This window comes from Arthrobacter sp. zg.Y820, assembly GCF_030125555.1.
Classification (GTDB): Bacteria; Actinomycetota; Actinomycetes; order Actinomycetales; family Micrococcaceae; genus Arthrobacter_B.
This window is the reverse complement of the sequence record NZ_JASKLX010000010.1, coordinates 56,906-287,591: the sequence shown is the minus strand read 5'-3', so window position 1 is coordinate 287,591 and position 230,686 is coordinate 56,906. Positions and strand designations below refer to the sequence as shown.

Below are 230,686 nucleotides of genomic sequence, written 5' to 3'. Positions count from 1 at the left end.
CTTTCGGCCGGCCGGCTGCGGTTGCGCCGGTTTCCGGAGTTGCGGTGTCCGTGGTCCCAACGGGATGTTCGCGGACGAGGTGGTCCCGGCGGCGGAGAAGTTCTTCTTCCACACGGGCCACCAGGTCGGTCGGAGTGACCGTGCGGCCGGTCTCGGCCGAAAGCGTGGTGGTGCCGGCGTCGGCGATTCCGCAGGCGACAATCTGGCCGTAGGGAGCCAGATCGTTGCTGCAGTTGAGCGCGAACCCGTGCATGGTGACGCCGTGGTCCACCCGGATGCCGATGGCAGCGATCTTGCGGTCACTGCCGCCGCCGCGCACCCACACGCCGGAGCGGCCCGCCACCCGTTCGCCGGCAACGCCGTAGTCCGCCAGCACACTGATCAGCGCGGCTTCGAGCGTGTCCACATAGTTGGCGACCTTGCTGGGATCGGGCAGCCGAAGGATGGGATAGCCAACCAGCTGGCCCGGGCCGTGCCAGGTCAGCTTTCCGCCGCGGTCCACCGGTATCACCGGAGTTCCGTCAAACGGACGCTCGTGGTCCTCCGTGCGCCGGCCCGCGGTGTAGACCGGGGAATGCTCCAGCAACAGCACGGTGTCGGGGGCTGTGCCGGCCCGGACCCGCTCGTGCAGTGCGCGCTGCCGGTCCCAGCCGTCGCGGTATTCCACATAGTGCGGGGCGAGACCGATGCGCAGGAACTCCAAAGTCATGGGGCCAGCCTAGACTGCCGGAGCGCAAGTTCCGACTGTGGTTTGGCTCACACCGCCTCAGGAGTCGCAGCCGGTTGTGGATAACTTCTGCACGCGCCCGGGATCCGGTCTAGAACAGAGGGCATGGAGTTCAACGGAGCTATCGGGACAGCGCGTCCGCCGGTGATCGAGCAGGGGTACCGGGCCGCGCGGCTGCTGGGCTCGGGCAGCACGGCCCGGGTCTGGCTGGCGGTCCGCGAGCACGACGGCGCCTGCTTCGCTTTGAAGACACCGGCGGCGGGCGGCGGCCCCGCCGGTACGTTCGAAACCCGGCGGGAGCTGAACATCCTCTCGCGGTTCGAACACGAGAACCTGCTGCACCTGTACACGGTGCTGGAGACGGACCAGGGGCCGGGGCTGCTCATGGAACACGCGCCGGGGGAGTCACTGTCCCGCCTGGCGGCCGTCCGCGGAACCCTGACGCCGGGGGAATCGGTCACGGTCCTGGTGGGCATCGGCTCCGCGCTCGCCTATCTGCACGGACAGGGAGTTGTTCACGGCGATGTTTCGCCCGGAAACATTCTGTTCTCTGCGCAGGGCAAGCCGCTGCTCGCCGACCTGGGAACCGCCCGCCTGCTCGGGACGGCGGGGCCGGGTGTCCCGCCGGCACCGCCTGCTGTCGACGCCGCCGCGGAACCGGTCGCTCCTGAATGGCTGCCGCAGCCCGATGCTGACGTATTTGCCCTTGCCGCGTCGGGCTGGCTCATCCTGACCGGACAGGCCCTGCCCCCGCAAGAGCACCGTCCGCGGCTTGAGGCGCTGGTTCCCGGGATTCCGCCGGCGCTCGCCGCTGCAGTGGAAGCAGGGTTGCGGGCAGACGCCCCTCGCCCGGACGCCGCGGAGTTCACCCGGCTGGTCTTTGCCTCCGCCGCTGCGGAACCGCTGGACCTGGCGCTTCCCGTTAACGGTGACGGCGGACCCGGGGCGGAATCCCGCCGCGCCCGAATCGAACTGGGGCGGGCCTCCGCCGGGCTGCGGGCCTCCGCCGGGCTGCGGGCGCGGGGCCGGCGCCGAACATCCGGACGGCGTGCGGGCCCGGATGAGCGGATAACGGAGCGCAGACGCCCCAACCGGCTGCTGCTGAGCGCGGCGGCCGTCCTGGTGGCGGGCACGATGGGGCTGGGAGCCGTAGCGGTGGCTGCTCCGGAAATGCTGCAGCCGCAGGGCAGCCCGGCCCCGGAAGGCCAGACGCCGGAAGGCCAGACTCCGGAAGGCTCGAGGCCGGAAGGCCAGAGTCCGGAAGGCCCGGCCCCGGCCGGGCCCGGCGCTGCAGCCCCGGAGCAGGGCGATGCGCCGGAAGCAGATGCATCTGCGGTTCCGGCACAGCCGCCGGGCACTGCACAAGCTGTGGCGCCGCGACCGGAGGCCGCCCCTGGCCCGGGTCCGCTGGCACTGGTTCCGGAGCCCGAACTCCAGGCACTGCTGCGTGCAGATGATCCGGTACGGGCGGCGGCGGCCCTCGCGGAACTGCGTGCCCGGGCCTTCAGCACGGCCGACGCCGGGCTGCTGGACGGGGTCAATCTTCCGGGGTCATCAGCCATGGAAGCCGACCGGGCCGAGGTCGCCAAGCTCGAGGCAGCCGGAACCGTCCTCTCCGGCCTCACCGTGGAGGTCCTGTCCGCGGGTCCGGCGCTGCCGGGGGAGGGCGGGCGGTTCAGCGTGCCGGCAGCAGTGTCCACGTCGGCCTACGCCGAGCGTGACGCGCACGGCGGCATGGTCCGCGGTGCGGAAGCGCTGTCTCGTCAGGACATTGTCCTTGTCATGGTGAACACTCCGGACGGATGGCGGATCGAGGACATCCTGGCCTCGCCCGCCTGAGCGCCGTGCCGACATGGCGGCGCCGGGCCTGTCCCTGGGGTGTCCTGTCCGGCCTGAAAGATAGGATCGGGGACATGAGTTCAACTCCCTATCTTCGCTTTCCCGATCTGCACGACGACCTCGTCACCTTTGTGGCGGAAGACGACGTCTGGGTCGCCTCGCTGACCGGGGGCCGCGCGTGGCGGATCTCCTCGATGCATCTCCCGGCACGCAATCCCCGGTTTTCCCCCGACGGCGCCACCATCGCGTGGAGCGTCGTGCAGGGCAGCGCGCCCGAGGTGGTCGCGGCGGATACGGCCGGCGGAGACTTCCGCCGGCTGACCTACTGGGGCAACCAGGGCACCAGGGTCAAGGGCTTCAGCGCAGCCGGCAACGTGATCGCGATCAGCCCCTTCGAACACGAGGACTTCCGGCTGCGCTGGGCCTACGAAGTGCCCCTGGACGGCTCCGCCCCGCTGGCCCTGCCGTACGGCCCGGTGGACGCCGTGGCCCAGGGCCCGGCCGTGGGCGATGAGCGTCCCGTCGTCATCGGCTCCGTGATGACCCGCGAACCGGCCTGGTGGAAGCGCTACCGCGGCGGCACCGCCGGCAAGCTCTGGATCGATGCAGACGGCAACGGCGAGTTTGAGCGGCTCGTGCCGGAACTGGACGGCAACCTGACCGATCCCATGTGGATCGACGGCCGCATCGTCTTCCTCTCCGACCACGAGGGGTACGGCAACCTCTACTCGGTGACGCCGCAGGGAACGGACCTGCGCCGGCACACCGACTTCGGCGAGTTCTATGTCCGCCATGCCTCGACGGACGGGCACCGGATCGTCTTTGAATCCGCCGGCACCCTCTGGCTGCTGCCCTCGCTTGAGGACGACGCCCGGCCGCTGGACATCACCCTGGGCTCGGCCGGCACCGGCCGGCGGCCGCAGCCGCTGAACGTCGGCGCGCACCTGGCGGCTGTCATGCCGGACACCGAAGGCACCGCCTCCGTGGTGGAGTCCCACGGCACGCTGCACTGGCTGACGCACCGCGACGGACCGTCCCGCGTCATCGAAGCGGACTCCGCCGTCCGTGCCCGGCTGGGCCGGCCGCTGGCCGACGGCCGGGCCGTCTATGTGGCGGACCACGACGGCGAGGAATCCCTCTACGTCCGCAGTGTCTTTGCCGAGCTGGACCTGCCCGACGGCGCCGCCTCCGCCGTCCGGGACGGCCAGCCCGCCGCCTCCGCGGCAGCGCCCGTGCCCGGGGCCGCAGCCCCGGCCGCCGCCGAGCCTGAAATTGTCCTGCCCCGCCCGGTCTCGGCCGCCACCCGCACCCCGGTGCCGGTCCCGGCCACGGCACCGGCGCGCGAAGACAAGCCGCCGGTGGCCCCGGCAGGAGCGGAACCGGTCCGGCCGGAGGAGGACACGGAAACGTCGGCGGTACCGGCGGAGAAATCCCCGCGCACACTGCGCATCCCCTTCGACAAGCCCACCCGCGTCGCCCAGATCACCGCCAGCCCGGACGGAACCGCTGTTGCGGTATCCACCGAATACGGCGAGGTCTACCTGCTGGATCCCGCCGGCGGCGCCCTGGCCCGCATTGCCGCCACCGGTCACGGCGCCGTGGACCAGCTGGCGTTCTCTCCCGACTCACAGTGGCTGGCCTGGTCCGAGCCGGTGACCGGGGAAGGCGCACGGGCCCGAATCCGGGTGCACTCGGCAACGGATCCCGCGGCCGGGACCATCGAGGTGACCGACGGCCGTTTCCGCGACCATGCCCCGGCCTTCACCGTGGACGGACGCTACCTGGCGTTCCTGTCCGAGCGCAGCTTCGACCCGGTTTATGACACCCACCGCTTCGACCTGAGTTTCCCGTCCTCCACCAAGCCCTTCCTCGTCGCCCTCGCGGCGGATACGCCGTCGCCCTTCGGCCCCTCCGTCCACGGCCTTCCGGTGCCACGCGCCGAACAGCCTCCGGTGTCCTCGGATGATCCGGCCGAAGCGGCCCCTTCGGGCCCGCGATCGGTGATTGACGCCGTCGGCATCTCTGACCGGATCATCAGTGTGCCGGTGCCGCAGGGCCGCTACGAAAAGCTCACGGCGGCCGACGGCGCCCTGCTCTGGCTGGCGTCCGACACTTACGGGGTCACCGGCGACGGCCGGGCCTCGACCCGCGACCGGCAGCCCGCCGGCCGGCTGGAACGCTTCGACCTGGAGAAGAAGGACGTGTCGGTCCTGGTGCCGGCCCTGGAGGATTACGAGATCAGCGGCGACGGCCGCAAGGTCGTGTTTGTCCACGAGCAGCAGGTGCACGCCGTCCCGTCGTCGTCGCGCGCCGACAACGACTCGCCGGAGAACGTCACCGTGGATCTCACCCGCATCCGCGTCCTGCTGGATCCGCTGAAGGTCTGGGGCCAGGAATTCGATGAAGCGTGGCGCCTGCAGCGAGACTTCTTCTGGGCGCCGGACATGGGCGGACTGGACTGGAAGGGCATCCACGCCCGGTACCGGCCGCTGATTGACCGGCTCGGCTCGCACGATGACCTGGTGGACGTGCTGTGGGAGATGCAGGGCGAGCTGGGCACATCCCACGCGTATGTTGCGCCCCGGCCGGCGGCCGAGCCCGGTGCCGGCGCGCAGGGCTTCCTGGGCGCCGATCTGCGCCCCGGCCCGGGCGGCTGGGAAGTGGTGCGGATCCTGTCCGCGGAATCCTCCGACCCGCAGGCCGTGTCGCCGCTGGCGGCTCCCGGGGCCGACGTGCACCCGGGCGACATCATCGCCGCCGTCGACGGCCGGCCGGTTCCGGCGGACCAGGGCCCGGCGCCGCTGCTCTCCAGCGCTGCCGGCAGCACCGTGGAACTGACCATCGTCCGGACGGCGGAGGACGGCGCCGGCGCACCCAGCCAGCGCCGGATCGCCGTCGTGCCCCTGCGCAGCGAGGAACGCCTGCGCTACCAGAACTGGGTCGCCGCGAACCGCAGGATTGTCCGGGAAGCCTCCAACGGAGGATTCGGCTACCTGCACATCCCCGACATGGTCGCCAACGGCTGGTCCCAGCTGCACCGCGACCTGGACCAGGAGTCCTCCCGCAATGCGCTGATCGTGGACGTGCGGCGCAACCGCGGCGGCCACACCTCGCAGCTGGTCGCCGAACTGATCGGCCGGAAGGTCACCGCCTGGACGCTGGCCCGCGGCGAGCAGCCCAGCACCTACCCGGCGCATGCGCCCCGCGGACCGGTGGTGATCCTGACCGACGAGTTCGCAGGTTCCGACGGCGACATCATCACCCAGGTGGCCAAGCTGCGCGGGATCGGTCCCGTGATCGGCATGCGGACCTGGGGCGGCGTCGTCGGCATCGACGGCCGGTTCAAGCTGGTCGACGGCACGGGTGTGAACCAGCCGCGCTACGGCTTCTGGGTCACCGGCGGCATTGACTGGACGGTGGAGAACTACGGCGTGGATCCGGACATTGAGGTTCCGTTCCCGCCGCATGCCTATGCCGCCGGAGAGGATCCCCAGCTGGAGCACGGCGTGGGGATCCTGAAGGAAATGCTCTCCGAGCTGCCCACCGACCAGCCGCCGGCCCTGGCCGGCTACCCGGCGCTGCAGCCCGCTCCGCTGCCGCCGCGCCCGCAGCCGACGCCGGCAGCAGGGGCCCGGCCGGGCACATCAGCGGCTCCGGCGCCGGTTTCGGCTGCCGGCGCCGCCGGTGACCGGGAGGCCGGGCGGCACTAACGGCAGAGAGCCGGCCGCCCGCATCCCGCCGAAATGGCAGAAGGTGCTGTTCCCAGAGCTGGGAACATCACCTTCTGCCATTTCGCGGCGGAGGTCAGGGCTGAGGTCCTAGGACTCCAGCGTCGCCTCCAGGGAGATCTTGATTCCGGCGAGGGCCTGGGAAACCGGGCAGCCGCTCTTGGCGGCCTCGGCGATGTCCTGGAATTCTTCGGCGGTCAGGCCGGGCACGACGGCCGTGACCTTGAGCCGGCTTTCGGTGATGCCGGTGCCGGGAACGAAGGAGACATCCGCTGACGTTTCAATGCGCTCAGCGGTCTTGCCTGCCTCGGCGAGGCCGTTGCTGAAGGCCATGGAGAAGCAGGCCGAGTGGGCGGCGGCAATGAGCTCCTCGGGGCTGGTCTTGCCGTTGGCTTCCTCGGCGCGTGCCTTCCACGTGACGTCGTAGGTTCCCAGGCCGGAGCTGTCGAGGGTGACCTCGCCCTGGCCGTTGAAGAGATCGCCGTTCCAGACGGTATGGGCTGAGCGGACTGTAGCCATGGGGGCTCCTTAAAAACGGATGGGATGAAGGCCGGAAGATTCCGGCACTTCATCCCATCCTATTCAGAGTCGCGCGGCAGGATCTACTGCAGCGACGGAACGTGCTCCCGCGCGGACTATCTGGAAGGGCCTACCACATGGTGGCGACGGCGATGTTGACCACCGTCAGAATGCCCACGCCATTGGCCAGGCCCTTGCCCACGGGCTCGCCCTTCTTGTACTTTCGCTGGCCGACAAAGGCCATTGCGGCAATGGCCAGGGCCAGCACCAGCTTGACGGCAATCTTGACGTGGTTGACGTCGTAATCGTCCATCTCGGCCAGGCCGACCAGCAGCAGGCCGGTGACCAGCTGCAGCAGGGCTCCGTGGAACTGGCCGGGCATCACGGTGGGGTTCTTGATCCGGGCGAACCAGATGCCGACGATGATGGCGGCGCCAAGGATGTGCAGGAAAACGAGAAAGTTCTGTAGGAAGTCCATGCGTCCAGCTTACCGACGGTCCGTCAGCATTCCTGCCCGCCCGCGGTGTAAAACGGTAACTTTTCTACAACAGGTAGAAGTCAGTCGTCAGTAGGAGGTCGTCCGGAGCCGGCGGCGGACAGCGCAAAGGGCGCCTCCCCGAGGGGAAGCGCCCTTTGCGGCTATGCCGGGTTCCGGTCCGGAACTACAGGCCCAGATCGGCCGAGAAGTTGCCCTCTTCGAGCCGTGCCTTGAGCGTCTGCAGGAAACGTCCTGCATCCGCGCCGTCCACCAGGCGGTGGTCGTAGGACAGGGACAGGTACATCATGGAGCGGATCGCGATGGTGTCGTTGCCCTCGGCGTCCGTCAGGACGACGGGGCGCTTGACGATCGCACCGGTGCCCAGGATGGCCACCTGCGGCTGGTTGATGATCGGGGTATCGAACAGTGCGCCCACCGAACCGATGTTGGTGATCGTGAAGGTGCCGCCGGACAGCTCGTCCGGTCCGATCTTGCCTTCCTTGGTGCGGGAGCCGACGTCGCCGATGCGCTTGGCAAGTCCGGCAAGGTTCAGGTCGCCGGCATCGCTGATGACCGGAACCAGCAGGCCCTTTTCGGTGTCCACGGCGATCGCCAGGTGCTCGGCGTCGTGGTAGGTGATCTGCTGCGAGTCCCAGTCGTAGGACGCGTTCAGCTTCGGGTGCTGCTTCAGCGCCTCGGTGACGGCCTTGGCAATGAACGGCAGGAACGTGAGCTTCGCGCCGTTCTGCGCGGCGAAGTCGTTCTTGGCCGTGGCGCGCAGCTTGGCGATGCGCGTCATGTCCACTTCCTGGACCTGGGTCAGCTGGGCCGAAACCTGCAGGGACTCGACCATGCGGCGGGCGATCGTCTGGCGGATCCGCGGCGCCTTGACCGTGGTGCCGCGCAGCTTGGCGCTTGCTTCGCTGATCTTTGCCGGTGCTGCCTTGTCCGAGGACGCGGCTGCTGCCGGAGCGGCGGCGGGCTGGGCTTCGGCGGCCTTCTTGGCTTCGGCAGCCTCGAGGACATCCTGCTTGCGGATGCGGCCGGCCACGCCGGAACCCTTGACGGTGGAGAGGTCCACGCCGTGCTGGTTGGCGAGCTTGCGCACCAGCGGGGTGACGTAGGTGCCTTCGGACTCGGCCGCAGCGGGAGCTTCCTGCGCAGGAGCCTCCTGCTTGGGCTCGGCCTTCGGCTCGGGCTTCTTCTCCTCCTGCTTCGGGGCAGGCGTCTCTTCCTTCTTCGGCTCGACGGCCGGAGCTTCGCGCTCGTCCTTGGAGGCTGCCGCTACGGGCTCGGCTTCCTTCGGCTCGGCCGTCGCGGGAGCGCCGGCACCGGAACCGATGACGGCCAGAACGGCGCCGACCTCGGCGGTCTCGTCCTCGTTCACGCGGATTTCCAGCAGCTTGCCGGCAACGGGGGAGGGGATCTCGGTGTCGACCTTGTCGGTGGAGACCTCGAGCAGCGGCTCGTCAACCTCGACGTCGTCGCCCACGGCCTTCAGCCAGCGGGTGACGGTGCCTTCGGTGACGGACTCGCCCAGTGCGGGCAGGGTCACGTCGGTGCCCTCGGCGGAACCCGAATCAGCGGAATCCGAGGATTCGGCGGCGGGGGCTTCCTGCGCCGGAGCTTCCTCCGCTGCGGGGGCCTCTTCGGCCGGAGCTTCCTGCGCCGGAGCTTCCTCCGCGGGAGCGGAATCTGCGGAGCCGGAGCCGTCGCCGATGCGCACCAGCGCCTGGCCGACCTCTGCTGTTTCGTCTTCGGCTACGAGGATTTCCTCGATGACGCCGGCGACGGGGGAGGGGATCTCGGTATCAACCTTGTCGGTGGATACCTCGAGCAGCGGCTCGTCTACTGCGACGCTGTCGCCGACGGCCTTGAGCCAGCGGGTGACGGTGCCTTCGGTGACGCTTTCACCGAGGGCGGGTAAGTTCACGGTTTCAGACATATTGTCCCCGTTTCTCCTTATTAGATCTTTGTTGACCAGCCGTACCGCTGGTGCTGGTGGTGAAAGCCTAGTGCACCCGGTGGTTGGGCTGCCGGGTGCACTAAGCAGGTGGTTCTTGTTCTAGCCGTGCAGGGGCTTGCCGGCGAGGGCCATGGCGGCCTCACCGAGGGCTTCGTTCTGCGTCGGGTGGGCGTGCAGCAGGCTCGCCAAGTCCTCCGGGTAGGCTTCCCAGTTCACGATCAGCTGTGCTTCGCCGATCTGCTCGCCGATGCGGCCGCCGATCATGTGGACACCCACGATGGGGCCGTCCTTTTCGCGGACCATCTTGATCAGGCCGGAGGAGCCCAGGATGGAGGTTTTGCCGTTGCCGGCCAGGTTGTATTCCTGGACCTGAACGTTCTCGTCGCCCAGCTTGGCCTTGGCGGCCTTTTCGGTCAGGCCCACGGAAGCGATTTCCGGCTCGCAGTAGGTGACCTTCGGGATGTTGACGTCTTCGACGATAACCGGTTTGAGGCCGGCGATCTCCTCGGCGACGAAGATGCCCTGCTGGAAGCCGCGGTGGGCCAGCTGCAGGCCCGGCACGATGTCGCCGACGGCGTAAACGTTGCCGACGCCGGTGTGCAGGCGTTCGTTGGTGATGACGAAGCCGCGGTCCATGGTCAGGCCGGCTTCTTCGTAGCCCAGGTTGGCGGTGACCGGTCCGCGGCCCACGGCCACGAGCATCAGGTCAGCTTCGTAGGTCTTGCCGTCGGCAAGCGTGACGACGACGCCGTCGTCGTTCTGCTTCACGTTGTCGAAGAAGATGCCGGTGCTGAACTTGATGCCGCGCTTCTTGTAGGCGCGTTCCAGCTGTTTGATGATTGCTGCGTCTTCGTTCGGCACCAGGGACGGCAGTCCCTCGATGATGGTGACGTCCACGCCGAAGGAGTTCCAGACCGAAGCGAATTCGACGCCGATGACGCCGCCGCCCAGGATGATGGCGCTCTTGGGGATGGTGTCCATCTTCAGGGCCTGGTCCGAGGTGATGACCTTGCCGCCGATTTCCAGGCCCGGCAGTGACCGGGAGTAGGAGCCGGTGGCCAGGATGATGTTGGCGCCCGTGTAGGTCTCACCGTTCATCTCGATGGTCTTTTCGCTGGTGAGCTTGCCTTCACCCTCGATGACAGTGATGCCCTTGGACTTGATCAGGCCCTGCAGGCCGCGGAACTTGCCCGCAATGATGTTGTCCTTGTAGGAGTTCACCGCCACCATGTCCACGGAATCGAAGGTGGCCTTGACGCCGTACTTCGAAGCGGTCTTGGCGTTTTCGGCGACTTCAGCCGAATGCAGCAGCGCCTTGGTGGGGATGCAGCCGTTGTGCAGGCAGGTGCCGCCCAGCTTTCCCTTTTCGATGAGTCCTACTGAGAAACCCAGCTCCACGGAGCGAAGGGCGGCGGCGTAGCCGCCGCTTCCTCCTCCGAGGATCAGGATGTCGAATTCTTGCGCAGTTGCCTTTTCGGCCACTTGAACGCTCCCTCGCGTAATCGGTGACGCACATGGGCGCGTCGTTTTAGTGATTTGGGCGGTCGTGATTGTCTCTCACACTATCCCGCCGGCAGGGCTCCATCCACTCGATGCAGGCCCGCCGGCGGGAAGTGTAATGAGAAACACCAGTCACAACAGTCATTCCTGGCGGCCCCTGAGCGGGGCCGGTGCTATATGGGTGCGGCTTAGGCGGAGCGGGCGACTACGTCTTCCGCGTAGGCCACGAGTGTGCGGACCGCGACGCCGGTGCCCTCCTTGGGCGTGTAGCCGTAGGGGGATCCTTCGTTGAAGGCCGGGCCCGCGATGTCCAAGTGGGCCCAGGGAATCTTCACGCCGTCGACCTCGCCGACAAATTCGCGCAGGAAGCTGGCGGCGGTCATCATGCCGCCGAACCGCTCACCGTGGTTGGCGATGTCCGCTACCGAGGAATCCAGGCTCGCGCGCAGTTCTTCGGGGATGGGCATCGGCCAGAACAGTTCTCCGGCGCGGTCCGCTGCGGCCTTCACGGCGTCGCGCACTCCTTCCTCGCCCATGACGGCCGAGACCCGGTTGCCCAGGGCGATCATCTGCGCACCGGTGAGGGTGGCGACGTCGATCAGGACGTCCGGCGCCTCCTCGGAGGCGGCGACCAGGCCGTCGGCCATGACCAGGCGGCCTTCGGCATCGGTGTTCAGCACCTCCACGGTGCGTCCGCCGTACGTCGTCATGACATCGCCGGGGCGCTGGGCGGTGCCCGAGGGCATGTTCTCGGCCAGGCACAGCCAGGCGGTGACCTTGACCGGCAGTCCCAGTTCGGCGATGGCCAGCAGGGCGTTCAGGACGACGGCGGCGCCGCCCATGTCGCACTTCATGGTCTGCATGCCGGCGGCCGGCTTCAGGGAGAGTCCGCCGGAATCGAAGGTGATGCCCTTGCCCACCAGGGCCAGCTTGGCCTTGGCGCGCTGCGGTGCGTATTCGAGCTTGACCATGCGCGGCGGCCGGGAGGAGCCCTTGCCGACGCCCATCAGCCCGCCGAAGCCGTCGCGCTCGAGCTTCTTCTCATCCATCACCGTGACCTTGACCTTGGCCGAGAGCGGCTTGGCCAGGTCCTTGGCGGCGGCGGCGAACGTCTCGGGGTACAGGTGGCTCGGGGGCTGGTTGACCAGAGTCCGGGTGGCGTTGACGGCGCGGCCCAGGATGCGGGCGCGTTCCAGCGCCGGCTTGAGTGCCTTCTCGTCGGCGGCCGGAGTGAGGACGATGATGCTGCGCACCGGCTCCTTGACGGCGGCGCCCTTGTCCGTGCGGTGCTCGCTGTAGCTGTAGGCGCCGAAGAGCGCGCCCTCGGCGACGGCGGCGGCGTCGGCCACGGTGGCGGCCGGCAGGGCCAGGGCCACGGATTCGGTGCCGGCGAGCTGGCGGACGGCGGATCCGGCCGCCCGGCGCAGCGCCTCTTCGCTGAGCGGAACTCCGGCGGTGACCTTGCCGACCCCGGCCAGGACCAGCATCTGGGCCTCCAGCTCGGGCAGCCCGGGCAGACGGTGGACCTCGTCGGCGGCACCGGTGACGCCGAGAAGGGGCAGCGACGCGGCCAGGGCGGATGCCGCCTTGGGGCTCAGCGGGCTGTCGATCAGAACGGGGCCGCCGGAGGTCTGGCCAATCCCTACCACCAATGCCTGGGCCGGGACTTTGGAAACGTCCCGGGAGATCACCGACAGATTTGGCTCGTTCGTTTTGACCACGAAGTTTCATCCTTACGTTATGCACGAATTGTTGACTGGTGCCGCGTTCTCCCGCGTCCCGCATAGTGCCGGCACGGCTCCTCTGTACAGATCGTAGTCTCTTGCCCGCGCCCCGGGGGTTTGCTAAGCGGCAGTGTGCCCTTGGCGGACGGGAATGAAACGCGGGGGCGGCGGCGTTTACCCTTGAGTAATCAGCGCAGCCCGCGCTGTACCTGCGCTCTGCTGGGATCGGAAGTTTTCCTCTTGGAGAAGTTTCCTTGCAGCACCGCCGCGGACATTCGCAAACCTCGGGAGACCGAAGCACATGGAAGCACAGAAGGGGAAGACATGCTTGATCCGCTGACCCTGTTTAATCTCAATCCGGAAGTGGCCGACGACGCCGGCCTGCACGGGTTGCAGCTTCTGGTGGGCTTTACCGGCTTTGCCGAGGCCGGCCACGTGGTCTCCCAGATCCGCGACGAGCTGCTGGAATCGCTCGATCACGACCTGGTGGCGTCCTTCGACACCGACCAGCTCATCGACTACCGCGCCCGCCGCCCGCAGATCTCCTTCGTGGAGGACCACCTCGCGGACTACGAACCGCCGCTGCTGAACCTGTACCGGCTCTATGACGGTTTGGGTGAGCCGTTTCTCTTCCTGACCGGTTTCGAACCTGACGTGCAGTGGGAACGGTTCACCGCAGCCGTCGTGCATCTGGCGAAGACCTTCGGTGTGCAGCAGGTGAGCTGGATCCACTCGATTCCGATGCCGGTGCCGCACACCAGGCCCGTGGGCGTGACCGTCCACGGCAACCGCCCGGACCTCATGGCGGGCATCAGCTCCTGGCGGCCCAACGCGCAGATCCAGGCAGCCGTGGGGCACATCCTGGAACTTCGGCTGACGCAGGCCGGGATCGACGTCGTCGGCCATGCCATGCACGTGCCGCACTATCTCGCCGAAGCCGAGTTCCCGCCGGCCGCCGTGGCCGGGCTGGAATACCTGGGTGCTGCGGCTTCGCTGGTGCTGCCCACCGACCGCCTGCGTGAAGCCGGCCGCGACGTGGAACGCCAGATCGCCGAACAGGTGGAGGCCTCGGCCGAAGTCAAGGGAGTCGTGGCCACCTTGGAAAAGCGCTACGACGAGTACACGGACAGCAGCGTGCGCCGTTCCCTGCTCGTGAAGGACAATGACGAGCTCGCGAACGCCGAGGAACTCGGCGCCGCCGTCGAAGCGTACTTGGCCAGTCCGCAGGCGGAGGAGGAATCCGAGGCGCTGTGGCCGGAGAATCACGAAAACTCAACGGAGGACGCAGAAACCGGTGGAAAGAAGAACACTTCGGGACAACCGGACCGCGGGTCCGGGCCGGCACCGCAGGATCATCCTCGGGAGTAGCCGTCCGGAGGTGCGGCTGTGAACAGTTCCCGCGCCTGGCTGGTCTGGGGCATCAGCGTCCTCGCCTACCTGGCTGCGGTGACACAGCGCACCACCTTCGGCGTGGCCGGGCTGGAGGCCACGGCACGCTTTGACGCCACAGCTTCCATCCTTTCCGTTTTCACCGTGGTGCAGCTGCTGGTTTATGCCGGCCTGCAGATTCCGGTGGGGGTGCTCGTGGACCGGTTCGGTCCGCGCCTGCTGATTGCCGGCGGCGCCGCCCTGATGGTGGCCGGCCAGCTGCAGCTGGCCACTGCCGACTCGGTGGGCGGCGGCATCCTGGGCCGTTCCCTGGTCGGTGCCGGCGACGCCCTCACCTTCATCAGTGTCCTGCGCCTGCTCCCGGTCTGGTTCAGCGGCCGGCACATTCCCGTCCTGACCCAATGGACCGGAATCATCGGCCAGCTCGGCCAGATCGTCAGCGCCGTGCCCTTTGCCTTTGTCCTGCGCCGCTTCGGCTGGAACACGGCCTTTGTCTCCGCCGCGTCCCTCTCCGTCCTGATCCTGGTGCTCACCCTGGTCTTTGTCCGCAACCGCCCGGCCGGCTCGGAGGCGCCCCCGGTGCTGCCGCTGCGCCAAACCGCCACCTCGCTGGCCGAGGCCTGGCGCCAGCCCGGAACGCGGCTGGGCATGTGGACGCACTTCACCATCCAATTCCCCGGCACCGTTTTTGTCATGATGTGGGGCTTCCCGTATCTGGTCAGCGCGGAGGGCGTGGAATCCTCCTGGGCTTCGGCGCTGATGACGCTCTTTGTCGTGGTGGCCGTCATCTGCGGGCCGTGGCTCGGTTCCTGGGTGGGGCGCCATCCGCTGCGCCGGTCCACCATGGTGCTGCTGATCGCCGCGGCGATGGCCTGCGCCTGGCTGGCCGTGCTGCTGTATCCGGGGCCCGCGCCGCTGTGGCTGCTCGCCGTGCTCGTGGCAGTGCTGGCGGTGGGCGGCCCGGGATCGATGATCGGCTTCGATTTCGCCCGCACCTACAATCCAGGCCACCGGCTGGGCACCGCCACCGGGATCGTGAACATCGGCGGCTTCATCGCCTCACTGGTGTCCATGTACCTGATCGGCGTGGTGCTGGACGTCCTGGACGCCACCGGTTTCTCCGGGGGAGACCTGTACGCGCTGGACTCCTTCCGGATTGCGCTTGCCGTCCAGTTTGCCGTGATGGCCGTGGGGGTCGCCGGGATTCTCCGCACCAGGGGGCGGGTCCGGGCACGCATGGCCGACGACGGCGTCCGGCTTCCGCCGCTGCGGGCGGCAATCGCCCGGGAGCGGCAGGCCAAACAGGCAGCGAGGAAGTCCCGGCAGGAACGCCGGGAACCGGATCCCGGCCGCGAATAACGACGCGACTGTTCCTCCACGGGCGGGGCCGGCCGACTGGACGGCCGGTTTCTGTCCACAGCAGCCTCCGATCCACTCGCCGGACGCCGTCCCGGCCGCGAAGCTCGAGCCATGACGAAAATTCCCACCGGCCGGCGCCCCCAGGAACCGTTTCCGGTCAGCGGACCCATGGACATCCTGGCCTTCATACCCCACAGCCTCGGCTTCGTCCCGCAGGAGTCGATGGTCCTCATGACCATGGACTCCGCCCGGCTCGGCGCGACTCTGCGGCTGGACCTGCCTCCTGCCGGCCTGAACCACACCGATTTCGCGGCCCGGGTAACGGAGCTTCTGCGCTCCGACCGAGCTGCCAACGGCGTGCTGATGGCCCTGTACACGAATCTGGCCTGGCAGCAGCCGGAGGTTCCGCCGTACTGCCCGCTCGTCACCGAGCTTGGCGAACACCTCGCAGAGGCGGGCCTGCCCATCCGGGATGGCTGGCTGGTCTCTGCGCATGCCTGGCGCGAGTATTTCTGCACCGACAGCAGCTGCTGTCCCTGGCCCGGCCACTCCCTCGGCCTGATCGCCGACAGCACCCTCAGCGCCGAAATGGTGTACCGGGGCAGTGCCTACGCCCGTTCGCTGGATGAAGCGGTCAGCCTGGACCTGCCGCCGGCCTGGGAGAACAGCGCTGATGCGGCGCTGCACCGGTCCGCCTATGTGCGCCGGCTGCGGACCCGCTGGTGCCGGCGTGCGCAGTTCGCCGGCACCCTGGCCGTGTGGAATGCGTTTTTCGCCGCTGCGGCCGGCACGGGCACGGAGCAGGCCGTCCCGGAGCGGGGCTGTCCCCAGTTGCGCGCCGACCCCGAGGCAGCCGGCTTCCTGCTGGCCAGCCTGCGCGCCCGGCCGGTGCGGGACACGCTCCTGGTAATGGCAGCCCTGGGGTACGGCCGGGCGCTGGAAGGCGCCGAGGCGTGCAATCTGTTGTCGACGGATGACAACCGGCCTGTGCTGCCGCCGGGCACCGGCGAGACCGCCTGGCCGGCTCCCGAAAGAGTTCCGCGGACCGGCTCCGGCACCGTCCGCGCAGCCAATCGGAGATCTCCCCTCCGGCCCCGGCCGGGAGCGGTTTCCGACCCGGAACGGGACTTCCGCGAGGTGCTTATTGGCCAGTATTCCGGGCTTCCGGATTGGACCGGCATGGATGCGGCCTTTGCGGTCTTCGCCGAACTGCTCGCGGCCACGGCAGGAGACCCTGGGGAAGCGGTCGACGCCGACGGCGAAGCTGCCGCCGCCCTGCTCAGCCTGCTGGCCTGGATCGAATGGGCCAGGGGGAGGGGCTCCCGGGCCCAGGTGCATCTGACCCGCTGCCTGGCATCGTATCCGGGGTACCGCCTGGCGGAACTGCTGGAAGACCTCCTGACCACCGGCATGTTCCCGCTGTGGGCCCGACAGGCAGGTACCGCTTGGCGGTCGCCGCCGGCGCCGCATCCCGGAACCGCCCGCAGCTGAGTCGATCAGGGTCTGCGGGCGACGCTTCACCGGCGGCTCTGATAGCGGCGGCAACACCGGTCTCGGCGACGATGATCGCCGCCGCAGTGCTGGCAGCGGCAGGAAATCGTGAGACAATGGGAACCGAGACCCGGTCGGGTTCGTGTATCAAGTATCGCTTTTGGGCCTTTTGCCGTTTGTGCAGGGGGAACAGAAACCGTTGCGTGAGTGTTCTACCAAGGACACCGCTGCAGACGGGATCGCTTGAATTCAAGCACGGACTTGACAGGGTCATAGTGGTGTTGCCCCCAATGGCGATTCCACAGCCCGCCGTATGAAAGGTTTTCTGTGTCGCCGAGAAAGACAACTGCAGTCGAAGAGACTGACACTGCAAGCAAGCGCACTGCCGCAGACGAAGCTTCGGCTCCGATCGAACCCGCTGCCGGCGAAAAGACCGCGGTGAAGACCGTCCGCAAGGCCGCAGTGCGCAAGCCTGCAGCTGCCAAGTCAGGTACCACTGCAGCCGGCCGCAAGACCGCCGCCAAATCAGCCAAGTCGGCCAAGGCCGCAGCAGCTGCGGAAGAGGATGAGCAGCAGACAAGCGACTCCGATCCCGCCGAGCCGGAGCTTGACCCGGCAGACGCACCGGAGGCAGCGCCGACCGGTTCCGGGTTTGTCTACTCCGATGCCGACGACGATGACGCCCCTGCCCAGCAGGTCGTCTCAGCCGGTGCCACCGCGGACCCGGTCAAGGACTACCTGAAGCAGATCGGCAAGGTTGCCCTGCTGAACGCAGAGCAGGAAGTTGATCTTGCCCTGCGCATCGAAGCCGGCCTGTTCGCCGAAGAGAAGCTGGCAGCCGATCCGACTATGGACCCCAAGCTCAAGCGCGAGCTGGAGTTTATCGTCCATGACGGAAAGCGCGCCAAGAATCACCTGCTGGAGGCCAACCTCCGGCTCGTGGTCTCGCTGGCCAAGCGCTACACCGGCCGCGGCATGCTGTTCCTGGACCTCATCCAGGAAGGAAACCTGGGCCTGATCCGCGCAGTCGAGAAGTTCGACTACACCAAGGGCTTCAAGTTCTCCACGTACGCCACCTGGTGGATCCGCCAGGCCATTACCCGCGCGATGGCCGACCAGGCCCGCACCATTCGCATCCCGGTGCACATGGTCGAGGTCATCAACAAGCTGGCCCGCGTGCAGCGCCAGATGCTTCAGGACCTGGGCCGCGAGCCCGCGCCGGAAGAACTGGCCCTCGAGCTGGACATGACCCCTGAAAAGGTTGTGGAAGTGCAGAAGTACGGCCGCGAGCCGATCTCCTTGCACACGCCGCTCGGTGAAGACGGCGACTCCGAATTCGGTGACCTCATTGAGGACTCCGAGGCCGTGGTTCCGGCTGATGCCGTGAGCTTCACCCTGCTGCAGGAGCAGCTGCACTCGGTGCTGGACACTCTCTCCGAGCGTGAAGCCGGCGTGGTGGCGATGCGCTTCGGCCTGACCGACGGCCAGCCCAAGACACTGGACGAGATCGGAAAGGTTTACGGGGTTACCCGTGAGCGGATCCGCCAGATCGAGTCCAAGACCATGTCCAAACTGCGCCATCCGTCACGCTCGCAGGTTCTGCGCGACTACCTGGACTAAACCCGGGCGGTGCCCGCACCGCTGCGAAGTCCGCTGAACGCCTCCGATCCGCTGCTGCGGGTCGGAGGCGTTCTGGGTTAAGCCGGCCCCTGGTCCGGCGGCACGGTGCCGGCCACCCGGGACCGGACCGCCCCGGGACAAGAAAAAGGTTCCTTCCGCTCAGCGGAAGGAACCTTTTCAAGCTGTAAGCGGCGCCCGGTTGTCCGGGCGGACCGCAGGTGCGGCGCTAGTCTGCGGAGACGGCTTCCGTCTTCGCCGTCAGGCGGGATGTTTCGTCCTGCCATTCCGACGTCAGGGGGCGGAGGTTTGCCTCCACTGCCCGTGCATGGTGGCCGCAGAAGAGCAACTCCCCACCCGAGGATTCCAGTACCGCACGTACGTACGCCTGCGCGCCGCAGCGGTCGCAGCGGTCCAGCGTGTTCAATTCACGAGTAGCTACTGCTGCTGTCATGAAAGCCTCCTAAGGGTGTTGATACTTCATATAACCATCTTTGCGCACCCAGTCTTCGCACCCGGGAGCGCCTTTCGCTCTGCGCGTACCAATCGGGTGTTCTGTTGTGAGGTAATTCACCGCTGCTGAGTCGCTGGCAGGCAGTGTCACCGGTGGGCCTTAACCTTGGAAGTAGTCCGGTTTCGGCCGGGCACAGCTAGTCGGCGATCCGCCGGCCAACGGTCCCAACGCTGAGGAGTTTCAAACACGTGGCGCCCCCGAACACTGAGTACAACGCCCGCCACCTTTCCGTCCTGGAAGGGCTCGAAGCCGTCCGCAAGCGTCCGGGCATGTATATCGGCTCCACGGACTCCCGCGGGCTCATGCACTGCCTGTGGGAGATCATCGACAACTCAGTCGACGAGGCTCTGGCCGGGTACGGGCAGAGCATCAAAGTCATCCTGCATCCGGACGGCTCCGTGGAGATCCACGACGACGGCCGCGGCATTCCCGTGGACATCGAGCCCAAGACCGGGCTCACGGGCGTCGAGGTGGTCTTTACAAAGCTGCATGCCGGAGGGAAGTTCGGCGGCGGCTCCTACGCGGCATCCGGCGGCCTGCACGGTGTCGGCGCCTCCGTGGTCAACGCGCTGTCCTCGCGCCTTGACGTCCAGGTGGACCGGGCCGGCAAGACGTACCAGATGAACTTCCGGCGGGGCGAGCCCGGCCATTTCGCCGATACGGGCAAGACGCCGAGCCCCGACGCCAAGTTCTCCCCCTTCCTGGAAAGCTCCCGGCTGGAGGTTGTCGGAAAGGCCAAGCGCGGGGTGACCGGCACCCGGATCCGCTACTGGGCGGACCGGCAGATCTTCACGCCCGACGCCAAGTTCTCCTACACGGAGCTGCAGGCCCGCGCCCGCCAGACCTCCTTCTTGGTTCCCGGGCTGCGCATTACCCTGCGTGACGAGCGCCGGCTGCCGGGCACCCCGGGCGAAGCCGGACCCATCGAGGAGGTGTTCCAGCACGACGGCGGCATCACCGAATTTGTCGACTTCCTGTCCGCTGACGCCGCTGTCACGGACATCTGGCGGCTGCAGGGCAGCGGCAAGTTCAAGGAATCCGTTCCGGTGCTGGATGATTCCGGCCACAGCAAAATCGCCGAGGTCGAGCGTGAGTGCGAAGTCGACATTGCGCTGCGCTGGGGCATCGGCTACGAAACGAACATCCGCAGCTTTGTTAACATCATCGCCACACCCAAGGGCGGCACGCATCAGGCAGGCTTCGAACAGGCCCTGCTCAAGACGTTCCGCAAGGTGATCGAGGCTAACGCACGCAAGCTCAAGGCCGGCTCCGACAAGATCGAAAAGGACGATGTCTTCGCCGGGCTGACCGCCGTCCTGACCGTCCGGCTGGCCGAGCCGCAGTTCGAAGGCCAGACCAAGGAAATCCTTGGCACCTCGGCTGTGCGGGCCATCGTCGCAAAGGTTGTCGACAAGGAGATCACCGCCCGGCTGAACTCCAGCGCCCGCAGCGACAAGACCCAGTCGGCGCTGCTGCTGGAAAAGGTCGTTTCGGAGATGAAGTCACGCATCTCAGCCCGCGTGCACAAGGAGACCCAGCGCCGGAAAAACGCGCTGGAAACGTCATCCATGCCCGCCAAGCTGGCGGACTGCCGGATCGACGACAACGAACGCTCTGAACTGTTCATCGTCGAGGGGGACAGTGCGCTCGGCACGGCCAAGCTGGCACGCTCCTCCGATTACCAGGCGCTGCTGCCGATCCGCGGCAAGATCCTGAACGTGCAGAAGGCCTCGGTTGCGGACATGCTCTCCAACGCCGAGTGCGCGGCCCTGATCCAGGTGGTCGGTGCCGGGTCCGGCCGCAGCTTCCAGCTCGACGCGGCGCGGTACGGCAAGGTCATTTTCATGACCGACGCCGACGTCGACGGCGCCCACATCCGAACCCTGCTGCTCACGCTGTTCTTCCGCTACATGCGGCCGCTGGTCGAGGCCGGACGGGTCTACGCCGCCGTTCCTCCGCTGCATCGGGTGGAGGTCATCCACCACGGCTCAAAGGCCAATGAAATGATCTACACCTACAGCGAGAAGGAACTGCACACGCTGCTGGCCAAGCTGCGGAAGGACGGCAAGAACTACAAGGAGCCGATCCAGCGGTACAAGGGCCTGGGTGAAATGGATGCTGACCAGCTGGCCGAGACCACCATGGATCCGCGGCACCGCACGCTGCGCCGGGTGCGCATTGACCAGGCGGCCGACGCCGAACGCGCCTTCGAGCTGCTGATGGGCAGTGACGTGGCTCCGCGCAAGGACTTCATCGTGGCCGGTGCGGCCATGCTGGACCGCGACCGCATCGACGCCTAGGGCATTCCCGACGCCTAGAGCATTCCCGGGGCCACCAGCAGTGCCGTGGGAACGGCCAGCAGCAGTCCGGAAAGGACAAGCACGGCAGTGCGCTGCCAGGCCGGCAGCGGCGGCAGGGGTGTCAGCAGCCGGCTGAGCCGCCGGACGGTGCCCAGCTGTTCCTGCTCGTCCGGGCTGGCCAGCAGGGGAGCGCCCCGGGGTTCAGCGTGCAGTCTTCCTTCGGGCTGCGCGCCGGTTCCCACGATCGCCACGGCCCGGACCAGTGTCTCGGGCGGAACGGCACGCAGGGCCTCGTCGTCGGCCAGCATTTCGATCAGCTCGTTGACCGACTGCTGGGCCAGCTGGGAGGTCGGCAGCCACGGCAGCGCGGCGCGCCACGCTGCGAAAGCCCAGAGCAGCAGGTGGTGGTGCTGGGACAGGTGGGCTTTCTCGTGAATGAGGACCGCCGAGAGTTCCTCGTCCGAGAGCATCTCCAACAGTCCGTCCGAGAGAACGGTGACGGAACGCGCCCCGCCCGGAAGGCAATAGGCCACCGGGGTGGGATGGTTGATGACCACGGTCGCGGGCCGGGTGGCGGACGGCGAACTCAGCAGCGTAAGCATGTCGCGGTGCCGGTTGCGGCCGCGCCGGATCCGGTAATAGGTCAGCAGCAGGGTAAAAATCAGATGGGCGCTCAGCAGCAGGGCGGCGCTCAGGGCGAAGACGTGCACCAGGCCGAGTGTGGTGGCCGGCGCGCGGGCCAGCAGGATGTTCCACAGCCCGCCCAGGGCGGAGATGAGATTATCCCCAATGGGCTCAAGGCCCCAGGTGAGCATCGCTCCGATCATCGACAGACCGCCGGCCAGCGCAATCGCCTGCCAAAGCACCATGGCCGTGAAAGGGGCGCGGGCGGGCCATTTGGCCCGGGACAGGGCAATGGGAACCGGCCACGCCAGCACGAGGGCCAGCGCAGCGAGGCAATACGAGGCCCAAAACACCGCGGTGCGAAGTGGCTGCCGCTACCGGATCAGTTGCCGCCGAGAAGCCGGCGCAGCGTCTCGGCCTCAGTGACCGAGACGGAGCCGATGAACCGGGCCAGGACGGCTTCCCGGTCACTCACCGAGCCGAGGACTTCGTGCATCAGTTCGGCCGTGTGCTCGGCCTTTGACGTGATGGCGCGGTAGCGGTGCGGACGGATGTTCCGCTCCCGTACCACCAGGCCCTTCTTTTCCAGCCGTGAGAGCACCGTCAGGATGGTCGTTACCGCCAGCCCCTTGCCGGTGCCCGTGCCTGCCTCGGGATTGACCTCGGCCAGTTTTTCGCGCAGTTCGTTTGCGCTGGCTGCCTCCGGAGACTCCCACAGGAGGTCCATCGTTGCCCGTTCCAGCTCGCCCAGGGTAGCCATTTACATCCCGTCCTTTAAATCAAAAAACCCTCCACTGTTCGCCGCGGGGCCGCTGGGCTCAGGTATCAGCTGCAGCACTGCGGACCCGGCGCCGAGGAGGTGTGGTGCCTCTAAATGTACAGGGTTTTCGGCCATGGTTCTACGTCACGTAGAAAACATTTCGGAAGTGTTCTAGGATCGACAGCGGAATGATCTTCTACGCTCTGTAGAACTCCTGGTTCGACTAAAGGAAACCTCCCTTGGAAGCACTCGACATTGCCCGCTGGCAGTTCGGCATCACCACCGTCTACCACTTCCTCATGGTGCCGCTGACCATCGGCCTGGGGCTGGTGGTCGCCACTCTGCAGACCATGTGGGTCCGCACGGGGAAAGACGAATACCTGCGGATGACCAAGTTTTGGGGCAAGCTCTTCCTGATCAACTTCATCATGGGCGTGGCCACCGGGCTGGTGCAGGAGTTCCAGTTCGGCATGGCCTGGAGCGAATACAGCCGCTTCGTCGGAGACGTCTTCGGCGCCCCGCTGGCCCTGGAAGCACTCCTGGCGTTCTTCACCGAATCAGTTTTCCTCGGCCTGTGGATCTTTGGCTGGAACCGGTTGCCGAAGAAAATCCACCTCGCCTCCATCTGGATCGCGACGCTGGCCTCGGTGCTCTCGGCCTACTTCATCCTGGCCGCCAACTCCTGGATGCAGCACCCCGTCGGCGTGGAAATGGTGGACGGCCGGCCGGTCCTGAACGACATCTGGGCGGTGCTGACCAACAACACCCTGCTTGTGGCCTTCCCGCACCAGATCACCGCCGCCCTGTCCGTGGCCGGCGGCTTCCTGCTGGGCATCGCCTGGTTCCACCTCTGGAAGCGGCGCAGGGACGGCATCGACACCGTCAACGAGGACGGCAGCGTGACCATTGGTTCGCGCCCGGAAACCGGCCGCGACACAACCGACCACAGCGTCTGGATCAAGTCCCTGCGCATCGGCGCCGTGATTGCCATGGTGTCCTTCGCCGGCACCGCCGTCACCGGTGACCTGCAGGGCAAGCTGATGTTTGACCAGCAGCCCATGAAGATGGCAGCCGCGGAAGCGGCCTGCCACGACGGTACATCGTTCTCGATCCTCTCCATCGGCGACGTCGGAGCGGAAAACTGCGATGACGTCACCGCCGTGATCGAGGTTCCGGGTGTGCTCTCCTTCCTGGCGAACGGGGACTTCACCACGAACGTCAAGGGGGTCAACACCCTGATCCCGGAGTACCAGGAGGCGTACGGCACGCACATCCCGGATGACCCCAAGTACGGGGAACAGGCCGGCACCGAGGTCGATTACCTGCCGGTCATGTCAGTGACCTACTGGGGCTTCCGGCTCATGATCGGCTTCGGCGGCATCGCAGCGGCAGCGGCAGCGGCTGCCCTCTGGATGACCCGCAAGGGGACCGTGCCGCAGCCCAGGTGGCTCATGCGCCTGGCGGTCTTCGGCATCCTGGCCCCCTTCGGCGCCAACAGCGCCGGCTGGATCTTCACGGAGATGGGCCGCCAGCCCTTTGTCGTGGCGCCCAACCCGAGCTTCACCGGCATCGACCAGGTGTTCATGTTCACCGCAGCCGCCGTGTCACCCGGGGTGTCCCGGGCGGAGCTGATCTTCTCGCTCTGCGCGTTCGTGGTCGTCTACCTGGCGCTGCTCATCGTGGAAGTGAGGCTGCTGTTCAAGTACACCCGCGGCGGCGTGCCCTCGGCCATGCCCGAACTCCTGCACGGAAACGACGGCGGCTCTTCCGGCGGCCTGGACTCGGCCGGCAGCGACGACGGAACCGGCAGTGACGGCCCCGGCGGATCCTCCGGCGGCAGGACCAAGCAGCCCGACGACGTCCTCGGCTTTGCGTACTAACCCGGCTTTGCCCACTCAGCAGTCTGGAGCACAGAAGTGATCTCGCTACCCACCCTATGGTTCATCGTCCTGGCCTTCCTGTGGACCGGATACCTCTTCCTGGAGGGATTCGACCTCGGTGTCGGCATGCTCATGAAGCTCATGGGCCGCAGCGAGAAGGACCGCCGGGTCATGCTCAACACCATCGGCCCGGTCTGGGACGGCAACGAAGTGTGGCTCATCACCGCCGGAGCCATGACCTTTGCCACCTTCCCGCTCTGGTACGCCGCGCTGTTTTCGGCGCTCTACATTCCGCTGGTCTTTGTCCTGCTCGGCCTGATTTTCCGGGCCGTGTCCATCGAATACCGCGGCAAGCACAACGATGACCGGTGGCGCAGCCGCTGGGACTGGGGCATGGCCCTGGGCTCCTTCGTCTCCGCCTTCGGCGTCGGCGCCGCCCTGGCGCTGACCACCACCGGCCTGCCGCTGAACGCGAACGGCGACCGGCTCGGCGGAGCGTTTGCCTGGTTCAACGGCTACGCGGTGCTGGGCGGCCTGGCCGTCGTGGCGTTCTGCCTGGTCCACGCCTGCGTGTTCCTGGCCCTGAAGACCCGCGGCGACATCGAGGTGCGGGCCCGCCGCGCCGTCGTGCGCTGGCTGCCGCTGGGCGTGCTGCCCATGGCGGTCTGGGCGATTGTGGTGCAGGTGCAGAACGGCAAGGCCCTGACCCTGATTCCGCTGGTCATTGCCGTGGTCGCCGTGGTGCTGTCCTGGACAATGGCCCGCCGCGCCCGGGACGGCTGGAGCTTCATCTACATGGGCCTGTTCCTGGTGGCGGGCGTGTTCACGATCTTCGCCTCGCTCTACCCGAATGTCCTGCCCTCGACGCTGGATCCGGCCTGGAACCTGACCGTCGACAACGCCTCGTCCTCTGATTACACGCTGACCGTGATCTCCTGGGTGTCGCTCTTCGGACTGCCCCTGGTGGTGCTCTACCAGGGCTGGACCTACTGGGTGTTCCGCAAGCGCATCACGGCTGAGGCGATCCCGGCTGCCCACACGGTGAATGCCCAGTGAAGCCGGTGCTTCCGGTCAGCGCCGCCAGCCGGCGGGCGCTGTATCTCCTGGGGCTGCTGGCCGCCGTCAAGGCGGCCGGCCTGGTGCTGCTCGCCACCGGCATTGCCGCGGGCGTGGCCGGGCTGGCCGCCGGCGGGCCGGACTGGCGCTGGGTGCTGGCCAACGGCGTCGCCGGCGCGGTGCTGCGCTCCCTCGCGGTCTGGGGCACCGAGACCGTGTCCCAGCGGGCCGCGGCAGGGGTCAAGGAGGAGCTGCGCGCTTCCCTCACCTCCCGCGCGCTCGACGACGGCGGGAACGTACCGGGGATGGGCAGCGGCGCGCTGAGCGTCCTGATCACCCGCGGCCTGGACGGCCTGGACAACTACTACGCCAAGTACCTGCCCGCCCTGGTGACGTGCGCCGTCGTACCGCTGCTGGTGGGGCTGCGCATTCTGTCCGCCGACTGGCTCAGCGCGCTCGTGGTGGTCCTGACCGTGCCGCTGATTCCGGTCTTCATGATCCTGATCGGCCTGCACACCGGCGACAAGACCGCCGCCGCCGTCGACGCGCTCAACCGGCTCTCCGACAACATGCTGGAGCTGGCCAAGGGCCTGCCGGTTCTGGTGGGCCTGGGCCGCGCCCGGGCCCAGGCCCGCGCGCTGCGCGACGTCGCCGACCGCTACCGCGTCCGCACGCTGGAAACCCTGCGGGTGGCGTTCCTGTCCTCCCTGGCGCTGGAACTGATTGCCACCATTTCCGTGGCACTCGTGGCCGTGGTGATCGGCGTGCGCCTGGTCAACGGATCCATGTCGCTGGAACTGGGCCTGCTGGCGCTGATCCTGGCACCGGAGTGCTATCAGCCGCTGCGCGACCTCGGCACCGCCCACCATGCCAGCGAGGACGGCCTCGAAGCGCTCAACCGCACCAACTCCGTCCTGGAGGCTCCCGCCGCCGTGCCGCTGGTGCCCGAGCACGCCGCCGCGGCTGCCGCTCCCGGAACCGGCCTGACCGTTGCCGGGCTGACCATCCGGTACGCCGGCCGGCCCCGGCCGGCCGTATCGAACCTCAGCTTCACCGTGCCCGCCGGCAGCATCGCTGCCCTGACCGGGCCCAGCGGCACCGGCAAAACCTCGGTGCTGGAGGCACTTGCCGGGCTGCGCCGCAGCGGCGGCGACACCACGCTCGAGGGCACCGTCAGCGGCGTGGACCGCGCCGGCATCGCCTGGATTCCCCAGCACCCCGTGCTGGTGGAGGACACCGCGGCAGCCGAGATCGCCCTCTACTCGGGGCTCGGAACTGCGGACGAGGGACGGCGGGCAGCCGTTGAGGCCCTGGCCGCGATCGACTCCCTGCACCTGCTGGACACCCCCACCGCCGACCTCAGCCCGGGCGAGCAGCGCCGCGTCGCCGTCGCCCGTGCCCTGGCCCGGATCGCCTGCCAGCCTCAGGTGCGCCTGCTGCTCGCCGACGAGCCCACCGCGCACCTGGACGCCCGCAGCGCAGCCGCCGTGATCCGTGCCCTCGAGCGCCTGCGCGGCTCCGTGACCGTGCTGCTGGTGGCCCACGACTCCGCCGCCGCCTCCATCGCCGACCGCCGAATTCCGGTGGGCGCGGCGGACCTTCCGGACGGGCCGGCAGCTTCCCCCCTCGCGGGTGGCTCCGGTGCCGGCACTGGAGCCCGGTCCGCCACCGCCACCTCCACCGCCACCGCCGACGGCGACAGTTCCGCCGGTTTCGCCGGGTCCGCCGGCTCCGCGCACGACGCCGTGCCCGCGCCTGCCCGCTGGCGGGACGAGCTGGCCGATACCGGGACCCATCCGGTGCACCAGTCGCTGTGGAAGAACCTCCTGGTCCTGCGTCCCTGGAGCCGGCAGTTCCTGCTGGCCCTGTTCCTGGGCACCGGCGCCACGCTCTTTGCCGTTGCCCTGACCTCCCTGTCCGGCTGGCTGATTGTCCGCGCCCACGAACAGCCGCCGATCCTGCTGCTGCTCACGGCGATTGTCGGGGTGCGGTTCTTCGGCATCGGGCGGTCCGTCCTGCGGTACCTAGAGCGGCTGCGCCTGCACGACGCCGTCTTCCGCGCCACCAACTCGATTCGCATCCGGCTGTGGAACGGGCTGCTGCAGCGACCCGAGGGGTGGCGCCGGCTGGCCCGCGGGGGCGGCGCCCTGGAGCGGCTGGTCGGGGACGTTGACGAACTGCGCGACATCGCACCGCGCGTCGTTTTCGCACCGCTGACCGGATTCCTCACTGCCGTGGCCGCCTGCATCGCCACCGGCCTGCTGCTGCCCGAAGCACTGCCCGCCCAGATCGGCGTCTGCGTGGTGGGCCTGATTGCCGCCCCGCTGCTGGCCCACGCCGCCGACGCCGCCGCCCGCGCCGCCACCGTCCGGCTGCAGTCCCGGTCCATGGCGGCCATGGCCCGCCTGCTCTCCGCGGCTCCGGATCTGCAGGCCAACAGCAGCGCCGCAGCGGTCTTTGCCCGGCAGCAGGAGCTTGATGCCCGGGCCTCGGCCGCGGTCCGGCGCAGTGCCTGGGCGCAGGGCCTTGCCAATGCCCTCACGGCCCTGGCCTGCTCCCTCGGCGCGCTGTACATGCTCACGCTGGCCGAGTCGGCGCCCGCGACCGTGGCCGCCGTCGTCGTGCTCATGCAGCTGGCCCTGATCGAAGCCTTTATCGCCGTCAACGGATCCATCCAGCAGTTCTCTGCCTGGCGGACGCTGGGCGACAAGGTGCTGCCGGACCTGGGCACCGACGAGGTCGAGCCCCTGGACGGACTCGACGCCGAACCGGACACCTCCGCCGGCGCTGAACACCGGGAGGCGAACCTCCGGAACGTGGATGCCGTCGAGCTGCGCGGCATCAGCTACAGCTATCCGGGCCAAACCCGTCCCGTCTTCGAGGATCTGGACCTGGATCTGTACCGCGGCAGCTGGTTGGCAGTCACGGGGCCGTCCGGCAGCGGAAAGTCCACTCTGCTTGGAGTCCTGCTCGGGTTCCTGGTTCCGCAGGAAGGATCCTTCCGAATCAACGGCATCCCTGCCGCCGATCTGCCTCCGGCCGCGCGGCGGATGGCCTGGTGCCCGCAGGAGGCGCACCTGTTCGACTCCACTCTGCGCGGCAATCTGCTGCTGGCCCGCGACCGCCGGCAGGCTCCCGGCGACGCGGAAATGACTGCGGTGCTGGACGCCGTCGGACTGGGGCCCTTCCTGTCCGGGCTTCCGGACGGACTGGACACCCGTGTGGGCGGCGGCGGGCACTTCCTCTCCGGCGGCCAGCGCCAGCGGCTCGCCGTCGCGCGCGCCCTCCTCACGGAGGCCGACGTCGTCCTGCTGGATGAACCCACCGCTCACCTGGATGCGGAGGCGGGGGAGCAGTTGATGGCCGACCTCACCGTCGGGCTGCGCGGCAAATCAGTGGTTGTCGTGACCCACAATCCGGCCGACGCCGCGTGGTGTGACCGGAGCCTGGCCCTGGGCGAACCCGTGTGCGCCGGATCACAGGCGTAGGAAGCGCCCGGGTCCGGTGTCTTAAGCTGGAAAAATGACTACCGCGCCTCCTGAAATTCCAGCTCCCACCACCGGCCTGCGCTGGCGGGCGATCACCGCAGACGACCTCGACGGCTGGCTGGAGCTGATTCGGCGCATTGCCGCGGTGGACAAGCCGGGCTACGTGGACCAGCGCGCCGACCTGGAACACACGCTGGCCTCGAGCGCCGACAACCCGGCGCGGGACACCCTGCTGGGACTGGACCGGGACGGGGTCCCGCGTGCCTACGGGTACCTGGTCCGGACCGAGGGGTCGGACAAGATCCACGGTGCCGGGGGAGTGGACCCGCAGTGGCGCAGGCGCGGGATCGGCACCGCCCTGCTGCGCTGGCAGCAGCAGCGGGCCCGCGAGCGGCTGCTGGAAACCGGGCACGAGGCCGGCCTGCTGCGGTTCATGGCGGAAGAGGACAACGCCTCGCACGTGGCGCTCTTCCATGCTGCCGGAGCACGGGTGGTGCGCTACTTCACCGAGATGACCCGGCCGCTGGAGGACGGGATTCCCGACGTTCCGCTGCCGCAGGGGCTGGAGTACGTCACCTTCAACGCCGGCATTTCCGAGGCCCTGCGCCAGGCGCACAACGAAGTGTTCCGGGACCATTGGGGCAGCGAGGAGCGCGACGTCGAACGCTGGCAGCACAACGTCGAACATCCGCATTTCCGGCCGGACTGGACCTTCGTGGTGATGGACACCGCGGCGGGGGAAATCGCCGGCTACAACATCGCCTCCTACGATCCCGAGGGCAAAAACCGGCACGGCTACACCGAGGGCTACACCGAACTGCTGGGCGTGCGCAGGAACTGGCGGGGACTGGGCCTCGCTCCGGCCATGCTCGGCGAGGCCATGCGCCGGTACAAGGCCTCGGGCATGGAGCGCGCCGGGCTGGGCGTCGATACTGAAAACCCCTCCGGTGCCCTGGGCCTCTACGAGCGTCTCGGCTACGTGCCGACCTACCGCGAGGTCTTTTTCGACCTGCAGTTGCTGCCGTAGGTTAGCGCGGTCCGGGTGCTTGGCCGGTCCGGAAAGCGGCAATGCCGGCGGCCCACCCCGGCGCCCTGCCGCCGTTGGGAGGATGGAGGGCGCCGGCGTCGATCCCGGCGCCCGTCAGCAGCCAGGAACACAGCGAGTTGGAATTCCACATGTCAGTGGAGCCGGACACCTCGCGTCCCCACGTGTGCGGCGGCACCGCCGCCACGCGGTCCAGCAAGGCGGACGCGGCGTCGGCCGTCAGGGTGAACTCGACCGGCTTGCCGGCTGCATGCCGGCGGTCGGGAAGGATTCCGTGCGGCCAGCAGCGGACCTCGTAGCGGAAAAGCCGGGAGCGGCCCAGGAACGGCAGGCCCACGGGTCCGGTGACCACCACGCCCCGCGAGGGGTCGTGCCGGCCCCAGACCGGAGACATTTCGATGACGAACTCCACCTCATCCAGCACCACGATAAGGGCGCTGTGAAACAGCGGCTGCGGCGGGCGGCGGTTCACCAGGGCATGGAAAAGTTCCCAGCATCTGCTGGTGTGGACCACGACGTGGCCGCCCGCCCCGACCGGAAGCCACCACAGCTGCAACCGGGCGGAATCCATCGCGGCTGCTATGCCTCGGCGGGGGAGGGCAGCACCCAGATGGATTGGGCGGCGGGGAGCCCCAGTTCGAACTGCTCTCCGTTGGCTGCCAGCGTCAGGGTGCCGGCGTAGGCCTGGCGCTGCAGCACCCGCACCCGCACGTCCAGATGCAGTCCGAGCCCGGCCAGATAACGCAGCAGCTCCGGGTCGATGTCCGACACCCGGGCAATCGTGGCCTCCGTGCCGGCGTCGCACGCGCTCAGCCGGACCGCGGCCAGCGGCGGAAAACTGCCGTCCCGGGACGGAATGGGATCACCGTGCGGATCCCGGACGGGATGGCCCAGCCGCCGGTCCAGGGCGTTCACCATCTTGTCGGAGACCGCGTGCTCCAGGTGTTCGGCTTCGTCGTGCACCTCGTCCCAGCCGTAGTCCAGATACTCCACCAAAAACGTCTCGATCAGCCGGTGCCGGCGCACCATGGCCACCGCCTCGCGGGTTCCGGCGTCGGTCAGCGTGATGGAACCGTAGCGCGCGTGGGTCAGCAGGCCCTGAGCCGTCAGTTTCTTCACGGCCTCGGAGACCGACGACGGCGAATTGCCCACATGCGCGGACAGCGCCGACACGGTGACCGGCTCGTCGGTCCATTCCTGGGCGGTCCAAATGACCTTGAGATAGTCCTCGGATGCGGCTGAAAGCTGATTGGTACCCACCCCTCCACCCTACGTGAACCCCCAGCGGGAACCGATCCCGGCGCACACCACAACGTCAATACCCCCAGGGGGTACTTGACGACATACCCCTTGGGGGTATATTTTGCTGGAGATCGAACAGCAAGGGAGCAGCCATGAGCGCAACAACCGAACATGCCCAGCCGGCGCGTGGCCATCAGGATGACGGCTCCGAAACGGTCTCCGCGGTTCAGGCACCCTCACCTGCGGACCCGCACGCGGGCACGCACGGGTACGCCAGCGACAAAGAGGCGTACCTCAAGCGGCTCCGCCGCATCGAGGGGCAGGTCCGCGGCATTGCCCGGATGGTCGAGGAAGACAAATACTGCATCGACGTCCTGACCCAGGTCGCAGCGATCAATAAGGCGCTGCACGCCGTCAGCCTGGGGCTCGTCCAGGACCACATCTCGCACTGCGTGGTCGACGCGGCCCGCGAGGCCGACGCCACCGGCAATCCGGGACTGGTGCAGGAAAAGGTCCAGGAGGCCACAGACGCCATCGGCCGGCTGCTGCGCTAGGACGCCAAGCAAAAGCCGCTCAGCCGCACACGAAACATCGGCCGCACATGAAAGATCAACGGCACGTCGAACCACCAGCAACCAGCGAACAGAGGAACACCATGGAAACCACACTGAACGTCTCCGGCATGACCTGCGGGCACTGCGCCTCATCCGTCACCGAGGAACTTACTGCCCTTGACGGCGTCGACAGCGTCAGCGTTGACCTGAATGCCGGAGGCATCTCGACCGTCGTCGTCACCTCGCACCGCGCCCTTGCACCCGAGGAGCTGGGTGAGGCCGTCGCGGAGGCCGGCTACCTCGTGGTGGAAGCTTCCGCCTAACCGCAGGGCCCGCCGTCCGGCCCCTCACCGCAATTCCCCTGGAAGGACAGTTGTCATGAGTACCGAAGAACTGCTTCAGCAGCCGCAGCCGCGGGTCATCGACCTCAAGATCGAGGGCATGACCTGCGCTTCCTGTGTTGCCCGGGTGGAACGCAAACTCGGCAAGCTCGACGGCGTTGAGGCCACTGTCAACCTTCCGCTGGAATCCGCGCGAGTGACGGTGCCGGAGGGCGTGACCGATGAGCAGATCGTGCAGACCGTCGACTCGGCCGGCTACAGGGCGCGCCTGGTCCGCCCGGCGGGCGCAACACGGGTGGCCGCCGGCCCGGCGAACCATGCGGCAGATCCGCACTCCGGGCCCGGTGCGGATGCGCACGAAGCGCACGAAGGCGCCCCCGCCGGCATGCACGACGGCGGGGCCGTGGACCATATGGCCCACGGCGGAACCGCCGCCAGCCTGCGTCCGCGGCTGATCCTGGCCGCCGCGCTCACCCTTCCGGTCTTCCTCGTATCGATGGTCCCCGCCCTGCAGTTCAGCAATTGGGGCTGGGTTGCCGCGGTCCTGTCGCTGCCGGTGGTCACCTGGTCCGCCTGGCCATTCCACCGGGCCGCGGCCATCAACGCCCGGCACTTCGCCTCGACAATGGACACCCTGGTGTCCCTGGGCGTCATAGCCTCCTACCTGTTCTCCCTGGCGACCCTCCTCGCGGACCCGGCCCTCACCGCGCACGCCGGCATGGCAGGCATGACAGGCATGGACGGTCTGCCTGAGCCCGCGCATGCCAACCTCTACTTTGAAGTGGCCGCCGTGGTGGTCACGTTCCTGCTGCTGGGCCGCTACCTGGAAGCCAATGCAAAGGCCCGTGCCGGTGACGCCCTGAAGGCGCTGCTCAGCCTGGGCGCCAAGGATGCCACGGTGCTGCGCAACGGTGCCGAAGTCCGGGTTCCCGCGGACCGTTTGCAGGTCGGAGACATCATCGTGGTCCGCCCGGGTGAGAAGATCGCTGCCGACGGCGTGGTCGCGGACGGCCGCTCCGCCGTCGATGCCTCCCTGATCACCGGCGAGTCAGTGCCGGTGGACGTGGGCCCGGGGGATTCCGTTACCGGTGCCACCGTGAACACCTCCGGCCGGCTGCTGGTGCGGGCCACCCGGGTCGGCAGCGAAACCACCCTGGCCCAGATGGGACGGATGGTCAGCGAAGCGCAGTCCGGGAAGGCTCCGATTGCCCGGCTGGCCGACCGGATCAGCGCCGTTTTTGTCCCCATCGTGCTGGGCGTCGCCGTGCTGGCCTTCGTCCTGTGGCTGCTCTTTACCGGCGATGTGCAGGCGGCGTTCACCGCCGCCGTCGCGGTGCTGGTGATCGCCTGCCCGTGTGCCCTGGGCCTGGCGACTCCGGTGGGCCTGCTGACCGGTACCGGACGCGGCGCCCAGCTGGGCATCCTGATCAAGGGCCCGCAGGTGCTTGAGGACACGCGGACCGTGGACACCATCGTGCTGGACAAGACCGGAACGGTCACCGACGGCCGGCTCTCAGTGGTGCGGACCCTGGCCTTCGCAACAGCCGGTGCCGGGATCTCGGTGCCGGCGGGCCCGGATGCCGCCGCCGCCGAGCTGCTGCGGCTCGCCGGAGCCGTGGAGGCGGCGGGGGAGCACCCCATCGCCGTCGCCATCGCCGGTGCGGCGCAAAAGGCGGCCGCCTCCGTCGGCCAGTCTTCCGCTCTGACCGGCCGGCTGCCTGCGGTGACCGGGTTTGATTCCGCACCGGGCGGCGGTGTGCGGGGCACCGTGGAGGGGCACGCCGTCGTGGCCGGCCGCCCCGGCTGGCTGGAGGAGAACGGCATTTCCCTGCCCGCGGACGCTGCGACTCTGCTCCGCGCGGAGCAGGACGCCGGCTCCACGGCGATCCTGGTGGCGGTGGACGGCCGCGCCGCCGGAATCATCAGCCTGCGGGACAACCTCAAGCCCGGATCGGCGGCCGCCATCGCGCGGCTGCGGGCCCTGGGCCTGCGGCCGGTGCTGCTGACCGGCGACAACGCCGTGGTGGCCGCCCGCGTGGCCGACGCCGTCGGCATTGCTCCCGAAGACGTCCTCGCCGACGTCCGTCCGGCGGGCAAGGTGGAGGCCATCAAGCGGTTCCAGGCGCAGGGGGCCACCGTGGCGATGGCCGGCGACGGCGTGAACGACGCCCCGGCCCTGGCGCAGGCGGACCTGGGCATTGCGATGGGCTCGGGCACCGACGTCGCCATCGACGCCGCGGACCTGACCGTGATGGGCAACGACCTGGGCCAGGTGGCCACCGCCATCGAACTGTCCCGGCGCACGCTGCGCACGATCAAGACCAACCTGTTCTGGGCCTTCTTCTACAACGCGGTCGGCATTCCCGTGGCGGCGCTGGGCCTGCTCAATCCGATGATCGCCGGCGCCGCGATGGCCGCCAGCTCCGTGCTCGTGGTCGGGAACTCGCTGCGGCTGCGCAGCTTCGGCCGGCAGCACCTTCCCGCGAACCAGCACCGGTAGCTGCGGGAACGGCAGGGGCCGGGCAGTCCGTTGCGGGCTGCCCGGCCTCTCTCGTGATGCACTCTCTGGGAATCCTTCGTGCAGATAATGCCCTCCCCGAGAGTCCTTCGTGCAGATAATGCATTCAAGGGCCGCATTTCGGGCATTTTGACGCCCTGATCTGCACGAGAGATTTCTGCAGACCGCATTATCTGCACGAGAGATTGCCCGGACACACCGAGTGGGCAGATCCGGTGGGTTTGCGTTCATCCAGTGTGCAGATCTGGCGGGCAAAAGTCGCGCTGAAGTCGCCATAGCTGCACTCTCGGCGCCTCGGCAGCGTCGAAAGTACACGTCTGGTGAGATACGGGCAGCGCCGGCCGTCGAGAGTGCACGTCTGGCGACTTGATCGGCGTTTTGGCCGCCACAGCTGCGCTCTCGGTGCCCCCGGCCTGCTCAAACCCGCCATAGCTGCACTTTCGGTGCCCCCGGCGTGCTCAAACCCGCCATAGCTGGTGACTTGAATCCGGGAGCGTCCGGACGGCCTTGCCCAGCCGCAGCCCCGGCCAGCCGCCGCTCCGGCAGCCGCCGGAACGTCAGCCGGCCGCCGGATCCTCGCCCGGCTCGACGGGTGTGTTGCTCGGCCCCACCTGGTCCACCGGGTTGGTCAGCGGAATGCCGGAGCCGTCCCGCCGCCCGTGCTCGGTGGGCAGCGCCCGGGCCACGCCGTTGGCGGCCGCGGCCTTCGCCGGACCGTGCCCGGCCCAGGCCACCACGAGCGCGTCCTCGCCCTTCAGGAACCGGTGCGCACGCACGCCGCCGGTGGCGCGCCCCTTCACCGGATACTCGGCAAATTCGGTCACCTTCACCGACCCGCCGGGCGTGCCCGGGATGGTCTCGCTGCCGGTGGAGACGGTGACGACGACGGCGGCCGGATCGTTCTGCGCCACCACACCGAAGAACAGCACCCGGTCATCGGCGCCGAGCTTAATGCCGGCCACCCCGCCGGCGGTGCGGCCCTGCGGCCGGACCTGCGCGGCGCTGAAGCGCAGCAGCTGGGCCTGCTCGGTGACAAACACCAGTTCATCGGTGTCCTGCGGCGCCACGCCCACACCCACCACCTCGTCCTTGGGCTTGAGCGTGATGGCTTCCCAATCGTCGCGGTTCAGCGGATAGTCGGGGTTGACCCGCTTCACGATGCCGTTGCGCGTGCCCAGGGCCACGATCTCGTTCAGCGGCACCAGCCCGATCAGCTTTTCGCCCTTGGTCAGGGTCATGAAGTCCTTGACCGGCACCCCGCCGGCCATGTTCGGCAGGCCCGACGTCGGCGGGAGGGCAGGCATGTCCAGCACCTGAACGCGGATCATCCGGCCCGACGACGTGAGCGCCCCGATCTCGCCGCGCGCGGTGGTCTTCACGACCGAGCGGAACACATCGTGCCGCACCCGCTGTCCCGCTTCGGTGAGCGGCTCCTGATTGGCGGTCCGGGCGAGCTGCCCCGAGGTGGTGAGGATGACCCAGCACGGATCATCGGCAATCTCCAGCGGCAGTGCGGCCTTGGCCCCCTTGCCGGTAACGGCGGGAGCAGCAGCGGCGCCCTTCAGGGGAGAGGAGGCCTCCGACTCCAGCAGCACCGTCCGGCGCGGAGTGGCGTACTTCGCGGCAACCTCGCCGAGCTCATCGGAGACCAGGGAGCGCAGCCGCGGCTCGGAGTCGAGGATCGCCTGCAGCTCCTTAATGGCCAGCAGCAGCTCGTCCTTTTCCTTCTCCAGTTCCAGGCGCGAGTACTTGGTGAGCTGGCGCAGCCGCAGCTCCAGGATGTGGTTGGCCTGGATCTCGGTCAGGTCATAGATGGCCATGAGGCGTTCGCGCGCCTGGGCCGTCTCGTCCGAGGAACGGATGATCTGGATGACCTCGTCAATGTCCACGATCGCAATGAGCAGGCCCTCGACCAGGTGCAGCCGGTCCTGCTTCTTGCGCAGCCGGTACGCCGTGCGCCGGCGGACGACACCGAGCCGGTGCGCCACATAGACCTGCAGCAGTTCCACCAGGCCCAGGGTCCGGGGCTGGCCGTCCACCAGGGTGACGTTGTTGATCCCGAAGGAATCTTCCATGGGGGTGTACTTGTACAGCTGGGCCAGCACCGCGTTGGGATTGAAGCCGTTCTTCAGCTCAATGACCAGGCGCAGGCCGTGGCTGCGGTCCGTGAGGTCCACGATGTCCGAGACGCCCTGCAGCTTCTTGGACGTCACCGCGTCCTTGATTTTCTCGATGACCTTTTCCGGGCCCACCATGTACGGCAGCTCGGTGACCACCAGGCCGGTGCGGCGGGCGGTCAGCTGTTCCACCTCCACCTTGGCCCGGGTCTTGAAGGAACCGCGGCCGGAGGCATAGGCGTCGCGGATGCCGTCCAGGCCCACGATCCGCCCGCCGCTGGGCAGGTCGGGGCCGGGGATGAAGCGCATCAGCTCGTCGAGCGTGGCGTCGGGGTTCGCGATCAGATGCTGCGTGGCGGCAATGACCTCGCCGAGGTTGTGCGGGGCCATGTTGGTGGCCATGCCCACGGCGATGCCCGCGGCGCCGTTGACCAGCAGGTTGGGGAACGCGGCGGGCAGCACTTCGGGCTGCATCAGCTGGTTGTCGTAGTTGGGAACGAAGTCCACCACGTCTTCGTCCAGATGATCCGTCAGCGTCAGTGCCGGCGCGGCGAGGCGCGCCTCCGTGTACCGCGCTGCGGCGGGGCCGTCGTCGAGCGAGCCGAAGTTGCCGTGCCCGTCGATCAGCGGCAGGCGCAGCGCCCAGCTCTGGGCCATGCGGACCATGGCGTCGTAGATGGCGGAGTCGCCGTGGGGATGGAGCTTGCCCATCACCTCGCCCACCACCCGGGCGGACTTCACATGGCCGCGGTCCGGGCGCAGGCCCATGTCCGCCATCATGTACAGGATGCGCCGCTGGACGGGCTTGAGGCCGTCCCGGGCATCGGGAAGGGCGCGCGAATAAATCACCGAGTACGCGTACTCGAGGAAGGAACCTTCCATCTCGGTGGTGACATCAATGTCGATGATGTTCTCGGCGATGATCTCGCCGGGTGCGGTTTTGGAGACGGTTTGGCGCCGGGCCATGCTGTTGTCGGGTCCTTGCATTGGTAGGGGATAACGGGTGTGCAGGATGCGGCGGCGCGGCGGCCGATGCGCCCTGCAGACAGCGGAGAAATTTTCCCACTACTCTGAGTCTATGGCGGAGCAGGGACATTACCCCGAATATTGGGAAGCTGACGTGGTGTTGCGGGACGGCGGCACCGGGCATTTGAGACCGGTGACACCGGCCGATGCGCCGGCCCTGCAGGAGTTCCACATGAAGCAGTCGCAGAGCTCGATCTATCTGCGGTTCTTCACCTACAAGGCCAAGCTCAGCAACAAGGAGCTGGCCCGGTTCACCAACGTGGACTACCGGGACCGCGTGGCGTTCGTCATCACCATCGGAGCCGAAATCATCGGGATCGGCCGCTACGACCGGCTCGACGACCCCACCGAAGCCGAAGTGGCGTTCAACATCTCGGACGGGCACCAGGGCCGCGGCCTGGGCTCGATCCTGCTGGAACACCTGGCGGCCGCGGCGCGGGAAAACGGCATCCGCCGGTTCTCCGCCGAGGTGCTCCCCGAGAACCGCAAGATGATCGGCGTCTTCGCCGACGCCGGCTACGAGGTCCGCCGGCACTTCGACGACGGCGTGATCGCGCTGGACTTCAACATCGACCCCACTGACAAGTCCCGGGCCGTCATGGAAGCGCGCGAACACCGCGCCGAGGCCCGCAGCGTCGCCGATCTGCTCTCCCCGTCCTCAGTGGCCGTCATCGGTGCCAGCCGCGAATGGGGCACCGTGGGCTACCAGCTGCTGGAACACATCATTGAAGGCGGATTCACCGGCTCCGTCTACGCCGTCAACCCGGAAGCCTTCGAACTGGCGGGCATGGTCTGCCACGCCCGGATCGCCGACGTGCCGGAACCGGTGCAGCTGGCCATCATTGCGGTGCCCTACGACCAGGTGCTCGGCGTCGCCGAGGAATGCGCCCGCGCCGGGGTCAAGGAACTGCTGGTTGCCACTGCAGGCTTCGCGAACGACGGCGAACGCGGCCTGGCCCGGCAGCGCCGCCTGGTGCGGCACGCCCGGGCCAACGGCATGCGCGTGGTCGGTCCGGCGTCGCTGGGCCTGATCAACACCCGCCCCGACGTCTCCCTGAACGCCTCCATGGCTCCGGCGATGCCGGCCAGGGGAGGGCTGGGCCTCTTCAGCCAGTCCGCGGGCATCGGGGTCCTGCTCTACGCCGCGGCACAGCGGCGCGGGCTGGGCCTGTCCTCGACCATCTCCGCCGGCAACCGCGCCGACGTCTCCGGCAACGATGCCATGCAGTACTGGGAGGACGACACCGACACCCGGGTGGTGGGCATGTACCTGGAGTCCGTGGGCAACCCGCGCAAGTTTTCCCGCATCGCCCGGCGGCTGGCCACCTCCAAACCCGTGATCGTCGCCAAATCCGACGTCACCGGGCTGCAGCTGCCGCCCGGGCACGCCGTGCGGACCACGCAGGCGCCGGCCGGGGCGCTGGACGCCATGCTGCGGCAGTCCGGAGTCATCCGCGTGAACACCAACGAACAGCTGATGGATGTCGTGCAGATCGCCGTCAGCCAGCCGCTGCCGGCGGGCCGCTCCCTGGCGGTGTTCAGCAACTCGGCAGCCCTGGGCCGGGTGGTCGCGGACGCGGCTCTCGGCCTGGACCTGGAGCTGGGCAGCCTGCAGACCGACCTCGTCCTGGACGCCGGCATGAGCGTGGCCCTGCCGCTGCTGCGTGCCACCGTCACCAAGACCCTCGCGGACGACGCCGTGCATGCCGCCGTCGTAACCCTGCTGCCCTCGCCGGGGCTGACGACGGAGAAGATCGCGCAGTGCCTGCAGGAGTGTGCCGCTGAAACCGGCAAGCCGGTTGTTGCCGCGTTCACTGGGATCATGGACCCGGGCGCCCACGTGGAGGGCATCCTGACTTCCGGCAGCTCCGGCAGCTCCGGGAGCACCGGGGAGGACGGGCGCCAGCCCGGCCTGCCCTGTTTCTCCAGCCCCGGTGCCGCCGTCGCTGCGCTCGCCTCCCTGGTCCGGTACACCGAATGGTCCGCCCGCGACCACGGTCACTTCATCGAGCCGGCCGGCGCCGATCCCGACGGCGCCCGCGCCTTCATCGACACGCTCCTGACCCGGGTGGCGGGGGACGGGCTGACCCGGCTGACCGCCGACGAAACCACCCGGCTGCTGCGCTTCTACGGGGTGGAACTGCTGCCGTCACTGCCCTTCACCAGCGGGGAGGAGGCGGTGGCGGCCGCCGACACGCTCGGCTGGCCGGTGGTCATCAAAACGATGGACGAGCACCTGCGGCACCGGCTGGACCTGGGCGGCGTGCGGCTGAACATTTCCACGCCGGAGGACCTGCTCACCAACATCGCGCAGATGAAGCAGGCGCTGGAACCCTACGGCAGCTTTGAACTCGAGGTGCAGTCCATGGCGCCGTCCGGGCAGGGCTGCATGGTCCGCGCGATTGAGGATCCGCTGCTGGGGCCGGTGCTGTCCTTCGGCCTGGCCGGGGATGCGGTGAACCTGCTGGACGACTGGGCGCACGGCATTCCGCCGCTGACGGACACCGACGTCGCGGACCTGGTGCGCGCACCCCGGGCCTCCGGAAAGCTGTTCGGCTATCAGGGGTTGCCCAAGGCCCATGTGGCTGCGCTGGAAGACCTGATCTCGCGGCTGGCGCTGCTCAAGGACGAGCACCCCGAGATTGCGCTGCTGGAAATCAACCCCGTGCTGGTGTCCACCACGGGTGTGACGGTCCTCAGCGCCGACGTCCGGCTCGGCAATCCGCAGCAGCGGACGGACAGCGCACGACGGGCGATGAGGGACTAGCCACACGGGCGGCACCAGGAGGAACCGGGAGATGCCGGACTAACTCGGATTGCTCCCGCGCGCCATTTAGGTACTGGGGCGCTCTCTGGGGGAAACTGGAAGCATGTCGCCGTTACTTTCCGCTGAACGCCGCAGCCTTGACGCTTCCATGGAGCGGGCAGGCTTTTACCCCACCCTTTTGGCCGACGTGGTCCACGATGCCCTGGACGGCCGTGAACCGCTCTCCCACATCATCCATCTGGAAACCCACTTCGAGCGCACCGAGGTGCACCGCCACATCACGGTGCTGGTGCTGACCGAGGACATGCTGGTGATCACCCATGTTGACGACCAGCAGCTGGACGACGCCGGTGAGCAGATGATGGCGCAGGTCTCCACCGAATCGGTGCCGGTCACCCAGATCCGCTCAGTGGTCCTGGGCTACATGTATGCCCAGCCGCAGGACTACAAGCCCTCGGACCAGGCCCGCGAGCTCACCCTGGCCATTGCCTGGTCCGGCGGCCAGCGCCTGGACATGGGACCGGCCGGCTGCGCCGATCCGCAGTGCGACGCCGACCACGGCTACACCGGCACCATCGCCCAGGAGGACATTGTGCTCCGGGTCAGTGCCGAGGCCGACGGCGCGCAGGCAGTGCAGAACGCCAAGGATTTCGCCCGCGCCCTGCGCAAGGTCAACACTGACACCGTCAATCTGCGGCCGGCGGAGCCCGGGGACTCCCGGCGCGTACCCGGCATCGGCAGCCGGTTCAACCGCACCCACCACCAGCGGTAAGGGCCCATGAACTTGCCCTCCGGAACAGGTCCCGGCGCCGTTGCCCCGTCCGGCACGGCCCCCGGCGAACCGCTGCCTCCCGCCCCGGGCTACGGCCGCAGCAGTGTTGCCGAGGTTCTCACCAGCTCGGCCGCCGTCCTCGGCGTCCCCGGCTTTGCCAATACCCTGAACCTGCCGGCCGCCAAGCGGGTCTGCGTGGTCATGGTGGACGGTTTGGGCTGGTCCCTGCTGAAGCAGCGCGGCGGCCACGCGCCGTTCCTGCGCAGCTTCCTGCCCGCCGGCCGCGTCCTTACTGCGGCTTTCCCCACCACCACGGCGGCCTCGCTCGCCTCGCTGGGCACCGGGCTGCCGCCCGGAGAACACGGCATGGTGGGCTATGACGTGCTGGATCCGGAGCAGGACAAGGTTGTCAATATGCTCGGGAACTGGGACTCCGGCGTTGATCCCCAGCGCTGGCAGCCGCATCCCACCGTTCTGGAACGGGTGGCGGAACACCTTCCGGTGGCCTCGGTCAGCCTGCCGCGGTTCGCCGATTCGGCGATGACCCGGGCCGCCCTGCGCGGCGGCACCTTCATCGGCGCCACCGGTGTCCATGCCCGGGTGGCAGCCGCTGCCGAAGCCCTGGCCGCATCCCCGCGCATGCTGATGTACCTGTACTGGAACGAATTGGACAAGGCCGGCCACAAGCACGGTGCCCAGTCCGCGCAGTGGGGCTTCCAGCTCGAGGAGCTGGACAGCGCCCTGAAGCTGCTGGCCGCCCGGCTGCCGGCCGACACGCTGCTGCTGCTGACGGCGGACCACGGCATGGTCGACATTGCTCCGGAGCACCGGTACGACTTTTCGGAAGACCCGGCGCTGATCGCCGGCGTGCGGCACACCGCGGGGGAGCCGCGGATGGTGCACCTGTACCTGGAACCCGACGCCGGCGCCCGGGAGCGGGAAACCCTGATGGCCGCCTGGCGCGCCGCCTACGGCAGCAAAATCTGGATCGCCACCCGGGAGGAAGCCGTCGCCGCCGGCTGGTTCGGGCCGGTCGTGAACGAGTCGGTGCTGCCGCGCATTGGCGACGTCCTTGTCCTGGCGCGCGAACCGATCGCCCTGTACGACCTTCGGCGCATGAAGGCCTCCTCCCTGGAAGTGGTGGGCCAGCACGGCTCCCTCACCCGGGCGGAGCGGGAAGTGCCGTTGCTGCAGCTGGCGGTGCCTGCTGCCCGGCGCAGTGCCGGAGCCCAGGGCCGGGGAAAGAAGTAACCGTGGCTGAGCTCGTCTTCTTTTCCGGAACCATGGACTGCGGCAAGTCAACGCTGGCGCTGCAGATGGATTACAACCACAGCGCCCGCGGCCGCGGCGGCATCCTGTTCAGCCGCAACGACCGCGCCGGGGACTCGGTGATTTCCTCCCGGCTCGGACTGCGCACTCCCGCGGTGGAGGTCACTGACAGCACTGACTTCTGGAACGAAGTAACGAACCGCCGCGGCGCCGGATTCGCCGTGGACTACCTCATCTGCGACGAGGCACAGTTCTACTCCGCCGAACAGGTGGAGCAGCTGGCCCGAGTGGTGGACGAACTGTGCGCGGATGTTTTTGCCTTCGGCATCACATCGGACTTCCGGACCCGGCTCTTCCCCGGATCCCAACGGCTGATTGAGCTGGCCGACCGGATGGAAGTGCTCCAGGTGCGCGCCCTGTGCTGGTGCGGCCGCAGAGCCACCCACAACGCCCGAACCGTGAACGGCATCATGGTGGTGGAGGGGGACCAGGTGGTGGTCGGAGACGTCGGAAAGCATGCTCCGGCGGCGGTGCCCGCGGAGTCCGCCCCCGTTGCGGAGGAGCCGTTGTTTGCCGCGGAGGCCGTACGGAGTGCGCCGGTGATCGGTTATGAAACCCTGTGCCGCCGGCACTACATGCGGCGGGTCACTGCACACAAAGCTGAATCGATTGCTGAGCTGGCACCCGGCTCCGCCACGGATCTCGACGTCTGCGCCGTGCCCCCGCGCGAAGCCTGAACCCCGGTTCCGGTCCTGCCGGGAGCCACTCCGCGGCAGGACGGCCGGTGTTCGGCTGGTGGGGACCGGGTGGAAGACTTGGCCAGACGTTGGAAGAGCTGGCTAGTCGCCCTTGGTGCCGAAGACGATGTCGTCCCAGCTGGGAACTGAGGAGCGCTTGGGCTTGATGCCCCGCCGGTCGGCGGAGTCTTCGCCCTTCGTTGCGTCGTCGGAGCCCGTGACATCGTTCTTCGGAGCGCCCGAACTCATCCGGTCCCAGGGGAAGTCGGTCCGGCCGCTCTTCCGTCCGGCGGGCTTGGCCTTGCCCCGGCCGGCCGGAGCGGCCCCGCTGTCGGGGGTTGCCTTAATGGACTCAGCCGCGGCAGGCGCCGCGGCCTTTTTGACCGCGGGGGCCTCGGGCGCCTCAGCACCGGCGGTCGCCTCAGTGCCGGTGCCGTCGTTGGCTTTGGCGATGTCGGCGGACGAAGAGGCCGGATCCATGCCGTTGCCGGAACCCTTGGCTGAATCCTTTCCGGAAGCAGCTGCTGTTTCGCCGCGGCGGCGGAACGGGCGGGCGAGGACACTGATTTCCCGGGTTCCCGGGTTGACGCCGTCCGACAAACGGAGCGAGTCCGGCGCATCGGGGGCCTCGATTGCCTCAGCGGCGGCCGGAGCCAGCGAAAGGCGTCCGGTGCGCGGGCGGCTGGAGCCGGCGTCGTCGAGCTCGGCGCGTCCGTCACGGGGATGGGCGGCCGGGATGACGCCCTTGGCCAGCAGGGTCGCCAGGGCATCGTCGCCGTCTTCATCAGCGCCGAGGCGCTGGCCGCGGCGGGACCGCAGGACCTCGAGCAGATTGTCGGTGTCCTCGTCGCCGTCCTCGGACGCGCCGTCGGTCTCCGCCGGTGGCACGGCCTCGAAATCAAAAACCCGGTCGGCGACGGCGGTGAGCCGGCGGGACGGCACGGGGGAGTCCAGCGGTTCCAGCTCGCTGAGCAGCTGGGCCCAACGGTTGGAGTTGGAGACGCTCTTGCGCAGCGGGCTGAATGTCCAGCGGGCCGGGGGTTCCTCGCCCACCGACACCTGGGAGTCGTTCCCCAAGTCGAAGCGCGCCACGACGTCCCAGGTGGAATCCGGACGCCGCCAGGCATCCCATTCCACGCTGTCAGGGTCCACGCCGAAGGCCTTGAGCCGGTGGTTGACCATGTCGCCCAGATTGACAGGGCTGTCACCGAAGGTGCTGCGGTAGCCGTCATGGGTCGCTGAGAGGGGGGCGGCAACTTCGACGCCCTGGGCCTGGCGGGCCACATAATCGCGTTCCGCGCGAACGGGACCCTCGTAGCGTCGGATGTGGGCAAGGTCCAGGCCCGAGATCTCCGCGACCTCTTCTGCGCTGGCGCCGGACCGGATGCGCGCCTGGATGTCACGCGGAGTCATGGCCGGGCCCTCGGGCCGTTCTGCCGCTGACGTGGAGCGGTGCACCGGTCGGGATACTGCCACCCTGAGCGCTTCGTCCATCCGAAGCCGGAATGTTTCCCCACCTTTACCGCTGAGCAGCAAATGCTCGCCACCCTCATGGACACCCACGAGACGTAGATCCTGCATGAACCAATCCTCCACCCGTTAGCAATACCTTCTTGAAACAATGCCATCCGGAAGGCCGAACGCCTACTGTTTGCAAGGGTGTGGCGCGGTTCGGCTGCTCACGGCGGCCTGTTCTGAAGCCTGGGCTGCGTCCCGGGTTTTCACGTTTGCCGGGTTCAGCGCCGGGGCAGGGCTCAACTGTGGCTATTTTCTCCACCCTCAGCAAAAATCTCTGGTTTACGGGCACAAAAGGGAACGCCATGGCGTTGATACCTCCGAGCCAAAGAAGCAAGCTGGTCTAGCTACCGGCTGCAGCTCATTCAACCCACAAGACTCGACCGGATGGTGAGAGTACGGATTATGGCGACTGACTACGATGCGCCGCGCAAGACAGACGAGGACATCAGCGAAGAATCCCTGGAGGAACTAAAGACCCGCCGGACCGCCGGCACGCAGTCGGCGGTCGTGGATGAAGACGAGGCCGAGGTCGCTGACAGCTTTGAGCTCCCCGGAGCGGACCTTTCCGGGGAGGAACTGCTGGTGCGGGTGCTGCCCGCGCAGGCTGACGAATTTACCTGTGCCTCCTGCTTCCTGGTGCGGCACCGGTCCCAGATCGCGGCGGAGAAGGACGGGCTGTACTACTGCATCGACTGCGAGGGGTGATGCCCGCACGGTTCAGGCAGCACCCGGACGGGTCCGGGGCTGCCTTCCCCCTTGCCGGTTCGGGATGCGAAGGCTAGCTGCTGAGCGCCTGAACCAGGTCTTCGGGGTGGCGGGTGGACGTCAGCCAGTACGGGGTGCGGTCAGCGGGATCAGTGATTTCGATTCGGACCACCGGCGAAATCCAGCCGCGGAAACACATGAAGGCAGTGCCGTTGAGCCCGCGGCCGCGCTGGAACGTCGCCTCGTCCCCGCGGAAGCCCTCCACCGTTCCGATGTAGCGCCGTTCGATTTCCGCCCGGCCCACCTGGAGGGTGTCGGCGGTAACCCGAATGACGGGCGTGCTGACCAGCAGCATGGTGGTAATGATGATCAACACGACAACGGCAGCGATGATCCCGGCCTCCAAGCTCACCGGCAGGAGGACGAGGATGCTTGCGCACGAGGCAAAGAGGACGAGCAGCCAGACGCCGAACGAGGGCAGGAGCCGCTCGGAGTACAGCACGGTGTCGGGGGACGTCTGGGCAGAGGGGGATGACATGACTCCAGCTTGGCACCTTTGGCCCGGCATTTCATCTTGGGGCCCGGCCGGGAGAAACGGGCCGCACGGCGTACGGAGAAGCGGCAGGAAAACGCGCTAAAGTGAGGTGCGGTATTCCCGGGCTACTTCCGGGGTGCGTGCGCGGCTCCCCGCGGGAAGCAACCCGCAGGAAGCAACCCGCAGGACCACACGAGGATCACACGAGGGAAGTCGGAGACACCGGTGCTTGAAACAGCCCCCACTATGACCGTGCAGCTGAAAATGCTCGACGACGGGCTGGAACCGCCGTCGTACGCGCATCCCGGCGACGCCGGCGCCGACCTTCGCACGCGCATTGATTTTGTGCTGGAGCCGGGTGAGCGGCTGCTCGTTCCCACCGGGGTGGCACTGGCGCTTCCCTTCGGTTACGCGGCGTTCATTCATCCGCGCTCCGGCCTGGCCACAAAGCACGGCCTGACGGTGGTCAACGCTCCCGGAACTGTCGACGCCGGTTACCGCGGCGAGATCAGCGTTACGCTGCTGAATACCGACAAGTCCCGGCCGATCAGTCTGAACCGGGGGGACAGGATTGCCCAGATGGTGATCCAGCGGGTGGAGACGGCTTCGTTTGAGCTGGTGGACGAGCTGTCCGACTCCGTTCGCGGCACCGGCGGATTCGGTTCCACCGGCGGTTTTACAGCACTGCCTGCCTAGAGCGGCTGTCCGGGGGGTCAGCAGTGTGCGGCCCTCCCTATGAGAGAGAGGAACCCGGTCATGGCATTTGGGCGACTGAAGAAGAACAAGCAGGACAAGCAGGAACAAGACACGCAGGACCAGGAAGGTCCGGAACAGAACAGGCAGGGGAACGACGGCGCCAAGTCGCCGTCCGCCGCCGCCTCCGGCGCGGCTGAAGCCGACGGCGGAACGCCCGCGACCGGCCCCTGGGATGCCGCGGACAAGCCGTCCGACGAGGGCTATGTTGACCTGGGTGCCCTGCGCATTGCCTCGGCCGATGGCCTTCAGCTGCGTCTTGAGGTGGAGGAGAAAACCCAGCGGGTGGTGGCAGTGACGCTGGACCTGGACGGATCGAGCCTGCAGCTGCAGGCCTTCGCTGCTCCGCGTTCCGAGACCCTGTGGGATGACATCCGCGGCCAGATCGGCACATCGGTGGGGTCGCAGGGAGGCACCGTAGATGAGCTCGACGGCGTTTTCGGCACCGAGCTGCTGGCCAAGGTTCCGGCTCAGGCCCAGGACGGGTCCAAGGGATACCGAGTGGCCCGCTTTGTGGGCGTTGACGGTCCGCGCTGGTTCCTCCGCGGCGTGTTCGGCGGCCCCGCGGCCCTCGACCCGCAGGCTGCCGGTCCGCTGGAAGAGGTCTTCCGGAACGTCGTCGTCGTCCGAGGCGAGCAGCCGCTGCCGCCGCGGGACCTGCTGCAGCTGCGACTGCCGCGCGATGCTTCGCCGCTGCCGCGGGCCGCCGACGGCAGCGCCCGTCCCGGTCCGCCGAAGCGCGGACCCGAGATTACGACCATCGGCTGACCTGGTGCCCTCGAACCGCCCGGCCTCGCCGGGAAGCCGGGATGAGCCGGTCCCCGTCAGCGCTGTTCCGCAGCGCGGCCGTGTCTACAGCGGCGGCTATGTGCAGTCCATTACCGTGGTTCCGGCAACGGATCCGCCGCGTTTCACCGCCATGGTGGAGGACGTGGACGCGGTATACCGCGACCCGATGTCCCGCAAGGTACAGCCGAAGGTCCGGCTGGTGTGGGTTGGCCAGCGCCGCGTTCCCGGAGTTGTTGCCGGCACCCGGCTCGCCTTCGAGGGCATGGTCAGCACGGTGGACAGCTACCCCACCATCTTTAATCCACGCTACGAAATTATCGGACGTCCGGAGAACGAGACATGACTGATCGAACCGGCAGCGAACTGCCCGACAGCCCGCAGGAGCCGTCCTTCGGCGACGTTGCCGGCGCCTACGCGGCCAAGGCCGGGGTGGAACGCGGCGATGACGGGCAAATCGATGTCCTCAAGTCGGTCGGCGGAGTCCGCGGCCTGGCCGAGGCCATCGTCCCCGGGCTCCTGTTCACGCTGATCTTTACGCTCACATCCGGGCTGTATGTCTCATTGGGGGCGGCCGTGGCCTCGGCTGCCGTGTTCTCAGTGGCCAACCTGGTCCAGAAGCGCCCGTTGATGCAGTCCCTCACCGGAGTGATCGGCGTCGTGATCTGTGCCGTTGTGGCGCTGCGCAGCGGAAGCGGGACCGAGTTCTTCCTTCCCGGCTTCTTCCTCAACGCCGGCTACATCCTGGCGTTCATCGTGTCCATCGCCGTCCGCTGGCCCGTGGCCGGACTCCTGTTCGGCTTCATCCGGGGCGAGAACCTGGAATGGCACGCCGACCGCAAGCGGATCCGCGCCTATGCACTGGCGACGTGGATCATCATTGCCGTGTTCGCGCTTCGGCTGGCCGTGCAGCTGCCGCTCTACCTGGCCGACAACGTGGCCGCGCTGGGCACGATGCGCCTGGCCATGGGCGTGCCGCTGTATGCGCTGGGCCTGTGGCTGGCGTGGATGGTTTCGCGCCCGCTGACGCCCCGGGACGTTTCGGAGCGCCAGCCCGGCTAACTCAGTGCGGCCAACTCAGGCCGGCCAACTCAGGTCCGGCTAGCCGGGCCCGTCGGGGAGCAGCACCGCACGCAGCTGGTCCTCGGCCGCAATCGTGCAGATGAAGAACAGCTCATCCCCGGCTTCGATCACGTCATCGTTGCTCGGAGTGATCGGGGCATCGTCGCGCAGAATCGCCGTGACCGTGGTGTCCATCGGCCAGTCGATCGAACCGAGCGTCTTGCCGGTAAGCGGTGAATCCGCCGGAACCGTGAACTCCACCATGGAAGCCACTCCGCTCTGCAGTGTCAGCAGCCGCACCAGGTCGCCCACTTCCACTGCCTCCTCCACCAGTGCGGTCATCAGGCGCGGAGTGTTCACGGCGACGTCGACGCCCCAGGAATCATCGAACATCCAGTCGTTCTTGGGGTTGTTCACCCGGCCCACCGTGCGGGCCACGCCGAATTCGCTCTTCGCCAGCAGCGACACCACCAGATTGACCTTGTCGTCACCGGTGGCGGAGACCATGACGTCGGCCTCGTCCAGATTGGCGTCCTTCAGAGTGGTCAGCTCGCACGCGTCACCGATGAGCCACTGGGCATCCACCAGCCCGCTTCGCGCCATCACCTCGGGCTTCTCATCGATGAGAAGGACCTGGTGGCGGTGCGAGAGGAGTTCCTTGGCAATCGAGGACCCGACGCTGCCGGCTCCGGCAATGACGACTTTCACTGGTTCTCCTTATAAGGCGGTACGGAGAGGATGCGGCTGATTTCGCTGGTGCGCTCCACGTTCATCATCGCGTGCAGCACGTCGCCCTGCTGGTAGCTGGTGTCGGGACGGGGGAGCGTTCCCTCGCCGAAGCGGGTGACATAGGCAATGCGGACCCCGGCTGCCTGTTCGATTCCGCTCAGCGTGGTGCCGAGCCAGCCCTCGTGCAGTGACAACTCGCCCAGGATCAGGCGGCCGGAGGACTCCCGGAAATCACCGTTGATGCTCTGCTCCGGCAGGATGCGCCGCAGCACCTGGTCCGCGCTCCACCGGACGGCGGCGACGGTGGGGATGCCAAGCCGCTGGTAGATCTCGGCGCGGCCGGGGTCGTAGATCCGGGCCACCACGTGCGGCACATGGAAGGTCTCGCGGGCGACGCGGGTGGCAAGAATGTTGGAATTATCACCCGAGGAAACGGCCGCAAAGGCGTACGCCTCCTTGATCCCCGCCTCAGTCAGGGTGGTGCGGTCAAAGCCGACGCCGGTGACCCTCCGGCCCGTGAAGGTGCTGCGCAGACGCCGGAAGGCCCTTTCATCCTGGTCAATGACGGCCACCGTGTGCCCGGCATTGTCCAGCGTGTGGGCCAGTGACACGCCAACGCGTCCACACCCCATGATGACGTAGTGGGCCACCTGCTACCTCGGTTCCTGATGATCGATAACGAAAAAAGCCAAAGCGCCAGCATAGACCCGCAGGCCCCGCGAATATGCACCGGCGCCGGGGCATGATGTGATGGTCTTTTAGGCTCCATCAGGAAGTATCCGGCACTATGACGACCGACACCACTCCATCCGAGATTGAACTCACCATCGGCGCCCCCGCCCACGGCGGCCATTTCGTGGCCCGCCACGAAGGACGCGTGGTCTTTGTCCGCCATGCCCTCCCCGGGGAGCGCGTCCGGGTCCGTCTGACCGACGCGGCCGACGGCGCCAGCTTCTGGCGTGCCGACGTCGTCGAGGTGCTCGAAGCAGCGCCCGGCCGGGTGGAGCACTTCTGGCCCGAGGCCGATGCGCTCCGCGCCGCCTCCCGCGGACGGCTGCCGGTGGGCGGCGCCGAATTCGGCCACATCGATCTGCCGACCCAGCGCGAACTCAAGGCGCAGATCTTCACCGAGCAGCTTCGCCGGCTGGCCAAGGACGACCGCGAGGTCACCGTGGAGCCGGCGCTCGAGGAACGCGCCGACGGACTGCACTGGCGCACCCGGGCAAGCTTCTCGGTGGCTCCCGGCGGACGGCTGGCCATGCACGCCCACCGTTCCGAGGAACTCATTCCGGTACAGCGCATGCCGCTGGCCGTGGAAGCCGTCAACAACCTGCAGCTCTGGGACATCGACTTCAGCGGGGTGTCCCGGGTCGAAGTGGCCATCCCGACCACCGGCGCGCCGCTGGTGCTGCTGATTCCGGCCGCCGGCGCCCACCCCAAGGCGCTGGGCCGCATCGCCTCCGCCCTGCCCGAAGGCACTTCCATCGCCTCCTGGGACCCCGAAACCTCCACCCTGAACCGCCTGCGCGGACGCACCTGGGTGCAGGAGAGCGTCGGCGGCCACGACTACCGGGTCACCGGTGCCGGGTTCTGGCAGATCCACCGCAGCGCACCGCAAACGCTGGTCGGCGCCGTCCTGGACGGCCTGCAGATCCAGCCGGGGGAGCAGGTCGCCGACCTCTACGCCGGAGCGGGCCTCTTCACCGCACCGCTGGCCGACGCCGCCGGAGAAACCGGGCGCGTGCTGTCCGTCGAGGGTTCCCCGGCCGCGAGCCGGGATGCCCGCAAGAACCTGTTCTCCGCACCGCAGGTGGAAATCCTGCAGGGGCGCGTGGACAAGTCCCTGGCCGCCTACGAGGGCCGGCTCGACGTCGTCCTGCTTGACCCGCCGCGCGTCGGAGCCGGCAAGGACGTGGTCGGCCAGATCGATGCCGCCGCTCCCCGCGCCGTCGGCTACGTCTCCTGCGACCCGGCGTCCTTCGCCCGCGACCTGGGCTACTTCCAGGACCTGGGCTGGCAGCTCGACTCGCTGCGGGTCTTCGACCTGTACCCGCACACCCACCACATGGAATCCTTCGCGGTACTGACCCGCGCGTAAGGCGCGCAAGGGCAGGGTCTTCTGCCCGGAAGGCATATTTGGGAGGCGCCCGGCACCATGTGCCCGGCGCCTCTCGGGCATGTTCGAAGGTCACAGGGGCGTGTAACGGATACTATAAGAGCAGTTGTGCAGATCCGCGCCGTGTTGGGGAGACTTCGCCTGCTTTTTTGCGGGAAAAGTTTTCAAACGGCAGGGGGTTTTCCGGCAGCGAAAATAGTCCACCATTTTCTCAGCCGTCCCTCGTGGTGTTCCGGTTAGGGAGTCCTAACTGGCACGCCGCGGACCGCTGGACAAAGATAATACGGTGGCGAGAGGAGTCCTATTATGACTAATGTGGACAGCTTCGGATCCAAAGGCGTACTAAACGTCGGCGGAAACGAATATGAAATTTTCCGGCTGAATTCCGTCGAAGGCGCAAAGAGCCTTCCGTTCAGCCTCAAGGTCCTGCTGGAGAACCTGCTGCGCACCGAAGATGGTGCCAACATCACCGCAGACCACGTACGCGCCCTGGCGCAGTGGGATGCCAACGCAGAGCCGAGCACCGAGATCCAGTTCACCCCCGCTCGGGTGATCATGCAGGACTTCACCGGCGTTCCCTGCATTGTGGACCTGGCAACCATGCGTGAAGCAGTGGCGGAACTGGGCGGAGACCCCAAGCGGGTCAACCCCCTCGCGCCGGCCGAAATGGTCATTGACCACTCCGTCCAGATCGATGCCTTCGGTAACTCCGGCGCCCTTGAGCGCAATATGGAAATCGAATACCAGCGCAACGGCGAGCGGTACCAGTTCCTTCGCTGGGGCCAGACGGCCTTTGACGACTTCAAGGTTGTTCCCCCGGGCATGGGCATTGTCCACCAGGTCAACATCGAGTACCTGGCGCGCACCGTTATGACCCGCGAGGTGGACGGCGTCCTGCGCGCCTACCCCGACACCTGCGTCGGCACCGATTCCCACACCACCATGGTCAACGGCCTGGGCGTACTCGGCTGGGGCGTCGGCGGCATCGAAGCCGAAGCCGCCATGCTGGGCCAGCCCGTCTCCATGCTGATCCCGCGCGTCGTCGGCTTCAAGCTGACCGGCGAGATCCCGGCCGGCGCCACCGCTACCGACGTCGTGCTGACCATCACCGAAATGCTGCGCAAGCACGGTGTTGTCGGCAAGTTCGTCGAGTTCTACGGCGAAGGCGTCGGAGCCGTTCCCCTGGCCAACCGCGCCACCATCGGCAACATGAGCCCGGAATTCGGTTCCACCGCCGCCATGTTCCCGATCGACGGCGTGACGCTGGATTACCTGCGCCTGACCGGCCGCTCCGACGAGAGCGTTGCCCTCGTCGAGGCGTACGCCAAGGAACAGGGCCTCTGGCACGACCCGTCCATCGAGATCCAGTACTCCGAGTACCTCGAGCTGGACCTGTCCACGGTGGTTTCCTCCATCGCCGGACCGAAGCGCCCGCAGGACCGCGTGGAGCTGACCAACGCCAAGGAACAGTTCCGCAAGGACCTGAAGAACTACGTCAACGAAACGGTCGAAGCCGAGAGCGGCACCGTCGACGAGGCACTGGAAGAGACCTTCCCCGCCTCCGACGCCCCTTCCTTCAACGCCAATGCCACGCAGATCGAGGACAAGGAACACGATCTGGTGGAGAAGGCCGACGCTCCGGCCGAACGCTCCACAAACTCGGTTCCGGTCACCATGGCCGATGGCCGCAGCTTCGAGCTGGACCACGGCGCCGTGTCGATCGCTTCGATCACGTCCTGCACCAACACGTCCAACCCGTCGGTGATGATGGCAGCAGCAGTGCTGGCACGCAACGCCGTCGACAAGGGCCTTGCAACCCAGCCGTGGGTCAAGACCTCGATCGCTCCGGGTTCCAAGGTAGTCACCGACTACTACGAGAAGTCCGGCCTGATCCCGTACCTGGAGAAGCTCGGCTTCTTCGTCGTCGGCTACGGCTGCGCCACCTGCATTGGCAACTCCGGTCCCCTGGAAGAGGAAATCTCCACGGCGATCCAGGAAGCCGACCTCGCAGTGACCGCTGTGCTCTCCGGTAACCGCAACTTCGAAGGCCGGATCAACCCGGACGTGAAGATGAACTACCTGGCCTCCCCGCCGCTGGTAGTCGCCTACGCCCTGGCCGGCACCATGGACTTCGACTTCGATGCTGACCCGCTGGGCCAGGACGAAGCCGGCAACGACATTTTCCTCAAGGACATCTGGCCGAACCCGGTCGAGGTCCAGGAAATCATCGACGCCTCCATCAACAAGGAGATGTTCAGCAACAGCTACGACACCATCTTCGAAGGCGACGACCGCTGGAAGTCCCTGCCCACCCCCGAAGGCGCAACCTTCGAGTGGGACCTGGAGTCCACCTACGTGCGGAAGCCCCCGTACTTCGACGGCATGAAGGCACAGCCGGAGCCCGTCACGGACATCGAGGGCGCCCGCGTCCTGCTGAAGCTCGGCGATTCGGTCACCACCGACCACATCTCCCCGGCCGGTTCCTTCAAGTCCGACACCCCGGCAGGCCGCTACCTGCTGGAGCACGGCGTCGAGCGCAAGGACTTCAACTCCTACGGCTCGCGCCGAGGCAACCACGAAGTCATGATCCGCGGCACGTTCGCGAACATCCGCATCAAGAACCAGCTGCTCGACGGCGTTGAAGGCGGCTTTACCCGCGACTTCAGCCAGGCCGAGGCACCCCAGGCTGCTGTTTACGATGCATCGGTCAACTACCAGGCCGCCGGCATTCCGCTGGTTGTCCTGGCGGGCAAGGAATACGGCTCCGGTTCCTCGCGTGACTGGGCTGCCAAGGGCACCGCACTGCTGGGCGTCAAGGCCGTCGTTGCCGAGAGCTACGAGCGGATCCACCGCTCCAACCTCATCGGCATGGGCGTTCTTCCGCTGCAGTACCCGGCCGGCGTCAACGCCGAGTCCCTGGGCCTGACCGGCACCGAAACCTTCGCGGTTTCCGGTGTGACCGAACTGAACAACGGCACCACGCCCAAGACCGTCACGGTCACGGCGACACCGGAAAACGGTGAAGCCATCACGTTCGAGGCCGTCCTGCGCATCGACACCCCGGGTGAAGCCGACTACTACCGCAACGGCGGCATCCTGCAGTACGTACTGCGCCAGATCACCGCTAAGTAGTAAGCAGCACCGCCGGAGTGCCGCTGCCGCGGCCTCCGGAGAAGAGAGCCCCGGCCGCCGAGTTTCGACTCAGCGGCCGGGGCTCTTTGCCTGTTGTGGAACCGGGTGCCGCCCCGCAAGCGTTAGAGTTAAACCGTTGTGACGGTGTGCAGTGCCGTTGCCTGAAGCAGGGAGGCGCCCGTTGGGACTTCTGGAAACCATCCGTGATCCACGGGACCTGAGCCGACTCTCCACGGAGCAGCTGGAACGCTTGTCCGGAGAAATCCGGTCGTTCCTCATCAGCAATGTCGCCCAAACCGGCGGCCATCTCGGGCCAAACCTGGGCGTCGTGGAGCTGACCGTGGGAATCCATCGGGTCTTCGATTCGCCCCGGGACAGCATCGTCTTTGACACCGGCCACCAGTCCTACGTCCACAAGATCCTCACCGGCCGGCAGGACTTCTCCACTCTGCGCCAGCAGGGCGGCATGTCCGGCTATCCCTCACGCGCCGAATCGGTGCACGACATCGTGGAATCCTCCCATGCCTCGTCCTCCCTGTCCTGGGCCGACGGCATCTCCCGCGCCCGCCAGCTCACCGGCGAAGGCGACCGCTACACAGTGGTCATGGTCGGCGACGGCGCCCTCACCGGGGGCATGGCCTGGGAAGCCCTCAACAACATTGCGGCAGACCAGCGCCGCCGCGTCGTCATCGTCGTCAACGACAACGGCCGCTCCTATGCGCCGACCATCGGCGGCCTCGCCGACTACCTCGCATCCCTGCGCCCCACCCTGGACGCCGTGCGCACCCACCGCGTCTACGAAAAAACGCTCGGCTGGTCGAAGCAGCGCCTCCAGCAGGGCGGACCCGTAGGTCGGTTCACGTACCACAGCCTGCACGCCGCCAAGCGCGGCATCAAGGACTGGTGGGCCCCGCAGGGCCTCTTCGAGGACCTCGGAATGAAGTACATCGGACCCATCGACGGCCATGACATGGCGGCCGTGGAACGCGCGCTGACCAAGGCCAAGAACTACAGCGGCCCCGTGCTCGTGCATGCCATGACCGAAAAGGGCCGCGGCTACGCTCCCGCCCGGGCCCATGAGGCGGACCAGTTCCACGCCGTCGGCATCATCGATCCGGAGACCGGCAAACCGGTGGAGCCGGGCGGCAAACAGTCCTGGACGTCCGTCTTCGCCACGGAGATCGCTGACATCGCCGACGAGCGCGAGGACATCGTCGGCATCACCGGCGCCATGCTCATTCCGGTGGGACTGCACCGGTTCGCGGAAAAGCATCCGGAGCGGGTGTTCGACGTCGGCATCGCCGAACAGCATGCCCTCACCTCCGCGGCCGGAATGGCATTCGGCGGGCTGCACCCCGTCGTCGCGCTCTATGCCACCTTCCTGAACCGCGCCTTCGACCAGCTGCTGATGGACGTGGCACTGCACAAGGCCGGCGTGACGATCGTGCTGGACCGCGCCGGCGTGACCGGGCCCGACGGCGCCAGCCACCACGGCATGTGGGACATGTCGATGCTGCAGATCGTTCCGGGACTGCACCTGTCCGCACCGCGCGACGCCACCCGGCTCAAGGAAGAACTGCGCGAGGCCGTGGCCATCAGCGACGCGCCCAGCGTGGTCCGGTTCTCCAAGGGAACCGTCGGTCCCGACGTCGAGGCGCTGGAACGCACTTCCGACGGCGTGGACGTCCTGGCCAGGCGGCCCACGGATGAGAAGTCCAACGACGTCCTGATTGTCAGCGTCGGAGCCATGGCCGAAATGGCACTGCAGGTCGCCAACCGCCTGGGCGCCCAGGGCATCAGCTCCACCGTGGTGGATCCTCGCTGGGTCCTGCCCGTGCCGCGGTCGATCATCAGCATGGCCGCTGAACACCGGATCGTGATTGTCATCGAAGATGGTGTGCGTGCCGGTGGAGTGGGCTCCCGGATCCGTCAGGAGATGCGTGCGGCCGGAGTGGATACCGCGCTCAACGAAGTCGGCCTGCCCGTCGAGTTCCTGGACCACGGCACCCGCGCCGAAGTCCTCGACCGCGTGGGTCTGACGGCACGCCAGGTCGCCAACGACGTCGTCGCCCAGGTCCTGGGCACCAAGGTTCCGTTCGCCCGGCCGCTGCCCGGCCAGGACATGCCCACCGGCCAGATCCCGAAAATCCAGTAAGCACCGCGCCGGCACAGGTTCCGCCGGCGGTGCGAAGCAGCAGGGAGGCAGCACCATGGCAGAGGACCAACCAGAGGTGGCGGTCACCGGCGCCACCGGTGCGCTGGGCGGGACCGTGGCCAGGCTCCTGGCCGAAGCCGGCATCCCGCAGCGGCTCCTGGCCCGTCACACGGCCAAGCTTCCGCACCTGCCTGGAACGCCGGTGTACGCTGCCTCCTACTCCGACCGGGAACACGCGGCGCGTGCCCTGAACGGTGTCCGGACCCTGTTCATGGTCTCTGCCCATGAGAGCCTCTACCGGCGCCGGGATCACCGCACGTTCGTGGACGCCGCCGTCGAAGCCGGGGTGCGGCACATTGTCTACACCTCCTTTATGGGAGCTGCGCCGGACGCGGTTTTCACGCTGGCCCGGGATCACTGGGACACCGAGGAGTACATCAAGTCCAAGGACCTGGATTACACCTTCCTCCGGGATTGCCTTTATCAGGACGTCCTGCCCTCCTTCGTGGGGCGCGACGGCGTGCTCCGCGGCCCGGCCGGCACCGGCAGGCTGGCGGCGGTGGCCCGGGCGGACGTGGCCAGGGCTGCGGCTCGGATTTTGACGGAGCCGGACGGGCATCTGGGCAAGGTGTATACCCTGACCGGGCCGCAGGCGCTGACCTTCGAAGAGATCAGCGCGATTCTGACCCGGGTGACCGGGTCCCAAGTGACGTACTACGACGAAACCGTCAACGAGGCCCTGGAATCGCGGAGCTTGAGCGGGGTCGCGCAGTGGCAGATCGAGGCCTGGGTCAGCACATACACCGCCGTCGCCGCCGGCCGGATGGCTGAGGTCAGCCCCGACGTCGAGCGGCTGACCGGAGCCCCGCCGCAGGGGTTGGAAGACTACCTGATGCAGCGCTGAGCCCCAAGTCAGAGCCCTCGTTTGGAAACAAATGCAGTCTTCTTCGCCCCGATGCGGGCCAAGCCTGCCTAGGCTGTAAGTATGTCTGAGTCCAACCTTGACCACGTCGGCTTGTTCCTTGCTGAATGCACCCTGCGCGGCCTCGACGACACCGAGGCTGTGCCGGCTGCTGACCTGTACGGCATGTACATGATCTGGTGCGAGAACGCCGGCAGGGATCCTGCCTCCGTTCAGCATTTTTATGGCGCTGTCCGCGGTGCCGGGGTGCCGGAGGCGCGGCGGCACTCGGAACGCGTGTATGAGGGGGTCCAGCCCACAGGGCCCATCCCGATCCAGTACATTTTGGAGACGGACAAGGCGCCCGGGCCCACCAGCAATCCGTTTCCCTTCCGCAGCGCCCCGTAATCTTCCGAGAGGGCGAGTGGGGCCGGCCACATCGGAAGCGCCGATTCGGTAGCGTAGGCACCATGACTTCATACAACAGACTCGGCACATCAGGCCTGACCGTTTCCGCAGTGGGGCTGGGCTGCAACAACCTCGGACGCCCCGGCACACGCACTGAAGAGCAGGCCGGAACCGACGCCGTCGTCAATGCCGCGATCGATGCCGGCATCACCCTCTTCGACGTGGCAGACACCTACGGCGCCGTTCCAGGGCTGAGCGAACAACGGCTGGGCAAGGCCCTGGGTGCCCGGCGCGACGACGTCGTGCTGGCCACCAAATTCGGCATGGACATGAAGGGCGTCAACGGGCGCGACTTTGATGCGCGCGGCTCGCGGCGCTATATCGTTCGCGCCGCCGAGGCGTCGCTGCGCCGGCTGGGCACCGACTGGATCGACCTGTACCAGTTCCACACCCCGGACCCGCTGACCCCGATAGAGGAGACACTGGCGGCGCTGGACGATCTGGTCACCAGCGGCAAGGTGCGGTACATCGGGCACTCCAACCGGGCGGGCTGGCAAATCGCCGAGGCCGAATTCACTGCCCGGCTCGGCGGCTACACGCCGTTCATTTCGGCCCAGAACCACTACAACCTGCTGGACCGCCGCGCCGAACTGGAAGTGGTTCCTGCCGCGGAGGCCTACGGTCTGGGTCTGCTGCCGTACTTCCCGCTGGCCAACGGCCTGCTGACCGGAAAGTACAGTTCCGGTTCCGCCCCGGAAGGCAGCCGCCTGACCCACTCCCGGCAGAACCTGCTGGAAAAGGCCGATTTCGATCAGCTGGCCGAATTCGGTGCCTTCGCCAAGGACCGCGGACTGACCGAAGTGCAGGTGGCCTTCTCCTGGCTTGCCGCCCAGCCTGCCGTCTCCTCCGTCATTGCCGGCGCCACCACCGTGGAGCAGGTGCAGCAGAACGCCGAGGCTGCGTCGTGGGAGCCGTCGGAGAAGGATCTCGAGGAACTGGACCGGATCTTCCCGCGGGTTCCGAAGGTTGCTTTGTTCTAGGTTTCGCTTACCCGTCTCCTGGGCGGGGCGGAGGGGCCGGAACGGCGGCAACGAAAATCCTTGCTCGCAGAGCTCGCAGGATTATTAAAGCCGCCTAACCCGGACCCTCCGGCCCGTTCGTGACCCGGGCTGGGTGCCGCGCTAGGTTCCGGCACCCTCCGGCAACCCTGGCGACACCGTTCACGTCGGGAATTCCGCACCCGTTCCCAGTCTGCGGGGCGCATGTTGCCTGATGGCGTCACACCTGCCCCACCAGGCAACAAAGAGTGGGAACCAGCGCGCGGAACCGGCGGGGGCCTCTGATGCAGAGTGCTTTTTGAGTAGGCTGGGGCCAGCGGATGGACAGGAGCCCGAAATGGCCGAGACGACGATGAAGAGTGCCACGCTGGCTGAGGTGATGGCCGAGCTGGCCGCGTTGGAAGATCCCAAGGCACGCGCCGTCAATGAGAAGCACGGCGACGATCACGGCGTGAATCTGGGCAGGCTGCGCGCGGTCGCGAAGCGGTTGAAGACGCAGCAGGAGCTTGCCCGCGAGCTCTGGGCAACGGGTGACACTGCGGCACGGCTGCTGTCGTTGCTCATATGCCGTCCGAAGGCTTTTGAGCGGGACGTCTTGGACTCCATGTTGCGCGAGGCGCGCATCCCCAAGGTGCATGCCTGGCTGGTGAACTACGTGGTGAAAAAGAGCCCGCATGCGGAAGACCTGCGCCTGGCCTGGTTCGCGGATCCGGACCCGGTGGTTGCCAGCGCCGGGTGGGCGCTCACCAGCGAACGCGTGGCGAAGAATCCCGAGGACCTGGACCTGCGTCGCTTGCTCGACATCATTGAGGAAGAGATGCGGGACGCTCCGGATCGCCTGCAATGGGCAATGAACACCTGCCTGGCCCAGATTGGAATCGAGCATCCGGAGTTTCGAACCCGGGCCATCAGCATTGGTGAGCGGCTGGAAGTGCTCAAGGACTACCCGACGCCGCCGGGCTGCACCTCGCCGTTCGCCCCCATCTGGATCACCGAGATCGTGCGCCGAAAGCAGGCCAGCTGACTGACTGCCCGCAGCCGAACCACACCGGCCCGCCAAATAAACTTCACATGATGTTTATTTGTGTTAGCCTGATCTCATGCTTACGACATTCGCTCAGGTCCCTCAGGGATTCACCGTCCGCTCGTCCGCCGTCGCCATGACCTTCCCCGCGGGGGAGGCGCACATCAAGGCGGATGCCGCAGCCGCGGAAACGCCCCTGTACCTCTACCTCACCGGCGCCGACGCCAACGAGTACATGAGCGCAGCGATGTGGATTGATTACGCCCACCAGGGCGGCCACAAGGTCTCCGCCCTCATTCCGTATCTGCCCGGTGCCCGCCAGGACCGCGGCAACCCGTTCGGCGCACAGGTCTACGCCAACCTGATCAACGCCTTGAAGGCTGACGAAGTTGTCTGCTTCGACCCGCACTCACCGGTCATGCCGGCCCTGGTTCACAATCTGCGCATCGTCAGCCCCGAAGCCGTCATCGGCCGGGCGGTCAAGAAGGCCCTGTCCGGATACGCAGGCGTGATGTGCCCGGATGAGGGAGCCAAGTCCCGCACCGCCATCACCGCCGAGGCGCTGGGCCTGCCCCTCTTCCATGCCGCCAAGCACCGCGACTTCGCCACCGGCAAACTCTCCGGGTTCACCTGCGACGAGCTGCCTTCCGAGGGACGCTTTCTGGTCGTGGATGACATCTGCGACGGCGGCGGCACCTTCATGGGCCTGGCCGCAGCCACCGGCCTCGGCCCGGACCGCCTGGACCTGTGGGTCAGCCACGGAGTCTTCTCGGGCAACGCCGCCCAGCTCACGCAGGCCTACGGCACCGTTTACACCACCGACTCCCACCCCGGCGCAGCCAATCCTGCCGTCGGCGCCACCATCACGCCCCTGATTTCCCACCTCATCTAAGGACCCCGCCATGACCACCGCCATCGCTTCCGCGACCACCACCGCCAGTGTCACCGCCGCCCTCTTTCAGACGGATGCGTACAAGCTGGGCCACATCCACATGTACCCCGAAGGCACCACCAAAGTCCTGAGCAACTTCACCAGCCGGGGATCCCGTCTCGACGGCGTGGACCACGTGGTGCACTTCGGCCTCCAGGCGTTCCTTCAAAAGTTCTGCATCGAAGCCTTCACCCCGTTCTTCGCCGCCGACGAAGACGAAGCCTGCGCCGAATACCAGGCCGGCCTCAACGACATCCTGGGCCCGAACACCATCGGCACCGACCACATCCGGTCGCTGCACCGCCGCGGCTACCTGCCCCTGATCTTCCGCTCCGTGCCCGAAGGCACCCGGGTGCCCCTGCTGGTTCCGTCCGTGACCGTCGAGTCGACGGAGCCGGAGTTCTTTTGGCTCGTGAACTACATCGAGACCGCCCTGAGCGCCTCCATCTGGCAGCCCTCCACCGCGGCAACCATCGCCGACAAGTACCGCGGCATCCTGGATGCCGCCGCTGAAACGACCGGTACCGACCGCGGATTCGTGGACTGGCAGCTGCACGACTTCTCCTTCCGCGGGATGTCCGGCGTCGACGCCGCCGCCACCTCCGGTGCAGGCCACCTGCTCTCCTTCAAGGGCTCGGATTCCCTGGGCGCCATGGACTTCGTCCGCCGCTACTACAACTCCGCCTTCGGCACGGAGAACGGCCAGGTCCTCGGCTCCATCCCCGCCACCGAGCACGCCGTGATGTGTGCCGGCGGGCGCGACGGCGAAGAGGGCACGTTCCGCCACGTCCTCAAGGTCAACCCGACCGGCAACGTTTCGCTGGTCTCGGACGGCTACGATCTGTGGAATGTGCTGCAGAAGATCCTGCCGGCGCTGAAAGCCGAGATCATGGGCCGGGACGGCAATGTCATCATCCGCCCGGATTCCGGGGATCCCGCCGACATTGTGTGCGGCACCTCGTCCCGGCCCGGCGCCGTCGATCCCTCCCAGGCACCCTCCATGACGGAGGATCCCGCGTTCTTCGGCGTGGTGGCCCTGCTGGACGCCGAGTTCGGCTCCACGCTCAACGATGCCGGCTACAAGATCCTGAACAAGGTCCGCGTCATGTACGGGGACTCCATCACCACCGAGCGCGCAGCGGACATCACCTCCCGCCTGGAGAAGATGGGCTACGCCTCCGAGAACATCGTCCTGGGTGCCGGCTCCTACACCTACCAGTACGTCACCCGCGACACCTTCTCGTCCGCCATCAAGGTCACCTACATCGAGGTCGACGGCGAAGCCCGCAACGTCTTCAAGGACCCGATCACCGCCAAGGGGTCCAAGCGTTCAGCCACCGGACGGCTGGCAGTGACGCGGAACGAGGCCGGCGAGCTGATGCTCATCGAAAAGGCCACTCCCGAGCAGGAGGAAGCCTCACTGCTGCGGCCGGTGTGGGCCGACGGTGCCTTCATCCGCCGGCAGTCCTTCGCCGACGTCCGCCGCGTGCTCGGTAACATCGCCTCATGACCCTTCCGCAGCAACCGCTCGTTTCCATCGACACCGTTCCCTTCGTGTTCCGGAACGGTGTCCTGGAGGTGGTCCTTGCCAAACGCATCTTTGAACCGTTCCTGGGCAAGGCGGCTTTGCCCGGTGTGCTGCTCTCCCCGAACGAACGACTGGCCGAGGCCGCCGTCCGCGCGCTGGAAACCAAGGCCGGCATCGGCCAGGAATCGATCCGGAGCATCACCGGCGCAGGAGTCTTCGACAACCCCGACCGCGACCCCCGCGGGCCCACCCTCTCCATCGTGCACGCCGTCATCCTGGATCCGGAAGCACCGGCAACCGGCGGGGGAGCGGTCCCGGTGCGTGCAGCCGAGGTCAAGGATCTGCCGTTCGACCACGTCGCCATCATCGCCCGGACCGCCGGGGCAGTCCTGGATGCCCTGTGGATCGACAGGGCTTTGACCAGGGCACTGCTGGGGGACCGCTTCACCACTGCGTCGGCAGCGCGTCTGGTCCGCGAGCTCGCAGCTGCGGCCAAGCGGCCCGAACCGGTGACCAACAACCTTGGCCGGGACCTGGCCAAGAGCTCCTGGTTCATCAAGACGACGCCGGCTGCTGCCCCGTCCGGCCGCGGCCGGCCGGCAGCCGAGTGGGGCTGGTCGTAAAGGTCCTCACCGGGACTGCAACACCGGTTCCCAGTCTCTGTGACGTATGACCCCTCCTGAGGCCCCACCAGCCCCACCGGGTAACAAAGAGTGGGAACCTGTGCGCGCGCGGTCGCGCGTTGGCGACGTGTCCGAGCGGACAGATCGCATCTGGTGGCTTAACGCGAAAGCGCCGGACGGACCGGGTTAGGCGGCTTTCGGTCAGGAGGGCTTGTTGTCTTTTCCGTCAAGCCACAGGACATCGGCTTCATCCCGGTGGGAGCCTGCCGTCCCCACGTGTTTCGCATCAATGTCGGGACCCTTTTGGATAACGTGCACCAGAGCCATGCCGTGACCGCGGCCGAGACCGTAATCCGTTTTGAGCCATTCGAGAATTTCGCCGGCTTTCACTTCCGGGGCGTCAAAACCTTTGTCTTTTGCGATCTGAAGAAGCTGACGAGGCGTAAGGCCGGTTTTGTCTTCAATGGCGTCGAGGTAGGCCTGGAATGACATGGCGTGTCCTTCGTTTCTGGTTCTCCTGGCAGGAAACGTTCCGGAGGGTTTCAGCCTGACGCTAGTGAGGCATACCGAGGGGGTCAAGGCTTGTCTGGGGTGTGGCAAGGCCCGGGGATGAGCCAACCGGCGCATGCGGGGACGGACACGCAAAAGCGCCGGACGGACCGGGTTAGGCGGCTTTAATAATCCCCGCGAGCTCTGCGAGCGAGGGATTTTCGTTGCCGCCGTTCCGGTCCGCCCGGCGCGGACAAAAGGAGGGCTCCCACCGAAACCGGCGGGAGCCCTCCTTCCAACAGCCTACGAAGCAGCCGGCACCGGCTCCTTCTCGGCGTGGAACTTCTTGCCGTTCACCCGCTCGGACGCGCCGACGCGGTCCAGGTACGGCGTGATCCCGCCCAGGTGCATCGGCCAGCCGGCACCGAGGATGACGCAGAGGTCGATGTCCTCGGGCCCGGCCACAACGCCTTCGTCCAGCATCCGGCCAATTTCGTCGGCGAGGGCATCCTGCGTGCGCCGCAGGACCTGCTCCGAGGTCGACGGCGTGTTCCCGAACGACAGCAGCGCCAGGGTTTCCTCCGGAACGTACGGCTTTCCGCTCTCGTCCTTCTGCCACAGCGACTTGATGCCGGCGTCGATGATCTTCTGCGAGTTCTCCGAGAGCCAGAACCTGTCGCCGAAGGCAGCATGCAGGGATTCCTGCACATGCTGGCCCACCGGCAGGCCCACCAGCGCCAGCAGCGTGAACGGCGACATCGGCAGGCCCATGGGGCGCAGCGCGTTGTCGGCGGTGGCGGCGTCGGTGCCCTCGTCGAACACGGCGGTGATTTCACCGAACATGCGGCCCAGGATCCGGTTGACCACAAACGCGGCGTCGTCCTTGACCAGAACAGCGGTCTTCTTCAGCGCCTTGGCCAGCACAAACGCGGTGGCCAGCACGGCGTCGTCGGTCTTGGGTGCACGCACGATCTCCAGCAGCGGCATCACGGCCACCGGGTTGAAGAAGTGGAAGCCCACCACCCGCTCGGGGTGCTGCAGGTCAGCGGCCATCTCGGTCACTGACAGTGAGGACGTGTTGGTCGCCAGGATGCACTCGGGGGAAACCACTGCCTCCACCTCGGCGAAGACCTGCTTCTTGACGGAGAGTTCCTCGAAGACTGCCTCAATGACGAAGTCAGCGTCGGAGAACGCCTCCTTGGACACCGATCCCGAGACCAGCGCCTTGGTGCGGTTGGCGGCGTCGGGGGAGATGCGTCCCTTGGCCAGCAGCTTGTCCACCTCGGCGTGCACGTAGCCCACGCCCTTGTCCACGCGGGCCTGGTCGATGTCCGTCATCACCACGGGCACCTTGAGCTGGCGGGCGAAGAGCAGGGCGAGCTGGCTGGCCATCAGGCCGGCGCCCACCACGCCCACCTTGGAGACGGGCCGTGCCAGTTTCCGGTCCGGTGCGCCGGCCGGACGCTTGCCGCGCTTCTGCACCAGGTCGAGGAACGCGTACACGGTGGCGTGGAACTGCGGGGTCTGCATCAGTTCGGCCAGCGCCTCGCACTCGGCGTCACGGGACTGCTCGGCGGTCCAGTTCTTGCCGGCCTCCAGCAGGTCCAGCACCTTCGCGGGCGCGGGGGCGGCGTTGGACGTGCGGGCCTCCACCACGGCACGGCCGCGGGCGACGGAGGCGTCCCAGGCTTCGGGGCTAACCGCGGGATCGGCGGCATTGGGCCGGGTAACGGTTTCCTCGCCGGTGATCACGCGGGCGGCCCAGGCCAGGGACTGCTCCACAAAGTCGGCCGGTTCGAACATTGCGTCGGCAATGCCCAGCTTGAAGGCAGCCGGACCCGAAAGTGTCCGGTTGTTGCTCAGCGGGTTCTCGATCATGACCTTCACCGCGTTTTCGGGGCCGATCAGGCGCGGCAGCAGGTAGACGCCGCCCCAGCCCGGAACCAGGCCGATGAAGGCCTCCGGCAGCGCCAGTGCGCCGGCGCCGGTCGAGACGGTGCGGTACTGGGACTGCAGGGCAATTTCCAGTCCGCCGCCCAGCGCCACGCCGTTGATGAACGCGAAACTGGGCACGCCCAGGGTGTTCAGCTTGCCGTACACCTCGTGGCCCAGGCGGGCCATGGCCAGCCCGTCCTCATAGGAGGCCAGCTTCTGGGTGGCGGACAGGTCGGCGCCGGCCACCAGATAGTGCGGCTTGCCGGTGACGCCGACGCCGACAATCTCCCCGGCCGCGGCCCGCGCCGCCAGGGCGTCAAGCACTTCGCCCAGCTCCAGCAGTGTGTTCGGACCCAGCGTGGTCGGGCGGGAGTGGTCGACGTCGTTGTCCAGGGTGATCAGCGCAAAGGTGCCGGCGCCGCCGGGCAGCGTGATGTCCGAGACGTAGGAGTGCGTGACGACCTCGGTGGGAAACAGGCTGGCCAGCCGCTGGTAATCGCTTGCAGTCATTACTTTGTGGCCTCCGTGGACTCGGTGTCGGTGGTGTAGTCGGGGTGGTTCGGGTTTTCCCAGATGATGGTGCCGCCCATGCCCAGGCCAATGCACATGGTGGTCATGCCGTAGCGCACCGTCGGGTCTTCTTCGAACTGGCGGGCAAGCTGGTTCATCAGGCGCACGCCCGAGGAGGCCAGCGGGTGCCCGACGGCGATCGCGCCGCCGTAGCGGTTGACCCGGGGGTCGTCGTCGGCGATGCCGTAGAAGTCCAGGAAGGAGAGCACCTGGACGGCGAAGGCCTCGTTGATTTCAAACAGCCCGATGTCCTCGATGGACAGGCCGGTCTGCTTCAGGGCCTTCTCGGTGGCCGGAACCGGGCCGTAGCCCATGACCTCCGGTTCGACACCGGCGAAGGCGTAGCCGACCAGACGCATCTTCACCGGCAGGCCGAGTTCCGCGGCGGCGTCGGCGGATGCGAGCAGCGCGGTGGTGGCGCCGTCGTTCAGGCCCGAGGCGTTGCCGGCGGTGACGCGGCCGTGGGCGCGGAACGGGGTGCGCAGCTCGGCGAGGTCCTCCACCGAGGTGCCGGGACGGGGTCCTTCATCCACGGAATTCAGGGTCCAGCCCTTGCCGGGCTTTTTGGAGGCAACCGGGACCAGATCCGGCTGGATCAGATTGTTGGCGTAAGCCTTGGCGAGCTTCTCCTGGCTGGCCGCGGCGTACGCGTCGGTGCGCTCCTTGGTGATGTCCGGGAAGCGGTCGTGCAGGTTCTCGGCGGTGTTGCCCATATTCAGCGCGGCCGGGTCCACAATGCGTTCGGTGACGAAGCGCGGGTTCGGATCGGCGTCCTTGCCCATCGGGTGGTTGCCCATGTGCTCCACGCCGCCGGCGATGACGACGTCGTACGCGCCGAAGCCGATGCCCGAGGCGGTGGTGGTGACGGCCGTCAGGGCTCCGGCACACATGCGGTCAATCGCGAAGCCGGGCACTGACTGCGGCAGTCCGGCCAGCAGGGCGGCGGTGCGGCCGATGGTCAGGCCCTGGTCACCGGTCTGGGTGGTGGCGGCAATGGCCACTTCGTCAATGCGTTCCGGGGGGAGGGAGGGGTTGCGCCGCATCAGTTCGCGGATGCACTTGACCACCAGGTCGTCGGCGCGCATGCCGGCATACATGCCCTTCTCGCCGGCCTTGCCGAAGGGAGTGCGGACTCCGTCAACGAAAACAACGTCCCTGATCTGCCGTGCTCGGCTTTGTGGGCTCACGCGTACAACTCCTCTTTGAGATATGAAACGGAACACTGTCCGGACCAGATGTTACTCGTCGGTAACATAGCCTGCAAGCGTCGCATCTTTCGTTGACCCTACCGAACCGGCCCCGCGCTGCGGAGCGCGGCGCAGACGGAGTGCTCATCTGAGAGCGAAAGCAAACGCTTCCAGCGATTTAGGAATCTTTTCACGTATTATCGTCTAACTATGGATGACCCCCCTTCACATAAACCCTTGCCCCTCCACGCTCTGACCGGACTCCCGGCCACAACCAGAGAGGGGCGCCCGAATGTATGAATTGATCATGCTCGCTGTTGGCCTTTTGCTCACGGTCGGCACCGGGCTTTTTGTTGCTTCCGAGTTTTCGCTGGTCAATCTGGACCGCAATGACCTCGAAGCCCGCCAGGCCGCCGGCGAGAAGCGCCTCGGCCCCACCATCAACGCCCTCAAGATCACCTCGACGCACCTCTCCAGCGCCCAGCTGGGCATTACGCTCACCACGCTGCTGACGGGTTACACCTTTGAACCGGCGATCAGCTCACTGCTGCGCCAACCCATGCTCGCCCTCGGTGTTCCCGAGGCCTTCGTCGGCGGCGCCGGCGCCGTCATCGGTATTTTCCTGGCCACCGTGTTCTCGATGATCATCGGTGAACTGGTGCCGAAGAACTTCGCCCTGGCCCTGCCGCTGGCGACCGCCAAGCTGGTCATTCCGTTCCAGACCCTGTTCACGACGGTGTTCAAGCCCGTCATCCTGCTGTTCAACAACACGGCAAATGCGATCATCCGTTCCTTCGGCATCGAGCCGAAGGAGGAGCTTTCCGGCGCGCGCAGCGCCGAGGAACTCAGTTCGCTGGTCCGCCGCTCCGCGCTGGAAGGCGTGCTGGACCTTGACCACGCGCAGCTGCTCAGCCGCACCCTGCGCTTCTCCGACCACACCGCCGACGACGTCATGACGCCTCGCGTCCGGATGCGCTCCGTTGCGGCCGCTGACACTGCCGAGCAGGTCATCGAACTGGCCGTGAACACCGGATACTCCCGTTTCCCGGTAATCGGCCGGGACTCCGATGACGTGCTGGGCGTGCTCCACGTCAAGCAGGCCTTCGCCGTTGCCCTCGCCGAACGCGGCAACGTGACCGCTGCAGAACTCATGGTCGAAGCCCTCCGCGTCCCCGAATCCATGGGCGTTGACTCTCTCCTGGGCCTGCTGCGCCAGCAGGGCCTGCAGGTGGCCGTCGTCTCCGACGAGCACGGCGGCACCGCCGGCATCGTGACCCTGGAGGACCTGGTGGAGGAAATCGTCGGCGAATTGGAAGACGAGCACGACCGCGCCCGGGTGGGTGTGGTCCGCAGCGGCCGTTCGCTCACCTTTGACGCCTCGCTGCGCCCCGACGAACTGCGCGAACGCACCGGCGTTGTGGTTCCCGACGGCGAAGAGTACGACACCCTGGCCGGATTCGTCACCGACCTGCTGGACCGCATTCCGGAACTGGGCGATGAAGTGCCCGTCAATAACGGTGTCCTGCGCGTGGAACGCGTCGTCGGCACGCATGTCGAACGGCTGCGCTACACCCCCGCGGTGGATGCGCCGCAGAGCGACCACGATCGAATTATTGACGAGCTCACGAAGGACCTGGCATGAGTGAATATCTTCCCGGAATCGTCTGGCTCGTCGTCCTGCTGGTCGTCAACGCCTTCTTCGTGGGTGCCGAGTTTGCAGTGATTTCGGCCCGCCGCTCCCAGATTGAACCCAAGGCCGAAGCCGGTTCCAAGGCCGCCAAGACCACCCTCTGGGCCATGGAGCACGCCACGCTGATGCTGGCCACCAGCCAGCTGGGCATCACCGTCTGCTCACTGGTCATCCTGAACGTCTCCGAGCCGGCGATCCACCATCTGCTGGAAATTCCGCTGGGCCTGACGTCGCTCTCCGCCGAGGCCATCGGCGTCGTCGCCTTTGTTGTTGCGCTGCTGCTGGTGACCTTCCTGCACGTGGTGATCGGCGAGATGGTGCCCAAGAACATCTCCTTCTCCGTTCCCACCCGTGCCGCCCTGCTGCTGGCTCCTCCGCTGGTGATGGTGGCCCGGATCTTCAAGCCGGTGATCTGGTCGCTGAACGGCATTGCCAATGCCGTGCTGCGCCTGTTCAAGGTGGAGCCCAAGGACGAAGCCACCAGTGCCTACACAATGGATGAGGTCGCCAACATCGTGGAGCAGTCCACCCGCGAGGGCGTGCTGGCCGATGCCAGCGGAACCCTGAGTGCGGCGTTCGAGTTCACGTCCAAGACCGTGGCCGATGTCGAGGTGCCGATCGAGCGGATGGTGCTGCTGCCGGAATCGGCCACGCCTGCGGACATCCAGGAAGCGGTGGGCCGCCACGGCTACTCCCGCTACATCCTCACTGACGACGACGCCGTGCCCAGCGGCTACCTGCACCTCAAGGACGTCATGGACCTGACCGCGCCGGAGAAGTTCGGCGCTCCCGTTCCGGCCAAGCGCATCCGCCGCCTGGCCTCGGCCTTCCGCGGCAGTGAGCTCGAGGACGCCCTGGCCACCATGCGCCGCACCGGCGCCCATGTGGCACGAGTGTTCGACGCCGCCGGCAACACCACCGGGGTGCTGTTCCTGGAGGACATCATCGAGGAACTCGTCGGCGAAGTGCAGGACGCCACCACCGTGTAGTCGTTTCGGCGGGCGGTTTCAGCTGCTCCGTGTCCTTCACTGCCGACGCCGGCCGCCCACTGGGCGGGCCGGCGTCGGCCGTTAACGCGTGTCGGCTGGTTTGGGGCCGGGTGTCGGCGGTTCGGGACCCCGAGTCTCCGGTTCGGGCGTCCCGCGCCGCACCGGTTCCCACTCTTTGTTCACGTCTGTGGCTAGTGGGGTCACGGCAGGCCACATCCGCCACACAGGATGGGAACCTGTGCGCGTGTAGGCGCGGTTGGCGGCTGCCCGGCAGGTAGGTTGAAGGCACGCAGTCGGGAAGCCGCAGGAAATCTGTGGCCGGGGGAGGAACCATGGAAAACCAGATGCATCAGGCGGCCGACTACGACACCAAGGCACCCACGCCCTTTGGATTGGGCCTGCACCACGTCCAGCTGTCCATGCCGGCCGGTACGGAGGACGACTGCCGGCGCTTCTACGTGGGTCTCCTCGGCTTCACCGAGGTGCAGAAGCCGCCGGTGCTTGCGGCGCGCGGCGGCCTCTGGGTGCGGGCGGACAGCCTTGAGATTCACCTCGGCGTCGAAGAGGATTTCCGGCCGGCGAAAAAGTCCCATCCGGGGATCCTGGTCGGTGATCTGGATGCCCTGGCCCGGCACGTCGAAGAACAGGGGCTGGAACCCGAATGGGACGATGCCTTCCCCGGCATGCGCCGGTTCTACCTGCGGGACAACAACGGCAACCGGCTCGAGTTCCTTTCGCCCGCCGGCTGACCACCCGCCGGGCTGACCATCCACTTTCCGGCGAGGACCGCGGCGTACCGCGCTACCCGTTGCGCCAGGACGGCGGCATCGTCAGGTCCGGGGGCAGCAGCGTTGAGGCGCTGCCTTTCGCGGAATTGAGCTGGGGCTGGGTCACGTACAGGGCTTGGGACAGGTCAGCGCCGTCAAGCCGGGCATCCCGGAGATCGGCGCCGAGCAGGTCCACACCGGATAAGTCACTGCCGCGCAGATCGGCGGCTATGAGCCAGGCGCCGCGGAGGTCCGCCCCGCACAACCGCCGGGATCTGAAATTGCTGCCCATCAGGTCTGCTCCCGGTGCCAGCTCGGACGCCAGATGGTCATCACCGGCAGCGCAGTAGGAGGCCCGCACTTCCTCGCTGACCTCCATCAGCAGTGTCCCGACCCGGGAGTGCAGCTCCTGTATGTCCCGGGAGAGCAGCTCCGGAAGCCGGCCGGCTGTGTGTTCGATCGTGGCACGCAGGCGTGCCGCTCGCAGTGACGCGTCGGGATCGAAGGTCCGGGCCTGGGCTTCGACCAGATACCAGAGCATTTCGTGCAGCTGCCGCGAGGCCTTGAACGCGGCGAACATGTCATCCTTGGTGCCGGGATTCTCGAGCCAGCTCTTTCCGCTGAACAGTCCGTGCGAGACGTTCTGGCCGGCGCCAAAACAGTCGAAAACCGTGCAGCCGCGAAACCCCCGGGGCAGCAGGCTGTCGTGGATCGTGCAGGTGAAGTCGGAAGCCAGGTTGCGGCACGGTGCGCCTGCGGGTTTGTCGAGGGCAAAATCCGCTGACCGGGTGAAACCGAAGGCCGTGCAGCACAGCGCAAAACAGTTGGCGCAGTCGGGGCGCAGCGATGACCGGGTGCGGGCAGGCGAGGCAGGTTCGGGGAAACGGGCTGACGTCGAGTGCATGTGATCTTCCAGGTGTGAGTTTTCTTTCGGGCGGGAGCGGGGGCGGGGAACCCCAACCGGAGTTCCCCTCGCAGGCGCACAAAATCAGCGCTCCACCGAGGAGCGTGCCGGAATCGCCGTTAAAGCGCTGAGTCACAGAGAAAAATGAATGATCACTGCCGACAGGCTAGCCGACCGGTGCCGCGCGCGGGAGACCTTTGCGGCAGGAGAACCGTTTTCGGTCCCGCGGCGCCGGTCCCTAGACTGGAGAGGTTCCCCCACCGCCTGCCAGAACCGCGGAGTCAGCATGTCCCTATGAAAACACCATCCGCCGCGGCCGAAACCGGCCAACAGCGAAGGCATGCTGATCGCCAACGACCTGAAGAAGGAGCGCGGGTGGACGGAAACGCAGATCAAGACCTTCCTGCCCGAACCGGACCAGACGGCGCGCAATCCGTTCTCCCGCAAGGCCGCTCCGATGAAGCTGTACGCGCTGGAACGGGTGGAGGCCATCGAAGCCACCCCCGAGTACCGGAAGGCGCGGGAAGCATCCCGCACCCGCCAGCTGGCCGCCCGGGGAAGGGCCCTGGCCAAAAAGAAGGAAGCGGTCGCCGCTGCGGAGGCCCTCGAGCTGCGCATCGAGCCGGAGCCGTGGCAGGACATGCAGGACAAGGCGATCGAACACTTCAACAGCAGGCTCCGGCGCAGCCAGTCTCCGGCAAGCCGAAAAACGTCCACCGCCCGGCTGGACCGGCTGACGGTGAACTACCTGCGGCACAAGCAGACCTCCTACGAGGAGGAACTGAAGGAATTCAAGGGTGTGGTGGGAGTGGGTGAAGCCTACCTGGTGGTGCGCAACCGGATCCTCGACCTCATCGCCGACACCTATCCGCAGCTGCGCGCGGAGTGTGAGCGGCAGAAGTTCGACGCTCCGGAACTGCCCGACGGCGTCACGCTCCAGGCTGTGCCCGCCGCAGCCGGCTAAATCCGGCCGCAGCCCACCCGCTTCGCCGCCAGTGCTTGCACAGTGCTGCCGCCGGCTAATACCGTCTCGACAGCGGTGATAATTCACAGGCGGGAGACATCTCATGCTGACGGAAGTCGCTGAAGGCGTTCTGGTTTCCGAAAGCGAGTTCATCTCGAGCAACTCCGTTGCCGTGCAGGGCCGCGACGGAGTGTTGCTCATCGACCCCGGCATCACGGGCGACGAAATGTCGGCCCTCGCCAACGACCTTCGGACGTTGGGCCAGCCCGTTGTGGCGGGCTTCTCGACGCATCCTGACTGGGACCATGTGCTCTGGCACGCGAACTTCGGGGACGTGCCCCGTTACGGTACCGCCCGGTGCGCGGCTTCCATCCACAACCTGCTCTCCAACGAGGATTGGCAGGACCGCGTCGCCGAGGGGCTTCCGCCGGAGTACGCCGGGGACATTCCGATGGAGCTGCTCGGTCTCATTACCGGTCTGCCCCCCGGTGCTGCGCAGCTTCCCTGGGACGGGCCCGACATCCGGATCATCGAGCATCAGGCGCATGCCCCGGGTCATGCGGCGCTGCTGATCGAGGAGCGCGGTGTGCTCGTCGCCGGCGACATGCTCTCTGACATCCTGATGCCGTTCCTGGATTTGGAGGCAGCGGATCCGATGGAGGACTACCTTGCCGCCTTGCGGCTGTTCGAGAGCCTGCCCGACGGCGTTATCGTCATTCCGGGTCACGGCTCCGTCGGGGGCGCCGGGCAGCTGCGGGCACGAATCGACCAGGACCGCGCCTACGTGCAGGATCTGCGGGACACCGGTGCCACCGATGACCCGAGGGTCGGTCCATCGGCTCCGTTGGACTGGCTGCCCGAGGTGCACAGATGGCAAGTCTCCCGGCTCACCCAAGAAGAACCGAACGATTCGCCCGGCTAAGACCCGTCCACCCACCGCCACCCGTCCATCCACGACGCCGGAGGCGGCCGCCGCCCGGACGCGCACATCACGCCCTCGGCGTAAGCATGCTTACCATTTAGGTGCTTCCAGACGATTTCGCTAGGCTTAAAGGGATGAGTATCCCTGAGCTGTCCCCGGAAACCGCCCGCAACGAGAGCACCGATCGAAGCACCAACGGCATGGTCCGCGTGCGCGGAGCGCAGGAGAACAACCTGCGCAACGTCGACGTCGACATCCCGCGCGACGCGATCGTTGCCTTCACCGGTGTCTCCGGCTCGGGGAAGTCCTCGCTGGCCTTCGGCACCATCTACGCGGAGGCCCAGCGCCGCTACTTCGAGTCGGTGGCGCCCTACGCGCGGCGCCTGCTCGCCCAGGGACACACGCCCAAGGTGGAGGAAATCACCGGGCTGCCTCCCGCCGTCGCACTCCAGCAGCGCCGCGGCACCCCCAGCTCCCGCTCGACCGTGGGGACGCTGACGACGCTCTCGAACTCCATGCGCATGCTGTTCTCCCGCGGCGGCACCTACCCGGCGGATGCCGAGCCGGGCAGCCTGGATTCGGACGCCTTCTCGCCCAACACCGCCGCCGGCGCCTGCCGGGAATGCTCCGGCCTGGGCATCGCGCACACGGTCACCGAGGATTCCCTGGTGCCGGATCCAAGCCTGTCCATCCGCGACGGCGCCATCGCCGCCTGGCCCGGCGCCTGGCAGGGCAAGAACCTGCGTGACATCCTCATCCAGCTCGGTTACGACGTGGACGTCCCGTGGAAGAAGATGCCCAAGAAGGACCGCGACTGGATCCTGTTCACCGAGGAACAGCCCGTGGTGATGATCACCCCGCAGCGTGACCGCGTGGCCAAACCGTACAAGGGCAAGTTCTGGAGCGCGAAGTCCTACGTGCTGCACACCCTGGCCGATTCCGGCAGCGAGCAGATGCGCAAGCGCGTGCTCGAGTACATGGTCTCCGGCCCCTGCCCGGTCTGCGGCGGTGCCGGACTGCGCCCCGAGGCGCTCGCCGTGACCTTCGCCGGCCGGAACATTGCCGAACTCAACGGCGCCACCCTGGGTGAACTGGCCGAGATCATCCGGCCGACGGCGGAGCTCAAGTCCGCGGGCACCGCCTCCCGGGCCGCGGCCTCCAACGAAGACACCGAAGTGGCCGTCACCGTCACCCGCGACCTGCTGTCCCGGCTGCAGGTGCTCATCGACCTGGGGCTGGGCTACCTGAGCCTGTCCCGGTCCACGCCCACGCTCTCACCGGGAGAGATGCAGCGGCTGCGGATCGCCACCCAGCTGCGCTCCGGCCTGTTCGGCGTCATCTACGTGCTGGACGAGCCCTCAGCGGGCCTGCATCCGGCCGACGCCGAACCGCTGCTGGCCGTGCTGCAGGAGCTGAAGGACGCCGGAAACTCGGTGTTCGTCGTCGAGCACAACATGGACGTGGTCCGCAGCGCGGAATGGATCGTTGACGTCGGTCCGCAGGCCGGCGACGGCGGCGGCACCGTGCTCTACAGCGGACCTGTCGCCGGGCTGGCGGAGGTCGCCGAGAGCGCCACCCGCCCGTTCCTGTTCGGCGAAGCGAAGGACATCACCCCCACCCGGCGGACGCCCGAGCGGTGGCTGAACCTCAAGGGCATCACCCGGCACAACCTGAAGGAGCTCGACGCCGAGATTCCGCTGGGCGTGCTCACCGCCGTCACCGGCGTCTCCGGCTCCGGCAAGTCCACGCTGGTGAGCCAGGTGCTGGCCGAAACCGTCGGGGAGCACGTCAACGGCGCCGCGCCCGCCGTCGAGGAGCCGGACACGGAGGCAGCGGACGACGTCGACCCCGGCGCCTCGGTGCGCGACATCGCCGGCCTGGAACACCTGGACCGTCTGGTTAAGGTGGACCAGCGTCCCATCGGCCGCACGCCGCGCTCGAACCTGGCCACCTACACCGGCCTGTTCGACGCCGTGCGCAAGCTCTACGCCGGCACCGACGAGTCCCGGGCCCGCGGCTACACCGCCGGCCGCTTCTCCTTCAACATGGCCGGCGGCCGCTGCGAAACCTGCCAGGGCGAGGGCTTCCTCGCCGTCGAGCTGCTCTTCCTGCCCGGCACCTACGGGCCCTGCCCGCAGTGCCACGGCGCCCGCTACAACGAGGAAACCCTCGAGGTCACCTACCGCGGCAAGACCATCGCCGATGTCCTCGCCATGCGCGTGGAAACCGCCGCGGAGTTCCTCGCCGATGTGCCGGGACCGGCGCGCAGCCTGCGCACCCTGCTCGACGTCGGCCTCGGCTACCTGCGCCTGGGCCAGCCCGCCACCGAACTCTCCGGCGGCGAGGCGCAGCGGATCAAGCTGGCCACCGAACTGCAGCGCGCCCGGCGCGGCCACACCCTGTACCTGCTCGACGAACCCACCACCGGGCTGCATCCCCAGGACGTGCGCCTGCTGCTGGCTCAGCTGAACCGGCTCGTGGACGCCGGCAACACAGTGGTGGTGGTCGAGCACTCGATGAACGTGGTGGCCGCGGCGGACTGGGTGATCGACATGGGCCCGTCCGGCGGCGACGCCGGTGGCCGGATCATCTGCGCCGGCACGCCCGCCGAGGTGGCGGACTGTTCAGCCAGCCGCACGTCGTCGTATTTGGCGGCGGCGCTGGGGAAATAGCGGGTAAATAGCTGGGCAAATAGCGGAGCCGGACCGGTAGGTTGGTTCCTGGCGCCGCGTGCCGGCGTCCACGAAGCCGCCGCACCGGAAAGAGCCCGCCATGACTGCTGACGACCTGACCACCGACCTGTCCGTTGATGACCGTCCCGAACCGCCGGACACCGGCACCGAACGGGAAATCCTCTGCGGGTTCCTCGATTACCTGCGTGCCTCCGCGGTGTTCAAGGCGCGGGGGCTGAGCGACACCGACGCCGCCCGCCGTCTGCTGCCCTCGCTGACCACGGTCTCGGGGCTGCTGCGGCACCTGGCCGACGTCGAGCGAACCTGGTTCCGCGGACAGATTGACGGCCAAGCCGGCGTTTCCACGCGGTGGTCCGACGAAGAGCCGGACGGCGAATTCCTGGTCAGTCCCGAGGACAGCTTGGCTGACATCATGAAGGACTACGAAGAGGCGTGCGCCGAATCCCGCGAGGTGCTGTCGCGCTACAACCTGGATGATCCCTGCAGCGCCGGTTCTTCCGGGCACAACGTGCGCTGGGTAGTGACCCACATGATTGAGGAAACCGGACGGCACTGCGGGCACCTGGACATCGTGCGGGAACTGCTGGACGGAACGACGGGGGAGTAGTCGGGGCAGTAGCGGCGGCCACCTGCGGATCTGCCGGGCCGTTGCCGTCAGCTGCGGGGCAGCGCGGATCCGCCGCCAGGCTCCCCGCCGGCAAGTTCGTCGCCGGCAGTGTCCGGTGCGCCGTCCGGCGACCTGCCCGGCGTACTGTCCGCTCCGGCGTCGTTTCCCGCACGGCGCGCCGCTGCCTCCCATGCGCGGAAGTGGCGCAGGGCGGACAGGGCCAGCAGGCCGCCAGCGGCAAAGAACGCTGCGGCGACGCCGAAGGGGATGCGCAGGCCGAGACTTGCCGCCAGGAGGCCACCCAGTGCAGCACCCAGGGCCAGGCCGGTCAAGCCCACCAGCCGGCCGACGGAGCCGACACGGCCCATCATGCGCGCCGGTATGACTCTCTGTCGGATTGTCGTGGCTGTGATGTTCCAAACCACGGCGTGGCCCATGTACACCGCCAGGGCAACAGCGACCACCCACACATTGGTGGTGCCGGCAATGACGGCAAGCGCCGTCATCCCGGTGATCAGCGCCGCCGTTATCGTCCAACCGTACCCAATGGCGCGGCGGAGCCGGCCGGCTGCCAGGCTGCCGAGCAGCCCGCCCAGTGCGGAGCCGGAAAGCAGCAGCCCGTAGCCGGTCGCATCGAGATGCAGCACGTCCCGCGCGTAGATCACCAGATACGAAAACGGGATCATGTAGCCAACACTGGCCAGCCCGCCGATAACGACCAGCGTCCGCACCATCGGATGGTGCATCGCCCAGGCCGCGCCCTCCCGGATCTGCCCGCCCACCCCTGCTGCCTGCTGATCCGCCGGACCGCTGCCGTCGGGAGTGCCGGCACCGCTTCCGCACCCGGACGCGGGCGAGTAATTCCGCCGCAGCCCCCAATAGGCAAGTCCCGCCGCAAGGAAGGCACCGACGGTCAGCAGGGACGGAGCGAAAGCTGCCGCGCCGAACAGGAAGCCGCCGAGCGGAGGACCGATGAACTCGTCAACGATCGTCTGGGTTCCGGCGATCCGGGCGTTGGCGCGGTCCAAATCTTCAGGTGGCACGGCCTGGGGAAGGACTGCAACTGCTGCGCTGTCGGAGATGGTCTCCACGACGCCCATGAAGGCGTACACCGCGTACAGGGCCGCCATGGGTGTTGCGTCGGCGAGAACCAAGGCCGTCAGAGCGGCGAAGATGACCGCTCGGGAAAAGTTGGCCAGATAGAGCAGCCGGCGCCGGTCAAAGCGGTGCACCAGGACACCGATGCCCAGGACCGACAACAGCCGTGGTGCGGTATAGAAAATCGACAGCGCGGCAATCACCAGCGGGTCCTTGGTGATCTCCACGGCCAGCAGCGGAAGCGCGACGAAAGTTACCCCGTCAGCCAGGTTTGAGGAGGCGTTGCCGATCCAGATCCGGCGATACTCCGACCCAAGGTTCATCCGCGCTCCCGCACACTGGCCGCCAAGGTCCTGCCGAGGCCCGGACTAGGAGGCTTGAGTGAGTTTCTCGTCTTCAATGATTTCGTGCGCCTCGATGACCATCGGGTTGAGGACCCGGTGCAGGGAAGGACTTGGTGCGGAAAGGCGGGTTCCGGGTCGTTTCCGTGGCGGCGCTGCCCCATAACGCTCAGATGCCGTCGACTTCTTCCAGCCAAACCTTGAACCGGGAGTAGATTTCCGGAATATCCCGCTCAGCAGCGTTCGCCGAGGAGCCCGTGAGGCCTGACAACCGGACGCTGAACTCGGATTCGGATTCGCTGGTGGGGGTGATCAGATACTCCAGCTCGCCTGCGGGTTCCTCTGCCACCCGTTGATCCCACCGGGCATCGAAGCTCATCACCAACCGGTACGGTGCCTCGGCATCCTGCACGGTTCCCACGATCACGTTCTCTCCGTCGGCTGACAGGGCGTAGTCGCCGTCGGGCTCTATCATTCCCCGCAGGGTTGAGTTCCACATCCAGCTCCGCGGCAGATTGGTGGCGGTCAGCGCCCGCCACACATCGTCGGGCGGACAGGTCAGGGCGGCGGAATAGATGATGTCGGTGGAGGCAGAGCTGGGCATGATGGAAACCTTTCCGTACAGCGCGGCGATAATATGCGCGGGCCGGAGGGATGGACATGAGACCGGACCGGAGGCCGAGAATAATCTAGCTGGCTGCAGTGCACCAGTGCATATTGCGTGGATCGTTACCGGGGCCCGGAAATACCCGACATCGTCACCCGTCGAAGCGGACAAATGCGCGCAGCGGCAGGCCGGCGTCGTCGTCCGCCGGGAGGTCTCCGCCCGCTTGCCGGTAACCCAGCGACTCGTAGAAAGCCTTCTGGCCCGGCTCGGTGTCCGTCAGCAGCACCTTCTGCCGCACGTGGGCAAACGGGGCGAGGATGAGTTCGACCAGGTTCCGGCCCAGCCCCGTGCGCTGATGGCGCGGATCCACCAGGACATCCTGCAGGTAACAGATCGTGTGTCCGTCGGAGATCACGCGGGCAAGGCCCACTAGCTCCCCGCGGTCCCAGGCCACGGCGATCCGCGTGGATCCGGCAAGTGCGGCGGCCAGCGTGTCCGGGGTTTCGGTGTACACGCTCCAGCCCACGGTGTCGTAGAGCCGGACGACGTCGGCAACGGGCAGATCGGTTCCGGCGGCATACGCGAGGGTGGGCATGGCGACAGCCTACCTGCCGGCGCGGGGCACCGAACCGCGGCCGCATCTTCACCGGCTACGGGGATATTCTCCGGCGGATTCCCGGCCACGACCCCGCCGAGGGAGCACATATGGTGACTCCGCGGCGATTACGCCCGCTGAGAGCGCATATGCGGCGGGTTTGAGACGGGGAAAGCCACCATATCTGCGACTTCGATGCAGTAACCGCATGCCAAGTCACCGGAGCTGCACACTCAGCAAAGGCTGCCCGCCAAGTCGGCTAGCGGGTGGTTGCGGCGTCCTTGTCCTTTTCCTTCTCCACCAGCGGATCCGGATCCAGGAACGCCACGGTGAGCACGGCGGCGGTCTGCTCGATCTGCCATTCCCGCGCGCCGAGGTCCCGTAGTGCGGCACTGATGCTGTCCAGGTTGATGTCGGCCGGCGGCCGCCAGGCAACTCGGCGCAGGTGATCCGGTGTCAGCAGGTTCTCGATCGGCAGGTTCAGCTTCTCGGCGACGGCGGCCACCCGCGGTTTTGCCGTCTGCAGCCGGGCGGCGGCTGCCGGGTCATTCTTGGCCCACACGCGCGGGGCCGGCGGTGCATGCGTGGGGATGTGCAGCGGCGGCAGCTCACTGTTGGACAGCGAGCGTGCCGCGGAGACACAGCGCATCCAGCGCGGAGCTTCCTTCTGGGCGGCACGGCCGTGGAAGCCCGGGGTGGAGAGCAGCTGGGGCACGGTGGTGGGCATGGCGCGGGCGGCAGCCACGATGGCCGAGTCCGGAATCAGCCGCCCCGGTGCCGTGTCGCGGTTTTCCGCCAGGTGTTCGCGTTCGGTCCACAGCTCACGGACGACGGCGAGCTGGCGGCGGTCGCGCAGCTGGTGCATGCCGTTGGTGCGGCGCCAGGGGTCAACCCGAGGGGGCGACGGCGGTGCCGTGCGGATGGCTTCGAACTCCTGCTCGGCGAAGGCGAGCTTGCCGGCGTCGTCGAGCACCTTGATCAGTTCGATCCGCAGTTCGGCCAGAACCTCAACGTCCAGTGCTGCGTAGCGCAGCCAGGGTTCGGGCAGCGGGCGGGTGGACCAGTCGGCCGCCGAGTGTTCCTTGGCCAGCGTGAAACCGAGGAGGTTCTCGATGACGGCGGCCAGGCCGACGCGGGGGAGTCCGGCCAACCGGGCGGCCAGTTCCGTGTCAAAGAGTTTGTCCGGCCACATGCCCAGTTCGGACAGGCAGGGGAGGTCCTGGCTGGCCGCGTGCAGGATCCATTCCACGCCCTGCAGCGCGTCGTTGATGATGTCCAGATTGTCGAACGGTTCCGGGTCGATCAGCCAGGTTCCGGAACCCTCACGGCGGATCTGGACCAGGAAGGCCCGCTGTCCGTAGCGGAAGCCGGAGGCGCGTTCGGCGTCGACGCCGGCCGGACCCGTGCCGGCAGCGAGAGCCTTGGCCGCGCGTTCCAGGCCCCGTTGGGTGTCGATGATCAGCGGCACCCCGTCTTTCGGTGCCTCCAGCAACGGGAGCTGCGGGGGCTCGGCGTTCGGGTCAGCGGATGTGGTCTGCGTGGCGGTGCCGGGTATTTGCGCGGTCATAAGAACTTCAGTCTATCGAGTCTGCCGGTGCTGCAGTGACACAGGCGGACGCGAGGCTGCGGAGGTGCCCGGGGTTGGGCGCACGGCTCAGTAGCGGCCGGCATTCGTCCCCGCTATGCGAGGATGTGGCAATCCGTGCGGCCTCCGCCGGCGCGCGGCTCCCGTCGCTCCGGGTTCGTCCGATGATCGAATGGCACCCGTCGCTCCGGGTTCGTCCGATGATCGAATGCTTGCCGAGCATCCCTCCGCTTTGTGGCAATCCCTCCGCTGCGCCGCGGAGGGATTGCCACAAAGCGGAGGGAATCTCACCAGGCCCGCCGGATGGCCCACGGCGAGCAGCCTCAAGGCTGCGGTCTCGTCGGGACGGCTGCCGGACAAGGCCTCCGCCGCTCAAGGGGTTCCGGAACTGACCCGGATCGAGGGTGCCTAATGTGGGGCGCTCAGTTACTGTGTGCAGCAGCATTCAGCTCCATGGGGGTCTGGCTCGTCTTCGAAATAACGGAGCATCCCTGGCCCGTGTCAGCTGCGGCGCACCCGCGGCAGGGGAGTGACGCCGTCGGGCAGGGGCGGCAGCCCGGCGAAGGTGCAGACCATGTCCGACCAGGCTTCCAGATGGGCCTGGACGTCTGCGGAGTCCGGAGTCCAGGAGGCGCGCAGTTCAATGTCAATGGCGCCGCCGCGGTCGGCGAGGGTGCCGTAGCTTTCGGAGAGGATCCGGGTGGCCGTGCCGCCGGCCGAGGTGTATCCGGCGTTGTGTTCCTGTAGGGCTTCCACCAGCCAGGTCCAGGCCACGGAACCCACCAGTTCGTCATTGCCCATGTCCGGTTCCAGTTCGGCGCGGATATAGGTGACGATCCGGAAGGTTCCGTTCCACACGGCTGAGCCCTCGGGGTCGTGCAGGAGGATGAAGCGGCCGGTGGCCAGTTCGGTTTGTTCCGGGATGACGAGTCCGGACGGTCCGTGGCCGAGCCCTTCGTCGCGGGCCAGCGGTCCGGAGGCCAGGACTTCTGCGCCTAGTGACACCGCGAAGGGTGCCAGCCGGGTGGGGGCCGGAATTTCGTTCAGGTGCAGCTCAGGTCGGCACCGTGCCCTGCGCAGCGAACCAAGGGCATTCAGGAAATCCGGGGGTACTTGTGATAAGTCACCAATTGCACTCACCCTCGCAGACTACGGGGCCGGCTCCGGGCGGACGTTGAGGCTCGCCGACGTGTCCCATTCGTTACCTGTCCAGCGTAGGAGAGGTTGGATGCGGTGGGAAGAACCGGTGCGGAATGTTCTACAGGGACTGCTGGCTGGCCCGGTGGCAGGCGAGGGTCGGACTCATTGGCCGACGGGGCAGTAATCATCTCAAGCACAGGAACACAAGTACTTTTGGGACGTGCCCTTCATGCTGCCGTCCTAGCATCCACCAGTCGGGCTATGCAGATGGAATAACGTGAGAGAATTTTTTCACTAAGTAGCACTATTTGCATCATGCACAATATGGGGGTTCCATAAATGAACTACAACAAGTCCGTACCATCCCTTGCCCTGGTAGTGGCACTCGGTCTCAGTCTCTCAGCGTGTGGGGGATCGCCTTCGGCCGCTGTTCCCTCACCCAATGTTGAGTCTCTGGCACCGTCTACCCCTACTCCCTCGGCTTCACCCGAGGGGAAGAAGTCGTCGCGCGGCAATATTGTGAAGGCATTTGCTGAGCCTGCAGTAATCACGGATCTCAGCTCGGACAAGCCAATCGTTACTTTCACAGTCAATTCGATAACGGCAGATGTTCCTTGTACTGGTCCGTATCCCTCAGCGGTTGAAAACGGAAACATCGTTGTCTTGGATGTGACGATAGAAACCTCGCCGGAGTTGGCTAGCGATGAAGCTGGCTATGACGTATTTGACATGAACCCAAGCATGTTCAAGTTCGTAGGTGCCAATGGCACTACGTTCAACGGTGACCTTGGTACTCAGGGGGCCTATTCGTGTCTGCCTGATGAACAGCAGGTTGGCGCCAATGGCGGCGGGGTGGGGCCCGGTGAGAAGGTAACTGGGAAAATCGCACTGGACTTGCCCGAAAAGACGGGTACTTTGGTTTTCAAGAGTTACCTAGTCTCTGGCAGTGGCGGCTGGGAATGGGCATTCTGATCACAAGTAACTTCGGTCGGCCTGGTCATAACAGCGCGTAGCGCCGAACGAGAGACAAGCTGATCGTTCCAATCTTCTCCGTGGACGTCTGTCCACCGGAGAACCGCACGACTGCTCTGGGGCATTCCCGTTCCGGCGATGCATATGAGCTCGGCGATGCAGGCACTAATCATCAGAATGACGAGTACATTCCACAGCGCAAAAGACCCATATCGTCCTGCTTCGATTAGCTGGTAAGGGGACACACTTTCCGCCACGAACCACGCGGTGGTCCAGGGGCCCGAAAACGGACACCCGGGACCACCGTGGAACCTGGCGCCTAGCTGATCGGCAGGGCATCCGGATCCTGTGGACCCTGTGGAGCCTGAGGGCCCGCGGCCACCTCGCGCGCAATGGCCTCGGCAAACGCATCGACATCGGCCTCAGACGTGTCGAACGTGCACATCCAGCGCACCTCGCCGGTGGCCTGGTCCCAGTCGTAGAACCGGATCGCGGACCGCAGCCGGTCGGCAACACCGGCGGGCAGCTTGGCGAACACGGCATTGGACTCGGTCGCCTGGGTCAGCTCGACGCCGTCGATCTTCTCCACCGCGGCACGCAGCCGCTGCGCCATGGCGTTGGCGTGCGAGGCCGAGCGCAGCCACAGGTCGCCCTCGTACAGGGTGATGAACTGGGCGGAAATAAACCGCATCTTCGAGGCCAGCTGCATGTTCATCTTGCGCAGGAAGTCCAGGCCGGGGGAGGCCGCCGGGTTCAGCGAGACAATGCATTCGCCGTACATCATGCCGTTCTTGGTGCCGCCCAGGGAGAGGATGTCGACGCCGGCCTCGGACGTCATCGCGCCAAGGGTCACGCCCAGCGCCGCGGCGGCATTGCCCAGCCGGGCGCCGTCCATGTGCAGCGTCATCCCGTGCTTGTGGCAGTGCTCGGCAATGGCGGTGATTTCCTCCACCGTGTAGAGGGTGCCCAGCTCGGTGGACTGCGTGATGGACACGGCCAGCGGCTGCGCACGGTGCTCGTCGCCCCAGCCCCATGCCTCCTGGTCGATCAGCTTGGGCGTCAGTTTGCCGTCCGGGGTGGGGATCTGCAGCAGCTTCATGCCGCCGATCCGCTCCGGCGCACCGTTTTCGTCCACATTGATGTGCGCGGTGGAGGCGCAGATGACCGCACCCCAGCGCGGCAGCAGCGACTGCAGCGCGGTCACATTGGCGCCGGTGCCGTTGAACACCGGGAAGGCGCGCATCTGCGACCCGAAGTGCGCGGTCAGGACCTCGCGCAGCTTGGCGGTGTACACGTCCTCGCCGTAGGCCACCTGGTGGCCCTGGTTGGCGGCGGTCAGGGCGTCCAGGATTTCGGGATGCACGCCGGAATAGTTGTCCGAGGCAAACGCGCGGATGGATATGTCATGCAGGGGGGAAATGTTGGTCACAGTGTCCAGTATCTCTTACGGTTCGATCGGTTTTCGCCGGCCCGGCCGGAGGGGGCTCAGGCGGCGGGTGGGTGCGCCCAAGGGCACGCGCAGGGCGCGCGGCTCAGGCGTTGGGCATCAAGGAAATGCGCTGTCCGTTCAGCTGCGCGGCGTCCTGGCTGAACAGCCCGACGACGGCGTCCGCCAGCACCTGCACGTCGGTGTAGGTGCTGAAATTCCGGTCCGGTTCGGCGGCGCGCATGGAATCGTCCACCAGCGCCTTGACCACGAGGACGACGGCGGCCGAGCGCTGGGGCTGCGGGTCCGCCTTGGCGCCGGACTGCGCGCGGCGGAAGCCCTGCGCGATGGCCTGCACCCAGGCCTCCGCCCCGGCCTTGGCTGCGGCATAGCCTGCACCGCCGGCGGTGGGGGAGTCCACCGCGGTGGAGGAGACGATGGCCAGCCGGCCGTCGTCGGACGCTGCGAGCTGGTCATAAAAGCTGCGGCTGGCGTTGCGCAGGGTGCGCAGAATGTTGGTTTCCAGGAAATCCCAGTCGTCGTCATTCTGACCGGTGATGCCGCCGCCGCCGCGCCAGCCCCCCACCAGATGGATCAGCCCGTCGATTCCGCCGTAGGTCTCCCGCATGTCCTGCGAGAGCGCATCGACGTCGCCGGGGTTTGAGAGGTCGCAGGTGCGCAGATCGGCGTCGAGCAGGTTCGCGAGAGTGGTTTCCAGCCGGGCCGCGTCGCGTCCCACCGCCACGACCTTCGCCCCGGCCGCCTCCAGCGCCCTGCAGACGGCGGCGCCGGACGCGGAGCCGGCCCCGGCCACCAGGACGGTGCGTCCGCGGACGGACAGGGGTGCTTCCGAGGACCGCGCGGCCGGCTCAGTGCTCATCTACTTCGAACTCCCTGTGATTCCCGACGTGGACTCGATGACCGGGCCCATCTTCTTGGACAGTGCCTCATAGAACATGGACAGCGGAAATTCGTCGTCCAGCACCTGGTCCGTCAGCCCGCGCGGCGGTCCGTCCAGCGGCAGCGCCTCCGGCCCCTTGGCCCAGACGGACGCCGGGTTCGGGGTCAGCGTGGCGGCCACCAGCTCATAGGCGGCAAACCAGTGGGCAGTCTTCGGCCGGTCAATGGAACGCCAGTACAGGTCCTCGATGTTGGCACCCAGGCGAACGACGACGTCGGCCGCGTCTTCCCAGTCGATGCTCAGCTTGCCGTCGGTCCAGTGCAGGACGTGGTTCTGATGCATCCAGGCGAACAGGAGCTGTCCGCCGAGGCCGTCGTAGTTGCGCACCCGGCTGCCGGTAATGGCGAACCGGAAGATCCGGTCAAAGATCACCGCGTACTGCACCAGCGTGGCATGTTTGCGGGCTTCGGGGGAAGCATCCTCGTCTTTTTCGATCTTCACGGCTTCCCGGAAGGCGGTGAGGTCGCAGCGCAGTTCCTCCAGGGAGTAGAGGAAGTACGGCATGCGCTGCTTGATCATGAACGGATCGAAGGGAAGGTCTCCGCGCATGTGGGTGCGGTCGTGGATCAGGTCCCACATGACAAAGGTGTCCTGGGTCAGCTTCTGGTCGTCCAGCAGTGCCGCGGCGTCCTCGGGCAGCTGCAGCGAGGTGATCTCGGCGGCGGCGCGCAGGACCCGGCGGAAACGGGCGGCCTCGCGGTCGGCGAAGATGGCGCCCCAGGTGAAGGTGGGTGTTTCGCGGACGGCAACCGATTCGGGGAAGAGCACCGCCGAGTTGGTGTCATAGCCGGGGGTGAAGTCCAGGAACCGGATCGGCACGAAGAGCTTGTTGGAGTACTCGCCGGCTTCCAGCTCGCCGATGAATTCCGGCCAGACAACTTCGATCAGCACGGCTTCCACATAGCGGTTCGTGGAGCCGTTCTGCGTGTACATGGGGAAGAGCACCAGGTGCCGCAGCCCGTCTGTGCGGTCCAGCTGCGGGGAAAACGCCAGCAGGGAGTCCAGGAAATCGGGTTCGCCCAGGCCGTCGGCTGCCCAGCGGTCAAAGTCCCGGACCACGAGGCGGAGGTATTCGGCGTCGTGCTCGAAGGAGGGGGCCAGGGCATCGACGGCGGCGGTCAGGGTGCCGATCAGCTCCTCAGCGGCGCTGCGGTTTTCCGCGTCGACTGAACCGTTCTGGTTCTGCAGCGCCTGCAGGTCGGTGGCGGCCTGTTTCAGTGCCTGCCAGGCTTCAGAATCCACAGGGTTGGTGCCCGCGGCAACCGGCGCAAAGCCGGTGCGGGACATCGAGGGGAGCGTGTGGGGAGACATGACTGCGACCTTCCAGGGAGGCCGCTCCGCGAAGGTCAGGGAGCGGCTGTGTTGTGATGCGATCGAGCCTACTAACGAAAAACTAACGCTTACTGTGAATCACACAAGTCATTAGCAAGTCTTATGCTCAATGAACCGGTCGCGGTGCCGACCGTAACGCCTGCTAGGTCCGCCCAGCAGATCGCTGACCTGCACAAACGGATCGGCGCCTGGATTCTGGGCGACTACCCCTGACGGTCTGCGTTTTGAACGACAACCAGTTCAGCGGCACGGCTCGCGCGGACTGCAGCAGCGATCACCGTGCCCAGAACGCCCAGCGATGCGCCGATGGTGATCCACGCACCCATTGCGTCGGAGGCATCCATGACCAGAAGCAGGATGCCGCATGCGGCGAAGATTCCCGCCGCCGTATGAGTGGGCCACCTGGCGGCCCGGTGCCCGGCAAGCCAAGCTTCGGGTGAATGCGTCACGTACCCCACCCGGATTCCCACAAAGGAGTTCATGCCGAGCTTGCCCCGGGCTGTCGCTTCGGCCGCCCACGAAACTGCCATCCCCGACGCTATTAGTAAGACACCCATAATCCCCATGCGTCTCAGCGTAGCGGTGCCCGTGGCCGCTGGCTTAGAACCAGAGGGTGCGCAGATGTGTCACGGCGAAGCCATGACGCTCAAGATTGCCGCTGCTGGCTGATCCCACAGTGGCAGTGGCGACGGTGAGGTCGCTGGTCTCCGACGCATCGGCCAAACGGCGGTGGATGAGCGCGGACTGGCAGCCGCGGCGTCGAAAGGCCGGCAGCGTGGCGGCGCCGACGAACAGGCTGAGGTTGCCGTGACTGAACAATGCGGCGGCAGCTGCGGGTTCGCCGTCGACGGTGGCAAGGTAGCGCCGCAGCCCCGGGGTGCTGTGCTCGATTCCGAAGACCCGGCGGGCCTCGGCGCTGGCCGATTCCATCGAATATCCACGGCTGAGGACGTCGAGGTAATTTTGGTCGTCCCGGTCGACCTCGGCGACCCGTACTCCTGGCGGCAGGCCGGGCGCCGTCCTGCACGGGCGGGCATGCAGGGTGACGGCGACGGCGGCGGGTGCCAGCCCGTTTCCGCTGAGGCAGGCCTGCAGCTCAGCACAATCATCCCCGGCCCACACTTCCAGGCGGGGGCGCTGGCCGGTCTCCGCGTAGAAGGCGGTGATGTCATCAAGCCGGCACCGATCATCAAGGCTCAGGCCGCGTGCTTTGTTGTACGGCGCGGCGTCCGGCAGGACCGGAAGCCGAGTGGCGGACACCTGCCCGAACCGGCGGAACGCGGCATCCGGAAACTCCCGTGCGGCGGTGCGAAAGTCGAGTTCGGCTTTGATGCTGAGAATAGATTCGGCCGCCGTTGCCAGTGGATTCGACACTCGATGGACCTTGGGTCCGGGTCAGTCCGGACGGACGGCGGTTAGGCAGAACGGGTGCCCCGCGGGGTCGAGCATGACGCGCCATCGTTCGGGCGCCGGCTGGTGTCCGGCAGGTTTCGCGCCGAGGGCGATTGCGGCATCAGCTGCTAAGTCCAGTTCCTCCACAGCAATATCCAGGTGAAGCTGCTGCTGCTGAGGGCCCTCCGGCCACGCTGGTGCAACGTACTGATTGACGCGCATCAGAGTGAGCATCGGACCGGCGCCTGCCAAGGCGACGACGCCGCGGTCCGGGGTTGCGAAGGCCTCTTTGAGTCCCAGAAGGCCGGAGTAGAAAACCGCCAGGAGGTCGGTGTCCGGGCAATCGAGGGAAATGGACGCGAGTTGTCCAACGGGCTTAGTCATGGTGCCAAATCTACAGCCGTACTGGAATTTCCCTGGCTGCGGGGTGGACAGGGAGCCTAGTACCCGCGGCTGTTGGGGGACTCGGTGCCAATCACGGTCAGCGACACCTCGGGGTGGTTTTTCTGCACCCGCTTGAGCGCCCAGATGTCGTTGAACAGTGCCAAATACGCGCCGTCGGTGCGCTGCAGGACCTCGGCGCCGTGCACGTTGGCCAGGATCTCAGCCGCGTCCGGCGTCGTCAGCCGGGCCAGCGAGTAGGAGAGCTGCTCATAGCGCATGGGGGCGTTGAAGTCCTGCGTCATGCGGTCCTCAACCACCTCGAACTGCATGGGGCCGACGGCGGCGAGCACCGGCGCCTGGTCTCCGCGCCGGTCCGAGCGCAGCACCTGGATGATGCCCTCGTGCTCGAGCTGGTCGATGCCGCGGCGGAACTGCTTGTAACGGCTGGGATCCTTGGACCGGGCGACGCGGAAGTGCTCCGGGCTGAAGAACGGAATCGGCGGAAACTCCACCGGCTGCTCCACGAAGAGGCTGTCGCCCACGCGCAGGGCCGAGGCGTTTACCAGTCCGACGACGTCGCCGGGCCAGGCCTGGTCGATGACCTCGCGTTCGCGGCCAAACAGGTGCTGGGCGTATTTGGTGGCAAAGGTCTTGCCGGTGTTCGAGTGGGTAACGACCATGCCGCGCTCGAAGATGCCGGAGCAGACGCGGATGAAGGCCACGTGGTCGCGGTGCGCCTTGTTCATGCCGGCCTGGACCTTGAACACGAATCCGGAGAACGGTGCGTCCACGGGACGCAGCTCGCCGTCCTTGTCTTCGCGCGGTCCGGCCGCCGGGGCCAGATCCACCAGGGCGTCCAGGATCTGCTTCACGCCGAAGTTCAGGGCTGCGGAGGAGAACAGGATCGGGGTGGCCTTGGCGTTGAGGAACGCGTCGCGGTCAAACTCGCGGCCGTCGATGACCAGCTCGGCCTCGCCGAGGGAGTCTTCCCAGACTTCACCTTCGGCGGCGAGGGCCTCCTCGGGCGTGAAATGGTCTTCCTTGGCCAGCGAGGCGCCGGAGTTCTGCCGTTCGAAGCGGACGTACTCGTCCTTCTTCAGGTCCCAGACGCCGCGGAAGTCTCCGGCGATGCCCACGGCCCAGGTCAGCGGCATGGGGGTCAGACCGGTGCGTTCGGTGATCTCATCCATCAGGGCCAGCGGGTCCAGGCCCGGGCGGTCCCACTTGTTGATCACGGTGATGATGGGCAGGTTCCGGGCGCGGCAGACCTCGAAGAGCTTCATGGTCTGGGTTTCCAGGCCCTTGGCGGCGTCCACGAGCATCACGGCGCAGTCGACGGCGGCGAGAACCCGGTAGGTGTCCTCGGAGAAGTCGGCGTGGCCCGGAGTGTCCAGCAGGTTGATGACAGTGTCCCGGTAGGCGAACTGCAGGGCTGTGGAGCTGATCGAGATGCCGCGGTCCTTTTCCATCTGCATCCAGTCGGAGACCGTCTCGCGGCGGTTTTCCTTGCCGTTCGTGGCACCGGCCGTGCCGATGACGCGGGCATGCAGGGCCAGGGCTTCGGTGAGCGTGGACTTACCGGCGTCGGGGTGTGAAATCACCGCAAAGGTGCGGCGGCGGGAGGACTCGCGGGCAATTGCCGCAGTCGCCTTGCCGGCCGGACTGTTGGTGGCGCTGACGGTGGGGGAAACCTGTAAGGACACTCCGCTGCTTTCACATGTGGTGGGATGCGGCCGCCGGGCTGGGCACTCGCGGCTGTGCTGTCAGCAATGACAGCCTTTCCATTCTAGCCGGTCGGCGCATGCTCTTCGGACGGTGCAATCACGTTCCCGGGCCTCGCACAACCGGCGGCTGCGCCGGCACCTCTGCGGCTTTCAGTCAGGGAAGGCCTGCCCCGCCAGTTGTCCTGCATGAGGGTGACCCACGACGGCGAAATGCGTTGAGTTATTAGCGCTCCTGTGTGCGATTAGCTCAACAGGCGCTTTACCTCGGCGATGAAGGTCACATCATCCAGCACTCCGCGATCATGAAGCCCTGCTACCTGGCGCAACTCCGCTAAAGGGCCTCCGGCCGTCGCGGCAGGGACAGATGTCAGCGGCATCTGTCCCGCATAATTTACGTGCTGAGTCCGCTGCTCTTGAGAGAACCGCAGCCGCGCCTGCTCGGCAACACGGTTGATGGTTTCTACACCGTCCCGAAAGTTCGGAATATCAACGATTTGGACTGTCTCCCGCGTCCCATCCTGACGCACCACATGTACTAGCAGCGACCCCACGCCACGTGCCTTCTGAGTCAGCGACTGACGCAAATCAACATCGACAATTTCTCGGGTAGGCACCTGCTGGGCTTCGGTTTTCAAGCCACCAGCCTCGCAGTACAGGTAATCCTCCGTCAGCCGATATCGGCCCCCACCAAAGCCTGTCACGGGCTTCCCCGTAGCGGCCCACAAGTCTCCCGGCTTCATGGGCAAGGAATCACCAAAGTTCGTTGTCATGAGCTCAGCCTAGGACGGAAGGATCCACCACGGCAGACCCGCGGCCCGGAAACCGGATCCCTGACGCCGACTCCAGGCGTCCAGCGACGCATACCGGCGGTCTGGTGCCGGCGTCGTCGTCATCGTTTAGTGTGGTTTTCGACACAATCAGAGCAGGAGTTCCCAGCGGCACGGTGGCCCCGGGCGCCCTGCTACGCCTTCCATCGACGAAAGGCCTGTTCCCATGGCTGAAGCATTCATCATTGACGCAGTGCGCACGCCCGTCGGGCGGCGCAACGGCGGACTGAGCAAGATCCATCCGGCCGACATGGCCGCGCACGTGATTGCGGAGACGGTCCGGCGCACCGGGATCGATTCCGCGGAATTCGACGAGGTCATTCTCGGCGCCATCGACCAGGTGGGACCGCAGGCCATGGACATTGCCCGCACCGCCTGGCTGGCCGCCGGACTCTCCGAGCGCGTGCCCGGGACCACCGTGGAACGCCAGTGCGGATCCGGCCAGCAGGCCGTGTCCTATGCGGCGCAGGCCGTCATGAGCGGCACCAGCGACCTGGTCCTGGCCGGCGGGGTGCAGAGCATGTCCTCCATTCCGATCAGTTTTGCGAACTCCGCTGCCCGGGAACTGGGCTTTCCCGATCCCTTCACCGGATCCACCGGGTGGGCGGAACGCTACGGAGACCAGAAAGTCTCCCAGTTCATCGGCGCCGAAATGATGGTGGACAAGTGGGGGCTGACCCGCGGCGAAATGGAGGACTTCGCCGTCGAATCCCACGTCCGGGCGCTCGCCGCCCAGGCCGACGGCCGCTTTGACCGCGAAATTCTTCCGCTGAACGGCATTAGCGCCGACGAAGGCCCCCGGGAACCGAACCGCGCCAAGATCGAGTCCCTGGCGCCGCTCTCCGAAGGCGGACGGCTCACTGCTGCCACGTCCTCGCAGATTTCGGACGCTGCCGCCGTGCTGCTGCTCGCCTCCGAGGACGCGGTGCGCCGCTACGGGCTCAAGCCCCGGGCGCGGATCCATTCCATCTCCGCCCGCGGCGACGATCCGATCATGATGCTCAGCGCTCCCATCGAAGCGACACGTCACGCCCTGGGCCGCGCCGGCATGAGCCTGGACCAGATCGACCTGCTGGAAATCAACGAAGCCTTCGCCTCCGTGGTGCTGGCGTGGCAGCGGGAGCTCGATGTCGACATGGACAAGGTGAACGTCAACGGCGGCGGCATTTCGCTCGGGCATCCCATTGGCGCCACCGGCGCCAGGATCATGACCACGCTGCTGCACGAGCTCGAGCGCACGGGCGGCCGCTACGGCCTGCAGACCATGTGCGAGGGCGGCGGCCAGGCCAACGTGACCATCATCGAGCGGCTCGACGAGGGGTTCCGGCTGTAGCGGTCCGGGGATCTGGCGGCCGGCGGTCCGGCCGCCAGACCGTCTGGCGGTGCGTGTGGCGGCGTGTGTGTGGCGGCGGCCGCCCGCCGTGACGCGGCGCGGCCGGCCGCAACGCCCTGCGGACCTGTCCCGGTTGACAAGTGACGGCAGTCACTCAACACTGGTGTCTGCCGTTACTTGTTTTCCAATAAGCATCATTTGTTTCTCCAAGGTGTGCCGAAAGGCTGTCGCGCGTTGAGAACAGAGATCTTGAGAACAGAGATACAGAGAGACTCCCATGAACCCCCAGCACCAGGCCGCCCCGCTGGCCGAGCACGAGGTAACCGCCGCCGTGCAGAACCTCGTCGGCGCCTTCGCCCGCACGGACACCGACGCCTACTTCGCAGCCTTCGCGCCGGAGGCGTCCTTCGTCTTCCACACCGAAGACCGGCGCCTGGAATCCCGGGCCGAGTACGAGGCTCTCTGGAAGAGCTGGCTGGCGGGGGACTGGTCCGTGACCGGCTGCGAAAGCACCGACGCGCGCGTCCAGCTGTTCGGCAGCAGTGCGGTCTTCAGCCACACCGTGCGCACCACCACGAGCACCGGAGGCGTCGAGGAGGTCACCAACGAGCGGGAGACCATCGTCTTCGCCCGCATTGACGGCCGGATCCTGGCAGTTCATGAGCACCTTTCGTCCAGCCCGGCTGCCGCCGGCACCGCCTAGAGTCCGGGGAAACACCATGACCTCAACTGCACCCGGCACCGGCCGGACCACCACGGCTGCCACCGGTACGGGCTCATCGGCGTGGTCCCGGCTGTCCCGCCGGCTCGATGGAAACGCTGAGGGCTACGGCCCCATCCGCGGAACCCTGGGCACGGGCCGGATCGGCATGATCTGGCTGGCCGCCAACCTGGTGGTCACCACCCTGCTGACCGGCACCCTGTTCGTTCCGGGCGTCACCTGGACCACCGCAGTGGGCATGATCGTGCTGGGAACCGTGATCGGCGGTGCCGTCCTGGTCCTGATCGGCAACATGGGCACCCGGACCGGCCTGCCCACCATGTCCCTGACCAAGGGTGCGTTCGGGCTGCGCGGGTCCTTTGTGGCCGTGGCCGCAAACGTTGTGATCCTGATGGGCTGGAGCTGGGTGCAGGCGATGCTTGCCGGCGTCACCGTGAACTTCCTGGTGGAGCGCGCCACCGGATTCTCCAACCCCGTGCTGTTTTCCGTTCTCTGCCAGCTGCTGGTCGTAGCCCTGGCCATCTTCGGCCACAAGGGCATTGCCCGGGTGGAGCCCCGGCTGGCACTGGTGATCCTGGCGATCATGGGATACATCTTCACCGTTTCCTTCACGACCTTCCCGGTGGCTGACTTCGCCGCCATCCCGGTGGATACCGCCGCCGGCTGGTCGGCAATCACGGTGCTCGACGTCGTCATTTCCACCGCCATTTCCTGGACGGTGCTCTCGGCCGAATTCAACCGGCTGGCCAGAACGCAGACCGCCGGCGTGGTGGGCTCGGCGACCGGGTACGTGCTTTCCACCGTCCTGGCAATGGTCCTGGGCGCCACCGCCATCGGCTACGTGGTGCTCGACGGCGGGGAGGCCGTGGGCTTCGAGCCGACCCTGATTGTCGGCATCTTTGGTGTTCCGCTGGCCATCGTCATTTTCCTCTCCGTCATGGCCACCAACACGATGGTCGTCTACGGCATGGTCTCGTCCGTGGTGAACATGGTTCCGTCGCGGAAAATCCGGTTCCTGCCCACGGCCCTGGTGCTGGGCGCCGTCTCGGTCCTCGGATCCACCTGGCTGGGGCTGCTGGACAGCTTTACCTCGTTCCTGACCGTGATCGGCTCCCTGTTCATCCCCGTCTTCGCCGTGATGATCGCCGACTACTACCTGGTCAACAAGCGCTCCTACGGCACCGATATCCTCCGGGCCCGGGGCGGCCGTTACTGGTTCCGCAGCGGCTTCAATCTTCCGGCCCTGACGACCTGGCTGCTGGGCGCAGCAATCTCGCTGCTGCTGACCTATGCCGTCACCAGCCCGGTCGGAGCCACCATTCCGACCTTCGTGATCAGTTTCGCCGTCTACTGGGGCTGGTCCGCGGCGGCGGGGCGGGTGGTTGCCGGTTCGCCGGTGTCCCGGCATCTGAGCGAGGCAGTGGACGCTTCCGGGACGGCCGAACATGCAGGCGGTTGACCTCAGCCATCCGGTTGTCTCCGGGATGCAGGTGTTCCCCGGGGATCCTGCCGTGCACATCCGGAACGCGGCATCCGTTGAGGCGGACGGCTTCCAAGTAGCTGAACTGCACCTGGGCAGCCACACCGGAACCCATCTGGATGCCCCGCTGCACACGGTTCCGGGCGGAGCAGCCGTGGACGAGCTTCCCCTGGAGAATCTGCTGGGCTCGGCCCGGATTGTCTCCGTCCCCGGCGCCGCCGAGCTGGGCAGGATCCGGTGGCAGGACGTGGCGGCCGGACTCGAGGGGCTGCTGCCCGGGACCATCGTGCTTTTTTCCACCGGCTGGTCCGAGCACTTCAACACGCACCGCTACCTCCGGCATCCCTCCTTCGACGCAGAGATCGCCGAACGCCTGGTCGACGCCGGCATCCGGTTGGTCGGGATGGACACGCTCAACCCGGATCCGACGCCGGCACCCGGGTCCGGCGGCGTTCCCAGCCTTCCGTTCCATGACGTGTTTCTGGGCGCCGGCGGCGGGATCATCGAGAACCTGACCAACCTGGCGGCTGTGACCTGGTCCGATCCGCTGTTCTCCGCCTTGCCGCTGCGCCTGGCCGGCGTGGACGGTTCCCCGATCCGCGCTGCCGCGTTTCAGCTCTGACGGCTCGGCTATCCCGGGTCCGGCTCACCGCGAGGTGGGGCTAGATCAGCCCGGCTGCCCAGCGCAGCCGCAGACTCTCTTCCAGTTCCTGTTCGGCGACCCTGCGTTCAATCTCCGCCAGCTGTTCCTGCAGCAGGGGAATCCACCGGTTCTCCACGGCGCGCTGCCGGGTACGGGTGGCAGCCAGCTCATCGGAAACCAGCAGCAGAGCCCGTTCAGCGCTCGCCGCAGCGACAGCCGCCTCCAGCGCGGCACGGTGCGAAACCGCCGTGTAGGCCAGCGCGGAGCTTCCGCCCACCGACGACGGATCGGGAAGCACGCACTCCGCCGCCTCGGGATAGGAGATGCCCATGGCACCGCCCCACCGCACCCGCACAGTGGCCGGACCGGCCGGCACGGCCTGCCCGATCCGGTCTTCCCCATCCAGGCCGGCGGACCGCCGCAGCCACAGCGCGGCCTCCGCTGCCTGCTCATCCCAGGCCCGCCGGGCGGCGTCTGCCTTCTCCCGCAGCCCCTCGATCGCACGCTGCAGGATGCGCTGCTTGCGGTCCAGCAGTTCCGCTCCGCGCGTGGCAGTAGCCAGCCGGCGCTCCACGTCGGCTTTGTCCGCACGGCTTCCGCCGCTCCGGAACGCGCTCATGCCCGGAACCTGCTCATCTCGGGAACCTGTTCATGACCGGAACCCGCTCACAGCCGCGCTCCACCGACGGGCCCGGGCAAATACCTGTCCAGGAACTCGCCGGAGAGCATGGTCAGTTCCCGGCGGGGCAGGAGCGACAGGGCCTGCCAGGCCAGATCCATGGTGTCGTCGAAGGTCCGCAGCTCATCACGTCCCTGGTTGAGCAGGTTCCGCTCCACGACGCTGCGGAACTCGATGTAGGCATTGTCGGTCTCGCTCAGTGCTGCCGCGCCGACCAGTTCGGCCAGTTCAGCGGCGGTGCGGGCGCGGGCCATCGCCGAGAGGATCTGCGCCGCGACATCCAGGTGGTCCTCGCGGGTGCGTCCCTTGCCGGCGCCGCTGCGCATCAGGCGTGACAGTGAGGAGAGCACGTCCACCGGCGGATAGATGTTCCGCGCGTCGACGTCCGGATCCAGGACCACCTGGCCTTCGGTGATGTAACCGGTCAGATCAGGAACCGGATGGGTAATGTCTCCGGCCGGCATGGTCAGCACCGGCACGATGGTCACCGATCCCTCCCGATCCCGAACCCGGCCGCACCGTTCATAGAGGCCGGCGAGGTCGCTGTAGAGGTAGCCGGGGTATCCGCGGCGGGCGGGAATCTCCCGGCGGGCCGCAGAAACCTCCCGCACGGCCTCGGCGTAGCTGGTCATGTCCGACATCACCACCAGAACATCGGAGCCCTCGTCGTAGGCCAGTGACTCGGCCACGGTCAGGGCTATGCGCGGGGTGAGGATGCGTTCGATCACCGGATCATCGGCGGCGTTGAGCAGCAGCACCAGTTCTCCGGCGGCTGAGCGTTCCTCCAACCGGTCGCGGATGTAGGCGATGTCCGCGTGGGTCATGCCCATCGCCGCAAACACCACCCGGAACGCCCGGCCCGCGGACGTGGTGGCCTGCGCGGCGATCTGCGTGGCCAGGGTGAGGTGCGGCAGGCCGGCAACCGAGAAGATCGGCAGTTTCTGCCCCCGCACCAGAGTGGTCAGCGCATCGATGGCTGAGATGCCGGTGATGACCGGATCCTGCGGCGGTTCCCGGTAGACGGGGTTAAGCGGCCAGCCGCCCACCGGCGCCGTCGTTCCGGCAGTGATGGGAGGGCCGCCGTCGAGCGGTTCGCCGCGCCCGTTGCAAACCCGCCCGAGCCAGTCCGGGCCGGTGGGAACAGCCAGCGGCCGGCCCTGGAACCGGACCTCGATCCCGCCGAGCGACATTCCGTCGGTGCCCTCGAGGACCTGCAGCGTGACTTCATCGCCGTCGACCTCCAGCACCAGTCCGTGCCGGTCCGGCTGGCCGGCCACGCCCACGGTGGCAAACTCGTCCCAGCCCACGCCGTCGGCGTCGCCGAGGACGAGCAGGGGCCCGCGCAGCTCGCGGACCGCACTGTGGCCCACCTTCGGCACGCCGACCGCGGGCACGCCCCCCGCGGGCACGGGACCGGGCACGCCCCCCGCGGGCCCGGGACCGGGCGGGGAGTCCTGGGGGTTCGTGCCGGGGGTGCTGTCGCTACTGGTCACCGTCGTTGCCTTCCGTAAGCCCGCCGCCGGCCACCTGCTGCAGCTGACGCAGGAATTCGCGTCCCCGCTCCAGGACGCCGTCGGCGTCGGTGGGACCGGTGTCCTCGCGCAGCCGCAGGACCGGCGTGAAATCGAAGCGTTCGACGTCGGCCGGCGGCACTCCGCGCGCCACCAGTGACTGGCAGACGTCCACCACGTCCAGGACGGTCTGCAGCAGCGCTGATCCCTTCTCCGCGGAGCTGTAGCCGTCATTGGGGCTGAGCGCGTTCTGCAGCAGGACGCCGTCGCGCACCAGCCGTCCGCCCAGCAGCACCATCCGTTCATGGCCGGGCAGGGAAGCGGCTCCGATGATCTCCGCCAGGGCAGTGAGCCGGTCCGCCTCGGACAGCAGCAGGGACGCCGACGCCCGGCGCTGCGCCCACAACGGATCGCCGTGCGCCGAGAACCAGCGGCCCAGCGATTCTGCATCGCGGGAGAAGGAGCCGCGCCAGCTGACGGCCGGATAATGCCGGGAATAGGCCAGATCCCGGTCCAGCACCCAGAGCGAGCGCACAAAGCGCTGGGTGTCGGTGGTGACCGGTTCGCTCATGTCGCCGCCGGGAGGGGAGACCGCGCCGATCACGGTGACCGACGCCGTTGCCCCGCCCAGGGTGCACACCCGCGCCGCGCGTTCGTAGAAGGCGGCCAGCTCACTGGCCAGGGAGGCGGGGTAGCCCTCCTCGGCGGGCAGGTCGCCGTTGCGGTTCGCGAATTCACGCAGGGCTTCGGCCCACCGGGAGGTCGAGTCGGCGATGACGACGGCGTCATACCCCATGTCGCGGAAGAACTCGGCCACTGTCACCCCGGTGGCAATGGATGCCTCGCGGGCCATCATCGGCATGTTGGAGGTGTTGGCGATGATCACGGTGCGGTCAATCAGCTTGCCTCCGGTGCGCGGATCATCCAGTCCGGACAGCCCGTCCAGGACATCGGCCATCTCGTTGCCGCGCTCGCCGCAGCCCACATAGACAATGACGTCGGCGTCGGACCACTTGGCGATCTGCTGCAGCGTCAGGGTCTTGCCGGTGCCAAACCCGCCGGGCACTGCCGCTGCCGAGCCGCGGGGGAGGGGGAAGAGCAGATCCAGGACCCGCTGGCCGGTCTGCAGCGGAACGGTGTCGGTCAGGCGCTCGCCGAAGGGGCGTGGCCGGTGCACCGGCCACTGCTGTGCCAGCGGAATCTCGAGGCCGCCCACCCGCGCCACCGGATCCAGGGGATGGACCGGGCCGGTCGCCAGCCACTGGACCTCACCGCCGATGTGCGGCGGCGCCAGGACCCGGAATTCCACCGTGCCGGCTTCCGGAACTGTGCCGAGGACCTGTCCCGGACGTACCGTGTCACCGACCGACACCGAGGGCGTGAACCCCCAGGACGTGCTCAGCACCGAAGGATCCTCGGCGGAGGACATCCGGTCCTGGGTCAGCCAGAGGGGAGCCGAGGACAGCGGCCGGAGCAGCCCGTCGAACACCGTGCCCAGCAGCCCTGGTCCCAGCAGTCCGGAGAGCTGGCGCCCGGTGCGCTCCACGGCGTCGCCGGTCTTCAGCCCGCCGGTGTACTCGTAGGCCTGCAGTGTGGCGTCGGTGCCGTTGATGGAGACGGCCTGCGCGGAGATCCGCTCCGGTCCCACGGCGACGACCTCCAGCATGGAGAGTCCGGACAGGCCGGTGACCTCCACCAGCGGGCCGCTCACCCGGGTAATGGTGCCGCTGTCCCGAGCGGAGCTGCCCCCGGCTGTATCGGACCGCTTTCCAGCACCAGGGCGGCCTCCCGGATCTACTCTGCGTCCCATAACCGGTGCACCTCCCCGGAGTGGCGTTCCAGGGCCTGTTCGGCCAGGGCGGGCAGGGAGAGGTCCAGATGCCGGGATCCGGCAGACCCTGTGACGCCGCCCTTGTAGCTTTCGGTCACGGAGGCCATCGGACCCAGCAGTGCATCCGCCCGCTCGGTCAGCCGCCGGAGCATCTGCGGATAGCGCGGATCGCTGCGCAGTTCCCGGGCCTGGTGCTGCACCTGCTGAACCAGGTCGGAGCGCAGGGCCTCCTGCTGCGCCAGCACGGTGCGGCGGGCCTCCCTGCGGATCCGCGCCGACCGGCCGACAGCTTCCGCATGGGCTGCTTCGCTGCCTTGCTGGGCTGCCGTGGCGCGGATCTGCTCCGCCTCGGACCGGGCCGCGGACAGGATTTCGTCGGCCTGCCGTCGGGCGTCGCCGGCCCGGCGGGCAGCCTCGGCCTCGGCTTGCCGGCGCAGCGCATAACGCACCGGCTCGAGGGCGGCATCAAAGCCGGAGGGCAGGCGACTCATCAGGGCCACCTCATCAGGGCAGCACCGCGGTCAGGGGAGGGGCGGAATCAGGCAGCACGGCGGTCAAGGGAGAGGCCGAATCGGCCAGTTCCGCGGCGAGGATAGCCGCGGCAGCCGGCGTCAGGACGACAGCCAGCACCGAATCCGGCAGGCTCGCCCACGCGGAGCGCACCTGCTCCGGTCCGGCGGCCGGATACAGGACCGCGCCGGCGAGCCGGAACCCCTGCAGCAGGGCCGGTTCGCCCAATGCCGCCACCGTGCCGGCGCCCGCTCGGCCCGCCACCGAGCCGGCAGCCTCCGGGCTGCTCATGCCTGTCCGATCAGGATGATCGAAATAATCAGCCCGTAAATGGCGATGCCCTCGGCCAGCCCCACCACCACCATGGCGCGGCCGAAAATTTCAGGTCTTTCGCTCATCGCCGCCAGCGCCGCGGACCCGGTGTAGGCCACGGCGATGGCTGCGCCAATGGAGGACCCCGCCACCGCAATCGCGGCACCGATCAGGGCCGCGCCGCTGCTGTCGCTTCCCTCGGTTGCCGCGGCAACAGCGGTGGCTGCGGCACCGCCGTCGCCCGCGCCCGCACTGGCGGGCGCGGCATTCAACGCAGCGGCAAAGAGGGCCAGCGCCCCGGCCATCAGCACGGCGTTGAGGCCGAGCAGCGCCTTGACGCCGGCGCGTCTGTTGCGCCGCAGCAGCACAACGGCGCCGAGCGTGAGCAGGACAGCGAGAAGGAGGACCAGCGGAAGGCCGGCAAGCCAGGGATTCATGGGAGGTGCCTTTCAGCTGGGGGAACGGATACTTGCCCGGAGCTCTGCCCGGCGTCCGGATCCGGGTCGGCGTCCGGATCCGGATTCCAGGGCCGGAACCGTCTGCCTTCGTCTTGGAAGACGCGGGAGAACAGCTCGTAGTACTCGAGCCGCAGGGCCTGGATTCCGGCGACCAGGCCCTCCAGGGCGAAGGTCAGGGCGTTGCCGATGATGAAGACGACGACGGCGGCCGCCGCCCGCCAGTCCGGCGCCCACAACGCGGTGGTGGCCTGCCAGACGACCATCATCAGCGCGGCGTGCGTGAGGCCGAAGGCGGCGAGCCGGGTGAAGGACACTAGGTTCGAGCCCAGCTGCACCACGCTGTCCACCAGCTCCACGGAGGCCTGCAGGCCTCCGGTCGGCCCGCCGCCGGACTCGGCAAACAGCCCGATGAACATCAGCACCAGCGCCAGCAGGGCCACCACGCCGGCGACCACCAGGATCACCGGAGCCGAGGCCAGCAGCCCCCAGGCAACCAGTCCGATGGCCGTAAACAGCAGGGCGCCGGCCAACCCGGATCTGGCGTACAGGGCGTAGCCCCATCCTCCCTCGCGGACCCGGTTAATGGTGCCCAGAACGTAGGAGCCGGCCAGCAGCACAGCACCCAGCACCAGCGCCGCGACCAGCAGCGGAATGGGCTCCTCCAACGGTTCCAGCCACAGCACCGGCAGCACGCCCGTGGGACCGAAGAACTCACCGTAGAGGATCCCGAAAAACACTGCGGCAAGTCCGGCGCCGGTGATGAACAGCCAGGTGCGGCGGAAGCGCTGCAGCCGGGGCAGGAACCGCAGCAGCAGGCCGGCAATTACAAGCAGTGCGCCCTGCCCGGCGTCGCCGAACATCATGCCGAACATCACCACATACGCCACACCTGCAATCCGCGCGGGGTCGAGATCGGCGTACGGAACCGTGGTGTAGGTGTCCACGAGCAGGCGGGAGAGGACCGGCACCTGCTTCCGGCGCGGTTCGTCACCGGTCAGAAGCGTGGGCGGCTGCACTCCGCGCGGACGCCGGAGCGGGACGGCGGAGGCCCCGTGCGGTTCCAGCGCCGCCTGCAGCTCGGTCAAGCGCTGCGTCGGTGACCATCCCACCAGCGCTGCCACCGAACCGTGCACGACGGTGGCGTCTGCCGCCCGGTCGATCTCTTCGGGTCCGGTGCCGGGCTCGTACGGCAGGTCGAGTTCGACGGCGGAGCTGCGGGCCACCTCGGCCAGCATCTCGTGCCGGGCCGCCAGTGGGGCGACCAGTGCTATGCGCTCCATCCGCACCGGGCTCAGCGCTTCACGCCACGGCATCCAGCACCTCGCTGGCTCCGGCGTTCACCGCTGCAGCGGCCAACGCCGCCCGGACCCGCCAGGCATCGGCCGCAAGTACTGTCATGGCACCGAGGACCACGTCCGGCCCGGGCAACCCGGCCCGAAGCAGGGAAAATCCGTCGGTTTCAATGCGCACAGCCAGCGCGGCCTCGGCCCGCCACAGATCGGCGCTTCGGTCGATGCCCGCCAGAGCCTGCGCTGCAGACGGGGGAAGCGTGCTGCGCAGGGTTTCCGGAGTCAGGGTTTCAGAATTGCGCGTTTCAGAGTTGCCAGGTTCAGACGTGTGGGGTTGGGAGGGACGCGTTTCCCGGACGCCGGTGCTGCTCCAAGCGGTGCCCAGGAGTGGGCGAAGCAGAGCGACCAGCCGGTCAGCCGGCGCGGTCCCGTCCACCAGGAGCAGCCGGGCGCAGATCAGTGCAGCCGCAGCTGCCGCCCAGGGCCGCACTGCCGCCGCTTCCGCGGTGAGCCGACGCAGCCAGACGGCGGTCAGCACATCGGGCAGCGCGGAGTCCGGTCCCGGATCGCCCCAGGGCGACGAGGCCAGCGCCGCCTGCAGCTCTTCGGATGTTGACGCGGTCCGAAGGCGCGGCCAGGCTGTTGCGAGCCCTCCGAGGTCAAAGTCCGCTGCGGCGTCGCCGTCGTTGGCTCCGGCCTCCTGGCGGCGGAGGACAAGGTCCAGGGCGAGGATGTTGTCGGCTTCAAAGGCTGCTGCCGCGGCGCGGATCAGGCGGGTTCCTCCGGCGGGAAGCCATCCGGCCAGTACCCGCAGTTGCCAGAGGACAGTTCTGCGGGTGGCGCGGTGTGCCTCGGTGAGCGTGCGGGCCCCGTTCAGCTCTTCTCCGTACACCGTGTCGGCCAGCCGGTCGAGGCCGGCCTGCAGTCCGGGAGCCGCGGCGATGCTGCGGCAGGTTCCGGCCCCGACCCGGCGCTGTGCCATGGAGCGCGCCCGCACCGATGCAGCTACCCAATCGGATCTCATGGGAAGGTGTTCCCGGAGCCGAGGAGATCCTGCACCAGATCCGCTACTATCACCGAAGCGAGTTCGGGCATCCGGGCTTCACCGCGCTCCTTCAGTTCTGCCGCTTCCTCAGTTGCCTGCCGGAGCATCTCCGTGTCGGCGGCTTCGGCCTCGCTGGACACCTTTTCCGCTGCGGCGGCACGTACGGCACCGCTGTCCATGCGCGCTTGTTCCACCAGGGCGGCTGCCTGAGCCCGTGCCCGGGCCACCGTGTCTGCTGCCCGCACTGAGGCGTCGTTGGTCAGGTCTTGCGCCTCGCGGATGGTCGGATCCAGGGCTTCGAACACCGGGACGAGTTCCGCTTCCGGCCCCTCGTCGTCGGTGGCGGGAACTCCGGCAGGGCCTGCCGGTCCCGGTGATCCAACGGGCCGGAACCTGTCCAGCAAACTGTTGCGTGCCATCGAAACACCTCCTGGTTAAGCAGTAGGGCTGAGTGCAGGGGAGCCGGCATAGCCGCCGGACGTGCGTGCCGGGAACCCGGCCTAGCTGCCGGAGGCATCGGGCTCGCCTTCGGTGGCTTCGGCCTCGGACGCCTCACCGTGCTGCACAATGTCGCCGTCGGTGAAGAGGATGCCGTGGGCGATCTCCCGCCACAGCGGAGTCCGGCGGAGCAAAAACTCCAGTTCCATGCTGAAGTGCTTGAACTCTTCGCCCAGGGAATCGTGCATGATCGCGCGGGACTGGGCATCGGGTTCCACAGCGATCCGCTGGACATACCAGCCAATGGCTTCTGCTTCTTCGCTCAGGCTGGCGCACATCCTGGCGAAGGTTCGGGTCTCTGCGGGAAGTTCGGATGGCGGCTCGTGATACTGCTCAGTGCCCATGGTGTCTCCTGGTGCGGCCGGTGGTTCAGGCCGATGTCCGGGCTGTCGAGGAGCCAGTGGAATTCTGCGGCTCCTGCGTTACGTCCCCTGTCATTCGAGGTTACGGTTGGCCCCGGACGGAAACAATGGTCGAGGCCCAGGCCCCGGCGGGGACCGGCAAAAACGCCGGTCCCGCCGGGCAGGGACAGAACGCTACCCGCTTACCCCAGCCGGGCATAGGCGGAGGCGAAGTGCACCAGCGGGTCCGCCTCGTCGTCGGGCGTGGCCCGCCGGCCCATCGCCACCACTTCGCCGACAACCAGTTGGTGGGTGGCCGCCGTCGTAACCTGAGTGGTGCGCACCTCGAACCAGGCGATGCACCCGTCGATGATGGCAGCATCGGTGACCGGCCCGCGGCCGTAGTCCACCTGGCTGAGCAGGCCTTCCAGCGGCGAACCGGGGCTTGCCAGCCAGTTTGCCGTGCCGCGCTGGCGGGCGGAGAGCAGGCTCAGCGCCCAGGTGCCGCTCTCCACCACGGCCTCGGCGATCCGTGCTTCGGCGAAGAGGCTCACCAGCAGCGTTGGCGGATCGTAGGACACGGAGAGGAAGCCGCTGACCGTGGCCGCGTAGTCCCGGCCGCGCAGCCGTGTGGACACCACGGCCACACCGGAGGCAATGTCGGCGCTCAGCAGGCGGTAGCTGTTGATCGCCTCGTCGGTCACCTCCGGCGAGGGAACCAGCTCGCCGGGGAAAACGCCGTGTTCCATGAACTCCTACTTGGCGGCGTCGTGCTGCGTGCCGTCGGCGGAACCCGTGTCGGAGCCTGCGGCTGCGGGAACCAGCTTCACGGAGACGGAGTTGATGCAGAATCGCTGGTCAGTGGGGGTGTCAAAACCCTCGCCCTCGAACAGATGGCCCATGTGCGAGTCGCAGTTGGCGCAACGGACCTCGACGCGGTCCATGCCCATGCTGCGGTCGTGGATGTAGCGGACCTTGCCCTCGGCCAGCGGTGCGAAGAAGGAGGGCCAGCCGCAGTGCGAATCAAACTTCTCACTCGAGGTGAACAGCTCGCTGCCGCAGGCCCGGCACTGGTACACGCCTGCGGTCTTGGTATCCCAGTATTCACCGGTGTAGGGGCGTTCGGTTCCGGCCTTGCGCAGAACCTGGAATTCCTCCGGGCTCAGTTCCTCGCGCCACTGGTCATCTGTCTTTTGTACCGGTACGGTTCCGGCGGTGTCTTCAGTCATAGTCGCGTCAACGCTTAAGAGTCGCCAATAAATCCCGAACCGGAATACAGGTGCAGCACCGGGACTCCCAGCCGGTCCTGCGCCTCATTCGCCCAGTCAGTGCGGAACGTGTCCTCCACGGCATGCGGAGTGGTGATGACCACAACCTGCTGCGCATCCGAGGCCTTCGCCGCGGCCACCACCGCCTGCACGGGATCCTCACCGGTAACCGAACCGGTGGCCTCCAAGCCCGACGCCTTCAGCAGCTGCAGCGATTCGGCGAGCTCCACCTCGGCTTCCTTCGTTTCCTGCTCCTTGGTCTGCTTGCCTCCGGTCAGCTCGCGGAAGGCAGCGGCGAATTCCAGCAGGCTCAGGTTGTCCAGCACATCCACCAGCAGATTTCGGCCGGTATCCGACGGGACCAGCACATCAAACCGGGCGGGATTGTCCTGCACCAGATACTGCAGGTTGGAAATGTCGACGTCGTTCAGGGACTCTTCGGTCAGCACCACGATTGTTGCAGTCATGCGGCCAGCTTACGTTACGGCGCGAATGACCGGATGAGTGCCGGAATTGAAGAGGAGCGTAAAGAAGCCAGTCCGGAAAAGCCTTGTTGTGGCAAATGGACGAAACGTATACTCAGTTTTTTGACGCCGTCGGAATGGCCCTCCCGAAGTGAAAGAGAGCAGGCATCTTGTCGATCAATGCAGCAGAAAAAGGCACGGTGGCCATGAGCGGGCCATCTGCACGCCAAGGTGAACTGAGCCCGGCTACGGTGCAGGCTTTCGACGAGGGGTTTGCCTCCGATCCCCGGCGTCTGCGTGCACAGAATGCAGTGACATCGGTCGCGATCAACGACATTGCCCTGAACCGTTCCCGTTTGCTCTCCGTGCCCGGAAGCATTTCACACAGACTCGATGACTGGGAAGCTGTTGATCAGAAAAAAAGCGGCCGGTGCTGGCTCTTTGCTGCGCTGAACCTGCTTCGGGCAGACGCCCGGAAGAAACTGTCGCTCAAAAACTTCGAATTCAGCCAGAACCACGCCATGTACTGGGACAAGCTGGAACGGGCCAACGCCTTCCTGGAAGATATGATCACGCTTTCCGGCCGAAGCGTCGATGACCGGCTTCTTTCCTTTCTGCTGGGCAACGTCATGAATGACGGCGGTCAGTGGAATATGGCCGTTAGCATCTTCACCAAGCACGGTGCGGTGCCGAAGGAGGTCATGCCCGAAACGGAGTCATCCTCGAATACCTCCGCAATGAACAAGTCCCTGAGCAGCCACCTGCGCAAGGAAGCCGGGGTCCTGCGGGAGGCAATCACTGCCGGTGCGCTGCCGGAGCAGGTGGCAGCACATAAGGAACGGATACTCAGGGATTTCCACGCGATCCTGACCATCCATCTGGGAACACCGCCGAAGGATTTCGAATGGGCCTGGAATGATGACAACAAGAAATACTGCAACGCCGGCACCTTCACCCCGCAGGAGTTTCTGCGGAAATTCACCGACATGAATTTGGATGACTACGTATGCCTCGTTGACGATCCGCGTCTGGAGCACCCTAAAAACACACCGCTGACGGTGGATCATCTGGGAAATGTCGTTGGCGGAAATCCGGTGCTTTACCTCAATGCCGATATTGAAGTCATGCGGGAGCTTGCGGCAGCAGCAATTGTGGATGGTGAACCGGTGTGGTTCGGATGCGATGTTTCCCCGCAGATGTCTGAGAAGGACGGAGTATGGGCCGGTGACCTGTTCGACTATTCGGGCGTCTACGGGGTCGACTTGGTGTCCACGAAGGAAGACCGGGTGCGTTACCGGGATTCTGAAATGACCCATGCCATGCTCTTCACTGGTGTCGACCTCGTTAATGGGCGGCCTCGGCGCTGGCGCGTCGAAAACAGCTGGGGCAGCGAAAAGTTCGACAAGGGATTCTGCACCATGGACGACTCATGGTTCGACGAGTACGTTTTTGAAGTCGTGGTGAATAAGTCACGTCTTACCGGGCCTTTAAAAGATGCCCTGTCCAGGGAGCCGCTGGTCCTTCCGGCATGGGATCCGATGGGTGCACTTGCCTGAGCCCGGCCCGTTGAAAGTCCTCAGCCCACTCGATGAGCCTGGTTTTCCCAGACATGGACGGCAAACGCGGAGGCCATGGCGGCGCAGCGGCCGGCGCTGTCGGTGTCGTGGGTAAGAGCTGCCTCGACGAGTTGACCGAGGCTCAGCCCCTGCTCGGCCAGAGCAGCGTCGTCCCAGTTCCTGAGTTCTTCCGCCTGTACCTCCGGGTGAAACTGCAACCCCCAAACGCGTTCGCCCAACCGGAATGCCTGATTGGTGCAGTCCGAGCTGGACGCGAGGAGGACGGCGCCTGCCGGCAGAGCAGTGATCCGGTCCTGGTGGTTTTCAATGAGGAAAGCCTCCGGGGCAAAGGCGGATATGACCGTATCCAAGGCTCCCTCGTCCGTCACCCGAATACGTACGGCGCCCCGTTCCGGCGTTCCGTCATTCCGTTTCACCTCTCCTCGGGCAACGTCGGCCAGTAACTGCCCGCCCAAGCAGATCCCCAGCGTCGGAATGTCCCCGGCAATGGCCTGCTGCGCCAACCTGCGTTCCCGAGGGAGCCAGGGAGCTTGTTCGTAGTCATCGGGCATCAGCCCGCCGCCGAGCATTACCAGGCCGTCGAAAGCCGCCAGGGTTTCGGGCAGCCCGTCGCCGCCGAACCTGATGTCCAGGTCAAGTCCGGCATCGCGGAACCAAGGTTCCAGGCGGCGCAACCCGCTCTGGCGGGAGTTAGCCACCACGAGCACTTTCGGCGGGTCGGACGGATTTTCATTTTCCATGATTGCTCCCACTCAGTTGGTTCCGGCCCGCACGAAAGAGCGGTAGTCGTCATCTGCACCCGCGAGCACCCGTAGGACGTTTCCGGAAGCAAGTTTGCGAAGGTCATCGTTGTCCCACCCGCGGTGCGACAGTTCAGCGAAGAGGTTCGGATAGCCGGCAACCGTGTCCAGCCCCTCCGGCATCGCGTCAGTACCGTCGAAGTCACCGCCCAGGCCAACTCCGTTGATGCCGGCGACGGACCGCACATGGTCAATATGGTCTGCTACGGTGCGGACATCCACCGGCGGCATCGGGCCCTTTTGACCGGCTACCACCCATGCGCGGCGCTCCGGACACATGAATGAGGGTACGAAAGTCACCATGTGGACACCTCCGGCCGCGGCCACACGTCGGATCACGTCATCGGGGACATTGCGCGGATGGGGGTTGACCGCATAGGCGCCGGAATGGCTGTTGATCACGGGCATGGTGGATGCATCCAAGGCATCGTGCATGGTTTTGATGGAGGCGTGGGCCAAATCCACCAGCATTCCGATGCGGTTCATTTCGGCGATGACTTCCCGGCCGAATGCGGTGAGGCCGTTATTGACCGCGGCGTCGGTGGCGGAATCGGCCCAGCTGCTGCTGGAGGTCCACGTCAGGGTCAGGTAGCGGGCACCCAAACGTGCATAACTGCGCAGCACGGCCAGCGAACCGTTGATCTGGCTGCCCCCTTCGACTCCGATCAGCGAGGCAACGCGGCCATCCTGCATGCTCCGGCGGACATCGTCTGCGGTGGACGCTAGCCGGAACGTGTCGGGGTACCGGGCAGCCATCCGGTGCACGAAGTCGATCTGTTCCAGCGTTGCTTGGACCGCGTCTGCGCCGCCGATGTCGCTGTGGACCCACACCGACCAGAACTGTCCTGCAACACCGCCTTTCCGGAGCGCCGGAATATCGGTGTGCAGACTGAGCTTGTCGTCCTCCATTCCCTCGACGGAGTATCCGCGCGTGGTGCGTGCCGTCCAGGGGAAATCATTGTGCCCGTCAATGACGGGGATTTGTGGCAAGTGGCTAGTACTCATCTGCGGTTCCCTGCTGCCGGCCGGACTGGTCTGCAGGCACTTCGGAATCGAAATACCGCAGTTGGTTGTGCGCTATCCAGGCATGGTCGATTGCGAACCCGATGCCCGGACCGGTGGGAACATCGACAGCGCCGTCGCGGGCAGTAATAGCCGGGGTGATGACATCCCGGGCGTAGTACTTGTCCGAACCTGAAACATCCGAGGGCAAGGTGAAATTGGGGAGGGAGGAAAGCGCCACGTTACCCGCCCGGCCTATTCCAAATTCATGCATGCCGCCGCACCAAACAGGGATCCCCTCGTTCCACGCCAGGTCATGGGCGGCTTTGGCCACGGTCAGCCCGGCCATGCGGGACACCTTAATGTTCAGGACCCGGCCGGCCTTCATCGCGATCATGGTCCGCAGATCGTCGAGTTGAACCACGGCCTCGTCGAGGCACACTGCGGTGGCGATGCGTTCCTGCAGCCGGGCGTGGGCGGGAAAGTCGCGGGGGGCAAACGGCTGTTCGATCATGGTCAGGCGGTACGCATCCAGTTGGGCGAGCCGGTCCATGGAGGAGGTGTCTGAGCCGTAAGCACCGTTGGCGTCCACATGCAGGTCGAGTGCGGGGTAAGCCTGGCGCACGGCCTGAACCGGCAGGACGTCCCAGCCCGGTGCAATCTTCAGCTTGACCCGTCCGTAACCGGCTGAAACCTGCTTGTCGACTTGGTCCAGAAGGATATCGATGGTCGGCTCTATGCCCAGCGAGACTCCTGACCGGACCACCGAACGGGTGCCGCCCAGCCCTGCGGCCAGCGACTGGCTGTTCGCCTTGGCCCACAGGTCCCAGGCGGCACCGGCGAACCCCGCCTTGGCGAATTCGTGGCCGCGGATTTTGGCCCAGCAGCCGTCAACGTCGCCGGGGTGCTCCCACTCGACTCCGAGCACGGACTGAACCAGGTATCCGGTAGCCATCAGCCAAGCGGTGTCAGTGGTTTCAGAAGTGAAATATGGATGGGTGGAGGAAGCGACTTCGCCCCAGCCGGTGGAATCATGCTCGTCGGTCAGCTCCACCAGGATGTGCGTGAGGCTGGACTTCTTATGCGAGCTGGTTTGGAAGCTGTGGACGAGCGGCAACTCCACCTCGAACAGGCGGACACGGGTGATCTTCATGAAAAACCCTTTTCATTTTCATCGGTCGGATCGAAGTAGAGGCCCATGGATTTTCCTATGGCGCCGCGGGTGCCGAGCCGGCGACGGGCACCTTTTGCGCTGGCCGCCGTCAGCGTGCTCAACAAATGACACACCGCCGCTATGGAGGTGGGCGAATCGGCGTAGGAGGCAGAACCGGTATTGAGCGCGATCAGCGCGGCGGCGTCCCGGGCCAGGGGTGAGTCCTCGCTGTCGGTGATCACCACCAGGCGTCCGCCGGCCTGTTGGAAGAGCCTGCCCAGCATCACTGTTTCCTTCCGGTACCGGCGCAACGAAAACAAGATCAGGACATCCGAGCTGCGCACATCGCTGAGGACATCCAGCGGGTTCAGGGAGTGTCCGTCGATCAGGAACACGTTGGACAGCGTTGAGGCCAAATCGGCATTCAAGAGGGCGGCGTAGGCAGAGGACTTGCCCTCTCCGGCAATGTATTTCCGCCGGGCGCCAAGAATGATGGCCGCGGATTGCGGCACGGCCCCGCTGTAGCGCAAATGGGTGAAGGAATTGGCCAGGGATGCAGTCTCGGTTTCCATGAGCCTTTCTTGGAGTCCCTCCGCTGAAAAATTCTTCCTCAGCCGCACGCCGAAACGGTCCTCCGGCGACTCAAGCGAACGATTCAGCTCATAATCCTGGTCAAGAGGTTTCCCTGGATCCGCGGTGCCTGGTTGCTCCTGCATCATTTTCCTTCCGGACGGTCCCTGCTGGCCAGGTAAGCGGAAGTCAGCTGCCCTGCAGGCAGGCAACTGACGAGAGTAAAGCCGGCGTCGAAGATGTCCTTCAGGCTCGATGCCAACCGTCCGCGGGTCCGGGCCTGGCTGCCGTAGGGGTCGCCGTCTGCCGGGAGCCCGGCCGGCACCGGTATCCAGTAGGCCTCCCCGTCGGGGATCAGCGCACCGAATTCCTCGTTCTGCAGGCCTTCGGGAGGAACGGGCATCTGTTTGGGTTCGGAATGTTCGGAACCGGGCCCAAACTTCCATTCGACGAGGATCCGGTCTGTGTACTCCCGCCCGTAATAGTTCTCGATGAAGTCGATTCCACGGGCGCCCAGCGAGTTCAGGTTGAAGTGCGCGTTTCGAGCGAGCATCGGATCGAAGGTCCACCGCATGGCCCGGACTCCCTGGCGCAGCGTGAGATCGCGCTGGCAGTTTTTCAGGATCCGGCCGCACCCCTGGCCCTGGTAACGCGGGTCAATCACGGTGGCCTGCGAGTAGTGGTAGGGCATACCGCCGTCGAAGCCGGTGAACCCGTAGGCGAAACCGATCAAACTCGACTCCTCGTTGCAGATGCCGACCGCTGAGCCGCCGTTGCGCACCAGGGCGCTCAACAAGTTCACGTTTAGGCCATACCCCTTTGCTTCGTAGCCAAAGACTCTGCTGTAGAGGTCGTTGGCTTCTTGGAACGCGTCGTGGCTCGTGAGCAGTCCGCTGAAGCACTTCTGGCCCGTTGGTAAGGACCAGCTCCGCAGTTCATTCATTCTGGTCATAATGTGATCCGTAAACTCCGAGGGCGGGTTAGCTGCATGCTATGTTTCAGCATGTTTGTCAGTTACTTTCTGCAATATACGTTTCTTATCCTGAGGGGTCATTTTGACGCCAGATGAAATGCGAGCTGCTGTTGCCCGTCGTGAAAACCTGATTCTGGAGCGGGTCAGGCACTTGGTGGAGATCGAGTCGCCCTCGGGGGACCGGGAGGCGAGCACCCGGATCACGGACGTGCTGATCGAATGGTTCGGCGCCCTCGACGTGCAGATCGAAACCGTCCGCGCCGAGGCAGGAACCCACTTGCTGATCGAAGCCCCGGGAACCACGGAGGAAGCCCCGCTGCTGCTCATCGGACATTCCGACACCGTATGGCCCAGCGGAACCCTGGACACGAGCCTGCCCTGGTCGGTGCAGGACGGGGTGGTCCGAGGGCCGGGAGCGTTCGACATGAAAAGCGGGCTGGTCATGATCCTCTCGGCACTGGAACTCCTGAAAGGCCGTCCCCGCCGCAGTGTGCGCATCCTGATTAACGCGGACGAGGAAATCGGTTCCCCGACCTCCCAGGACCTTGTGCGCCGGGCCGTGGCAGGAGCGGCCGGGGCCATCGGCTTCGAATCCCCGCATCCGGATGGTGCCTTCAAAGTCGGCCGCCGCGGATCCACCCGGATCCACGTGGAAGTCACTGGCCATGAAGCGCATGCCGCGCTTGACCCCGACAAGGGTGTCTCGGCGATCGACGAACTCGTCGACCAGCTCCTCGTTCTCCGCGGAATTGTCGAGGAAGCCTCGCTCTCGGCTCCGGTCCTGTTCAATGTCGGGACTGTTTCCGGAGGGACCCGGGCCAATGTGGTGCCCGGCCAGGCCAGTGCTGAAATTGGGCTCCGATTCCTGGATGCCGTGACGGAGCGTGCGGTCCTGGAGCGGTTTGCGGATTTGGCGCCCGTACGGAGGGGTGCCGTGGTGACTACCAAGGTGCTCAGCAGCCGCCCCGCTTGGAAAGCCACCAGCGCCGACGCGGCGCTGCTCCGGGAAGTGTCGCTCCTGGCCGAAGGTTTTGGCTGGGACGCCACCGGACGACCGGCAGCCGGAGCCGGGGACACCAACCTCGTGGGAGCCCTGGGGGTTCCCACGATCGACGGCTTCGGGCCGGCCGGTGCAGGGTCTCACGCAGCGGATGAACACTTTTTGCTCCCGGACCTTTACCGCCGCACCGCGCTGCTGGCCGCGCTTCTGCAGCGTTAGGCGCCGGAGCGCTACCGGGGGCAGTACGGGGGTTACCAATTGGGCTCCCCGGGTGACGGGGGCAACGGCACGCCGGGAGGGTGAAAGACATAGGTGATGCCTCCGCTTCCCTTCAACCAGGCGCTCTCGAAGGGTGCCCGGTCCAGCTCGCGCCGCACCTCGCCGCTCGAGGCGGCGCCGGGATCATTGACGATGACGTTTCCCTCCCCGGTGAACCCCGAGATCACCAACAGGTGCCCGTCCGTGTCATAACCGGCCTGCGGGAGTTCCTCCCTGGTGAATGAAACCGAAACGACCAGCGGAATTCCGAGGGCAATGAAAGCTTCGGCTTCGGCGAGGGAACGCAAACGCGTGACAAAGGCCCGAAGCCCGAACCCGGCGGCATAAGCAGCATTGAACGCCCAGTTCCCGGTCCCCTCGTAGCCATGGTCATAGACGCCCTGCGCCGCCCAAATGATGTGCGGGTCGCCCTGGGGCGCCTCGATGGATTCGAGCAACTCGGCCCCGACCTCCCGGCCCCAGTAATACAGCACCATGCTGGTGGCGGTGGGGGAGCACCAGGCAGCACCCCCGCCGGCGAACGCCGGGTAGCAGCCGGCATGGATCATCTGCGGGAAGCGCGGGACATCTAGTGCGAGTCCCTTGTCCAGTGTGAAGGCACTGGTCGGTTTCAGATCGTCCGACGGCGGTGCGCTGACCATGGCATACAGGGCCGCCAGCTGCACCGGGGCAGTCGAGCCGGCGGGCCGCACCAGCGTTGCCCGGACCTGGAAAGCATGGAAGGGGCGGTCCTGCGCAGCACGGAACGTGTCGTTCAGCACCCGGCCGGCAGCGTCAGACTGTCCGTCGATGGTGGTTCGCCGGATATCGCCCGATGCGAAGTCGTCGCCGCCCGCCCAGTGGCCCAGAACGAACCATCTGCTCCAGCACCCGTCCGCCCCCCGGACCCGTAAGGCGGCTTCCAGCCAGGTTGCGGTGGGTGTAACGGCATGCCACGAGAGAACAGCCTCGCCGGCCGGGAAGCCGGTTTCAATAACAGGAGAGGTCGACACACCGCGCTGGTCGCCGCTCTCCGGGGGGATGGGCCGGGGACTCGCCGGGCCGGTCGCGCCCGCCGTTGTGTCGTCGATGCGCAGCGCTCCGTTGTCCCCGGACACGAGACCCGCAAGAGTTCCGGCAGCGAAACCGGGGTCCCTGCCCAGATCATGAAAGCGTATCCGGGGAGCCGGGCCGGTCATGCGCTGCCCTGAACATGCCCGCGAAGCAGCACACCGACGTCGCGCATTGCGTCCATGGCCGCATCACGGTGGTCGCTGCCCCGTTCCCAGTTCGCTAGCACCGCATAGGCCACCCGGCTTTCGGACGTCGACAGCACGCCAATGTCGGCGCGCACGCTGCTGGTCGTTCCCGTCTTGTTCCACAGCCACAGTCCGCGGTCATAGTAGTCATGGGCCAGCGGATCGAAGTTGAAGGTGGAAGCCACCATGGAGCAATCCACGCCGGCACCCAGCCACCGCCGCAGTGTGTCGCATCCGGCTGCGTCGAGCAGTTCGTTGCGGGCCAGACGGGAGACGAAACCGCTGAGCTCCGTGGCGCAGCCGGTGGAAAGGCTAGTCGGAAACCCGGCCGGAACCGGCCACCGCACGATGTCATTCAGGGACGAGGAACGTATTCCCAGCTCCCTGGTGTGTGCGTGGATGACGTCCAGGCCGACCCTCCGGCACATGGTGTTGGTGGCTGCATTGTCGCTGACCGCACCAATCAGTGTGCAGATGTCATAGATGCTCAGGGTCCCGGCCTGCAGCTGGTGCCACAGCCCGGAGTTGTCCATCCACTCGTTCGGTCGGCGGGTGACCTGCTCATCGAGGTTGAGGCGGCCCTCTGCTTCGAGCCTGAGGACCGAATGCAGCAGGAAGACCTTGCCGACGCTGGCGGTATCCAGCGCCCGGTCCGGCTCATATGAGAGGACCTCGGCACCGGAATCAATGTCGAAGGCGCTCACGGACCACGCGATGCCGGGGCTATCCAAGCGGTCGAGAATCTGTTGGCGCTCCATGCTCTTATGCCTCCATCGGCAGGTGTCGCCGGGTCATGGCAGACCGGTGACGAGCACCCGGATGGAATCACCGATCCGGTGCATGGCCCCGAGCACCAGTGCCCGCAAGTCTCCGGATTCATCGCTCCAATTCGCAGCAACCGCATAGGCCACACTGCGCGCCGGACCGTTGAGAATTCCGATGTCAGCGCGCGCGAAGCTCGTACTGCCGGTCTTATGCCGCAGCTCCATGCCCTGGTACTCGGGCTCATCATGGGCTAGCGGATCGAGAAGGAACCCGGCAGCGACCATCGAGGTGTCAGTGTCCGCGGCCAACCATCGGCTCACCAGCCCGCAGACTGATTTGTTCAGGATTTCATCCCGATTGAGCCGAATCATCAGGTCGCTGAGCTCAGCCGCTGTCCCGTAGGACGGGGTCCAGGGCAGGCCGGGACCACGTTCGTTGCGGATGTAGTCCAGGAGCGCGGTGTCCTTGTATCCGAGTTCCGCAGCCACGGCGTGGACGGAGTCGAGCCCGCAGAGGTGGATGAGGGCGTTGGTAGCCAGATTGTCGCTGACAGCGCCGACCAGCAGAGCAGCGTCGTAGGCCGTGATGCGCTGTTCGAACATGCGGTAGAGCAAGCCGGAATCCTCGACGACGTGCTCTTCGGGGATCTCGATCAACCGGTGCGGGTCCAGCCGCCCGTCGACTATGCGGCGGGCGACGTCGATGAGCAGGAACACCTTCCCAATGCTGGCGGTCCGGCACACGGTGTCGGAGTGGTGGGTCGCCGCCACCTGTCGGGTATCGGCGTCCAGAATATGTATGGACCAGGTGACCCGGTCATCGAGTTCGGGCAGCGTAAAGGTCATGAGGTGCTGCCGCCTTCCGCGGTTCGGACGGGGGCACCGGATTCGAGGTCCCGGTGGATCATCGGGGCGGCGGCGAGCAGCCGCTTCGTGTACTCGTGTTTCGGATCCAGGAGCACCTGTTCGGCAGGTCCTCTCTCGACAATTTCGCCGTCCACCATGACGGCCACGGTATCGGCAATATTCCAGGCCAGGCCCAGGTCGTGGGTGATGACCAGAGCCGAGAGGCCCAGGCTGCGCTTGAGGTTCAGCAGCAGGGCCAGGACCTCGCCGCGTGCTGAGGCATCGAGGGAAGCGACGGGCTCATCCGCGATGAGCATCTGCGGGTCCATGGCCAAGGCACCGGCAATCACTACGCGCTGGCGCTGTCCGCCGGAGAGCTCCTGCGGAATGGCACCGAAGTAGTCCTCGCCGGGGATCAGCTCCGCGTTCTCCAGGCTGCGGATCACCTGTTCGCGTTCATCGCCCGGGTACTTCTGGATCCGCAGGCCCTCGGCCACTGATTCGTAGACCGAAAGCTTTGGGTTCAGCGACGCGCTGGGGTCCTGGAGGATCAGCTGGACCTCCTTGCGGAATGCGCGCAGCTGCCGGGTGGTGCGGCCCAGCTGTTTGCCGCCGTACAGGATTTCACCTCCTGAATCCGGCAGCTCCAGACCGAGCAGGGTGCGGGCAAGGGTCGACTTGCCGGAACCGGACTGGCCCACCAGGGCCAGGATCTCACCGCGGTGGATTTGCAGGTCCACGTTCCGTACTGCCCGAACCGTTCTTCCACCGGTGTGGAAGGTGACGTTCAGGTTCTTGGCTTCGAGGAGAACCTCGCCGCTTACTGCCGACGGTGTTGCTGCGGGTTTGGCGTAGTCCCGGCGGGTCACTGGGTTGAGCCGGGATTCGGGGTCGCCTATCTCAGGGAACGCATCGGCCAGCTGTTTGGTGTATGCGGCCTGGGGGTTCGTGCAGATCTGCCGGGAGTCGCCGACCTCAATCACTTCCCCTCCCCGCATTACGGCTATCCGCTCGCAGGCGGCCGCCAGGACGGAAAGGTCGTGGCTGATCATCAGCAGCGAGATGCCGCGGCCGGTGACCAGTTCCTTCAGTACCTGCAGTACCTGGGCCTGAACGATGACGTCCAGGGCAGTGGTCGGTTCATCGGCGATGATAATGTCCGGCTCGCAGGCCAGTGCCATGGCGATCATGACGCGCTGCTTCTGTCCGCCCGAGAGCTGGTGCGGGTAGGACTTGGCTTTCGCCGGGTCGACGTCGACCTGCCGCAGCAAATCGCCCAGGCGCTGCCGGCGGGAAGCCTCGGTAGTCCAGCTGCCTTTCACATGCAGTTCCAGGGCCTCAATGATCTGTACTCCGACCATCTGCACCGGGTTTAGCGAGTGCATAGCGCCCTGGAACACGATGGAGGCCTCGGACCATCGGACGGCGCGCAGTTGCCCGAAGGTCAGGTCGGCGATGTTCTTGTCGCCGACCAGCACGTTGCCGTCGACGCGGGCATTGGAGGGAAGCAGCCGGAGGACGCTCATGGCGAGCGTCGACTTCCCGGATCCCGATTCGCCGGCTACGCCCAGTGTTTCGCCTGCCGGAAGGGCCAGGCTTACGTTCTTGACGGCTTGGATCACCCCGCGGCCGCTGCCGGTGGTGGAGTAGCTGATGGAGACGTTGTCGAAGACGAGATCTGGCATGTCTACCGGCTCCTCATGGTGGGGTTGGTGATTGATTCAAAGGCACGGCCCACCAGGGTGAATGCCAGCACCACCAGCAGGATGGCCAGGCCCGGGATGATGACATACCACCAGTAGCCGCTGGTTGCCGCCGAGACGTCCATGGCGTTCTTTAGGATGGTTCCCCAGGATTGCTGGGTCGTGTCGCCCAGCCCGAGGAACGCCAGAGTCGATTCGGCGATGATTGCCGAGCCCACAGTCAGCGTCGTGTTGGCCATGACCAGGGGAAGCACCGCCGGGAAGAGGTGTTTCATAATGATGTGCAGGTGCCCGGCTCCGAGCGCCCTCGACCGTTCAATGTAGGGCCGGGACTCGACAGAGAGTGTTTGTGCGCGGACCACACGTGCTGTGCCCGCCCATGACGTCACCCCGATGGCGATGACGATTGTCAGGACGCCGCGGGAGAGCACCGAGGACAGGACAATCGCCAGGATGAGGGAAGGCAGCACCAGGAAGAAGTCAACGAAACGCATGATGACCCCTGCGGTCAGCCCGGTGAAGTGCCCGGCTGCCATGCCAACCAGTGTGCCGATGAACATCGACATGGCGGTGGCGGCGATGCCGACGATCAGCGACACGCGGGCTCCCCAGAGCATCCGGACCCAAAGTTCCCGGCCCTGGTGGTCGGTCCCCAGCGGGTGCTCCCAGGAGGGGGGAGCGAAGCGCGGCTGGTCCATCAACAGGGTGACGTCCAGCATGGATCGGGGGGCGAGCACAGGGGCGAAAATGGCAGCCAGGATTACCACTGACAGGAATACTGCCCCCAGCAGGCCGGTCTTGCTCCGGCAGAACTGCTTCCGGACGTTGGCGGCCGCTGCCAGGCGGCGCCGGCGGACAATTTGGCGGCGTGAAAGTTGGGCCTGCGGCTTGCGGTTCCGTGCGGTTTCGGTGCTCATGACCGCCTCACTCTCGGGTCAAGCTGGCGGTAGACCAGGTCGGCAACCAGGTTCATGATGATGATGATGGTCGAAAAGACCACGAAGGTACCTTGCAGCAGCGGCATGTCCGGTCCGCTGATGGCCTCGTAGGTCAGCTTGCCGAGACCCGGCCAGGAGAAAACTGTTTCGACGGTGACAGCACCCGCAATGAGTCCACCGATGTGCATGAAAACGAGGGTGACGGTTGGGAGCATTGCATTTGGCACGGCATGCCGTCGGCGGACCAGATCGTCCCGGAGGCCCTTTGCCCGGGCCGTGGTCAGGTAGTCGGAGGACATTTCTTCAATGAGCGATGCCCGCATCACCAGCAGGTATTGCGCATATACGACCGCCACCATGCTCGCCACCGGCAGGGCCATGTGCCGGGCAACGTCGATCACGTATTCGATGCCGCTGGCCTCCAGCCCGGGCGTCACCATCCCCCCGGTTGGAAACCAGCGAAGGGTTCCGCCGAAGATCATCAACAGGATGAGTCCCAGCCAGAAGGTGGGTACGGACCAGAACACCAGGGAAATCCCCGTGGCCGCCCGGTCAAACCAGGAGCCGCGTTTCCAAGCGGCGTGCTGGCCCAGCCACAGCCCGAGGACGATGGCCACTAGGGCAGCGGTGGCCGTCAGCACCAGAGTGGGGCCGATGTACTCAGCGATGAGCGAACTGACCGCCTTGCGGTAAACATAACTCTCACCCAGGTTGCCGCTGAAGATATTGACTATGTAATCCCAGAACTGGGCAGGGAGCGGTTTATCCAGCCCATACTGGCTGCGCAACTCGGCAATTTGTTCAGGACTCATCGGTCGTTCCTGGGCGATTCGGCGGACCGGGTCGCCGGGCAGGATACGGAAGGCGAAGAACCCGAGCAGAATGACCATGGCGAAGCTAATCAGTGCACCGCCCGCCTTGGACGCCGCGTAGCGGATAAAGGAGGAATCGACCTGGTCAGGTGATTCCTGTTCTGCCTTCACCGCCCCAATGGGTGCTGTTGCAGCGGACATATCAGCGCTCTCTTCTTCTTTCAGGAGTCAGACTGGTCCGAACTGACGGCAGGGCCGGCGCACTTTGTTGCACTACGCCGACCCTGCCATCGAACGGGAGAGCTACTCGCGGTCACCCGCGGATTTGCGGCGGTTCAGGGCGAAGGCGACGCCGCCGATAACGACGACAGCCAGGGCTCCGAGCCCGACCCAGAGGCCGGTGTTTCCGTCGGAGCTTTCAACCTGGGCGGACTGGACACTGTCGACGGTCAGGAAGCCCCAGTAACCGGCCTGATTGGCGATGATGCCGTTCTGTTCCGGCTGAAGCGTGAAGCCGGTGAAACGGTCGGAACGGTAAGCCTCGAGGGAGCGCGGATACCAAAGGGTGATCTGAGCCGCGTCCGTGTAATGCATCCGGAGCATGTCATGAACAATGGAGGCACGTTTTTCGGCATCGAGTTCTGAGTGCTGTTCCGCGAACATCCGGTCAAATTCCGGGTTGCAGTAGCCATCCTGGCTGGTTGCCCCGTTGCCTTCGGCGTCCGGACGCGAAGCGCAGGTGTTTATACCCAACTGGTAGTCGGGATCCGGATTCACACTCCACCCCGTGAAGTACAGATCGTAGTCACCCTTGGCGGTCTTGTCCGAGATGGTATCGGAGTCGGTCGACTCCACAACAAGCGCGATGCCGATGTCTTTCATCCAGGGAACGAGGTATTCGGACATTGACTGCTCGTTGGAGCTGGCCGCGTCCACGAGCAGCCGCAGTTCGAGCGTTTCGCCGTTCTTGGAACGTATTCCGTTGCTGTCCGCAACCCAACCGGCATCGTCGAGAGTTTTCTTGGCAACCTCTGGATCGAACCCCACAATGGCGCTGTCATCGTTCGGCAGGTGCCACTGGGCGAAGGCGGAGGGGATGAAGCTGGTTGCAGGGGTGCCGTAGTCGCCGAGCACCTGTGTCAGCAGGGATTCGGTGTCGATGCCCAAACGCATGGCCTCGCGCACCGCCTTGTCCTGCAGGCCGGTGTGGCCGGTTCCGTAGGCGACACCTTCCGGGGTTTCGGAGCCGGAATTGATCCCGATGCCGGTGAAGCGGCGGCCTTCCCCGGCCTGGGTGGTGATGTTTGCTTCATTTTCCAAGGCCTTGAACTGCGTGGGCGTTAGGCCTGTGACGAAATCGACCTCTCCTGCGCGCAGGGCCTGCAGCTGGGCGTCCGAGTTCGTGTAGTAGACGTACTGGATTGCACCAATATTCGGCGCCCCCCGCCAGAAATTGGGGTTCGCCTTCAGATCGATCGACTGGTTCGCCTGGTAGCTTTCCAGCAAGTAGGGTCCGGAGCCGACTACGTCCTTGTCGTTCGGATAGGTGGTGGGATCGGAGATTTCCGACCAGACATGTTCCGGGACAACGGGGATCTCGGTTCCCGGGTTCGGGGCCTGGGGGGTCTTGAGGTTGATCACGACGGTCTTGTCATCGGGCGTGTCAATGGATTCAAAGTTCGAAACCAGGTTGCCGTTAGCAGTGCCCATGGCAGGAATGGTCATCATCTGCTCGTATGTCCATTTAACGTCCTCGGAGGTGATTGGTTCCCCGTCGGACCACTTCAGCCCGTCATTCAGCGTGAAGGTCCATTGCATTCCGTCCGGGGTGGATTCCCAGTCCTGTGCGAGGCCAGCCGTTGGAGAGCCGTCCTTGGCATCATTCTGGACGAGGCTTTCGTACATGTAACGGATGGAATTAGTCGGCAATAAGTAGATCGACGTAAATGGGTTGAACGAGTCCACGAACCCCGCGGTGGCAATCCGGAAGGTTTCGTTACCCTCGGCAGCGGGTGCCGTTTCAGCTGCCAGCGCCGGTGTGGCAGCGCCGCCCATGCTTCCCGCCACCAGAGCCAGTGACGCCGTGGCCATTTGGAATGAACGAACCCATTTGGGTCGGCTTTTTGCGGAAGATCCCATATGTATCGTATTCCTTCGTTTTTGTCTGGCGCCCTACGCCGTGCGCTGGTCCCGTCTCTGGAGAATATAGGAGGGGGTGGTGAAGTCAATAGAACGCGTCCAGTTAAGCAGAACCGCCAATTTGCGGTAGAAAAGCCAGCATTCTGACAAATGATGTAGATGTCGAGAAAACATTTTGATAACTCACAAGCTCACCCTCAGCTGATTTCGGCGCCTTCGGCAGTGCCTGCGGCGTCGGATTTCATTCCTCAATGAAGCATTGATGCGGAATTGTTACTGGGAACTTACGGAACCTATCCAGACTCCAAGGCATGAAAACGCCCGCTGGGCGCCTGATTCTTCCAGGCAGCTGAGCCCGTACCCGCAAGCCGCCCGGGGCACTTGCGGGCCCGGTTAGACAGCAGTGGAAACGGTTTCCTCGCACTGCCGGCGGGGAAGGGCGGGTGTATTGCCAGTGACACTTGGCCCACCGGCGGCATGGGCGCGCTGCGGCACGATGAACTATCAGTCAGAATGGACTCATGGCTATCTCCATTCCCGCGCTTCCGTTCCAGGCCCTTCCCGCCGAACCCGCACCGCCAACCGGCCTCTCGGCCCCGTGGATCAAATGGACGGCATTCGGGGCCGGAATGGGGGCGGCGGCAACCGCTGCGCTGTTCGCTGCAACGTCCGGTCTGGGAGTGTATTTCGCCCGCCAAGTAGTCACCCCGCGCCGGACCCGGGATGCGAACCTGCAAATCCTGGCCGTCATCGATTCCGAACACGGCAAGCAGGTCATTCTGCCCGCCAACGAAGACACCACCGTTGACGGCACCTACAGCCTGTTTTTCGACGGCGGTGCCGGCCACGCCCGGATCGGCGCCATCCGCTCCTACGAGCCGCGGGAAGGCACGGTGCAGCGGGATGTCGAAGAAATCTACAGCGGCGACCTGCTCAAAGCCGTGCGCGGCTGGTGGAGCGGCGCCATCTACGAATCGCCCACCTCCGTCGGGCTGGCCGAAGAGGAAGTGAACATTGCCGTGGACGGCGGGCTGGCGCCGGCCTGGCTGGTGCGGGCCGACGCCGACGCCGCCACCTGGGCGATCATGGTCCACGGCCGGGGGGCCCAGCGCACGGAGGGCCTGCGTGCCGTCCGCACCGCGCGTGAGGCGGGAATGACGAGCCTGCTCATTTCCTACCGGAACGACGGCGACGCCCCCTATGCCTCCGACGGCCGGTACGGGCTGGGCCTCACGGAGTGGCACGACGTCGAATGCGCCATCCGCTACGCGCTGGCGCACGGGGCCAAGGACGTTGTGCTTTTCGGCTGGTCCATGGGCGGTGCCGTCAGCCTGCAGGCGGCCGACCGGTCACCGCTGCGCCGTCACATCCGCGCGCTGGTGCTCGACGGACCGGTGATCAACTGGCTCGATGTGCTCAGCCACCACGCCCGGCTGAACCGGATTCCGGTGCAGTCCGGCCGTCTGGGACAGTGGCTGATCTCCAATCCGGCAGGCCGCGCGCTGACCGGTCTGGCTGCGCCGCTGGACCTCAAGAGCATGGACTGGGTGTCTCGAGCCGAGGAAATCCGGATCCCCACCCTGATTCTGCACAGCGAGGACGACGAATTCGTGCCGTTTGGCCCCTCGGCTGAGCTGGCGGAGAAAAACCCGGGCGTGGTGACGTTCGAGCGGTTCTCCAAGGCCGGTCACACCAAGGAATACAACGTTGACCCGGAGCGGTGGGAGACCACGGTCCTGGTCTGGCTGAACAACGTTCTGGGCCGCACCCGGCATCCCGCAGAGCGCCGGGCGGACACGCCGAAGGGCTAAGAGCTGCTCAGCTCTTGGGTCCCGCGATAGGGGCCGAGAGTGCGGAGGTCAGCCGGATCAGGTCAAACGGTGACAGTCCGATTTGGAAGCCCCGCCGGCCGCCGGAGACGTAGATGGTGTCCAGCAGCTCGGCGGAGGAATCGATTCCGGCGGCGCTGGGATGGCGCTGCCCCAGCGGTGAAATGCCGCCCACAACGTAGCCGGTGCGCCGTTCGGCCTCTGCCCGGTGCGCCATGCTGGCCTTCCGGGCGCCCATCAGTGCGGCGAACTTCTTCAGGTCCAGGTTGTACGCCACCGGAACCATGGCCACCGCCAGCCGTCCGCCGAGGTCCACCATGAGTGTCTTGTACACGGATTCCGGCGGCAGCCCAAGTTTGTCCGCGGCCTCCAGACCGTACGACGGCGCATCGTGGTCGTGCGTGTAGCTCAGTGTCTCGTACGGAACTTTTGCGGCGTCGAGGACCCGGGTTGCCGGCGTCGCACTTCCTGATGTCTTTCCTCGACCCGCCATGGTTATGCCTGCTTTCCGCTGTCCGCAGCGTCCCTGGATGCTGCATCCTGCTCGAGCCGGCGCTTGATGCGTCCGAGCATTGCTGACATTCCGCGCATCCGCAGGGGAGTGATGGCCCGGGTGAGCCCGAGCCGGTCCGGAACATCCGCCGGCACCGCGAGAATCTCAGCGGCCGGCAGTCCGTTCAGCCCCTCGTGGAGGACGCTGGCGAAACCGCGGGTGGTGGGAGCCTCCCGCGGTGCCGAAAAGAACAGCTGGACCCGGCGCTCGGGGGAGTCATCCACCTCGATGGTCAGGAACAGCGGCGACTGGCACTCAACGACCTGTTCGAGCAGTTCCGGGTGCTCGGCCAGCCGATCCGGCAGGGGAGGAAGGGTCCGCGAAAACTCCAGGAGCAGTTCCAGCCGCTCCACTTCTTCGAGGGCCTGGAAGTCCTCGATGATTTCGGCAAGCTGTGCCGGTACGGTCGGTAGTGCTGACGTGGTCATATGCTTCGTCTCTCCGCTGTGGTGCTGGTGCTTGGTGTGTTGTGCCGGTGCTGAGGTGCTGTGCTGCCGCGGCCTAGCGTGCTGCCGGAGCTTCTCCGGGTGCCTCGCCCTTAGCGATCGGAACCCGCACGGCGTTGCCCCATTCGGTCCAGGACCCGTCGTAGTTGCGGACCGAGTCGAAACCCAGCAGGTGCTTCAGTACAAACCAAGTATGGCTGGAACGTTCGCCGATCCGACAGTAGGCGACGACGTCGTCGCCCTCCCGGAGTCCGGCCTGGTCCTTGTACAGCGCCTCCAGCTCGGGCCGTGTGCGGAAGGTTCCGTCGTCAGCGGCAGCCTTGCTCCACGGCACCGATGCGGCGGTCGGGATGTGGCCGCCCTTCATGGCGCCCTCATCCATGTAGTCCGGCATGTGGGTGCGGTCGCCGGTGTATTCGGCGGGAGAGCGGACATCGATCAGCGGGCCCTTGCCCAGGTGCGCAAGGACGTCGGGCAGGTAGGCGCGGATCGGCGCATCGTTGCGTTCGACGACGGGATAATCAGTGGCCGCGACCTGCGGCTTGTCCGTGGTCAGCTCCCGGCCTTCCGCAATCCACTTGTCCCGTCCGCCGTCGAGCAGGCGAACGTCCTCGTGGCCGAAGAGGGTGAAGACCCACAGTGCGTAGGCTGCCCACCAGTTGCTCTTGTCGCCGTAAATGACGACTGTCGAATCGCGGGTAATGCCCTTGCGGGACATAAGCGACGCGAAAGACTCTCCGTCCACGAAATCTCGGGTATCGGTGTCATTGAGATCCGTATGCCAGTCGATTTTCCGTGCACCTGGAATGTGGCCCGTCTCGTAGAGCAGGATGTCTTCGTTTGATTCCAGGACCACCAGCCCGTCAGTTTCCAAGTTGTCGGCGAGCCACTGTGTGGAGACGAGCCGCTCGGGATGGGCATAGTCGGCAAACTTGGATGCGGTGTCCGGGGCAATCGACATGTATGTGGCCTCTTTCGGTTTCGGATCGGCCGCCGCGAAGGCGGCTGGCACGGGCTTACCTCTAGCCTAACGACGCGTGCGGACGAAAACTTCCGATGGTCTGCTGATGTCTCCGAACTTTGTGCCCGAACTTTTGTGCCCTGACTTTGTGCCGGGCTATTTGTGCCGGGCCATTTGCGCCGATGGCCGGACGGGCCCGCGCTCGCAGCTGAGCGCTTGTCCGGAATTCAATCTCAACGGGGACGTCCCGGAAATCCGGTGGCTGGGCCCTCTTGGCGTATCGTTGCAACGGCGGCAATTTTGCCGGCGGCAGATCTGGTACCACTGGCAGCACTACCGTGGGAACCTTTGACACCTATCAACATCGGATGGACGGATTGCGCACAGTGGCACAAGTGGAGCACCTTGCAGAGCGGACTCCCCAGGTCTCGACAGATGACCTGTTGAAGGGGTTCTTCCCTTCTCCGCGGTTCGGCTCAGTTTCCTTCGACAGCTACCGTCCGGATCCATCGCAGCCCTCCCAGGCGCATGCGGTGAGCTCGATGCGGAACTTTGCTGCCGCCGTCGACATTCCCGAGCCGACCGGTTTGCGCAGGCTCTTCGGCGCCAAAAAGCCCGATTCCAAGGCCGGGTTCTATTTGGACGGTGGGTTCGGCGTCGGCAAGACGCACCTGCTTGCCTCGCTGTGGCACTCGGTTGAGGGCCCCAAGGCCTTCGGAACGTTTGTCGAGTACACGAACCTGGTTGGTGCACTGTCCTTCCGCAAGACCGTGGATGCCCTGAGCACCTACAAATTGGTGTGCATCGATGAATTCGAGCTCGATGATCCGGGCGACACCGTTCTGATGTCCCGTTTGATGCGGGAGCTCGCTGATGCCGGCGTCAAGCTTGCTGCCACGTCCAATACCCTGCCCGGTTCCCTGGGCGAGGGGCGTTTTGCCGCCGTCGACTTCCAGCGGGAAATCCAGGTTCTGGCCGACCAGTTCGACGTCGTGCGCATTGACGGTGAGGACTACCGGCACCGCGGTCTGCCGCAGTCTCCCGATCCCGTTGCCGAAGACGAGCTCGAAAGCCGGGTTACCGCGGAGTTCAGCGGAAAGGTGGTGGCCGAGGACGATTTCACTGCCCTGATCAACCATCTCTCCACCGTGCACCCCAGCCGCTACCGTCAGCTCATTAGCGGTATCGACGCCGTCGCGTGGCACAACGTCGGCACCATCACCGAGCAGTCGGTTGCCCTGCGCTTTGTGGTCCTCGCGGACCGGCTGTACGACAAGGATGTTCCGATTCTCGCCAGTGGTGTTCCGTTCGATCAGCTCTTCACTGAGGAAATGATGAACGGTGGGTACATGAAGAAGTACTTCCGTGCTGTGTCCAGGCTTACCGCCCTGGCTCGCGAGGGTCAGACCGGGGAAGCGGCCTAGTCTCGGTTGGCGGTGCCGGGGCTGCTTTGAATAACTGATGGCAAAGATGGGGGTCTTGTGCGCAGAGCAGTTATCTTGGGTGGCAGCGGACTGATTGGCCGTGCCGTTGCCCGGCGGCTTTTGTCGTCCGGCTGGAATGTCGATATCACGGGCAGGAACCCATCCAACGTTCCTGCCGATCTCACCGCCTCGGGTGCGGCATTTCATGCGGCCGACCGCAGCGATACCGGGGCTCTGCGGCATCTTGTGGGCTCTGGTGCGGATTTGCTGGTGGATTGCCTGTGCTTCACTGCAGCTGATGCCCTGCATCTTCTTCCGTTTGTGGGTGATGTGGGATCGTCTGTGATGCTCTCCAGCAAAGCCGTTTATGTCGATTCGTTTGGGCGGCACGTGAATTCGCCCGACCGTCCTGTCTTTTCCGGCCCAGTTTCTGAAGACCAGCCCACTGTCGCTCCGGGCAACGGCTATTTCGACTCGCCCGAAGGGTATGGACGCAACAAGGTAGCTGCTGAACACGTGCTGCTGGACAGTGGGCATCCGGTCACTGTCCTCCGTGCGTCAAAGGTACATGGGGAGGGTGCCTCTCCTGCCCGTGAATGGGTCTTTGTCCGTCGTGTCCTGGATGCCCGAAAAGCCGTGTTTCTGACTTCCTCCGGTTCCGGTGTAGACCATACGACTGCAGCTGTGAACGTCGCTGCGCTGGTGGAGCGTATTGCGGCGAACCCCGGTAGCCGGATCCTCAACAGCGCAAATCCTGATGCTCCGAGTGCTCTCGAGATTTCACGTGTTGTCGCGGCCTATTTCGGACACCGGTGGGAGGAGATACTGCTTGCCGGTGGAAGTGGGTCTGGCGGCCGTGCTGGCAGCGCTGGCAGTGGTGCCAGTGCGGGGAGTGGTGGCGGTCGTGGTTCAGGGGGAGCAGCGCCGGGTGAGCGTGGCAGTGCCCAGCTGGGTACGCATCCCTGGGAGAGTGCTGCGCCCATTATTCTGGACACCCGTGCCTCTCTGGAGCTCGGTTACGTTCCTGTGGGTGATTACGCAGCCACGGTCCAAACTGAGCTGGACTGGCTTTCCAGGAGTGTCGACGATCCTGCCTCTGCAGCCGGGCGTCTGGAATTCTTCAACCGATACGTTGACTACGCTGCGGAAGATCGATTTATGTCGGAACGTCGGTAGCACTCTGTCGAATACTGACGCTGGTTTTGCCGGCCATCCTGCGGCACACCAGCCAGAAGCACCGCTAGCAACCGAAACCCATTGGATTTTTGGAGGCGATTATCCGCGACACTGCGAGATTCCGCCTTCCAAACGCTAATCGTTTGTGGTGCGCTGGGGTGGTCCTGCTAACCGGGGGTCTTCGCAGGGATAGACGACTTAAATGACGAAGGTCCTGGTGCCGCCACTCGGCGGAACCAGGACCCTTGTCGTGCTCTGAAGCTTATACGGCCGGAGGAGTCGGTCCGGAATCAGTTCCGGAGTCGGGACCCTGCTTGCGGTCGACCTTGTCTACCGCCTCTGAGGCCTTGCTCTGGAAGCCATCGATCTTGTCGGAGTACTTTCCGCCAGTCTTCTGATCGACGAAGTTTCCTGCGTGATCGATGCCGCCCTTGATCTTGTCAGCGTTTCCGCCCACAAACTCGGTTGCCTTGTCCTTCAGCTCTCCGGCCTTGCCCTTGAGCCCGTCAAATACAGACACGGACACCTCCTTTCGCAGGGGAAACCAAACGTTTCCCGTTCATTTCAATCGTAAGGCAACTGAGTTGATGGACCAACAGCTGCAACTGGGCCTTTGGGCAGGGTGCTGGCGCGATGACGGGCTGAACGCGCGGGAAGGACCGCTGCCAAGCTTGAAGAAGTGGCGCCTCTCCTGTCCGGCCACCCTAATTGCCGGAGCGCGGGTCCCGATCTGCCCGCAGTCCTCGGATGAGCTTGTGGGCAGTCCCGAACCGGGATATGGCGCCCGCACCTCACACCGTTTGTCGGTCTCGGCGCAGTGGATGGAAATACGTGTTGCGCAGCGGTGCTTGGAAGGGATCCACGTAGGTGGGCGGGATGAACCACGGGACACCGTTCCTGACGCGGATGCGCCATTTCTCCCGGTGTATCAAATGATGGTGGAACCCGCAGAGCAGGACACCGTTGTCGGTACTGGTAGCGCCGCCACGGGAGTAATACTCAATGTGGTGGGCCTCGCACCACGGCGCCGGTGAGGTGCAACCGGGGAAAGCACATCCGCCGTCTCTGGCGGTTAGTGCTTTTCTAAGATGCGGCGGGAAGTAGCGGGAAGCACTTCCCACATCCAATATGCGGCCCTCACCGCTCAGGACAACCGGAATGATGTCCGCCTCGCAGGCGATGCGGCGGATTTGGTGGGGTGGGACGGGGCCAGCAAAGGCCAGCATGCCGCTTTCCGTTTTTCTCCCTACTCGTTCCTGGAGCTGCTCATAAGGAACGATAGCCAGGACCTGCGGCTTGGACCCTCCGTTGGCGGGGAGCTGCCCAGACGACAGGGCGATCCTGCAGGATGACACGAGGCCGTCCAGGCACTTTTGCGGATAGCTCCGCCGGTCGGCGGGGACTGCACGTTCGTTTCCTTCCAGATCCACGCAGGCTCCATCCGCAGGTTGCCCCGCGTCGTTCCGGGGGCTGGTTTCCGGAGACAACGCCGTCATGAGGGTTTCGAATTGATCCTCCGTCGCGAAAATATCCAGGCGGTGCATCCCGCGGTACTTCCGGCGGATAAACAGGCCCTGCAGTTCGGCCTTTTGCTGCTCAGACGGTTCAGTTCCATCAGGGTCCAACTGGTTCACCCAGGCGCTGGCCACCACAGTGAGGGCATCCAGGTCCTGGCTGACAGCCACTTCCGTCAGTGCCTCCTCCATGGAGGCCCTGTCCTCCGGGCTGCCGCAGCCTTGCACGTGTTTCATGGCCACACTGACCGTCTGGGCGGCTTGCCCGGACACCAGCCCCTGAGCCACCCGAGCGGACAGTGCTGCGAGCTCAGGTTCGATTCTCTGACCAGTCAGGCTAGTTGCCGGCATAAGAGCCGATCCAAGGCAGATTCGCCTCCACGCCTCGCGACGGCTAATCCGAAGCCGCTGCCGCATGTAGTCCGCTGTGCTCTTAAACTCCTGCTGGGCTTTCCCGGCCGCGGTAGTCCACGATCCTGACATCTCAGCACAAACCCGTCCTCGGTCCATCGCGGCTGCGGTGCCGACCTGCAGATAGTCCACAAACCGGGAAAGTTCCTCGACAGTGGATGCAAGAGATGCAAGTTCGGCACAGTTGAGGCGGGGGAGCCATTCGTTAACATCAGAGGCGGCGTTACGGACGGAGTAAAGGGCATGGAGTAGCCCTGTAGGACTTATGTGCTCAGTCTCACCAGTCAGAGTTTCGGGCTGTCCGGTCTGTATGGTCCGCGGCGGGTTACCGGTGGGGCCGGCAGTTCCGGTCATCCACGTTGTCCTCGGGGCAGCGATCTCTTCGTCCATGGCATCCAGCCTCTCAAGATGAAGGCCCGGCGTCGAACACATGTTCGAAGTTGGGGAAAAGGCTGCGTCAGTCCGCAAAATTCCGCATTTGTGGAGGAGAAGTCGGGAGGCCAGCACTTCCACGGAGAAACGCCGGAAGGTTAGCGCACGAGACGAATCCCTGAAGCCACGTTGGACAAAGCCGCGTTAAACACAGAAGGAGCAGGCCGTTTGGCCTGCTCCTTCTGTGTGTCGCCCCGAAACATCCCCGGAAAGCAACTATGTGAGCGGACGACGGGATTCGAACCCGCGACATCCACCTTGGCAAGGTGGTGCTCTAGCCAGCTGAGCTACGTCCGCAAAAAAGACAACCTGGGTTGTCCGTGCGCGATACTGGGATCGAACCAGTGACCTCTTCCGTGTCAGGGAAGCGCGCTACCGCTGCGCCAATCGCGCTTGATGCATCAAGTCTCCCAAAGGAGGCCCCGATGCAGTCAAGAGAGCGGACGACGGGATTCGAACCCGCGACATCCACCTTGGCAAGGTGGTGCTCTAGCCAGCTGAGCTACGTCCGCAAAAACACAGTTGTGCGTCAAAACGCCTAACTGTAGTGCGCGATACTGGGATCGAACCAGTGACCTCTTCCGTGTCAGGGAAGCGCGCTACCGCTGCGCCAATCGCGCCCATAAGGGCTTGCAAGTCCACCGTGGAGGTGGGGACGGGATTCGAACCCGCGTATACGGCTTTGCAGGCCGCTGCCTCGCCTCTCGGCCACCCCACCGTGACCACTGCATAAGCATAGGCCGACCGGTCAACATCAACCGGTTTTACAGTGACTTGCGAGCGGACGACGGGATTCGAACCCGCGACATCCACCTTGGCAAGGTGGTGCTCTAGCCAGCTGAGCTACGTCCGCATGCTGAAGAAGTTAGTGTAATCGTCCTCGAATCGCTTTCGCGTTTCGCGGCGAACTCCCGCTTTCCAACGAAGAAAAACTCTACTGGACGATTCGAAGTTCGTCCAATCGGGACTAATTTGCGCCACGCCGGAAGCAGTCGTCCTCACCTGTATGTCTTCGCAGGTGGGGGTGGTGAAGCGGCTTGAGGCGGGCTCCTGGGGAGTAGCAAACAGAGCAAGCGGACAAGGTGTGGCCGGCCGTGCGGGAGTAACGGTGCGGAAATGGGCAACGGAAGGGGGTAGCCGCCTGTGCGCGATGACGCCGGGCTGAGCCGCGCACGACGACGGCGGGCTGGGCCGCGCACGACGGGTGCCCTGCGGACGACGACGGCGGCAGGCTGAGCCGCGCACGACGGCGGACCGGGTGCTCCGTGCCGCGCAACCCGTCGCGGAGATCAGCAGGCGCTCCGGCCCCGCCCGCTGTGTTCTGCTGCGACTGGCGTCTTCTCCGACGGCTTGCCCCGACGCGGATCGTGCATCGGTTTGGAGCCAGCTCCAATCTGGGCTAGCATCTTTAGACGTTGCGGTTGTGAAAACAATTTGCAGCAAGGGGGCGATTGGCGCAGTGGTAGCGCGCTTCGTTCACACCGAAGAGGTCACTGGTTCGAACCCAGTATCGCCCACCAAAAGCTGTTGAAGAATTGTCGCTAAGAGGTCCCCCAGGGGGCCTCTTTTCGTATCTCAGGGCAGAAACCCCTGCGCTAGTTTTGCGCGTTGTTCCGATGCGAATACCAACGCTGCCAGGCCTGCAGCCAGCGGGCCTCGGCTGCTGGGTCGGCGATCCCGCAGCACCATAGATCCTGGGCAGCCCGACTGGGTACGTCACTCGCGAAGACGGCATGGCGGATGCTCTCGGCCACCGCCTCGGTGCCAGCCTCTTGCCACCACGGCACGGCAGACGACAGAGCTTTCATTTGATCCAGCAGAGCCATCAACGCCTGGGCAGCTGCCGGAGCATCCTGCCCGGTGAAGTGCATCTGGCTCCGGTGGGCTTCCGTCCACCGGGTGCGCAGCTCCATCATCCACCGGCGCACCTCGGCATACCCGGCAGGATCGGGATTCTCCAGGCTCGTGAGGATAAGTCGCTCGATGGCACCGAATCGGATGCTTGCGCAAGCCTGCGCAAATCCGGGCGGAGCGTCCTCTTGTTCCGCGTGCTCGAGCGTCAATGCGGCGAATGAGCTCAGGTCGGAAACGACGGTAAGGCGAATCTCGGACAACTCGACTCCGCGGGCAACGATCGTGGCAAAAGTGCCGGGGAACCCCGGTCCGGGCGGCAGGACTTCGGCGGATAGATATACGTGGGCGGCGAAAGCATCACCCTGACGGCGGACCACACAGGCCGCACGGGTCTCCTCTACGAGGATCGTTGCATGTTCCAGAGGTGAAAGGCCGGCTTCGTGGGGATCGGCACCAGGGGTTGACGACTCACTGAGACGGGCGGCAAAAGACAGCAGGGCTGCCTCCAGCAGGACTCCCCGGACAGGTGTCCGACGGCGGTCAGCCGGGCGCGACGTCACCGAAAGGAACGGACCGGCAGGGTTGCGCGGGTCGCCAAAATCGAGCACAACATAGTGGGAATGGACGTTCCCGAGCACCTGACGAACGCGCCCGGGGAGCTTCGGGACAGCCAGCCCCAGCACCGGAGGAACGGCCAGCGGGTCCTCCCAGAGAGGCTCCCGGGGCATGGCGAACGGACTGCCGGAGCTGGCATCGGGAGGCGTTCGGTCCGCTCGGTCAGGCCATGCGTCCATGCAGGCGATGGTCGCATGGGGTGGTTGACCGGGTCTAGGGGGCGCGGCAGAATGCAGACTCACGTGTAACCAATGACACATGGAAACAAACAGACAACACAGGTAAGCAAACGATGAGGAGTGCATGATGCGGAAGCTCTGGACCAAAAACGGTCGCCCCCTGCTCAATGACGGCAATACGGTGCTGGTGCCTTCGGGTGCGGTGGTGGGAAAAATCAGCGGTGACCGGGTGTTTGCAGGAGAGGATCTCGCCTACGTTGGCACGCTGGTGGGGGATCGGCTGGTGTTCCGCAGCTACGACATCGATGGCCCGGACCGTCACTACACGCGTCCCGTAAGCGTTGCGGACGTTGAAGAGGTACCGCCGGCACGCATGTGGGGCGATGAGCCCGTGATCCCTGACTGACCATGTGGTGCCGGTCTTTATTTGGCCGGCAAGCTTTTTATTTGACCAGGAAACGGAACAAATATTTGGCCCGCACCTATTCCCTGTGATGCAAATCACAAGTATGGTTCGGGGGAACGGCTCCGATTCGAGCCGATCAGCCCCTTCGAGGCCACGCGCCAAGGCGGGAGCGGCGAAGTCAGCAGCAGACCAGGACAAGAACCGGCACAGGGTTGTGCCGGGATGGAAGCAGGGAGATGCAGCTATGACCAGTGTTCAAAACGACCCGACTGTCGTTGAAGCGATCGACACGTCGAAGGTGCCGTACCGGGTGGAAAATGAGCTCTTGGTTCCGACGGCCCGGTACCACGACAAGGAGTTCTTCGAGGTGGAGAAGAACCTTTGGAAGCACGCGTGGCAGCTGGCCTGCCACGGCACGGAAATCCCCAAGCCCGGAGACTTCACGGAATACACCATCCTTGACCAGTCCATCATGCTCATCCGCCAGAAGGACGGCAGCGTCAAGGCGTTCCACAATGCCTGCCGGCACCGCGGCACGGCGATTGCCTGCGGCTCCGGCACTTTCCGGGCCGACCAGGTCGTTTGCCCCTTCCACGGTTGGCGCTGGAATCTTGAGGGCAAGAACACCTACATCTACGCCAAGGATGCCTTCCGCGAGGAAACCGTTCAGCAGGCGGATGTCGACCTCGCCGAAGTGCAGGTGTCGGAGCGCTGGGGATTCGTTTGGATCAACATGGATCCCAAAGCCGTCTCCTTCGAGGAATGGCTTGGAGGGATCAAGGGTCCGCTCGACGGCAACGGATTCGAAAAGGCACACATTACGTGGTGGCACCAGATCGAATTCGAGGCGAACTGGAAGATCGCTCAGGAGGCCTTCTTTGAGGCCTATCATGTGATGCAGGCACACCCCGAGATGGCCGGATTCCTGCGCGATGAAGACTTTAACGCCCTCGCCTTCGCGCACTACAGCACGGATCCGCAGGGGCACGGGTGGACCGATTCCAGAGCGCCGAGAATCCTGCAGCTGCCGGGTCAGGAAGACCGGCTTTTTGCAGACCCGGAGAAGATGACACCTGCGGTGAAGTTCTATATGAGTGCGAAGGTCATGTGGGAAGGATCGCAGTCGCAGACGAATGCTCACTACATCGCGATTCTGGAAGATTTGTTGGAGATAACCGATGCCAACGAATTCTTCGGTGAGTTCTTCAAGCGGGCCTACATCGATGCCGCGATGCGCGGAGTCGAGCTGACACCCATGCATCCGGACACCACCGGGCACTGGACAATGTTTCCGAACTTCACCGGTGTGGCGATGCTGGGCTGCGGCCTGGTCTACCGTGCGCGTCCCCACCCCACGGACCCCAACAAATGCATCTACGACTTCTTCGCCCTGGAAATCCCTCCCACGGGCACCCCGGTCAAGAAGCCCAAGATCGGAGCAGACGACGCGCCCACATGGGATGAACTGTGGTTCGTCCAGCAGGACGCGAGCAACATTGAGCGAATGCAAACGGGTATCCGCTCGTCGGACCTGGAGCATGTCCGTCTCGGTGTCGACGTCGAGCGCCTGATCGTCAACTGGCATCAGGCACTGGACCGAGAACTCGCCAAGTACCTGTAGCCGGAAATGTCTGCGGAGCCGGTATCCATCCCGTTCCCGAAGGTGCGCGTTGAGCCTGCCGGGGTGGTGATCGAGGTAATGGACGGGGAAACCCTCTTCGACGCGGCCTATCGGGAAGGGTATGACTGGCCGACTGTCTGCGCCGGACAGGGCACCTGCTCCCGGTGTCACGTGAGGATCCTGCAGGGTGCTGACCAGGTGGCGCCAGTCGCCCCCTCAGAGCCCGAACAGCGCGTGATCAAAAGGGTGGCGCAGCGCAACTACGAGAACAAAACCGAAGGAATCCGCCTGGCCTGCCAGATCGAGTTCGCGGCCGACGTGACCGTGGAGCAGCTGGTTTTCCGCGGGGAACGGCTGCCCGGCACTTAGCCGGGCGGCCCTGTCGGCGCCCTAATCGACGATCGAGGAAACAGATGGCGGCATCCGAAACGTGGGTTGGGCAGGTCGGGTGGCAGGACAAAACCGGTCGGGCGGCAGAGGGCCGGCGGCCAAGAAGAAGGAGGTATGCGGACATGGCAGTGGTGACAGTGACAACCGATGAGGACAGCGAGGGCTTCCAGCTGGAGGTCGAGCCGATCGTAACCGGAGGGTGGCTTTCCGCCGAACCCGGTTTCAACGGCTTCGGTCCAGGTCAGGTCAAGAAGGTCTACGTTGACGGTGCCGCCCATTGGGCACAGCGTCGGTGGACGCACCTGGCGTTGATTCCGGACAGCTGATCCCGGACACACAAGGACCTGGGCGGGACCGCCAAAGGTCAACATAACGGGACGGCCGGCAGGGATACCAGCCGGCCGTCCTGCTGTCCTTCAGGCGAAAAGGACCCTTGCCGTTCCGGGCGCCAGGTCAGCGCCGGCGGCATCCCGAAGCCAGAGTTCGAGCAGGACCTCAGTGCCGGCGTCGGTCCCGGTGACCTCGATGATGGTGCCGCCGGCGGTGATGCTCCCCTTGGTGTTCGGTTTGCGGAACTGGGCGGAGACTTCCAGGATCCGGCCGCTTTCTCCCATCCAGTTCCGCACTGCGGCATGAAGATAGGAAACGAGGAGATTGCCCTGGCCGAAGGCGCCGGGCATGCCCGCAGCCCGACCGGCGTCGGCATCCATGTGAATCGGGACGAACTCGTCGTTGACGGCAGCAAAGCGGTTCCAGGTGTCCAGGCCTGTCTCGCGGGTCCAGTCGCCAATGGAGGCGCCGGGGACAAGCTCGGGCGTATTGGCGGGTGTTCGAAGGGGTGCGGTGGTCATGATTCCTCGCTCGGGTCTGGGTCGGATCTGGGGTGGGCCTGTGGTCTGGCCGGCGGTAACAGAGGAGGTCAGTAACGGATCAGGGTGAGTTCGGTGCGCTTGACCGTTTGGTTTTCCTGGTTGGTCCAGGTGTCGGTCATGGTCGTGAAGAGCATCCGGCCCAGTCGGCCCTCTCGCTCCGTGTAGCCGGCGAGGATGCGCTCGGACGAAATGGTGTCGCCAACCCTCATGGGGACGCCGTATTCGATCTTCAGGCCGCCGTTGAGCTGCTTGGTGAGCCCTGGACCCTCGATGCCGATGCTCTTCTCCGTGCGGTCCGGATCGTGGCCTGGAACGTCACTGGGATGAGGGGGAGTGTCGGAGGACAGCACGGCCCAGGCGAAGGGGTTCATGTCCTCCGGTGCCGTGAGCCAGGCTTCCTCTGCGCTGAGGTATTTTTCGGGCGGGGGTTCGGGCCAGTAGATCGCCGTCGCCCATCGCCGAATGTCCGAGGCAGAGACGGGGTACGAGAGCTGATGACCCAACCGGGTCCCGAGCGCCGCCTGCATCTGGGCGGTAATGAGTGAGCTCATAAGTTTGATTCCTTGACTGGTGGGGCGAAGTGCTGAAGCGGTGGGAGGTGCTTGACAACTGTCTCCGATCAAGGCAGGTTTCATCAATAGCGGAACGAATATTTGTTTCGCGGGCTTTCCCGGTTTAGTTGGCTTTCCGGCCGGCCGGCATTCATATCGAAAGCTCAGCACCGTTACTTCGTGTCCGTCAGAGAGGGGATGGCTCCATGGCCATCGGCCAGATCTTCCACATCATTCACATGACCGACGACCTCCCCGCACTGGAGGCCTGGTACGACGACGTCTTCAGCGTGCGCAGGGGGTTCCTGGACCACAACTACATGCCCGGGGAGAAGCGTGACGCCTCCCTGGTGCTGCTGGGGGACACCGTGATCGAGCCGCTGGCACCGGCCTTTCGGGTTGAGGGCTGGGACGCGATGCCCCTGGGCCGCTTTTTCAACCGCTTCGGGCGGCACTGGCATTCGATTGCCTGGTACACCGATGACGCCGGAGAAATGTGGCAGCGCTGCACCGACGCAGGAATCCGAGTCTTCGTCGAAGGCGGCCGGATGACCACTGAGCGCCCCGGACCCAACTCGGCCATCATGACCCACCCCAAGGACACGATCACGCAGCTCGAGTTCTTCAATCCCGAGGGCAGCCAGGTCGGGACGATGGATCCCCGGTCCAACGACAGCGGTTTCGACCCGGAGTGGTGGATTTCCAACCACCCGGTGAAGACCCCGGGGCTGGCCTACACGACCATCCTCACCAAGGACCTGAACCGGGCCACGGGCATTTTCGCCGGCGTCCTGGGCGGGGAGCTCCTGCACAAGGGATCCTCCGCGCTGACCGGCACCGACGACGCCTACGTGCAGATCGGCGACACCGTCGTCCAGCTTTCGACGCCGAACACCGGGAACACCCTGGCGGCAGCCGACCTGGACGCCAACGGCGAAATTCACCACGCAGCAGCCTTCCGGGTGCAGGACCTCGACGCGGTGCAGGCCTACTTCGAGACCAAAGGCATCACCACCCTGGGCCGGGACGAGCACACCCTGATCACCGATCCGGCCACCACTCACGGCGCCCTGTTCCGCTGGACCACCTGGGACGTCCCCGGCGGACCGCGCGACGCAGCGCGCGGAGGAACGGCGTGAGCGGCGGTCAGTCCGAGGCGCTGCGGCGGCTGCTCAACCCGCGCACCGTGGCCGTGGTGGGGCTGCGGGACGGCGCACCGTTCGTGAAGTCCTTCTCGCCCACGCTGAAAAGCGACGCCACCATCTACTACGTCAACCCGAAGCATTCCGCCGTCATGGGCCAGACGACGGTCCCGACCCTCTCGGACATTCAGGGACCGATCGACGCCGTTTATTGCGTCACCAGCGCCGCGACGGCAGTCACCGTCGTTGAGGAGGCTGCCGCGCTGGACGTCGGGGGCGTCGTTCTGGTGTCCAGCGGCTATGCCGAGATGGGGGATGTGGCCGGGGCCGCGTTGCAGGAGAGGATCGCGGCGGCAGCACTGGCGTCAGGCATGGCCGTCGTCGGGCCGAACGGGCTGGGTTACTCGAACGTGCCGCGGAACATCGGCCTCACCATTGCGGCAGACCACAAGCGCCGTGCAGGCGGTCTCTCCATCGTGTCCCAGAGCGGCGCCCTGCTCAGCGGGGTAGTGATGGCGGCCTGGGACCGGCCCCAGGTCGGCCTCAACGTTGTCATCTCCGCCGGTAACGAAGCCGTCACCGATCTGGCCGATTACCTGGAGTATCTGGCCCACGACCCCGCCACCACTGCGATTGGCCTGGTGATCGAGAAGATTCGCCGGCCCGAGGCCTTTTTCGAGGCGGCCCGGGGTGCGATCCGGGCCGGAAAGCCGATAGTCGCCCTCAAGCTGGCCCGCAACTCGCGGACACAGGAGATGGCGGCCTCCCACACCGGCGCGCTCACCGGCGATGCGTGGGTGTACGACGTCGCGTTCCGCCAGTTGGGGATCGGCGTCGCCCGGGACCCGGAGGAACTCATCGACCGGCTGGCGGTCATCGACCAGCTCGGCGAGGAATACCGCACCAGCGGCAACGGGCTCGCGGTCATCACCTCCACCGGGGGTTACGCCTCGATGGCCATGGATCTCGCGCTCGACGAGCAGATCGCGGTCCCGGCCCTGGAGCACCTGCGCGGCTGGATCGAGGACCTCATCCCGGGCGTCCATGTGCCCAACCCCTTGGACACCACGCCGATGGGCATGCCGCACCTGGAACAGATCCTGGACCGCTACACGGCCGCCCCCGACGTCGACGCCGTGCTGAACGTCCATCCGCTCACGGATGAGGACGAGAGTCCGTACTCCGGGGCGTTCCTCCAGGCCTTTGTGGCCGCGGCGGAGAAGACCGGCAAGCCCTTCCTGGTCTCGAACTGCGGAGGAGCGCTGGGGGACTGGGCACGGAAGATCGTGGACGCATCCCCCGCCGCGGCCGGCGGTCACGGAATACGGGCCACATTGCGCGGACTGCAGACACTGGGAGACTTCTCGCGCCGGCGCCCGATGATGGCCGGCCCCCGGGCGGAGGCAGCACCGGTTGCCCGACCGGAACAGCCAACGGTCGCCACCCCGGAAGGATCGATGCTCCCGTTCGCTGCGGCCATGGAGCTGCTGCGGTCGCAGGGAATCCCGGTCGCTCCTTACCACCTGGTGGCGCCGGACGCCGAAGCCGGCCCCCCGGATTTTGCCGGTCCGTACGTCGTCAAGCTCGCCGACGTCGGTCATCGGACCGAACACGGGGCCGGTTGAAGTCGGAGTCCCCGCGGATGAACTCCGTGCCGCTGTAACCCGGATGCGGAGCATAGCGCGGCGCGACGCGCTGCCCGCGCTCGTCGTCGTCCAGCCGATGCTGGCGGTGCGCGCCGAGGCGTTCATCGGCATCCAGTCCACCGAGCTCGGCCCCATGGTGGTCTTCGGGCTCGGCGGCGTGATGGTCGAGGTCATCAACCGCATCGGCGGCCGAATGGCGCCCTTCCCCCGCTCCGAGGCCGAGGACTTGATTGCCGAGTTCGAAGATGCCCGGCTGATGCACGGGTTCCGCGGCCAGCCGGCCTGGGACCTTAATGCGCTCGCAGACCTCCTGGTGCGCGTCGGCGACTTCGCGGCCGGCAGCTCCGAATGGCTCGGGTCCCTCGACATCAACCCCCTGGTGGTCACCGACGACGGGTTCGCCGCCGTCGACGCGCTCTGCCTGCTCCAGGCACCGCCGGCACCGGCACCGGAACCTTCCCCCGTTTCTGAAAGCTCTGTCCCTGAAAGGACCTTCATCTGATGACAGCGAACACTGCCACCACAATCCTGATCGGCGGCGAGTGGCGCGAAGCGCTCAGCCGCTCCACCTTTCCGGTAACCAACCCGGCCACCGCAGCGGTGATCGGGTGGGCGTCCGACGGCGGAGCCGACGACACCGCGGCCGCCATCGCTGCCGCCGATGCCGCCTTTGACGCCTGGGCCGGAACCACGGCACACCAGCGCTCGGGGATCCTGGCTCAGGCGAACCTGATCATGCGCGGCAGGCAAAAGGAACTGGCCGCCCTGATGACCAGCGAGCAGGGCAAACCGCTCAAGGCTTCCCTGAACGAGGTCGGCTACGCCGCGGACTTCCTGGCCTGGTTCGCTGAGGAGGCCAAGCGGATCGGCGGCGTCACGATTCCCTCAGCCCGCGCCGACCAGCGCTTCATTACGATGCGCCAGCCAGTGGGCGTGGTTGCTGCCATTACGCCGTGGAACTATCCCATTTCGATGCTCACCCGCAAGCTCGCTCCGGCGCTGGCGGCAGGCTGCACCTCGGTGCTCAAGCCCGCGGCACTCACGCCGCTGTGCGCGGTGGCCACCCTGGAGGTCCTCCTGGAAGCCGGAGTGCCGGCAGGTGTGCTGAACATGGTCACCACCAGCCGCGCGGCTGCCGTGGGGGACACCCTGGTTGAATCGCCGGTGGTGCGGAAACTGACGTTCACCGGCTCCACCGCCGTTGGCAAGAAACTTGCCGCCAAGGCAACCGAGAGTCTCAAGCGCGTCTCCGTGGAGCTGGGCGGCCATGCGCCGTTCATCGTGTTCCCGGATGCCGATCCAGTGCGGGCCGCCAAGGGGGCTGCGCTGGTGAAGTTCCTCAACACCGGCCAGGCCTGCATCAGTCCCAACCGGATCTACGTGCACCGCTCGCACTACGACACGTTCGTCACCACGCTCACCGAGCGGGTCAAGGCACTCAAGGTGGGCGCGGGTGAAACTCCGGGCGTCTCGATCGGCCCGCTTATCGACGAGCGCGCGGTCACCAAGATGGAGTCGCAGGTCCTGGATGCGCTGGAGAAGGGTGCCCGCGTGACGGTGGGCGGCGAACGGGTCGAGGTCGAGGGGTTGGAGGGGAAGACCTTCTTCGCGCCCACGGTCCTGGCCGATGTGACGCCGGAAATGCAGATCTACTACGAGGAGACGTTCGGACCGATCGCGGCGGTGATGCCGTACGACGACGAAGAGGAGGTGATCGCCAAGGCCAACGACAGCGAATACGGACTGGCGGCCTACGTCTACACCAATGATCTGTCCACGGCCATCCGGGTCACTGAGAAGCTCCGGTACGGGATGGTGGGCGTGAACGACATCAACCCGACCTCGGCCTCGGCACCGTTCGGCGGCGTCAAGGCCAGCGGACTGGGCCGTGAGGGCGGATATGAGGGGATCGACGAGTATCTCGACACCAAGCTCGTCGGGATCGCCGTGTGAGCCCTTCCGGCGCCCTTCCGGCGCCCTTCCGCACGCCCGGCACAGCGCCGGTCACGGCGCCCCTCCCATCGCACGGCCAAGTGTGATGCTTGACACACCCAAGGCTCTCGACTAGGTTCCAATAACCAAATAATTGTTCCGCAGGAGGCAGGGGGCGGCCGGCATCGACGCCGGTGTCGCGTCCGGCCGTCCGGCAGGCGGATAGCTCTCCAGGTCCACAGGCGCCCCGGCGCCGCAGCTTAATTTCGACAGGAGTACGCACACCATGACCGCAACGCTCGAGGTGGATCCGACCACCGACATCGATCCCCAGATTCTCCTGGGGATCTACACGATCGCCGCCAAGATCAAGATGTACGACGACACTTACATCTCCATGCTCCAGACCGGTAAGGCAACGGGCATGTACTACTCGCCCCGCGGCCAGGAGATCATCCCCTCCGCGATCGCGCAGGTGCTCACCAAGGAGGACTACGTCCTCACCATCTACCGCGGCATCCACGACCAGATCGCCAAGGGTGTTCCCCTGCGGGAACTGACAGCTGAGTTCTTTGGCCGGGTCGGCGGCACCTGCAAGGGCAAGGGCGGTCCGATGCACGTCACCCACCCGGAGTCCGGCCTGATCGTCACCACCGGCGTCGTGGGCTCCGGCCTGCCGATCGCCAACGGCGTCGCCCTCTCGGCCCAGATGCGCGGCACTGACCAGGTGACTGTCGTGAACTTCGGCGACGGCGCCACTAACATCGGTGCCTTCCACGAAGCGATGAACCTGGCTTCGGTGTGGAACCTGCCGGTGGTCTTTGTCTGCCAGAACAACCAGTACGCCGAATACACCGCCTTTGCGCAGGGCACCTCGGCGGCGCAGATCACGGATCGGGCCATCGGCTACTCGATGCGCGCCTTCCATGTGAACGGCAACAACCCCGTGGAAATGTACGAGGCAGCCCGCCAGGCCGTTGATGCGGCCCGTACGGGTGGCGGACCCACCCTGATCGAAGCCGACACCTACCGGTTCCGCGGCCACACCCCGCAGGATCCGATGGAGTACATGCCCAAGGAGGAACGCGCCGCCGCTGAGGCTGCGGACCCGGTGCCGGCCCTGCGCCGGCGCCTCCTCGAGGAGGGCATTGCCACCGAGGAGCAGCTCAAGGACATCGAGGATGCGCACCGCGCCGAAATCGACGACGCCTTCGCCTTCGCCGAAGCGAGCCCACAGCCCGACCTGTCCGAGCTCCACACCGACCTCGTCTGAAAGAGCGGAAATGACTACGCAAGCACAGGCCCCCGAAAGCACCGACGACACGCCGCAGGAACGAATCCTGAGCATGGTCCAGGCGATCAACGAAGCCCTCGATGTGGGAATGACGATCGACGAGACCGTCTTCGAACTCGGTGAGGACATCCAGGACCCCGCCGGCGGCGGATTCAAGATCCACAAGGGTCTCTCCACCAAGTTTGGACTGGAACGGGTCCGTCCCACGCCGATTTCAGAGCAGGCCATCATGGGCGCCGCCGTCGGCGCCGCAATCGCCGGGATGCGCCCGGTGGCCGAGATCATGCTGATGAACTTCCTGGCCGTAGCCTCGGACCAGCTCATCAACCACGCGGCGAAACTTCGCTACATGTCCGGCGGCCAGACCAAGGTTCCGCTGGTGGTGCGGACCACGACCGGCGCAGGCGGCGGGTTCGGGGCCCAGCACTCCGACATGCTGGAGGCGCAGCTGACGCACACCCCCGGGCTGAAGGTGGTTGTGCCCTCGACGCCGGCGGATGCCAAGGGGCTGCTGCTGTCTTCCATCTTCGACGACGACCCGGTCGTTTTCGTGGAAATGTTCATGCTCTACTTCACGCAGAAGGGCCACGTTCCGCCGGGTGACTACCGGGTGCCGCTGGGCAAGCTGCGGACCGCCCGTGAGGGCTCCGACGTGACGCTGGTCAGCTGGGGCCGCCAGGTGCACGACTGCATCGGTGTCGCGGAAAAGCTGGCAGGCGACGGCATCAATGCCGAGGTCATCGACCTGCGCACCCTGGTCCCGCTTGACAGGGAAGGGCTGCTCAACGCAGTGGCCGGAACCAAGCGGGCCGTCATCGTGCACGAAGCAGTGCGCCGCGGCGGTTACGGTGCCGAACTTGCAGCCACCATCTCCGAAGAGCTTTTCGGCGAGCTGGCCGGTCCCGTGCGCCGCGTCGGCGGTGCGGAAACCCCGGTCCCGTATGCCCGGAACCTCGAGGCGGAGTACCTGCCGCACGCCGGTCGGATCGAGCAGGCGGTTCGGTCCCTGTTCTAGCCCGCCCAGTTCTGAGTTGCTATGGATACCGCAGCTCAGCAGTTTTGACCGCAGCTTCGCTTTCACACCGAAAGGCAGCAAATGACTGTTCAACTTCCAGACCCGGTGCTCGACAAAGCGCCGAGCAACGAGGACATGCTTCAGGCCTATCTGGACGGGGCCGCCCGGCTGATCGCCGTGGCTCGACGGGCAGGGGAGGAACGCGCCGACACCGTTGTTCCGGCTAGCCCGGCGTGGACCGTGCGCAATGTGGTGGCCCATCTCACCAGCGTCGCCTCCATCTCCGTGAACCAGCTGGGCTGGGGAGACGATGTGCAGGCCACCATTGAGCGGGAGGTCGAGGCACGCGCAAACCATACCGTGGATTCGATCACCAAGGAGTGGGAAGCACTGCTCGGCCCGCTCGCCGCCATGTTCGCCGGGCATCCCTCGGGTCCGCTCGTCGTCGACGTCGTTACGCACGAACACGATGTGCGGGCGGCGCTGGGCCCCGAGTACCAGGACCACAGCGCCGGACTTGAGGAGGCTCTCTCGGCCATGGTCGGCTGGGTGCGCTACCTCGGACTCGTGGGGGAGTCGGGGCTGCTGTTGAAGACCCCGACCTCGCAGGCGCTCTTCGGCGGCCCGGACATCGGCTGCGAGGTGGAGCTGCCGAGTGACTGGGAGCTCTTCCGGCTGCTGGGCGTTCGGCGCTCCGAGGAACAGCTGATGGCCTATCCAGCCACCGGGAACAAGGCGCTGCTCCTGGCGGTCACCAGCCGCTACCCGTTGCCGGTCGCCCCGCTTATTGACTGACTGCTCCACCCCCCCCGGGCGGCGGCTCCCGGGAGCCGCCGCCCGTCCAACGAAGCAACCCCCTCCATATGACGCACGAAGGAGACAGATGGCAACCGAGGTTAAGATTCCGCAGCTGGGGGTCACCATGCAGGAGGGCGAGATCGCCGAGTGGTTTGTGGCGGAAGGTGCCGAGGTGAAGGCCGGGGATCCGATCTACCTGCTCGAAAGCGACAAATCCTCGACCGACGTCGAATCCCCGATCGACGGGATCCTGCGGATCAAGGTGCCTGAAGGGGCAACCTATCCGGTGGGCACGGTCGTAGCGGAAATCGAGTAACCGATGACGGCAGAGACCGACGCTGCCGGCTCCCGGCCCCGGGCCTCGCAAGGGTCGGAAGGGCCGGAAGGGCCGGAAGCCGGGACTACCGCCCGGCTTCCACGGATGCGCAGGATCATTGCCTCGCGGATGACCGAGTCGTTGCGTGTTGCAGCTCAGCTGACGGCCGTCCAGGAGGTTGACGTCACCGCCGTTGCGGAACTGCGGAGCCGGGTCAAGGGGAGCTTCCTGGAGGTCGAAGGGGTGCCGCTGTCCTACCTTCCCTTCTTCATCCGCGCCCTGGTCGAGGCCGGCCAGGATTTCCCCCGGTTCAACGCCTCCATCGATGAGACCGGAACCCAGATCACCTACCACGCCGGTGTCCACGTCGGGATTGCCGTCGACACGCCCCGCGGGCTGGTGGTCCCGGTGCTCCGGGATGCACAGGCAATGTCGATCCCCGAGATCGCCCGCGGAGTAGCGGCGCTCGCGGGCAGGGTCCGGGAAGGCCTGGCCGGCCCGGACGAACTCACCGGAAGCACCATCACGCTGTCGAACATCGGCGGTGCGGGGACGCTGACTGACACGCCGATCATCAACTATCCGGAGGTGGCCATCCTGGGCACCGGTGCGGTGGTCCGCCGGCCGCGGGTCGTCGCAGCCGGCGACGGCACCGAGTCCATCCTCATCCGTTCCGTCTGCTCACTGCCGCTGACCTACGACCACCGGCTGATTGACGGCGCTGACGCCGGGCGCTTCCTCGCCGCGATCCGCAGGCGCCTGGAGGCCGCTGACTTCACTGCCGACTTGGCGGCCTACGGCGCCTGACGACCACGCCGCCGGCGCCTGAGGACCACACCGCGGGGGCTGAATGCCTCACCGAGGTACCTGAAGACCGAGGCTGGAGCGGCCCCGGCACCGGGGGAGTCCTTACCGCGGGGTAAGGGCGCCTCTGAGCAGGTGTTCGCGCAGGAATGCCTGAATCCGCCGCTGGCTGGTTCGCTCATGGCGCCCCGAAGCGCTCCACAGCACGCTGCGCACATAGCTGGCCAGGATGTCCGGCGCCGCATACCTCTGGATCCGCCCTTCATCCTGGCCCTGCCCGAGCAGACCGGCGAGCAGCTCCTGCCGTTCTTTCGTGTGCCTGACATAGCGGTTCACCGGGGCCTGGGATTCTTGCTGGCGGTTCCAAATCAGCGACATCATGTGGGCCTCGTCCGTGAACCGGCGCGCCGCGTAAGCTACGCCGAATGCCAGTGCGTCCAGGGATTCGGCCTCCGATTCGGCTTCCGTGGTCAGGGCAACCCGGAGCAGTGCGTCGAGCTGCTCGTCGTAGTTGTCGACAATCTCAGCAAAAAGCGCCTGCTTGGACTCGATCCGCCGGTAGAGCGTGCCCATCCGGACTTCGGCAGCCTCGGCAATGTCGCGGATGGTCGTGGCATCGAAACCCCGGCGGGCAAACTCGCGCCGCGCGGCGGTGACAATCTGGGCGCGGGTCTCGTCTCCGGCGTCGGGCTGGACCTGGTGGGCGATCACATCCTTGACGGCTGCCATCGGGGCGGAAGCATCGAGCGAGGCATTGTCGGGGCCGTCCAGCACGACGCCGTGGAGCAGCAGATCGCACAGCAGGCGGGAGGATTCGTCCACGCCCCGGGGATCGCCGGCGCTTACGCCCGGGCTGACCGCGAGGCCCTGCAGGGCGTAGGTCAGCATGTCCTGGTCCATCACGCCCGGCGGTGCCAGCGGTGCCAGGTCTGCAATCACAGAGCGCCATACCCGCTGCAGGGCGGCCGGGCGGTGGTTGACCGCTGCGGAGAAACGCTTGCTGGCGACCGTCGGCGCTTCGAAGATGCGCAGGCCCAGCGCAGGCGCATGCTGCTTGCCGACGACGGAGACGTCGGCGACGAGCCGGCGGAGGCGGTCTTCCGGGGGCAGCGCCGTGTGCTCGGGTGTGCGGAAATCGACCGCAACCTTGTAGAGCGCAGCGTGGAAGGCATCCGAGAGTTCAATCGCGATTGTCTCTTTGGCCGCGAAGTGGTGGTAGAGGCTGCCGGGAAGAATACCGACAGCCTGGGCAATGTCGTTCATGGTGGTTGCCGCGTAGCCCTTGGAAGCAAAGAGTGCCCCAGCAGCCGCGCGGATCTCGTCGGTGCGGGCGCCCCCCGACTGCGGCACATCGATGGTTGCAGCTTCGCTTGGCATGGGCGTCCCTCTATAGGCGGGTCGCAACCCGCGGTGGCGGATCGCAGACCTTAATCGGTGTCCGGCGGGAGGAATGCCCCCGGAGCAAATATTAGCGCAGGCACCCCGAGTTTTCGGGGCCTGAGACGGTTCCCGGGGCCGTTTGGCCTCGGAAACATGTGTCAGGCGCCGCCCCGCTTGACGTCCTTGAAGGCGACGCCGCGGTCGGCAGCTGCCTCCCGGGGCATGCCAAGGACGCGTTCGCTGATGATGTTGCGGGCGATTTCAGTGCTGCCGCCGCCGAGGCTTCCGGCCTGGCGGGAGAGGTAGCGCAGGCCTGCTTGTCCGTGGCCCGGGTCCTGAAGGCTTGGCCCCGCGACGGCGTTTGCGCCGGCGATCCGGAAGGCGGCGTCGTACTCGGTCCAGGTGCGCTCGGCCTCGAACAGCCGGAGGATCGAGCTTGCCTGGGGAGTGAGTTCGCCCGTGGCGATGGCGCTGCCGATGCGGCGCACCAGCTGTTTGGACACCACCTGCATGATGCGAACATCGGCGAGCTGGTCGCGGACGGAGGTGTCGCCAAGCTGGCCCGTTTCGCGGGCCAGTTCGAGCAGGTTGGGGCCGTGCGCCGCCTTGCTGAACCGGGGACCGCTGACATACGGCGATCCGCCGCCCATCGCGTTGCGCTCGTGGAAGAGCTGCTGCGAGGCGGTTGCCCACCCGTCGTCGACCGCGCCGACGACGTTTCCGGCCGGCAGGCGCACGTCGTCAAAAAAGACCTGGCAGAACTCGTTGGCGCCGTTGACCAGTTTGATGCGGTGGACCGTGACGCCCGGTGCTTTCAGCGGCAGGATGAACATTGTCAGTCCGCTGTGTTTGGGAACGTCCCAGTTGGAGCGGGTCAGGCAGAGCCCGTAGTCCGCGGCGTAGGCAGCCGAGCTCCAGACCTTGGAACCGTTTATCGTCCAATCCTCGCCGTTCCGCTCCGACTTGGTGATGACACCGGCCAGATCGGAGCCGCCGCCCGGCTCCGAAAGCAGCTGGCACCAGACATCCCGTCCGCTGATGATGCCCGGCAGGTACTGCTTTTTTTGCTCCTCAGTGCCCAGGTCCAGGATCGTTGCCGCGCAGATCGCCACGGACGGCACGTTCAGGACGATCGGCAGTTCGTAGCCTGCCGCCTCCTCGTTGAAAGCATGCTGATGGTCGGGGCCGAGTCCCAGGCCGCCGTACTCCTTGGGAAAGCAGATGCCGGCGAATCCGCCGGCATGGATTCGGCCCTGCAGAACCCGCGCCCGCAGCCAGACGTCGTCGTCGATGTTGCCGGCGGGAGTGTCCGCAGCCGGCGGCAGGTTCTCCGCCAGCCAGGCGCGGGCGCGCAGCCGGAACTCTTCCACGGGCTCGGTGCCGGTCGCGTCGGCGGTTCCGGTGCTGGTGGCGGTGCTCATGCTGCGTTCCCTTCGAGAGTGGCGGCGATCCGCCGGCGGTGTTCATCGGGGGTGCCGTACAACGCACGGTCGCAGGCAGTGCGGCGCAGGTACAGGTGAAGGTCATGCTCCCAGGTGACACCGAGCCCGCCGTGCAACTGGACGAAGTCCTGCAGGATGGCCGGCACCTTGTCGCCTACGTAGGCCTTGGCGATGCTCACCATTTCGTGCGCATCCGGAGCACCCGAGTCCAGCGCGCCGGCGGCACCGGCTGTGGTGGCCAGGCACGCCTCCATGGCCGTCTTGTTGTCAGCCATTCGGTGTTTGAGCGCCTGATAGGAGGCCAGGGGGCGTCCGAACGTGTAGCGGTCAAACATCCATTGGACAGTCACATCGAACATGGCCTGGAGGGCGCCGGTCATCTCGGCAGCGGCGAGCAGGGCGGTGTTGTGCAGCTGCGTTTCGACGGCTTCCCGGGCTGCCTCTCCGCGCTGCACCACCGCCCCCGGCGGGACCACTGCACCTGCAAAGGAGAGAGTGGCGAAGCGGCGGGTGGCATCCAGCGACCACGACGGCGTGACCGAGAGCCCCGGGGTGTCGCGGGGGACAAGGACCTGGACCGGGCCCCCGGGGCTGTGGGCGGTCACCAGGAAAAGGTCGGCGGATTCGCCGGCTTCGACCCGGTCCTTGGTTCCCGACAGTGTGAAGCCGCCACCGGGCAGGGGATCGGCCGCCGTTCCGGGGGTCGACGAGTCCCAGCCGCGCGAAGGTTCGTAAAACGCCCAGCTCGCAAGGCTGTCGCCGGTCATAATCGCCTCGATCGCCTCAGCGTGGGCTTCACCGGCAGCGGCCAGCCCGGTCAGGACGGCGCTTGTGGTCAGTAACGGTCCGGGAGCGCAGGTGCGGCCAAACTCCCGGGCCACCAGGCACAGGTCCCGCAGCGGTTCTCCGGAAACCGTTCCTCCGCCAAGGTCTTCCGGAACGAGCATGGCCGTCCACCCAAGCTCGGCACCCTGCGACCACCACGTCCGGTCGGTGCCCGCACCGGAGTCGGCCAGAGCGCGGATCTGTGGGCTGCTGCTCGTCTTGTTGAGGAAGTTCCGCGTGGTGTCGCGGAAGGTTTTCTGGTCGGGAGTGAGGTCGGAGTCCATGACTGGTACCTGGCGGCTCTCTGATGAGGGGAACAACGTTTCCCTCATGGAATCACGGAACAAAAATTTGGTCCAGCCCCCCTTGTGTCCGGGTCGACTCTCAGCTAGTTTTGGCGACGAGCGGGCATTCCCGAGCCACGTGACAGCACAAGGAGCTAAACGATGGAACTGACCGAAGCGGTTGCCCGGCTCGAAATCCAACAACAACTGGCGAACTACGCCACCGGCGTGGATGAACAGGACTGGGAGCTTTACAAGTCCGTTTTCACGGAGAACGCGGACGTGGATTACTCCAACTCCCTGCCGCTGCGCGGCACTCCCGAAGAGATCGTGGCCTTCTTTGAGCCGATCTTTGGTGCGATGTCCTGGACGCAGCATTACATCACCAATTTCAGCTACCGCTTTGAGGGCAGCGAATGCCAGGTGCGCGCCTTCTTCTACAACCCGTGCGTGCTGCCGGGAGAAAAAACCACCTCGCATCACTACGGTTACTACGACCACCGGTTCGTGCAGACCGACGCAGGATGGAAGAGCGCCCACATGGTCGAGACCATGCTGCACCGCGAGGCCAGCGCGCCGGCTGCGACCCGGGACACCGCGAGCCTCTCCTGACGACCCTCGTCGGACAGCCCTTCGTGACCAGCCGCGGTGCGGAAAGCTGGGCGGGTACCCGTTTTGCATAAACGTCGGTGCCGGGTGACAAACTGAAGACATGACTGATCCAGCTCTGGCACATGCAACAGAATTCGGGCGGATGTACTCCCGCTCCCTCTCGGAACCTCCCACGGTGCCGTCCATCACCACGGTCATTTCCCAGGGGTCCATGACCTCGTTGGACGGATGGCACGGGCACATGGCAGCCACTGCCGTCGTCAAGGATCCGAAGCTTGCTGCCAGCCTGGGCAACCCGGGAGCCCTGCGCAGCGTGGTCAAGGAAGCGTCGCGCGCCTCGGAACGGTATCGGAATTCCGCAGCCGAACGAGGCACCCGGGTGCATTTTTACTGCGAGCAGGTATCGCTGCGTGCCCTGGATCTTCCGCATGAACTGGAAGCAGCACGCACAGCGCTCCTGGAACACGGCGAGCACCAGTTCGCAGACCGCTTCGACGAATGGTGGGACCTCTACCAGGTGGAGCCCCTGGCGCCGGAGATCACCGTGTGGAATGACGAAGTGGGTTACGCCGGAACCCTGGACCTGGTGGCCCGTATCAACGGCCGGCTCTGCCTGATCGACTACAAGACCAAAAACACTGACCGCGACGGGCAGGTCAAGCCGCTGGATGACAAGGTGGTTATGCAGCTGGTCGCCGGAATGAAGGCTAAAGAATCGCTCGTCGACGCTGGTAAGGGCATCTGGGAGCCCTGGGCCTACGGAGAGGATCCGTTGCTGCTCGGCGTTGCGGTCGGGCAGACCGAGGTCCGGCCGATGCGCGCCAACCCGGCGGTTCTGCCGCAGCACTGGTTCAAGTTCTGCGCTCTCCGCCGGCTCTGGCAAACCTCGTACGACGTCGCGGGCGCCGGGCCGGCCCTGCTGCCCATTTCGCCGCCTCCGGTCGGAGCCCACGCGGTTTCCGCTGCGCAGCCCTCCGCCACGTAAGCCGTCCCGCAAGCTCCACCCCCGGGCCCGCGAAGTGCCCGAGGCGATGCATCATGTCCGGCCCAACTAGACTGGTACTTGGACAGATCTGCGTCCTAAGATTTCGCACCACCCTGCATCACCGTGCACCAGTCAGCAGCAACAGTAAGGAACGAACCCCAGATGGCAATCCTGAACATCCGGATTATCGGCGACCCAGTCCTGCGGACCCCCGCCGAGGAAGTTACGGACTTCGGGCCTGAACTGGCCAAGCTCGTTGCCGACATGGAAGAAACCATGGAGGACGTTGACGGTGCCGGCCTCGCCGCGCCGCAGGTCGGCGTCAGTCTCCGGGTCTTTACCTACCGGATCGACGGCCAGGCCGGACACGTCGTCAACCCCGTCCTGGAACTGAGCGAAGACCGGCAGGAAGACCAGATGGAGGGCTGCCTCTCGATCCCCGGCCTGGGCTACCCGGTGCCGCGGTACCGCTGGACCCGAGTCACCGGCGTGGATAAGAACGGCAACCCCGTCAGCGTCGAGGGTGAAGGAATGCTGGCCCGCGCCTTCCAGCACGAAACCGACCATCTGGACGGTGTGCTGTACATCGACCGGCTGGAAGGTGAAAACCGCAAGAAGGCCCTGCGCGCCATCCGCCAGGCGGACTACGACGCCATTGCCGGACGCACGACGGCGGAGCGCGCCCAGACGGTGGGCTCGGCCTTCGGAGCCGGAGCGTCCTTCGGCGGCGGATCCTTCGGTTCCGGCATCCGCGGACAGGCCTAGCGGCCCGTGGCCATGCGCGTACTTTTCGCCGGCACCCCGTCCGTCGCCGTCCCCTCACTGAACGCCCTGCTGGAAGCCGGCTTCGACGTCGTCGCGGTACTCACCCGCCCCGACGCGCCGCTGGGCCGCAAACGCACGCTCACGCCGTCGCCCGTTGCCGCCCGCGCTGAGGAACTCGGCCTGCCCGTGATCCGCGCCGCCAAGATCGACGACGACGCCGTCGCCGCCATCCGTGCCGCCAACCCCGACGTCGCGGCGATCGTGGCCTACGGCGGACTGATTCCGGAACGGGCCCTGAGCATCCCCGCGCACGGCTGGATCAACCTGCACTTTTCCCTGCTGCCGGCCTGGCGCGGCGCGGCACCGGTGCAGCACGCGGTGATCAACGGCGACGACGTCACCGGAGCCTCCACCTTCCTGCTCGAAAAGGGCCTGGACACCGGACCGGTATACGGGCAGCTGACGGAAACCGTTTCCCCGGAGGACACCAGCGGCGCGCTCCTGGAACGGCTTTCGCACAGCGGTGCCGTGCTGCTCGCCCAAACCCTCTCGGCGATCCACGCCGGCGCAGCACACGCGGTGCCGCAGTCCGGCGACGTGACGCTGGCACCCAAACTGACCATTGACGACGCGCGGGTGGATTGGCACCAGCCGGCGCTGGCCATCCGCCGGCGGATCAACGGCGTGACACCCGAACCGGGAGCCTGGACCACCTGGGACGGCGCCCGGTTCAAGATCGGCTCGGCAGCGCTGCGCCCGGACATCACCGATCTGGCTCCCGGCCAGGTCCGCTTCACCGGAGGCACACAGGCATCCGCCGTGGTGGGCACCGGATCCGTCGGCCTGGAACTGGTGCAGGTACAGCCCGCCGGCAAGAAAATGATGCCGGGGGCCGACTGGGCCCGCGGCCTGGCCAACCGTGAGGACGTGGTCTTCGAATGACCCCGCAGAACAGCACTCCCCAGAACCAAAACTCCTCGGCCAAAGCGTCCCAGGGCTCTTCGGGAAGCAACAAGGAACGGAACGAGAAGGGCCGCGAACGCAGCCGTCCCGCCGTCCGCAGCCGCACCGCCCAGGCGCCGGGACAGCGCACCCGCGCCGCTGACCCGGCCCGGCTGGTGGCCTTCGAGGTACTGCGCGCCGTCTCCGAGGACGACGCCTACGCCAACCTGGTGCTGCCCAAGAGCATCCGCAAGCACCAGCTCGACAAGCGCGATGCCGGCTTCGCCACCGAACTTGCCTACGGTGCCCTCCGCGGGCAGGGCACGTACGACGCCGTCCTGGCCAAGTGCGTGGACCGCCCGCTGGATAAGCTCGACCCCGCCGTTCTGGACGCCCTGCGCATCGGCGCTCATCAGCTGCTGGCCATGCGGGTTCCGCCCCATGCGGCCCTGGACCAGACCGTCGGCCTGGCCCGCGCCGTCATCGGCGCCGGGCCCTCAGCGCTGATCAATGCCGTGCTGCGCAAGGTGGCCGCCCGTGACCTGGACACCTGGGTCGCGGAGCTGACCCGGGACGAAACCGACGCCACCCGCCGCGCAGCCATCGAACACAGCCATCCGGAATGGATCGTCCGCGCCCTGCGCCAGTCCCTCGTGGCCCACGGCCGCAGCGTCGACGAAATCACCGAACTGCTCAAGGCCGACAACGACGCCCCGGTCGTGAACCTGGTGGCCCTGCCCGGCCTGGGAAACCTGGACGAGGCCCGCGCCGCCGGAGCCGTTGACGGCGAACTCGTGGTGGACTCGGCACTGTACTCGGCCGGCGACGTCGGCCGCCTGGACTCGGTGCGGGCCGGCACCACCCGCGTGCAGGACGCCGGCTCGCAGCTGGTCGCCCGCGCCCTCGCCGGCCTGGACCTGGGTGACCGCACCGCTGACGGAAGCCGCGACGGCGAACAGTGGCTGGATCTGTGCGCCGGACCCGGCGGCAAGGCGGCGCTGCTTGCCGCCCTGGCCAACGAACAGGGCGCCGTCCTGCTGGCCAACGAACCGGCGGCACACCGCGCCAAACTGGTCCGCCAGGCGTTGGAGGCCGTTCCGGGCGAGGTCTGGGATGTGCGCACCGGCGACGGACGCAGCATCGCCGAGCAGTATCCGGACACCTTCGACCGCATCCTGGTGGACGCCCCGTGCACCGGCCTCGGCGCCCTGCGCCGCCGGCCGGAATCACGTTGGCGCCGCAAGCCCTCCGACGTGGGGGAGCTGGGTGCACTGCAGCGGGACCTGCTCACCGCCGCCGTCGACGCCGTGAAGGCCGGCGGCGTGGTGGCCTACGTGACGTGCTCGCCGCATCCGGCCGAGACCACCGCCGTCGTCACCGACGTGCTGCGCCTGCGCAACGACCTGGAGTTGCTCGATGCCGGCGCCGCACTGGACTCCGTCAGCCTGACTGGAAACCTGGGCGCCGGACATGAGTCGACCGCGCAGCTGTGGCCGCACATCCATGCCACCGATGCCATGTTCCTGGCCCTGATCCGCCGCAAGCCCTGATTTCAGCAAGTCCACAAGGAGAACCATGAGCAAGTGCTGCATCAACCCGAGCATCCTCTCGGCCGACTTCGTCAACCTGCAGGCCGAGCTGGAACGGATCAGCACCGCCGATGCCGTCCACGTGGACGTAATGGACAACCACTTCGTGCCGAACCTGACCCTGGGTTTGCCCGTAGTGCAGCGGATCCAGGAGGTCAGCACGCTGCCGCTGGACGCGCACCTGATGATTTCCGACGCCGACCGCTGGGCTCCGGCCTACGCGGAGCTGGGACTGGCATCGGTGACCTTCCATGTGGAAGCGGCCGCCGCGCCGATCAAACTGGCCCGGGACATCCGCGACCGCGGAGCCAAGGCCGGCATGGCGCTGCGTCCGGCCACCCCGGTTGAGCCGTACCTGGACATGCTCTCCGAGCTGGACATGCTGCTGATCATGACCGTGGAGCCGGGCTTCGGCGGGCAGAAATTCCTGGACATCACGCTGCCGAAGATCCGCCGGGCCGCCGAGGCCATCCGCGGCTCCGGCCTGCCGCTGGCACTGCAGGTGGACGGCGGCATTTCCGCCGACACGATTGAACGCGCGGCCGAGGCCGGAGCCAACGTGTTTGTGGCCGGATCGGCCGTGTACGGCAGCGGGGATCCCAACGAGGCGATCCGTAAGCTCCGCGATGCCGCGCAGGCCGTCTCCGCCGGCTGAGGGCAGATTCGACTGTTTCGGGAAATCCCTGCCCTTGCCGGCAGGGATTTCCCGAAATGGCAGCAGAATCCCGGAGAACCCGAGGCGGGCAACCGGGATCCGCCTGAACGCTGTGCCGAATCCGTTAGGACGGTTCGGGCAGCAGCAGTTCAGGCGCCGCTTCCTTCTGAGCCTGATGATTCCTTTCAATGGCAGTGTCCATCGCGTGACGTGCGGCGATGTAGCCGAAGACCATCGAGTATGCGATGCTCGCTCCGGCCCCTGGATAGTGGCGTCCCATTACGGTCGCCGTGGAGTTGCCGGTTGCATACAGCCCGGGAATCGGGCCTTCTGCGGACAGAACGCGCCCGGACTCGTCGGTAAGGAACCCGCCGGATGTACCGACGTCGGCCGGCACGATTTCGAACGCGTAGTAAGGCCCGGTATCCAGCGGCCCGACCGCAGGATTCACCACGAAGGGGTTGGGATCACCCAGACAGTGGTTGTAGGCGGAACTTCCCCGACCGAACTCCGGATCGCGCCCCTGCACAGCGTGCCGATTGAATTTCGCCACTTGGTCGGCGAGACCCTCCGGATCGATCCCGCACTGCACGGCCAGCTCAGCCAGCGTGTCCGCACGCTTCAGGAGCCCGGAATCCAGCCACTCCTTCGGCAGCTGCCCAAACCGAAGGCTGGCCTTGTGCGCATACGTCCGGCGATAGCGGTCATCGAAGATGAGCCAGGAGGGAACGGCGCCGGTGACCTTCTGCCGGGCAAACATCGCCTTGCCAATCTCAACGTACGAGTTGGATTCGTTGACGAACCGCCGCCCGTCCGCGCCCACCATTATGGTGCGGGGGCGGTTTCTCGCCGCCGACAGCGTGCCGGCGGCCAGCTCCCGGCGAGGGCTCGGAAGCCACCAGGCTTCGTCCATCAGATCGGTCAACGCCCCCAGCTCGAGGGTCGCGGCTATGGTGTCACCGGTATCTCCCGGATTGGCCATTGTCCACGACGGATCGGGGCATTGGTCGCCGCCATACTCCTGCCGCAGGTCGGCATTGCGGGCGAAGCCTCCTGCGGCCATGACGACACCGTGCCGGGCACGGACCGCGACCGGCTTGCCGTCCCGTTCAAGACGCACACCCGTCACGACGCCCTCTTCGACGACGTATCCGCGGAACGACGTGTCCAGCCAGAGATCCACGCCACTGTCCACGCACATTTTGACCAGTTCAGCCACGAGCGCCGTCCCGTTCGTCAGGACGGGACGCTTGGTGACGCCGGCGGTCCATGTCCGCAACTGCACCCGCGCCGCCGTGACCAGCGACCGCGGCGACCGGTTGAAGTACTGCACGTCGCGCAGTTCGTTGGTCATGACAGCCATGCCAAGGCCGGAGGCCATGCCCGGCTGGATCTTGGACAGCCACTTGCCGAGCCGCCGCCCGGCGAAGGGCAGAGGCTCGATCGAACGCCCGGTTGCGTGGCCGCCCTCGTGGTTCGAGTAATAGTCGCTGTAGTTCACGCACCGCGTGAAGCGTGCGCCTTTTCGCTCCAGCAGGCGAATCATGGCCTGGCCCTCGTGGATGAACGCCCGACGGCGCGCAACGGTCGATGCCGCCCCGACGTCGCCGACTGTGGAAGCGAAATACTGCATTCCCAGCTCGTCGGAGTCTTCGATCCCGTCCTTCTGCATCAGCGGGTTGTTCGGAAGCCACATAACTCCGCCGGACATCGCAGTGGACCCGCCGAAGAGGTCGCGCTTCTCCACGACGAGCGCACGGCCTCCTGCCTCACGTGCAGCGATGCCGGCGAGCAGGCCGCCTCCACCGCTGCCGATCGCGACGACGTCGAATTCCTCGTCCCACACGACGGCGTTCATGCTGCACGCTCGATCCGGCCGATTTCAGTGCCGACGGCGTACGTCTCTTCCCCGACGGCAGTGCCGTGCCGGAGCACGCCGCTTGTGGCCGCTTCGACCTCCGTTCCCACTTTGTCCGTCTCGACGCTGTAGATAACGTCGCCCTCGCCGATGGGTACACCATCCTCAACCAGCCATTCCACGAAAAGAACCTCCTCTGCCGACATCGAAATTTTCGGAATTTTCACAGCTACATAGTCAGACACGCATGGCTCCCATGGTTGTTCGTGCGGCGTCGACGATGCCATCGACACTGAGCGTTACGGCGGACTCCGAAGCCCGGGCCGGGATCGGAGTGAAGCGTGCGCCAACCCGTTGGACAGGCCCGTCGAGGATGCCGAACAGCTTGGCCGAAATCTGGGCCGCGATCTCCGCACCCGGACCTGCAACGGTGGTGGCGGTGTGTGCGATGACCGCGCGGCGCGTACGGCCCACGGATTCCAGGACCGTGTCCATGTCGAGCGGCAGCAGGGTGCGCAGGTCGATCACTTCGGCATCCACACCCTCTTCGCCGAGCCGCTCTGCCGCTTGCAGCGCCAGAGCGGTGGCCTGACCGTAGGTGACGATCGTGAGGTCTTTTCCTGGCTTGGCGACGACGGCCTTGCCGATGGGGACCCGGTGGCCGTCCCCGACCGGCACCTCGCCCTTGACCCCGTAGAGGCGCGACGCTTCGATGACCAGGACCGGGTCGGGATCGAAGATCGCCGAGAGCAGCAGACCTTTGGCATCGGCCGGATTGCTCGGGTAGACCACCTTCATGCCGGGCACGTGCATGAACCAGGCTTCGAGCGACTGGGAGTGCGTGCCGCCGGAGCCAGTGCCTGCGAATACCGCTGTGCGGACCGTGATCGGGCTCGTCGTCCTGCCGCCTGACATGTAGCGCACCTTCGCGGCGTGGTTGACGATCTGATCCATGGCGATCCCGATGAAATCCATGATCATGATTTCGGCAACGGGCTTGTATCCCTCGATCGCGGCACCGACGGCGGCACCAATGATCGCTGCCTCAGAGATCGGAGTGTTCATGACCCGGTCTGCGCCGTACTTTGTCGCAAGCCCTCGGGTCACCGCGTTGACGCCGGCGGCCGGATCGGCCAGGTCCTCGCCCAGGAGGAAGACAGTCGGATCCGTCCGCAGCGCCTCGTCGAGCGCCTCGTTGAGCGCCTCTCGAATCGAAATAACACGGGTTTCAGTCATGGGTGACCACCAATCCATCGGCGTAGACATCGGACCGGATCTCTTCCATGTCCGGTAGGGGTGCTGCTAGGACCGTCTTGAGGGCTTCCTCGACCGCCTCGACGGATTCGGCGCTGATCTCATCGAGCTCCACCTGGGTAAATCCATGTGCCAGGAGATAGCGGGGGAACGTGATTATGGGATCAAGTTCACGCTGATGCGCCAGCTGTTGAGCGGGGATGTACGGGGCCGAGTCGCCGGCATAGTGACCTTCGAACCGGAACGTGACCGCCTCAATCAGTGTCGGCCCGCCGCCGGACCGTGCCCTGTCGACCGCCTCCGTCAATGCGAGAACCATGGCGACCGGGTCATTGCCGTCGACCGTGACTCCAGGCATGCCCACGCCCTTGGCCCGGTCGGCAACGTGCTCGATCGCCATGGTGTCCTCGACCGGCGTCATCTCGGCATAGAGGTTGTTCTGGCAGATGAAGACGACGGGGAGCTGCCAGGTGGCAGCCAGGTTGACGCCTTCATGGAATGAACCGGTGTTCGTCGCACCATCACCGAAAGTTACGGCCGTGACCCGGTCCGATCCGGACTTCACGGCTGCGAGTGCGACGCCCACTGCAATGGGCACACCCGAGCCGACAATCCCGGTCGTCAGCAGCACCCCGTGGTCCGGATCGGCGATATGCATCGTCCCGCCCTTACCCCGTGAGGCACCGACGGCAGTGCCCATGACCTCACCGATAATCTCGGTGAGGGGCACCCCCTTCGCCACATGATCGTGCAGTCCGCGGTAAGTGGTGATCAGCCGGTCGTCCGGGCGCAGCACCTGGCCGATCGCCGCCGATACCGCCTCCTGGCCGCGGGAGGGCCAGATGACAGTTGCAAGTTCACCGCGCTTGATGCCCTTGAGGATGCGCGTGTCCAGAGCTTCCTCACGCGTCATCGACCGCCAAAGCTCGCGGAGCACATCTGTGCCCAACTCCGGGGTCTTCCCGGACGTGCTGTCCTCGGATGCGCTCATGTCGCGCTCCTCTCCACTGGTTCCATGTTGTTGTCTTCGGACTCGGCCGGCCGAAAGCCCCTCTTCTCCACCACGAGCGACGAGCCCGTGCAGCGCAGTTGGCAGGCCAGCCGGATGAGACTGTCATTCCGCATTCGACCGGTCATCTTGAGTCGAATGGCATCGCGTTCCACCTCGTCGGCAGGGACGGCATCGCGCTCCCCGTCGACGATTTTGGTGAAGCAGGTCATGCAGTCGGCCTGGCCCCAGCATTGCGTTGGCCAGACGAATCCCTGGCGCCATGCCGCCTCGGCCACGGCCTCCCCGGGGTTGACCTCGAGGGTGACGCCGGCCGGCAGGATTTTTACGTGGGGCATACGCCACCCCCTGTTTTTGGACGCATCATTCGCCTCGCCGGACTTCATCAGGAGTTGGACCAGCCAACTCGGCTTCGAGCTTCGCCCGCCACAGTGCCCGGGCTTCGGGCCCCTCCAGGGCGCTGATCCGCGCCTCGAGATCTCCTACGATTTCCAGCAGTCCGAAGACAGCCTTTCGGAGCACCAGTTCGTCCGACCCGTTGATCCGGTTCCGGTCGATGTCGATGAGCTTGGCGCCCAGGGCGCGCGTAAACGGTGCGTCCTGGGCGAGACTGAGATCCTGTGCGGTGTTCTCCGTGAACATGACTCCTCAGAGCTCCGCTGCCAGCCGGCGGTCAAGCTCTTGATGCATGTTCGCGATCGTGTTCTCCCAAAGCTCGGACAAGGTCGTCTGGGTCATGGTCTGGTTCTTGATTCCACGCTGCATGCGTTCCAAATTGGCGAAGTCCTGCCGGGGAATCAGCCCCCAGTGATCGGCGTCGTCCTTGTCGTACCTGCCGGCGAGGGTCAGCCGCCCGTCCTCGTGGCCGTCGGGGTAGGTCGTCAGCGACCACACCTCAAACCGGCACCAGTCAGGGTCATCGTTGTACGGACGGATCCGGTACGCGAGGCAGTTCGTGTACATGGGCAGCATCAGGTAGTTCGGAAAGAGGTGGATGTCACCGCCCCACATCTTCATGACCTCGGGAGTGAGTTCGGGCGCCTTGATGCCGGCCCCGGCCCAGAACTGGAACAACGCGGTGAGTGCTTTCTGCGTGTATTCCGGCGTGCTGGTGTCCATGCCCCCGGCAACCGATTCGAAGACGGTGAGGTCGCGTTCCAGCGTCATCGCGTCCTGACCCTTTTGCAAGTTGCGCGCCGACTCGAGGAAGTCGGCCTTTCCGCCGTATGACTGGCGCGCATCGCCGCTCTGGAAACGGCCGTGACCGTTGAGGAACGCCGTGTATGCGACGTTCTGCTTGTTGACTTCACTGTCCATATCGCCGGCGTAGGTGTAGAGCTGCGGGTGGGTCTGCTTCACGTGCCAACCCTCGAAGAACGCTTCCTGAGCGAGCTTCCAGTTGCAGTTGATGATGGCTTCCTTCCACCACTTCGCCCGCATGTTCGGCACGCCCATCCGCTCCAGGATGTTTGCGGCCGGAAACAGCCCTTCCAGCAGCGGAGGGGCATTCAGATCCAGATTGACCCAGACATGGCCGCCCCACGTATCGCACTGTGCTTCCCGCAGATTGATGTTGTCCGGGTTCAGGCTTTCCGTATCAAAGCCCTCCCGGCCGAAGACGTGGCTGATCGAACCGTCGGTCTTCCAGCGCCACCCGTGGAACGGACAGACGATCTGGTCTCCTGCGAATCGGCCGCAGCCTTTGCCGAGCTCGGTGGCCCGGTGCCGGCACGCGTTGTGCAGTGCCTTCACACTCATGTCGGGCTGACGCACGATGAGCAGGGATTGACCGACGACCTCGTACTCCACGAAGTCGCCGGGCTGGGGGATCTCCTCCTCGCGAGCAGCCATCTGCCACACATGGGGCCAGAGGTGCTTCTTCTCGAGCTCGAAGAACTCCCGCGAGTAATAGCGTTCCGCCGGAACATGCAACGAGTCGCCCATGTGGTGGGGGACCTTCGCATTGACATCGTCACCGTTCGGGCCCAAAGCGATCGCAGACTCGATGTTGTCGGCGGGGAGATGATTGGTTGTGGTGGTCATCATTAACCTCACTGTTAATAGTTCCAATCTCAACGAAGCAGCCTCCGAAGAGAACCAGATGTTTGCTCAGATTCGTTTGTGGAATGGCGTCGACCGGCAAGTGTTCATCGTTGCTTTAAGCGCTCCTTCAGTGGCCATTTCGCGTCCGGGCGCCCGGACCTCGAAACGCCCGGGTCTCCGCCCAGACGCTCCGGGTGCATGTCCGCGAGATCGAGGATCGCGTGTGCCGGACAATCCAGGATCGCCCGGCGCACGCCAGCCTCCTGCTCCGGCGGAATCTCACCGTCCCTCATGAGTGACGGGTAACCCCAGTCGTCGAGGGAAAAGATCTCCGGCGCGTGCAACGCGCACGCACCGAAGCCGTCACAGACCGTCCTATCGAGTTTGATGCGCAAAATTGCCTCCTCAATATCCATGGACCGCGAACGGTGCGGGTAAATGCTCACCTTTGGTAATGCAGGACGAGCATTCGTCGATCAGGTGGGATTGGACGGCATCCGGGAACTCCCGCAGGAGAGTTGCAGCAGCATTGGTTGCGCCGTCCAAGGTGCCGCACGCCCCACGGCCCCGGAGGCCGGCCGCCCATTGGCGCAGCCGGTCGATATCGGGTTCCCGGGCTCGGCCAAGCCGCAAGCCGGTGACAACGGCGGCCATGGCGGCTGTTCCGTTGAAGCACGAACCGCATTGACCGGCGTTGTTGGCCGCGAAGTACTGGAGAACTCCGCCGGCGACGGTCACTGGACAGGTGTGCTCGTCAAGGACGCCGACCGCTCCGCACCCCAGGCCGCTGCCCGCGGCAGCAACCGCGACGTACTCAAGAGGAAGATCCAATACGCGGGAGGAAAGGAGCCCCGCGAAGTAGCCTCCCATCAGCGCACCCGTGACCGGGGCATCGTGCCCGCGCCACGTCAGCACCTCTCGAAGCGTGACACCGAACGGCACCTCCGCCAGGACGGTGCCGCCCGACGTCGAAAGCGTCATCAGGTAGGTCCCGGTTGAATCGTCGGTTCCCACCGAGCGGTACCAGGCGCTGCCCCTGGCATGGATCAGCGGCAGATTACTGAGCGTCTCCACGTTGCTCACCTGAGTGGGCCGGTCGTCAACGCCGCGCTCGAACGGACGCGGCGGCTTATCGGAGGGCAGTGCCGGGCCGCCGTTGAGGGAACGCACGGCAGCCGTTTCCTCTCCCGCCACGTACGCGGGGGATACCCGGTGGACGGTTATGTCGGGTCCGTTCCTTGCCCGACCGGGATACTCCAAGAGCGCGCGTTCAATGCTGTCGGCAGCCAAGGGGTCCGAGAGGTATACGTACGCTCGCTCCGCACCCGCCATAACGGCAGCGAGCCGCAAACCGTCAAGGACCAGGTGCGGACGGTTGCGCAGCAGCCACTTGTCCTTGACGGACGACGGCTCGCCCTCCTCGCCGTTGGCAATCACAACCGGTGCAACACTGCCGCCCCGCACAGTGGTTATCTTTCGGGCAAGAGGGAACGCTGCTCCGCCGCGTCCCCGCAGACCCGCGGCAGTGACCTGGTCGAGCAGTGCGTCAGGGTCGAGCAGAGGCGCGTACCCGCCGCCGTCCAGGTACGCGTTCACGTCCTCGGCACCGTCGAGGCGAAGGAGGCGTGGCTCGATCGCCGGATAGACGGCAACCGGAACACCCACAGTGGTACCCGCCGGGGCGCTCACGCGGTGATCACCACTTGGTCGCCGTCGATGCGGACCGGGTAGGTGCGAATGCTCCACTCGGGCTTGACGGTGGTTGTTCCGGTGGCCAGCTCGAAACCCCATTGATGCCAGGGGCAGTAGATGAACTCGCCCTCACGGCTTTGCCGTGCTCCGCCGGGACGCTCCTGGTCGACGACGTTCGTTCCGCGGGTGCGGCCAACGCACAGCGGGCCGCCCTCGTGCGGGCAGTAGTTGGCAATGGCATAGAAAACTCCGCGCACGTTGTAGACGCCGACTCCATAACGCCCTATCGGGACGACCTTGTGCTCACCCGGGGGGATCTCGTCAACGGTCGCGACGACATGCTCGCGGCCCCGGGGGAGTTCAGTGCGTGCCATCAGAACGCCCTCACCTGTCCTGCGAGAGCCCCCACGCGGCTCGGCAGCCCGAACAGATCGATCGCGTTCTGATGCATTACCGCGTTCCGCATGCGCTCCGGTATGTGTTTGGCCAACCAGCGGGGCTCGTCGAAGGTCCAGTGCGGATAGTCGGAAGAGAACAGCATGATCTTGTCGGCCTCCATCCATTCAAGCGACCTGGTCAGCTCAAGCTTGTCCTCGGGGTAGTCGAGCGGTTGTGTGGTGAACCAGATGTTCTCCAACACATATTGGGAAGGCTTTTTGCTCAGGCCCGTCTCCTTGCCGCGAGCCGCGTGAATGGCGTCCATCCGCCACATCAGTGGCAATATCCACGAGAAGGCGTGCTCGATGAAGACGATCTTCAGAGTCGGAAACCGTTCAAAGACGCCGTCGAAGATGAGGCTCATGACCTGATTGGCCGCGAGCATCGAGTACGTGACCATGAAGTCGTGGTTGTAGGTCATGAACCCGACCGGGCTCATCGGCAGAAGGTTGTGCAGCCCCCGGCTGAGATGGCACGCCACCGGAATGCCGTGCTTGACAGCGGCCTCCCAGACCGGGTCGTACTTGGGGTTTCCCCAGGAAGGTCGCGGCTCAGCATAAATCAGGACCTGTTTGAAGCGCTCATGGCCGGCCCAGCGCTCAATCTCCCGCGCTGCCCGCCCGGGTTCGGTGATGTTGGCGCAAATGGACCCGTAGAACCGGCCGTGCCAGTTATTCACCGGGTCAAGCCACTGCGCCTCCTGCCAGAGGTTGGTGGCCGCAGCCATCGCAGTCACCTCTTCCTCTGTGTCACCCATTCCACCCGTCGTGGGACCGAGCATCACCACGTCGGATCCGGAGTCGAGCACCAGCTGACGAAAGGCCAGATCCGGGTCCGAGCACGCGAACTCCCCATCGTCCGGGAACGAATCGACCCGCATGGCCTTCGAGTGGTGGAAATCCGGCGGATCGTAGACCAGTCCGTTGTTGGCCCCCTCCGCCTTGAGCGCCTGTTCGCGCGCGATCCTCGTATCGAGGTATTCCGCCAAGGCGCCCCGCCGCGGCGTTGGATGGACATCGCAGTCCACGACCCTAACGGGCACGGTCTGCGTCTCCGCTGTCTGGGGGATCTCTGTCTGTGTCATCTCAGCCTCCTTCGGCATCACACGGTGGCGGGAACATGGATCCCATAGAGTTCGGCGGCGTTGCGCCAGAGCACTTTCTCGCGTTGCCGCCGCGTCCATCCGGACGGCAGCGAATCCACGGTCGAGCACTGCCAGTCGGGGTAGCTCGATCCGAACATGAGCATGTCCTCCTTGCCCGTCATCCGAAGCCATTCCGACGCGTACTCGACGTCACCCGGCCCGTCGAGCGCGCCGTTGACGAACCAGACATGCCCGGGAAGATAGTCACTTGGCATCCGGGGCGACCAGGGCGTCTGCTCCAGGTGCGGCCGGCCGAAGGTGTCCATGCGCCACATCATGGGCGTCAGCATGTCTGCAGCGCCGTCGGCGAACACGATCTTCAAGTCGGGGAACTCCTCGAAGACCCCTTCGGCAATCATGTTCATGAGGTGGTAGACGAAGTTCAGCGGCTGGAACCCCACGAGCTGCGGGTAGGTCCGCGCTGTTCCGTTGGGCGTGGGCGGGTGCGTGATCCCTTGCCCCATCTCCCAATGGACCGCGACCGGCAGTCCGCTTTCGACTGCCGCACGCCACAGCGGCTTGTAGTGCGGCCGGCCGTACGGCGCCTGAGTCTGCATCGGCAGGGCGATCTGCACGATCTTGGGATGGGCGGCCCACCGATGAATCTCCTTCACGGCGGACTCGATGTCGTTGGGATTGACCCGGATTGTCCCGAGGTATCGGTCGGCATACGTTCCCGAGTCGAGCCAGCGTTCCACCAGCATCCGGTTGGTCGCCTCGTGGATCGCCGACTCCAGATGCCAGTCCGGCAGTACGCCGACGGTCATCGGATGCAGGATGGCCAGGTCGAAGCCGCGCTCGTCGAAGATCGCCCTGCCCACCAGATCGGGGTCGGAGCCGGCGTGTGCCGCCGGATCCGGTTGTGAGCCGCTGACGTACCGCCCTCCGAGAGGCGCCGTCAAGGTTGTGTCCGGTGTCGGAAAACCGCGGCTCGCCCAAGGCTCACCGAGATAGTTCCGCAGCTCCTGGTCGGAGGCGAAGAATGTGTGCACGCTCGCGTCGATGCGAGGGCAGCCCGTGACGCTCGGCTGCGTTCCATCAGATTCCATGTGGACCAAAGTATTGCTCCGAAAGGGTTTGCACAAGACCCTGTCCTACTCGCTCCGGATTCCCGTCGATGAAGTCAAGAAAGCTCGGCACGGCATCCATCCAGGGATCGAAGATGCTGCCCTGCCCCGCGTCCCTGGCTTCCTGGGCCCGCTCCCATGCGTCCTCGGGCCACGGGGGATCAATCAGTCGGGAACCGCCAATCAGGGAGTGCACCTCGAGGGATGTCCGTTTGGGGTGATCGATGTCGGCCTCCCCGCCGCGCACGATCAGCGTCGGAACGGAGATGGACTTCATCTGATGGTCGGGCACTCCGGGAATGGCCTCCGTGGCCTTGGGCACATACGCTTCGAGCCACCGCCACATGACGCGCTCGAAATCCTCAGCCCCGATATCGATCAGGCGCTGACGGTTGCGCGGATTGTCGGCAACGAGGTCCGCCCAGCTGCCCGCCAGCCCCCGCTGGGTCAGCACGCCGGGGATGCCGCTGCGTCGAACGGTGCGAATCTCACTCATGATGTACACGTTGGCCAGGCTCATCGATGCGAACGCCCCGCCGACGATGGACCAGACGATGAGCTTGCGCACGAGTTCCGGATGCTCGATGGTGAAGACGATCGAGTCGCGTGCGCCGCCTGATCCGCCGAGGGCGATGACGGGCCCGAGGTTCAGTTCGCGGACCATTCCCGCCAGGGTCTCGGACCGCATGTGGGATTCCGATGCGCCGAACAGTTGCACGTCGGAGCGCCCCGTGTTGGGCCGGTCCCAGATGAGTACGCGCTTCCCGGCCGCCGCCAGGGCCTCGGCGAACGGGCGCACGCCCGGGTAATCCTTGCTGAACCTGCCGCCGGGCGTCACCGTCAGCACATCACCGCCCTCCGGCCCGAGCAGCTCGTACTCGACGATTCCTCCGTTGATCTCGATTTGCGCCACGATGCCAGCTCCTCTCATTGGGCGCACGTGCGCCACGTGCCCGAACCTAATTGTTGCTCCGCCTTGAGGGCAAGTACTTTGGGGAAACGGGTTTGGCAGGGCCGGCCCGTGCGCCAGGATGCGGGGTGCGGGATAATGGCCGGATGGACGGATCACGGGGAAGCAGCACTGCGGGGGATACGGCGGTTGGCCGAACTGAGGAGATCCGACAGGTCGCTACCAAGCTCTTCGAGCAATCGGGGTATTCATCGACCACGATGACTGACATCGCAACGGCTGTCGGAGTGCTCCAGGGCAGTCTCTACCACCACTTCGACTCCAAAGAGGACATCGCGCTCGATATCCTGCAGGACTTTCAACGTGAGCTCACTGCACTGGCCGATGATCTGTCGAGCAGGCTCCGCACCGGAATTGCCGACCCGCGGGATCAGCTGGTCGAGGTGGCCACCGCGGTCACGGATCTGTCGCTGCGCAGCAAGGCCGCGCTCCGGCTCATCGCTTACACGGCACCCAGCGCCTCCTCGGAGCGCTTCCGTGCAGCACGGGAATGGCAGACGCCTGGGCTGGAACGTGTCTGGAAGCGAGCCGTTCAACAGCTCGTGCCCGATCCCGATCCCCGGACTCAGGATGCGGGCCTGCTCCGATTCGCCCTGGACAGTCTCACCCTGCATTCGGCGGTCAACCCTCCGGGAATCGAGGAGGCGGGCCGCATCGCGAATCTCCAGACCGCGATGCTCCTCGATGGCCTGACTTCCGATGTCCCACCGGATGAAGAACTGAACCGATCCGAAGCGCTGCAAGCCGCGAGGCAGGCGATCACGACGTGGAAGGAGCCCGGCACCCCTTCGGAGCCGGCAAGCCGGGACCACATCGTGGCTGCGGCACGCGTGGAGTTCGCACGGCGGGGATTCGATGCCACGACGGTCCGGGACATTGCCGATGCAGCGGGAGTTCGCATGGGGACTCTGTATCGGCGGGTCGGGTCCAAAGAAGAACTCCTGGCGGAGATCCTCACCGCCTATGAACGGCACATGGACGGTGCGGTGCGCAGTGCACTGACGACCGGCACCTCCGAGGCGGCCTCCTTGGACGCACTGGCCCTCGTGATGGTGAGTGCCAAGCGCCGCTTCCGGCTGGAAACCGAGATCGTCAAGCTCACCGATCCCTGGAGCAAGCCGGGCAACCAGGCGATGCAGGCCTACCACGCCAGCACCCGCGCGCGGCTCCGGCTTTTGGAAGGGGTTCTCGAGCGGGGAGCTGCGACGGGGGCCATCCGTTCGCTTGGCGCCCCGGCCGCCGTCGGTCCGCAGATTCGTTACATCAGCTGGGTACCGTATCAGGATTTCGCCCGGGCGAGCCCGGCACGGGCCCACCGTTTTCTGCGAAACTCCCTGTTGCGGGGTTTCCTGCAGGAGAAATAGCGTCGACGAGTTCGATTCTCACCGTTTCGTTGAGGGCGGCCTCGAGCGCTGTGTGCACCCGGCTCTCCGGCACCCGGCGCATGTCCGCGCGCGCCAGGGTCACAGTGACGTCCCCGCTGCCGTCGGCTTCATCGCGGCTGACCGCCCCGGAGAGGCCGAAGCGCTCCAGAACGGCCCGCGCGTCGTCGTCCGTTCCGCGGCTCACATAGGTCACGACGCCGAGCCGAACCGGAACGCCAAAGGCGGTCGCGCAGAGCGACAGGAGTTCGCGGTCGCCCCAATCGGCGAATTCGCCCTCACGGAGCAGCGCAAGTTCGGTTGAACCCTGCTCAGCGTGCGCGGCCGTGTGCTCAACCAAGGCGGCACCCCGTTGGCGCAGATAGGCGACGCCAGCGGCAAATTGCGCAGTTTCCAGAGTCGAGTCGAGGATGATCCTTACCACAGCAATGGGCATCGTTTCATCGTAGCGGCCGCCTACTCTGGAGCAAACAGTTGATTCACGCTACTCTTCGAAAAATTGTGGGACATCCGTCGCACACGAATCCGCAAGGGAGCAATGGTGGACAACAACAACAGCGGTGTCCTGATGGTGACGACGACGCCCCGTCCGGGCATCTCGGATGAACACTTCAACAAGTGGTACGACGAGGTTCACATTCCCGAGATCCTCGAGCGCGTTCCGGGGGTCGGTTCCGTCGAACGCTTCCGCTGCCCGCAGGGTGAACCGGAGGTTCGGTTCCTTGCGATTTACCGCACAACACGGCCGGCGGCCGAGGTGCTTGAGGCCCTGCGCGGTGCTGCGCTGTCGAGTTCGGCCGAGATGCTCGACATGGAAACGCATCCTCCGGTGGTGGCCCCGTTCGATGCGTTGGGCTGAGGAAACCGGAACCTGACGAGGAAACAGGCCAATGTGACGCAGGTTACTTGAGTGTTCAAGGGAATTGGCACTCAGCCGGTCTGACTGTGCAAGAATAAAAGCAACAATCGTGCTCCGGGGTCGGTGTAATTCCGAACCGGCGGTTATAGTCCGCGACCCGCACTGCAGCTCCCGAACCCCGGGAAAAGCGGTGCGGTTGAACTGGTGAAATTCCAGTACCGACAGTTAAAGTCTGGATGGGAGAAGCACGTGCAGTTTGTTGAACCGACGGTTAAACGTCCCCGCCCGCGCGGACGTTTCTGTCGATGCACCGTACTGTCGTACCCCGGAGCTGCCGCTTAGGGATAGGAACGACATGGATTTTTTGCGGTGGCTCTTTGACGCTCAGGTACCGGTGGGGTCTTCGTCCCTCCTGGTGCGTGAAGTTGTCGGCAACATATTCGGGCTCCTCAGTGCCTTCGGCGGCATGCGCCGTAAAATCTGGGCCTGGCCGGTGGGCATCATCGGCAACGCCCTGCTCCTGACCGTGTTCCTCGGCTCCCTCTTTGGCACCAGCGATTCCGCTACGCTGCTGGGCCAGGCCGGACGCCAGGTCATGTTCATCGCCGTCGCAATCTACGGCTGGCGGCGCTGGAAACAGAGCCAGGACGACGGCGGCGAGGCCGTCACGCCGCAGTGGGCCTCCGGCCGGGAACGGATCGGACTGGTCACCGTTCTGCTGCTCGGCACCGTAGCCCTCACCCCGGTCTTCGCGCGTCTGGGGTCCTACGAACCGGTCTGGGCGGATGCCTGGACCTTCGTGGGTTCCCTGCTGGCCACGTACGGCATGGCCAAGGGCTGGGTTGAGTTTTGGCTGATCTGGGTGGCCGTCGACGTCGTCGGCGTACCGCTGCTCTTTAGTACCGGCTACTACGCCACGGCGTTCATGTACCTGTTCTACGGTGTCTTCACACTGATCGGTTTCTTTGTCTGGTGGAAAGCCAAGAACAATGAAAAGCCGAAGGTGGACGTCCTCATGCCTGACCCGAGGGTCCGCTAGATGGGGCCGGAAACACCGGACGGCCGGAGACGGAACCCGCCGGCAGGCGCCGGTGGGGCGGCCGCGGCGGAAACCGGAGCCATGATTCGGGCGCTGGAGCTGGCACGCCGCGGGATCCGCGGCGCCAACCCGCTGGTCGGAGCGCTGATCCTGGATCCGGCGGGCCAGGTCCTGAGCAGCGGCTTCCACCGCGGTGCAGGCTCGCCGCATGCAGAAGCTGCCGCGCTGGCCGCCGCCGAAGCCGCAGGCATCGACGTCATCGGCGCCACCATGGTGGTGACGCTGGAACCGTGCAATCACACGGGCCGGACCGGCCCCTGCTCGCAGGCCATAGAAAAGGCCGGCATTGCCCGGGTGGTGTATGCCGCCGCGGATTCCACCGCTGAGGCAGGCGGCGGAGCCGCAGCGCTGTCCGCAGCCGGTGTGGAGGCGGAGGGCGGCCTGATGGCTGCCGAAGCCGTTGAGCTGAACCACCGCTGGATCCGGGCAATGGGGGAGAGACGGCCTTTCGTGACCGTTAAAACGGCACAAACCCTCGACGGCATGACCGCAGCCGAGGACGGCACCAGCCAGTGGATCACCGGCAGCGCCGCCCGCGCCGACGGGCACGGGATCCGGTCTCGGGCTGACGCCGTCGTCGTTGGCACCGGAACCGTGCTGGCCGACGATCCGCAGCTGACGGCGCGCGACGCCGAGGGGCGGACGGCCGAGCGGCAGCCGCTGCGCGTCGTCGTCGGCTCCCGGGCGGTGCCCGACGACGCCGCCATCCGCGGCAGCGACGGCCGCTTCCTGCAGCTGGCTGAACACGACCCGGCGGCGATCTGCCGGAAGCTGTATGCCCGCGGGGTCCGGCACCTCATGGTCGAGGGCGGCGCCACCGTCACGAGTGCTTTCCTGCGCGCCGGACTGGCCGATGAGCTGGTCGCCTACGTGGCGCCGCTCCTGCTCGGCACGGGCACATCGGCGGTGAGCGGCCTCGGCGTGCACACCCTCGCGGACGCCTCCCGCTGGCGCTGGGACGAGACCGGCGCCGGCCCCGCCCGGCTCGTGGGTTCCGACCTGCGGCTCCGACTCGAACCGGTGCCTGAACCACCAAGCAACGAACGACTTCCCAGCGGCAAACGAACGTAAGGATGACACGTGTTTACCGGAATTGTGGCTGAACAGGGCAGCGTTGAATCCCTGAACCCGAATACCTCCGGCGACTCGGCGGTGCTGGTCATCAGCGCCCCGCAAACGGGAGCCGGGCTGGAACTGGGCGGTTCCATCGCCGTGAACGGTGTCTGCCTCACGGCCACGGCTGTCGACGGCGACCGGATTTCCCTGGACGTCATCGGCGAGACACTGAATCGCACCACCACCGGCAGGCTGCGCCCCGGCATGCCCGTGAACCTGGAACGCTGTGTTCCGGCCGGCGGGCGGCTGGACGGCCACGTCGTCCAGGGACATGTCGACGGCGTCGGCGAGCTGCTGGAGCGTGAAAACCTCGGCAGCTGGGAGCGGCTGCGCTTCGCCGTGCCGCACCGCCTGGCCCGCTACATCGCCGAAAAGGGCTCCATCGCGGTCGACGGCGTGTCGCTCACCGTGACCGAGGTCAGCGACGCCGGCGAGCCGGAGCAGTGGTTTGAGGTCGGCCTGATTCCGACCACCCTGGCCGAGACCGGGCTGGGCGCCCTTCAGCCCGGGGGAGGGGTCAACCTGGAAGTGGATGTGCTGGCCAAATACGCCGAACGGCTGCTCGCCTTCACCAATCCCAAGAAGCCGGCCCACGAGGTTGGCGGCGCTTCGAATGGAGGCGCCGCATGAGCATCCGGCTCGACAGCATCGCGGCAGCCGTTGAGGCGATCGCCGCGGGCCGGCCCGTCGTCGTCGTGGATGATGAAGACCGTGAAAACGAAGGCGACATCATCTTCGCCGCGCAGCACGCCACGCCCGAGCTGATGGGCTGGACGGTCCGTTACAGCTCGGGGGTGATCTGCGTGCCGCTGCCGGCCGCCTACGCCGACCGGCTGAACCTGCCGCCCATGACGGCAGTAAACGAGGACGCCAAGGGCACCGCCTACACGGTCTCCTGCGACGCGGCCGAGGGCATCACCACCGGCATCAGCGCCGCGGACCGCGCGGCGACCTCCCGCATCCTGGCCGATCCGGCGGCCGCCGCCGCCGAGCTGACCCGGCCCGGACACATTTTCCCGCTCCGGGCGCACGACGACGGCGTCCGCGGCCGCCGCGGCCACACCGAGGCGGCGGTGGAGCTGGCCCGGCTGGCCGGCTGCACCCCGGTGGGAGTCATCGCCGAACTCGTTCATGACGAGGGAGCCATGATGCGGCTGCCCGCCCTGCGCGAGTTCGCCGACACGCACGGCATCCCGCTGGTCTCCATCGAGGACCTGGCGGCGCACTTGGACACGATGGATCGGGCGGGGACCCCCGTGACGTCCGCCGCCGTCGTGCCCGGGCCGGAAGTCCAGCTGCCCACCGCCTACGGCGACTTCACCGCCCGGGCCTGGACGGACCCCCGCACCGGCGCCGAGCACATGAGCGTCTCCGCGCCGGGAACCGGGCTGCAGCCGGATGCCGCCGGAGCCGGGAGCATCGGTAACGGCACCGGTGCGCCGCTGGTGCGGCTGCACTCGGAGTGCCTCACCGGCGACGTTTTCGGCTCGTACCGCTGCGACTGCGGCGAGCAGCTGGAGCAGGCCCTGGAACTCATTCACCTGCACGGAGGCACCGTGATTTACCTGCGCGGGCATGAGGGGCGGGGGATCGGGCTGGCGAACAAGCTGCGGGCCTATGCGCTGCAGGAAGCCGGCGCCGACACCGTGGAGGCGAATGAGCAGCTGGGCCTGCCGGTGGATTCCCGCGACTATGAGGCCGCCGCGGACATCCTGCACGTCCTGGGGCTGAACCGGATCCGGCTGCTGAGCAACAACCCGGCCAAGCGGGACCGGCTGCAGCACTTCGGGATCACGGTGGAGGCCATGGTGCCCTCGGAGGTGCCCATCCGCGCCGAAAACGAGCGCTATCTGCAGACCAAGCGGGACCGCATGGACCACCATCTGACGCTGCTGCGGACCCAGCCGGTGCGGCAGAGCTAGCTGCGGCCTTCTCCTTCTCCAACCACCTTCCCTACCAGCCACCTTCACTACCAAGGAGCAGAACCCATGAGCGGACACGGCGCACCCGATAATGACGTCAGCAGCATCAAGGCACAGGCACTGGAGATTCGTGTGGCCATCGTGGCCGCCAGCTGGCACACCGAGATCATGGACGGCCTGATTAACGGCGCCCTGCGCGCCGTGGACGACGCCGGGCTGACACCGAAGCTGATCCGGGTTCCCGGCAGCTTCGAACTCCCGGTGGCCGCCGCCCGGTTGGCACCGCACTATGACGCGGTGGTGGCGCTCGGCGTCGTCATCCGCGGCGGCACCCCGCACTTTGACTACGTGTGCTCGGCCGCGACCACCGGCCTGACCGATGTCAGTGTCCGCACCGGCACGCCGATCGGCTTCGGCGTGCTCACCTGCGACACCGAGCAGCAGGGCCTGGACCGTGCCGGCCTGCCCGGGTCGTCCGAGGACAAGGGCTACGAAGCGGTCGCTGCCGCGGTGAACACTGTGGCTGCGCTGCGCGGCGCCGGGGTCTAAGAAGGAGTGTCCCGGCGGCTCATCTCCGCTCCGACGGAAAGCCCGCCGTTCATCTGCCGAGGATGACCACTCCCGGGAAGAAAGCTTGGCAGTTGAAACACCATGCAGCCCCCGGCTATTGACTCGGTTTAGGGTGCTGAGGATCCTCAATTCTTACCTTCTCGAATGGCGGGGAGGCAGTTGGGGAACTTTCCGAGGACGGTGCCGCATGGGCCAGCCTGACGATGACTCACGAGACGAACAGGCAAGGGTGGACGCCCGCCTTTTGCGGACAGAGGACCTCATCAACCTGCGGTTGGAGGCGTTGGACTGCACTCTCGAACCAACTGAAGCCGGCAGCGAACTGGTGGCCGGTCCCGATGCCTCCCTTGTCTTGACTTTCCCGCCCCAGCATTTGGGTGAGGAAGCTTGGCCGGTGCATCCGGATCCGCCCGAGAAGCCCACGTTTCCCTCCCGCCATATCGCGGCTGGCCCTTCAAGGCTTGTTTATGCTGTCCCCGAGGGCACACGCATCCCCTTCACGCTTGCTCAGCTGCTCGAAGCGCTGCATGGACTGCACCTGCGCGTTTCACCCAACGCAACGCCTGCCGGACAGGCCGGCGACGGCGGACTACGGCCGCCGGCAGAGCTGGAGACGGCCATCGAAGCCCCCTACCACCTCATTGTGTCGCCGAGCGAGCGCGGGACTTTCCGACACCCCAGTCTTCCGCAGGGCCCGCCGGGTTCAGCAGAAATCTGGCGTACCCACCTTTCGGTGCGGCCGGACGCTGGGACAACCGATAACGCTGAACAGCACATTGTTCGCGCCTTATGGAACCGCGACGAAGACGCTCCGCCCCCGGGTTTCAGGCAGCCGCTGTCGCGGGAGGATCGTGATGCCCTGGTTGCCCAAACCAACGGCGGCGAGCCCGCCAATGCCCGGACTCCGCTGCAGGTCAGCCATCTGTCACTGTCAAGTCTGGGCGCGTGGTTCGACTGGAAACAGTCCTGGGAGTTCCCGGCAACCATCGTCGACTACCGCCATCAGGCTTATATGGGCCGGGACGGATATGTGCGGGTGGTGTATCCGGGATTCCTGTTCCCCTTCGGCCACCGGTGCGTGCTGGTGGAAGTTACCGAGCGTGAGGTCAAACACCGCGATAACCCAGTGGCCTACCTATGGACGCGCTGGTTCATCATGGTGCGCCAGCCAACCCGGTCCTATCCCGAGGCGGACCGGGACAATCCGTTCGGACTCGTCACCATCAGTCCGCTTGTCACGCCTGACCTGGATCCGCCGTCCGGGGACCAAGAACCGTTCATACCCACACGCGGCGGAGTTCCGTTCGCCTTTACGCTCAACACCGCGGACCGTGGAGGAATGGTGTCGTCCTGGGCCGCGCCGCTGGTTTTTGTGCGAGCGGGCATGGACGAGGGCCAGGTTTTCCTGACAAATCCCGAAAAGGCGTCGTCGACATATTTCCAGGTGAGACGGATCCAGGGGCGCGGGCAAGGCCTCGCCGCAGCAAAACCGGTCAAGGCCGGAGATACTTCCGTTGAGGTCGTGCACCTGATCTTCGACGGGGAGATCGACGTCGACAATGTGACCAGCAGGCCGTTCCTCACCGAGGCGAGAGCCATCCTCCCATCAATGCGGCACCTGGCGCCGCAGGCGCCCGCCGTCGACGTTGAGTTCGCTAAACCGTACCTCGATCACGGACTACCACCCCGGGAGCTCGACGGAAAACCGGTGCCCGGTACGCCCAATGCCGGCGAACTCATCCTCAGGCTCAAGGACAAACCGGCCGCAATAGATTTCAGCAGCGGATCGGACCGGTCCGGGGGATTCGTTGCACCCAATGTCTTGGTGAAAGGCATCTCACGTGCGTTTGGAGCCGTTGGCGAGAGCGGCGACGTCCCCTCCGCGTTCGACTCCGGCACCTTTGACCCCAAGTCTTTCCTGTCAGGGGCGGCGCCCAAGCTGTTCGGTCTGTTCAGCTTGCTCGACCTGCTCAAGACGGCGGGTTTCGATGAGACCCCGGCCTTTGTATCCGACGCAATCGATGCCGTCACCAAGCTGCTCACCGAAGCCCAACGCCTTCGAAAAGCACTCGACGGGGCGCAGGCACGCCTTGCAGACGAGGTGGCCCAAGCCGCCCACAGCGGTGCGCAGGCCGTCGCAGAGCATGCCAAGGAACAATTGGAGGCAAGGGCCGGATCACTGAAAAATGACCTCGACGAGCTCATCGGAGCCGTTGCCGGGCTGCTCGAAACCCCGGGGGCGGACAACGCTGTCGCCGTGAGAGAAGGTGCCAGTGCAGTTGCCGCGCACCTGCAGACTTTCCTCACCGATGTCAACGTGCCCGGCATTCCCGTGGCAGTCCGCACGGCGCTGGAGAAGCCGGCCCGCACGCTGGAAACTCTCACAGGCATGGCCCGGGATGCTGAAGGACTCGCACAGTTGCTGCAGGGCCTGGCCGGGGGGCAGATCACCACACGGCTTCACTGGGAACCGGCCATTCAAGCCTGGCGAACGCCCGGCTCGTCGGGGGTGCCCAACGTCTTCAAGCCCAAAAACGAACAACACGCATTGCGCATCGATGTTGAGGTCCGGTCCTCGGCGAGTGGGCCGCCGGGGGTGGACATCGCCGCAGAAATCGTTGACTTCGACCTCAACCTGATCGGTGACGGACCCACAGGGCTGATGAAGCTAATGTTTCGGCGTCTTGGGTTCCACGCGGGCTCGGACGGCAAGACGGAAGTCGACATTGTTTTTGGCGGCATCAGCTTCCTCGGGCCGTTGTCCTTTATGGACCGGCTGCGCGAGCTCATCCCGTTTGATGGGTTCTCGGACCCGCCCTACGTGGATGTCGCACCGGCAGGGGTGACGGCCGGATTCGACCTCACGCTGCCGAACGTAGCCATCGGTGTATTCAGCTTGGAGAACATCTCGCTGGGCGCCGATGCCCGTGTCCCGTTCCTCGGGGATGCACTGACGGTGGGGTTCTATTTCTGCACCAAGGACGCCCCGTTCCGACTCACTGTCATGGCCATTGGCGGCGGCGGATGGCTGGCGCTGCGCGCCTCACCCAAAGGCCTGGTGCTGTTGGAGTTGGGCCTGGAGGCTGCAGCGTCCCTTTCGGTGGACCTCGGCGTGGCATCGGGGTCGGTTTCCATCGCAGTTGGCGTCTACCTCCGGCTGGAGGCTGACAACGGCATGTTGGCCGCGTACTTCCGCATCCGGGGCGAGGTGGAGGTGCTCGGCCTCGTCAGTGCATCCATCACGCTGGAGCTCTCACTCACCTACCACTACGAGACCGGCAAGCTGATCGGCAGGGCCTCACTGGTGGTCGAGGTCGAGGTGTTGTTCTTTTCGGCTTCCGTGGAGATCACGGTGGAACGCAAACTGGCGGGCTCGAAAGGGGACCCGACGATGTACCAGATCATGCCGCCCGATGAAGACGGCATGAATGCCGACTGGGCACGATACTGCGACGCATTCGCACCGGCCTAACCGCTTGCACCGGCCCACTTGAGGAGAGCCAATGCCCACCACCGTCCTGGCGACCGCGCTGCCGCATTCTCTGGCCGACGACGTGCCGTTTCAGCTCACTGTTTTCTTTACCCACAAACTCACCGGCGGGGGCACAGCACTGTCCGACTTTCCCGCAGCGGCAGACTGGGTCGGATCCCTCGCCGGATGCACCTTATCCCTCAATACCTCACTTGACCCGGACGTCAGCCTGCCGCTGCGGATCGTCTCCACCCCCGACGCCGCTGCTTGGTCCGCCGTGCTGCCGCCGGAGACCCCGGTCGCTGCCTTCCCGGTACCATCGCTGTCCGGCGAACCCTGGCGCAGCAACCCCGCGAGCCGCACGAGCGACCACGCGGTAGACCTGCATCTTGCCGCCATCAGTGCGTCGCCGACGCTCCGCCCCGGCGTGGCCGGTGACCCGATTTCCCTCGGACTGCTGGAGACCCTCGCCAACCTGGACCAGGGCGGTCCGCTGAGCCGGCTGCTCGCCGAGGCCCCCGCCCGAGCCCGGTACCGCATGCTAGGCGCGGGGCGGCAGTTGGCGGATGCACTCACCACCATTGGCCCGCTGACCGAACCGGACGAACTCGACCCACGGCAGTGGCGAGAAGGCGAGGTGCCCCCACCGCCGGATTACAAGTCAACAATTGAGGAACAATTCTCGCCGGTCCAGATCCTGCTGGACGACCCCGACGCCGACCTGCGGGTCACCGCGCAGCTGGACGCGCTCGTCGGGCAGGATCTCTCAGGCGACCCGCAGCTCCGGCTGATTGTTGATGCGCACGCGATGCGCCGATACTACGAACGACCCGAACAACCGCAACAGCAACCCCGCGCCGTGCCCGACCCCGGGGCGCCGCCGACGCCACGGCCTGAGCTCCCCGAGCGGGATTTCCACGCCAGGGCCGCATCCTTCGGATCCACGCCGGCACTGTTACGCCGGCTCGGCCTCGCGGTTGACGTCGTTCTGGACGGCCTCGACGCAACAGCGGCCAGGGCAGCGCTGGCCGGGGCGACGTGGGTAAGCGTGAGCGTCGCTTCCCAGGTTCCCGACCTTGACGTGCTCCCACCACGGCGTACGGCAGTCACCGTGGACGGTGCCGTGTTCGCGGCAAGATCCAGCGATGCCTGGGTTGGCGGGGCGCTGCCGCTGGGAGATGACGAATGGGTTGTCCTCGATACTGACCCCGACGCCTCCGGGCTCAAACTCGACCAGCATGCACGCAACCTCGCACGCCAGTACGTGAGCGAGGCGAACGGTGATCCTGCCACGTCGGCTCCCGGAACCCTGCGTGCCACGGGCTTCGCCCTGGCCCAACGCGACCGGGCCGCCGCCCTGCGTGAACGCGTGCGGGTAGCCGAGGAGCTGGCCGCCGACGACGGTACCAGGGAACTGCTGCTGGATGACCTGGTGCGCGGGATCCGGCTCGAGGTGTGGGATGACAGGTCCGGCCAGTGGCACAGCCTGCACCGGCGCCGGGTAACCGTGACCGGCGAACCCGCCGGCGTGCGCATCCTCGATGACACGCCCGACGTCGGTTTCCTCCAGCTCTCGGCGCTCAACCGGGCGCCCGGTGACACATCAAACGGGTACTATCTGCACGAAGTTCTGGCCGGCTGGGACGGCTGGAGCCTGTCCGCTCCACGGCCCGGACTGACCATCGTCCACGTGGAACCTCCAGGCCCCGGCGGGGCCACCGAAGTCGTGGTCGACACCCCGCCGGACCCGCCGCTGGACGGCGCGCAGATCACGGCACGGACAGAGCCGAAATCACTGCCAAGATTGCGGTACGGGACTTCTTACAGCTTCCGCGTTCTCGCAGTTGACCTTGCGGGCAATTCCGTTCCCCAGATTCCGGCTGGGAGCCGTTCCGAGCAGCCGGTACCCGAAGAGGCCGCGGTCAGGCAGGCGCGCACACATCTGGACCGGTTGCGGGAGAGCTATGCCAAGCGCGACCGGACCAGCCTGGCAGCTGTGCGCCGTAACGCAACCGTTGACTATCTGCGCACCCTCGAGCAGCCGTCCAGCATTTTCCCGCTGGCCACTGAGTTGCTGTCCGGAAACCCCCGAATCGACTCGAGGCTGCAGGACCTGGTCTCGGCCGCCACCGGTGAGGAGACCGGTGCGTCCACCGTCCAACGCCAGTTCGAGGCCGCGGCGTCTGCCGCTCGCATCCTCGCTGAATCGCGCGACATACCCCGGGTCCGTCCGCAATTGCGGATTGACCCTGCGGAATTCGCGAAGCTCGCCCGCCATGACGACCTCGTGCTGCCCGAACACCTGCGCCTTCCCACGCGGTACACCGTCACCACCCCGCGACCATACCTGCGCTGGGAACCTGTCCCCGCGCCGGTCCTCGTCCCGCGCCGCAAACTTGGCACGGGAGAACAAACGGGCCACCTGGTCGTGCGCAGCGGTACCCCGGGGGCATCCGGCCCCGATGCCCAGTCCTCGGCCGAGCGGCACATCGCGCCGCCCAAGGCAACACAGCTCGAAGCCGAGGCCGCCGGCCGCTTTGACGCTGCGATCGGCACCGGTGATGCCGCAGCGATCCGGCGCCTCTACGCGGTGGCGCTGGCGGAACGCGGGACTCTGCTGGACCAGTTTGTGCCCAGCACCCAGGATCCGCGGTTGGAGGAGGAACAATCGGGAATCACCCTGGTGGACCGTCCGGGTGCGGATACGGCGTCGGCGCAGCGTGCGACTCTCGCGGACATCACTGCCGACCGGGGCATCCCCATCGGAGAGGGGCAGTACGTTGTGCACGACACGGACGCTTTGCGCCTGCCGTATCTGCCGGACCCGCATGCCACCGGTGTGTCGCTGGTGTTCTACGAGGCGGGCTCGCCCCACCTGATGCCGGAACCTCGCGTTCTGCAGTCCGTCACCGTACCGTACCCGGGAGAATGGCCATCCCTGCGGCCGCTGCGGCTTGTCGTGCAGCCGGGTGAGGTGCTGGGTGCGCAGGTGGAGGGACACGAGGTCCGGGTGACGCTGCCGCCGGGCGAACAGGTCCGGGTCGCCGTTTCAAGCACGCTCGGTGAAGGAGACCTGGAGCAATTTGGGTTGTGGCGTTCTCACTTGGCCAGCGTCGTAGATCCCGCTGACGGCTACACCCCTGACGAACTCGTGGCTTCCGTGGCTTTGGCACGTGCAGCAGCATCGGGCTGGACCTGGTGGCTCACCCCGTCGACAGGGATCCGCCTCGTACATGCCGTCCCGGCCCCCGTACGGCCGCCGGCGCTGCGTGACCTGAGCGTGCTCCTGCGTCCACCGGGACGGGCAGTTGCCGCGTTCAGCGGGCTGGTTGACGTGCACGGGTCCAGTACGGACACGCTGGTCATCCGCGCCGGCTGGACCGAAATGGTCGATGACGTGGCTGCCGACGGACCGCAGGAGGTAACGAAGTCCGACGTCGTGGTCCGCTCCCAGGCCGGAGAGAAGGAACGGACCGGGGTGCTGTTCCTGTACGACTTCCTGCCATCCGGTCCGCTTTTCCGAGCGATCGAGAGTGTCGGGTTCCACAAGATGCTGCAGACGTTCCCGGACACCCACTACCGCCGGGTGACCTACCTGCCGAGCGGGGTGTCCCGCTTCGCAGAGTTCTTTGAACCGTCAGAGCTGCCTTCGGATCCGGTCGTGGGCGAAGCCGTGGTGCTGGACATTCCCTCCTCCGCCCGCCCCGCCGCCCCGGTAGTGCTGGAAACAGTGCCGCTGCTGCGCTGGCAGGAACAGGCGGAGCCGGGCCAGCCCATGGCATGGCGGAAGGTGCGGCAATCAGGGGTGCGTGTCTGGCTGGCACGCCCATGGTTCTCCTCCGGTGACGGAGAGTTGCTCGGGGTGCTCGTATTCGATCCGCACGAATGGGTGCGGAAGGACGGTTCGTGGACACAAGTCCTCAAGGAGGATCAGGCGCCTGATGGGGCCACGAGCCTCTGGGCTGCGGATCCCATCATCCAGCATGGCGGCACCGTAAAGGATCCGACCGTTCCGCCGCTTCTCACCTTCGAGCAGTTGGTTCTCGACGTCGTCGAAGCCGAGGCCGAGAAAAGCGACCTCCGGCCCCCGCTGGGTGGCCGAGTTCCCGGGGGACGTGACCGCGGCTGGCCTGACGGCCCCGGCCATCCCGTCGCCGTTGCCGACTCCGTGCCCCTGATGGACGTTCGGAAGCACCCGGCCGTACGGGTGCTGGGATACCGGCCGGAATATGACCATGCGTCCAAACGCTGGTTCGTTGATATCGCATTTCAGGAGACACCGGCGCTCTGGCCGTTTGTTCAGCTTGCTCTGGCCCGGTACCAGCCGCACGCCATTGAAGGCCGCACCCTCTCACCCGTTGCGTTGACCGGCTGGGTGCAGCCGCTGCCAGCCCGAACGCTCACCGTGAGCCGACCGGATCGCAGGCATGCGCACGTGACGCTTACCGGGATCGTGAATTGGTTGCGGTGGGATCCGGAGTCCACCTCCACCCTTGCCGGGGAGCAGCTAAGTGCCGACAGCCCGACCGGCGACGCCGCCCTCCGGGCGGCCCGCCTGCAGCAAAGCAGGACCGTTCACGCCACGGTGCAGAGTCTTCCCCAAGGATCCGGAGACCTTGAATGGGAAAGCCGCGGGTCGGTAACTCTGGCTGCGGTATATCTGGAGGAGTCCGGCGGCTACCGGGCGACCTGGTCGGGGTCGATCCTGCTGCCCGGCAACGCGGTGACGCCGGAAACGGATGCGGGTTCCCCGCCGTTGCGCCGGCCCGGCATGGTGGAATCTTCGTGGCGGCTCCTTGTCGAAGAGCATGAGCTGCTTAACGCCGATTCGGAAATTCCAGGGCAAGATGCCGTCGTCCCGAGGCTTGTCTACGCCGACGTTGTTCCGCTCTAGGCGCCTCGGCGGCTGAATGTCTCCGGCGGTTCGGTCGGGTGTGCCGCGGGACGCAGGTTCAGGTGGTCTCTGGCGGAGCAGGGGCGGACGGTTGAAACTCTAAACCAAAGGCCAATTCCGCGGCCGGCCATCAGCGACGGCAGGATGATCCCATGGGTGAGCAAGAGTCCGAACAGAAGGTCTGGTTCATTACCGGCGCCAGCCGCGGCATGGGGACCAGCATCGCCCGGGCAGCGCTGGCCGCCGGACACGCAGTGGTCGCCACGGGCCGCAACCCGGAGAAGGTGGTCCAAGCGGTGGGCAGCGGTGAGGACCTGTTGGCAGTGAGGCTTGACGTAGCTGACCCCGAGGAAGCCGGGACGGCCGTTCAAGCCGCCGTTGAACGGTTCGGCCGAATCGACGTCCTGGTGAACAACGCCGGGAACTTCAATGCAGGTTTCTTCGAGGAGATGACGCCGGAGGACTTCCGGGCCCAGATTGAAACCACGTTCTTCGGCCCGGTACACGTGACGCGTGCCGCGCTGCCGGTCATGCGGGCCCAACGCTCGGGCCTGGTTGTCATCATTTCCTCGACCGCGGGAATCGCCGGCGGGGAGTTCCAGACCGCCTATGCGGCGTCGAAGTTCGCTGTGGAGGGGTGGGCCGAGTCGCTGGCCCCCGAGGTGGCCCCGTTCGGCATCCGCACCATGCTCGTGGAGCCGGGGTTCTTCCGCACAGAATTGCTCACCCCGGAATCCACGCACTACGCGGCGTCCACCATCGAGGACTACGCCGAGCGCACCAAACAGACCGTGGCCGCGTGGCGCAGCATGAACGGGCGGCAGGGCGGGAACCCGGACAAACTCGCCGCCGCACTCCTCCGCCTGGCCGAGCTGGACGTACCGCCGCTGCGGTTCCCGGCCGGCGCGGACGCCGTCGGCGTCTTTGAAACCCGGGCGAAGGATCTCCAAGGCCAGGCTGCGGCGCACCGCGACCTCTCCAGTCATCTGGGCTACGACGACGCCTGACCGGGGCTGCAGGGATGAGCTGTAAACAACCCAACGAGGAGGCGCATCATGGAACCGACCACAGGCAGCGTTAACGACTTCCTAAACGGGGTCGCGTCGCCCGTGCGGCGGCGCGACGCCCACACGCTCGTCGAGCTGATGAGCCGGATCACCGGTGAGCAACCCGCCATGTGGGGTCCGAGCATCGTTGGTTTCGGCAGCTACCACTACAAGTACGCCAGCGGGCGGGAGGGCGACGCCGGTGCAGCGGGATTCTCGCCGCGCAAGGCCGCGACCACTGTCTACCTGCCCGACGGCGTCGGCGCCCACACCGAGCAGCTGGCCCGGCTCGGGGAGCACACGACGGGGGAGGGCTGTCTTTACCTGAAGGACCTGAGCAAAATTGACCTTGGGGTGCTTGAAGACATCATCACCGAGTCCTATCAGCGTGTGACCGCCGGAACGTTCGGTCAGCGCGCGGCTGATTCGGATCACTCCAAAGGATGATCCATGGGCGAGCTGAAACCTGAACAGCCGGGGAGGTGGCTGGGCGGGGCTTACCCGATGATGCGGTAGGCGAGAATTAGGTAGCCGTTCGGTGAGATCACGTTGCGGAGCGGAGCGAGGCGGATCGGCGGCAACCCGTCAAGGAGCTCGGCCCGTGCCGGCGATCGCAGGCGCGATCACCAACCTGAGCTCGTCGGCCACGCCTGCGGTCAACAGTGCCTGCGCCACCGAGATGCTGGCGTGGACGCCGATTTCGCCGCCGGGGCGATCTTTCAGATCTCGCACGAAGTCGACCAGCCCTCCGTCGATCGCACTCGCTTTGGCCCACTCGGAGCCGAGCGGCGTGGATGTCGCCACGTACTTTGGGACTGAGTTGATGAATGACGCGAAAGGCTCAATCTCGCTATCCGGCCAGAACCCAACCCATTCGTCGTAGCTGCGCCGGCCCAGAATGACAGCGTCTTGAGCGGCGATCCAATCGGCGTTGGCGGCATCCACTGCGTCGTCCCATTCTGTGAAGAAAGAAGGGGGATTTTCGGCGACACCGTCGAGAGACAGCAACTCGCACACGACTACTTTCCTCGAACTCATGACATTTCACGGCCCTTCGGCTGATATGGGTTGCGCCGCGGACTTCTCGACCAGGGCAGTGGCGCCGACGCCCGCTAAGGCCATGCTGAGGGAAGCGATAACCAGGGCACAACCGAAGCCTGCAAGTTCGGCCTCGCCAGGGGATGTTCCGGCCGCTCCGACGTCGGACGCGTACTGTACGGCGATACTCACGAATATCGCGAGGCCGAGTGCCGCACCGGCGTGCGTCATCGTGGCTTGGATCCCCGACCCGAGTCCCGCGTCCTGCTCGCTGACGCCGGACAGCGCCGCCGTCGTCATCGTGGGCATAAGGATGCCTTGGCCGAGACCGACGACAGCCATGCTGGGGACAACCTGCGACCAGTAGCTGGCGTCCGGCGCCAGGAGCACAGCGGTCAGTCCCAGGCCGACGGCGGTGACGGCGCAGCCTGCAGTCAGGATCGTCCGCAGGCCCAGGCGGGGAATCAGAACCGAGCCGAAGGCGAGACCCGCACCGATTGCGATACCGATCGGCAGGTAAGCGAGCCCGGCGGTCAGCGGTGTGTAGTGAAGAGTGCCCTGCAGATACAGGCTCAGGATGAACAGGAAGGATCCGAAGGCGGCCGCGTTTACCAGTGTCACGGCGTTGGCAGTGAGCCGGGTCCGGTGGGCGAAGAAGGCCAGCGGGATCAGCGGGCGGCGGCTGCGGGCCTCGACGAGGAACATCAGCACAAGCAGCAGTGCGCCGACGGCGAGCGGGACCGCGACCTCCGGCGTCGCCCAGCCGTCCTCGGATGCCTTCAGCAATGCATAAATGACGGCGGCAAGCCCGATGGTTCCCGCGAGCACGCCGGAGAACTCCGGCCGCGTGGCCTGCGTCATCCGGCTCTCGCTCAACAGGCGGGGTCCGAGCAGAACCACCAGGAGGGCAACCGGGACGGCGAGGAGGAACACGTAACGCCAGTTCAACACGTCGGTGAGCACCCCCGAGATGACGGTTCCGGTCACGCCGCCGATCCCGGCGAGTACGCCCCAGATGCCGAATGCTTTTGCGCGTTCCGTTGTCTCCGGGAAGAGCACGACGATGAGTGCGAGTGCTGCGGGTGCGGCGATCGCATCTCCCATCCCCTGGATCACCCGGCCGGTGACGAGGACCCATCCCGCCGGCGCGAGACCGGCGACCATGGAGCCCGCGGCGAAGACGATGACCCCTGTGAAGAACATTCGCCGCCGGCCGACGAGATCGGCGATCCGTCCGCCCAGGAGCAGCAGACCTCCTGCGGTCAGTGCGTAAGCGTCCACGACCCAGACCAGATGTGCCGGGCCGAGGTCGAGGTCAGTGCCGATGCGGGGAAGGGCGATGTTCACAACGGTGAGGTCGAGGACAAGCAGGAACTGCATGGCCGCCAAAACGCCGAGGGCCTTCCATCGGTGTGGATCGGCCGGCGCCGCGGGGACACCGTTCAGTGCGGGACGCTGTTCAGGTTTCATCGCTGCTTCCCCGTCCGGGATCCTCCCGCAGGGTCCGCCCGGTCTCGAGAAGACTCTTCAAATCGCGCAGCATGTACGGATGGCCTCCGCCCGCACCCAGGGGTTCGAAGCGTCCGCTCACCACTGCGGCCATGTGCGGAGCTCCGAGGAGATCGTGCGTTACGGTCAAGCGGGAGCGGCCATCCAACAGGCGTTCGATCTCATATCGCACCTCGGTGGGAGGCTCATCGGCGGAGTCCGGATCAATCAGGAAGCGCATTTTCGTCGCCAGCAATGAGGGCGGATCGTAGGCGGTGACGACACCCTCGATGATGATGTCGGGCGCGGGAACCGTGCCGTCTCCGGCAACAACGCGAAGGTGCGGCGGCTTTTCGACAAAGTAGCGGCCTCCCACCCGTGCCTCGGCCACAGCACGTCCGCCGTAGCCATAGCGTGCTGTCCAATCGGGATCGGTGATGGCCTCCCAAATGCGCTCGGGGGAGGCTGCGATCTCGATTCTGTATATCTGGGTCGTACCGTGGCGGCGTGATGCGGCCAGATCTTCGTCGCGCAATGCCGGCACAACAGGAGCGTCGTCATTCATGGTTGATCCTCCAATGCCTCTTCCAGCTCGGTCAGCGCCCCCACGCGCCCGGCCGTGTACTTGTCGATCCAGCGATCGTGGATGAGGCGGATGGGCACGGGGTTCAGGTAGTGCAGCTTCCACCGCCCGGATTTTTGAGTCGTGATGAGTCCGGCCTGCTCCAGTACACCGAGATGTCGCATCACGCCGAACCTGGTGAGGTCGATGTCGCGCATCAGTTCCGCGAGGCTCTGCCCGTCGCGGACAAACAGCCGATCCAGCAGCAGCCGTCTCGTGGAGTCGGCCAGTGCTTTGAAGACCAGTTCGTCGTCGTCGATCATGCGACTACCGTAGGTGTCGGTTTTGTCACGTGTCTATAGAGTCACCTATAAAGTTTTTCGGAAAGGAAAAGGCGGCGCGCGCCGATCGACGCGCGCCGCCGTTACAGTCGAGGCCGATGGCGCCCAGTGTTGCGCTCCGGCTTACGTCCGTTGCCGCAACTGAACGGTCAAACCCACGAGCGCAGAGTCTCGAGCAGCGGTTCGGTCGGACGGCCAATCAGTTTGGACAGCTCGCCCGGGGTTGATGCCATGGCGCCGTCGCGCAGGTTGGCGTTGAGCATCCCCAGGAATCCTGCGGTTCCCTCATCCAAGCCGAAGGCGAGCAGCTGCTCGCGCTCCTGTTCCGGCGTCAGGGCTTGGTATCGGACCGGGGTGCCGAGCGCCTCCTGTGCAGGTGTGGCGAAGTCCGTGTAGTCCCAGGCGGCATCGCCGGAGAGTTCGTAGGCCTTGGCCTCATGGCCGGGCGTGCTGAGCACCACGGCGGCGGCTTCGGCGAAGTCCCGGCGCGGTGCGGTGGCAATCCGGCCGGCTCCGACGCTGTTGGCGATGACGCCGTTCTGTCGCGCGCTCTCGAATTCCTGCCGGTGGTTGTCGGTGTACCAGCCGTTGCGCAGGATCGTGGTCGGCGCTTCGATGGCCGAGGTGTAGATCAAATGCCGCACACCGGCGGTCTTCGCGGCGTTGATGGCGTTGGCGTGCTGTCGAAGCCGCCGTCCGGGCTCGCTCATGGAGATGAGCAGGACCTTTTCGACGCCGGCCAGCACGGCCGCCGTGGTCGACGCCGGCCAGCACGGCCGCCGTGCCGTCAGGGTCGGCCAGATCAAGGTCGACATGCGCGGTGCGCAGGCCGGAGTGGTGCTGTGGTGCTGCAGCCTAGTTGCTGATGGCGGGGGCGGCGTTCAGGTAGGTCTTGTCATCGACCTGTGCGGCGGTGAACGCGACCTGCATGCCCTGGCGGGTCCGAGCAGCAGGACAAAGGCCCCGCAGGCAGAACACGATGACATGAGCCATGTGACCCCACAACGGCAAAGGCCCCACTTCGCTGCAAATTGACAGAGAAATGGGGCCTTCTTGGGATTGGAAGTGAACCAATCGTTGACGCTCAGTCCTTAGGGCTGGTTGTAACGCGTCCGCACGAAGAACAGTCCCACCAGAGAAATCACGGAGATGGCCATATAGTACAAACCCGGTGCGCTCAGCGACCCGGTGATATTCAACAGCCAGGTCAGCACCAGCGGCGCAATACCACCCAGCAGCGTCACCCCAACGTTATAGGTGATTGCCAGCCCGGTTCCTCGAATCGCTGCCGGGAACAGCGAGGAGAGCAAAGCAGGAAGCGGTCCAAAGTAGAACGCCATAATCACGCCAAGTAAGCCGATGACGAGCACAAGTGTTGGAACCGTTGGCGTGGTGACCAAGAGTTGGAACAGTGGCCAAGCAAGGAGCAGGGCGCCGATTGCCGCAAAGGTCATCACCTTTGCGGGCCCGACACGGTCCGCTAGATGACCAACAAACGGCACGCCCACGAGGGTGACAAGACCGGCGACCATGCCGCCAAGGAATGCCGCGGTTGCGGGGATCTCCAAGTTCGTCACGGCAAACGTCGGCATGTAGAGAATCATGTAAACGGAGATTGTTGCAACACCAATGACAGCCGAACCGGCAAGAAGGCGCCCATAATGATTCACGATCAATGTCTTGACCGGAGAGGATACCTTTTCGCTTTGAATGAAATCCTCGGTTTCCGAGAGCCTGGCGCGTATGTAGAGTCCCACCGGGCCAATGAGCAGGCCGACGAAGAACGGCACACGCCAGCCCCAGCTATTCAGCGCCTCTTCGGAGAGCCCTTCGGTCAGCGCGAAGCCAAAGCCTGAGGCCATCACCATTGCGGCGCCTTGGCTTGCCACCTGCCAGGAGGAATAAAACGCTTTCTTATGTGGTGCCGTCTCAATCAGAAATGCAGTTGCAGTGCCAAATTCGCCACCCGCGGAGAAGCCCTGGATGAGGCGTGAGAGCAGGATAATGACCCCGCCCCACATGCCAACCATTGCGTAGGTGGGTGCCAGCGCCATGATCAGCGTGCCGACCATCATCAGCATAAGGGTCAGTGTTAGGGCATTCTTGCGTCCCTTGCGGTCCGCGTAACTACCCAGCACCATGCCGCCCAGTGGGCGGATGAGGTAGGAAATCGCAAAAGTGGCAAAGGTTAGGATCAGTGCGAATACCGGGTCCGAATCCGGGTAGAAGTTCTTAGCAATGACGGTTGCGAAGGTTGCGTAGACGATGATGTCGAACCACTCAAGGGCGGCACCAATCGAACTACTAATCACCGCCTTCTTAGCGTCTTGAAGTTGCTTCGGGGTTATCGTCGGTGGTGCGCTCATGAGGTGCTCCTGGTGGGCGTAAGGGTTGGCAGACTAGGCGGTGAGTGCTTCCACCAGGTTGTCGATGAATGATTCGCACACGGCGATCTGTTCCAGGGTGATAAATTCATCAGGTGCATGCGCCTGGGCAATGTCACCGGGGCCGCATACAACCGTGGGAATGCCCGCGTTGAAGAACAATCCCGCCTCGGTGCCGTAGGTTGCCTTATCCGGGCTTGGCGTTCCACCGAGTTCGGCCGCCAAGGAGACTATCGAGGCCTCGGCGGGGGTATTTAGCCCGGGAGTCTGGGCCAGCACTGCGAATTGGACGCGTGCTTCGGGGCTCTGGGCCTTCATGATCCCTTCAATGCGTAGTGCTTCGGCACGGAAGATTTCAATGAGCGCTACCGGGTCATCGGCGCCGATGGAGCGGAATTCAAAGTGTAGTGTGCATAATGCTGGGATAGTGTTTACCGCGATACCGCCCTGAATTTGGTTTACGGTGGTGGTGGTGTAGGGGACGATGAAGGCTTCATCGGAGGCGCCGGCACTGGCGAATTCCTTGGCCTTGGCATCAACAAATGCCGCAAAGTCTGCGGCCGCGGAAATCGCATTGACTCCAAGAGTGGTCAGTGAGGAATGTGCTGCAATACCGTGAAAATCTACCTTGATGACGTTGACCGATTTGTGCCCCCGCACCACGCGCATGGATGTGGGCTCGCCCACGATGGCGCCGCGCGGCTTCAGGCCATCGGCGGTGATAGCCGCTACCAAGTCAACCGCTCCAATGCAGCCAACTTCCTCATCGTAGGAGAAGGCCAGATGGATGGGTTCACTGAGTTTGGCCGCGACCATTGAGTCGAGTTTGGCCATCACCACGCCAATAAAGGATTTCATGTCACAGGCGCCCCGGGCATAAAGCTTGCCGTCGCGTATCTGAGGGGTGAACGGATCGGAGCTCCAGTCCTGTCCGTCAACCGGAACAACATCGGTGTGCCCGGAGAGCAAAATGCCGCCGGTCCGCGTGCCATCGCCTGCGGGAATGGTTGCCAGCAGATTTGCCTTCTGCCCGGTTGCATCGTGGATGAGCTTTGATTCGATGCCTAGAGCATTGAGGCGTTCACCCACGTAGTCGATAAGCGGGAGATTGCTGTCGCGGCTGACTGTTTCAAAATTAATCAGTTTGGTGATTTCTTCAAGCGTTGCATCGCTCGGTGTAGGTGGCATGTTTGTACTCCTGGTGTTCATCGAGGCAACCGCTCAGATTTCCGCATTTTCCGCGAACGGCTAGCCGAGAGTCTGTCATTATGGGCCATCCTTGTCACACTGTTCCGAATTCATGACGTCATACTGTCCTTGAACACCACGGACTTTTTCATACACTGCACACCAGTTCACACGTTGAGGTTTTTGGGCCGACAGTCGGCATTTCCATGATGCCGGTTTCAAGAATCCGCTGCCGCGCCTAGCGAATATTCGATTCCAGGAGCTTTGGGAGGTCCGGGTGCTTTCCGGGTCGAGTGCCAGACCTCAAGCAGTCACATCCCAGCCGGAGCTGTTCAACCATTTTCGAAGTATTGACGCCCACACGGATTCCCGGGGAACTTCCTCATTGAGAATCCTTTCGTGCACTATTGTCCGGCTCAGGCCGGCGAGAGGTGCCCGTTGAAGAAGGTCCTGTTTAGGAACCCAAGCCGCCGGCCTTGGGCTACTCTGCGAAGATGCAAATGTGAAAAGAGCCGGAAGCCGCGCCGTCCAGACGGCACATCAGTCGAGCTCGTCGGTGGTCCTGAGAAGTATGAGCTGGGGCTCTGCAGCCACGACGACAAATGGGCAGACACTTATTTCGATCATCGACGACGGATTAGTGATGCTTTGGGAGGTGAGTACTTCGAGATCGAACATATCGGTTCCACCTCTGTCCCGGGATTGGCAGCCAAGCCAATCATCGACATCGTGGTCGCAGTGGACGACATCACGGCCGAGGAGGACTACCTCGACCCGCTTCTGGCAGCCAGGTACGAACTGCGGGTCCGAGAACCACGGCACCGGTTAGTACGTACACAGGAACGTGATGTTCACGTTCCTGTATACGAACGGGATGATCCTGCAATCGGCGAGTATCTACTTCTTCGCGATCATTTGCGTCGCAACGTAGAGGACCGTGTCCTCTACGAGAGAACCAAGAGAACTCTGCTCGAGAAGCAGTGGGACGATATGAATGACTATGCCGAGTCCAAGACCGAAGTCATCCTGGCGATCAACGGTGCGGTCCGGGACTTCGACCACACCGATCTGCACATGCTGCTGTATGCCAACGGCGGTCTCGTTGGCGATGCCCAGTCGGAGGCGCCGCTGGCATGGAGGCGCTTCGGCGAATACATACTGTAGGCCTTCCGGGAACCGGGCAGCGAGCCGCTGACCCCGCCGCCGGCACGCTGGACCCGGGAGCTGGCTCAGGGGGGAGTAGCTCCAGGGCCTGGTTTGGTCCGTTCCGCCCTCGCCGCGCACAGGTTCCCACTGTTTGTTCACTGCTGGGGCGGGTGGGGTCGCAACAGTCACACCAGTCACGAAGGCTGGGAACATGTGCGGTCGGCTAATCTTCAGCCGGAATCTGGGGCGTCCGGATCCCGACGGCGGCGATCAGGCCGGCCGCGACAAGCAGCGCCGCCGTCGCCAAGGCGGTCCGCTGGAAACCCGGGTAATCCAGGGCGCCGCCGGAAATGGTTCCGGCCAGCGCAATGGCCACCAGCCCGGCAACCCGCGCAACGGCATTGTTGACCGCCGAGCCGATGCCGGCCTCCTCTTCGCGGAGCGCCCCGAGGACCGCAGAGGTCAGCGGGGCCACCATGACCGACAGCCCGAGGCTGAAGAGCAGCAGCCCGGGCAGCAGCTGGGTGGGGAAATCCAGCGGCGGACTCACCGTCAGCATCAGCAGGAAACCGGCGCCGCACAGGAGCGGCCCCACCGTCATGAACAGCCGCGGGCCGTAACGGCCGGCGAGTTTGCCGAACTGCGTGGAGAGCAGCAGCATGGCCACCGGCACGGGGAGGGAGGCGAAGCCCGCCTCGATCGCTGAGTAGCCGCCGGCCTCCTGGATGAAGACGGTCACGGCGAACGAGCCCAGCGAAATGGCGGCATAGGCGGCAGCGGTCACCAGGTTCCCGTACCGGAAGTTCCGGGCGCGGAACAGGGACAGCGGCATCATCGGCACCGGTGTGCGGGCTTCGCGCAGGACAAAGAGTCCCAGCGCGAACACGCCAGCGGCCAAGGGGACGACGACGGCGGGATGCGCCCAGCCGAGCCGCTCCTGTTCAATCAGCGCATAGACCGGACCGGCGAGCCCGGCAACGGCCAGCAGCGCGCCGGGAACGTCCAGGGCGGTGCGCCGCCGGACGGCGTTTTCCGGCAGCCCGGCCATGAGGAGAAGGGTGGCCGCGACCGGCAGCACGTTGACCGCGAAAATCAGCCGCCAGCTGACCCAGTCCACCAACACTCCGCCCGCCAGAGGACCGACGATCACAGCCGTCCCGGTCCAGGCCGTCCACCGGCCAATGGCGCGGGACCGCTCGGGCTCCTGATACGCCGTCGTAATCAGTGCCAGCGAGCCCGGCACCAGCAGCGCCGCGGCCATCCCCTGCAGCGCCCGGGCCAGGATGAGGATGCCCGGGCTCCAGGCCAGCGCGCAGGCCACCGATGCCGCGCCGAAACCGATCAGGCCGAGGCGCAGGATCCGCAGCCGGCCGTAGGAATCCGAGAGCGAGCCGGCGAGCAGAATCAGCGCGCCGAGGGTGAGCAGGTAGGCGTTCACCGCCCACTGCTGGGTGGGCAGGCCGCCACCGAGCTCGGCACTGATTGCGGGCAGGGCGACGGTGACGATGGAGCCGTCCAGGAAGGCGATGAAGGTGGCCAGGACGGCCACGAGCAGCAGTCGTCCGCGGCCTGCGGGGCTGCCGGCGGTGCCTGCCATCGCGTGGGGTCCTCCCTGCCGCCTCAGTTCAGAGAATCAAGGAACGCTGTCGTGTCCGCTGCGACCTGATCCGGGACCTCCCACAAGACCAGGTGCGCCACATCGGGGTAAACCTTCAACAGGCCCGCTGTGCGAGCCGCCAGATGTTCCTGGTCCCTGCGTGGGAGCAAGTCGTCCTCGCCGCCCCACAGGATCAGCGTGGGGGCGGAAATAGTCCCGGTCTCGGTCGGCGGCGCGGCCGTGCACAAGCCGTTCAGGATGGACTTCCATGCGTGCGCGGGCATTCTGACGCCGTCGCGCACCCGGTCCTCAAGAAACTCGGCGGGAACCTCGTGCCGCAGGGGAAACCAGGACAGCGAATTGCGCACCCAGTCCTCAGGGACGGGATCCGACAGGCCGTCGACGTCGTCGGCGAACGCGGGCCGGCCCCTGAGGGTCAAGGGCGAGCCCACCAGCACCAGCGCCGCCACCCGGCCGGGGTGATCTGCGGCCAGCTGCTGGGCCACGTAACCGCCGCTGGAGGAGCCGACGACGAACGCCCGCGGCACCCGGAGGGCCTGCAGAATCGCTGCGGCGTCCTCGGCCTGCTCTGCCAGAGAATAGCCGTCCACCGGTTTCTCCGCATCGCCCTGCCCGCGGAGGTCGGGGGCATAAACCCTGAAGCCGGTCAGCCGGGGGACAAGACGGTCGAAACTCCGGCGCGATTCGCCCCAGGCGTGCAGCAGCAGCACCGGCCGGGCTCCGGTCTCGCCTTGGACGAGGCACGGCACCGTGATGCCCGTGCGGAGCCTCAGATTCCGGACTTCGGCTTCCATAACCTCAGGGTACGCAGGGCAAGGCGGATTGCTACCCTGTCGTCATGGAACCTCCCGAGGTCTTGGAAGATGCCGGGGCGGACGCCGCCGGGCCGGACTTCGACGCCGTGCGGGCAGGTCGGCGGGCAGGTGCTCTTCTGCTGCTCCGCCTCGGGCTGGTCGCGGTGGCAACGGTCACCGTGTGGCTCCTTGTGCGCGCCGTCGAGGGTACGGCGTCGTTCCCGCCCACGCCGATGCTGGCGTCACTCAGCCTCCTTCCGGTGAACATCGTCTCGTTGCTGCTGGTGTCCCGTCTGCTCCAGAGTGAGGGTCGGACCCTGCGGTCGCTCTTCGCACCGCGCCGGTCGGTGCCGCGAGACGCGGCGTGGGGGCTGCTGTGGATTGCCGTCCTCTTCGTGCCGTTCGTGCTCGCCGTTATGGGAACGATGTGGTTGCTGCACGGACCTGGGATGTTCGAGGCCTTCGAGACCGTGTTCTACGATCCTGACGCCGCTACGATTGCATCGCCCCTGTGGGCGCTGGCCCTCGGCGCTCTGGCGGTTGCAACGTTTGCGCCACTGAATGCGCCTGCCGAGGAGGCTGTCTACCGCGGTTATGCCCAGTCCCGGCTGTCGGCGGCATGGTCGCCGTGGCCGGCGATGTTGGTCTGTGCCCTGGCTTTCGGAGCGCAGCATGCGTTCTTCGCGCCGACCACCGACGCGATGATCGTGTACGTCTCCGCATTTACCGTCTGGGGGCTCGGTTCGGCGCTCATCGTCCGCGCCCAACGACGCCTGCTGCCGGTCACCATCGCTCATCTGCTCGTGAACCTCATGACGAGTTCCCCCGCTCTGGTGTTCCCCATTCTGCAGCTGACCGGCGTCGTTCCCTCCTGACGCGCCGCTGGATATGGGTCAGGACCGGGCTTGCCTCGTGCGCCGCGCGCTCTGCAGAGAGGCCCGCAGCTCCGAATCGGCGGCGGCATCGGCAGCGGTCCACGCCAGCGCCAGTGCCGCATCCATTACCGCGGCGTCGGCTGCCGGACCGGAAGTTTCGTCCGCGAAGGCTGCGGTGTGCGGCATTCCGCGGGCACCGAGAACGGCGATGACCGGATGGATGGCCGGCATCGCCTGCGACACGTTCCCCATGTCGGTTGACCCGCCCCCGCCGCCGGCTGCCGGCGGGGCCACGAGGGTGCGGCCGGTCGCCGTGAGGTTCCGGTTCCAGAGGCGGAGAAGCGCTTCATGCTGGAGGACCGGCAGATACGCGGGGGAGGGCTGCTCCACGGACCAGGTGCAGCCGGTGGCCAGTGCGGCTCCTTCGCAGGCGAGCAGCACCTTGTGCGTGGTGTCGTTCTGCACGTCCACATCAAGGGCCCGGACTTCGAGCGCGAGCTCCGAATAGTCCGGAATCACATTGATGGCCGAGCCGCCGGCAGTCACCAGTGCGTTGATGCGGACGCCGTCGGGCAGCTGCTGCCGCAACAGGCCAATGGCGACCTGGGCCACCGTCGCCGCATTCAGTGCGTTGACGCCGTCTGCGGGCGCCGCGGCCGCGTGCGAGGCCTTGCCCCGGAACATCACCCGGAACCGGTCGCAGCCCTGCGACGACGTTCCGGTGCAGTCAATGTCTCCACCGGGCGTGGGATGGGCCATCAGCGCGATGTCGGCCTGCGCGAAGGCGCCGGCGTCCAGCAGCAGAACCTTGCCGCCGCCCTCTTCCTCCGCCGGGGTGCCCAGCAAAACCACTGTCAGGTCCAGCTCGTCAGCCACTGCTGCCAGCGAGACCGCCGCGCCTACCGCCGCCGCCGCGATGATGTTGTGACCGCAGGCGTGTCCGATCTCGGGCAGCGCATCGTATTCGGCGCAGATCACCACCCGGAAAGACCCCGTGCCGTAGACCGCTTCGATGGCGGTCGGCAAGCCGTAACAGCCCACCGTGGTCGCAAACCCGGCGTCCCACAGCTGTGCGGCCACGCGTCCCGCGGAGCGGTGTTCGTTGAACGCCACCTCCGGATCGGCGTGCAGCTCCGCGGACAGGGCCAGAAGTCCGGGCCGGTGCTGGCCGAGGCGCTCCCGGATGGCGGCCTTGGCGGCGGTCACCTGGGCGGCCGTTGTCGTCGTCGTAGTCATACGGTGCGGTCCCCCTGGGCGGGGGCGGGCGGAGCTGTTTCTGCGCCGACGGCTTGCGGTGCCGCGGCTGCTTCGCCGTCGCCCCGGAACCGCAGGGCCACCAGCGCCAGAGCCAGTGACAGCGCCGCGCAGATGCCCCACACCATGAGGTAGGACGCGTTGGCGGAGGCGGTGGTGCTTTCGCCGTCGATCTGGAGCGTGACGAGGAAGGCCGACATGACCAGGGCGAACACGGCGCCGCCCACGGAGCCGGCGGCGGTTCGCGACGTGTTGTAGAGCGCGGAGGCGACGGCGACGGAGTCCTCGGGCGACTTTCTCACCACGATCGCGGGCAGGACCCCGAGGATCAGGCCGTTGCCGAAGGCGCCGATCAGCATGGCAGCCAGGAAGGGCATCGTGCTGGTGGAGAGGCCGATCATCGCCACGTACGATCCGACGCCCAGCAGCGACCCCAAAACCACTGTGGACTTGGCGGTGATGCGGGCCGCGATCCGGTCGCCGAGGGTGGCTCCGGCGAAGGTGGCCAGCGCCAGGATCAGGAACAGGAGGCCGACGCTTCCCGGCGACAGGCCCAGGCCAAAGCCGTGCGTGTCCGGATCCGTGAGAATGAACAGTGAGCCCGCGGTCTGCGATCCGAACATCTGCGCGCCGAACAGGGCGGCAGCGAGGATGGGCAGGCCGATGCCCGACGTCGTGAGCACCTTGAGGTCGACGAGCGGGTACTTGACCTTGCGCTCAACCTGCAGCCAAAGGGCCAGCAGCGCCAGTCCGAGAACGATGGAGCCGATCGTCAGACCCGAGCCCCAGCCCCAGTTGCTCGCGTTGGCGATGCCCAGCAGGGTCAGCAGCAGGCCGATGGTGAGCAGGGCGGCGCCGGGCCAGTCGACCGTGCCGGCGCTGCGCGCGGTGGTTTCCGGCACCAGCCAGGCCACGACGGGGATGCACAGGAACATGAAGACCGCCGGCACCAAGAGAACCACGGTCAGGTTGTCGATCATGGCCAGGAGGATGCCCGAGACCATGGCGCCGACGGCTCCGCCCACGGTGAGCGCGCCGACCAGCTTGGCGATGCTCCGGCTGGCGGTTTCAGCGTTCCGGCTCCGGACGATGGCGAATTCCAGCGGCAGGAAGGCACCCAGTGGTGCCTGCAGGGCGCGGCCCAGCAGCAGGACGCCGAAGCTGGGGGCAAAGGCCACGACCAGCGAACCCACTGCCACCATGCTCACCGTGACCAGCAGCATCCGTTTGTGGCCGTAGAGGTCACCCAGCTTGCCGATGATCGGCACAAAGGCGACGGTCATGAGCAGATACACCACACTGACCCAGTTCAGGGCCGCGTCATCGACCGAGAAATCATCGCCGATGCGGGCCAGCAGGGGCGGAAACCAGCCCTGGAGCAGCCCGGAGCCGAGCTCCATGACGATAAGGAAGCCGACGGCGCCGCCGGCGGCTTTGGTGCCGTTGGCCAGGGTGCCGCTGGTGCTGGGGGAGGACTTCATACTCATCCGTTCTCGATCGGTAACGCGCGATGGTATCGTCCTCAAAATACAGACCAGGTCCGTTCCAACGAATAATCTGCAGGATTTGTCATCAAAACGAGGGTGGTATGCCGGATAGTTCCCTGAATGCGCTGGATCTTCGCATTATCAACGCCCTGCAGATAGCTCCCCGGGCGCCGTGGGCCCAGCTGGCGCCGATCATCGGTGCCGACGCGGCCACGCTGAACCGCCGCTGGCGGGACCTGCACGCCAGCGGAACGGCGTGGATCAGCACCTTTGATCCGGACAGCTGGGAGGCGGGAGCCCTTGTTGAGGTCAACTGCCACTCGGGGGCGAACCTGCGGGTGGCGGATGCCCTGGCCGAGACCCCGGAAGCCATCGGCGTGGACCTTACCGCGGGTGGCCGGGACATTGTGGCCACCATTGCCACGCCCACCGATGCCGCGCTGTGGACCTACCTGCTGGAGGAACTGCCGCGCATCGACGGCATTGAATCCACGCACAGCCATCCGATTGCGCGCAATGTGTACGACGGCAGCGCATGGCGGGTCCGGGCGCTGGATGCGCTGGAGACGCAGCAGGTTCAGGCCCTGGCTCCTGCCGGGAACCGCCGGGCGGCCGGTAAGAATATCGAGCTGGAGCGGCACATTACCGCCGTGCTGAATTCCGACGGCCGGGCGACCGCGACGGCGATCGGATCGGCTTTGGACGAGAGTCCGCGCCACATCCGCGACACCATGGCACAGATGAGCGCTTCCGGACGGCTGCAGCAGCGGACCGATCTGGTGCGGGGCGTTTCGGCCTGGCCGGTGAGTGCCTGGTATTTCCTGCGGGTTCCGGCTTCCAAGCTCGACGGCGTTGCCACCCGGCTGCAGAACCTGGACGAGCTCCGGCTGGTGTCGCACACCGTGGGACCGTACGACGTAATCATGGGTGTCTGGCTGAAGAGCCTGGCCGAAGTCCAGCGCCTGGAACAGCATCTGGAGGTGAAGCTCCCCGGTGTTTCGACGGCGGACCGTTCCGTTGTCCTGCGCAGTGTCAAGCAGTTCGGCCAGATCCTGGACCACCGCGGCCACGCCACCGGGCGGAGCAATCTGGTCACTGCGGAGGAGTAACAAGGGGCGCTCCCGGCGCGTGCCGCCCTTGCCCACCTGGGCCGGCCGCCGTCGTCGGGCGCCGTGCCGCGCGAAGGACACGGCGCCCCTATGCACCCCCGCGACGACGGCGTAGCGTAAACGAGGTGACTGAAGTTTCAGCGCCGCAACGACTGGCCCGGGCCGTGGCCGGGAGTTCCGTCTCGGAACGGCTGGCCGACGTCCAGGAACGCCTGTACCGGCCGGTTCTCGACTGGGTCAAGAACAGCGCGTTTCACACCGATATCCTGGGCCACTCGATCCATCCGCCACTCACCGATCTGACTCTGGGCTGCTGGTTCAGTGCGTCCCTTCTCGATTTGGCCGGCGGAGTTGAGGCACGCCGCAGCGCCGCACTCCTGGTGGCAGCGGGATCGGCGGCGGCAGTGCCGACAGCCTTTGCCGGCGCCAGCGACTGGTCGTGGATGGCCGGGGAAGAGCGGCGGATCGGCGCGGTTCATGCCCTTGGCACCGATGCCGCCACCTTCCTTCAGATCGGTTCCCTGATCGCCAGGCTGCGCGGCCGCCACGGTTTGGGCGTCGCGCTGAGCCTCGCTGGAAACGGAATCATGATGGGAGCCGGATTCCTGGGCGGACATCTGGCGCTCAACCGCGGAACCGCCCGCCGGACGGCTGCTGCCTCCGGATAGGAGCGGCCCCGGTTCCACGGTCGTAGTGACCGAGCTGTGAGGGCCCTTTGGCGTCGGCGACCTGTGAAAGCCGGCGCCGTTGCTGCTGCAGGGCGGGAAAAGTTTCGCGAAGATGTCCATCGGAGGAATCCGGCAGCCGCAAGCTACCTTCGCGCCCGGTCTCAGTAGAAAGGGCGGGCCGGGGTCAGCACTTCGGAAAGGCCTGACCGCTGAAGCTCCCCCGATGGCTTAAGCCATTGTGCTGATTGAGGAAAGACTTTAAGATACTCGCGGGGAACGGCCTCAGTCTTGGATGAACTCTTTAAGGGGCGATCCAAATGGCTGACTTTTTTACGGCCGAGCCGGGCGAGGCCCCGGCCCCATTGCCGCCGGGGCCCATCCTCTGTACCGGGACGGTCGGAATGCGGCGCGTTCACCGTTTTTTCCTTTGGGCCTACGATGAGGCACCCGGCCTGGTGCGGTCCAGCCCTATTGGAGATACGCATCGCGCCGCATACGTTGGGGAAGTGCTCGGAAACTTCGACGGCGTGCTGCACATCCACCACGAGGGTGAAGACCTGCTGATGTACCCTCGACTGGCTGGCCGGGCACCGGGGTGCGCCCTGCATGTAGCGCAGATGCTGGAACAACATCGGCAGGTGGGGCAGGGGCTTGAACACATCGAACCGGTCCGGCGACGCTGGATGGAGACGGCAAACGCGGCGGCCGGCGAGGAACTCGCTGAACGCTATGAGGACCTCTCCGCTCTGCTTAAAGTGCACCTGCGCCGCGAAGTCACTGAGGTGATGCCCGTGGTGGACAGGGTGTTGAGCGAAAAGGAAATGGACGCGGTCGGTCAGCACGGGATCGAACAGTTCGACAAGAAGTTTTTGGTGGGCTACCTCGGGATGATGATGGCCACGAACCCTCCGGACGACCGAAAGGCTTTCTTCAAGGAAATCCCTGCGCCGGTCCGACTTGCCTACCGCCTCGTGGGGCGCCGAATGTATCGGCGACAATATTCGACGCTGTTTCCCGGGCGCAAAATCCCGGAAACACTTTAGTCTGTTCGTGGGCATCTGCACGGCTCCCCTTCCGGTGGCCGCGGCCTTCAACCGATGCGCCGGGCGAGCTGCAGGTTGCGGATGAGTTCCTCGCGGCTCTGACCGTCCACATGGTGGCGCCACATCGGTGTTCCGGGAGCGCTGCGCCACGATTCGCTCAGGGGACTGTTGTCAACGGCGTCAAATCCGAGATCGCCGTAGAAGCGGCTGACCACTTCGACGGCGTCCGGATAGTCGCTCGAGACAACCAGCGCCTTCCGGTCAGGAGCACCGGCCGGCCTTGCCAGCCGGATCACCGCCGGCAGCGCATCGCCGGGGACTCGGATCTCGGAGCGCCCGTGGAACTGGACGTGGCTGAACGCCTTAACGAGCTTCGAGGCGGGCAGCTGTTCCTGGCGCAGCTCATGAATGGTCTGGCGGCCGGAGTCGACCTCCGGATAGTTTCCGTCGCGCCAGACCATGTAGTTGTTGTTATCGATCACGACCTTTCCCTCGAGTTCATCGACCGGCAGTGTGCTGTCGGGGGAGTAGGGGAAGGCTAGGACAGCGAAGTCAGCTGCGGCTGCGGCGTCGGCGGTGTAGGCAGCCCGGGCCCGCGGACCCAGCTCACTGATCAGGCTCTCCAGGGTCTCGGGACCGCGCGAATTGGCGATGACGACGTCGTAACCTGCGGCGATGGCCGCACGGGCCAGGGTGCTTCCGGCTTGGCCGGCGCCAAGTATGCCGATGGTGGTCATGAGCGTTTCTCCTCAGTTGTCCCGTTCACGGCGTCAGCCTACGTGTTTCGGCGCAGGCGTGGTCCGGCGGGCCCTGGACCCTCCCGCAACCGAGGCAGGGGCGGAAGACTGGTTGGCGGCACGCGTTTTGAGGCCGATCATGTCAACCGTGGTGACGAGAAGGCGGGGGAGCATCGTGGCACGCGTCCTTGTCACCGGGTCAACTGACGGCATTGGGCGGTCGACTGCCATGAGGCTCCTCGAGCAGGGGCACGACGTCGTCGTCCACGCGCGGACACCGGCTCGGCTGAGCGCCGTTCAGGATCTCATTGAGCGAGGTGCCGGGGAGGTTGTCGGTGACCTGAGTCGTTTGCCCGAAGTCCGTGAGTTTGTGGCGCAGGCGAACGGGCTGGGACGGTTCGATGCCGTCATCCACAACGCCGGGACTATGAACGGCTCGTCGGTCCTGCCCGTCAATGTGGTGGCCCCGTATGTACTCACTGCGGAAATGGAACGCCCGGGGCGCCTGATCTATCTCAGCAGCGGCATGCACCATGGCGGGCCTCCCGACCTTGCCGGCATCGACTGGAGCGGCAGCCGCGCGACGCGCTCCTACTCCAACTCGAAGCTGTTCGTCACCACGCTCATGGCTGCGGTGGCACGATTGTGGCCGGACGTGCTGGCACACGCCCTCGACCCGGGGTGGGCGCCGACAAGGATGGGCGGGCCCAGCGCGCCCGACGATCTGAGCCTGGCCGACGTCACCCAGGTCTGGCTTGCGACAACGGAGGACCCCGCTGCCATGGTGAGCGGCCGGTACTGGTTCCACCAGGAGCCCCGGGCTCCGCATCCCGCGGTGCCTGATGAGGGTTTTCAGAATGATCTGTTGGCTTCCCTCGCCGCGTATACCGGCGTCGCGCTCGCGGGCCCATGATCCGAGGCGGGCTATTCACCGTGAACTGCGATACTTGCCCGCGTCCGGGCCTGGCCTCTCGTGCTTCCGCACTATGGGCCTGAGGATTTCGGCTGCAGCCCCCTCAACAGCTGGGTGGTCCAGGGTGAGGATCTCGGGATCGTCGTCCACGGTCAGCGAGGACCAGTCCCACAGGCCGACCGAAGCCCGCTGGGACCCGTAGAAGGACCACCACGAGACGCCGTCGTGCTGATTCGATTCGTAAATGCTGCGCGCCCACTCTCTGGTCACTGCGTATTCGCGAGTGATGACCTGGCTGGGGCGAAGCCCCAAGTCCAAAAGCACGCGCGGATCGTCCAGATCAAGCACCCGCGGCGTGCCCGTGTATTTCACCAGGGCTTTCCGGCTGCCGGCAGGCGCCGCCCGAGGAACGTCCAGGACCCCCTGCGCCCACGTCGGGAACCGCCCCGGGGCTTCTGCGACTGCCGCCTCGGGATGCGATCCGACGTACAGCACCCGGTACTCCGCCGCCGGATCATCCACCCTGCCGTTTCCCTGATCCGGCCACACGAACAGGGGATGGCCGTTCTCGGTCGCGTCTGTGGCCGCGGGATCCCAGTTCAGGACACGGTAGAACTCCATCTAGGCGAACGCGCCCTGCGCATACGCCTTCATGGCCTCGATGAGCCGGCCGGGCCCTTCCTGCGCAAAAACATCGATCGGCCGCGCCCGCAGAAAAGGATCCTGACCCTCAAGCCACAGTGCGGCCTGTTCCGGTGTGAAGGTTGCCAGCAGGTGTCCGACGAGCGTGTCCAGGTCCGCGAGCTTGGCCCGGTTGGTCTCCGAAGGGCGGTCGACGCCGGTTGCCCACCGGCCCGGCCCGTCCTGTGAAACCCCGAGAAGCTTGGCGGTGACGTTGTTGCCCAGTGCGTCGACGACCCTGCGCGCGACTGCTTCAGGACCATAGGCGCCGGCATCCTTGATTGATTTCACCTGGACGCTCCCGGCTGCTGGCTTACGCCCGCGCTTGGTTCTGCCCGGAGTAGCGACGGCGGTTCCCTTGGGCAAGACGCCGTGGCCCTTGATGATCTGGACGTCCACGCCGCCGATACGGACCGTGCCGCTGAATTCCTCGGCTGCGCTCATGGCCACAGTAAGTGTTTGGGAGCGAGCGCGGCAAGAGGGCCGCACCGCCCATCGAGGTGGGTTCCTAGCTTTAGTCGGCAGGCATCTGATCTGTCGAGACGTAGCGCCGGGGATCGTCCGAAAGGGCATCTCGCGGGAACTCAATCCAATCAGGCTCTGTAGCCCCGTCACCGACGCTGAATACCCGCCAGCCGACTCCTGGGATCGAGGCTCTGGTACATGCCGTCAGGAGAGACGTCCCCAGGCAGCCGTCACAACCCTCGCTACCTACACGGGGTGAGACGCTATAGGCCGTCCCCGTCACACCCCGACCCCCAATTGAGCCCCAACCCGCGGCACAGCGTAGCCTTGACCTGTGAAAACCTTCGAAGACCTCTTTGCAGAGCTGAGCGAGAAAGCGCAGAACCGCCCCGCCGGTTCGCGCACGGTGACCGAACTCGAGTCGGGCGTTCACGGCATCGGAAAGAAGATTGTCGAGGAAGCCGCCGAAGTCTGGATGGCCGCCGAGTACGAATCCGAAGCCGAATGCGCCGAAGAAATCTCCCAGCTGCTCTACCACCTGCAGGTACTCATGCTCGCCAAAGGCATGACCCTCGAGGACGTCTACAAGCATCTCTAGCCGCGCGCTGAACCAGCGCGTGGCCCCGCCGGCAACCTCACCCCAACCTCAGTGACTTCCAGCGAAAGATGCCTCCCATGCTCCGTGTAGCCGTCCCCAACAAGGGATCCCTCTCCGAATCCGCCTCCGCCATGCTCTCCGAAGCGGGCTACCGCCAGCGCCGCGACAGCCGCGAACTGGTCCTGGTGGATCCGGACAACGACATTGAATTCTTCTTCCTCCGCCCCCGCGACATCGCCGTCTACGTCGGCGCCGGAACGCTCGACGTCGGCATCACCGGCCGCGACCTGTTCCTGGACGCCGAGGTGGACGCGGAGGAGCTGATGAACCTGGGCTTCGCCAAGTCCACCTTCCGCTTCGCCGGACCGGCAGGCGACTTTACCGCCATCGAGGAGCTCGAGGGCAAGCGCCTGGCCACCAGCTACGACGCACTGCTGCGCAACTACCTGACGGACCGCGGCATCAACGCCTCGGTGGTACGGCTTGACGGCGCCGTGGAGTCTTCGGTGCGCCTCGGCGTCGCCGACGCGATCGCCGACGTCGTCGAAACCGGAACCACGCTGCGCGCCGCCGGCATGGAAATCTTCGGCGAGCCGATCCTGAAGTCCGAGGCCATCCTGATCGGCCGCCGCGGGGAAAACCCCGCCGGCGTCGACGTCCTGATCCGCCGCCTGCGCGGCGTCCAGGTGGCGCACCAGTACGTAATGATGGACTACGACGTGCGCCGCGAACTCGTCGACCAGGCGGCAGCCCTGACACCGGGCCTGGAATCGCCCACCGTCTCACCCCTGCAGGACAGCGGCTGGGTGGCCGTGCGCTCCATGATCAGAAAATCCGACACGAACCGGATCATGGACGAGCTCTACGACCTGGGCGCCCGCGCCATCCTCGTGAGCACCATCCACGCCTGCCGGATCTAGGGGAGGACCACCATGAGTGTTGCGATCCGCGTCATTCCTTGCCTGGACGTCGACGCCGGCCGCGTGGTCAAGGGCATCAATTTCGAGGGCCTGCGCGACGCCGGAGACCCCGTGGAGCTGGCGCACCGCTATGACCGCGCCGGAGCCGACGAGCTGACCTTCCTGGACGTCACGGCATCCTCGGGCAACCGCGACAACGTGTTCGACGTCGTCTCCCGGACCGCCGAGGAAGTCTTCATTCCGCTGACCGTGGGCGGGGGAGTGCGCGGCATCGCCGACGTCGACCGGCTGCTGCGCTCCGGCGCGGACAAGGCCTCGATCAACTCGGCCGCCGTCGCCCGCCCGGACGTCATCGACGAGATCACCCGCCACTTCGGTTCGCAGGTGCTGGTGCTCTCCGTGGACGCACGGCGAACGCACGACGGCGCCACGCCGTCGGGTTTCGAAATCACCACGCACGGCGGCCGCCGGGGCACAGGGATCGACGCCGTCGCCTGGGCCCGCGAGGCAGCGGACCGGGGCGTGGGGGAGATCCTGCTGAACTCCATCGACGCCGACGGCACCCGCGAGGGCTTCGACCTGGAAATGATTCGGGCCGTCCGCGCGGCAGTAAAGGTGCCGCTGATCGCCTCCGGCGGTGCCGGCGTGCCCGAGCACTTCCCGGCCGCCGTGATCGCCGGGGCCGACGCCGTCCTGGCCGCCTCGGTCTTCCACTTCGGGCCCGACGATGCCATCGCCAAGGTCAAGCAGGCCATCCGCGACGCCGGGTTCGCTGTCCGCTGACGTTTGCCGGAAACGTTCCGACGAACGCGAGTACAGCGATGGGGGGAGCAGCTAGGCCCTTGAGGCCACGAAAATCTGGGCCGGCCCCGTGAACGTGGCTGTTACGGGGTCCCCGGCGTACAAGATCTTCGCTCCGGGCTCCAGATCCGTTGTGACCTCATCTACGGTGATGGCGGCGGGTTCCATCGCGGCGAGCACTACGCTGAACGGTCCCAGCCGGGCGGGCTTCGGATCATCCCCTACGACCACCCGCCGCAGGTCCAGATCGTCGCTCCAGAGCGGAATGCGCTGCTCGCCGTCGTCGACGTCGGCAACAGGCAGGGGAGAAGGCTGCGGCTGTCCGTCGCCCGTCAGGACCTGGAGCTCGCAGAGGTCCACGCGCTCCTTGGTCAAGCCTGCCTGCAGCGCATTATCGGAGTGGCCCATCACCACTGCTGCTTGGCCGGACAGATAGGTATGCAGGCACCCGGGGGGTATCACGGCTACCTGCCCGGGATCCAGCTGGATCAGCTGCATGCAGACGGCCAGCAGGACGCCCCGGTCGTCTGGGAAAATCGGCTGCAGCCGGCGTACTACGGCGGCCGCCTCGGCGGCCGGTCCCTCAACGTCCCGGATCCGGTGCACCGCGTCGGCTGTTTCCCGCAGTGCGGCGGCCTTTTCATGAGAGCTCATGCGCAACACTGAGTGGATGGCGGTCTCATGGCGGAAGGAGAGATAGGAACGCAGCCAGGGCAGTTCCAGGCCGGAAGCGATGGCCTGAAGCTCTTCCGTGCTCCTTTCCCCGGCAAGCACGCGCAGGGGCGTGAGGGCCACGGCTACCTCACACTTCGGGTTGCGGTCCTTGTAGTTCCGGTTTCCGGCGCCCAGCGGCACGCCCCGGGCCTGTTCCCGGACGAAACCCGCCAGCGCCTGCTCCCAACGCGGGTGCAGCATGATCGGCGGCGGAACATCGGCGTCCAAGATCTGAAGGCGGAAGGGAAACGGAGAGCCGGTTCCGGCGTCCGCATGGGGGACTGCGACAGGTTGGTCCCCGGCAAACCGCTCCAGTGTTTGCCGGAAGGTCGCGGGATCCCAATCAATGAGCAGGCCGCGCGAGGCCGAGGGTGAAGAACGGCGAGCGGCTGCTCCGGAACTGGAGCGGACAGAATCGGCACGGACAAAAGTCACTTACATCACCAATACGGGGCACATACGAAGCTATTAGGGACCGCAGGGTCCCACATGCGGAAAACGCGTTCTTAATTATAGGCATTACCGTCCGGACAGGAACTGGTTGCTGATCCCCCTTGTCAGGCAGGTGCTGCCGGCCGGACCGGAGCGCCGCTGTTGCTCCGGGTCGGCGTCCGGGCTCGAAGCGGGCCGGATCCGCCGTCGTCGCCCCCTGCGGAAATAAATAGCGCAGGATCGGACTTGTGCCTTAGGTGCCCTATGGCACTGTTACCCCACAGCTTGGAGAAATATGACTACCGCACGCGCTTACGCAGCCCCCTCCGCCACCGATCCGCTGGTTCCCACCACGATCGAACGCCGCGAGGTCGGCCCGCATGACGTCCTCATCGACATTGCCTATGCCGGTGTCTGCCACTCGGACATCCACACCGTCCGCGGCGAATGGGGACCCATCGCGTACCCGCAGGTTGTCGGCCACGAAATCGTGGGCACCGTGGCCGAGGTTGGTGCGGATGTCACCGCGCACAAGGTCGGCGACCGTGTGGGCGTTGGCTGCATGGTCAACTCGTGCCGGGAATGTGAAAACTGCCTCGCCGGCATGGAGAACTACTGCCTGAACGGAAATACCGGCACCTACACTGCCGTGGACCGCGACGGCAGCATCACGCAGGGCGGGTATTCCACCGCCATCGTGGTGGTCGAGGACTTCGTCCTGAGCGTGCCCGAGAGCATCCCGTACGAAGCCGCGGCTCCGCTGCTCTGCGCCGGCATCACCACCTACTCGCCCCTCGCCCACTGGAACGCGGGACCGGGCAAGAAGGTCGCCGTCGTCGGCATGGGCGGACTCGGACACATGGGTGTCAAGATCGCCGCTGCCATGGGCGCCGAAGTGACGGTCCTGTCCCAGTCGTTGAACAAGCAGGAAGACGGCCTCCGTTTCGGTGCCGAGCACTACTACGCCACCAGCGACGCGGGCACGTTCGAGAAGCTCGCGAACACCTTCGACCTGATCATCAACACTGTCAGCGCCCCCGTGGACATGCAGCAGTACCTGTCCCTGCTCCGCCTGGACGGAACGATCGTGAACGTCGGCGCCCCGCCCGAGCCGCTGCCGGTCTCGGTCTTCGCCCTCATGGGCAACCGCCGCTCGTTCGCATCTTCGGGCATCGGCAGCATCGCCGAGACCCAGGAAATGCTGAACTTCTGCGCGGAGCACAACATCGCCCCCGAGATCGAGCTCATCAAGGCCGAGGACATCAACACCGCCTACGAGCGTGTGCTGAAATCCGACGTCCGCTACCGGTTCGTCATTGACGCGGTGACCATCTAATTTCTTAGAGTTAAAGGCACCCTGTCGGTTGGCGGGGTGCCTTTTGCGTTCAACCCGGAATAGATGGTCCGACGACGCCTGCGCCCTTTGCAGACCCGCACGTGATCTGGTGTGGCCTCACACCGGAACACGACATGGGTGGTGCTGCGCGGTGCCGCTTCCGGGAACGGTGCGCCGGACCGCCATGTAGAGCGAGAGTACGCCGGCTGCGGTCGTAGATGTTCCTGGAGTGGCGTTCTAGCCGTTGGTTGTTTCCTGTTGGCTTTATCCGCTCGGATTGATAGTTTGTCCTTCCACCAACGGGAATGGCAGGTTATGGAAACTGACTTTGAGAAAGCCGCTACCGATGAGGGTGCAGCAACTGGTTTTGTTTTTGCTACCTTTGTTGGTAACGGCCCAGCGGGGGAAACCCTGAACCTGTTTTATTCACCGGACGGGAAAACGCTGTTCGGCGGGGACAATAACCCGGTATATGTTCCGGCCGATGGTGGCGGACTCCGGGACCCGTCAATCCTGTATTGGAATGATCGTTGGTATGTGGCTTACACCACTACGGACGGCCGGAATAAAAACTTCGCCATTGCATCGAGCTCCACAGGACACCCCGGGTCGTGGAGTCTACTGACCAAGGTTTCCGTTGCCGCCGCGCCCGGACTCGTCAAAGCGTGGGCGCCGGAACTGGTGGTGGACGGCAATGACGTTTACGTGTTCTTCAGCCGGATTACGTCCGCAAACGTGGGCGATATGTACTATGTCAAGGCGGCCAATGCCGCCTTGACCGCCTGGAGCACTCCCGTTGCCGTTACCTTTGCGAACGAGCCCGCGAGTTACATTGACGGTGTACCGATCAGGGGAACCGACGGGCAATGGTATCTGTTCTATTCCACAGGCAACAGCATTGACCGGGCCGCGGGCGAGACCATCACGGGCCCCTGGAGAACCGATCGTTCAGGCAACTGGGCCGGGTGGGGAAGCGGTATCGAGGGACCTGCCATTTTGAAGGATGGGGACACATACCGGATGTATTTTGACCGGTACGTAAACAATCTGGGGCTGCACTGGAGCGAAGCCGCCAGCCTCAACGGACCGTGGTCCCCAGCAACCAAGGTGGTGACCGCTCCCTATGTCCTCCAGAGGGGCCAGACCATCCGGCATGGAAGCGTCTATGCGCTTTCCTCACCCATGGCCCGGAACAAGATGATTGCGGCTCTTGCCATGCCGGTTACCGGCGGCAATCATTCGGAGTGGCAGAATCCCCCAGGGGTACCGATCCCAAAGGGCAGGCCTACCGTTATGAGCTGGGTGGTTCCCGACGAATCCGAAAGCGTGAACCCGAACTTGGTTGCCTTTGAGGACGGCGGAACGTTCACCTTGAATGAGTACTGCAATTACGCGATTGTCATGACCGCCGCAGCCATCGGAGTTACGGGCGTAACACGTTCGTTCATTGAGATGATCAGTGAAGATGGTAGAACCATTCATATGCGGCAGGCTGGGGGCGCGGAGGACGTTTTCTCGTTCAGCATGGCGACGTTCAAGCCGCGCGCCGCCGGTGAAAGAGTCCGGTTCCGGATTTATTTGAACTGGACCGGCTCGCAAACCACTGCAGCCGTCCCGGTCCGGGTTCGGTTTACCAAAATCGCAAGAATCTAAAGGCGAAGGAAGGTAGCCCTAGGCGCCAGCTCGGGTAGTCCAATAGCTGATGCTGCCCAGGAAGCCTGGCTCTCCGTTGTCCAGTACGAGCTAGAAGGGATATAGCCACTAGCGCGAATTTCTTTTCAGACCGGCCGGTGGCCGTGATTTCCGGATAGCGTCGCGAAACCGACTAGCGGCTTGGTCGGGGTAAACGAAGACCCAGTGCGCAAGAATAAGGATTACGTGAAAATCGCGGTCCTCATCCGAGGCATTCTTTATGCCGAACCCCTGTTGTTATGGAGAGTGGAGTAGCCGTGGCGAAGTACATCGACGATGCGGTACGAAGTATGTCCCGATTCGCAGAATTGCTCTCGCTGGTAGGTCTCCCGGAGTTGGGTCACGGCTATAAAAATGAGGCACAAAAAATCGAGTGTGACGGATCAGAACCAGCCGTGGCTGAAACACGAGAGTGGATTAGGGAAACCTTCAGATACCAAGGAAGCGGCAGCATTCCCGATCGATATGTTGCCAAACAGGACGGTTCGGCAGATCTTCCCCTGACCTCCGAATATCACGAGTTGATAAAGGCTCTCGGAACCTTCGTGGAGGGACGTTAGGCGAGCAGTCATCGTGCGATTCGTGCCGTTCAAACCGGTGTGCTGTGGGGTGTCATTGGTTCAGCAGCAGCAAGGCAATTTAGAGAGTGAAGGCAACTGGCAGTCCCGATGGAGTAATCAGTGAGCCGGACTTCCAAATCGGGGTCATCGTCGATTTGATCGAGTGGTGGGGCATCGGGCCCGCTCATCGGGGGGAACGTAGAAATAAGCTCCTTGTAAAACTCCCGAAAGCCCGGGGTGGTTACAGGGACGTCGTCATAGGAGTGGCTCTCGGACCAGCTCGCTCATCCCACCAGGCGGAAAAATCCGCATCCGTCACACTGTCCGGGTCAAACGCCAAGATCTCGTAGGTCAGGGCAGTGGAGACTACAGCACGAGCCAGGAACGCCTTGGCGCCGGTACGGGCCGCCTGGTCCCTGTACTAAGGGGGCTTTCCAGTCGACCTATAATTGCACCATGGCATATCTGCGTCCCGAAGGCGCCCTCTACGCGCAACCGCCCGTCCCGCATCAGCAAGGAGCCGCACTGTGAGCGGGGGACTGGTCGCCCTGCTGGACGACGTCGCTGCCCTGGCCCGCATCGCCGCCGCATCGGTCGATGACATCGCTGCCGGAGCTGCGAAAGCAGGGGCCAAGGCCGCCGGCGTCGTCATTGACGATGCCGCCGTGACCCCCCAGTACGTATCCGGTGCCGACCCGTCCCGTGAACTCCCGATGATCAAGAAGATCTTCTGGGGCTCGCTGCGGAACAAGCTGCTGATCATCCTGCCGGCACTGTTGCTGATCAGCGCCTTCATTCCCGTTGTGATCCCGTTCATTCTCATGCTCGGCGGCACGTACCTCTGCTACGAGGGCGCGGAGAAGGTCTGGCACAAGTTCTTTGGCCATCATGAGGACAAGGCGGCGCCGGCGGTGGAGCGGGGTCCCGACGCCGAGTCCAAAGTGGTCAAGGGAGCCATCACCACCGACTTCATCCTGTCCTGCGAGATCATGGTCATCTCCATGAACGAGGTGGGCGACGCGTCCATCTGGGTCCGCGCGATCATCCTCGTGGTGGTGGCTATTGCGATCACGATTCTGGTCTATGGGGCCGTTGGGCTGATCGTCAAGATGGATGACATTGGCCTGCATCTGGCGAAAAAGGAGTCAGCAGGCTCCCAGCGCCTCGGCGGACTCCTGGTGAAGGGAATGCCCGCCGTGCTGGCGGCCATCACCTTGGTGGGAACCGTCGCCATGCTCTGGGTGGGCGGCCACATCATGCTGGTAGGCGCGTCCGACCTCGGCTGGCACGCGCCGTACGACCTGGTCCACGCACTGGAGCACCCGGTGGCAGGACTCGCTGTTGTGGGCGGGTTCCTGGGCTGGCTCGTGAACACGCTTTGCTCGGCCATCGTCGGACTGGCCTGGGGCCTGGTTGTCATGGCGATCCTGCACCCGCTGATGAAGGTTCTGCCGTTCGGCAAGAAGGACGGGAAGGAAGACGGTGACGCCAGGGCGGCAGCCGCCGGGCACCGTCAGAAGAAATCCGACACCGATCCGGCCGGCTAAACTTTGCGGTCCGCCCGGACACCCGGATAAAGCAATAAGGCCCCGCTTCCCTTTGTCTTCAAGGGAGGCGGGGTCTTTCCATTGGTGACGGGGATGTGAGCCGTTTCGATACCCGCACCAAGCCGATCAGAGATCAGCCGCGTGCTGTCCCACGCGTTGCGCCATGCTCCGGAGGAATACGGACTGGAGCTGGAGACGGAAGGCTGGGCGCCCGTCGGGGATGTCATTCCTGCTCTGCGGCTGATGGGTCCTGAGTGGGCCGTTGACGGGAAGGTGCTCCATCCCTCCCTCGGCTTTATCGGTTCCGGCAGGCACCGAAGAATAAGAGGCTGGAAGGTCAGGTCCAACCCGCCGCAATGTTGTCCTGCACGCCGATAACTTTAGGCGCGGGTATTCTGCGGGACATGGCTTACGACATCTTGGCATTTGATCCCGGCAGCGTGACAGATGCGGACTTCCCGGTGTGGTGGGATAAACAATTGGAGTGGTTGGAAGGTCATTCTTACGACGACGCATCCGTGACAACTCCAGCATTGAAGGAGTTTTACAAAGGGCTTATTCAGACGTTTCCTCCGATGAACGGACCCCATTCCCCGACGAATGAGGAAATCGGCGCAAATGCGGATCTGGAAGATCGGCTGACTGATTACTCGATCGGAACAACCGTGGTTTATGGTGCATTTGCCTGGAGCCAAGATGCGATGGCGAGGCTTCTTTTTACTTCGCTGGCTGCAAAGCATGGTGTTGCCGTCGCTTTGGTCAGCGGTCCGGTGGCTCGAAGTCTTTCCTCCTCAGCCGCCGCTTCCTCAAACTCCTCCGCGAAGAAGCGCGCCGTGGCTGGGTTGGTGGCAGGGTCGCCGCTGCGGGCGACGTAGTGCTCTTCACGTCCTGATTCAAAAGAAAACCGCAAAAGAATGTCCCAATTGCGCGGCCAGCCGTTCGGCCAGGTCCTTTCCGTCAGCGAAGTATTGCCGTTCCCCGAGCAGGTACATGGTCATGGGAAGAAACCACACTGCAGCCGTCAGGTTAAAGGTGATGAGCGCGCTTCGTATCTGTTCCTTCCACGCACCCGCCGAGATGGCAGAAAGTGCTCGTCTCAGCGCTGAGAAGGGCACTTTCTGCCATCTCGCTTGGGGGAGAGGAGAGGAGGGGGAGCAAAACCCTAAAGCCCGATATCGGCACTCTCCAGCAGAGCGACGGCGTCGGGCTGGCCCTCGAACATCACCAGGGCCTGCTTGGTGCGGCCGTGGGCGTGCATCAGCAGCTCACCCGGCTCGCCGATAATCGCCACTGAGACCGGAGCGCGTTTGGCCACATGCCGGGGACCGTCGGGCCGGACCAGGACAATGCCCAGATCCACACCCCGGTACAGGAGCGCGGCGCGCTTGATCAGGTCCGCCCACAGGGCATCGGAATAATCGGCGTCCAGGGCGCGCGGAGCCCAGCGGTCACCGGCGCGGCGCACGTCTTCGGTGTGGACGAAGTACTCAACCAGGTTGGCGCTGTTGTCCAGGGCCTTCATGTGCATGGGGGACAGGCGCGGCGGACCGGAACGGAAGGCCCGAACCAGCTTGGCATAACCCTCAACGGTGGACGCCTTGGCGGCGGTCTCCTCCATGGCCTTGTCCGTCTTGGCGGCGAAGGGCTTCAGGAAGAAACCCAGGGCGGCGGCCGGGCGGTGCTCCCGCAAATAGAGGTGGGCTGCCAGGTCTTTGGTCAGCCAACCTTCGCACAAAGTGGGTGCTTGAGGACCGGCCGCAAGCAACGTTTCGGCCAGGACTTCACGGGAGGGTTGTACAAATCGCATCACTGCTGAAACTAGCACGTTAAGCGTCTTTTGGCGCGGGTGACGGGCACAGGGAATGCCCCACAGCCAAACGCACTAGAATCGATGGGATGGCTTCCCTAATCTCTCCCCCCGAATTCCCGCAGGCACCCGGCCTGGATCCCGCGATTTCCGCCGCCCTGAAGCGCGACGACGCCGGGCTGGTGGCCGCCGTCGTCCAGCAGCACGACACCGGCGAGGTGCTGATGCTCGGCTGGATGGACGACGAAGCGCTGCACCGGACCCTGACGACGGGACGGGTGACTTTCTGGTCCCGTTCCCGGCAGGAATACTGGCGCAAGGGGGACACCTCCGGCCACGTCCAGTGGGTCAAGTCGGTGGCGCTGGACTGCGACGGCGATGCCCTGCTGGTCCGCGTGGACCAGGTCGGCGCAGCCTGCCACACCGGAACCCGCACCTGCTTTGAGGGCCGCGACCTTCCGGTCCTGGCCCCCACTGAATCCCAGAGCACGGAATCCCAGAGCACCGACGCTGGAATTCGCCAAGGCACCACGGACCCGGAGAACTAGCCCGGAATTCCGCGCCGCCATCCACACGTAGCCAGCCCCGCGCTGGAGCGCTGACCGGAAAGAAACCAGACACATGCAGGATCTTGGAGTTATCCGTCCCGGCCTCGAGGAATTCCGGGCACTGGCAGCCGAACACCGGGTGGTGCCTGTGCACGTGAGCGTGCTGGCCGACGCCCACACGCCGATCGGCATTTACCGCAAGCTCACCGCGGGCGCCCCGGGAACCTTCCTGATGGAATCCGCGGCCGCCGGCGGCGTCTGGTCCCGGTACTCCTTCATCGGCGCCTCCTCCCGGGCCACCCTGACCACGCACGACGGCGAGACCCACTGGCTGGGCGAACCGCCGGCCGGAGTGCCGCTGGACGGAAACCCCGTTGAGGCGATGGCCCGCACCATCGAACTGCTGCAGACCGAGCGGCTGGACGGCGTACCGCCGTTCACCTCCGGGCTGGTGGGCTTTGTCGGCTGGGAAACCGTGCGCCGCTGGGAGAAACTGCCCAACCCGCCCGTGGATGACCTGGACCTGCCGGAACTGGCCATGAACCTGGTCTCGGACATGGCGGTCCATGACAATTCCAACGGCACGGTGATGCTGGTGGCCAACGCCATCAACTTCGACGGCTCCAATGAGCGCGTGGACGAGGCCTGGCACGACGCCGTGGCCCGCGTGAACTCAATGCTGCAGCGTCTGGCCGAACCCACGCCGCAGCCGGTCTCGGTGCTGCGCGGCGGCACCGTTGACCTGTCCACGCTGACCGGCGGCGTCAAGGAATCCTGGCCCAAGCCGGAGTACACGAAGGCCGTGCAGCGCGGCAAGGAAGCCATCGTGGACGGCGAGGTCTTCCAGGTGGTCATCTCTCGCCGGTTCGAAATGGACTGCGGCGCCTCGCCGCTGGACGTCTACCGGGTCCTGCGCAACACCAACCCGAGCCCGTACATGTACCTGTTCAACTTCGAGGACTCCCGCGGCAACCCGTTCGCCGTCGTCGGCTCCTCGCCGGAAGCGCTGGTGACCGTTACCGGCAGCGAAGTGATCACGCATCCGATCGCCGGATCCCGGCCGCGCGGCAAGGGCGCCGAAGCGGACCGCGCGCTGGCCGAGGAGCTGCTCGCGGACGAGAAGGAGCGCGCCGAGCACCTGATGCTGGTGGACCTGGCCCGCAACGACCTCTCCAAGGTCTGCCGCCCCGGCAGCGTTGACGTCACCCAGTTCATGGAAGTGGAGCGGTTCAGCCACATCATGCACCTGGTCTCCACGGTGGTGGGTGAACTCTCGCCGCAGCGCAGCGCCTACGACGTCCTGGCCGCCACGTTCCCGGCCGGAACCCTTTCCGGCGCCCCCAAGCCGCGCGCCCTGCGCCTGCTGGACGAGCTGGAGCCGCACCGCCGGGGCATCTACGGCGGAGTTGTCGGCTATCTCGACTTCGCCGGAGACATGGACATGGCGATCGCCATCCGGTCGGCGCTGCTGCGGGACGGCAAGGCCTTTGTGCAGGCAGGCGGCGGGATCGTCGCGGATTCGGACCTCGAAGCCGAAGCCCAGGAAACGGTCAACAAGGCGGCGGCACCGCTGCGCGCAGCCCTGATCGCCGGCAGCCTGGACACCGTCGCCGGCGAGCCGCCCGCCACTTCCTTCTCACGGCAGCCCCAGTCTTCAACCCAGCCCCAGTCTTCAACCCAGCCCAATCGCTAATGCAGCCCAATCGCTAATGCAGCACCAACACCCAGAGCAGGAAGTACAGCAGTGAGCACACCCATGAAGAGGTGGCAGCGCAAGGGAACCGTCATCATGGCGGCGGTGCTCTTCGGCATCGCAGCCTTTGCCACCACCACGCGCACCTGGCTGAACGTGCAGTTGCCGCGGACGGCCGTCCAGACCCCGGACCTGGCCGTTTCCGGTTCTGACGCCGCCACCGCCGTGACGGCGTTCGCCGTCGTGGCGATCACGGCCGGGCTGGCCGCCTCCATCGCCGGTCCCATCGCCCGCTGGATCGTCAGCGTCATCCTGCTGGTCTCCGGCGTGGGCGTGGCCGTCGCCAGCTACACAGTGATCAGCGATCCCGAACAGGGCGCCGCCGGCGCCATCGGCCAGGCGATCGGCGTCAGCGGCGGCGACGGCACCGTTGTCACGCTGACCGCGCTGCCCTGGGCCGCACTGGTCTGCGGAATCCTGATCGCCCTCACCGGCATCTGGCTCGCCATCGCCAGCCGCGGCTGGAAGTCCTCCCGCCGCTATGCGCCCGCTCCGGCGCCGGCGGCGGACGAGGCCTCGGCAGCCAACTTGCCCGGCACGACGACGGCTGGAGCCGCCACTCCGTCCGGCGGCTCCAGCCCCGCCAACCCTTCGAACCCCTCCGGCGCCGCGGCGGGGCAGGAACCGGTTGACGAGATCGACAGCTGGGACCGGCTGACCCGCGGGGACGACCCCACCAACTACCGCTGACCCCGGGCCGGGCCGGCGGATCCCGGAACCGGCCGACCCGGGCGCAATGTGAAAGAGTTTCCGCCAGTCAATGGCAGAATGGAAACAGATTCGTTTAGAGGAGAATTATCATGGGCGCAAACGCCACTGACAGCAACGTTGACATCAAGCCGGAAAACTCGGCCCAGAGCCACGCCAGCATCCACGATGAGACCATCGGCCACGGCAATACCCCTGCCGCCTGGACCTGCGTCCTGATCATGATCGTCGGCGCCGGAATCTCCAGCTTCGGCTACATCATTGCCAGCGTGCTGTGGTTCTGCATCGGCCTGGGCGTCATCGCCGTTGGCCTGCTCGTCGGCTTCATCATGCGGAAGGCCGGCTACGGCGTAGGCGGCTCGAAGCTCTCCAACAACGGTCACTAAGTGAGCGTTCTGGACGACATCGTCGCCGGCGTTGCCGAGGATCTCGAGGCACGCCGGCGCACGGTTCCGCTGGAGCAGATGCAGGAGCGCGCCCGTGCGGCAGCTCCCGCCCTGGACGCATTCGCCGCGCTGGGCGGGAACGACTCTGCGCGCAGCGAACTGCACGTCATCGCCGAGGTCAAGCGCAGCAGCCCCTCCAAGGGCGCGCTGGCCGCGATCACTGATCCGGCCTCGCTGGCCGCCAGCTACGAAGCCGGCGGGGCAGCGGTGATCAGCGTGCTCACCGAGCAGCGCCGCTTCGGCGGTTCCCTCGCAGACTTCGACGCCGTCCGGTCGGCCGTGAACATTCCGCTGCTGCGCAAGGACTTCACGGTTGATGAATACCAGATCTGGGAGGCGCGGGCGCACGGCGCCGACCTGGTGCTGCTGATCGTCGCCGCCCTGGACGATGCCCGGCTGAAGACTTTCCTGGCGCTCACCCATGACCTGGGCATGAACGCCCTCGTGGAAACGCACACGGCCGAGGAAATCGAGCGTGCCGTGGCCGTTGGCGCCAAAATCATCGGCGTGAACGTGCGCAACCTGAAAACCCTTGACGTTGACCGTTCGGTCTTCGCGGCGCTGGCGGGCAGCATCCCCGCCGCCGCCGTCGTCGTCGCCGAATCGGGTGTGCGGGACGCGGCCGACGTCGTGCACTACGCCTCGGAGGGCGCCAACGCCGTCCTCGTGGGCGAAGCCCTCGTGCGGCACAACAATCCCGCCGCCACCATCGCCGAGTTCACCCGGACCGGCCGGGACGCGCTGGCCGCCCGCGTGCACGGCAAAGGCTGACAAGAACGCAACAATTCCCTGTCCGGACGGCCCGCCGCCCGGACCAAAGCAGGACAGGAACCAGCCCCATGACCGGGAATCCGGAACAGACGGGTGCGGCTCAGCCCGCACCCGAGTCCACAGACACCTCCACCGCGCCGTCGGACGCCGCCCGGCAGGAAGCCGCCGGAGCCGTCACTGAGGAGGTGGCCGACGCGTTCCTGAACACCCACGGTTCGCTGCGCCACGCCCCCGGACCCTACTTCGGCGAGTACGGCGGACGCTGGATGCCCGAGTCCCTGATTGCGGCGCTGGACGAGCTGGAAGACACCTTCGAAAAGGCCAAGGCCGATCCGGAGTTCACCGCCCAGGTGGCTGACCTGAACAAGAACTACTCCGGCCGCCCCTCCCTGCTGACCGAGGCCAAGCGCTTCGCCGAGCACGCCGGCGGCGTGCGGATCTTCCTCAAGCGCGAAGACCTGAACCACACCGGCTCGCACAAGATCAACAACGTGCTCGGCCAGGCACTGCTGGCCAAGCGCATGGGAAAGACCCGCGTGATCGCCGAAACCGGCGCCGGCCAGCACGGCGTGGCCAGCGCCACCGCCGCCGCCCTGCTGGGCCTGGAATGCGTGGTCTACATGGGAGCCGAGGACTGCCGCCGGCAGGCCCTGAACGTGGCCCGCATGGAGCTGCTCGGCGCCACCGTCATTCCGGTGACCCACGGTTCGCAGACGCTCAAGGACGCCATCAACGAGGCGCTGCGCGACTGGGTGGCCAACGTCGATGACACCCACTACCTGCTCGGCACCGCCGCCGGAGCGCATCCGTTCCCGGCCATGGTCCGCTTCTTCCACGAAGTCATCGGCGAGGAGGCCCGCGCCCAGATGCTGGAGCAGGCCGGCCGGCTGCCCGACGCCGTGTGTGCCTGCATCGGCGGCGGGTCCAACGCGATCGGCATCTTCCACGGATTCCTCGACGACCCCGAGGTGAAAATCTTCGGCTTCGAGGCCGGCGGCGACGGCGTCGAAACCGGCCGCCATGCGGCCACCATCACGCTGGGACGGCCCGGCGTGCTGCACGGCGCGCGTTCCTACCTGATGCAGGACGAAGACGGCCAGACGGTGGAATCGCACTCGATTTCCGCCGGCCTGGACTACCCCGGCGTGGGCCCGGAGCACTCCTACCTCTCCGACATCGGCCGGGTCTCCTACGAGCCCATCACCGACACCGAGGCAATGGATGCCTTCCAGCTGCTCTGCCGCACCGAAGGCATCATCCCGGCCATTGAATCCGCTCACGCGCTGGCCGGCGCCATCAAGGTGGGCCGGCGGCTCGCCGAGGAGGCGAACGCGGAAGGTCCCGGCGCCTCGGACAAGATCGTGCTGGTGAACCTCTCCGGGCGGGGCGACAAGGACGTGGCGACCGCCGCGGAATGGTTCAACCTGCTGGACGAGAAGTCAGCCGAAGCCAAAATCGCCAAAGAGGGGGAACAGCTGTGAGCACCGGTGTCCGCAACACGTCCGGATCGGGCAGAAACGCCGCCAGCAAGTCCGCGGCAGCCATTGACCGGGCCGCCGCAGACGGCCGCGCCGCGCTGATCGGCTACCTGCCGGCCGGCTTCCCGTCGGTGCAGGAAACCATCGACGCCGGCATCGCCCTGGCCCGAAACGGCGCGGACCTGATTGAGGTCGGCATCCCGTACTCGGACCCGGTGATGGACGGCCACGTCATCCAGGCAGCCACCACCGAGGCGCTGGGTAACGGTTTCCGCGTCGCCGAGGTGTTCGACGTCGTCGCCGGCATCACTGCCGCCACGGACGCCGCCGTGCTGGTGATGACCTACTGGAATCCAGTGGTGCGGATGGGCGTGGACGAGTTCTCCCGCCGCCTGGCCGAAGCCGGGGGAGCGGGCCTGATTACACCGGACCTGATCCCCGATGAAGCCTCCGAATGGATGGCGGCCTCGGACAAGTACGGCCTGGACCGGGTGTTCCTGGTGGCGCCGTCCTCCACGCCGGACCGCATGAAGAGCACCGTCGCGGCCAGCCGGGGATTTGTCTACGCGGTGTCCATCATGGGCGTCACCGGTGCCCGCAGCTCGGTGAGCAGCGCGGCCAGGGACGTTGTATCGGCGGCCCGCGCCGCCGGTGCGCAGCGCGTCTGCGTTGGCCTGGGCGTCTCGAACTCCGGCCATGTCCGGGAAATCGGCGCCTACGCCGACGGCGTGATCGTGGGCACCGCCCTGGTGGCGGCCCTGCGCGACGGCGGCGTTCCCGCGGTCGCCGACCTCACCCGTGAACTGAGCACCGGAACCCGAAAGAGCAACTAATGAACCTGATGTCCGTGTTGGTCCCGGCCAGCATTCCCAGCCCGCCCGCGGACTTCAGCAGCTTCTCGCTGGGGCCGCTGACCATCCACGCGTATGCGCTGTGCATCCTGGCCGGCATCGTCCTGGCCCTGTGGATGACCTCGGTCCGCTGGCGGCGCCGCGGCCTGCCCGAAGAAGCGGTGTGGGACATCGCCATCTGGGCCATTCCGTTCGGCATCATCGGCGGCCGCCTCTATCACGTCATCTCCTCGCCGGACGCCTACTTCGGCGTCAACGGCGACCTCTCGCTGATTCCGCAGATCTGGCGCGGCGGACTGGGCATCTGGGGAGCCGTGGCGCTGGGCGCCGTCGGCGCATGGATCGGCTGCCGGCGCGCCGGCATCAAACTCTCCACGTTCGCCGACGTCGGCGCTCCCGGCCTGCTGCTCGCGCAGGCCGTGGGCCGCTGGGGCAACTGGTTCAACCAGGAGCTCTTCGGCGCTCCCACCGAGGTGGCCTGGGGGCTGGAAATCGACGCCAACAACCCCAACTTCCCGGACGGAACAGCGCCCGGCACCCTCTTCCACCCCACCTTCCTGTACGAGTCGCTCTGGTGCCTGGCCGGCGTCGCCCTGCTGCTGGCACTGGACAAGCGGTTCCGGCTGCGCGGCGGACGCCTGTTCTGGCTCTACGCCGCCTACTACACGCTGGGCCGGCTCTGGATCGAGATCCTGCGCATCGACGACGCTGAAATGATTACGCTTTTTGGCGTCACACAACGGCTGAATGTGTGGACCAGCATCGGCATCTTCGTGTTCTCCGTGGCCATGTTCATTTACCTGACTTTCCGCGCCCGTAAAGGCCCGGAGGCCTCGTTCTACCTGCCCGGCCGGGAGCCGGCAGCCGAGGTCGGCGCGGCACCGGCAGGTAACAAGAATGAAACGGTGAAGCAAGATCCGGATTCCGGCTCATCAACGGGTTCTCTGCGTGCTAATCTCGCAGAGACAAAAAGCGAGGAGGATAATTCTCGCAAGCCCGGGACACCGGGTACTGCCAAGTAGCACCTGTCGGGTCACCCTCCCGGCGGTGCTTCTGCCACGTAGTTGTGGCCGTCCGGAAGGGACCACGGGAACAACCCCGGACGCCCTTCCGTGTCACTGAACACCGCGGAATATTTGCGCCTTCCGCCGTGGGGCCAGCGTTGTCCCCTCCCACAAGCTCCATCAGGGGGAAGGACTTACCTCATGACTGATCTGTTTCCGCCCGGCGGATCTTCCGCCGTTTCGCCGTTCACCCGCTTCGCCGCTTTTCCGGCGGACACCGGGCTGTACCGCGCCGAGAACGAAAAAGACGCCTGCGGGCTGGCCGTTATCGCCACCCTGCGCGGGGAACCCGGGCACGACATTGTCGACGCCGCCCTTACCGCCCTGCGCAACCTGGAGCACCGCGGTGCCGTGGGCGCAGACGAGGGAACCGGCGACGGGGCCGGGCTGCTGACCCAGGTGCCCGACGAATTCTTCCGTGCCGTCACCGCCTTCGACCTGCCCGCCGCCGGCACCTACGCCGTCGGCACCGCGTTCCTGCCCACCGAGGGCCGGGAGCAGGACACCGCCCGCGCCGGCGTGGAAGCGATCGCCGAGTCCGAGGGCCTCACCGTCCTGGGCTGGCGTGACGTGCCGATCGTCGCTGACCTGGTGGGCGCCATGTCCCGGGCCTGCATGCCGCATTTTGTCCAGGTGTTCCTGGCACCGGCCGACGGCGATGCCTCCGACCTGGACGCCCGCGCCTTCCGCGTCCGGAAACGGTCGCAGAACAAGTTCGGCGTGTACTTCCCCTCGCTGTCCTCCAAGACCATGGTCTACAAGGGCATGCTCACCACCGCGCAGCTGGAGCCGTTCTATCCGGACCTCTCCGATCCGCGCTTCAAGACCCGGCTGGGCATTGTCCACTCCCGGTTCTCCACCAACACCTTTCCGTCCTGGCCGCTGGCCCAGCCGTTCCGCGCCATTGCGCACAACGGCGAAATCAACACGGTCAAGGGCAACCGCAACTGGATGCGCGCCCGCCAGTCCCAGCTGAAGAACCCGCTGCTGGGCGAGACCCCGGAAGAGCTCTACCCGATCTGCACCCCGGGAGCCTCCGACTCGGCGTCCTTCGACGAGGTCGCCGAACTGCTGATGCTGTCCGGCCGACCGATCACTCACGCCATCATGATGATGATTCCCGAGGCCTGGGAAAACCACGCCACGATGGATCCGGCCCGCCGCGCCTTTTACCAGTACCACTCCATGCTGATGGAGCCATGGGACGGCCCCGCCGCCGTGTCCTTCACCGACGGCACGCAGGTCGGAGCGGTCCTGGACCGCAACGGCCTGCGCCCGGCCCGCTACTGGGTGATGGAGGACGGCCTCGTGGTCCTCGCCTCCGAGGTGGGCGTGGTGGACATTGATCCGGCGAAGGTGGTCCGCAAGGGCCGCGTCTCCCCGGGGAAGATGTTCCTGGTCGACACTGAAGCCGGACGCCTGATCGAGGATTCCGAAATCAAGGCCGAGATGGCTGCCGCGAATCCGTGGGCGGACTGGGTCCGGGAAAACCAGGTCTCCCTGGAGGAACTGCCCGAGCGCGAACACGTGCTGCACACCAAGGCCTCGATCAACCGCCGGCAGCGCACCTTCGGCTACACCCAGGAGGAACTGCGCATCCTGTTGGGCCCGATGGCCCGCACCGGCGCGGAACCGCTGGGCGCCATGGGCTCGGACACGCCGATCGCGGTGCTTTCCCAGCGTCCCCGGCTGCTCTTTGACTACTTCGTGCAGTCCTTCGCGCAGGTCACCAACCCGCCGCTGGACGCCATCCGCGAGGAACTGGTCACCTCCATGCGCGCCTCGATCGGCCCGGTCGGGAACCTGCTGGCCGCCGGCCAGGTCCGCAACCATCAGATTGCCCTGAACTTCCCGGTCATCAACAATGACCAGCTGGCCAAGATCACCAACGTCACCAACAACGACGGCGAGAAGGTCTCGCTGAAGGTGCGCGGCCTGTACCGCCCGCAGGGCGGCGAGGCCGAGCTGCGCGCCCGGATCTCCGAGATCTGCGAAAAAGTCTCCGGCGCCGTGAACCGCGGCATCGAGTACATCGTCCTCTCGGACCGTGACTCCAGCGCGCAGTGGGCACCGATCCCGTCGCTGCTGCTGCTCTCCGCCGTGCACCATCACCTGCTCAAGAGCGCCAACCGCACCAAGATCTCCCTGCTGGTGGAGGCCGGCGACGTCCGCGAGGTCCACCACGTGGCGGTGCTCATGGGCTACGGCGCCTCGGCGGTCAACCCGTACCTGGCGATGGAAAGCTGCGAGGAACTGGTCCGCAACGGCGACATCACCGGCGTGACCCGCGAAGAGGCAGTCTCCAACCTGATCAAGGGCCTCGGCAAGGGCGTCCTGAAGATCATGTCCAAGATGGGCATCTCCACGGTGGCCTCCTACTGCGGCGCGCAGACCTTCGAGGCCCTGGGCCTGGGCCAGGAACTGGTCGACGAGTTCTTCCACGGCACCCAGTCCCAGCTCGGCGGCGTCGGCCTGGACGTCATCGCCGCCGAAGCCGCCGCCCGGCACGCCAGCGCCTACCCGGACGACGAAATCGAGGATCCGCACCGGCCCCTGGAGAACGGCGGGGAATACCAGTGGCGCCGCGAAGGCCCGCCGCACCTGTTCAACCCCGAAACCGTCTTCCGGCTGCAGCACGCCACCCGTGAACGACGCTACGACGTGTTCAAGGCCTACACCAACGGCGTGGACGACCAGTCCAAGTCATTGATGACCCTGCGCGGCCTGCTCGAATTCCGCACCGCCGAACGCTCAGCGGTGCCGATCGATGAGGTGGAGCCCGTCTCCAGCATCGTGAAGCGCTTCTCCACCGGCGCGATGAGCTACGGCTCCATCTCGCAGGAGGCTCACGAAACGCTGGCCATCGCCATGAACCGCCTCGGCGCCAAGTCCAACACCGGCGAGGGCGGCGAGGACGTGGAACGCCTGCTCGATCCGGAGCGCCGCTCCGCGATCAAACAGGTGGCCTCCGGGCGCTTCGGCGTCACCAGCCTGTACCTGACCAACGCCGATGACATCCAGATCAAGATGGCCCAGGGCGCCAAGCCCGGCGAGGGCGGCCAGCTCATGGCGCAGAAGGTCTACCCCTGGGTTGCCCGCACCCGGCACTCCACCCCCGGCGTCGGCCTGATTTCCCCGCCGCCGCACCACGACATCTACTCCATCGAGGACCTCGCCCAGCTGATCTACGACCTCAAGCGCTCCAATCCGAGCGCCCGGGTCCACGTCAAGCTGGTGTCGGAGGCCGGCATCGGCACCGTGGCGGCGGGCGTGACCAAGGCCAAGGCCGACGTCGTTCTCGTTTCCGGGCACGACGGCGGCACCGGCGCCTCGCCGCTGAACTCGCTCAAGCACGCCGGCGCCCCCTGGGAGCTGGGACTGGCCGAGACCCAGCAGACGCTGATGCTCAACGGCCTCCGCGACCGCGTGGTGGTGCAGGTGGACGGCCAGCTCAAGACCGGACGCGACGTCGTGATTGCCGCGCTGCTCGGCGGCGAGGAGTTCGGTTTCGCGACCGCTCCGCTGGTGGTCTCCGGCTGCGTCATGATGCGCGTCTGCCACCTGGACACCTGCCCGGTGGGCGTGGCGACGCAGAATCCTGAACTCCGGTCCCGCTTCACCGGCAAGCCCGAATTCATCGTGAATTTCTTCGAGTTCCTGGCTGAGGAAGTGCGCGAAATCCTCGCCGAACTGGGGTTCCGCTCCCTCGAGGAGGCAATCGGGCACACCGAGCTGCTGGACACCAAGGCAGCCGTGGACCACTGGAAGGCCGACGGACTGGACCTGGAGCCGATCCTGCGCGGAGCCGACGTCGTCGAACCCGGCGCGCCCATGCGCAACATGGTGCCGCAGAACCACGACCTGGACTCGCACTTCGACAACAAGCTGATCGAAATGAGCGCCGACGCCCTGGCGAACCGCAGCCCGGTGCGCATCACCCTGGACGTGGTGAACACCGACCGCTCGGTGGGCACCATGCTCGGGCATACGGTGACCAAGACGTTCGGCACCGACACCCTGGCTCCCGACACCATCGACGTGACCCTCACCGGCCAGGCCGGTCAGTCACTCGGCGCATTCCTGCCGGCCGGCGTTACGCTGCGCCTGCTGGGGGACTCCAACGACTACGTCGGCAAGGGCCTCTCCGGCGGACGGATAATCGTCCGCCCGGACCGCGCCAACGTCTTCGACGCGGCACGGAACGTCATTGCCGGAAACGTGATCGGCTACGGCGCCACCAGCGGCGAGATGTTCCTGCGCGGCCAGGTGGGCGAACGCTTCCTGGTCCGCAACTCCGGAGCCACCGCCGTCGTCGAGGGAATCGGCGACCACGGCTGTGAATACATGACCGGGGGACAGGCACTGATCCTGGGCCCGACGGGACGCAACTTCGGCGCCGGCATGTCCGGCGGCACGGCGTACCTGCTGGATTTGCGGACCGAACGGATCAACAAGGACGCGCTGGAGAAGGGCGAGCTGCGCCTGGAACCGCTGGACGCCGAGGACGCCGACATTGTCCGCGGCCTGCTGATCCGGCACGTCGAGGAAACCGAATCCGTCCTGGCGGCGTCCCTGCTCGAGGACTTCGCCGCCACTGCCCGCCGCATGACCAAGGTGCTGCCGCGTGACTACGCCGCAGTGCTTGACGCCCGTGCCTCAGCTGCCGAAGCCGGGCTTGACCCCGACGGCGCCGAAGCATGGACCCGAATTCTGGAGGTAACCGGTGGCTGACCCACGCGGATTCTTGAAAGTACGTGAACGCCAGACCCAGCCGCGCCGGCCCGTACCGGTGCGCATCATGGACTGGAAAGAGGTCTACGAAGCCCAGCAGAAGGGCGTCCTGAAGGAACAGGCGGGCCGCTGCATGGACTGCGGCATCCCGTTCTGCCACCAGGGCTGCCCGCTGGGCAACCTCATCCCCGAGTGGAATGACCTGATGTACCGGGACAAGGGCCGCGAGGCCATTGAACGGCTGCACGCCACGAACAACTTCCCGGAGTTCACCGGGCGGCTGTGCCCGGCGCCGTGCGAGTCCTCCTGCGTGCTGGGTATCAACCAGCCGGCGGTCACCATCAAGCAGGTCGAGGTCTCGATCATCGACCAGGCCTTCGACGAAAACTGGGTGACCCCGCACGCGCCGGAGCGGCTCACCGACAAGACAATCGCCGTCGTCGGCTCCGGTCCCGCGGGCCTGGCCGTCGCGCAGCAGCTCACCCGCGCCGGCCACACCGTGGCAGTGTACGAGCGCGACGACAAGATCGGCGGGCTGCTGCGCTACGGCATCCCCGACTTCAAGATGGAAAAGCTGCAGGTGGACCGCCGCCTGGACCAGATGCGCGCCGAGGGAACCCGGTTCCGCACCGGCGTCGAAGTGGGCCGGGACATCAGCTGGGAGCAGCTGCGCCGGCGCTACGACGCCGTCGTGGTGGCCACCGGCAGCACCGTGCCGCGGGACCTTCCGATTCCCGGACGCGAGCTGAACGGCGTGCATTTCGCCATGGAGTACCTGGTGCAGGCCAACCGCGCCGTCGCGGGGGAGCAGGTCCGGAACTCCATTTCAGCCGAGGGCAAGCACGTGATCATCCTCGGCGGAGGCGACACCGGCGCCGACTGCCTGGGTACGGCGCACCGCCAGCAGGCCGCCTCGGTGACCACGCTGGCCATCGGAGCGCAGCCGCCGGCCGAACGCGCCGCACATCAGCCGTGGCCGATGTTTCCGACGCTGTTTGAAACCGCCAGCGCCCACGAGGAAGGCGGGGAGCGCACCTACCTGGCCTCCACCGTGGAGTTCGTGGGGGAGCGCGGGCAGCTGACCGGAGTGAAAATCGCCGAGACGGAGTTCGTGGACGGGCGGCGCGTGCCCAAGGCCGGCACCGAGCGGGTGCTGCCGGCGGACCTGGTGTTCCTCTCGCTCGGCTTCACCGGTCCGGAGCCCGCCGGGCTCGCCGAGCAGGTGCACACGGAGTTCGACGAACGCTCCAACGTAGTGCGGGACGGCTATTACATGACCAAAACGCCGGGCGTGTTTGCCGCCGGTGACGCCGGCCGCGGCCAGTCACTGATCGTGTGGGCGATTGCCGAAGGCCGTGCCTGCGCCGCCGCCGTGGACCAGTGGCTGATGGGTTCCACCCGTCTGCCGGCGCCCGTGGCGCCCACGGACCGGGCGATCTCGCCTCTCTGACCTCCTGCGTAGCCGGCTGAGGGCCAGCGGGGCCGGGTGAGGCCCAGCCTGGGCCGGGTGAGAGAAAAAACACGGGCCGCAGTTCCCGTCACAGGCGGCTCCTGCGGCCCGTCTCCATGCGTAATCGGCGCCGGGCGACTACGCTGGAAGACATGAGACGCGCAAAAATTGTGGCCACTTTTGGCCCCGCAATCAACAGCTACGAAAACACCCTCGCGGTTCTGCGCGCAGGAGTGGACGTGGCTCGGATGAACATGAGCCACGGCGACCACGACGTACATAAGTCCGTGTACGACAACGTGCGCCGCGCTTCCGAGGAACTGGGCAAGCCCGTCGGCATCTTCGCCGACCTGCAGGGCCCCAAGATCCGCCTGGGCCGTTTCATGGACGGTCCGCACTTCCTGAACAAGGGTGATGTTTTCACAATCACCATCGAGGACGTGCCTGGCACCAAGGAGATTGTCTCCACCACGCACACCGGCCTGCCGAACGACGTCAACGTGGGGGACACCCTGCTGATCGACGACGGCAAGGTTGCGGTGCGCTGCACCGCTGTGGACGACGTCAAGGTTGTCACCGAAGTAACCGTTCCCGGCGCCGTATCGAACAACAAGGGCCTGAACCTGCCCGGCGTTGCCGTCAGCGTTCCGGCCATGAGCGACAAGGATGAGGCCGACCTGCGTTGGGCCATCCGCACCGGCGTGGACATGGTTGCCCTGTCCTTCGTCCGGAACGCCGTCGACGTCCGCCGCGTCCACGAGATCATGGACGAGGAAGGCCGCCGCGTGCCGGTCATCGCCAAGATCGAGAAGCCGCAGGCCGTTGCCGCCATCGAGGAAATCATCGATGCGTTCGACGCCATCATGGTTGCCCGCGGCGATCTCGGCGTCGAGCTTCCCCTGGAAGACGTTCCCCTGGTGCAGAAGAACGCCATCGAGCTGGCCCGCCGCTGGGCGAAGCCGGTCATCGTGGCCACCCAGGTCCTGGAATCAATGATCGAGAGCCCGCGCCCCACCCGCGCGGAAGCCTCCGACTGCGCCAACGCCGTCCTTGACGGTGCGGACGCCGTGATGCTCTCGGGCGAAACCTCTGTGGGCAAGTACCCGATCGAAACCGTGACCACCATGGCCCGGATCATCGAGTCCACTGAAGAGCACGGCCTGAACCGCGTGCCCGCCCTGGGCTCCAAGCCGCGCACCCGCGGCGGCGCCATCACCCGTGCCGCCGTCGAGATCGCCGATCAGCTGGACGCAAAGTTCGTCTGTACCTTCACCCAGTCCGGTGACTCGGCCCGCCGGCTCTCCCGCCTGCGCCCCAAGAAGCCGGTCCTGGCCTTCACCCCGGTGGAGCAGACGTACCGCTACATGAGCCTCTTCTGGGGCATCCAGCCGATGCTGGTCGAGTTCGCCGAGAACACCGATCAGATGACCGCCCAGGTGGACCGCACGCTGTTTGAGAACGAGCTGGTCGAGCTTGACGACCTGGTGGTCATCGCCGCCGGTTCGCCTCCCGGACAGGCCGGTTCCACGAACTCCATCAAGGTGCACAAGGTGGGGGACATCGCCGACGCCGGTCAGCGCCTCGACGGGCAGATGCGGGTCAAGGAGAAGGTCGGCCCGTGGCCGATCAAGAGCAGCAACAAGGGCAAGGCCAAGTCCATCTAGGTTCGATTGATGTGCTGAGCTGAGCTACTGAAGCTGGGCTGTACGAAAGCTGCCCGACCGGATTTCTCCGGTCGGGCAGCTTTTTATCTTTTCGGTATCCATTTCCATCCATAGATATCCACTTTCTCGGATATAGCCGATTGTCACGCGCCGCCTCCGTGGGGAGGAGCCCGTTGTCGTCGTCTCACCCTCTGCTCGCCCCAAGTACAGCCAGGACAGGAGGGTGCCTTCGAGGCGAGGCGGCCGGGAAGGCGCTTTGGGGATCTCACCTCTTTTGGGTGAGGTGGACGGGTGCCGGCGAGGTTCATAGTTATGGTGTGCGTGCTCGGCCCGCCGGCGTGCATCGGAGGCCGCAGGGCTGGGAGACGGGTCTCAACACACCGGGTGAGGATGCACTCATACCCGTCCACACCTTTGAAAGCAGGGCAGCCGATATGGAATTCTGGGACGACTTTTGGGGTGTCATCGGATGGATTTTCTGGGCCACGGTCTTCTTCGCGTACCTGATGGCGCTGTTTGCCGTGATCAGTGACCTCTTCCGGGATCGAACGCTGCGGTCTCGGCCCGGGTGAACGCCAGATGAGCGGTGCGGTACTCCACGGACACCTTTTCGGAGCCGGCACCGAAGCGGGGGAGATGGTGCGCCGGATAGTTCGGCGGATGGCGTCCCGCGAGGACAATTCGCATGCCCCGTGGCCGCGATTCAATCAGCTGAGCCAGCCATTGAGCCTCCGTAGGGTCGTGCAGGTGATGGACATCGTCGAACAGCAGGTTCACCCGGCTGCCGGGCCCGTCTCGGAGGCTTTCCGGCGGGGCATTCACCGCGAGGGAACCGCGCATGAGTGCCGGCAACCGGGGCCGGCTGCTTCCTGCGGCCGGGATGCTGATCCACGCCGCGGTTTCTCCGTCCGCTCTGACCTCAGCGGCCCACTGCGCCAGGAGCGTCGTCTTGCCCGTTCCTGCTGAAGCCCAGATTTCCGTGGTGCCGAGGCCCTGAGCGATTGCCAGCCGCGGCCGGGGCTGCGCCAGATTCGTGAGGTGCGGCGCCTCAAACAGATGCGGAGAGGACACGGCCATGGTTTCTCCCGGGAGCTTCAGTCGAGGCCGGGCCCAGTACCCAGCCGTGGAAGCCCTGCAGCTCCAATAGCGTCTCACCAATATAGGGCCGGCCTTCCCCGGCCGGATAGGCTCCGCCGGGACCGGCTGCTCCGCAGGTGCCGGAGTCGACCGGGGACGGGACTTGGTGAGGGCGGCAAAAAGCCCCGCCCGACGTCGTCGGGCAGGGCCGTTGCTTGGTGCTCTTGGTGCTCCGGTGTGCGGGGCGCGGAAGCCTAGTTGACCTGGTTGATGATGGTCTCGGCGACTTCGCGCATGCTCAGCCGGCGATCCATGGAGGTCTTCTGGATCCAGCGGAAGGCCTCGGGCTCGGTCAGGCCCATCTTGGTGGTCAGCAGCGACTTGGCGCGCTCCACCAGCTTGCGGGTGGCGAACTGCTCCTTGAGGTCGCTGACCTCGTCTTCGAGGGCCTTGATTTCCTCGTGCCGGGACAAGGCGATCTCGATGGCCGGAATCAGGTCCGCGGGGGTGAACGGCTTGACCACGTAGGCCATGGCACCGGCTTCACGGGCACGCTCCACGAGTTCCTTCTGGCTGAAGGCGGTCAGCAGGACCACGGGGGCAATGCGGGCCTTGACGATCTGCTCGGCGGCCGTGATGCCGTCCATGACGGGCATCTTGACGTCCATCAGGACCAGGTCCGGCTTGAGTTCGGTGGCCAGTGCTACGGCCTTCTCGCCGTTGTCGGCTTCGCCAACGACGTCGTATCCCTCGCCGGTGAGGATTTCCACGATGTCGAGGCGGATCAGCGTCTCATCCTCGGCGACGATGACGCGCCGCGCCGGTGTGTTGGACGGTGCGGGCTCAGTTGACTCAGACACAGG

At 66.0% G+C, this 230,686-nt stretch carries 209 protein-coding genes, 7 tRNA genes and 1 riboswitch (1 of these 217 only partly in view); of the genes, 107 read left to right on the top strand and 109 right to left on the bottom strand.

All coding sequences use genetic code 11. The features are described 5' to 3' along the window. Positions 1-709: the 5' portion of a lipoyl(octanoyl) transferase LipB gene (gene lipB / locus QNN99_RS13335; RefSeq protein WP_229966943.1), read on the bottom strand. 14 nt of this gene lie to the left of the window's left edge; only the first 709 of its 723 coding nucleotides appear in the window; the start codon lies at positions 707-709; its stop codon lies beyond the left edge, outside the window. Positions 710-832: 123 nt separating this feature from the next. Between lipB and QNN99_RS13330 the strand changes: the two genes are divergently transcribed. Together QNN99_RS13330 and QNN99_RS13325 are read left to right on the top strand one after the other, a co-directional pair. Continuing rightward, positions 833-2,566: a serine/threonine protein kinase gene (locus QNN99_RS13330; protein WP_229966942.1), complete on the top strand. Its 1,734-nt coding sequence runs from the start codon at positions 833-835 to the stop codon at positions 2,564-2,566. A 74-nt stretch (positions 2,567-2,640) separates the two neighbouring features. Further along, complete coding sequence (locus QNN99_RS13325; protein ID WP_229966941.1) at positions 2,641-6,276, top strand: S41 family peptidase; 3,636 nt, start codon at positions 2,641-2,643, stop codon at positions 6,274-6,276. A 108-nt stretch (positions 6,277-6,384) separates the two neighbouring features. Here the strand turns inward: QNN99_RS13325 and QNN99_RS13320 are convergent, their stop codons facing one another. The 5 genes from QNN99_RS13320 to QNN99_RS13300 form a co-directional block, all read right to left on the bottom strand. Then, complete coding sequence (locus QNN99_RS13320) at positions 6,385-6,813, bottom strand: OsmC family protein (protein WP_229966940.1); 429 nt, start codon at positions 6,811-6,813, stop codon at positions 6,385-6,387. Positions 6,814-6,943: 130 nt separating this feature from the next. After that, positions 6,944-7,291 carry a hypothetical protein gene (locus QNN99_RS13315; protein WP_229966939.1) on the bottom strand — a complete coding sequence of 116 codons (348 nt, stop codon included), beginning with the start codon at positions 7,289-7,291 and terminating at the stop codon, positions 6,944-6,946. Positions 7,292-7,475: 184 nt separating this feature from the next. Continuing rightward, positions 7,476-9,236 (bottom strand): 2-oxoglutarate dehydrogenase, E2 component, dihydrolipoamide succinyltransferase, encoded by a 1,761-nt coding sequence (sucB, locus tag QNN99_RS13310; RefSeq protein WP_229966938.1) that lies wholly within the window; start codon positions 9,234-9,236, stop codon positions 7,476-7,478. Between the two features lie 120 nt (positions 9,237-9,356). Next, positions 9,357-10,739: a dihydrolipoyl dehydrogenase gene (lpdA, locus tag QNN99_RS13305; RefSeq protein ID WP_229966937.1), complete on the bottom strand. Its 1,383-nt coding sequence runs from the start codon at positions 10,737-10,739 to the stop codon at positions 9,357-9,359. A gap of 206 nt (positions 10,740-10,945) precedes the next feature. Further along, positions 10,946-12,478, bottom strand: coding sequence for a leucyl aminopeptidase (locus QNN99_RS13300; protein ID WP_229966936.1), 1,533 nt, complete (start codon positions 12,476-12,478; stop codon positions 10,946-10,948). 327 nt (positions 12,479-12,805) lie between these two features. Here QNN99_RS13300 and QNN99_RS13295 point away from each other — a divergent pair, with 327 nt between their 5' ends. The 4 genes from QNN99_RS13295 (at position 12,806) to QNN99_RS13280 (ending at position 18,340) form a co-directional block, all read left to right on the top strand. Next, positions 12,806-13,849, top strand: coding sequence for a PAC2 family protein (locus QNN99_RS13295; protein WP_229966935.1), 1,044 nt, complete (start codon positions 12,806-12,808; stop codon positions 13,847-13,849). A gap of 18 nt (positions 13,850-13,867) precedes the next feature. Beyond that, a complete protein-coding gene (locus tag QNN99_RS13290; protein ID WP_229966934.1) occupies positions 13,868-15,229 on the top strand; it encodes an MFS transporter in 1,362 nt (453 codons plus the stop codon). Positions 15,230-15,340: 111 nt separating this feature from the next. Beyond that, on the top strand, positions 15,341-16,720 hold the full coding sequence (locus QNN99_RS13285) for a DUF4192 domain-containing protein (protein WP_229966933.1): 1,380 nt from the start codon (positions 15,341-15,343) through the stop codon (positions 16,718-16,720). 327 nt (positions 16,721-17,047) lie between these two features. Then, positions 17,048-18,340, top strand: coding sequence for an RNA polymerase sigma factor (locus QNN99_RS13280; RefSeq protein ID WP_284015962.1), 1,293 nt, complete (start codon positions 17,048-17,050; stop codon positions 18,338-18,340). A gap of 226 nt (positions 18,341-18,566) precedes the next feature. On the opposite strand, the gene QNN99_RS13275 is transcribed toward QNN99_RS13280, so the two are convergent. Further along, positions 18,567-18,791, bottom strand: a complete 225-nt coding sequence (locus QNN99_RS13275; RefSeq protein WP_229966932.1) for a DUF7455 domain-containing protein — start codon at positions 18,789-18,791, stop codon at positions 18,567-18,569. Positions 18,792-19,039: 248 nt separating this feature from the next. On the opposite strand from QNN99_RS13275, the gene QNN99_RS13270 reads away from it, so the two are divergent. Further along, positions 19,040-21,151 carry a DNA gyrase/topoisomerase IV subunit B gene (locus QNN99_RS13270; protein ID WP_229966931.1) on the top strand — a complete coding sequence of 704 codons (2,112 nt, stop codon included), beginning with the start codon at positions 19,040-19,042 and terminating at the stop codon, positions 21,149-21,151. A gap of 14 nt (positions 21,152-21,165) precedes the next feature. Here the strand turns inward: QNN99_RS13270 and QNN99_RS13265 are convergent, their stop codons facing one another. Both QNN99_RS13265 and QNN99_RS13260 read right to left on the bottom strand, forming a co-directional pair. Then, the gene (locus QNN99_RS13265; RefSeq protein WP_229966930.1) at positions 21,166-22,128 is read right to left on the bottom strand and encodes a M56 family metallopeptidase; all 963 of its coding nucleotides are present in this window, start codon (positions 22,126-22,128) and stop codon (positions 21,166-21,168) included. 29 nt (positions 22,129-22,157) lie between these two features. Further along, positions 22,158-22,535, bottom strand: a complete 378-nt coding sequence (locus QNN99_RS13260; RefSeq protein ID WP_229966929.1) for a BlaI/MecI/CopY family transcriptional regulator — start codon at positions 22,533-22,535, stop codon at positions 22,158-22,160. A gap of 239 nt (positions 22,536-22,774) precedes the next feature. On the opposite strand from QNN99_RS13260, the gene QNN99_RS13255 reads away from it, so the two are divergent. From QNN99_RS13255 to QNN99_RS13240, 4 genes are read left to right on the top strand one after another with little or no spacing between them, the layout of a single operon-like run. Next, a complete protein-coding gene (locus QNN99_RS13255) occupies positions 22,775-24,415 on the top strand; it encodes a cytochrome ubiquinol oxidase subunit I (RefSeq protein ID WP_229966928.1) in 1,641 nt (546 codons plus the stop codon). Between the two features lie 36 nt (positions 24,416-24,451). Next, the gene (gene cydB / locus QNN99_RS13250; protein WP_229966927.1) at positions 24,452-25,471 is read left to right on the top strand and encodes a cytochrome d ubiquinol oxidase subunit II; all 1,020 of its coding nucleotides are present in this window, start codon (positions 24,452-24,454) and stop codon (positions 25,469-25,471) included. Further along, positions 25,468-28,959: a thiol reductant ABC exporter subunit CydD gene (cydD, locus tag QNN99_RS13245; protein WP_229966926.1), complete on the top strand. Its 3,492-nt coding sequence runs from the start codon at positions 25,468-25,470 to the stop codon at positions 28,957-28,959. Before cydB ends, cydD begins: the two co-directional genes overlap by 4 nt. 34 nt (positions 28,960-28,993) lie before the next feature. Continuing rightward, positions 28,994-29,986, top strand: a complete 993-nt coding sequence (locus QNN99_RS13240) for a GNAT family N-acetyltransferase (protein ID WP_229966925.1) — start codon at positions 28,994-28,996, stop codon at positions 29,984-29,986. Between the two features lies 1 nt (position 29,987). Here the strand turns inward: QNN99_RS13240 and QNN99_RS13235 are convergent, their stop codons facing one another. Next, complete coding sequence (locus QNN99_RS13235) at positions 29,988-30,575, bottom strand: hypothetical protein (RefSeq protein WP_229966924.1); 588 nt, start codon at positions 30,573-30,575, stop codon at positions 29,988-29,990. An 8-nt stretch (positions 30,576-30,583) separates the two neighbouring features. After that, positions 30,584-31,264, bottom strand: a complete 681-nt coding sequence (locus QNN99_RS13230) for a metal-dependent transcriptional regulator (protein WP_229966923.1) — start codon at positions 31,262-31,264, stop codon at positions 30,584-30,586. Between the two features lie 134 nt (positions 31,265-31,398). Between QNN99_RS13230 and QNN99_RS13225 the strand changes: the two genes are divergently transcribed. From QNN99_RS13225 to QNN99_RS13215, 3 genes are all read left to right on the top strand, one after another. Beyond that, positions 31,399-31,800 (top strand): metal-sensitive transcriptional regulator, encoded by a 402-nt coding sequence (locus tag QNN99_RS13225; RefSeq protein WP_229966922.1) that lies wholly within the window; start codon positions 31,399-31,401, stop codon positions 31,798-31,800. A gap of 101 nt (positions 31,801-31,901) precedes the next feature. Further along, positions 31,902-32,123 (top strand): heavy-metal-associated domain-containing protein, encoded by a 222-nt coding sequence (locus QNN99_RS13220; RefSeq protein WP_229966921.1) that lies wholly within the window; start codon positions 31,902-31,904, stop codon positions 32,121-32,123. A gap of 55 nt (positions 32,124-32,178) precedes the next feature. Beyond that, positions 32,179-34,641 carry a heavy metal translocating P-type ATPase gene (locus tag QNN99_RS13215; protein WP_229966920.1) on the top strand — a complete coding sequence of 821 codons (2,463 nt, stop codon included), beginning with the start codon at positions 32,179-32,181 and terminating at the stop codon, positions 34,639-34,641. 575 nt (positions 34,642-35,216) lie between these two features. On the opposite strand, the gene QNN99_RS13210 is transcribed toward QNN99_RS13215, so the two are convergent. Continuing rightward, positions 35,217-37,742, bottom strand: a complete 2,526-nt coding sequence (locus QNN99_RS13210; protein WP_229966919.1) for a DNA gyrase/topoisomerase IV subunit A — start codon at positions 37,740-37,742, stop codon at positions 35,217-35,219. Positions 37,743-37,854: 112 nt separating this feature from the next. On the opposite strand from QNN99_RS13210, the gene QNN99_RS13205 reads away from it, so the two are divergent. The 4 genes from QNN99_RS13205 to QNN99_RS13190 all read left to right on the top strand — a co-directional run bounded on the left by QNN99_RS13205 (position 37,855) and on the right by QNN99_RS13190 (position 43,347). After that, entirely contained in the window at positions 37,855-40,569 is a 2,715-nt protein-coding gene (locus QNN99_RS13205; RefSeq protein ID WP_229966918.1) for a bifunctional acetate--CoA ligase family protein/GNAT family N-acetyltransferase, read from the top strand. Positions 40,570-40,672: 103 nt separating this feature from the next. Continuing rightward, positions 40,673-41,341 carry a DUF5998 family protein gene (locus QNN99_RS13200; RefSeq protein WP_229966917.1) on the top strand — a complete coding sequence of 223 codons (669 nt, stop codon included), beginning with the start codon at positions 40,673-40,675 and terminating at the stop codon, positions 41,339-41,341. A 6-nt stretch (positions 41,342-41,347) separates the two neighbouring features. Next, positions 41,348-42,592, top strand: a complete 1,245-nt coding sequence (locus QNN99_RS13195) for an alkaline phosphatase family protein (RefSeq protein WP_229966916.1) — start codon at positions 41,348-41,350, stop codon at positions 42,590-42,592. 2 nt (positions 42,593-42,594) lie between these two features. Further along, the gene (locus QNN99_RS13190) at positions 42,595-43,347 is read left to right on the top strand and encodes a thymidine kinase (protein WP_229966915.1); all 753 of its coding nucleotides are present in this window, start codon (positions 42,595-42,597) and stop codon (positions 43,345-43,347) included. Positions 43,348-43,449: 102 nt separating this feature from the next. Here QNN99_RS13190 and sepH read toward each other — a convergent pair whose 3' ends face one another. Continuing rightward, the gene (gene sepH / locus QNN99_RS13185) at positions 43,450-44,928 is read right to left on the bottom strand and encodes a septation protein SepH (RefSeq protein WP_229966914.1); all 1,479 of its coding nucleotides are present in this window, start codon (positions 44,926-44,928) and stop codon (positions 43,450-43,452) included. Between the two features lie 339 nt (positions 44,929-45,267). Here sepH and QNN99_RS13180 point away from each other — a divergent pair, with 339 nt between their 5' ends. Further along, positions 45,268-45,570, top strand: coding sequence for a DUF4193 domain-containing protein (locus QNN99_RS13180; RefSeq protein ID WP_229966913.1), 303 nt, complete (start codon positions 45,268-45,270; stop codon positions 45,568-45,570). Between the two features lie 73 nt (positions 45,571-45,643). On the opposite strand, the gene QNN99_RS13175 is transcribed toward QNN99_RS13180, so the two are convergent. Further along, positions 45,644-46,108, bottom strand: coding sequence for a DUF3093 domain-containing protein (locus tag QNN99_RS13175; RefSeq protein WP_229966912.1), 465 nt, complete (start codon positions 46,106-46,108; stop codon positions 45,644-45,646). A gap of 243 nt (positions 46,109-46,351) precedes the next feature. On the opposite strand from QNN99_RS13175, the gene dut reads away from it, so the two are divergent. The 4 genes from dut to QNN99_RS13155 are packed head-to-tail and all read left to right on the top strand — an operon-like array spanning position 46,352 to position 48,706. Further along, positions 46,352-46,801 (top strand): dUTP diphosphatase, encoded by a 450-nt coding sequence (dut, locus tag QNN99_RS13170; protein ID WP_229967001.1) that lies wholly within the window; start codon positions 46,352-46,354, stop codon positions 46,799-46,801. A 60-nt stretch (positions 46,802-46,861) separates the two neighbouring features. Beyond that, the gene (locus tag QNN99_RS13165) at positions 46,862-47,626 is read left to right on the top strand and encodes a DUF3710 domain-containing protein (protein WP_229966911.1); all 765 of its coding nucleotides are present in this window, start codon (positions 46,862-46,864) and stop codon (positions 47,624-47,626) included. 4 nt (positions 47,627-47,630) lie between these two features. Beyond that, entirely contained in the window at positions 47,631-47,990 is a 360-nt protein-coding gene (locus tag QNN99_RS13160) for a hypothetical protein (protein WP_229966910.1), read from the top strand. After that, positions 47,987-48,706 (top strand): DUF3159 domain-containing protein, encoded by a 720-nt coding sequence (locus QNN99_RS13155; protein ID WP_229966909.1) that lies wholly within the window; start codon positions 47,987-47,989, stop codon positions 48,704-48,706. The genes QNN99_RS13160 and QNN99_RS13155 overlap by 4 nt, the downstream gene beginning before the upstream one ends. 39 nt (positions 48,707-48,745) lie before the next feature. Here QNN99_RS13155 and QNN99_RS13150 read toward each other — a convergent pair whose 3' ends face one another. Together QNN99_RS13150 and QNN99_RS13145 are read right to left on the bottom strand one after the other, a co-directional pair. Next, complete coding sequence (locus tag QNN99_RS13150) at positions 48,746-49,414, bottom strand: potassium channel family protein (RefSeq protein WP_229966908.1); 669 nt, start codon at positions 49,412-49,414, stop codon at positions 48,746-48,748. Beyond that, the gene (locus QNN99_RS13145; protein ID WP_229966907.1) at positions 49,411-50,085 is read right to left on the bottom strand and encodes a potassium channel family protein; all 675 of its coding nucleotides are present in this window, start codon (positions 50,083-50,085) and stop codon (positions 49,411-49,413) included. The genes QNN99_RS13150 and QNN99_RS13145 overlap by 4 nt, the downstream gene beginning before the upstream one ends. A gap of 137 nt (positions 50,086-50,222) precedes the next feature. On the opposite strand from QNN99_RS13145, the gene QNN99_RS13140 reads away from it, so the two are divergent. The 10 genes from QNN99_RS13140 to QNN99_RS13095 all read left to right on the top strand — a co-directional run bounded on the left by QNN99_RS13140 (position 50,223) and on the right by QNN99_RS13095 (position 63,311). Then, positions 50,223-51,533, top strand: a complete 1,311-nt coding sequence (locus QNN99_RS13140) for a class I SAM-dependent RNA methyltransferase (RefSeq protein ID WP_229966906.1) — start codon at positions 50,223-50,225, stop codon at positions 51,531-51,533. Between the two features lie 324 nt (positions 51,534-51,857). Beyond that, a complete protein-coding gene (locus QNN99_RS13135) occupies positions 51,858-54,683 on the top strand; it encodes an aconitate hydratase (protein WP_229966905.1) in 2,826 nt (941 codons plus the stop codon). A gap of 181 nt (positions 54,684-54,864) precedes the next feature. Further along, positions 54,865-56,838: a 1-deoxy-D-xylulose-5-phosphate synthase gene (dxs, locus tag QNN99_RS13130; protein WP_229966904.1), complete on the top strand. Its 1,974-nt coding sequence runs from the start codon at positions 54,865-54,867 to the stop codon at positions 56,836-56,838. A 55-nt stretch (positions 56,839-56,893) separates the two neighbouring features. Then, on the top strand, positions 56,894-57,742 hold the full coding sequence (locus QNN99_RS13125; protein WP_229966903.1) for an SDR family oxidoreductase: 849 nt from the start codon (positions 56,894-56,896) through the stop codon (positions 57,740-57,742). An 81-nt stretch (positions 57,743-57,823) separates the two neighbouring features. Continuing rightward, positions 57,824-58,147, top strand: a complete 324-nt coding sequence (locus QNN99_RS13120; protein ID WP_229966902.1) for a hypothetical protein — start codon at positions 57,824-57,826, stop codon at positions 58,145-58,147. A gap of 62 nt (positions 58,148-58,209) precedes the next feature. Then, positions 58,210-59,187 carry an aldo/keto reductase gene (locus QNN99_RS13115; RefSeq protein ID WP_229966901.1) on the top strand — a complete coding sequence of 326 codons (978 nt, stop codon included), beginning with the start codon at positions 58,210-58,212 and terminating at the stop codon, positions 59,185-59,187. Positions 59,188-59,542: 355 nt separating this feature from the next. Further along, a complete protein-coding gene (locus QNN99_RS13110) occupies positions 59,543-60,229 on the top strand; it encodes a DNA alkylation repair protein (protein ID WP_229966900.1) in 687 nt (228 codons plus the stop codon). A 76-nt stretch (positions 60,230-60,305) separates the two neighbouring features. Then, complete coding sequence (locus QNN99_RS13105) at positions 60,306-61,121, top strand: ribose-phosphate diphosphokinase (protein WP_229966899.1); 816 nt, start codon at positions 60,306-60,308, stop codon at positions 61,119-61,121. Positions 61,122-61,131: 10 nt separating this feature from the next. Next, on the top strand, positions 61,132-62,670 hold the full coding sequence (locus QNN99_RS13100) for a nicotinate phosphoribosyltransferase (protein WP_229966898.1): 1,539 nt from the start codon (positions 61,132-61,134) through the stop codon (positions 62,668-62,670). Continuing rightward, positions 62,667-63,311, top strand: a complete 645-nt coding sequence (locus QNN99_RS13095) for an NUDIX hydrolase (RefSeq protein ID WP_229966897.1) — start codon at positions 62,667-62,669, stop codon at positions 63,309-63,311. Before QNN99_RS13100 ends, QNN99_RS13095 begins: the two co-directional genes overlap by 4 nt. Before the next feature lie 201 nt (positions 63,312-63,512). Here the strand turns inward: QNN99_RS13095 and QNN99_RS13090 are convergent, their stop codons facing one another. The 3 genes from QNN99_RS13090 to QNN99_RS13080 all read right to left on the bottom strand — a co-directional run bounded on the left by QNN99_RS13090 (position 63,513) and on the right by QNN99_RS13080 (position 67,492). Then, the gene (locus QNN99_RS13090; protein WP_229966896.1) at positions 63,513-63,803 is read right to left on the bottom strand and encodes a DUF4287 domain-containing protein; all 291 of its coding nucleotides are present in this window, start codon (positions 63,801-63,803) and stop codon (positions 63,513-63,515) included. Positions 63,804-64,103: 300 nt separating this feature from the next. Next, positions 64,104-66,245 (bottom strand): 3-hydroxyacyl-CoA dehydrogenase NAD-binding domain-containing protein, encoded by a 2,142-nt coding sequence (locus tag QNN99_RS13085; RefSeq protein WP_229966895.1) that lies wholly within the window; start codon positions 66,243-66,245, stop codon positions 64,104-64,106. Continuing rightward, positions 66,245-67,492: a thiolase family protein gene (locus QNN99_RS13080; RefSeq protein WP_229966894.1), complete on the bottom strand. Its 1,248-nt coding sequence runs from the start codon at positions 67,490-67,492 to the stop codon at positions 66,245-66,247. The genes QNN99_RS13085 and QNN99_RS13080 overlap by 1 nt, the downstream gene beginning before the upstream one ends. A gap of 292 nt (positions 67,493-67,784) precedes the next feature. On the opposite strand from QNN99_RS13080, the gene QNN99_RS13075 reads away from it, so the two are divergent. The 3 genes from QNN99_RS13075 (at position 67,785) to QNN99_RS13065 (ending at position 70,920) form a co-directional block, all read left to right on the top strand. Then, positions 67,785-69,134 carry a hemolysin family protein gene (locus tag QNN99_RS13075; RefSeq protein WP_229966893.1) on the top strand — a complete coding sequence of 450 codons (1,350 nt, stop codon included), beginning with the start codon at positions 67,785-67,787 and terminating at the stop codon, positions 69,132-69,134. Continuing rightward, complete coding sequence (locus tag QNN99_RS13070) at positions 69,131-70,171, top strand: hemolysin family protein (protein ID WP_229966892.1); 1,041 nt, start codon at positions 69,131-69,133, stop codon at positions 70,169-70,171. Before QNN99_RS13075 ends, QNN99_RS13070 begins: the two co-directional genes overlap by 4 nt. 332 nt (positions 70,172-70,503) lie before the next feature. Then, entirely contained in the window at positions 70,504-70,920 is a 417-nt protein-coding gene (locus tag QNN99_RS13065; protein WP_229966891.1) for a VOC family protein, read from the top strand. A gap of 52 nt (positions 70,921-70,972) precedes the next feature. On the opposite strand, the gene QNN99_RS13060 is transcribed toward QNN99_RS13065, so the two are convergent. Next, positions 70,973-71,842 (bottom strand): pentapeptide repeat-containing protein, encoded by an 870-nt coding sequence (locus QNN99_RS13060; protein WP_229966890.1) that lies wholly within the window; start codon positions 71,840-71,842, stop codon positions 70,973-70,975. Between the two features lie 340 nt (positions 71,843-72,182). On the opposite strand from QNN99_RS13060, the gene QNN99_RS13055 reads away from it, so the two are divergent. From QNN99_RS13055 to QNN99_RS13040, 4 genes are all read left to right on the top strand, one after another. Then, positions 72,183-72,806, top strand: coding sequence for a hypothetical protein (locus tag QNN99_RS13055; RefSeq protein ID WP_229966889.1), 624 nt, complete (start codon positions 72,183-72,185; stop codon positions 72,804-72,806). Positions 72,807-72,909: 103 nt separating this feature from the next. Continuing rightward, positions 72,910-73,728, top strand: a complete 819-nt coding sequence (locus tag QNN99_RS13050; RefSeq protein WP_229966888.1) for an MBL fold metallo-hydrolase — start codon at positions 72,910-72,912, stop codon at positions 73,726-73,728. 200 nt (positions 73,729-73,928) lie between these two features. After that, positions 73,929-76,400 (top strand): excinuclease ABC subunit UvrA, encoded by a 2,472-nt coding sequence (uvrA, locus tag QNN99_RS13045; protein WP_442860531.1) that lies wholly within the window; start codon positions 73,929-73,931, stop codon positions 76,398-76,400. 100 nt (positions 76,401-76,500) lie between these two features. Further along, positions 76,501-77,028, top strand: a complete 528-nt coding sequence (locus tag QNN99_RS13040; protein ID WP_229966886.1) for a DinB family protein — start codon at positions 76,501-76,503, stop codon at positions 77,026-77,028. A gap of 47 nt (positions 77,029-77,075) precedes the next feature. Here the strand turns inward: QNN99_RS13040 and QNN99_RS13035 are convergent, their stop codons facing one another. From QNN99_RS13035 to QNN99_RS13015, 5 genes are all read right to left on the bottom strand, one after another. After that, positions 77,076-78,449 carry an MFS transporter gene (locus QNN99_RS13035; protein WP_229966885.1) on the bottom strand — a complete coding sequence of 458 codons (1,374 nt, stop codon included), beginning with the start codon at positions 78,447-78,449 and terminating at the stop codon, positions 77,076-77,078. 187 nt (positions 78,450-78,636) lie between these two features. Beyond that, the gene (locus tag QNN99_RS13030; RefSeq protein WP_229966884.1) at positions 78,637-79,071 is read right to left on the bottom strand and encodes an SRPBCC domain-containing protein; all 435 of its coding nucleotides are present in this window, start codon (positions 79,069-79,071) and stop codon (positions 78,637-78,639) included. A 154-nt stretch (positions 79,072-79,225) separates the two neighbouring features. Then, positions 79,226-79,669: a GNAT family N-acetyltransferase gene (locus QNN99_RS13025; RefSeq protein ID WP_229966883.1), complete on the bottom strand. Its 444-nt coding sequence runs from the start codon at positions 79,667-79,669 to the stop codon at positions 79,226-79,228. Positions 79,670-79,928: 259 nt separating this feature from the next. Then, a complete protein-coding gene (locus tag QNN99_RS13020; RefSeq protein WP_229966882.1) occupies positions 79,929-81,236 on the bottom strand; it encodes an HRDC domain-containing protein in 1,308 nt (435 codons plus the stop codon). Positions 81,237-81,755: 519 nt separating this feature from the next. Then, positions 81,756-82,385, bottom strand: coding sequence for a DUF3000 domain-containing protein (locus QNN99_RS13015; protein ID WP_229967000.1), 630 nt, complete (start codon positions 82,383-82,385; stop codon positions 81,756-81,758). A gap of 348 nt (positions 82,386-82,733) precedes the next feature. Here QNN99_RS13015 and QNN99_RS13010 point away from each other — a divergent pair, with 348 nt between their 5' ends. After that, positions 82,734-83,366 (top strand): DUF4352 domain-containing protein, encoded by a 633-nt coding sequence (locus QNN99_RS13010; RefSeq protein WP_229966881.1) that lies wholly within the window; start codon positions 82,734-82,736, stop codon positions 83,364-83,366. A 319-nt stretch (positions 83,367-83,685) separates the two neighbouring features. Here the strand turns inward: QNN99_RS13010 and QNN99_RS13005 are convergent, their stop codons facing one another. The 8 genes from QNN99_RS13005 to QNN99_RS12970 form a co-directional block, all read right to left on the bottom strand. Then, positions 83,686-84,795 carry a threonine aldolase family protein gene (locus QNN99_RS13005; RefSeq protein ID WP_229966880.1) on the bottom strand — a complete coding sequence of 370 codons (1,110 nt, stop codon included), beginning with the start codon at positions 84,793-84,795 and terminating at the stop codon, positions 83,686-83,688. 103 nt (positions 84,796-84,898) lie between these two features. Further along, entirely contained in the window at positions 84,899-85,672 is a 774-nt protein-coding gene (locus QNN99_RS13000) for an SDR family NAD(P)-dependent oxidoreductase (RefSeq protein ID WP_229966879.1), read from the bottom strand. Beyond that, positions 85,673-87,040, bottom strand: coding sequence for a DUF6421 family protein (locus tag QNN99_RS12995; protein WP_229966999.1), 1,368 nt, complete (start codon positions 87,038-87,040; stop codon positions 85,673-85,675). A gap of 248 nt (positions 87,041-87,288) precedes the next feature. Beyond that, positions 87,289-87,615: an SdpI family protein gene (locus QNN99_RS12990; protein ID WP_229966878.1), complete on the bottom strand. Its 327-nt coding sequence runs from the start codon at positions 87,613-87,615 to the stop codon at positions 87,289-87,291. Between the two features lie 70 nt (positions 87,616-87,685). After that, positions 87,686-88,459, bottom strand: coding sequence for a GNAT family N-acetyltransferase (locus QNN99_RS12985; RefSeq protein WP_229966877.1), 774 nt, complete (start codon positions 88,457-88,459; stop codon positions 87,686-87,688). 21 nt (positions 88,460-88,480) lie between these two features. Continuing rightward, positions 88,481-88,861: a VOC family protein gene (locus tag QNN99_RS12980; protein ID WP_229966876.1), complete on the bottom strand. Its 381-nt coding sequence runs from the start codon at positions 88,859-88,861 to the stop codon at positions 88,481-88,483. 56 nt (positions 88,862-88,917) lie between these two features. Next, complete coding sequence (locus tag QNN99_RS12975; RefSeq protein WP_229966998.1) at positions 88,918-90,498, bottom strand: peptide chain release factor 3; 1,581 nt, start codon at positions 90,496-90,498, stop codon at positions 88,918-88,920. Between the two features lie 329 nt (positions 90,499-90,827). After that, positions 90,828-91,355, bottom strand: coding sequence for a PH domain-containing protein (locus QNN99_RS12970; protein ID WP_229966875.1), 528 nt, complete (start codon positions 91,353-91,355; stop codon positions 90,828-90,830). Between the two features lie 223 nt (positions 91,356-91,578). On the opposite strand from QNN99_RS12970, the gene QNN99_RS12965 reads away from it, so the two are divergent. From QNN99_RS12965 to QNN99_RS12950, 4 genes are all read left to right on the top strand, one after another. Next, a complete protein-coding gene (locus tag QNN99_RS12965; RefSeq protein ID WP_229966874.1) occupies positions 91,579-92,745 on the top strand; it encodes an acetyl-CoA C-acetyltransferase in 1,167 nt (388 codons plus the stop codon). Positions 92,746-93,022: 277 nt separating this feature from the next. Then, positions 93,023-93,448 (top strand): YybH family protein, encoded by a 426-nt coding sequence (locus tag QNN99_RS12960; protein WP_229966873.1) that lies wholly within the window; start codon positions 93,023-93,025, stop codon positions 93,446-93,448. Positions 93,449-93,464: 16 nt separating this feature from the next. After that, positions 93,465-94,925 (top strand): purine-cytosine permease family protein, encoded by a 1,461-nt coding sequence (locus tag QNN99_RS12955; protein WP_229966872.1) that lies wholly within the window; start codon positions 93,465-93,467, stop codon positions 94,923-94,925. After that, the gene (locus QNN99_RS12950; RefSeq protein WP_229966871.1) at positions 94,912-95,568 is read left to right on the top strand and encodes a cyclase family protein; all 657 of its coding nucleotides are present in this window, start codon (positions 94,912-94,914) and stop codon (positions 95,566-95,568) included. The genes QNN99_RS12955 and QNN99_RS12950 overlap by 14 nt, the downstream gene beginning before the upstream one ends. 40 nt (positions 95,569-95,608) lie before the next feature. On the opposite strand, the gene QNN99_RS12945 is transcribed toward QNN99_RS12950, so the two are convergent. The 13 genes from QNN99_RS12945 to QNN99_RS12885 form a co-directional block, all read right to left on the bottom strand. Then, on the bottom strand, positions 95,609-96,208 hold the full coding sequence (locus QNN99_RS12945) for a V-type ATP synthase subunit D (protein WP_229966870.1): 600 nt from the start codon (positions 96,206-96,208) through the stop codon (positions 95,609-95,611). Positions 96,209-96,255: 47 nt separating this feature from the next. Beyond that, positions 96,256-97,761, bottom strand: coding sequence for a V-type ATP synthase subunit B (locus QNN99_RS12940; RefSeq protein WP_229966869.1), 1,506 nt, complete (start codon positions 97,759-97,761; stop codon positions 96,256-96,258). Next, on the bottom strand, positions 97,751-99,589 hold the full coding sequence (locus tag QNN99_RS12935) for a V-type ATP synthase subunit A (RefSeq protein WP_231712866.1): 1,839 nt from the start codon (positions 99,587-99,589) through the stop codon (positions 97,751-97,753). Before QNN99_RS12935 ends, QNN99_RS12940 begins: the two co-directional genes overlap by 11 nt. Beyond that, positions 99,574-100,101, bottom strand: coding sequence for a hypothetical protein (locus tag QNN99_RS12930; protein ID WP_229966867.1), 528 nt, complete (start codon positions 100,099-100,101; stop codon positions 99,574-99,576). The genes QNN99_RS12935 and QNN99_RS12930 overlap by 16 nt, the downstream gene beginning before the upstream one ends. Before the next feature lie 13 nt (positions 100,102-100,114). Further along, entirely contained in the window at positions 100,115-100,411 is a 297-nt protein-coding gene (locus QNN99_RS12925; RefSeq protein WP_229966866.1) for a hypothetical protein, read from the bottom strand. Next, positions 100,408-100,869, bottom strand: a complete 462-nt coding sequence (locus QNN99_RS12920) for an ATP synthase subunit C (protein WP_229966865.1) — start codon at positions 100,867-100,869, stop codon at positions 100,408-100,410. The genes QNN99_RS12925 and QNN99_RS12920 overlap by 4 nt, the downstream gene beginning before the upstream one ends. After that, positions 100,866-102,203 (bottom strand): V-type ATPase 116kDa subunit family protein, encoded by a 1,338-nt coding sequence (locus QNN99_RS12915; protein ID WP_229966864.1) that lies wholly within the window; start codon positions 102,201-102,203, stop codon positions 100,866-100,868. Before QNN99_RS12915 ends, QNN99_RS12920 begins: the two co-directional genes overlap by 4 nt. Continuing rightward, positions 102,190-103,203 (bottom strand): hypothetical protein, encoded by a 1,014-nt coding sequence (locus QNN99_RS12910; protein WP_229966863.1) that lies wholly within the window; start codon positions 103,201-103,203, stop codon positions 102,190-102,192. The genes QNN99_RS12915 and QNN99_RS12910 overlap by 14 nt, the downstream gene beginning before the upstream one ends. Next, positions 103,200-103,643, bottom strand: a complete 444-nt coding sequence (locus QNN99_RS12905; protein WP_229966862.1) for a hypothetical protein — start codon at positions 103,641-103,643, stop codon at positions 103,200-103,202. Before QNN99_RS12905 ends, QNN99_RS12910 begins: the two co-directional genes overlap by 4 nt. Positions 103,644-103,724: 81 nt before the next feature. Then, a complete protein-coding gene (locus tag QNN99_RS12900; protein ID WP_229966861.1) occupies positions 103,725-104,066 on the bottom strand; it encodes a ferritin family protein in 342 nt (113 codons plus the stop codon). Positions 104,067-104,266: 200 nt separating this feature from the next. Beyond that, positions 104,267-104,812: a flavin reductase family protein gene (locus QNN99_RS12895; protein WP_229966860.1), complete on the bottom strand. Its 546-nt coding sequence runs from the start codon at positions 104,810-104,812 to the stop codon at positions 104,267-104,269. A 6-nt stretch (positions 104,813-104,818) separates the two neighbouring features. Further along, positions 104,819-105,292: a peptide-methionine (R)-S-oxide reductase MsrB gene (msrB, locus tag QNN99_RS12890; RefSeq protein ID WP_229966859.1), complete on the bottom strand. Its 474-nt coding sequence runs from the start codon at positions 105,290-105,292 to the stop codon at positions 104,819-104,821. A gap of 14 nt (positions 105,293-105,306) precedes the next feature. Beyond that, a complete protein-coding gene (locus QNN99_RS12885) occupies positions 105,307-105,798 on the bottom strand; it encodes a hypothetical protein (protein ID WP_229966858.1) in 492 nt (163 codons plus the stop codon). A gap of 167 nt (positions 105,799-105,965) precedes the next feature. Between QNN99_RS12885 and QNN99_RS12880 the strand changes: the two genes are divergently transcribed. Next, positions 105,966-107,351 (top strand): C1 family peptidase, encoded by a 1,386-nt coding sequence (locus QNN99_RS12880; protein WP_229966857.1) that lies wholly within the window; start codon positions 105,966-105,968, stop codon positions 107,349-107,351. Positions 107,352-107,371: 20 nt separating this feature from the next. Here the strand turns inward: QNN99_RS12880 and QNN99_RS12875 are convergent, their stop codons facing one another. From QNN99_RS12875 to QNN99_RS12855, 5 genes are all read right to left on the bottom strand, one after another. Then, on the bottom strand, positions 107,372-108,124 hold the full coding sequence (locus QNN99_RS12875; protein ID WP_229966856.1) for a type 1 glutamine amidotransferase: 753 nt from the start codon (positions 108,122-108,124) through the stop codon (positions 107,372-107,374). Beyond that, a complete protein-coding gene (locus tag QNN99_RS12870) occupies positions 108,125-109,177 on the bottom strand; it encodes a dipeptidase (protein WP_229966855.1) in 1,053 nt (350 codons plus the stop codon). Continuing rightward, complete coding sequence (menC, locus tag QNN99_RS12865) at positions 109,167-110,327, bottom strand: o-succinylbenzoate synthase (protein WP_229966854.1); 1,161 nt, start codon at positions 110,325-110,327, stop codon at positions 109,167-109,169. Before menC ends, QNN99_RS12870 begins: the two co-directional genes overlap by 11 nt. Then, positions 110,324-110,899 (bottom strand): MurR/RpiR family transcriptional regulator, encoded by a 576-nt coding sequence (locus QNN99_RS12860; RefSeq protein WP_229966853.1) that lies wholly within the window; start codon positions 110,897-110,899, stop codon positions 110,324-110,326. Before QNN99_RS12860 ends, menC begins: the two co-directional genes overlap by 4 nt. Positions 110,900-111,042: 143 nt before the next feature. Further along, entirely contained in the window at positions 111,043-111,849 is an 807-nt protein-coding gene (locus tag QNN99_RS12855) for a hypothetical protein (protein ID WP_229966852.1), read from the bottom strand. Between the two features lie 103 nt (positions 111,850-111,952). Here QNN99_RS12855 and QNN99_RS12850 point away from each other — a divergent pair, with 103 nt between their 5' ends. After that, positions 111,953-113,089 (top strand): M20/M25/M40 family metallo-hydrolase, encoded by a 1,137-nt coding sequence (locus QNN99_RS12850; protein WP_229966851.1) that lies wholly within the window; start codon positions 111,953-111,955, stop codon positions 113,087-113,089. 32 nt (positions 113,090-113,121) lie between these two features. Here the strand turns inward: QNN99_RS12850 and QNN99_RS12845 are convergent, their stop codons facing one another. From QNN99_RS12845 to QNN99_RS12815, 7 genes are all read right to left on the bottom strand, one after another. Continuing rightward, complete coding sequence (locus tag QNN99_RS12845; protein ID WP_229966850.1) at positions 113,122-114,327, bottom strand: C39 family peptidase; 1,206 nt, start codon at positions 114,325-114,327, stop codon at positions 113,122-113,124. Continuing rightward, positions 114,324-115,145, bottom strand: coding sequence for a serine hydrolase (locus QNN99_RS12840; RefSeq protein ID WP_229966849.1), 822 nt, complete (start codon positions 115,143-115,145; stop codon positions 114,324-114,326). Before QNN99_RS12840 ends, QNN99_RS12845 begins: the two co-directional genes overlap by 4 nt. A 33-nt stretch (positions 115,146-115,178) precedes the next feature. Beyond that, on the bottom strand, positions 115,179-115,997 hold the full coding sequence (locus QNN99_RS12835) for a serine hydrolase (RefSeq protein ID WP_229966848.1): 819 nt from the start codon (positions 115,995-115,997) through the stop codon (positions 115,179-115,181). Beyond that, on the bottom strand, positions 115,994-117,682 hold the full coding sequence (locus tag QNN99_RS12830) for an ATP-binding cassette domain-containing protein (RefSeq protein ID WP_229966847.1): 1,689 nt from the start codon (positions 117,680-117,682) through the stop codon (positions 115,994-115,996). The genes QNN99_RS12835 and QNN99_RS12830 overlap by 4 nt, the downstream gene beginning before the upstream one ends. A gap of 2 nt (positions 117,683-117,684) precedes the next feature. After that, a complete protein-coding gene (locus QNN99_RS12825) occupies positions 117,685-118,617 on the bottom strand; it encodes an ABC transporter permease (protein WP_229966846.1) in 933 nt (310 codons plus the stop codon). After that, on the bottom strand, positions 118,614-119,651 hold the full coding sequence (locus tag QNN99_RS12820; RefSeq protein ID WP_229966845.1) for an ABC transporter permease: 1,038 nt from the start codon (positions 119,649-119,651) through the stop codon (positions 118,614-118,616). The genes QNN99_RS12825 and QNN99_RS12820 overlap by 4 nt, the downstream gene beginning before the upstream one ends. A gap of 102 nt (positions 119,652-119,753) precedes the next feature. Continuing rightward, positions 119,754-121,541 (bottom strand): ABC transporter substrate-binding protein, encoded by a 1,788-nt coding sequence (locus QNN99_RS12815; RefSeq protein WP_229966844.1) that lies wholly within the window; start codon positions 121,539-121,541, stop codon positions 119,754-119,756. A 569-nt stretch (positions 121,542-122,110) separates the two neighbouring features. Between QNN99_RS12815 and QNN99_RS12810 the strand changes: the two genes are divergently transcribed. After that, the gene (locus QNN99_RS12810) at positions 122,111-123,400 is read left to right on the top strand and encodes an alpha/beta hydrolase family protein (RefSeq protein WP_229966843.1); all 1,290 of its coding nucleotides are present in this window, start codon (positions 122,111-122,113) and stop codon (positions 123,398-123,400) included. Between the two features lie 7 nt (positions 123,401-123,407). Here the strand turns inward: QNN99_RS12810 and ybaK are convergent, their stop codons facing one another. From ybaK to QNN99_RS12795, 3 genes are all read right to left on the bottom strand, one after another. Then, positions 123,408-123,911, bottom strand: a complete 504-nt coding sequence (gene ybaK, locus QNN99_RS12805) for a Cys-tRNA(Pro) deacylase (protein WP_229966842.1) — start codon at positions 123,909-123,911, stop codon at positions 123,408-123,410. Between the two features lie 2 nt (positions 123,912-123,913). Next, positions 123,914-124,399 (bottom strand): SufE family protein, encoded by a 486-nt coding sequence (locus QNN99_RS12800; RefSeq protein WP_229966841.1) that lies wholly within the window; start codon positions 124,397-124,399, stop codon positions 123,914-123,916. Positions 124,400-124,472: 73 nt separating this feature from the next. After that, the gene (locus QNN99_RS12795; protein ID WP_229966840.1) at positions 124,473-125,378 is read right to left on the bottom strand and encodes a sulfurtransferase; all 906 of its coding nucleotides are present in this window, start codon (positions 125,376-125,378) and stop codon (positions 124,473-124,475) included. Positions 125,379-125,764: 386 nt separating this feature from the next. Between QNN99_RS12795 and zapE the strand changes: the two genes are divergently transcribed. Continuing rightward, positions 125,765-126,802, top strand: a complete 1,038-nt coding sequence (gene zapE, locus QNN99_RS12790; RefSeq protein ID WP_229966997.1) for a cell division protein ZapE — start codon at positions 125,765-125,767, stop codon at positions 126,800-126,802. 75 nt (positions 126,803-126,877) lie between these two features. Next, positions 126,878-127,978 (top strand): NAD-dependent epimerase/dehydratase family protein, encoded by a 1,101-nt coding sequence (locus QNN99_RS12785; protein WP_229966839.1) that lies wholly within the window; start codon positions 126,878-126,880, stop codon positions 127,976-127,978. Between the two features lie 262 nt (positions 127,979-128,240). Here QNN99_RS12785 and QNN99_RS12780 read toward each other — a convergent pair whose 3' ends face one another. From QNN99_RS12780 to QNN99_RS12745, 8 genes are all read right to left on the bottom strand, one after another. Continuing rightward, a complete protein-coding gene (locus QNN99_RS12780) occupies positions 128,241-128,498 on the bottom strand; it encodes an antitoxin (RefSeq protein ID WP_229966838.1) in 258 nt (85 codons plus the stop codon). 271 nt (positions 128,499-128,769) lie between these two features. Further along, entirely contained in the window at positions 128,770-129,975 is a 1,206-nt protein-coding gene (locus QNN99_RS12775) for an HNH endonuclease signature motif containing protein (RefSeq protein WP_269439221.1), read from the bottom strand. Positions 129,976-130,558: 583 nt separating this feature from the next. Beyond that, positions 130,559-130,632: transfer RNA gene (locus QNN99_RS12770), tRNA-Gly, on the bottom strand. A 24-nt stretch (positions 130,633-130,656) separates the two neighbouring features. Continuing rightward, positions 130,657-130,728: transfer RNA gene (locus tag QNN99_RS12765), tRNA-Val, on the bottom strand. A gap of 45 nt (positions 130,729-130,773) precedes the next feature. Beyond that, a tRNA-Gly gene (locus tag QNN99_RS12760) sits at positions 130,774-130,847 on the bottom strand. 36 nt (positions 130,848-130,883) lie between these two features. Next, positions 130,884-130,955: transfer RNA gene (locus QNN99_RS12755), tRNA-Val, on the bottom strand. A 24-nt stretch (positions 130,956-130,979) separates the two neighbouring features. Then, a tRNA-Cys gene (locus QNN99_RS12750) sits at positions 130,980-131,053 on the bottom strand. 61 nt (positions 131,054-131,114) lie between these two features. Beyond that, a tRNA-Gly gene (locus QNN99_RS12745) sits at positions 131,115-131,188 on the bottom strand. Positions 131,189-131,780: 592 nt separating this feature from the next. Here QNN99_RS12745 and QNN99_RS12740 point away from each other — a divergent pair. Beyond that, a tRNA-Val gene (locus tag QNN99_RS12740) sits at positions 131,781-131,855 on the top strand. Positions 131,856-131,930: 75 nt separating this feature from the next. Here QNN99_RS12740 and QNN99_RS12735 read toward each other — a convergent pair. Further along, positions 131,931-132,827 carry a hypothetical protein gene (locus QNN99_RS12735; RefSeq protein WP_229966837.1) on the bottom strand — a complete coding sequence of 299 codons (897 nt, stop codon included), beginning with the start codon at positions 132,825-132,827 and terminating at the stop codon, positions 131,931-131,933. 280 nt (positions 132,828-133,107) lie between these two features. Between QNN99_RS12735 and QNN99_RS12730 the strand changes: the two genes are divergently transcribed. From QNN99_RS12730 to QNN99_RS12715, 4 genes are all read left to right on the top strand, one after another. After that, complete coding sequence (locus tag QNN99_RS12730) at positions 133,108-133,389, top strand: hypothetical protein (RefSeq protein ID WP_229966836.1); 282 nt, start codon at positions 133,108-133,110, stop codon at positions 133,387-133,389. Positions 133,390-133,633: 244 nt separating this feature from the next. Continuing rightward, on the top strand, positions 133,634-135,010 hold the full coding sequence (locus QNN99_RS12725) for an aromatic ring-hydroxylating oxygenase subunit alpha (protein WP_229966835.1): 1,377 nt from the start codon (positions 133,634-133,636) through the stop codon (positions 135,008-135,010). Between the two features lie 6 nt (positions 135,011-135,016). Continuing rightward, positions 135,017-135,379, top strand: coding sequence for a 2Fe-2S iron-sulfur cluster-binding protein (locus tag QNN99_RS12720; protein WP_229966834.1), 363 nt, complete (start codon positions 135,017-135,019; stop codon positions 135,377-135,379). Positions 135,380-135,522: 143 nt separating this feature from the next. After that, entirely contained in the window at positions 135,523-135,726 is a 204-nt protein-coding gene (locus tag QNN99_RS12715; RefSeq protein ID WP_229966833.1) for a hypothetical protein, read from the top strand. 90 nt (positions 135,727-135,816) lie between these two features. Here QNN99_RS12715 and QNN99_RS12710 read toward each other — a convergent pair whose 3' ends face one another. After that, positions 135,817-136,251 (bottom strand): MaoC/PaaZ C-terminal domain-containing protein, encoded by a 435-nt coding sequence (locus tag QNN99_RS12710; RefSeq protein ID WP_229966832.1) that lies wholly within the window; start codon positions 136,249-136,251, stop codon positions 135,817-135,819. Positions 136,252-136,319: 68 nt separating this feature from the next. After that, the gene (locus tag QNN99_RS12705) at positions 136,320-136,823 is read right to left on the bottom strand and encodes an FAS1-like dehydratase domain-containing protein (RefSeq protein ID WP_229966831.1); all 504 of its coding nucleotides are present in this window, start codon (positions 136,821-136,823) and stop codon (positions 136,320-136,322) included. Between the two features lie 206 nt (positions 136,824-137,029). On the opposite strand from QNN99_RS12705, the gene QNN99_RS12700 reads away from it, so the two are divergent. From QNN99_RS12700 to QNN99_RS12660, 9 genes are all read left to right on the top strand, one after another. Then, complete coding sequence (locus tag QNN99_RS12700) at positions 137,030-137,962, top strand: VOC family protein (protein WP_229966830.1); 933 nt, start codon at positions 137,030-137,032, stop codon at positions 137,960-137,962. Next, on the top strand, positions 137,959-139,590 hold the full coding sequence (locus tag QNN99_RS12695) for a CoA-binding protein (protein ID WP_229966829.1): 1,632 nt from the start codon (positions 137,959-137,961) through the stop codon (positions 139,588-139,590). The genes QNN99_RS12700 and QNN99_RS12695 overlap by 4 nt, the downstream gene beginning before the upstream one ends. A gap of 43 nt (positions 139,591-139,633) precedes the next feature. Next, entirely contained in the window at positions 139,634-140,113 is a 480-nt protein-coding gene (locus QNN99_RS12690; protein ID WP_229966828.1) for an acetate--CoA ligase family protein, read from the top strand. Continuing rightward, the gene (locus QNN99_RS12685; RefSeq protein WP_229966827.1) at positions 140,113-141,564 is read left to right on the top strand and encodes an NAD-dependent succinate-semialdehyde dehydrogenase; all 1,452 of its coding nucleotides are present in this window, start codon (positions 140,113-140,115) and stop codon (positions 141,562-141,564) included. Before QNN99_RS12690 ends, QNN99_RS12685 begins: the two co-directional genes overlap by 1 nt. Positions 141,565-141,829: 265 nt before the next feature. Continuing rightward, positions 141,830-142,816 carry a thiamine pyrophosphate-dependent dehydrogenase E1 component subunit alpha gene (locus QNN99_RS12680; RefSeq protein WP_229966826.1) on the top strand — a complete coding sequence of 329 codons (987 nt, stop codon included), beginning with the start codon at positions 141,830-141,832 and terminating at the stop codon, positions 142,814-142,816. Between the two features lie 10 nt (positions 142,817-142,826). After that, positions 142,827-143,852 carry an alpha-ketoacid dehydrogenase subunit beta gene (locus tag QNN99_RS12675; RefSeq protein WP_229966825.1) on the top strand — a complete coding sequence of 342 codons (1,026 nt, stop codon included), beginning with the start codon at positions 142,827-142,829 and terminating at the stop codon, positions 143,850-143,852. 81 nt (positions 143,853-143,933) lie between these two features. Next, positions 143,934-144,647: a maleylpyruvate isomerase N-terminal domain-containing protein gene (locus QNN99_RS12670; protein ID WP_229966824.1), complete on the top strand. Its 714-nt coding sequence runs from the start codon at positions 143,934-143,936 to the stop codon at positions 144,645-144,647. An 88-nt stretch (positions 144,648-144,735) separates the two neighbouring features. After that, entirely contained in the window at positions 144,736-144,966 is a 231-nt protein-coding gene (locus QNN99_RS12665; RefSeq protein ID WP_229966823.1) for a biotin/lipoyl-containing protein, read from the top strand. Between the two features lie 3 nt (positions 144,967-144,969). Further along, complete coding sequence (locus QNN99_RS12660; protein WP_269439215.1) at positions 144,970-145,773, top strand: 2-oxo acid dehydrogenase subunit E2; 804 nt, start codon at positions 144,970-144,972, stop codon at positions 145,771-145,773. 102 nt (positions 145,774-145,875) lie between these two features. Here the strand turns inward: QNN99_RS12660 and QNN99_RS12655 are convergent, their stop codons facing one another. The 3 genes from QNN99_RS12655 to QNN99_RS12645 form a co-directional block, all read right to left on the bottom strand. Continuing rightward, positions 145,876-147,147, bottom strand: a complete 1,272-nt coding sequence (locus QNN99_RS12655) for a TetR/AcrR family transcriptional regulator (protein WP_229966821.1) — start codon at positions 147,145-147,147, stop codon at positions 145,876-145,878. A 161-nt stretch (positions 147,148-147,308) separates the two neighbouring features. Continuing rightward, positions 147,309-148,571 carry an acyl-CoA dehydrogenase family protein gene (locus QNN99_RS12650; RefSeq protein WP_229966820.1) on the bottom strand — a complete coding sequence of 421 codons (1,263 nt, stop codon included), beginning with the start codon at positions 148,569-148,571 and terminating at the stop codon, positions 147,309-147,311. Then, a complete protein-coding gene (locus QNN99_RS12645) occupies positions 148,568-149,701 on the bottom strand; it encodes an acyl-CoA dehydrogenase family protein (protein ID WP_229966819.1) in 1,134 nt (377 codons plus the stop codon). Before QNN99_RS12645 ends, QNN99_RS12650 begins: the two co-directional genes overlap by 4 nt. 162 nt (positions 149,702-149,863) lie before the next feature. On the opposite strand from QNN99_RS12645, the gene QNN99_RS12640 reads away from it, so the two are divergent. The 6 genes from QNN99_RS12640 to rpe all read left to right on the top strand — a co-directional run bounded on the left by QNN99_RS12640 (position 149,864) and on the right by rpe (position 155,249). Continuing rightward, positions 149,864-150,313 carry a nuclear transport factor 2 family protein gene (locus QNN99_RS12640; RefSeq protein ID WP_229966818.1) on the top strand — a complete coding sequence of 150 codons (450 nt, stop codon included), beginning with the start codon at positions 149,864-149,866 and terminating at the stop codon, positions 150,311-150,313. Between the two features lie 100 nt (positions 150,314-150,413). Next, positions 150,414-151,298 (top strand): PD-(D/E)XK nuclease family protein, encoded by an 885-nt coding sequence (locus QNN99_RS12635; protein WP_229966817.1) that lies wholly within the window; start codon positions 150,414-150,416, stop codon positions 151,296-151,298. Positions 151,299-151,460: 162 nt separating this feature from the next. After that, positions 151,461-152,063, top strand: a complete 603-nt coding sequence (gene def / locus QNN99_RS12630; protein WP_229966816.1) for a peptide deformylase — start codon at positions 151,461-151,463, stop codon at positions 152,061-152,063. Positions 152,064-152,075: 12 nt separating this feature from the next. Next, entirely contained in the window at positions 152,076-153,005 is a 930-nt protein-coding gene (fmt, locus tag QNN99_RS12625) for a methionyl-tRNA formyltransferase (RefSeq protein WP_229966815.1), read from the top strand. Beyond that, on the top strand, positions 153,002-154,555 hold the full coding sequence (locus QNN99_RS12620; protein WP_229966814.1) for an RsmB/NOP family class I SAM-dependent RNA methyltransferase: 1,554 nt from the start codon (positions 153,002-153,004) through the stop codon (positions 154,553-154,555). Before fmt ends, QNN99_RS12620 begins: the two co-directional genes overlap by 4 nt. A gap of 25 nt (positions 154,556-154,580) precedes the next feature. Continuing rightward, entirely contained in the window at positions 154,581-155,249 is a 669-nt protein-coding gene (gene rpe, locus QNN99_RS12615) for a ribulose-phosphate 3-epimerase (RefSeq protein ID WP_229966813.1), read from the top strand. Positions 155,250-155,373: 124 nt separating this feature from the next. Here rpe and QNN99_RS12610 read toward each other — a convergent pair whose 3' ends face one another. The 13 genes from QNN99_RS12610 to QNN99_RS12550 form a co-directional block, all read right to left on the bottom strand. Further along, positions 155,374-157,107: an FAD-binding protein gene (locus QNN99_RS12610; protein WP_229966812.1), complete on the bottom strand. Its 1,734-nt coding sequence runs from the start codon at positions 157,105-157,107 to the stop codon at positions 155,374-155,376. After that, a complete protein-coding gene (locus tag QNN99_RS12605; protein WP_229966811.1) occupies positions 157,104-157,352 on the bottom strand; it encodes a biotin/lipoyl-containing protein in 249 nt (82 codons plus the stop codon). Before QNN99_RS12605 ends, QNN99_RS12610 begins: the two co-directional genes overlap by 4 nt. Further along, complete coding sequence (locus QNN99_RS12600; RefSeq protein WP_229966810.1) at positions 157,345-158,343, bottom strand: alpha-ketoacid dehydrogenase subunit beta; 999 nt, start codon at positions 158,341-158,343, stop codon at positions 157,345-157,347. The genes QNN99_RS12605 and QNN99_RS12600 overlap by 8 nt, the downstream gene beginning before the upstream one ends. Then, positions 158,336-159,352 (bottom strand): thiamine pyrophosphate-dependent dehydrogenase E1 component subunit alpha, encoded by a 1,017-nt coding sequence (locus QNN99_RS12595; protein ID WP_229966809.1) that lies wholly within the window; start codon positions 159,350-159,352, stop codon positions 158,336-158,338. Before QNN99_RS12595 ends, QNN99_RS12600 begins: the two co-directional genes overlap by 8 nt. Beyond that, complete coding sequence (locus QNN99_RS12590) at positions 159,349-159,708, bottom strand: 2Fe-2S iron-sulfur cluster-binding protein (protein ID WP_229966808.1); 360 nt, start codon at positions 159,706-159,708, stop codon at positions 159,349-159,351. Before QNN99_RS12590 ends, QNN99_RS12595 begins: the two co-directional genes overlap by 4 nt. A gap of 25 nt (positions 159,709-159,733) precedes the next feature. Beyond that, entirely contained in the window at positions 159,734-160,012 is a 279-nt protein-coding gene (locus QNN99_RS12585; RefSeq protein ID WP_229966807.1) for a hypothetical protein, read from the bottom strand. A gap of 6 nt (positions 160,013-160,018) precedes the next feature. Next, positions 160,019-161,413 carry an aromatic ring-hydroxylating oxygenase subunit alpha gene (locus QNN99_RS12580; RefSeq protein ID WP_229966806.1) on the bottom strand — a complete coding sequence of 465 codons (1,395 nt, stop codon included), beginning with the start codon at positions 161,411-161,413 and terminating at the stop codon, positions 160,019-160,021. Positions 161,414-161,517: 104 nt separating this feature from the next. Next, on the bottom strand, positions 161,518-161,829 hold the full coding sequence (locus QNN99_RS12575) for a ferredoxin (protein WP_229966805.1): 312 nt from the start codon (positions 161,827-161,829) through the stop codon (positions 161,518-161,520). Continuing rightward, entirely contained in the window at positions 161,819-163,102 is a 1,284-nt protein-coding gene (locus QNN99_RS12570) for an NADH-ubiquinone oxidoreductase-F iron-sulfur binding region domain-containing protein (RefSeq protein WP_229966804.1), read from the bottom strand. Before QNN99_RS12570 ends, QNN99_RS12575 begins: the two co-directional genes overlap by 11 nt. Beyond that, a complete protein-coding gene (locus QNN99_RS12565) occupies positions 163,099-163,479 on the bottom strand; it encodes a Rieske (2Fe-2S) protein (protein WP_229966803.1) in 381 nt (126 codons plus the stop codon). The genes QNN99_RS12570 and QNN99_RS12565 overlap by 4 nt, the downstream gene beginning before the upstream one ends. Then, positions 163,479-164,627, bottom strand: a complete 1,149-nt coding sequence (locus tag QNN99_RS12560; RefSeq protein WP_229966802.1) for an amidohydrolase family protein — start codon at positions 164,625-164,627, stop codon at positions 163,479-163,481. Before QNN99_RS12560 ends, QNN99_RS12565 begins: the two co-directional genes overlap by 1 nt. Before the next feature lie 17 nt (positions 164,628-164,644). Further along, positions 164,645-165,736, bottom strand: a complete 1,092-nt coding sequence (locus tag QNN99_RS12555; RefSeq protein ID WP_229966801.1) for an amidohydrolase family protein — start codon at positions 165,734-165,736, stop codon at positions 164,645-164,647. Continuing rightward, on the bottom strand, positions 165,726-166,667 hold the full coding sequence (locus QNN99_RS12550; RefSeq protein WP_229966800.1) for an alpha/beta fold hydrolase: 942 nt from the start codon (positions 166,665-166,667) through the stop codon (positions 165,726-165,728). Before QNN99_RS12550 ends, QNN99_RS12555 begins: the two co-directional genes overlap by 11 nt. Positions 166,668-166,810: 143 nt before the next feature. On the opposite strand from QNN99_RS12550, the gene QNN99_RS12545 reads away from it, so the two are divergent. Further along, positions 166,811-168,088 (top strand): TetR/AcrR family transcriptional regulator, encoded by a 1,278-nt coding sequence (locus tag QNN99_RS12545; RefSeq protein ID WP_269439213.1) that lies wholly within the window; start codon positions 166,811-166,813, stop codon positions 168,086-168,088. Here the strand turns inward: QNN99_RS12545 and QNN99_RS12540 are convergent. After that, positions 167,988-168,542: a hypothetical protein gene (locus QNN99_RS12540; protein WP_229966798.1), complete on the bottom strand. Its 555-nt coding sequence runs from the start codon at positions 168,540-168,542 to the stop codon at positions 167,988-167,990. The genes QNN99_RS12545 and QNN99_RS12540 overlap by 101 nt on opposite strands. 105 nt (positions 168,543-168,647) lie before the next feature. Between QNN99_RS12540 and QNN99_RS12535 the strand changes: the two genes are divergently transcribed. The 10 genes from QNN99_RS12535 to QNN99_RS12490 all read left to right on the top strand — a co-directional run bounded on the left by QNN99_RS12535 (position 168,648) and on the right by QNN99_RS12490 (position 183,531). Further along, positions 168,648-168,965 (top strand): hypothetical protein, encoded by a 318-nt coding sequence (locus QNN99_RS12535; RefSeq protein ID WP_229966797.1) that lies wholly within the window; start codon positions 168,648-168,650, stop codon positions 168,963-168,965. A 106-nt stretch (positions 168,966-169,071) separates the two neighbouring features. Beyond that, positions 169,072-169,217, top strand: a riboswitch (FMN riboswitch). Positions 169,218-169,320: 103 nt separating this feature from the next. Continuing rightward, positions 169,321-170,004 carry a nicotinamide riboside transporter PnuC gene (pnuC, locus tag QNN99_RS12530; RefSeq protein WP_229966796.1) on the top strand — a complete coding sequence of 228 codons (684 nt, stop codon included), beginning with the start codon at positions 169,321-169,323 and terminating at the stop codon, positions 170,002-170,004. Beyond that, positions 170,005-171,135, top strand: coding sequence for a bifunctional diaminohydroxyphosphoribosylaminopyrimidine deaminase/5-amino-6-(5-phosphoribosylamino)uracil reductase RibD (gene ribD, locus QNN99_RS12525; protein ID WP_229966795.1), 1,131 nt, complete (start codon positions 170,005-170,007; stop codon positions 171,133-171,135). A 9-nt stretch (positions 171,136-171,144) separates the two neighbouring features. Further along, positions 171,145-171,810: a riboflavin synthase gene (locus tag QNN99_RS12520; RefSeq protein WP_229966794.1), complete on the top strand. Its 666-nt coding sequence runs from the start codon at positions 171,145-171,147 to the stop codon at positions 171,808-171,810. Next, complete coding sequence (gene ribB / locus QNN99_RS12515; protein ID WP_229966793.1) at positions 171,807-173,102, top strand: 3,4-dihydroxy-2-butanone-4-phosphate synthase; 1,296 nt, start codon at positions 171,807-171,809, stop codon at positions 173,100-173,102. The genes QNN99_RS12520 and ribB overlap by 4 nt, the downstream gene beginning before the upstream one ends. A gap of 66 nt (positions 173,103-173,168) precedes the next feature. Continuing rightward, positions 173,169-173,651, top strand: a complete 483-nt coding sequence (ribH, locus tag QNN99_RS12510) for a 6,7-dimethyl-8-ribityllumazine synthase (protein WP_229966792.1) — start codon at positions 173,169-173,171, stop codon at positions 173,649-173,651. Between the two features lie 208 nt (positions 173,652-173,859). Further along, on the top strand, positions 173,860-177,144 hold the full coding sequence (locus QNN99_RS12505; protein ID WP_229966791.1) for a hypothetical protein: 3,285 nt from the start codon (positions 173,860-173,862) through the stop codon (positions 177,142-177,144). Between the two features lie 31 nt (positions 177,145-177,175). Next, entirely contained in the window at positions 177,176-182,038 is a 4,863-nt protein-coding gene (locus QNN99_RS12500; protein ID WP_229966790.1) for a hypothetical protein, read from the top strand. A 152-nt stretch (positions 182,039-182,190) separates the two neighbouring features. Further along, on the top strand, positions 182,191-183,045 hold the full coding sequence (locus QNN99_RS12495; protein WP_229966789.1) for an SDR family oxidoreductase: 855 nt from the start codon (positions 182,191-182,193) through the stop codon (positions 183,043-183,045). Between the two features lie 48 nt (positions 183,046-183,093). Then, entirely contained in the window at positions 183,094-183,531 is a 438-nt protein-coding gene (locus QNN99_RS12490) for a DUF1801 domain-containing protein (protein WP_229966788.1), read from the top strand. A gap of 138 nt (positions 183,532-183,669) precedes the next feature. On the opposite strand, the gene QNN99_RS12485 is transcribed toward QNN99_RS12490, so the two are convergent. The 8 genes from QNN99_RS12485 to argE form a co-directional block, all read right to left on the bottom strand. Then, complete coding sequence (locus tag QNN99_RS12485) at positions 183,670-184,101, bottom strand: dihydrofolate reductase family protein (RefSeq protein WP_229966787.1); 432 nt, start codon at positions 184,099-184,101, stop codon at positions 183,670-183,672. Positions 184,102-184,128: 27 nt separating this feature from the next. Continuing rightward, positions 184,129-185,592, bottom strand: coding sequence for an MFS transporter (locus QNN99_RS12480; RefSeq protein WP_229966786.1), 1,464 nt, complete (start codon positions 185,590-185,592; stop codon positions 184,129-184,131). After that, positions 185,582-186,175: an SRPBCC domain-containing protein gene (locus tag QNN99_RS12475; RefSeq protein WP_229966785.1), complete on the bottom strand. Its 594-nt coding sequence runs from the start codon at positions 186,173-186,175 to the stop codon at positions 185,582-185,584. The genes QNN99_RS12480 and QNN99_RS12475 overlap by 11 nt, the downstream gene beginning before the upstream one ends. Next, positions 186,172-186,495 carry an ArsR/SmtB family transcription factor gene (locus QNN99_RS12470; RefSeq protein ID WP_229966784.1) on the bottom strand — a complete coding sequence of 108 codons (324 nt, stop codon included), beginning with the start codon at positions 186,493-186,495 and terminating at the stop codon, positions 186,172-186,174. Before QNN99_RS12470 ends, QNN99_RS12475 begins: the two co-directional genes overlap by 4 nt. Before the next feature lie 167 nt (positions 186,496-186,662). Then, positions 186,663-187,328: a Rossmann-fold NAD(P)-binding domain-containing protein gene (locus QNN99_RS12465; RefSeq protein WP_229966783.1), complete on the bottom strand. Its 666-nt coding sequence runs from the start codon at positions 187,326-187,328 to the stop codon at positions 186,663-186,665. A 40-nt stretch (positions 187,329-187,368) separates the two neighbouring features. Continuing rightward, positions 187,369-187,506, bottom strand: a complete 138-nt coding sequence (locus QNN99_RS12460) for a hypothetical protein (protein ID WP_229966782.1) — start codon at positions 187,504-187,506, stop codon at positions 187,369-187,371. A gap of 98 nt (positions 187,507-187,604) precedes the next feature. After that, positions 187,605-188,879, bottom strand: coding sequence for an MFS transporter (locus tag QNN99_RS12455; protein ID WP_229966781.1), 1,275 nt, complete (start codon positions 188,877-188,879; stop codon positions 187,605-187,607). Positions 188,880-188,912: 33 nt separating this feature from the next. Next, positions 188,913-190,085 (bottom strand): acetylornithine deacetylase, encoded by a 1,173-nt coding sequence (gene argE / locus QNN99_RS12450; RefSeq protein ID WP_229966780.1) that lies wholly within the window; start codon positions 190,083-190,085, stop codon positions 188,913-188,915. A 438-nt stretch (positions 190,086-190,523) separates the two neighbouring features. Here argE and QNN99_RS12445 point away from each other — a divergent pair, with 438 nt between their 5' ends. Next, positions 190,524-191,249, top strand: coding sequence for a GrpB family protein (locus QNN99_RS12445; RefSeq protein WP_229966779.1), 726 nt, complete (start codon positions 190,524-190,526; stop codon positions 191,247-191,249). Between the two features lie 205 nt (positions 191,250-191,454). Here the strand turns inward: QNN99_RS12445 and QNN99_RS12440 are convergent, their stop codons facing one another. Together QNN99_RS12440 and QNN99_RS12435 are read right to left on the bottom strand one after the other, a co-directional pair. Beyond that, on the bottom strand, positions 191,455-192,828 hold the full coding sequence (locus QNN99_RS12440; RefSeq protein WP_229966778.1) for an MFS transporter: 1,374 nt from the start codon (positions 192,826-192,828) through the stop codon (positions 191,455-191,457). 23 nt (positions 192,829-192,851) lie between these two features. Next, positions 192,852-193,643 carry an alpha/beta fold hydrolase gene (locus QNN99_RS12435; protein ID WP_229966777.1) on the bottom strand — a complete coding sequence of 264 codons (792 nt, stop codon included), beginning with the start codon at positions 193,641-193,643 and terminating at the stop codon, positions 192,852-192,854. Between the two features lie 44 nt (positions 193,644-193,687). On the opposite strand from QNN99_RS12435, the gene QNN99_RS12430 reads away from it, so the two are divergent. Further along, complete coding sequence (locus QNN99_RS12430) at positions 193,688-194,518, top strand: CPBP family intramembrane glutamic endopeptidase (RefSeq protein WP_229966776.1); 831 nt, start codon at positions 193,688-193,690, stop codon at positions 194,516-194,518. An 18-nt stretch (positions 194,519-194,536) separates the two neighbouring features. Here QNN99_RS12430 and QNN99_RS12425 read toward each other — a convergent pair whose 3' ends face one another. Both QNN99_RS12425 and QNN99_RS12420 read right to left on the bottom strand, forming a co-directional pair. Beyond that, complete coding sequence (locus QNN99_RS12425) at positions 194,537-195,754, bottom strand: M20 family metallopeptidase (RefSeq protein WP_229966775.1); 1,218 nt, start codon at positions 195,752-195,754, stop codon at positions 194,537-194,539. Further along, a complete protein-coding gene (locus tag QNN99_RS12420; RefSeq protein ID WP_229966774.1) occupies positions 195,751-197,253 on the bottom strand; it encodes an MFS transporter in 1,503 nt (500 codons plus the stop codon). Before QNN99_RS12420 ends, QNN99_RS12425 begins: the two co-directional genes overlap by 4 nt. Before the next feature lie 107 nt (positions 197,254-197,360). Between QNN99_RS12420 and QNN99_RS12415 the strand changes: the two genes are divergently transcribed. From QNN99_RS12415 to QNN99_RS12405, 3 genes are all read left to right on the top strand, one after another. Further along, the gene (locus tag QNN99_RS12415; RefSeq protein ID WP_229966773.1) at positions 197,361-198,368 is read left to right on the top strand and encodes an Lrp/AsnC family transcriptional regulator; all 1,008 of its coding nucleotides are present in this window, start codon (positions 197,361-197,363) and stop codon (positions 198,366-198,368) included. A gap of 125 nt (positions 198,369-198,493) precedes the next feature. Further along, on the top strand, positions 198,494-199,036 hold the full coding sequence (locus QNN99_RS12410; protein WP_229966772.1) for a DUF2231 domain-containing protein: 543 nt from the start codon (positions 198,494-198,496) through the stop codon (positions 199,034-199,036). Positions 199,037-199,353: 317 nt separating this feature from the next. Next, on the top strand, positions 199,354-200,079 hold the full coding sequence (locus tag QNN99_RS12405) for a hemerythrin domain-containing protein (protein WP_229966771.1): 726 nt from the start codon (positions 199,354-199,356) through the stop codon (positions 200,077-200,079). Positions 200,080-200,126: 47 nt separating this feature from the next. Here the strand turns inward: QNN99_RS12405 and QNN99_RS12400 are convergent, their stop codons facing one another. Continuing rightward, a complete protein-coding gene (locus QNN99_RS12400) occupies positions 200,127-200,816 on the bottom strand; it encodes an NADPH-dependent F420 reductase (protein ID WP_229966770.1) in 690 nt (229 codons plus the stop codon). A 175-nt stretch (positions 200,817-200,991) separates the two neighbouring features. Between QNN99_RS12400 and QNN99_RS12395 the strand changes: the two genes are divergently transcribed. Continuing rightward, positions 200,992-201,729 carry an SDR family NAD(P)-dependent oxidoreductase gene (locus QNN99_RS12395; protein ID WP_229966769.1) on the top strand — a complete coding sequence of 246 codons (738 nt, stop codon included), beginning with the start codon at positions 200,992-200,994 and terminating at the stop codon, positions 201,727-201,729. A 15-nt stretch (positions 201,730-201,744) separates the two neighbouring features. Here the strand turns inward: QNN99_RS12395 and QNN99_RS12390 are convergent, their stop codons facing one another. Together QNN99_RS12390 and QNN99_RS12385 are read right to left on the bottom strand one after the other, a co-directional pair. Further along, the gene (locus QNN99_RS12390) at positions 201,745-202,350 is read right to left on the bottom strand and encodes an RES family NAD+ phosphorylase (RefSeq protein ID WP_229966768.1); all 606 of its coding nucleotides are present in this window, start codon (positions 202,348-202,350) and stop codon (positions 201,745-201,747) included. Beyond that, positions 202,351-202,854 carry a hypothetical protein gene (locus QNN99_RS12385; RefSeq protein ID WP_229966767.1) on the bottom strand — a complete coding sequence of 168 codons (504 nt, stop codon included), beginning with the start codon at positions 202,852-202,854 and terminating at the stop codon, positions 202,351-202,353. It lies immediately after the preceding gene. Between the two features lie 355 nt (positions 202,855-203,209). Between QNN99_RS12385 and QNN99_RS12380 the strand changes: the two genes are divergently transcribed. From QNN99_RS12380 to hisF, 3 genes are all read left to right on the top strand, one after another. Beyond that, positions 203,210-203,473: a phosphoribosyl-ATP diphosphatase gene (locus tag QNN99_RS12380; protein WP_229966766.1), complete on the top strand. Its 264-nt coding sequence runs from the start codon at positions 203,210-203,212 to the stop codon at positions 203,471-203,473. Between the two features lie 77 nt (positions 203,474-203,550). Beyond that, complete coding sequence (gene hisG / locus QNN99_RS12375; RefSeq protein WP_229966765.1) at positions 203,551-204,393, top strand: ATP phosphoribosyltransferase; 843 nt, start codon at positions 203,551-203,553, stop codon at positions 204,391-204,393. Positions 204,394-204,405: 12 nt separating this feature from the next. Next, the gene (hisF, locus tag QNN99_RS12370; protein WP_229966764.1) at positions 204,406-205,176 is read left to right on the top strand and encodes an imidazole glycerol phosphate synthase subunit HisF; all 771 of its coding nucleotides are present in this window, start codon (positions 204,406-204,408) and stop codon (positions 205,174-205,176) included. 51 nt (positions 205,177-205,227) lie between these two features. On the opposite strand, the gene QNN99_RS12365 is transcribed toward hisF, so the two are convergent. After that, positions 205,228-206,109, bottom strand: coding sequence for a cupin domain-containing protein (locus QNN99_RS12365; RefSeq protein ID WP_229966763.1), 882 nt, complete (start codon positions 206,107-206,109; stop codon positions 205,228-205,230). A 526-nt stretch (positions 206,110-206,635) separates the two neighbouring features. Between QNN99_RS12365 and QNN99_RS12360 the strand changes: the two genes are divergently transcribed. The 6 genes from QNN99_RS12360 (at position 206,636) to QNN99_RS12340 (ending at position 212,350) form a co-directional block, all read left to right on the top strand. Then, positions 206,636-207,676, top strand: coding sequence for an NAD(P)-dependent alcohol dehydrogenase (locus tag QNN99_RS12360; protein ID WP_229966762.1), 1,041 nt, complete (start codon positions 206,636-206,638; stop codon positions 207,674-207,676). Between the two features lie 315 nt (positions 207,677-207,991). Next, a complete protein-coding gene (locus QNN99_RS12355) occupies positions 207,992-209,329 on the top strand; it encodes a family 43 glycosylhydrolase (protein ID WP_229966761.1) in 1,338 nt (445 codons plus the stop codon). Positions 209,330-209,625: 296 nt separating this feature from the next. Continuing rightward, positions 209,626-209,928 carry a hypothetical protein gene (locus QNN99_RS12350; protein WP_229966760.1) on the top strand — a complete coding sequence of 101 codons (303 nt, stop codon included), beginning with the start codon at positions 209,626-209,628 and terminating at the stop codon, positions 209,926-209,928. 527 nt (positions 209,929-210,455) lie between these two features. Next, positions 210,456-211,475 (top strand): DUF808 domain-containing protein, encoded by a 1,020-nt coding sequence (locus tag QNN99_RS12345; RefSeq protein ID WP_229966759.1) that lies wholly within the window; start codon positions 210,456-210,458, stop codon positions 211,473-211,475. Positions 211,476-211,583: 108 nt separating this feature from the next. Then, on the top strand, positions 211,584-211,853 hold the full coding sequence (locus QNN99_RS17530; protein ID WP_442860530.1) for an RNA 2'-phosphotransferase: 270 nt from the start codon (positions 211,584-211,586) through the stop codon (positions 211,851-211,853). 26 nt (positions 211,854-211,879) lie between these two features. After that, complete coding sequence (locus QNN99_RS12340) at positions 211,880-212,350, top strand: hypothetical protein (protein WP_229966758.1); 471 nt, start codon at positions 211,880-211,882, stop codon at positions 212,348-212,350. Positions 212,351-212,368: 18 nt separating this feature from the next. On the opposite strand, the gene QNN99_RS12335 is transcribed toward QNN99_RS12340, so the two are convergent. Continuing rightward, a complete protein-coding gene (locus QNN99_RS12335; protein WP_229966757.1) occupies positions 212,369-212,590 on the bottom strand; it encodes a hypothetical protein in 222 nt (73 codons plus the stop codon). Positions 212,591-212,637: 47 nt separating this feature from the next. Further along, complete coding sequence (locus QNN99_RS12330) at positions 212,638-213,282, bottom strand: TIGR03085 family metal-binding protein (RefSeq protein WP_229966756.1); 645 nt, start codon at positions 213,280-213,282, stop codon at positions 212,638-212,640. 89 nt (positions 213,283-213,371) lie between these two features. Here QNN99_RS12330 and hisI point away from each other — a divergent pair, with 89 nt between their 5' ends. The 11 genes from hisI to pyk all read left to right on the top strand — a co-directional run bounded on the left by hisI (position 213,372) and on the right by pyk (position 228,746). Beyond that, entirely contained in the window at positions 213,372-213,830 is a 459-nt protein-coding gene (gene hisI, locus QNN99_RS12325) for a phosphoribosyl-AMP cyclohydrolase (RefSeq protein ID WP_229966755.1), read from the top strand. A 73-nt stretch (positions 213,831-213,903) separates the two neighbouring features. Further along, complete coding sequence (locus tag QNN99_RS12320; RefSeq protein ID WP_229966754.1) at positions 213,904-215,523, top strand: anthranilate synthase component I; 1,620 nt, start codon at positions 213,904-213,906, stop codon at positions 215,521-215,523. A 51-nt stretch (positions 215,524-215,574) separates the two neighbouring features. Beyond that, positions 215,575-216,273: a Trp biosynthesis-associated membrane protein gene (locus QNN99_RS12315; protein WP_229966753.1), complete on the top strand. Its 699-nt coding sequence runs from the start codon at positions 215,575-215,577 to the stop codon at positions 216,271-216,273. A 110-nt stretch (positions 216,274-216,383) separates the two neighbouring features. Continuing rightward, entirely contained in the window at positions 216,384-216,677 is a 294-nt protein-coding gene (locus QNN99_RS12310; protein WP_229966752.1) for an HGxxPAAW family protein, read from the top strand. Then, a complete protein-coding gene (trpC, locus tag QNN99_RS12305) occupies positions 216,678-217,508 on the top strand; it encodes an indole-3-glycerol phosphate synthase TrpC (RefSeq protein ID WP_229966751.1) in 831 nt (276 codons plus the stop codon). Between the two features lie 68 nt (positions 217,509-217,576). Beyond that, a complete protein-coding gene (trpB, locus tag QNN99_RS12300; protein WP_229966750.1) occupies positions 217,577-218,989 on the top strand; it encodes a tryptophan synthase subunit beta in 1,413 nt (470 codons plus the stop codon). Then, a complete protein-coding gene (gene trpA, locus QNN99_RS12295) occupies positions 218,986-219,819 on the top strand; it encodes a tryptophan synthase subunit alpha (protein WP_229966749.1) in 834 nt (277 codons plus the stop codon). Before trpB ends, trpA begins: the two co-directional genes overlap by 4 nt. Next, positions 219,819-220,859, top strand: coding sequence for a prolipoprotein diacylglyceryl transferase (lgt, locus tag QNN99_RS12290; protein ID WP_229966748.1), 1,041 nt, complete (start codon positions 219,819-219,821; stop codon positions 220,857-220,859). Before trpA ends, lgt begins: the two co-directional genes overlap by 1 nt. Before the next feature lie 183 nt (positions 220,860-221,042). Further along, entirely contained in the window at positions 221,043-225,632 is a 4,590-nt protein-coding gene (gltB, locus tag QNN99_RS12285) for a glutamate synthase large subunit (RefSeq protein WP_229966747.1), read from the top strand. Continuing rightward, positions 225,625-227,082 (top strand): glutamate synthase subunit beta, encoded by a 1,458-nt coding sequence (locus QNN99_RS12280; RefSeq protein WP_229966746.1) that lies wholly within the window; start codon positions 225,625-225,627, stop codon positions 227,080-227,082. The genes gltB and QNN99_RS12280 overlap by 8 nt, the downstream gene beginning before the upstream one ends. Before the next feature lie 152 nt (positions 227,083-227,234). Then, on the top strand, positions 227,235-228,746 hold the full coding sequence (gene pyk, locus QNN99_RS12275; protein ID WP_229966745.1) for a pyruvate kinase: 1,512 nt from the start codon (positions 227,235-227,237) through the stop codon (positions 228,744-228,746). Between the two features lie 525 nt (positions 228,747-229,271). Here pyk and QNN99_RS12270 read toward each other — a convergent pair. Beyond that, complete coding sequence (locus QNN99_RS12270; RefSeq protein WP_229966744.1) at positions 229,272-229,823, bottom strand: MalT transcriptional regulator family protein; 552 nt, start codon at positions 229,821-229,823, stop codon at positions 229,272-229,274. 254 nt (positions 229,824-230,077) lie between these two features. Further along, positions 230,078-230,683: an ANTAR domain-containing response regulator gene (locus QNN99_RS12265; protein WP_229966743.1), complete on the bottom strand. Its 606-nt coding sequence runs from the start codon at positions 230,681-230,683 to the stop codon at positions 230,078-230,080. Positions 230,684-230,686 lie beyond the last annotated feature (3 nt).

Bases quoted from the DNA above. Each gene is read 5' to 3' on its own strand.
- QNN99_RS13155 (WP_229966909.1), top strand. From the start codon at position 47,987: ATGACTGATCGAACCGGCAGCGAACTGCCCGACAGCCCGCAGGAGCCG.
- QNN99_RS12430 (WP_229966776.1), top strand. From the start codon at position 193,688: ATGGAACCTCCCGAGGTCTTGGAAGATGCCGGGGCGGACGCCGCCGGG.
- QNN99_RS12980 (WP_229966876.1), bottom strand. From the start codon at position 88,861: ATGACTAAGCCCGTTGGACAACTCGCGTCCATTTCCCTCGATTGCCCG.
- QNN99_RS12905 (WP_229966862.1), bottom strand. From the start codon at position 103,643: ATGGCACGCAACAGTTTGCTGGACAGGTTCCGGCCCGTTGGATCACCG.
- dut (WP_229967001.1), top strand. From the start codon at position 46,352: ATGACCGTGCAGCTGAAAATGCTCGACGACGGGCTGGAACCGCCGTCG.
- menC (WP_229966854.1), bottom strand. From the start codon at position 110,327: ATGAAGATCACCCGTGTCCGCCTGTTCGAGGTGGAGTTGCCGCTCGTC.
- QNN99_RS13120 (WP_229966902.1), top strand. From the start codon at position 57,824: ATGTCTGAGTCCAACCTTGACCACGTCGGCTTGTTCCTTGCTGAATGC.
- ribB (WP_229966793.1), top strand. From the start codon at position 171,807: ATGAGCATCCGGCTCGACAGCATCGCGGCAGCCGTTGAGGCGATCGCC.
- QNN99_RS12925 (WP_229966866.1), bottom strand. From the start codon at position 100,411: ATGAGCAGCCCGGAGGCTGCCGGCTCGGTGGCGGGCCGAGCGGGCGCC.
- QNN99_RS13165 (WP_229966911.1), top strand. From the start codon at position 46,862: ATGGCATTTGGGCGACTGAAGAAGAACAAGCAGGACAAGCAGGAACAA.
- QNN99_RS12840 (WP_229966849.1), bottom strand. From the start codon at position 115,145: ATGGAGCGCCAACAGATTCTCGACCGCTTGGATAGCCCCGGCATCGCG.
- hisF (WP_229966764.1), top strand. From the start codon at position 204,406: ATGAGTGTTGCGATCCGCGTCATTCCTTGCCTGGACGTCGACGCCGGC.
- QNN99_RS13035 (WP_229966885.1), bottom strand. From the start codon at position 78,449: ATGAACCTTGGGTCGGAGTATCGCCGGATCTGGATCGGCAACGCCTCC.
- QNN99_RS12835 (WP_229966848.1), bottom strand. From the start codon at position 115,997: ATGACCTTTACGCTGCCCGAACTCGATGACCGGGTCACCTGGTCCATA.
- QNN99_RS12705 (WP_229966831.1), bottom strand. From the start codon at position 136,823: ATGAGCTCACTCATTACCGCCCAGATGCAGGCGGCGCTCGGGACCCGG.
- QNN99_RS12415 (WP_229966773.1), top strand. From the start codon at position 197,361: ATGCCGGATAGTTCCCTGAATGCGCTGGATCTTCGCATTATCAACGCC.
- QNN99_RS13055 (WP_229966889.1), top strand. From the start codon at position 72,183: ATGCTGATCGCCAACGACCTGAAGAAGGAGCGCGGGTGGACGGAAACG.
- QNN99_RS13110 (WP_229966900.1), top strand. From the start codon at position 59,543: ATGGCCGAGACGACGATGAAGAGTGCCACGCTGGCTGAGGTGATGGCC.
- QNN99_RS12500 (WP_229966790.1), top strand. From the start codon at position 177,176: ATGCCCACCACCGTCCTGGCGACCGCGCTGCCGCATTCTCTGGCCGAC.
- QNN99_RS12490 (WP_229966788.1), top strand. From the start codon at position 183,094: ATGGAACCGACCACAGGCAGCGTTAACGACTTCCTAAACGGGGTCGCG.
- ribH (WP_229966792.1), top strand. From the start codon at position 173,169: ATGAGCGGACACGGCGCACCCGATAATGACGTCAGCAGCATCAAGGCA.
- QNN99_RS12650 (WP_229966820.1), bottom strand. From the start codon at position 148,571: ATGAGCACCGCCACCAGCACCGGAACCGCCGACGCGACCGGCACCGAG.
- argE (WP_229966780.1), bottom strand. From the start codon at position 190,085: ATGCCACCTACACCGAGCGATGCAACGCTTGAAGAAATCACCAAACTG.
- QNN99_RS12665 (WP_229966823.1), top strand. From the start codon at position 144,736: ATGGCAACCGAGGTTAAGATTCCGCAGCTGGGGGTCACCATGCAGGAG.
- QNN99_RS12460 (WP_229966782.1), bottom strand. From the start codon at position 187,506: ATGGCTCATGTCATCGTGTTCTGCCTGCGGGGCCTTTGTCCTGCTGCT.
- QNN99_RS12655 (WP_229966821.1), bottom strand. From the start codon at position 147,147: ATGCCAAGCGAAGCTGCAACCATCGATGTGCCGCAGTCGGGGGGCGCC.
- QNN99_RS12690 (WP_229966828.1), top strand. From the start codon at position 139,634: ATGCGGAGCATAGCGCGGCGCGACGCGCTGCCCGCGCTCGTCGTCGTC.
- QNN99_RS12830 (WP_229966847.1), bottom strand. From the start codon at position 117,682: ATGCCAGATCTCGTCTTCGACAACGTCTCCATCAGCTACTCCACCACC.
- QNN99_RS13105 (WP_229966899.1), top strand. From the start codon at position 60,306: ATGCTTACGACATTCGCTCAGGTCCCTCAGGGATTCACCGTCCGCTCG.
- QNN99_RS12815 (WP_229966844.1), bottom strand. From the start codon at position 121,541: ATGGCCACGGCGTCACTGGCTCTGGTGGCGGGAAGCATGGGCGGCGCT.
- ybaK (WP_229966842.1), bottom strand. From the start codon at position 123,911: ATGGCGGGTCGAGGAAAGACATCAGGAAGTGCGACGCCGGCAACCCGG.
- QNN99_RS12955 (WP_229966872.1), top strand. From the start codon at position 93,465: ATGACCTCAACTGCACCCGGCACCGGCCGGACCACCACGGCTGCCACC.
- QNN99_RS13240 (WP_229966925.1), top strand. From the start codon at position 28,994: ATGACTACCGCGCCTCCTGAAATTCCAGCTCCCACCACCGGCCTGCGC.
- QNN99_RS13090 (WP_229966896.1), bottom strand. From the start codon at position 63,803: ATGTCATTCCAGGCCTACCTCGACGCCATTGAAGACAAAACCGGCCTT.
- pyk (WP_229966745.1), top strand. From the start codon at position 227,235: ATGAGACGCGCAAAAATTGTGGCCACTTTTGGCCCCGCAATCAACAGC.
- QNN99_RS12555 (WP_229966801.1), bottom strand. From the start codon at position 165,736: ATGGAATCTGATGGAACGCAGCCGAGCGTCACGGGCTGCCCTCGCATC.
- QNN99_RS13125 (WP_229966903.1), top strand. From the start codon at position 56,894: ATGGCAGAGGACCAACCAGAGGTGGCGGTCACCGGCGCCACCGGTGCG.
- QNN99_RS12960 (WP_229966873.1), top strand. From the start codon at position 93,023: ATGAACCCCCAGCACCAGGCCGCCCCGCTGGCCGAGCACGAGGTAACC.
- QNN99_RS13140 (WP_229966906.1), top strand. From the start codon at position 50,223: ATGACGACCGACACCACTCCATCCGAGATTGAACTCACCATCGGCGCC.
- QNN99_RS12845 (WP_229966850.1), bottom strand. From the start codon at position 114,327: ATGACCGGCCCGGCTCCCCGGATACGCTTTCATGATCTGGGCAGGGAC.
- QNN99_RS12585 (WP_229966807.1), bottom strand. From the start codon at position 160,012: ATGTTCACGGAGAACACCGCACAGGATCTCAGTCTCGCCCAGGACGCA.
- QNN99_RS12390 (WP_229966768.1), bottom strand. From the start codon at position 202,350: ATGGAGTTCTACCGTGTCCTGAACTGGGATCCCGCGGCCACAGACGCG.
- QNN99_RS12820 (WP_229966845.1), bottom strand. From the start codon at position 119,651: ATGTCCGCTGCAACAGCACCCATTGGGGCGGTGAAGGCAGAACAGGAA.
- ribD (WP_229966795.1), top strand. From the start codon at position 170,005: ATGGGGCCGGAAACACCGGACGGCCGGAGACGGAACCCGCCGGCAGGC.
- QNN99_RS13260 (WP_229966929.1), bottom strand. From the start codon at position 22,535: ATGGCTACCCTGGGCGAGCTGGAACGGGCAACGATGGACCTCCTGTGG.
- QNN99_RS13025 (WP_229966883.1), bottom strand. From the start codon at position 79,669: ATGCCCACCCTCGCGTATGCCGCCGGAACCGATCTGCCCGTTGCCGAC.
- hisG (WP_229966765.1), top strand. From the start codon at position 203,551: ATGCTCCGTGTAGCCGTCCCCAACAAGGGATCCCTCTCCGAATCCGCC.
- QNN99_RS12990 (WP_229966878.1), bottom strand. From the start codon at position 87,615: ATGGCAGTTTCGTGGGCGGCCGAAGCGACAGCCCGGGGCAAGCTCGGC.
- QNN99_RS13100 (WP_229966898.1), top strand. From the start codon at position 61,132: ATGACCACCGCCATCGCTTCCGCGACCACCACCGCCAGTGTCACCGCC.
- QNN99_RS13070 (WP_229966892.1), top strand. From the start codon at position 69,131: ATGAGTGAATATCTTCCCGGAATCGTCTGGCTCGTCGTCCTGCTGGTC.
- QNN99_RS12710 (WP_229966832.1), bottom strand. From the start codon at position 136,251: ATGACCACCGCACCCCTTCGAACACCCGCCAATACGCCCGAGCTTGTC.
- QNN99_RS12930 (WP_229966867.1), bottom strand. From the start codon at position 100,101: ATGAGTCGCCTGCCCTCCGGCTTTGATGCCGCCCTCGAGCCGGTGCGT.
- QNN99_RS13010 (WP_229966881.1), top strand. From the start codon at position 82,734: ATGAACTACAACAAGTCCGTACCATCCCTTGCCCTGGTAGTGGCACTC.
- QNN99_RS12620 (WP_229966814.1), top strand. From the start codon at position 153,002: ATGACCCCGCAGAACAGCACTCCCCAGAACCAAAACTCCTCGGCCAAA.
- QNN99_RS12355 (WP_229966761.1), top strand. From the start codon at position 207,992: ATGGAAACTGACTTTGAGAAAGCCGCTACCGATGAGGGTGCAGCAACT.
- QNN99_RS12950 (WP_229966871.1), top strand. From the start codon at position 94,912: ATGCAGGCGGTTGACCTCAGCCATCCGGTTGTCTCCGGGATGCAGGTG.
- gltB (WP_229966747.1), top strand. From the start codon at position 221,043: ATGACTGATCTGTTTCCGCCCGGCGGATCTTCCGCCGTTTCGCCGTTC.
- QNN99_RS12675 (WP_229966825.1), top strand. From the start codon at position 142,827: ATGACTACGCAAGCACAGGCCCCCGAAAGCACCGACGACACGCCGCAG.
- QNN99_RS12505 (WP_229966791.1), top strand. From the start codon at position 173,860: ATGGGCCAGCCTGACGATGACTCACGAGACGAACAGGCAAGGGTGGAC.
- QNN99_RS12800 (WP_229966841.1), bottom strand. From the start codon at position 124,399: ATGACCACGTCAGCACTACCGACCGTACCGGCACAGCTTGCCGAAATC.
- QNN99_RS13065 (WP_229966891.1), top strand. From the start codon at position 70,504: ATGGAAAACCAGATGCATCAGGCGGCCGACTACGACACCAAGGCACCC.
- QNN99_RS12405 (WP_229966771.1), top strand. From the start codon at position 199,354: ATGGCTGACTTTTTTACGGCCGAGCCGGGCGAGGCCCCGGCCCCATTG.
- QNN99_RS12455 (WP_229966781.1), bottom strand. From the start codon at position 188,879: ATGAGCGCACCACCGACGATAACCCCGAAGCAACTTCAAGACGCTAAG.
- sucB (WP_229966938.1), bottom strand. From the start codon at position 9,236: ATGTCTGAAACCGTGAACTTACCCGCCCTCGGTGAAAGCGTCACCGAA.
- QNN99_RS12720 (WP_229966834.1), top strand. From the start codon at position 135,017: ATGTCTGCGGAGCCGGTATCCATCCCGTTCCCGAAGGTGCGCGTTGAG.
- QNN99_RS12945 (WP_229966870.1), bottom strand. From the start codon at position 96,208: ATGAGCGCGTTCCGGAGCGGCGGAAGCCGTGCGGACAAAGCCGACGTG.
- QNN99_RS12575 (WP_229966805.1), bottom strand. From the start codon at position 161,829: ATGGATATTGAGGAGGCAATTTTGCGCATCAAACTCGATAGGACGGTC.
- QNN99_RS13000 (WP_229966879.1), bottom strand. From the start codon at position 85,672: ATGAGCACTGAGCCGGCCGCGCGGTCCTCGGAAGCACCCCTGTCCGTC.
- QNN99_RS12725 (WP_229966835.1), top strand. From the start codon at position 133,634: ATGACCAGTGTTCAAAACGACCCGACTGTCGTTGAAGCGATCGACACG.
- QNN99_RS12360 (WP_229966762.1), top strand. From the start codon at position 206,636: ATGACTACCGCACGCGCTTACGCAGCCCCCTCCGCCACCGATCCGCTG.
- QNN99_RS12470 (WP_229966784.1), bottom strand. From the start codon at position 186,495: ATGATCGACGACGACGAACTGGTCTTCAAAGCACTGGCCGACTCCACG.
- QNN99_RS13315 (WP_229966939.1), bottom strand. From the start codon at position 7,291: ATGGACTTCCTACAGAACTTTCTCGTTTTCCTGCACATCCTTGGCGCC.
- QNN99_RS12560 (WP_229966802.1), bottom strand. From the start codon at position 164,627: ATGACACAGACAGAGATCCCCCAGACAGCGGAGACGCAGACCGTGCCC.
- uvrA (WP_442860531.1), top strand. From the start codon at position 73,929: ATGGTCCGCGTGCGCGGAGCGCAGGAGAACAACCTGCGCAACGTCGAC.
- QNN99_RS13200 (WP_229966917.1), top strand. From the start codon at position 40,673: ATGTCGCCGTTACTTTCCGCTGAACGCCGCAGCCTTGACGCTTCCATG.
- QNN99_RS12365 (WP_229966763.1), bottom strand. From the start codon at position 206,109: ATGCTGCACCCGCGTTGGGAGCAGGCGCTGGCGGGTTTCGTCCGGGAA.
- QNN99_RS12970 (WP_229966875.1), bottom strand. From the start codon at position 91,355: ATGACAACGAACTTTGGTGATTCCTTGCCCATGAAGCCGGGAGACTTG.
- QNN99_RS12340 (WP_229966758.1), top strand. From the start codon at position 211,880: ATGGCTTACGACATCTTGGCATTTGATCCCGGCAGCGTGACAGATGCG.
- QNN99_RS13295 (WP_229966935.1), top strand. From the start codon at position 12,806: ATGCTTGATCCGCTGACCCTGTTTAATCTCAATCCGGAAGTGGCCGAC.
- QNN99_RS13115 (WP_229966901.1), top strand. From the start codon at position 58,210: ATGACTTCATACAACAGACTCGGCACATCAGGCCTGACCGTTTCCGCA.
- QNN99_RS12700 (WP_229966830.1), top strand. From the start codon at position 137,030: ATGGCCATCGGCCAGATCTTCCACATCATTCACATGACCGACGACCTC.
- QNN99_RS12400 (WP_229966770.1), bottom strand. From the start codon at position 200,816: ATGACCACCATCGGCATACTTGGCGCCGGCCAAGCCGGAAGCACCCTG.
- QNN99_RS13220 (WP_229966921.1), top strand. From the start codon at position 31,902: ATGGAAACCACACTGAACGTCTCCGGCATGACCTGCGGGCACTGCGCC.
- QNN99_RS12860 (WP_229966853.1), bottom strand. From the start codon at position 110,899: ATGGAAACCGAGACTGCATCCCTGGCCAATTCCTTCACCCATTTGCGC.
- QNN99_RS12825 (WP_229966846.1), bottom strand. From the start codon at position 118,617: ATGAGCACCGAAACCGCACGGAACCGCAAGCCGCAGGCCCAACTTTCA.
- QNN99_RS12995 (WP_229966999.1), bottom strand. From the start codon at position 87,040: ATGTCCCGCACCGGCTTTGCGCCGGTTGCCGCGGGCACCAACCCTGTG.
- QNN99_RS12910 (WP_229966863.1), bottom strand. From the start codon at position 103,203: ATGAGATCCGATTGGGTAGCTGCATCGGTGCGGGCGCGCTCCATGGCA.
- QNN99_RS12610 (WP_229966812.1), bottom strand. From the start codon at position 157,107: ATGAACGCCGTCGTGTGGGACGAGGAATTCGACGTCGTCGCGATCGGC.
- QNN99_RS12870 (WP_229966855.1), bottom strand. From the start codon at position 109,177: ATGAGTACTAGCCACTTGCCACAAATCCCCGTCATTGACGGGCACAAT.
- QNN99_RS12885 (WP_229966858.1), bottom strand. From the start codon at position 105,798: ATGACTGCAACAATCGTGGTGCTGACCGAAGAGTCCCTGAACGACGTC.
- lgt (WP_229966748.1), top strand. From the start codon at position 219,819: ATGAACCTGATGTCCGTGTTGGTCCCGGCCAGCATTCCCAGCCCGCCC.
- QNN99_RS13215 (WP_229966920.1), top strand. From the start codon at position 32,179: ATGAGTACCGAAGAACTGCTTCAGCAGCCGCAGCCGCGGGTCATCGAC.
- QNN99_RS12465 (WP_229966783.1), bottom strand. From the start codon at position 187,328: ATGTCGACCTTGATCTGGCCGACCCTGACGGCACGGCGGCCGTGCTGG.
- QNN99_RS12685 (WP_229966827.1), top strand. From the start codon at position 140,113: ATGACAGCGAACACTGCCACCACAATCCTGATCGGCGGCGAGTGGCGC.
- QNN99_RS12590 (WP_229966808.1), bottom strand. From the start codon at position 159,708: ATGCCCCACGTAAAAATCCTGCCGGCCGGCGTCACCCTCGAGGTCAAC.
- QNN99_RS12440 (WP_229966778.1), bottom strand. From the start codon at position 192,828: ATGGCAGGCACCGCCGGCAGCCCCGCAGGCCGCGGACGACTGCTGCTC.
- QNN99_RS12715 (WP_229966833.1), top strand. From the start codon at position 135,523: ATGGCAGTGGTGACAGTGACAACCGATGAGGACAGCGAGGGCTTCCAG.
- QNN99_RS12645 (WP_229966819.1), bottom strand. From the start codon at position 149,701: ATGGACTCCGACCTCACTCCCGACCAGAAAACCTTCCGCGACACCACG.
- fmt (WP_229966815.1), top strand. From the start codon at position 152,076: ATGCGCGTACTTTTCGCCGGCACCCCGTCCGTCGCCGTCCCCTCACTG.
- QNN99_RS13030 (WP_229966884.1), bottom strand. From the start codon at position 79,071: ATGCCCAGCTCTGCCTCCACCGACATCATCTATTCCGCCGCCCTGACC.
- QNN99_RS13330 (WP_229966942.1), top strand. From the start codon at position 833: ATGGAGTTCAACGGAGCTATCGGGACAGCGCGTCCGCCGGTGATCGAG.
- QNN99_RS13195 (WP_229966916.1), top strand. From the start codon at position 41,348: ATGAACTTGCCCTCCGGAACAGGTCCCGGCGCCGTTGCCCCGTCCGGC.
- QNN99_RS12475 (WP_229966785.1), bottom strand. From the start codon at position 186,175: ATGAATGACGACGCTCCTGTTGTGCCGGCATTGCGCGACGAAGATCTG.
- QNN99_RS13235 (WP_229966924.1), bottom strand. From the start codon at position 30,575: ATGGATTCCGCCCGGTTGCAGCTGTGGTGGCTTCCGGTCGGGGCGGGC.
- QNN99_RS13085 (WP_229966895.1), bottom strand. From the start codon at position 66,245: ATGACTGCAAGCGATTACCAGCGGCTGGCCAGCCTGTTTCCCACCGAG.
- QNN99_RS13060 (WP_229966890.1), bottom strand. From the start codon at position 71,842: ATGCACTCGACGTCAGCCCGTTTCCCCGAACCTGCCTCGCCTGCCCGC.
- QNN99_RS12330 (WP_229966756.1), bottom strand. From the start codon at position 213,282: ATGCGATTTGTACAACCCTCCCGTGAAGTCCTGGCCGAAACGTTGCTT.
- QNN99_RS13210 (WP_229966919.1), bottom strand. From the start codon at position 37,742: ATGGCCCGGCGCCAAACCGTCTCCAAAACCGCACCCGGCGAGATCATC.
- QNN99_RS12540 (WP_229966798.1), bottom strand. From the start codon at position 168,542: ATGCCCATTGCTGTGGTAAGGATCATCCTCGACTCGACTCTGGAAACT.
- QNN99_RS12900 (WP_229966861.1), bottom strand. From the start codon at position 104,066: ATGGGCACTGAGCAGTATCACGAGCCGCCATCCGAACTTCCCGCAGAG.
- QNN99_RS12920 (WP_229966865.1), bottom strand. From the start codon at position 100,869: ATGAATCCCTGGCTTGCCGGCCTTCCGCTGGTCCTCCTTCTCGCTGTC.
- QNN99_RS12565 (WP_229966803.1), bottom strand. From the start codon at position 163,479: ATGGCACGCACTGAACTCCCCCGGGGCCGCGAGCATGTCGTCGCGACC.
- rpe (WP_229966813.1), top strand. From the start codon at position 154,581: ATGAGCAAGTGCTGCATCAACCCGAGCATCCTCTCGGCCGACTTCGTC.
- QNN99_RS12270 (WP_229966744.1), bottom strand. From the start codon at position 229,823: ATGGCCGTGTCCTCTCCGCATCTGTTTGAGGCGCCGCACCTCACGAAT.
- QNN99_RS12935 (WP_231712866.1), bottom strand. From the start codon at position 99,589: ATGGGACGCAGAGTAGATCCGGGAGGCCGCCCTGGTGCTGGAAAGCGG.
- QNN99_RS13325 (WP_229966941.1), top strand. From the start codon at position 2,641: ATGAGTTCAACTCCCTATCTTCGCTTTCCCGATCTGCACGACGACCTC.
- hisI (WP_229966755.1), top strand. From the start codon at position 213,372: ATGGCTTCCCTAATCTCTCCCCCCGAATTCCCGCAGGCACCCGGCCTG.
- QNN99_RS12480 (WP_229966786.1), bottom strand. From the start codon at position 185,592: ATGAAACCTGAACAGCGTCCCGCACTGAACGGTGTCCCCGCGGCGCCG.
- QNN99_RS12385 (WP_229966767.1), bottom strand. From the start codon at position 202,854: ATGAGCGCAGCCGAGGAATTCAGCGGCACGGTCCGTATCGGCGGCGTG.
- QNN99_RS13320 (WP_229966940.1), bottom strand. From the start codon at position 6,813: ATGGCTACAGTCCGCTCAGCCCATACCGTCTGGAACGGCGATCTCTTC.
- QNN99_RS12895 (WP_229966860.1), bottom strand. From the start codon at position 104,812: ATGGAACACGGCGTTTTCCCCGGCGAGCTGGTTCCCTCGCCGGAGGTG.
- QNN99_RS12855 (WP_229966852.1), bottom strand. From the start codon at position 111,849: ATGACCAGAATGAATGAACTGCGGAGCTGGTCCTTACCAACGGGCCAG.
- QNN99_RS12795 (WP_229966840.1), bottom strand. From the start codon at position 125,378: ATGTCGATTGCCCCGGACACCGCATCCAAGTTTGCCGACTATGCCCAT.
- QNN99_RS12680 (WP_229966826.1), top strand. From the start codon at position 141,830: ATGACCGCAACGCTCGAGGTGGATCCGACCACCGACATCGATCCCCAG.
- QNN99_RS12670 (WP_229966824.1), top strand. From the start codon at position 143,934: ATGACTGTTCAACTTCCAGACCCGGTGCTCGACAAAGCGCCGAGCAAC.
- QNN99_RS13175 (WP_229966912.1), bottom strand. From the start codon at position 46,108: ATGTCATCCCCCTCTGCCCAGACGTCCCCCGACACCGTGCTGTACTCC.
- QNN99_RS12495 (WP_229966789.1), top strand. From the start codon at position 182,191: ATGGGTGAGCAAGAGTCCGAACAGAAGGTCTGGTTCATTACCGGCGCC.
- QNN99_RS12320 (WP_229966754.1), top strand. From the start codon at position 213,904: ATGCAGGATCTTGGAGTTATCCGTCCCGGCCTCGAGGAATTCCGGGCA.
- trpB (WP_229966750.1), top strand. From the start codon at position 217,577: ATGACCGGGAATCCGGAACAGACGGGTGCGGCTCAGCCCGCACCCGAG.
- QNN99_RS12965 (WP_229966874.1), top strand. From the start codon at position 91,579: ATGGCTGAAGCATTCATCATTGACGCAGTGCGCACGCCCGTCGGGCGG.
- def (WP_229966816.1), top strand. From the start codon at position 151,461: ATGGCAATCCTGAACATCCGGATTATCGGCGACCCAGTCCTGCGGACC.
- QNN99_RS12425 (WP_229966775.1), bottom strand. From the start codon at position 195,754: ATGACTACGACGACGACAACGGCCGCCCAGGTGACCGCCGCCAAGGCC.
- QNN99_RS12435 (WP_229966777.1), bottom strand. From the start codon at position 193,643: ATGGAAGCCGAAGTCCGGAATCTGAGGCTCCGCACGGGCATCACGGTG.
- QNN99_RS13020 (WP_229966882.1), bottom strand. From the start codon at position 81,236: ATGACCGCGCAAATACCCGGCACCGCCACGCAGACCACATCCGCTGAC.
- QNN99_RS12595 (WP_229966809.1), bottom strand. From the start codon at position 159,352: ATGAGCGCATCCGAGGACAGCACGTCCGGGAAGACCCCGGAGTTGGGC.
- QNN99_RS12420 (WP_229966774.1), bottom strand. From the start codon at position 197,253: ATGAAGTCCTCCCCCAGCACCAGCGGCACCCTGGCCAACGGCACCAAA.
- QNN99_RS12810 (WP_229966843.1), top strand. From the start codon at position 122,111: ATGGCTATCTCCATTCCCGCGCTTCCGTTCCAGGCCCTTCCCGCCGAA.
- msrB (WP_229966859.1), bottom strand. From the start codon at position 105,292: ATGACTGAAGACACCGCCGGAACCGTACCGGTACAAAAGACAGATGAC.
- QNN99_RS12730 (WP_229966836.1), top strand. From the start codon at position 133,108: ATGATGCGGAAGCTCTGGACCAAAAACGGTCGCCCCCTGCTCAATGAC.
- QNN99_RS13205 (WP_229966918.1), top strand. From the start codon at position 37,855: ATGGCGGAGCAGGGACATTACCCCGAATATTGGGAAGCTGACGTGGTG.
- QNN99_RS13180 (WP_229966913.1), top strand. From the start codon at position 45,268: ATGGCGACTGACTACGATGCGCCGCGCAAGACAGACGAGGACATCAGC.
- QNN99_RS13075 (WP_229966893.1), top strand. From the start codon at position 67,785: ATGTATGAATTGATCATGCTCGCTGTTGGCCTTTTGCTCACGGTCGGC.
- QNN99_RS13285 (WP_229966933.1), top strand. From the start codon at position 15,341: ATGACGAAAATTCCCACCGGCCGGCGCCCCCAGGAACCGTTTCCGGTC.
- QNN99_RS13275 (WP_229966932.1), bottom strand. From the start codon at position 18,791: ATGACAGCAGCAGTAGCTACTCGTGAATTGAACACGCTGGACCGCTGC.
- QNN99_RS12775 (WP_269439221.1), bottom strand. From the start codon at position 129,975: ATGTCAGGATCGTGGACTACCGCGGCCGGGAAAGCCCAGCAGGAGTTT.
- QNN99_RS13040 (WP_229966886.1), top strand. From the start codon at position 76,501: ATGACTGCTGACGACCTGACCACCGACCTGTCCGTTGATGACCGTCCC.
- QNN99_RS12635 (WP_229966817.1), top strand. From the start codon at position 150,414: ATGACTGATCCAGCTCTGGCACATGCAACAGAATTCGGGCGGATGTAC.
- QNN99_RS12660 (WP_269439215.1), top strand. From the start codon at position 144,970: ATGACGGCAGAGACCGACGCTGCCGGCTCCCGGCCCCGGGCCTCGCAA.
- QNN99_RS12545 (WP_269439213.1), top strand. From the start codon at position 166,811: ATGGACGGATCACGGGGAAGCAGCACTGCGGGGGATACGGCGGTTGGC.
- QNN99_RS13050 (WP_229966888.1), top strand. From the start codon at position 72,910: ATGCTGACGGAAGTCGCTGAAGGCGTTCTGGTTTCCGAAAGCGAGTTC.
- sepH (WP_229966914.1), bottom strand. From the start codon at position 44,928: ATGCAGGATCTACGTCTCGTGGGTGTCCATGAGGGTGGCGAGCATTTG.
- QNN99_RS13135 (WP_229966905.1), top strand. From the start codon at position 51,858: ATGACTAATGTGGACAGCTTCGGATCCAAAGGCGTACTAAACGTCGGC.
- QNN99_RS13095 (WP_229966897.1), top strand. From the start codon at position 62,667: ATGACCCTTCCGCAGCAACCGCTCGTTTCCATCGACACCGTTCCCTTC.
- QNN99_RS12600 (WP_229966810.1), bottom strand. From the start codon at position 158,343: ATGACTGAAACCCGTGTTATTTCGATTCGAGAGGCGCTCAACGAGGCG.
- QNN99_RS12640 (WP_229966818.1), top strand. From the start codon at position 149,864: ATGGAACTGACCGAAGCGGTTGCCCGGCTCGAAATCCAACAACAACTG.
- pnuC (WP_229966796.1), top strand. From the start codon at position 169,321: ATGGATTTTTTGCGGTGGCTCTTTGACGCTCAGGTACCGGTGGGGTCT.
- QNN99_RS13225 (WP_229966922.1), top strand. From the start codon at position 31,399: ATGAGCGCAACAACCGAACATGCCCAGCCGGCGCGTGGCCATCAGGAT.
- QNN99_RS12915 (WP_229966864.1), bottom strand. From the start codon at position 102,203: ATGCCGTGGCGTGAAGCGCTGAGCCCGGTGCGGATGGAGCGCATAGCA.
- QNN99_RS12310 (WP_229966752.1), top strand. From the start codon at position 216,384: ATGGGCGCAAACGCCACTGACAGCAACGTTGACATCAAGCCGGAAAAC.
- QNN99_RS12580 (WP_229966806.1), bottom strand. From the start codon at position 161,413: ATGACCACCACAACCAATCATCTCCCCGCCGACAACATCGAGTCTGCG.